Below are 230,686 nucleotides of genomic sequence, written 5' to 3'. Positions count from 1 at the left end.
AACGAAAGTCCAGAGAATTCATGGGGAATTACAAACGTAAGAATAAAGGATAGGTAACAGTGGGCAGTGGGCAGTGGGCAGTGGGCAGTGGGCAGTGGGCAGTGGGCAGTGGGCAAAAAAGTACTTATACCAGAACCCAAACAGATCGATCCATGAACTTATCAACTTTTTTAAACTCGACACTTGAACTTGATACCCGAATTTTAAAATGAAAATATACACCAAGACAGGAGATAAGGGCAAAACTGCGTTGTTTGGCGGAACACGCATCCCCAAACATCATATGCGCATAGAAAGTTATGGAACTATAGACGAGCTCAATTCGTGGTTGGGGCTATTACGTGACCAACAAATTGCCGTACACAGCAAAAAACAATTGGCCCGTATACAGGATAAGCTATTCACCTTGGGGGCTATTTTGGCTACGGACCCTCAAAAAGCGATGCTAAAAAACGGCAAGGAACGTTTGAACATTCCAAAAATTTCGCAAACCGATATTGAAATATTGGAAAGTGCCATCGATATTATGGACAGTGAACTCCCTCCCATGACGCATTTTATCCTTCCTGGCGGGCATACAACCGTGTCATACTGTCATATTGCCCGAACCGTCTGCAGAAGAGCCGAAAGAACGGCTACACTTTTGTATGAAAATGAACCTTTTGACGATACCATTTTATCTTACCTCAACAGGTTGTCCGACTATCTTTTTGTCTTGGCACGAAAATTGTCAAATGACTTAAAAGTAGAAGAAGTGAAATGGATTCCTGAAAAAAAGGACTAATAATTCCATAATTTCTTCGTTATCAATTTATCAATGCAAAAATTATGTTGATAAATAGCTATAAATAATTACAAAATGTCTTGGCTGTTTATTTTTAAAAATTATTTTTGCAAAAATTTTAAAATCAAACTATTACCATGTATTGGACATTAGAATTAGCATCGTATTTAAGTGATGCGCCATGGCCGGCCAGCAAGGATGAGTTAATAGACTATTCCATTAGGACCGGTGCTCCTTTGGAGGTCGTTGAAAATTTACAGTCCATGGAGGAAGAAGGGGGTGAGATTTATGAGTCTATCGAAGAAATTTGGCCGGACTATCCAACAGAGGAAGATTACCTTTGGAACGAGGACGAATATTAATATTTTAGCATCATAATTACTGCATAAAAGTCTCTTCGGAGGCTTTTTTTTTATGTAATTTTGGCAGTCTAACAGGGAAATTCCATTCAAAACAAAGACTGGAATACCTTTTGTCTAATAGAATTGTCGGTCATATTTACCGTCTGCAAATAATTTTTTGAAATCCATATGGGAATTTTACATACCATGGGTTTCAATCCTAACTGAAATAGAACATGAGTTTCATTAATTCCGTATTAAAGGCCTTTGTTGGGGACAAATCCAAAAAAGATGTAAAGGAACTTCAGCCTTTGGTAAACCAGATAAAATCATTTGAAAACGAATTCGAAAAATTAAGTCATGATGAGTTGCGCCAAAAGACCCTGGACTTTAAACAAACGGTAAAGGATTCCTATAAAGCGTTGACCGAACAGATAAATACTTTGGAAAAAGAAGTAGAAGAATCCAATGACATTGATAAAAATGAAGATATCTATACCGAAATAGACAAGCTAAAGGAAGAAGCATATAAACTATCGGAAGAAGCCTTAAATACTATTTTACCAGAGGCCTTTGCCGTGGTAAAAGAAACGGCCAAACGATTTACCCATAATAAAACCATTACCCTGACCGCTTCGGAATATGACAGAAAACTTTCGGGCAGTAAAGATTACGTAACCCTAGATGGCGATCAGGCCATATGGAAAAACTCTTGGGATGCTGCCGGAAAGGAAGTAACATGGGACATGATACATTATGATGTACAGCTTATTGGGGGTATAGCCCTGCACCAGGGCAAAATTGCCGAGATGCAGACGGGTGAGGGTAAGACCCTTGTGGCCACCTTACCGCTGTATTTAAATGCCTTGAGCGGTAATGGCTCGCATTTGGTAACGGTCAACGATTATTTGGCAAAAAGGGATAGTGCCTGGATGGCACCCATTTTTGAATTCCATGGATTATCCGTGGATTGTATAGACCATCATCAACCCAATTCCGATGGTCGCCGCATGGCCTACAATGCAGATATAACCTATGGGACCAATAATGAGTTCGGTTTTGATTATCTAAGGGATAATATGGCGCATACACCAAAGGATTTGGTACAAAGGCCCCATAACTATGCCATTGTGGACGAGGTAGATTCCGTACTGGTAGATGATGCCCGTACACCTTTGATCATCTCTGGACCCGTGCCAGAGGGTGACCGACACGAATTCAATGAACTGAAACCCAAAGTGGGCGAAATTGTTCAAAAACAACGCCAACATTTGACCGGGGTTTTGGCCGAAGCAAAAAAATTGATCGCCGAAGGGGATACCAAAGAAGGCGGTTTCTTATTGTTACGGGTCTATCGGGGCCTTCCCAAAAATAAGGCATTGATCAAGTTCCTAAGTGAGGAGGGCGTAAAACAGCTGTTGCAAAAAACGGAGAATTTTTACATGCAGGACAACAACAGGGAAATGCCCAAAGTAGATGAAGACCTATTGTTCGTTATCGATGAGAAAAATAATCAAATAGAACTTACCGATAAGGGGGTGGATTACATTTCCGGTGAGCAGGACCGGGACTTCTTTGTAATGCCCGATATTGGTGGGGAAATCGCCAAGATCGAGCAACGGAACCTGGAAATAGAGGAAGAGGCCGAATTAAAAGAGGAATTGTTCAAAGACTTTACGGTAAAGAGTGAACGTATCCATACCATGAGCCAACTTTTAAAGGCCTATACGCTCTTTGAAAAAGATGTGGAATACGTGGTCATCGACAATAAGGTAATGATCGTAGATGAGCAGACCGGACGTATTATGGACGGCCGTCGTTATTCGGACGGATTACACCAAGCTATCGAAGCCAAGGAAAATGTAAAGATCGAGGCCCTGACCCAAACATTCGCCACGGTCACACTTCAAAATTATTTTAGAATGTATGGCAAACTGGCCGGTATGACAGGTACGGCCATTACCGAAGCGGGGGAATTCTGGGAAATCTACAAGTTGGACGTTATGGAAATACCCACCAACAGACCCATTGCCCGAGATGATAGAAATGATCTGATCTATAAGACAAAACGAGAAAAATATAATGCCATAATCGATGAAGTTACCAAACTGAGCAAGGCAGGCAGACCAGTGCTTATCGGTACTACATCGGTAGAAATATCGGAATTGCTGTCCCGCATGCTGGGCATCCGTAAAGTGGCACACAATGTATTGAACGCCAAGCTGCACAAAAAAGAAGCGGACGTGGTTGCGGAGGCCGGTAATCCGGGAGTGGTGACCATTGCTACCAATATGGCAGGGCGTGGTACGGACATTAAACTAACGGATGCCGTAAAAGCTGCCGGTGGTCTGGCCATAGTCGGGACGGAACGTCATGATTCCCGCCGGGTGGACAGGCAGTTGAGAGGTCGTTCCGGTCGTCAGGGAGATCCGGGAAGCTCACAATTCTACGTTTCCCTGGAAGATAACCTAATGCGCCTGTTCGGTTCCGATAGGGTCGCTAAAATGATGGATAAGATGGGCCTTGAGGAAGGTGAGGTCATTCAGCATAGTATGATGACCAAATCCATAGAACGCGCTCAGAAAAAAGTGGAGGAGAACAACTTTGGGGTTCGTAAACGCCTCTTGGAATACGATGATGTAATGAACGCCCAAAGAGAGGTCGTTTACAAGCGAAGAAGACATGCCTTGCAGGGGGAGCGTTTAAAAGTGGATATTGCCAATATGGTATATGATACCTGCGAAGTCATAGTAGAAGGCAATAAAGCGGCCAATGATTACAAGAACTTTGAGTTTGAACTGATCAAGTACTTTTCCATGACCTCACCGGTTACCGAGGATGAATTTGGAAAGTTAGGTGCTCAGGAAATCACCGGGAAAATATACAAATCGGGTTACGAGCATTATAAAGAAAAGATGGAACGCAATGCCGCTGCGGCATTTCCCGTCATCAAACAAGTATATGAGGACAATGCGAATAAATTTGAGCGCATCGTAGTACCTTTTACGGATGGTGTAAAAACATTGAATGTTGTTACCAATCTACAAGAAGCGTACGAAAGTGATGGCAAACAATTGGTCACGGATTTTGAAAAGAATATATCCCTGGCCATTATTGACGATGCCTGGAAAACACATCTTCGAAAAATGGATGAACTGAAACAATCGGTTCAATTGGCCGTACACGAACAAAAAGACCCTTTGCTTATTTATAAGTTCGAAGCTTTTGAACTCTTTAAAGGCATAATCGAGAAGGTGAACAAAGAAGTGGTTTCCTTTCTTTTTAAAGGAGAGTTACCTTCCGGAAATCCAAATGAAATCCAGGAAGCCAGAAATGTAAGGCGCCCTAAAGATAATTTAAGGACCACTAAGGAAGAAATCCCGAACAGCGATGAACTGGCGGCACAAAATAGAGCTGCCGGACAAATGCAACGACAACGCCCGGCAGTTACCGAGACCATTACACGCGAGCGACCGAAAATAGGCAGAAATGAACGGGTTACCATTAAAAATGTGATGTCCGGCGAAAGTAAAACCGTAAAATACAAACAGGCGGAACCTCTTATCGACAAAGGGGAATGGGTACTTACAGAAGATTAATCCTCAATATGATAACACAAATGGCGGCCCTATCGGTCGCCTTTTTTATCGCATCATATATAAGCCGTCCGCTATTCCCGAGATTTAATTTTTACAAAAGTTTTGCTTTTAAATGCAAAACATAATTAGTTTTACAATATCAAAAGTTCCCAAAACCAAATAACTAAACGGATGCTATGAAGGATTTTGATATTGACCAAGAACGCTTAAAAGACAAGATTCAACTTGTTATAAAGGTCAACTATGTATCAAGTATATTGGCCTTGGTGTTTGCCCTTATCTGTTATTTCGTGCTATCGGTTACTGAAATTATTCCCTTTGTTTTTATAACCTTTGGAATTTTAAATCTTATAAACACATGGTTTTTTAAAAGACATGATTCACTCACGCTTACTTATAACGTTTCTTCTGTAATGGCACTTATCAGTGCCTTTATTATTACCCTGTATAGTGGTGGAATCAACAGTTCTTTCATATTCACTTTGGCCCTTATTGTATTTGCAGGTTATGTTACTACTAGAAAATATGGGCAGATTTATTTAAACCTTATTTTCTTTCTGGTCATACTCATCTTTTCACAAAGCATTCCGGATTTCACTTTTACGGAGAACGTAATACCGGAAAGGTCAAGAAATATTTTCAGTCTTTTATCAGTACTTTTCTCTGTGTATCTTTTGGGGAATATTTTTGGAAAAAACCTGTTAAAGACCCATAACACCCTTTATAAATCAAAAAGAGGGCTGATGCAGCAGATGGAAGAAAAAGAGACATTGATAAAAGAAGTTCATCATAGGGTCAAAAACAATTTGCAGACCGTATCCAGTCTGTTGAGTCTTCAATCCAGAAATGTAAAAGATGACCAAATGAAAAATATCCTTAAAAGTACCCAAAATAGGGTCATTTCTATGGCAATGGTCCATGAAATGCTCTATATGCGTAAGGATATAGCCCATATTGAATATAAATCCTATGTGCAGGAACTTGGTGAATACCTTATAAAATCTATCAAGGGCATAGAAAGTAAAGTCGATTTGAAAATAGACATCCCAGATATTAAATTAGGAATAGACACGGCCATACCCCTTGGTCTATTGATCAATGAAGCACTCACCAATTCCTTAAAATATGGTATGACGAATGATAAAGGCGGGGAAATCCATATCGCCCTGAAAAAAGAGTTAAACAAAGAGTATATACTAAGTATCGGGGATAATGGAATTGGATTTCCAGAGACCATTAACCATAAGAACACCAAATCTTTGGGACTAAAACTCATTCATAATTTGACCCGGCAACTAAAAGGAACCATTAAAAGGGACAATAGTAAAAAAGGGACCAATTACATTATTAGGTTTCAGGAAATAAAGCAACAATTATCACCGGTTGTTTAACGATACCTTGTTGACAAATTTCCCCTAAAATGTTCAAAAGGGCCGGGGCCGATTTGGTATCGCAAACCGGTTTAAATAGATTACGGCCTGCGCTTATCTACCGGAACCTTAATGGGCCGTAGCGTTCCTTTGGTCTTTGGAAAAATTAACAAATGACTGATTACTAAAACAACGGGGATCGATAAAACAAATAATAACATAGCATTAAATTTAGAGCGGTACAGATGTACCGTAGGTTAATTAATTTAGGTATCATGCCAATTTTGGCCTGTTCTTCTTAGTAACAAAGGCCAATTCTTTTTTTACCCGAGAATTTTTATAGCGGTATAAACGCACTATTGTATTCCGAGTATTGACCGTAATCTTTTCAAAAGTGATATCAGCACTATGACCAGTAGCCAAAACAACGCCCATTTTAATAACATCCACTTCATCATTACTTTTTATTTGTTGTGCCATAGAAGTGGCACTTAAGAAAAGAACTAAGATTAGGGTTAGAACAGCTTTCATACTAATGATTTGGGTTATATAAAGATAACCTCGATATCAGCGCTCACTTATCCGTATATCGCTGAATTACAGTATTCTTCGTTCAATTCGAAAAGTTAGGATAAAGTGCGAAAAAGTATCGATAAATGCGTTTAAGGAAAAAATCAACTTACCGAAAAAAAAGGTGATTAATCGGAAAAGCAACATCGATATCCGTATTAATACACACAATAAATTGGAAAACCGGTTCGATTTTTTTGTTTAAGGGAAACAAAACCCCCTGTATATAAAATAATGAAATTACCGGGCTATACTATCTCTTTCCGTAGTACTCGTAAAGGCGGACTCCTTAATATGGTTCGACTATTGGACAACCCTATACCTAATACCAATAATGTAATCGCTGGCATTACGATCAAAAATGGAATCCAAGAGGGAACAAACGGTACTTCAAAAACAAAACGGGCCAGTAATTGACTACCGATCAGAGCTAAAAAAACGCCTATGCCACTACCTAAAGCACCCAAATAGAGATACTCCAAAGCGATAATTTTTAGGATTTGTTCACTCTTGGCCCCAATGGTCCGCAACAGTACACTCTCTTTTATGCGTTGGTATTTGCTGTTCCTTACAGATCCTATGAGCACAATAATCCCGGTAATAATACTAAAGAAGGCCATAAAACCAATGACCCATGAAATCTTATCAAGTATCCCTTCAATAAGCAACAGTATTTGTCTTAGGTCTAAAATAGAAACATTGGGAAATTTTTGAACCAGTTCCTTTTGCAGGTTTGCCGATAGGGCCTTATTGGGAGCATTGGTCGCAAGTACATGAAATTGTGGCGCCTTTTCCAAAACCCCGGGTGGAAATACAATGGAAAAATTCAATTGCATCCTGCCCCAATCCACTTCTCGGATACTGCCCACCATGGTCTCCATGAGCATTCCCTGTACATTGAACAAGAGTGTATCCCCCACCACGACCTGGGCATCCCTTGCAACATTATCCGATAACGAAATGGGAATAGGCCTGTTTGGAAGCACTTCAGCGTTAAAATTACCATCCATCAACTTTTCAGAACTTATAAGCATATCCCTATAGGTAACTCTAAATTCATGACTCAAAATCCATTTGTTGATGCCAGAGGTAGAATCAAGCCTTATCTCATTTGCACTGCGGTCTTTTATTTTTTGAAGCCGCATGGTAATAATGGGCATGTTCTCCAATACCGGCAACCCTTTTACCCTTATGGCGTTAGCGATGGCTTCCTTTTGATCGGTCTGAACATCGAACATGATCATATTAGGGCTTTGGGTCTTGGATTCCAAGGTAGCTTTTGCCAATAAAAAGTCCTTTGTAAAGTATAACGTGCTTATTAAAAAAGTACCTATTCCTATGGCCAATATCAAAACTACGGTCTGGTTATTGGGACGAAAAAGATTCAATAAACTCTGTCTTGCGGTAAAACTCCAGGATTTTGGAAAGTATCTTTTCACTATTCGCATAAACCATAGTGCAATCCCCGATAAAACGGCAAAAGTAATCAGAATGCCCAAGACAAAACCCAGTGCAAATTTAAAATTGCCCAGCAACCAAAGTGCAAAAAGAAAAACAAAGAACAGTATGGATCCAAATACGGCCAATCTTACCGGTCTGGATTTGACATCCGTATTTTCCTGTACCCTGAGCACTTGTAAGGGGGAGACGTACCATGTGCTTATGAGCGGTGCCAACGCAAACAAGACCGACATGAAAACGCCCAATACAAGGCCTATTACAATAGTTTGATACGAGGTGGAAATTTGGACTTCGAAGGGTAAAAACCCCTGTAACATAAATGGGAAAGATCTTTGCAAGAGCAATCCTAAGATTGTTCCAATACCACCTCCGGTTAAACCCATACCTATAATTTGTATCAAAAAAATCACGAATGTCTGTTTTCGTGAAGCTCCAAGACATTTTAATATGGCAACGGCCCTTAACTTCTCCTTGATATAGATATGTACGGAGCTGGCAATGCCGACACAACCTAAGAGCAGGGCTATGAAAGCTACTAAATTTAAAAAGCGACCTATATTATCATACCTCCGGCCCAATTGTCGGCTTGTGTCCGTATGGGTGTCCATATCCGCATTTTCGACATCCAGAAGCGGGTCTACGAATTTATCCAAAGCTTCAAGATCTGCGTCTGGTGCCTTAAAATAATAATCATATTCCAACCTGCTTCCTCTTTGCAAAAGACCGCTAGGTTCCATAAACCGAAAGGGAACTATTACCGGGGGAGCAATTGATGAGCCTATACCTATGCTTCCGGGAGCTTTGATCAACGAACCGATTATTGGAAAAGTAACGGTCCCCAATTTTATGCTATCGCCAGGTTTTAAATTAAACTGTAACATTGCCGTGGCATCTACAAGTGCTCCACCCTTTTGGCGATACGTATGCGCAGCTTCCAAAGGTTCGGTCTCCAATTCTCCATAAAGGGGAAAATCGCCTTCCATTCCCCTGACCTGAACAAATTTTGTCGCCCCATTTTTGGAAAAAGCGGCCATGGAGTTAAATTTCACTTCCATAGCATCTGCACCACCAAGGGAATCAATAATACTCTGGACCTTTTTATTGGCAGGTTGGTTGCTATCTATCCGATAATCGGCACCCATTAAAACTTTGGACCGCAACCCTATATTTTCTTTTAAATTTTCGCCGAAAGATTGTATGGATACTACTGCCGCTATACCCAGAACAATGGAAGCCATGAACAAAAGGAGACGTTTGCCACTCGCCCTGCCATCTCTCCAAGCCATTTTCAACAACCATCTAAAGGATGCCCCGGAGGGTTGGACAAATTCGTTCACGATACGGGAGTGGATTCGTTAATCATCATTTTACCGCCTTTAAGCCTTAAAACATGTTTGCTCATTCCGGCCAGATCCAGGTCATGGGTTACAATGACCAAGGTTGTCCCCATTTCCTTGTTAAGATCAAATAATAATTTGATGACTTTTCCCCCGGTTTCCTCATCCAAATTACCAGTGGGTTCATCCGCGAACAAAATCTCGGGCTTATTGGAAAAAGCACGTGCCAAAGCCACTCGTTGCTGTTCCCCACCTGATAATTGCGATGGATAATGGTCATGTCTGTTCTCCAATCCTACCTTTGCCAAAAGTTCCATAGCGGAGACACTGGCATTGGATACGCCCTGTAACTCCATGGGGACACTAACATTTTCCAGAGCCGTAAGCGTTGGTAGCAATTGAAAGTCCTGAAAAATAAAACCTACTTTCCGATTTCTAAGTAATGCCCGTTGGTCCTCGTTCATTTTTCCCAGTTTCTTGCCACAAAGTTCAATGGTACCTTCATCTGATCGGTCCAATCCGGCACAAAGTCCCAAAAGTGTGGTCTTACCACTTCCCGAAGGACCAACAATGGCAAAGGTGTCACCAGACGGGATAGCAAAGGAAATATCATCCAGAACGGTCAAATTCTTAGAGCCACTAACGTAGGTTTTCCTTAGGTTCTGGACGTTTAATATCTTTGTCATAAATCATTAGCTACAAGCTAGCAAAATAAGTAAATGATTTTGATCTTTAGAAGAATAGGCTATGTACAAAGTATTAAAGTTTCGTTATTTTTTGATCGTTTTACTTTTTTTGGGCTGTAGTGATACCCCTAAAAAGAAAACATTGGAAAATGCATCAAGCAATGATGTATCTGCCAAAAAAACGGTTTCCAATAAAAAAACAATACTGTTCTTTGGAAATAGCCTTACCGCTGCTTATGGTTTGGAAATCGAGGAAGGTTTCCCCAATCTGATCCAACGTCGATTAGATTCTTTGGAGCTTGATTATACGGTTATCAATTCCGGATTAAGTGGTGAGACCACTTCCGGAGGACTCAACCGTCTAGACTGGGTCCTGAAGCAAGAAGTAGACATCTTTGTATTGGAATTGGGAGGCAATGATGGTCTTAGGGGAATCCCGTTATCCAGGACACAAAACAATTTGCAGGCCATAATCGATTTGGTCCGGAAGAAAAACCCAAAGACCAAAATCCTTTTGGCAGGAATGCAAATTCCGCCCAATATGGGGCCGGAATACACTATTGAATTTAGAAATATATTCCCCACATTGGCAAAAAAAAATGATATTCCCCTTATTCCTTTTCTATTGGAAGGTGTTGCCGGAATACCGGAACTTAATTTGGAGGACGGTATTCATCCTACGGCGGAAGGTCAAAAAATTGTGGCCAAAAATGTTTGGGAAGTACTGGAAACTATGGTAAATTAGAGAAAGCGGCCGATTAAACCAGTTTTATTTCCTTTTTCCTGAATTCGAAAGAAAGTGCCTTTTTTATCCTGGAATGTTTAAGGATATAGATTCCGGTCATTGTAGGGAACTGTCCGACGGCCGTTTTAGTTGGATGAATGGTCTTGACCGCAACGGGCATGTTTATAATCTTTACCTTCTCCTGAAGCTTGTTCTTTTGAGCCTGTGCGAGAGTTCCCATACAAATAACAAGTAATAAAAAAATAATAGAGCGCATTTTAGTAGGTTGTTTGGTGAATAGATAACTCACCGTTTACAGATTTAAGATTTTCAAATCGACAAAAGGATTGTTTTTATCGACAAACAACCAAAAATTCGATGAACGGTCAAAAATCTCTTAAAAATTCCTACAAAACAAATTGTCTTTAATCGATAAAATAATACACTTAATCTGGTTTATATGTTTTTTCCTACAAAATTATTTAAATACTATTTGAATCGCATTGTCATCCTTCTTTTTTAGAATGTAACTTCACCCCTAAATAATCTAATGTGATTCAAGGTAGGACACCTTTTGAGTTTATACCATACATATCTTCCACATAAAATAATATTATTCCTAACGCCTTGAACAACGATCGCAATAAAGGAATCCTATCGTGAAAGATTTCCCATTATCCATCTTTTTGTTATTAAGAAAATCGTCCCGGTTAAAAATCAATGCCATATACTTTTAGAAGGTAACCCGTGGAATTCATATCAATTTGAATGGATACTCTTAAATCTGATTTCTACAGATGGAACTCATATTTAAGTTGGTAAAATTATTAAGCCATTTTGGCCTTGTTCCTTTTGGTAGTGAAGGAAAGGGCCTTCTTTACCCTGGCGTTCTTGAACTTGTACAACCTGGCAACCTCGGCCTTGGTCTCCGTATCCAGTTCGTAAGCGGTCTCGGTAACGATGGTCATCCCAATAGTCTCGACCTTGACTTCGGCAGTGGTGGACTGTGCCTGTGCGGCGATCCCGATGAAGATGGTGAAGATGATGGTGGCTATTGTTTTCATGACTTGCGTTTGTTACACTATTATAACTTGCGCAAGCGTATTTCAAGGGGTCGTGGATCGGTGAAGGGCACCCGATTCTCGTTATCGGGCAAAAGCTCGGATTAAGTGTAAAATCCACTCGATTAACGGCACCCCGCCCAAAAACACCTTACCGGAAAAATGAGGTCGTTTAACGGTAAATTAGCCAGGGATTTTCAATAAGATATCGGGGTCGGGGCAATTTTTAAGATAAAAATCAAAGGTTTCGTTTGAACATACCCCGGGATAATCCCCAAAATTGCTCTCCATATCCCTGATAATTTGAAAATGCAAATGAGACGCATAATTTACATTAATGCTTGGAGCACCCAATCTCGCCAATGTGGATCCGGCCTTGAATTTCTTTCCGATATATAATTCATCGAGCGATTCAACGGACAAATGTCCGTAAAGTGTATGGAAAGTATATGATTCTAATCGGTGTTCAAGAACGATCGTAGGGCCATAATCTCCCAGGGTCGTATTATTTTTGTAACTATGCACCACCCCGTCCATAGGGGTAATTACTTTGGTTCCGGCCTCGCACCAAAAATCCATTCCCAGATGAATATTTCTTGGAGAAGTTTTATCCGAAAAATTGTGCTTATTCACATACAGGTTTCTTTTTTCGAGATATCCGCCATAAGCGACCCTCCCTTTTTCAGCCATTAAAACAGTATCAATGTAAGCTTGGCAGTCAGCGGGGTCCGCTATATTCCTTTCCTTTATTTCTGGATTGGAAACCGATAGATCAATAGGCACATACGCATTTATCGGAATAGCATTATCCAAAATCGGAACGGGGTATTCAGACACGGTCCTTAACTTTTCATCAAACCCATACATGGTTCAAAAATAAGCTATCAATCCATTTCCTTAACATTTTTTAACCCTTGATCATGTAAGTACTTCGTAAATTGCCTACAAAGATGAAAAGAAACCAGATATGAGACTATTGAGGATTACAATATGGGCCATGGCCGTTTTAATGACATCCAGTTGCCAGTCCAATGCCAAAAAGAAAACGGTTTTGGATCATCCCGAAATAAAAACGGAAGAAGTACAAGAAATTAAACTCAGTCTACAAGAACTTAGCAAATATGAGACCGCATATTTTGCCAGTGGCTGTTTTTGGTGTGTTGAAGCTATTTTTGAAAGTGTAAAAGGAGTTAAGGAAGTTATTTCCGGTTATTCCGGGGGGAAAGAGAAAAACCCTACTTATGAAATGGTGGGTTACGGTAAGACCACGCATGCGGAGGCCGTTGAAGTATATTATGATCCAAAGGAGATTTCCTTTATAGAACTGGTCCAGGTATTCTTTGGCTCCCATGATCCCACAACGCTAAATCGTCAGGGACCGGATCGCGGTACCCAATATAGGTCGATCGCTTTTTATAAGGATGATAAGGAAAAAAAGATCATTGAAAGCTACATTCAGGCATTAAAGGATCAGGATGTTTATAACGGTGCCCCTATTGTTACGGAAATTGTCGCATTTACCGAATTTTATAAGGCCGAAGCATACCATCAAGATTACGAAAAAAGAAACCCCAATAATTCTTATATAAGAAATGTATCCATTCCAAGGTTAAATAGATTTAAACAAAATTTTAAGAAATATTTAAAGAATGACGAACATTAGGTTTGGTGTAAATTAGGTATATTCAGGCGCCCAAAATGGGCGCTTTTTTTGTACTCAAACTATTAAACTACATTTAGCCATTTCTTTATGAGAAAAAAATCGATTACTCTATTACTTTCAATTTTTGCTTTTAGCTTCTTTTTAAGCTGCAAACAGGAACCCAAAGACGATACCCCGTGGGTTTCTTTATTTGATGGAAAAACATTGAACGGTTGGGAACAATTGGGCGGAAAGGCCATTTATACCGTACGGGACAACTCCATCGTGGGATCTACCGTACATAATACGCCCAATTCCTTTATGACCTCTGAAAAGATGTACGGGGACTTTATCCTAGAACTGGATTATAAAGTAGATCCGTCCATGAATTCAGGTATCCAAATACGTAGTAACAGTTTTCCATACTACCTTAACGGTCGTTTTCACGGCTATCAAATTGAAATAGACCCCTCTGAACGTGCCTGGAGCGCAGGGATTTATGATGAAGCCAGAAGAGGGTGGCTAAATCCGCTCAAAAACAACCCTACGGCACAAAAAGCTTTTAAGCAAAACGATTGGAACCACTATCGTATTGAAGCTATCGGGGATACCATTAAAACCTGGATCAATAGTGTTCCCGCAGCACACCTTATAGATGACAGAACGGCTTCTGGATTTATTGGCCTGCAGGTACACAGCATAGGAAAGCAACAACAAGAAGGCACGGAAATCATCTGGAAAAACATCAAAATCCTTACGGACGATTTGTCCAAGTATTCCAAAACTACGCCCGTTAAGCCCATAATTACCAAAAATGGTCTAGGGGCCGATGAAATTAAAAACGGATGGAAAATGCTTTGGGATGGCCAAACGACCAATGGTTGGCGAGGTGCCAGACTGGACGATTTTCCACCAAGCGGATGGGAAATAAAAGACGGTGTGCTTACCGTTTTGGCTTCCGAAGGAGGTGAATCTGAAGCAGGTGGCGATATTGTTACCAAAGAAACATACGGTGACTTTGAACTAAAGTTGGATTTTATGATTACCGAAGGTGCCAACAGTGGTATCAAATATTATGTAGATACAGACTTGAACAAGGGTCCCGGTTCATCCATTGGGTTGGAATATCAGATCTTGGACGATGCCCGCCACCCGGATGCCAAATTGGGAAATCATGAAGGGAGCAGAACGGCAACATCCTTATATGACTTGATCATGGCCAATCCCGATAAACCCATGCTCCCTCCCGGGGAATGGAATACCGCCCATATTATTTCCAAGAACAACCATGTGGAACACCGGCTCAATGGGATGAAGGTATTGGAATACGAGCGTAAAAGTCCTGAGTACAGGAAATTGGTCTCTGAAAGCAAATATGAAAAATGGCCCAATTTCGGGGAAGCGGATAGCGGACATATCTTATTGCAGGAACATGGAGACAGGGTATCCTTTAAAAACATTAAAATCAAAATCGATTAATCAATGACCACAAGACGCAACTTCATAAAAAAAACAACCGCAAGTACGGCCGCCATCACTTTAGGGGCTTCGGTTTTACCTAAACTATCCTATGCCAATATAATGGGGGCCAATGATCATATCAATTGTGCCGTTATTGGTATCCGAAGCAGGGCAAAGGCCCATATTATGGCCATCCATAATGATACCAATGCAAAAATCCTATACAATTGCGACGTGGACGATGTAATCCTGGAAGAACACAACCAATGGTGCCAGGAGAAAATTGGCTATATCCCTAAGATAGAAAAGGATTTTAGAAAAATTCTGGAAGATAAGGATGTAGATGCCGTTTTTATCGCAACTCCGGAACACTGGCACGCGCCCATGGCCATATTGGCCATGCAGGCGGGCAAACATGTTTATGTAGAAAAACCGTGTAGCCATAATGCGCATGAAAACGACCTGCTGGTCGCCGCCCAAAAGAAATACGGTAAAAAAGTACAAATGGGCAACCAACAGCGTTCCGCGCAAACCTCTATAAATGCCGTAAATGATATCAGGAACGGTATCATAGGCAATGTTTATAAAGGTGAGGCCTATTATTCGGCCAATAGAGGTTCTATAGGAAAAGGAAAAACCATAGACGTTCCCAAAACCTTGGATTGGGAATTATGGCAGGGACCGGCTCCCCGAGAGGAATATCGGGATAACGTCCACCCCTATAATTGGCATTGGTTCCGCAATTGGGGAACCGGAGAAGTTCACAATAACGGCACCCATGAAATAGATATCTGCAGATGGGCCCTTGGGGTAGATTTGCCCGAAAGCGTCACTTCCTTCGGTGGCAAATATACCTATGATGACGATTGGCAGTTTGTGGACAACCAGCAAGTAACCTATACTTTTGCCGAGGACAAGTTCATTACATGGACCGGGCATAGCCGAGGAATACTAAAACCCAAAAGACCGGGAAGAGGCGCCACCATTTACGGGAGCAAAGGTTCAATAATGTTGGACCGTAACTTTTATCAACTCTACGACCTTCAGGGAAACCTCCTTAAGGAAGAAGTGGAAGGTACCCAAAGTGCCACCACGAATACAAGAGGCGGAGGAGGTTTGGACGTAAACCATGTGGGCAACTTTTTTGAGGCCATACGAAAAGATACAACCCTGCATTCCGACATTAAAGATGCCAGTATATCTACCATGTTATGTCATTTGGGCAATATGGCCCAGGATGCCGGGGAAACCTTACAAGTAGATTCCCAAACGGGAAAGGTCTTAAATAACGACAAGGCCATGCAATCCTGGAAACGGGAATATGCCAAGGGTTGGGAGCCAAAACTATAGTTAAATTAATTACCGCATACCCATTTAAACTTTTTCAATCAGCCGAAAAGTTTAAATGGGTTTTTTGTATTTTATTGTTATGCGCAAATTTGAAAAATGAGAGTGAATTTTTATATCATAATTTTAGTTCAACTGTTTAGTCTTCAATTGTTTTCTCAGGAAATCGTAATGAACGGAATCATCGTTGATGCCGATAGTGAACAACCTATTGAATTTGTAAATATTGGAATATTGGATAAAAACCAAGGGACAATAACCAATCCGAGAGGAGAATTCAATTTGATCGTTCCTAAACAGTTTGAAACGGATAGTCTAACGATTAGCCATATAAACTATTATTCAGTCAGGGTCTTAGCAAAAAACTTCTCGAATCGCACAATTGTTTTGAGACCTAAAACTACTGAACTGCCTGAGGTGGTGATTTTAAATAAAAAAAGAAAAACTAAGAAAATAGGAGTTAAATCTTATAGCAAGATTTTATCAATGCGAGTAATCTCAAAAAACAATGATATTATTGAGGCCGCACAACGAATTAATGTCCCGAACGGAGAAATTAAAGTTAAAGCAGTAAATTTTGCCTTAAGAAAATGGTCCAAAGTAGACGGAGTTAAAGTTAGAATTAACTTTTATGAAAACATAGACAATACACCTCATAGAAAAATAGTGCTTAAAAACATTATTACTGAAATACCTACTCAAGCGGATTCGGATTGGATACATATCGACTTGAATAAAAAGGATATTTACATTTCACAGGACTTCTTTATAGGAATTGAATTCATACCAAATTTTGAAAATCCGACGATAGTGGACTTAGGTGGAATTTTGACAAAGGGAAAAGGGTATAGAAGAGAAAACAGTTTAGGCAGTTGGTCAAAACTAAATGGAGCTGCATCTATTAACGTTGAAATGGAATACTGAAAAAAGACTACACATAATAAAGGTGTTTATAAAAGATAGCTAGTTCGGTCCCATCCTTAAGGTTAACGATATTTTTATGAATTTAGTGATGTCCTAAAAAGGGATAGGCTATAACAAACAGCCGAAAAGATGAAATTCAAGAGTAAAAAAGACATATTGTTCAGCATAATAATCATCGGAATAAACACATTCCTGTTTGGAATTGCCATTCTGGGAATTATACGTGGAGAAATGGAAAAGGGCGAATATTGGACTTTGATTCTAATTTTAAGTGTTATCGGGCTTCTCTTTTGGCTATTTTTTGGAACTGATTATGAATTGTCCAAAGAAAGCGGACTGATTTACAGAAGCGGACCTTTTAATGGAAAAATCAGCGTTGACCGCATAACCGAAATTATTAAAGGAAAAACACTTTGGATTGGATTTAGACCGGCAACATCAAGAAAAGGACTGATCGTAAAATATGACAAATACAATGAGATTTACATAAGCCCGAAAACGAATGAAACCTTTATCGCAAAAATACTGGAACTGAATAGTGAAATAAAAATAACGGAATAAAAAAACAAACCTCTTTAAGTCGATTTAAAGAAATCGTTTTTATCATAAGGGTTGCGTAGATATATTCGGGACATCGATCTAGAAGAAATAATCACTGTACTACAACATCACTATACTGGGCATTGATCATAATAGACCGCTTATTGTCATTTCGTAAATGAAAACCTCTATGGATAACGGTATTGCCGTTTTTGGTCTGGCTTAATTTAAGGTTTGCCGGAGTACTCAATTTGGAAGATGTGCCTTTTACATAAATCGTTGTAGCGGAAGAGGGCAATGGAAACTCCAACTCCGCATTCTTTAACGATATATCCACTTCTTCAAAATCCTTGTCTATACCCACAATTCGCAGTGGCCCAAAATCGTTTTTTATATATGCATTTTTCACCAACTTATCTATGGTAACATCCGAGGAGGTTGCCTGCAATCGTAAATTCAAAACCTCCGCCAAGGAAATGCTTTTGGAATAATTGGCCTTTAACAGACCGTTGTTCCACTTTTGTACTATTAAGGGGGAATATGAGGCCAAGACATTGGTTTCGTTCCCATCTATTACCGTACCCCAAAGGCTTGAATGCGACAAAGTCGCATTCAAGTTCCTGGTGTCTTCCGCCAGCTTGACCTCCCCATGGCGTACGTTCATTTTAATACGCGTAGATTTTGGCATCTTTATTTTAATCGTCTTTTTTATTTTAAAGTTCTTGTGCTCCCCGTCGGAAGAAAAATAAAAGACATTAGGAGCATCATCCCGGTCATCCCTATCCAGTACAATAACCCTTGCCCTTTCCCTAGCTGCTTTTCTAACTTTATGGGCTTCCTTTATTTTTTCACGTTGTTCAATCCTTTTCGCTTCCCTGTTTGCAGCCAACGCTTCTCGTTTTTCTATTATCTTCATTCTCTTATGCTCGCGTTCTTCCATGCGATTTTCCATTTCTTTTGCACGTTTTTCCATTTTTTCGGCCCATTCCTCTAATTTTTTTTGGTGTTTTTTATTAAAATTTTTCTCAAAATTCTTTTGCCACTTTTTCATGTATTTTTCACCGTCCTTTTTATATTCCCCATAATCAAATTGGAATCCCTCCATTAAAGGCATTACCGGCATTTCCATTATCTCGGGAAAAGGTGCTATTTCCGGTATTTCCACAACAAAAGGGGCCACTTCGGGGATTTCTATATGGAGGTCGTCAAAATCAAAGTCGAAATCCTGATTTCCGAAAAATCCGATTTTGTGTGACCGGGAGGTAACCGCTATTTTTTTACTGTTTCCCAGAATTTTAATAGGTTCGTTTTCAAAATAATCCCCCGCCTCTTTCTTGGTAGCCCCTTCCAACTCAATGATTGTCAAAATCTCGACAACACCCTTGTCCCAGGTTTCAAATTCGATATCGGCATAACTGGTATTGATATCCAATACGGCATCTGCCCCAACGTTAAAGCTCTCTTTAAAAGTTTTGCTCTGTTTTTGGGCATGGATACCCGAGCTGATGGTGAAAAACCCCAGAACAATGATGAGTTGTCTAGATACTGTTTGCTGTAATCTGTTCATTTTTTGATAATTTTAATTCGTCCAACTTCTTTTTTAATTTTTGTAATAATTGCAATCGCAATTGTAGATTCTGTATTAATGCGGATATGGTCTGGTCATTGGGTCCCAATTCTATAAGCTCGGTATTCAAATTCCTATATTCCTGATTTAATTCTGATAAACGCTCCATGAAACTATCTACCAAATCCTTATTTTCCGAGGATACTTCCAATTTGGAAAGTGCTATGTTTATATTGGCCACATAGTAGTTTTCCACTTTTTTCAAATCCGGGGAAAGGTCTCCAAAAGAAAATTCCCCACGCTTCTTGTTATCATCCCTGTCAACAACCGGTATAGGCATGTTATCATTATGCTTATAATATGCTCTATAACCTATGATACCGGCACTGACCAATACCAAAACAGAAACTGCGATCTTGAATATCCAAAATGGATTTCTGGCCGTTTTTGGCAACTCCCTGTCCAATCTTTTCAAAAAACGTGTTTCGTGTCCGCTCTTAAGGTTGTATTTCCGCTCACGTTCTTTTTTGAACAATGCTCTAAGATCCTGTCCCATATCGTTTTATTTTAAGCAACTCTTTCAACCGGCCCTTTCCCCTTAACAATCGTGTTCTACAGGTGATCTCCGTCAAATTGAGGACCGATGCTATTTCCTTATGATCATACCCCTCCACTAAATACATTAGGACCACATATTTGTATTTCTCGGATAATTGGTCTATGGCCTGTTTTACTTCATCCACGCTTATCTTCTCATTTATCGTCCAGTCATCATCCGCTACAGGAACTATATAGTTTTCTTCCAATGTTATCAAATGCCCTTTTTTTGTTTTTAAATGATCAATACTCTTATTGATCACTATTCTCTTTAACCAGGCACCAAAAGTAACATCACCCTTAAACTGATGTATTTTTTGAAAGGCCTTTATGAACGCCTCTTGCAAAACATCCTCGGCATCGTCAGCATTTTCTACAAATCGCATGGCAACGGTGTACATACCATCACAATATTGACGATATAATTTTAGTTGGGCCCTTCGGTCATTTGCCTTGCACCTTTCTACCACATCAATTTGAAACATTGCCGATCTATAGTTGGTTTTAGTTGTTGTTATATTAAGGACGAAAGAAAAAAAAGGATGTTGCAAAAAACTCTATTTTTACAGCTATTTTAGAATTCTCCGGTGAAACAAGTTACAATATCCAACGAATTTATTACGCTGATCGTCCTTGATTATGGAGCTATTATCCAAAAACTAATGGTAAAGGGGAAGGATGGCAAATATACCAATGTCGTCGTCGGCTACAACCATCCTAGCCGGTACCGCTTGGACGATAATTATCTGGGTGCCTGTATCGGCAGATATGCGGGCCGTATTTCCAAAAATAGTTTTGAACTGGATCGGGAAAAGTTTTTTCTACACCAAGAGGACGGGGTTCACCTTCATGGCGGCAAAGAAGGTTTTCATCAAAAATATTGGACTATTGAAGAAGTAAGCTATACGGATGACCCCATGGTGAAACTTTCATGTAAAAGTAAACATCTGGAAGCAGGGTATCCGGGGAATTTAACCGTTAACGTTACCTATAAGCTGGTCAACAACGCACTACAAATTATCCATGAGGCCGTAACAGATAGAAGTACGGTGGTAAACCTTACCAATCATTCTTATTTCAAATTGGATGACGCCCCTTATATTGATGCATATGAACTGCAATTGAATTGTCCGTATATTTTGGAAATGGACGAGCATCTACTACCAACGGGCAACATAATCCCCGTTCGCGGCAAGGATTATGATTTTTTGCTTCCACGCGATATTGGCATAAAGCGTTTGGATACCGATTTTATTAAAGATCTGGGTAGTGAAATGGTCGTGGAAGCCCATTCCAAAAAATCAGGTATCTCAATGAAAATCTATACGAACCAGCCTTTGGTCAGCGTCTATACCCCATTGGATTTTCCGGGTATTTGTTTTAAAGTACAGAACTATCCGGATGCACCCAACCAAACCGATTTCCCGAACAGCGTACTACGGCCGGGCGAAACTTATAATAATATTGCCATCTTTAAGTTTGATTTAGTATCTTAGAAATCCGAACTCATTTAAACTTTTCTGAAATGAGTTCTCCAGATAGGCAGTTATAAAAATGGTACAATGAGATTTATAAAACGATTAATTGCTACTTTATTGATCCTCATGGGATTGTTCTATTTTGTTGGACTGCCATACCTACAGAAGCAGACTAAAAAACACAGTCCGGAAAAAACGGCGACCTACAATTACGACGGTGCAGAACTTTCGGTACATTATTCCGGCCCGTTTAAAAAGAATCGAACTATTTTTGGAGCGTTGGTCCCTTATGGAAAGGTATGGCGTACCGGAGCCAACGAACCTACCACCTTTACCACCTCGGAAACTATCAAAATAATAGATAAGGATTTACCGGCGGGCACCTATTCCTTATGGACAATCCCGAATAAGGAAAGCTGGAAGGTAATTTTTAATACGGAAATTCCCGATTGGGGCGTCACCCTATTGAGCGGTGGAAAAGAGACCACCAGAGACTCGAATAAGGACATTGTGCAAGTAGAAGTACCTGTAAAAAGAATGAACAAGGAGGTGGAGCAATTTACCATTGCCTTTGAAAATAACGAACAAATTTATCTTAGCCTTTTTTGGGATACCTCTAAAATAAATATCCCTTTACATAAATAACATCCATTTAAAGGATCATTATTTGAGTTCCGATAACACAGAACGATTCAAGAAACCCCTGCCTAAAGTAAATGATCTGGTCCATGGTATATTGACCAACGACCTGACTATTTTGAGCAAGGCCATTACCTTGATAGAGAGTACAAAACCCGAACATCAAAAAATTGCAAATGCCGTTATAGAAAAGTGTTTGGGCAAAAAGACAGAAACATTAAGAATAGGCATTACCGGGGTACCGGGCGTGGGCAAAAGCACATTCATTGAACGTTTTGGAAAAATGCTCACAAAAAAGGGCAAAAAAGTAGCCGTGCTTACGGTAGACCCGACAAGCAGCAAAAGCAAAGGCAGTATTTTAGGGGACAAGACCCGTATGCAGGAACTCATATCAGATCCCAACGCTTTTATTAGGCCCTCCCCTTCCGGGGATTCCCTTGGAGGTGTCGCCCGAAAAACAAGGGAGAGTATCGTTCTTTTGGAAACTGCAGGTTATAATGTTATTATCATAGAAACGGTCGGCGTAGGACAAAGCGAAACCGCCGTTCATGATATGGTCGATTTTTTCCTGCTCCTAAAGCTGGCCGGTGCGGGTGACGAGCTTCAGGGTATTAAAAGAGGGATTATGGAAATGGCGGACGCCATAGCCATTAACAAGGCGGATGGCGATAATATAAAACAGGCTAAACAGGCAGAAACGGAGTTCAAAAGGGCCTTACACTTGTTTCCACCAAAGGATAACGGATGGGTTCCTCAGGTAATACGTTGTTCCGCTATTAAAAATAGAGGGTTGGAGATTATTTGGGCAATGATGGAAAACCATTTTGCCCAAACGAAATCATCCGGTCATTTTAATGATAACCGCCGGCAACAAAATAAAAGTTGGCTGTTACAGTATATGGAACATATCCTAAAAATGGATTTTACCAAAAATTCAAAAGTAAGCAAGCTGTTGCCCGTTTTAACCAACGAGGTCATGGATGGAAAAATATCTCCCTTTAGGGCGGCGGAAGATATTATGTTGGCCTATAAAAGTTCTTGAGACTCATTGTGACTTCCATAGGAAATCATCTTAGGGATAAAAAACATAACTTTGCGGCTAATCCAAAAACCATCTAATGGAGCCCGTTACAACATCGCTTCTTTCCGTAGTCGTTCCCTTGTATAATGAAGAGGAAAACGTAGTTCTTTTAACCTCTAAAATTCACGAAAGCCTAGCCGGGTATAATTATCAAATTATTTACATAGACGATTTTTCCAGGGATAATACCAAAAAGGTCGTAAAGCAAATGAAGGACGAAAAAGTACACCTCATTGCGTTAAAAAAGAACTATGGACAAAGTTTGGCCCTGGCCGCAGGAATAGATTATGCAGAAGGCGAGTATATAATTACCATGGACGGGGACTTACAAAACGATCCGAGCGATATTCCAGAAATGCTGTCGTATGCCGCAAACGGGGAATTTGACCTGATAACGGGGATTCGGCAAAAAAGAAAGGACTCCCTTGTTAAAAAAATTCCTTCTAAAATCGCCAATTTTTTAGTACGAAGAGTAACCAAATTGGATATTAAGGATAACGGTTGCGCCCTAAAGGTCTTTACTCGGGATATTGCCAAAGACCTTAATCTTTATGGGGAAATGCACAGGTTCATTACGCTTTTGGCGCATTTGGAGGGTGCCCAAATAAAACAGGTCCCGGTAAAGCACCATGCCAGGCATGCGGGGGTTTCCAAATATGGCCTGGAGCGTGTTTTTAAAGTAGTGGCGGATATGATGCTACTGCTCTTCATCAGAAAATATTTTCAAAGGCCCATCCACCTTTTCGGTATATTCGGTTTTTTGATGATATTATTGGGCGTACTCGTAAACCTATATCTATTGGTCGTAAAACTTGGTTTTGGCGAAGATATTGGATCACGCCCCCTGCTCATGTTCGGAATGATGTTTATTTTGGCGGGCATTCAATTGTTTACCATTGGTATTGTCATGGAATTGTTGATTCGCACCTATTACGAATCCCAAAAAAAGAGACCTTATCGTATTAAAAAAATAAGTATAGGTGACAAATCTGCGTAAGACAGGTACTACCCTGTTCAAAGTTCTGTTGAGTGCCATACTGATTTACTTCATCGTTATCAAAATAGATATTGACGAGATAGGTGAAATCCTTAAAAAAAGTAACCTCTTTTATATTTTTACGGGAGCCGTTTTTTTCTTGCTGTCCAAAATTATTGCAGCCTTTAGATTGAATTTATATTTTCATCAACTGCGAGTTTTCCTGACCGAAAAAAGCAATCTAAAACTATATTTTTTGGGCATGTTCTACAATCTCTTTTTACCGGGAGGTATAGGAGGGGATGCCTATAAGGGGTATCTCATAAAAAAACAATTTAACATACCTACCAAAAAGGTGGTAAGCGTGCTGCTTTTGGACAGGTTAAGCGGGTTACTGTTACTTTTCCTATATGCATGTTCATTGTTAATACTTTTGGATCATGAAACCATCAATGCGTACAAGATACTTTTTTCCCTTGCAATTCCCTCTTCAGCACTTATCTTCTGGTTGTTCAACAGACAATTTTTCAATTATACACTTCCCGTTTTTTGGAAATCCCTAGCTTATTCCGCAGGGGTACAACTGGCACAATTGTGCTGTGTTTACCTTATTATATTGGGATTGGGCATAGGAACCGATCATATTGCCTATCTGGTTATTTTTCTGGTTTCCTCCATAGTTTCGGTAATACCGCTCACCTTGGGGGGCATCGGCAGCCGGGAAGTTACTTTTTTTTATGGCGCATCATTGCTTGGCCTGAACGAAAACCTTTCTATTGGAATCAGTGTTATCTTCTTTTTGATTACAGCGTTACTATCATTTATAGGTATTGTTTATCACGTAAAAAAAATAAACCTGGCGGTAATTCAAAAATCATAAGTATTGGAACCTATATGTTCCCGGAATAGATCTAAAACAAATGCACCAAATGCATCTTGTTCAGCACCTTGCTCCTTTTGTTCGGGTTCAAGAACTTTCCCTGCAACCTTGTAATCCGAAACTGTTTTACGGAAAACTGTTGGTCCCATTCCATTCCAGATACCCTAAGGTCTTCCAATTCCCTATCGTTCACATATAGCCAAACGTTCTTCTTTTGTTTGAGTTTTTGGAGATCCGTAATCTGAACCGGATGTTGATTATAAAAATCCAACGCCCATGTGTGATTCTTGGATATTTTGTAAATAGCATTAACGGGAACTTTGTTCTCCTTAACAATTTCCGACATGGAAGAGCCTCCTTGATATTCCAATAAATTGGGGTAAAAATGGAGGTTGAGTACCATATTCAAAAGAACGGAGGCACATATTGAAATAGTAATCGTCCGAATATACCTCCCTTCCTGTTTCATTGTAAAATAAACAACGATCAATGCAGAGATTCCTAAAACCACATAGCAAAAAACATTTGAAATCTTAAAAACATAAAAACAGATAAGCGATGATGCAATAAAGACCAGCCCTAAAATAAAATACTGACAGGCCATCAAGAATTTAATCGTCTTTTTTTTATTGAACCTGTACAGATCGTACATATGGGAAGCCGTTAATACCGAGAACAAGGGAATGGTAACGTTCAGGTAATGTGGAAGTTTAAACTGTGCAAAACTTATAATTATAAAGATAAGTACAATCCCGCCAATGGTCAGGAACTCATATTTAGGGTTATGATCGAACCTCAGTTTTATAAAAGTTTTCACCCTGCACCAAAATGACGTCAATCCTATTATGGTCCAAGGTATAAAAACCCATAAAAAAGTATGGAAAAAGAAGAAATAGTCACTACTGTTCTTGCCAACCCCTTCTCCGCTCAATCGTTCAAAACTTTGTTCCCAAAAAATAAAGAAGAGACCACTTCTATTCGCCTTTCCCCGAATGACTTTCTCCGGATGCAGATCAAATTGATGGTAATAGGCGTAGAGCATGGGAACAATGGTAAGGGCAAATACCAATAATGCGATCAATACCCTCCAATTATAAAATGCTTTCCATTTTCTCATATATGAGATATGGCACAATAAGGGCAAGCCAATAACCAGCAGCGCTATCTGGCCTTTTGTAGAAAAGGCCATTCCCGCACCAAAGGCCCCCCAAATAATGGAGCTTAAATTTCCTTTTTGGATATAATGGGCCAATTGCCAAATGGAAAAAATGGAAAATCCGGTCAAAACGGCATCCGTACGTACATCAATTGCCCCAAGAACTATGGTCTGTGCCGTCATAAATACCAAAGCTGCCAATTTACCGGTATGATTATTATAGAGCAGCTTGCCCAGACCATAACAACTATAAGCACCCAATAATGTTGCTAAAATCCCCGGAATACGATAGGCCCAGTCATAAATACCGAATGTTTTATAGGAAAGGGCCGCCAACCAATAATGCATATGGGGCTTATCCAGATACTCTTCAGGACCTTTAAACAAACTTAAAAAGTCATTTTCCTGCACCATTCGCATGGCCATGACCGCAAATTGTGCAGAATCGTTCTCAAATAATGTAGCGAACATCCCGGCTACATATACCATAACGATCAAGAATAGTAAAAACCAATACCTTAGGTTGGATATCATAGAAGAAATTTCCGACTTGCAAATATAAATAACTTTGCAAACACCCACCCGAACAATGAGCCGATAACCGCTCCCGTAATAATGTCCAATGGAAAATGCACTCCGATATAAACCCTGCTATAGGCAATGAATGCCGCCCAAATGAAAAGAAAGATTCCAAAGTTTTTGAATCGTGATCTTAAAACAATTCCAAAAAAAGCAGCTATGGCAAAGGAATTGGATGCATGGGCCGAAAAATAACCATATTTACCGCCACAATAACTTTTTACCAAACGCATAAATGGCGATACGTCCGGATCATGGCACGGTCTTAACCGGGCAACCCCATATTTAAAAAAGTTGCTCAACTGATCGGAAACCGTTATTAAAAGTACCACCGCCACTACCAACAGGACCGTATTCTTAAGACCCAACTGTTTATAGGACAAGATCAAAAGAAGCAGGTATAAGGGAATAGAGGTTAATTTACTATGGGTAACAAACTGCCAAAAATTATCCCAAGAGGCGTTTCCCAAACCGTTCAGGTAGAGAAAAAGTTCTTTATCCAGTTCTAATAGGGTCTCTAGCATGGACATTAATCTTCATAACGGGAAACTTCCCTATCATAAAAAGCGGTAGCCGCTTTAATCAAATTCTCTGCTTCGCTCTCCAATTCCTTTTCATCTTCCTTAGAAAATTCTTCCAACCATTCTACGGCATCATTTTCTAGATTGATGATAAACCTTGGATATTCCGTGTGAACTATAAAAATTGCCGAGGGATAATCGGTATTATCACCTAATAAGAATTTAGGAAGGTCCATTATTTGTTTTTTATTGTGAGTTTTGGTTATATAGAAAATCAAAAGGAAGGTTTTATAGCCTTTTAAACCCCTTTAAGGGGATGTTCCTTTTGAATTATTTAAAATAAGCTTTTTTGTCAAAAAATTAAATCGAAGATACAACATAATGGCCGATGCCGTTAGTCCTGTCAATAATCCCAACCAAATACCCATGCTCTTTAAACCGGTATGCAGACCGGTATAATACGAAATGGGAAAACCAATGCCCCAATACGCAATGAACGTAATGAGTGTTGGCACCTTAACATCCTGTAAACCTCTCAATGCTCCTAAAACAACGACCTGGATACCGTCCGATATTTGAAAAAAAGCGGCCACTAAAAGCAATTCGGCGGCCAACATCAATACTTCTGTATTATCGGTCAGGTTAAGCGTATCGTTCAAATCTAAATACAGGGTAGGAAACCAATTTCTGCCGATCAGAAAAAGTATGGCAAATAAAATTTCCAATAAAAACGTAAGAAAAAAAATAGATTGGGCGATCCGGCGCAATTCGTTGAAATTCTTTAATCCCTTTTGGTTTCCCACACGGATCATAGCGGCAACCCCTAGCCCTATTCCAAACATAAAGGTCATACTGCTTAAATTCAATGCGATTTGATTTGCCGCTTGCGGATTTTTACCCAGTACCCCGCTCAACCATATAGCGGCGGTAAAAATGGCCACTTCAAAAAACATCTGTAAGGCGGAAGGAAACCCCAAGGCTATTATTTTACGGATAACCTTATTTTCAATTTGGCGAAAATTAAACCCAACGACATAATCATGGGTCTTTTTCCTGCGCTTAAGTAAAACCCAGATATAGGCCACCATGATCACCCGTGAAATCAATGTACCGATGGCAGCTCCTACGATCCCCAATTTTGGAAATCCCATAAGCCCGAAAATCAATACATAATTCAGGATAATATTAACCACGTTGGCGATGACCGTGGCATACATCGGGTAACGTGTTTGGGAGAGTCCTTCGGAGAATTGTTTGAACGCTTGAAAAATGATCAAGGGAACCAATGAAAAAGCAACAAGGTCCAAATAGGGCATAGCGAGTACTACCACTTCTTCCGGTTGTTTCATCATATACATTAGGGGTTTGGCCAAAAGAATAATCCCGAACAATGATAAACCTAATATAGTGCAGAGTACCAAACCGTGTTTTAAGGCCCTTTTTGCATCCGTTTTGTTTCCTGCACCGTCCGCTTCGGCCACCAATGGGGTTATCGCCGTGGAAAAACCTATTCCCAGGGACATGGCTATAAAAACAAAACTATTGCCCAGGGATACTGCCGCCAATTCTGCCGTCCCCAATTGCCCAACCATAACATTATCCGCAAATTGGACAAAAGTATGGCCCAACATACCGAGAATCACCGGAACGGACAACTTTATATTATACGAAAATTCTTTGGTGTAATTTTGAAACAAGATGAGGTTTTTGAGCTTCAAAGATACCTCAAAAAGAGGTTTTTTTAAAGGTTAGGATATGCAGTAACATATCTATAGGTCAATCCAATTGTTTGGCCTTGTTCCAATATTTATCCATCTCGTCTAAGCTCATATCTTTTAATAATTTCCCCTTTTCGACCGCTTTGGCCTCTAAATATTGAAATCTTTGGGAGAATTTCTTATTGGTCCTTTCCAGGGCATTTTCAGGGTCGACGTTCAGAAACCGGGCATAATTGATCATGGAAAAGAGTACATCCCCAAATTCCGATTCAATCTTGTCCGGATTTTTATTTTTGACCTCCTGTTGCAGTTCGGACAGTTCTTCCTTTACCTTTTCAAAAACCTGTTGGGGCTCTTCCCAATCAAAACCTACTCCGGCTACTTTATCCTGGATCCGGTTTGCTTTCACCAAGGCCGGAAGGCTTTTAGGAACCCCTTCCAAAACACTTTTCTTCCCCTCTTTAAGTTTGATCTGTTCCCAATTTTGTTTTACCTCTTCCTCATCCGCAACGGAAACATTACCATAGATATGCGGGTGCCTATTAATCAATTTGTCACATATCCCATTGGCAACATCCGCTATATCAAAAGCACTGCTTTCGGAACCTATTTTTGCATAGAATACAATATGCAACAATAGATCTCCCAATTCCTTTCTCACCTCTTCCAGATCATCCTCTAAAATAGCATCTCCCAACTCATATGTTTCCTCAATGGTAAGGTGCCGCAATGTCTTCATGGTCTGTTTTTTGTCCCATGGACATTGTTCCCGCAATTCTTCCATTATGGTAAGCAATCTATCCAATGCTTTAAGTTGGTCCGCTCTGGTGTTCATGATTCAAAAATTTGAATAAAAATACAAATAGCTTGATTATTTAGGAGGTTTCGTCGCACGTTATTTTGTATTTTTAGGACGCTAAAAATCCGTTGGATTATTTTGAAAAATATTCTGGAAGATTCCCGTTACGGCACCTTAAGGACACGAATATGACCAAAGGGGAAAGTACGGAATTTGGCAAGGGAGGATCGAATATTCCTTTAATAATGCAAAATATCGGAAAATCAGGTGTCGAGCATATTTTTATAGAACAAGAGGAATGCACCGTTGCACTCTGGGAAAGTATGGAACACAATATGATGTATTTATCAAAACTTTAAAAATGAAAAAACAAAAAACCCTTAATATCGCCTTATTCTTATTGGTCTTATTTTCCTGTAATGCTTATATCCATGCCCAGAACAGTAAAATAATTTCCGATGGGGCCGAGCTGACCCTGGTCGCTGAAGATTATGAATTTACCGAAGGGCCTGCCGTAGATTCCAAAGGCAATGTTTATTTTACCGATCAGCCCAACGATCGTATTTTAAAATGGGACCGGAAAAGCAATACCGTTTCCACGTATATGCAGCCTTCGGGAAGATCCAATGGCCTTTATTTTGATCATGAGGGTAACCTATTGGCCGCTGCGGACGAAAAAAATGAACTGTGGAAAATAGATTCCAAAAAAAATATCACGGTCTTAATTTCGGATTTTGAAGGTAAAAGGTTAAACGGTCCCAACGATCTCTGGGTGGACCCTGATGGGGGCATTTATTTTACCGATCCCTATTATCAAAGACCTTGGTGGAACCGTACCGAACCGGAAATAAAGGAAAGGCGGGTTTATTACATTACTCCCGATATGAAGGAAACAAAAATTGTTGCGGAAGGTATGGTACGGCCCAATGGAATTATTGGCACTCCTAATGGAAAAATCCTTTATATTGCCGATATCGGAGGTGAAAAAACATATTCTTTTTCTATTGAGAAAGATGGAAGCCTGACAAATAAAAAACTTTTTGTTGAAATGGGATCCGATGGGATGACCCTGGACAATGAAGGCAACGTGTATCTTACCGGAGATGGGGTCTCCGTTTTTGATCCACAGGGAAACCAAATATCGCATATTCCCGTAAACGAAAAATGGACGGCAAATGTAACTTTTGGCGGATCGGAACAGGATATCCTTTTTATTACGGCCATGGATTCTGTCTATACCTTAAAAATGAACGTTCACGGAGTGAGATAGTTCAACGATTATCAAACCTAATTTTATAATTATGAAAAATATCTTTGACAAACAAATAACGGAAGAAGTCATTTCAAGAATTGAAAACCTTAAACCGGACACCCAAAATCTTTGGGGCAAAATGAATTCAGCACAAATGATGGCCCATTGCAATGTGGCCTATGATTTGACCTATACGGACAAATACCCCAAGCCCACCGGATTTAAAAAATTTATGATAAAGCTTTTGGCCAAAAATTTAGTGGTGGGGCCAAAACCGTACAAAAAAAATATGAGGACCGCCCCGGAATTTTTAATCCATGGCGAGCCGGATTTTAATACTGAAAAGGATATCCTGATCAATAACCTGATAAAGACCCAAGAATTGGGAGAAGCACATTTTGAGGGAAAGGATTCCCATGCCTTCGGTCCTTTGACCGCATCACAATGGAACACACTTTTTTACAAGCACCTAAACCATCATTTAGAACAATTTGGGATATAAACCACTACAATGCAAGACTTTTGGTTATATCCCGGAAAATTATCTAAGGACACCTAAGTTCCAGTATCGACACTTAAGTTGGGGTATATCTATTTTAAAAGGTTGTTCTACATATCGTCACCATGCATTGTTAACTTAAAAATAATCTTTCAGATCCATGCATTTTTTTTACCTTAAATACCTTAAACCAAATAACGCATGACGGCCTATATTTTCGAGTTCATCGGAATTGCAATGTTGATTCTTATAGGTAATGGCCTTGTTGCAAATATCGCATTAAAGGAGACGAAAGGAGCGAATTCCGGTTGGACGGGTATTGCACTGGCATGGGGCATAGCCGTATTCATTGGCGTATTTATTTCGGCAGACATAAGTGGAGGCCACTTGAACCCCGCCGTAACCATTGGCCTGGCCACGGCCGGAAAATTTTCCTGGACATTGGTTCCCGGATATATCCTATCCCAGGTATTGGGTGCCATGATGGGGAATCTATTGGTTTGGTTGGCTTACAAAAAACAATATGAAGCAACAGAAGATGCCGGGGCAATTCTTGCCACCTTTTCTACCGTCCCCACTGTTAGAAGTCCTTTTTGGAATACGGTAACGGAAATAATCGGGACATTCGCCCTGGTTTTCGGGGTCTTTTTTATCGCCAGCGGAACCCTAGGTGAAGAAGTCATTTCCCTGGGTTCTTTGGATGCTCTCCCTGTTGCCCTTTTGGTTATGGGAATAGGGTTCGGTCTGGGTGGCCCCACAGGTTATGCCATTAATCCTGCCAGGGACTTTGGCCCAAGGTTATTACATACCCTTCTTCCCATTAAGAATAAGGGGGATAGTGATTGGGGGTATGCCTGGATTCCCATCATAGGTCCTGTCATAGGGGCTTTGTTGGCGGCATTCCTTTTTTTAGGCATTGGTCAATAAATGAAAAGAGTGACTTTTATATATCCGTCCTACCGAAACTTATATCCAATAACTATGTTATTTATTGCACATTACCGTTCGTCTGTCGAAAAAGCTTTTATCAATTATAGATAACTTTTATTTTGAAACTTAAATACGTTCCATGAAATCTATTTTTATCGTATTTCTTCTTTGTTCATTATCTATTGAAGCACAGGGAGTCTCAATTTTTGATGGAGAGGTACAGGCCATCACAAAAAAATACGACACCTTATGGAATCACCAAAAAGAAACTATTGTTTTTACGGGTAGCTCCAGCATTCGATTGTGGAAGAGCCTGGAAACTTCTTTTCCCGGGCATCAAATTGTAAATTCCGGATTTGGAGGTTCCCAGGCATCGGATTTGCTCTACCACCTGGATGATCTGGTCATTCAATACAAGCCTGTAAAAGTGTTTATCTATGAGGGGGACAATGATATATTCTCTAAAAAAAAGCCCAATCAAATTATATCGACATTTAAAAACATAATAGAAAAAATAAGGCGGGAGAAAACAAGTGTCAAAATTATCCTTATTTCCGCCAAACCCAGTATCAGCCGCTGGAACTTAAGAGGGCGGTATAGAAGACTGAACCGAAAATTGGAACGTTTGAGCCAAACCGATTCCTTTTTGGAATTTGTAGATGTCTGGAACCCCATGCTCGATGGGCGCAAACCAAAAAAGCATATTTTTTTGGAAGACGGCCTGCATATGAACCAAAAAGGTTACGACCTATGGAATATGGCCATAGAAAACCTGATCAACGTTAAATAAATATAGAAACCCATGATAAGAACAATTGTAATAAAAAGCATTTTTTTCATTTCACTCGTATGTGCAATATCCGGCTGCGAGGAAAAGCGAAAAAAAAGGATCCCAATGCCATCCACAGACCTGTCCAAGGTTAGTATCATGCCCAAACCAGTTAAAACAATACCAACGCATTCCGCTTTTGCCTTAGATCAGTTTACGGCAATTTACACCTCTAAAAAGGCAACGGGGTTTGAAGAAGTGGGCAAGTTCCTTGCCAGAAAATTAAAACTGAAAATAGATTTGGATATTCCCGTAAATACGGAAACATCCAATGATGTAGAAAGGGTGATTTACATCAACCAATCGGACAACCCTGAATTAGGTACATCAGAGGCCTATCAGTTATATATAAACCAAGATTCCATCATAGTAAATGCAAATACTTCGGAAGGGGCTTTCCGCGGTATTCAAACGTTAAGACAATTGGTTCCGGAGACCAGCAACGATACCTTGGCGGAACAAAGAATTTGGCCCGTACCCACGGGCAAGATCACGGACAGTCCAAATTTTGCTTTCCGAGGGGCTATGTTAGATGTCGCCCGTCATTTTTTCAGTGTTGAAGATGTCAAAAAATATATAGACCTACTATCCTATTATAAAATTAATATCCTACACCTGCATTTGACCGATGACCAAGGGTGGCGTATAGAGATAAAGTCATGGCCTAAACTTACGGAAATAGGGGGAAGTACCGAAGTTGGTGGGGAATCCGGCGGATTTTATACCCAAGAGGACTATACGGAAATTGTACGTTATGCCGCAGAAAGATATATGACCATTATACCTGAAGTTGATATGCCCGGACATACCAATGCCGCCTCCGTCTCCTACCCCTTTTTGAACGGCAACGGAAAAAAGGTGAAATTGTACGAGGGGACAAAAGTAGGGTTCAGCACCTTTGATACCGGAAAGGATACCGTTTATGCCTTTATTGATGATGTGATCCGTGAAATAGCTGCATTGACCCCAGGACCGTATTTCCATATCGGGGGAGACGAAAGCCATGTTACCGAAAAGAACGATTATATCCATTTTGTGAACAAAGCGGAAAAAATCGTTCAAAAGTATGGCAAGCGGATGATAGGATGGGATGAAGTAGCAATAGCGGATATAGACTCCACCTCCATTTCACAGTGGTGGGCGAGCGAAGAAAATGCAAAAAAAGCCATAGATAAAAGAATGAAGGTCATTATATCACCTGCAAAAAAAGCCTATCTGGATATGGAATACGATACCCTATCCAAGCATGGTCTGCATTGGGCCGGTTATATACCCGTAGATACCGCATATATTTGGAAACCCGAGGAGTACGGTGGTATTCCCCTTGAGAATATTCTTGGGGTGGAAGCACCACTATGGTCCGAGACCATAAGCAACATCGATGAGCTTGAATACTTGGCCTTTCCTAGGGTTATAGGATACTCAGAACTAAGTTGGTCCATTCCCGAAAATAGGGATTGGGAGGATTATAAAGTGAGGTTGGCAGATCAGGCACCTTTTCTGGATCGTATGAACGTTAAGTATTATCCTTCACCACGCATCGATTGGAAAAAAAGTAAGTACAGCTACCAAACTATAGAGAAAGATTAATATTCCTCAAAAACAGTTCAACATAAAATAAGGATTAGATAGTCACTTATGGTCGGAAGAAAAATCTTCCGACCTTTTTTTATTTTCAAAACATTTCTGGTTTTGATCTAACGTTAAATTTACAATAATACCTTTTCCGGACGGGACAACTAAAGCAAAAAAGCCCTGATTTAAGTCAGGGCTTTTCAAAGAATGCATATAAAACGTTATTCCTCTTCCGTATCGTTTTCCTCTTCTTTAGCGGAAAAATCGGTAATGTTATGATCTACTAAAATATTGTACCATTGAATTATCTTTTTAATATCACTGGCATATACCCTGTCCTCATCATAATTGGGCAATACTTCAAAAAAATATTCCTCCAATTTAATTTTCTCGTCCTTATGGCCAACAGTGGTCTTCCCTCCTTTTTCCTTTACTTGAATCTTTTGCAGGACTTCCCTCAGGGGCAACTCCTCTTCTAAGGTATAAACGGCAATTTCCGAGAGAACACTTACGTTATTTCTCAGACCAACACTAATTCTTTTACCATCTAACAAAGATTCCGCTACAAACCCCGTTCTGGTCTGCGTAATCAACTTAAATAATCCTGGTTTACCAGCTATCGACAATATTTTTTCCAATGCCATGGCTATCTTCTATTTTGGGAGGCAAATATTAAATTTTTCTATTAATTAACACGGATATTTAACGTCCTTTTTTTAAAGCGGGAAAACGCATTCTATAGTCCACTTTTATTTTTCCCTTGGAAATATTGGACAATCTGCTTTTTAACAATCGCTTTTTCAGTGAGGAAAGCCTGTCCGTAAACAGAATACCTTCTATATGATCGTATTCATGTTGAATAACACGGGCCAACAATCCATCGTAGGTTTTATGTTGTTTTTGGAAATTTTCGTCCAAATATGTAATGTTTATAGTTCCTTTTCTATTCACATCTTCCCGAACATCGGGGATACTCAGGCAACCTTCATTGAACGGCCATTCTTCACCGGATTCCGTTTCAATTTTGGCATTTATAAAGACTTGTTTAAAGCCATTCAACTGTTTTTGCTCTTCCGGTGTTAAATCGGCATCATCGGAAAAAGGAGTGGTATCCACCAAAAACAAACGAATGGGAAGCCCTATTTGCGGAGCCGCCAAGCCCACGCCATTGGCATTGTACATAGTCTCCCACATATTGGAAACAAGTTCTTTTAAATTAGGATAATCCTTTCCGATTTCCGAACCCATTTTTCTCAAAACCGAATCTCCGTAAGCTACAATAGGTAATATCATTTAACTATTTTTCAAATAATCCTGTAAAATAATGGTAGCACTGATCTCGTCTATCAACGCTTTGTTCTGTCTTTTCTTCTTTCCCAAACCCGAATCCAACATAGTTTGAAAGGCCATTTTGGAGGTAAATCGTTCATCTTGTCTATGAATAGGTATCTCCGGAAAAAGTTTTTTTAGATTCTCCAAAAAGGGCTTGATGAGCTTTTCCGATTCCGAAGGGGTATTGTCCATTTGCCTCGGCTCGCCTACAACAAAGATATCAACGCTTTCTTTCTTTAAATAATCCGTCAAAAAATCAAAAAGGGCAGATGTGGGTACTGTTTTTAATCCCGAAGCGATTATCCGTAGTTCATCCGTTACCGCAACCCCGGTACGTTTTGCCCCAAAATCTAATGAAAGAATCCTTCCCAAATTCAATTTTTGGCAAAAATAAAGGATAATTTGTTATAAGCGAGACAGCCGCTCGTTAATTCATATTCTTACGACTATATTTGTCAAAATTTTAATTAGGAAATGACCGATTTACAAAATATCATAGAAAAAGCCTGGGAGAATAGGGAACTTTTAAAGGAAAACCGCACCCAAGAGGCCATACGAGAAGTAATTAACTTAATCGATACCGGTAAATTAAGGTGTGCGGAGCCTACTGCAACTGGATGGCAAATAAACGAATGGGTAAAAAAGGGCGTGGTCCTTTATTTTCCTATTCAAAAAATGGAAACCCTGGAAGCGGGCATTTTTGAATACCATGACAAAATGCCTTTAAAAAGGGGGTATCAGGAAAAAGGTATCCGAGTAGTTCCTAATGCGGTAGCCCGGCATGGTGCTTACATTTCCCCAGGTACTATTTTAATGCCCAGTTATGTAAATATAGGTGCATATGTGGACGAAGGAACCATGGTAGATACATGGGCAACAGTTGGAAGCTGTGCACAAATTGGAAAAAATGTGCATTTAAGTGGAGGTGTCGGTATAGGGGGAGTCTTGGAACCACTGCAAGCGGCCCCGGTAATTATTGAGGATAATGCATTTATAGGATCACGTTGTATCGTAGTAGAAGGTGTAAGGGTAGAGACTGAAGCGGTCTTGGGCGCCAATGTCGTTCTTACGGCCTCTACAAAAATCATTGATGTTACCAAGGAAAATCCGGTCGAGTTAAAAGGTAGGGTTCCGGCCCGTTCAGTTGTTATACCAGGGAGTTATACTAAGAAATTTCCTGCTGGAGAGTTTCAAGTGCCCTGTGCCTTGATTATTGGAACCCGAAAAGAAAGCACCAATAAAAAGACCTCTTTAAACGATGCATTGCGCGAGTATGATGTTTCAGTTTAAAATTTGTAGGAAAATTAAGTGAAATATACTTTTTTACTTTTTTTTTAGTTATAACTTTGTTAGGCTAAAGAGATAACCTACTTATTTTATACTTTATGATTGCAAAGACGCAAAAAATAAGCGCTTTAATAATTACCTATAATGAAATAGGCTATATTGAAAGATGTATTGAATCTGTTGATTTTGCGGATGAAATATTGGTAGTGGATTCGTATAGCACAGATGGCACTTATGAATATTTGCTAAACCATCCTAAAGTAAAGGTCATTCAAAACCCTTTTGAGAACTTTACGGCACAGAAATCCTTTGCCTTAAAACAAGCCGCACATGATTGGGTGTTGTTCCTGGATGCGGATGAAATAGTCGGACCTTCCTTAAGGAATGAAATCTTGGAGACCGTACGTAAGGAAAACGACATCGTTGCCTATTGGTTTTATCGTCAATTTATGTTCCAGCAGTCCAAATTACGATTCAGCGGTTGGCAGACCGATAAAAATTACAGGCTTTTTAGAAAGAGTAAAGCCAAATTTTCCGATTGTAAAATAGTGCACGAGACCTTGGATATTGATGGAAAATCGGGTATATTCAAAGAAAAGCTCATACATTACTGCTATAAGGACTACAAGGATTATAAGGGAAAAATGCTACAATATGGGAGACTTAAAGCCATTGAAGCATTTTATACCGAAAAATCGTTTAACTATATAATGATGGTTATAAAACCGTCCTGGAAGTTTTTCAACCATTACATCCTAAGGCTTGGAATACTGGACGGGAAAAAGGGCTTTATCGTATGTTACCTGAACGCACTTGGTGTACTGGAAAGGTTCAGGGAGCTTAAACGGTTGGAGCAAAAGAACGAACTGGCCTATTATTTGGTAATGCCATAATGGGTCCAGGCCCGTTTTTCGTTTTTGGTCTTCTTTCGTATCCCCAAATTCTTTGCAATGGACTCGGGAGTTTTGTATCCCCTCTTATGATCTAAATGCACGCAAACGGCACTATATCGCAACTGTTTTGATTTAATTCCAAAATTAAATAGTCTTTCCCCCAATTCCCGGTCTTGTCCTCCATATTGCATACGTTCATCAAACCCGTTTACATTAAGTATATCCTTTTTCCATCCGGAAGAATTATGACCGTTCCAACTTGCATTGGTAGGCGTTATCCAATTTAACAATTTGGAAATAAGACCATTGGCCGTTAATTTGTTGTTTTTAAAGGTCTGGGGAATACCTTTATCCTTAAGCCAATTGATATTAAAACAGTTTTGTTTTTCAATATCGTCCAATGTAATGAGCTTAGAGATATTCATAGGAAGCATATAATACCCCCCGGAAATAAAATAACCCTGTTGCTTATTGATATAATGGACCTGAACAAAATCTTCCCTTGGAATACAATCTCCATCGGTCATGATAATATATTCCGCTCGGCATGCGGTTACCGCCTTATTCAATATTCTGGATTTTTGAAAACCCTCATCTTCCTGCCAAACATGTACAATGGGATATGAAACCTTTTCGGATAGATCGGTTATCAATTCTTTGGTGGTATCCCTGGACCCATCATCTGCAATGACCACTTCAAAGTTCTTGAAGATTTGATGATGAAAGCCCCAAAGGACTTTTTCCAACCATTCTTCTGCGTTATAAGTGCTTATAATAACACTTATCTTAGGTATTTCCATTGCACCGTTCATTATGCCACAAAAATATAAAAGTCTTGTATATCTTTGGTTTTGTTATTGAACTCATTTAAACTTTTATGAAGTTAAAGGAAATACCCGTATCTATTTTTAAGTCGATAGCACTTTTAACAAGACCGGCCCATAAAATAAAGGTCAGGTCGGAAAATGAGGTCCCGGTAATCATCTCCTTGACCTCCATTCCTTCTAGACTGCACACCCTTCATCTCGTAATCCGAAGTATCCTTGACCAAACCATACATCCAAAAAAGATTTTGTTATGGTTAAACGAATCTTTAAAGAACGACATTCCTAAACAACTTAAAATTTTAGAAGGAGATTTGTTCGAGATCAAATATTCCAAATTAACCTGTTCCCATAGGAAACTTATTCATACCATACAAAATTATCCGGATACCACTGTCGTGACCTGTGATGATGATTTTATGTACCGGTCGGACTGGCTTCAATTGTTGTACAAAGAACATCTTAAGAATCCTGATCGCATTATTGCAAACCAAACAAGATATATTACATATAATGATGAGGGGGATCTGCTTCCATATAAGCAGTGGAAATATTCCAGTGATAAGGTGTTTAATCCCGATGCCGTCATTCCCATAGGTGCCGAAGGGGTTCTCTACCCGGCAAAGGTGCTTTCGGAAAAAACAACGGATGTTGACCTGTTCCTAAAATTGACCCCCAAAGCAGATGATCTATGGTTTAAGGCGATGGGGCTGCTCAAAAAAACAAGATCCATTTTAGCAACGGAAAAAGCAAAGACCCCCATACCTATTTTAGGATCCCAAAAGGAATCCCTAAAAAAAACAAATATAGGGGCCGATAAAAACCGGGAGCAATGGTTGGCCGTAACCAAATACTTTGATTTAAACCTTGTTCAATAGCAATAAAGACCCTATTATGACGAATGAAATTAACAAAGCCATTGACATTTTGGAAAAAGGCGGGCTCATCCTCTACCCCACGGATACCGTTTGGGGTATCGGTTGTGATGCTACGAACGAAGAGGCCGTAAAAAATGTATATGCACTTAAACAGCGTAAGGACAGCAAGGCACTTATTTGTCTAGTCGCCAATGATGCCATGTTGGAAAGGCACATTGAAAAAGTCCCCGATATGGCCTATGACATCATGGACCTTTCCACCAAACCAACGACCATAATCTATGATGCCCCACGTAACGTAGCCAAAAATTTGGTGGCCCCGGACAATACGTTGGCCATTCGGGTAGCTTCGGACAAATTTTGTACATACCTCATCAACAAATTCAAAAAACCTATTGTTTCTACCTCCGCCAATATATCGGGGCGGCCTACACCAAAATCTTTTAAAGAAATAGATACCGCTATTTTAACAGGTGTGGACTATGTGGTAAATTTGCATCAGGACAAAAAGAATGAAAACACTTCGGCCATTATTAAACTGGGAAATGATGGTGTTGTAAGGATCATTCGAGAATAATACCATGCAAGAGGCCCATAAAAAAGCTTTATCAGACCCGATTTTTTCCATTATTTCCGATGCTGCCGAAGAACTTTCCCTAAGGTGTTATGTCATCGGTGGTTATGTACGTGATTATCTTTTGAACAGGGGAATTCCAATGGATATTGACGTTGTTGCCGTAGGCAGTGGCATTGAACTGGCCAAAAAGGTGGCTTCCAAACTTGAAGGAAAGCCCAAAGTGTCCGTTTTCAAGAATTTTGGCACGGCAATGATAAAAAATAAAGGGGTAGAGCTTGAGTTCGTGGGTGCCCGAAAAGAAAGTTATCACAGGGATAGCCGCAAACCCATTGTAGAGGACGGCACATTGGAAGACGACCAGAAAAGAAGGGATTTTACCATAAATGCATTGGCCCTATCCTTAAATAAAAATGATTTTGGAACCTTGTTGGATCCATTTGAAGGACTTGCCGATCTTGATGAAAAAATTATACGTACCCCTTTAGAACCCGGAATTACGTATTCCGATGATCCTTTACGGATGATGCGGGCCATTCGTTTTGCCACACAACTCGGTTTTCAAATAGCATCTGGTTCCTTAAAGGCCATTACCGAAAACAAGGAACGTATCAAGATTATCTCCAAGGAACGTATTGTAACGGAATTGCATAAGATCTTGCAGTCCGACAAGCCGTCCATTGGTCTGGGCCTGCTCCATAAAACAGGGCTTTTACCATTAATTTTACCCGAACTTACCGCTTTACAGGGAATCGAGGAAATAGAAGGACAAAAACACAAGGACAATTTTTGGCATACCCTGGAGGTAGTGGATAATATCGCCATGGCCACCGATAATCTTTGGTTGCGATGGGCCGCACTGTTCCATGATATTGGAAAGGCACCTACAAAACGATTCCACAAAAGAATTGGATGGACCTTTCACGGACATGAATTCGTGGGGTCCAAAATGGTCTATAGGCTGTTCAAACGCCTGAACATGCCACTCAATGACAAGATGAAATATGTTCAAAAACTGGTCATGATGAGTTCCCGACCTATCATCCTTTCAGAAGAACACGTTACGGATTCCGCCGTTAGAAGGCTCGTATTTGATGCAGGGAACGATGTAGAAGATTTAATGACCCTTTGCGAAGCGGATATCACCACCAAAAACCCAAGGAAGCAACGCCGCTACAAGAACAACTTTAAAATTGTACGAAAAAAAATAAAGGAAGTAGAGGAACGGGACCGCATTAGAAACTTTCAGCCTCCCATAAGCGGAGAGGAGATCATGAAAAGGTTCGACCTAAAACCTTCTAAAGAAATTGGCATTATCAAAGAGGCCATAAAAGAAGCTATTCTGGAAGGAAAGATTCCCAACGAACATGAAGCCGCATATGAATTTATGTTGGAGATGGGCAAAAAATTAAACCTAAAGGCCAATTAAAAATGAAACATAACAAATATGTAGTTTATTGGCTATTAACGGGTTGCCTGCTCATTTTTATCATGGTTCTCGTGGGTGGTATAACAAGATTAACACATTCCGGGCTTTCCATATCCAATTACAAACTAATTAGCGGTACACTGCCTCCTATGAACACACAAGAATGGCAGGAAGCTTTTGACCTTTATAAACAATACCCGGAATACCAAAAATTGAATTATCATTTTACACTTGAAGATTTTAAGAGCATCTACTTTTGGGAATGGTTGCACCGGTTCATCGGAAGGTTTATCGGCATCGTTTTCATTATACCGTTTCTTTTCTTTTTGCTGACAAAAAAATTGGATGTATCCACGGTAAAAAAGTGTACACTACTGTTGTTTTTAGGTGCATTCCAGGGTTTTTTAGGCTGGTATATGGTAAAAAGTGGCCTAATAGACCGCCCGGATGTTTCACATTACAGATTGGCCGCCCATCTCATCACGGCGTTTTTAACCTTTGCCTACAGCTTATGGGTGGCTCTGGATCTAATCTATCCCTCAAAAAAGGAAATCAATAAGACCATTAGAAATATACTGCGGGCAAGTTTGTTGATTTTGATAATACAAATTATCTGGGGCGCATTTGTTGCAGGTTTGGATGCAGGATTTATTCATAATCACTGGCCTTTTATGAGTGAGGGAAAATTAATCCATGAAACCGTATATATTGAACAACGACCATTGCTTAAGAATTTTATAGAAGGTAAAAGTGGCGTACAGTTCATACACCGTTACCTAGCCTATATTGTAGTAGGATCCGTGTTATATTTAGGGTACAAGACCAAAAGCCTAGTCCTTGCCCCTTTACAGAAAAAAGGTATAAAACTGTTATTGATCCTGGTTGGTGTCCAATTTTTACTGGGTGTATTTACTTTAATTTATGCCGTACCCCTGGTGCTTGGGGTAGCACACCAAATAGGGGCCTTTTTCCTGTTGGCGGCCATGACCTTTACTTTGCATAGATTTTCAAAATAAAACACTATTTATCGTAACTTTGCCCTCATACAATTTCTGATCGAATGATTTATAAAATAAGGGTCATCCTTGATGCGAAGGAAGATATCTTTCGGGATATCGAAATAGAGGATGCGAGTACCCTGGAAGATTTTCACAATACCATTACACAGGCATTTGGCTTTTTAGGCAATGAAATGGCCTCTTTTTACACTTGTGATGATGAATGGAACCAAAAAGATGAGATTGCGTTATTCGATATGAGCGAAAACGGTTCCGATGTAAGATTGATGAACGAAACTTTTTTAGAGGATATCCTCACAGAACAAACACCCAAGCTCATTTACGTTTATGATTTTTTGAATATGTGGACGTTTTTCGTCGAATTGGCGGATATCGTACCAAAAGAAAATGGCAGGGCCTATCCAAATGTACTGTTCAGCTTTGGAGAACTGCCGGAAACACCACCGGAAAAAACATTTCGATCGGAAAGCAGCGATGTAGATTTTGATGATACATTTGATAGCTATGAAGACCTTGATTTTGATGAAAATTGGAATTGAATCAAATTTCAAACCCCACAATTCCTAACCCCGTAATCCTTAACCAATCATGCTAAACCTGTACGGTACTCAAATAGAAAGTATATCCATCCATCGTGTTGGGAACAAAAATAGAAACGAGGGTATATTCCTATCTTCAGAACCCTTCGCTTTAAACGATGAGACCACGGGATTATTAAAAGAGTATTTCTTTAAACCGTTCCGGGAAAAGGAGGAAAATTACTTTAAACTGGCAAACGAGGTAGATGTGGAATTCAACGAGTTGCACAAAATTAGCTCGGAAATATTCCTCGATCCGTCTACCACACATCACAATTCAAAAAAAATAGCCACACATCTTTTTGACCAATCCAATCATCCGCACATCAAAAGTGGAGAGGTGTATATTGCCTATTTGAGCAATATCTTATTGGATAACCATAAAGTGGATGCCATAGGTATTTTTAAGAGCGAGCTGAAACACGATTTCCTTCAGTTTGAGGAAAAAGGAAGTAATCTGGACCTATTGGTGCAACAGGGTATCAATATTAATAAACTGGATAAGGGTTGCCTCATTTTCAATATAAACAAGGAAGAGGGGTTTAAAGTACTTTCCGTGGACAGCAATAAATACGATACCAAATATTGGTTGGAAAATTTTTTGGGAGTAGACGCCCTGGCAGATGAAAATTTTTACACCAAAAATTATTTGAAGTTCTGTCAGAATTTTGCAAAAGACGTAGTACTGCCAGCCGAGGACAAACAACAGGAAGTGCTTTTTATGAACAGGGCCGTGAACCATTTTGCAAAAAACGATGCTTTTGAGGAATCCAATTTTCTTAATGAGGTCATTGAAAATCCTGAACTTATCCCGGAATTTAAACATTATAAAGTAGAGAAAGGGCCCAAGTACAGTATTGAGGATGTTTCCAATTTTGACATTGCCAACAAAGCGGTATCGGATGCCCGCAAAAAGATAAAGAACGTAATTAACCTGGACACCAATATCCAGATAAAAATGGATTTTATAAATCCGGAATCGGCCGAAAAGTTTGTAGAAAAAGGTTGGGACGAAGAACGACAGATGTACTACTATCTGGTGTATTTCAACAAAGAACAGAAAACATAGTCTTTGGCCAACCTGGGCAGTTTCAGCATACTGGGGTTTACAACGAACTACTAATTACTCAATACTGCTTATTGCCTACTGTTCATTGTTCTCACTGCTTACTGTTCATTGTCCACCGCCTACTGAAAACTATATTTTAATATTCTGCTCAATAATCTGTTTCATACTTACGTCCTCATAATTACGTCTTACAAAATTCAACGCATTATCCATAATAGCCCCCATGGTCTCGCACTTTCTAAAATTGGCATCCATGGTAAGTTCATAGATTTGTTCCCGTAACATTTTTATATTTTCATCGGTAGAAATAATATCCGTTTTACAGATGGCCCGTAACTTTTTTATGCGATTTCCGGAACTCAGGATTCTTTTGGCCACAATGGAACGTTCCTCCAGTTTATACTGATCCACGGAATCCCTTAACAGTTTTTTGCGGACCAGTTCCACCATTTGAAAGTTCTCCTTAAAAAATTGAGGCCTGTACACTTTTAGTTTACCCTCAAAACACTGTTGGTCAAAGTCTATCGCCCTAATCTTATATACCACATGATCAAAATCATGCGTGGGCACAATAACATAATTGTACGAACGCATATCCCCCAAAAGCCGTATCATACAGCGTTCATTGAATTTTACAAACTCCTTGGCCAATTGTGCCTTTTCCGCTTCGGTACATTGCGGCAACATTGTTTTTATAAATTCATCGCCCGGAATACCTGCAATGTGTTCCTCGATCAAAGTATCTTTATAAACCAAAAAGTTAAGATTGTACGGTGAGAGCATGTGTTCCAGCTCCAATCCATAAATACGGGACGCATCCGTCCTTTTAATATAGAAATAGGTGAAGTTATCATTGAGGATATTCCTGATCTTTATCCGGAACGGTTTGGAATTACCGAACGTACAGAAATCCACTGCATCAACATTCAGGTATTGGTTTATATTATTGCTACCGTCCGAATGTAAAATGGAATATACTTTTTTTAAGCTGTCATCGATCTCTTCCCGTTCAAACTCCGAATAATATACCCGTATCCATAAGGTGTCCTCATCGTTCTTATCATAGACCACCACAGAACCGGAAAATCGCAGTAAATCCTCATAAAAAATAGGGATTTCTATTTTCCTACTGTAGTGATTTAAATAGTCGTCCAATTTTTCACTTACCGGATAGGCAGGTTTCTTTTTGGACATTAAACGTTCTTCTGACATTTGAATAGTTTAAAAATAACCTTGAAATGTAACAAAGTTAGGCTTTCTTCGTCAACTTAATATATCAATCAAAAACACCTCACTTTGGAGAAAATACTGACCGTAACCAACCTGACCAAAAAATTTGGTTATTTGACCGCAGTAAAAAATCTATCCTTTTCTATAGAAAAAGGCCATGTTTATGGCATATTAGGCCCTAACGGCAGTGGAAAGTCCACCACTTTGGGCATTGTATTGAATGTGGTGAACAGGACCAACGGCGAATTTTCCTGGTTCGATGGAAATATCTCTACCCATGAAGCATTAAAAAAAGTAGGGGCCATTATAGAAAGGCCCAATTTCTATCCGTATATGTCCGCTGTTCAAAACCTAAAATTGGTCTGTAAAATCAAAGAGGTAAGTACGGGGAAGATCGAAGAGAAATTAAAATTAGTAGGGCTTCTAGAACGCAAGGACAGTAAGTTCAAGACCTATTCCTTAGGTATGAAACAACGTTTGGCCATTGCCTCCGCCCTGTTGAACGATCCCGAAATCCTGATTTTGGACGAGCCTACCAATGGTCTGGATCCACAGGGAATCCACCAGATACGGGAAATCATAAAGAAAATAGCGGCCCAGGGAACTACCATCCTATTGGCATCACATCTTTTGGACGAGGTAGAAAAAGTGTGCAGCCATGTCGTTATTTTACGAAAGGGGGAAAAACTATATTCGGGACGTGTTGACGATATGCTGGCCAGTCATGGCTTTTTTGAGCTTAAAACGGCTGACAGGGAAAAATTAACCACCTTGCTGAAGGAGAATACCAGTTTTGGTGAAATTAGAGAGGAAAACGGTTTGGTCACCGCTTTCCTTACGGAAAAAATGGATGCAGGAACGTTTAACCGATGGGCCTTTGACAAAGGGATCGTTCTTTCCCATTTGGTCAAGCGCAAAGAGAGTCTGGAAGAGCAATTCTTAACGCTTACCAAAAATGAATCCAACTAACGCCAAAAAGACATTCAAATGATACGTTTGCTACAGATAGAGTTTATAAAATTATGGAACAACAGGGCAAGTAAGGTACTGATCATCTCCTATTTTATATTGTTGACACTTATCGCACTTATATCAATTATTAAATTTCCTTTCGGTTATGATGTTAAATTAGCGGACATAGGAATATTTAACTTCCCTTACATCTGGCATTTTAATACTTATATAGCTGGTTTTTTAAAACTTTTTCTTGCTATTGTGATAGTCTCCATGATGGCCAATGAATATAGCAATAAGACCATTAAGCAAAATCTGATCGATGGATTATCAAAAAAAGAATTCATTTTATCAAAATTCCTTACCGTCATCTCATTTACATTAATTTCAACGGTATTCGTTTTTCTGGTTTCATTGATCTTAGGCCTTATTTATTCCGATTATAATGAACTCTCCATTATTTTTTCGGACTTGGAATTTTTATTGGCCTTCTTTGTTAAATTGATGGGGTTCTTTTCTTTTTGTCTGTTTTTGGGGATTTTGGTGAAGCGCTCGGCCTTTGCACTAGGGTTTTTAATATTATGGCAAATTATAGAAGGTTTTTTCGCTTTATTATTTACTCATCGAGTATTCCCAAATGAAATCTCAGAGAAAATTATGGCTTTGTTTCCACTTCAGAGCATGTACAACCTTATAAAACAACCCATTACCAGATTGCAATCCGTGCAAGCCGTTGCAAATCAGGTCGGTGAAAAAATCAGTTTAAATTACCAGGTACATACCTATGAAATCTTGATCGTATTGGGGTGGACCGCTATTTTTGTTTATTCGTCCTATACACTCCTTAAAAAAAGAGATCTGTAACCGTTTTATGGTGAATTGAATAGTTTTCAACAACAGTTAGTATACAGCGTTCCGGATTTGTAGCACCTTAGCGTGTTTCGTACTTTTAGAGGATGAAATTCAAAGTAGTTTCGGAGTTTAAACCGACAGGGGATCAACCCAATGCCATTAAGGAACTTAAGGAAGGGCTTGATAATAAGGAAAAGTATCAGACACTTTTGGGAGTAACCGGTTCCGGTAAAACCTTTACGATGGCCAATGTAATCGAAGAAGTGCAAAAACCGACCCTTGTCCTGGCCCATAACAAGACTTTGGCGGCCCAATTGTATTCGGAATTCAAGCAATTCTTTCCGGACAATGCCGTTGAGTATTTCGTTTCTTATTATGATTATTATCAGCCCGAGGCCTATATCCCGACCAGTGGCGTGTATATTGAAAAAGACCTTTCCATAAACGAGGATATCGAAAAACTAAGGCTTAGCGCCACTTCCTCATTATTATCGGGAAGAAGGGACGTTTTGGTCGTAGCGTCCGTATCGTGCCTATATGGTATAGGTAATCCCGTTGAATTTCAAAAAAATGTAATTTCCATCCGAAAAGACCAGGTAATTGCCCGTACCCAATTTTTACATCAATTGGTACAGGGGCTATATTCAAGAACAGCGGCCGATTTTAGAAATGGAAATTTCCGGGTAAAAGGCGATGTTATAGATGTTTTTCCAAGTTATGCCGACCATGCTTTTAGAATACATTTTTTTGGGGACGAAATAGAGGAAATAGAAGCCTTTGATCCGTTCAATAATAGCATCATCGAGGTATACGAAAACCTGAACATATATCCGGCGAATATGTTCGTGACCTCTCAGGACGTACTCCAAAATGCCATTCATAATATTCAGGATGATTTGGTGAGGCAAGTGACCTATTTTAAGGAAATAGGAAAACCCCTTGAATCCAAAAGGTTGGAGGAACGCACCAACTTTGATTTGGAAATGATACGGGAATTAGGATATTGTTCCGGGATAGAGAATTATTCCAGATATCTGGACGGAAGGGAACCGGGAACAAGACCTTTCTGCCTGTTAGATTACTTTCCGGACGACTATTTAATGGTAATCGATGAAAGCCATGTGACCATACCCCAGGTACACGCCATGTACGGTGGCGACCGATCACGAAAAGAAAATCTAGTGGAATACGGTTTCAGGCTTCCGGCCGCAATGGACAATAGGCCACTCAAGTTCGAGGAATTTGAAGTATTACAAAATCAGGTCGTCCATGTAAGTGCCACCCCGGCGGATTATGAGCTACAATTAAGTCAGGGGGTATATGTAGAACAGGTCATTAGACCTACGGGGCTTTTGGATCCCATTATCGAAGTACGCCCCAGCCTTAACCAAATCGATGATTTGATAGAGGAAATCCAGCAACGGGTAGAAAAGGATGAACGGACCTTGGTCACCACCCTTACCAAACGTATGGCCGAAGAGTTGGCAAAATACCTGGACAGAATTAATGTGCGCTGCAGGTACATACACAGTGATGTGGATACCTTGGAACGTGTGGAAATCATGCAAGACCTTAGAAAAGGTATTTTTGATGTTCTCATAGGGGTCAATCTATTACGAGAAGGGTTAGACCTTCCCGAAGTATCCCTGGTGGCTATTTTAGATGCCGATAAAGAAGGTTTTTTACGGAGTACCCGATCATTGACCCAAACGGTGGGAAGAGCGGCCAGGCACCTGAACGGAATGGCGATCATGTACGCCGATAAGATGACCGATAGTATGCAAAAAACCATTGACGAAACAAATTACCGCAGGGAAAAACAGATAGATTACAACTCCAAAAATAACATTGTCCCAAAAGCGTTGAACAAAAATCTGGACAATGTCCTGGCAAAAAATTCGGTCTCCACATATCATTTTGAAAAGGAAGAATTAAGAGCGGCGGAACCCGAATTGGAATACATGACAAAAGATCAAATCGGGAAGCTGATCAGGGAAAAAAGAAAAGCCATGGAAAAGGCGGCAAAAGAATTGGATTTTATGCAGGCTGCAAAACTTAGGGATGAAATAAAAGTACTTCAAAAACAGGAATAAGCTAGTGCTTTCGTTAATTTCAGAAGCAAGAACAGGCAAATCAATAAATATATTCTTTTACTTTAAATAAAATGCAATAATAAACTGATTAATATACAATTAAAATAATTTTTAGTTTTGTCTAAATTGTATTCTTTACGATAAGATTACATTAAAATAACCATTTTCCGGTCTTTTTAAGATTATTGGCTTCCACATAAAAAACCATCTCCCCAACCACTGTTCCTGTCAAAAATAAAAGCTAGTCCTTGAGACAAAAACCAGTAAGATCCTTTACAGTTCACAACTACCAATAAAATCAAAAACCATAAATAAAATCAACCAACTGCCAACATTGTTTTAATGACGATTTCATGCTTTTACAAGCAAAAAAATCAAGTGTCAAAAACCGGAACACCCCTCCTACTCCTATTCAAAATATTTTCAAAAAAAAGCACCTTGAAAACTCAAGACATTTTTTTTTAATCAACCCATCAAACAATTACTATCCGGCATGCCGCAACCTATTTAACATATTTTGATTTACCCTTTAAGAAAGGTTAGCGTATTTTTTAAGACTTAAGGATTAATAATCCTTAACATTTAATAATAACCAGCTGTGATTCCAACCAACCAATCATACATCAAGCAGTGCTTTCCCATACTAGAGGAAAGACTTTATCAAGAAATCATAGAATCGTGTAGTTACCATGAGTTTCCAAGCAGTTCATATGTTGTAAAACAGGGTGCGTATTTGGACTTTTTACCGGTAGTATTAAAAGGTCAGATTAAAATGTATGCCGAAGAGGAAGATGTACAGTTTCTGTTGTACTATATCAATTCCGGAGAATCCTGTATTTTGAGCTTCAACCATTTATTTGACCCCAAACCGGTACAATTTTCCGCCATTACGGAGGAAGATACCGTGGTAATGACCCTTCCGGTAATCAAAGTAAAAGAATGGTTCGTAAAATATCCAACCTTTGCCAGAATCCTGATAAATGATTTTCAACGAAACTTTGAGGATTTATTACAGACTACTAAAGAGATTGTTTGCTTCAACATAGAAGATCGTCTAGTTAAATATCTGGAAAACAAGGTGAAACGCGATAACAGCAACATGATTCATCTTTCACATAAAAAGATAGCACAGGATTTGGGAACCTCCCGTGAAGTAATCTCCAGAATTACGAAAAAGCTTGAAAAGACTGGGGTTTTAGCTCAGCATAAAAGATATATCGAGCTATTGGACTGCTAGAATATCACGAAAGTATAACGACTTTTAATATAAATTTAACAGAAAACGGTGATTTTGATCACCGTTTTTCAGTCGTAGTCGAAAGTAGTTTTGGACCATAGTTAATCTAAAAAAAGAATTATGAGAAGAAATCTATTCAAAGTACTGCTGTTCGCAGCTATTTTAGCATCATGTAGCGATGATGACAATGACATAATCGGTGAAGTGCCAACAGAACCCGAACCGACCGCCGAGGTCAATATAAGATTGAACGAAGTTCAATACCTTGGCAATTGGGTGGAAATTGTAAACAATGGTGATGGGACCGTAGATTTGAGCGATTATTTTCTTTGCCTTGGCCCAGGAACTTATAGAAGAATAAGTGATTTAACGGTTGATGGCAATTTACAACTTGCGGCCGGAGGATTTTTATCAGTCGCCTATGAGATGCCAAATTCTGAAGGTGGAATAGGACTATATAATAGCAATACTGATTTCACAGATGCCTCTACTTTAGTTGATTTTGTGCAATGGGGTGCGGGATCTACTGCTAGGGAAAATGTTGCCGTTGAGGCAGAAATTTGGACAGCGGGTGAATTTGTTCCAGTACTTGGTAGTACGGATAACACCATAATTTTTGATGGAGATGGAACCGGAGCTGCAAATTGGGCGGAAACCACAACAGCAACAATAGGAGAAGATAATGTATTGACCATTCCTGAGGAAATTAGGTCCATCGTAATCAATGAAGTACAATATGGCAGCAGAGACTTGATCGAACTATACAACAATGGAAATGTAACGGTCGACTTAAGTTCATACTGGTTATGTCTTGGCCCAGGCACCTATGTGCAACTGGAGAATGTTACTCCTGAAAGTGGTAGCATAGAACTAGCCGCCGGAGAGTTTGTTGTGGTACCTTATGCTTTGCCCGACACCGAAGGTGGATTGGGGTTATATTCAAATAATTCTTTTACAAGCGCAGATGCAATAATGGATTTTGTGCAATGGGGAGCTGCTGGAAGTGCACGTGAAAATATTGCAGTAGAAGCTGGTATTTGGACAGCAGGAGAGTTTGTTCCAACCGTTAGTTTGGACAGTTACAGTATCGAATATGATGGAGAAGGTGATGCTGCTGCCGATTGGTCACAAGAAGTAAATCCATCTTTAGGATTGGCCAATGAAACAGAAGTAGCGAAAACCACCTTCAATGTAACCATTAGTAACGTAATAAATTATTTGAACGTCCATACGTTTACAACTCCAGTCGGAGCTTCTGACCCTGGACCGTTGACAACTAATGGAGCCCAATATCAAATATCATTTAAAGCGGTTCCAGGTACCAAGTTCACACCGGTAACCATGATGGCCAATAGCAACGACTGGTTTTTGGCTCCAACTGATTTAAATGGAATTGATTTATTTCCAAATGGGCAGGCTTTAAACGGTGTGGATATTGCTGATCAGCTTTCTTTGTATGATCTAGGTACTGAGGCAGACAATGACTCAGCTTCTTTTCCACCTGCTGGTGCAGATGTAGGACCTGCTGATGCGAATACACTTGTTAGATTGGTTGAAGGAAGAGATACGGGAGAAATCTACATGACCGCTGTATTGGATTATGCAAACGGAGATGGAAACTCCGCCGGCACCTTTACATTAACGATTACGGCAATAAACACTCCTGACCCAGGACAACCGGCAAGCTCTACCAATGGATTTGTGGTTACCCCTGGAATTGCTGTGTTGCATGCACTCCCTGAACCATTGTTCGCACTGGGAGAAGAAGATAGAGGAGTTGGTTTGGAAAGAATTGCCGAAGATGGTATGCCAGGAGAATTATACAATTGGTTCAATGAAACTGGAAGTAATGGTTCACCGCTTCGATTGGCCTCATCTTTGAGTGTTTTTTCTCCAGGAATTGTATATGCCTTTAACACAGATAGCGATCCTTTCTTTGCTCAAGGCGGAGAAGCAAAGGACGGAAGCGGATTGGAAGAATTGTCAGAAGACGGTAATAATACAATTGCAGTCGACTATTTCAACAATCTAGGTTTGCCGGTTGCGGCAAGTAATGAAACTGCAAATATTGGGCCAGGTGAATACTTGTCTTTCACTTTGGATGTGCCGCAGGGTCAAGATTATAAATTGGGTATTAGTACGATGCTGGTTCAGACCAATGATTGGTTCATAAGTTATAACAATAATGGTGTGGCCTTGTTTGATGAAAATGGAACCCCCTTTTCAGGTACTTCGGAAAGTGATGAATCGTATTTGTTTGATGCAGGTACAGAGGTGGATGAACCGGTCGGGTTTGGAATCAACCAGGCACCTAGGCAGTCAGGCCCTAACGAAGGTGCGGCTGATGCAAATACAACAATTAGAAGAGTTAGCGAGCTGGAAGATGTTCAATTTGGCAAAGGTGTTTATAATAATGGCCCCGGTGTTGTATATCTCCAAGACCCTCGAGGAGGATATAATTTGGTGCGAATTGATATTCAACCACAATAAATCAAGATTGTTTCTGTTTTTTTTAATTGTGGAAAGCCGGAAAATAATTTTCCGGCTTTTCTTATTTTAAGAACTATTGAGCATCCCGCGATCTTTAGGGCAGGTTTTGTACCAAATCAAGTTCTGATCGATCTACATTAAGCTGCTTTTTGTTGCAAATCCACGACATTATTTTATCCCTAAGACAACTCAAGCACCCTTTTAGGCTTAGGCAATGCCTCTTCCCGCTTTGGCAGATGAAATTTTAGAATACCGTTTTCATAGCTGGCATCTATTTTCTCAACATCCACGCTTTCTGGAAGTGCAAAAGATCTTTTAAAAGAGGCATACCCAAACTCCTTTCTGGTATAACTTTCTTTCACATCTTCTTTCCTAGAGCCAACTTCAGCGGAAACAGCAAGGATATTGTCATCTATTTCGATATTAAAGTCCTCCTTGGATCTTCCGGGCACGGAAAGTGCCAATTCAAAATCTTTTTCATTCTCCTTAATATTTACTGCAGGGAATGTTTTAAAATTTTCCATTCCACCAAACCAGTCGGGCTTGAAAATTTCATTCATTAACGATGGAAAAAGCATATCATTTCTTTTTATTAAACTCATGATTCTATGTTTTATAAGATTAAACTTTTGTTACGCCTTGAATAAAACAAATGCTATACCATAGCCATACAAGTGTCTTTTTGTCATTTAATCAACATAAGTAAGCGACATAATGTCACTTATTGTATATTATTAATGAACTATCATCGTCTTTAAAGCTGTAGGGGTTAAAAAGCAATGAAATTGCCGATAACTCTATTATTATTCGTTAATTGAGTTGGAGCATATTCATAATCCGTTAAACGATAACCCAACAACTATTGGGTTTCAAAAATCCCGTATCGAGCAAGTTCAATGAATATTCTGGATTTGCACCAGTGAAATACCCAATCAATTGTAGTGTGCCTTAAAAATGGCAATAAGTACTTCTGGCGGAACAACTTTATTGGGGTATTTATGCATGATGGAAAGTACTTGTTCTATGGCAGAGGGCGGAAGTCCCATTCCCAATCCCATATCATGCAACCGCTTTATTTCAATAAGATCTTGCCTATTGTCCACATTCATTAAAAGAACCAATCTATGGAATTGTACGATGCGCTCAGCCTGGGATTTGGGGATAATATGTTCCGCTTCGTTCTTAAAAAGTGAATCGAACACTTTTTTGCTTACATCCAACTGCTGGGCAACATTAAAAAGAAAATCGTACTCAGATTGCTTAACGGTGTTATCTATCGTAGCGAAAGCAATCATTTCGGACAGAATACTCAATTTTTCTTTTTCGCTATTCATTTTGTTTTCCTGATGAAGAACTAGTAAAATAACTAAAAAAAAAGGATTATAGTATACTGATCGAACGGATACTATTCACTAATTAATGATAACTTGCGCTAAAATTGATTGCATGACCAACAACGATATTTTAAAAAAATTGAGGGTTGCCCTAAAACTTAGGGACAATGAAATTGTGGATATCCTCAAATTGGCCGATTTTAATATGTCCAAAAGTGAATTGGGTGCCTTTTTCAGGAATGAGGACCATCCCAATTATATGGAATGCGGAGACCAGGTCTTGCGTAATTTCCTGAATGGACTTATTATTCATTTAAGGGGAACAAAAGATGATCCAAAAAGTCCCGGTGAAGTACTTTTAGGTATGCAAAACGCTAAAAAGTCTTCGCAAAGACCTGACGATTATAAAAATCGGAAACGGCAGAACCATGATAATGCGGTTTCTCCCGTAAAATATAAAAACAAAAAAAAATCCTAAAACCTATATGGATTCAGGATTTTCACATATTGCTTTCTGCATTAGGCGGATATGCGCATTGGGAAAACATATAGTCTACCTTCTTCTATTTCGGAAATTTCCACTTTTTGATAATTCAATCTACTTTTTATAAAACGTTCTAGTTTAGCAAATTTGGTATCAACGGAAAGCACTACAATCTCCCCTTTGTTGTTCAACGTAAACCTTACCTGTGCGGTCAAACCTATCTCCTGACCGGAAAAAGAGTTCTCGGATAACATTTTAGAGATTTGAACGGAAAGGTCTCCATCTGGTTTTACCCCTTCGGTATCATTTGCAAAAATACTGCCCATTGCTAAAAGAAATGCTGCCAAACATATTAAACTTAATTTTCTCATAACTTGTTGTTTTTTACCCTGAAACTCGGTTCAAGGCCTGATTAATAATTGATTGATGATGAATTACTTAAAAGACACCCCCAGGGGTTGGAATGTTACAGGAAATATATATTTTAACTTTTCTTTAATCGATACCCTACTATTTTAGATACGGAGCTACGGTTAATTTTTGTTTTCTCCTTTATAATGCACTGGTTTAAACCGGTGCATTAAAAGTCTAAGATTTACATGATATCTTTAAACGAATAGACCCGCAGGAAAATCCTGCGGGTCTATTCTATGAACTTATCTTAATATATTGTTCTTGCGCGTTAAGCGAGCACTTCCTTTACTTTATCCGCAGCTTCCTGAAACTGTACCGCCGAATGGACCGCTAAACCGGAGTTATCTATAATTTCTTTGGCAAGCTCCGCATTCGTACCTTGTAAACGAACAATGATAGGTACTTTAATGGCATCTCCCATATTCTTATAGGCATCTACGACACCCTGGGCCACCCTGTCACAACGCACAATACCACCAAAGATATTTATGAGAATAGCCTTTACGTTAGGATCCTTTAATATGATCCTAAAGGCTTCCTCCACTCGCTTTGCATCGGCGGTACCACCAACATCCAAAAAGTTGGCCGGCTCACCACCCGCCATTTTTATAAGATCCATAGTGGCCATGGCCAATCCGGCCCCGTTCACCATACAACCCACATTTCCATCCAGGTCTACATAATTAAGGCCTACGGCCCTAGCCTCTACTTCAATGGCATTTTCTTCTCTAAGATCACGCATTTCGGCATATTGTTTCCTTCTGTACAATGCGTTATCGTCAATGGACACCTTTGCATCCACGGCCATAATCTTATCATCGGAAGTTTTTAAAACAGGATTGATCTCGAACATGCTGGAATCACTTTCCACGTAAGCCTTGTACAATGCCGAAACAAATTTTGTCATTTCCTTAAAGGCCGTTCCGGAAAGTCCCAAATCAAAAGCAACCTTTCTGGCCTGAAAAGGCAATAATCCGGTCGCCGGATCTATTTCTTCCGTAAAAATAAGATGTGGTGTCTTTTCGGCCACCTCCTCTATATCCATACCTCCTTCGGTAGAATACATGATCATATTCTTTCCGGTACCCCTGTTCAATAACACGGACATGTAGAATTCACTCGTTTCACTGTCTCCGGGGTAATAAACATCTTCTGCGATCAAGACTTGGTGTACTTTTTTCCCTTCGGCAGAGGTTTGGGGCGTTATAAGGTTCATCCCTATGATCTGTCCGGCCAATTCCTCTACCTCTTTAAGGTTTTTGGCCAATTTTACCCCACCTCCTTTTCCTCTTCCACCTGCATGAACCTGTGCTTTGACAACATGCCATCCCGTACCCGTTTCGGCCGTCAATTGTTTTGCCGCCTCAACGGCCTCTTTGGCATTATGCGCTACAATTCCTCTTTGAATTCTTACGCCGAAACTAGCTAATATCTCTTTTCCTTGATATTCGTGAAGGTTCATACTCTAAGGTAATTTTTATTTGTTGTGCAAAAATAACAAAGTAGCTGTAATTATAAAGGAATAAAATGGGATAAAGAAGCCGGAACATTCATTTGGTATTCATACAGGACAAAGTTCCGGTCCCAAGTTTCGCATTTATAGAAATTACACCTCGATATCTTTAAAATCAAGCGGGTCGAAATTTTTGAAGTCCCCATTCAGTTCAATGGTCTTTTTAGTCCGCTCTACCTCGCTCAAAACAGATATGGTGGCCATTAAGTGCATATTTATATAAGACAAGCGTTCCATTTCCCTTGGCATCTGCAATAGCTGATATTCCTGCTCAAAAGAAAGCCCAATTTTATGGGCCAAGGCAAAACTGTTAAATTTATCAATTGCTATCGCTTTAAAGGGAACGTCCATCATTCCGTATAGTTCCTGAATTTTATGAATTACCTTTTTCTTATATGCTTCATCGGCTTTATAATCGTATTCCAGAAATTCTACCAGGCCCCCGGCATAACCCTTATTATTCATCCGCTCTTCAAAAGTCAGCAGTTTGAATACTTGTCTGGCAACACAGACTACGTCCATTTCCCCATTGTCATAAGTGGTCACGATCTCCACCAATTGCACCTCTATCCCATACTCCAACGTATTGTTGATATAGACCGGTATTCCAAACGTTATGGCCTCGTCCCTGCAATCATTTATAAGCTCCTTATATCTGGGTTCAAAAATATGCAAGGGTACGGTTTCACCCGGAAAGAAAATAGATTGTAAAGGGAATAGGGGTAGCTTCATATTTTTAAATGTACAACGGTTTACCTTATGTAGCAAGTTTTAACAAACCACTATGGACTTAAGATCCATAGTTTAATATTATTAGGCATAGTCTATCATTCCGAACGAGGTACGAAGAGGAATCCCGTTATTATAAAGGTTTCTCGTCGCGCATTCCTCATTCTGTCTAAATAACAAGGTGCACTTTAAATTTATGGAAACCAAAGTAACTGCAATGAATCCCCATAGCTATCGGAAGCAGGGTTTTAATCTTTAATTCAGATAATAAATCCAAAAATGTTTCATTTAAAACAATTTGTTGTATTATTTATCTCAATGTTGATTTTTTTTGCAAGGATGATCTAGTAAGCCTAGATTTGTCCAAAATTAACTTATTATGAATAATTCCGATTTACTGAAAATAGCCAAAACGTACGGTGACCCCGTATACGTTTACGATTCGGAAAAAATAATAGCGCAGTTCAACAGGCTTACCAAAGCCTTTGGATCTGTAAAAAAATTAAAACTGAATTATGCGGCCAAAGCACTTTCCAACATAACCGTCCTAAGGTTAATGAATAGCCTGGGCAGTGGCCTGGACACCGTATCCATTCAAGAAGTACATTTGGGCCTTTTGGCCGGATTTAAACCGGAATCCATCATATTTACCCCAAATGGGGTCTCTTTGGAAGAAATAGAGGAAGCTGCCAAATTAGGTGTCCGTATTAATATAGACAACCTATCCATCTTAGAACAATTTGGTAGTAAGCATCCGGACATTCCAGTATGCATACGTATAAATCCACACGTAATGGCAGGTGGAAACTCCAATATTTCCGTTGGCCATATCGATTCTAAATTCGGTATCAGTATTCATCAAATACCCCATTTATTGAGAATTGTGGAATTGACCAAAATGAATATCAACGGTATTCACATGCACACGGGTAGCGACATTTTGGATATTGATGTATTCCTTTACGCTTCCGAAATTCTTTTTGATACCGCCAAGAATTTTAAAAATCTTGATTTTATAGATTTTGGAAGCGGTTTTAAAGTACCCTATAAAGTAGGGGACATTCAAACCAATGTAGAAGAATTAGGAAAAAAGTTGAGTTCCCGCTTTAATGAATTCTGCAAGGAATACGGTAAAGAGCTTACCCTTGCCTTTGAGCCGGGTAAATTTTTGGTGAGCGAAGCAGGGTATTTCCTGGCAAAGGTCAATGTAGTAAAACAAACGACCTCTACTGTTTTTGCCAGTGTAGATTCCGGGTTCAATCATCTAATACGCCCCATGTTGTACGGAGCCACCCATTCCATAGTCAATATTTCCAACCCAAAGGGACGGGAACGTTATTATTCCGTCGTAGGCTATATTTGTGAAACGGACACTTTTGCCAGCAATAAACGTATCAATGAAATTGCCGAAGGGGACATCCTCTGTTTTAAAAATGCCGGAGCTTATTGTTTTACCATGGCCAGTAATTACAATTCCAGGTTTAGACCTCCGGAAGTATTATGGCACCAGGGCAAAGCTATTTTGATACGGGAACGGGAGACTTTTGACGACCTGATCAAGAATCAAGTGGACATTAAAGATCTATTCTCTACCAAAGCAACGGCCAAGCTAAAATAAAGAAGTGAAAAAAACGTTAGTTTTGATATAGTTATTGGACCAATCCTTTAAAAACATATCATGAAAACGAAAACTTCCTTTATAAAAAATGTACTTGTCCTAGGGCTGGTTATGACAACATTTTCCTTTTCTTATGGACAGGAAGTAACTTGGCTCAGCTGGAACGAGGCTGCGGAACTTGCGGCAACGGATACCACTCCAAAAAAAGTTTTTATCGATGTATATACAGACTGGTGCGGGTGGTGCAAAAAAATGGATAAGGATACTTTTCAAAACCCGGAAGTTGCCGCCTATATGTCCGAAAACTTTTATATGGTAAAAATGGATGGTGAAGGGAAAGAACCTATAGAATTTAAGGGAAAAACATATAATTTTGTCCCGTCCGGCCGCAAAGGGTATCATGAACTCGCCGCTGCTTTGATGCAAGGCAGAATGAGCTACCCCACGACTATATTTCTTGATGAAGATTTAAATATGCTTTCTCCGGTTCCCGGTTATCAAAAACCCAAAGCTTTTTTAAATATCGCCCGCTATTTTGGGGACAATATTTACAAAGAAAAAGACTGGAAGAGTTATGCAGGCAATAGCAAGTGACTTTCCGATATAAAATACCTTTTTTACATGACATTCAAATCCGATATTTATTATATCGGATTTTTTTACGCCAATACGGGCAGTGATAACGGCACGTTCCAAAAAGGTTTCTTGTATTGAATTGTTGTTTTAAGTACATTTCATGTTCCATCTAAACTTGGATAAACAATTCAATACTTATGAAGTTATTCTCTTTCTTGTCGTGCCTCGTTCTATTTTTCTTCTCATGTCGGGATAAATCGGTCGTAACGACCAAAATTCAAGATGGTGTTTCCTTGGAACTGGCCTCCCATAGAAGCAAACAGGTCACAGAAGTCGTATATAAGCTCGCATTTCAAATTCCCCTGGAAAAAGAAGCCCCCATAGTCTCGGAATTGGTTTTAGAGGTTTCCATTTCGGAGGCAAAAGCACCACTTTATCTGGATTTTAAGGAAGAAACCTCCAGGTTAAGGACTATTGAAGCCAATGGCCAGCATATACCAATAGCACATAATAATGAGCATATTCGTATAGCCGAAGATTACCTTCTATTGGGAAAGAATATCATCAAGATCCATTTTTTGGCCGGGGAATCATCGTTGAACAGAAATGAGGAATACCTTTATACACTGTTGGTACCCGACCGCGCCCGGACACTTTTTCCATGTTTTGACCAACCTAACATAAAGGCAAAATATATATTGGATATCAGTACGCCCAAAGATTGGAAAGTGATTTGTGGTGCTCCCGAAATACGCACGGAAGAAAAGGACGGGTTCACCAGACACCAATTTGCCCCATCCGATAAAATGAGTACTTACTTATTTTCTTTCGTAGCCGGAAAATTCAACACGATCAACAAAAAACCGCACAGTCTTGGCATGAATCTGTTATACCGGGAAAACAACAAGGAAAAAATTAAGTCCAGTACCAATACCATATTTGACCTACACCAGAGGTCACTATCCTTTTTAGAAGCGTATACCGCATATCCCTTCCCGTTTCAAAAATTGGATTTTGTCACTGTTCCCGGTTTTCAATACGGAGGAATGGAACACGTGGGTGCCATACAATACAGGGAAAGTTCTTTGTTTCTGGATGAGAGTGCGACCGAAAATCAAAAATTAAGGAGAGCCAAGTTAATAGCACATGAAACCGCACATATGTGGTTTGGGGATTTGGTGACCATGGATTGGTTCAACGATGTTTGGATGAAAGAGGTATTCGCAAATTTTATGGCGGATAAAATAGTGAATCCCGCCTTTCCAGATATCAACCATGAATTGGCTTTCATGACGGCCCACTACCCCAGGGCTTACAATGAGGACAGGACATTGGGCACAAACCCCATTCGTCAAAATCTGGACAATCTAAATAATGCCGGATCTTTATACGGTAACATCATATACAACAAAGCCCCTATAATGATGCGCCAATTGGAAAAGGTCATGGGCAAGGAGGCTTTTCAAAAGGGAATTAAGGAATACATAAAAAGGTATGCCGATAGCAATGCCGTTTGGAACGACCTTATCAAGATACTGGATAAGGAAACCGATATTACTATTGAAAACTGGAGTAACGTTTGGGTAAATAACGCAAGCAGGCCCATTTTTGAACATAGCCTTACCTATGATGACAAAGGAAATATTTCCAATTTTGAACTTTTGCAGAAGGCAGAGGACAAAACAGCCAAAATCTGGCCGCAAACTTTTGATATTGCATTGGTCTATAACGATCATATAAAAACCATTACAATAGATGTAAAGGGTAAAAAAAAGGAAATCCAACAAGCCTTGGGCCTACCCAGACCAAACGCCATCATCTACAATTCAAATGGCCTGGGTTATGGGGTATTCCCTATAAGCAAAAAAGATCTGGACATCATTTTGTCCTTAAAGGATGATGTAACCCGTGGGTATGCCTATATAAATGTTTATGAAAATACATTGAATGGAAAAATCGAGGCAAAACACGCTTTGGAATTGTATCAAAAAAGTCTTCTCATTGAGGAAAATGAGTTACTGGTCAATCTTGTTTCCGGTTATACAAGTTCTATTTTTTGGACGTTCCTGAACGTAGAGCAACGCACACTGTACCAACAACGACTGGCCGACCATATCTGGTCCAAATTAAAGGGTAATGCACAGCCCAATATAAAAAAGACCCTATTCTCCGTTTTTAGGTCAATAGCTTATTCGGAAAGCGCAAAAGCCCGACTATATCAGGTTTGGAATAAGGATATCCATATAAAAGACCTGAAGCTCAATGAAGATGATTATACCCGTATGGCCATCGATCTAGCGTTATATGAACATCCAAGACAAGATGAAATCATAGAGATTGCAAAGGAACGGATCGGCAATCCGGATAAACTAGAGCGTTTTATATTCTTACTACCGTCTATTTCCAAGAAAGAAACTACAAGAAATGCTTTCTTCAAATCCCTAAAAGAAGAAAAAAACAGGGCAAAGGAATCCTGGGTATTGGCAGCTCTAAATAATCTGAATCACCCGTTGCGACAAAAAGAAGCTATCGTTACCATAAGACCGAGCCTTGATCTATTGGAGGAAATTCAAAAAACCGGGGATATTTTCTTTCCCAAAGGCTGGCTTAACAATACAATAGGCAATCATACATCTCCCGAGGCCTATGCCATACTGGAAGGTTTTATAGCTGAAAATCCGAACCTCAACCCTTCTTTAATGAAAAAACTTTTACAGGCAACGGACAATCTGAGAAGGGTACGATCATTGCATAAAAATATTGATGCATCCGTGAAATAATCGATTCACAAAAAAACCAATCCTTAAAATTATCACTGAATTATGTGTGCCACCTACCGACTATAGTTAGGACTCTCTTTGGTAATGGTTACATCATGTGGATGACTCTCATTAATACCACTAGCGGTAATCTGCACAAACCGACCCGTTTCTTTTAAGGTTTCAATGTCTTTGGCACCACAATAGCCCATACCTGCCCTTAGCCCTCCTACAAATTGATGGATACTTTCGAACAATTCGCCCTTATAGGGCACACGCCCGACAATTCCTTCGGGAACCAGTTTTTTAATATCGTCCTCCACATCTTGAAAATAACGGTCTTTGGATCCCTGTTTCATAGCTTCGACAGATCCCATTCCCCGATAACTCTTGAATTTTCGACCTTCATAAATAATGGTTTCCCCGGGGGATTCCTTGGTTCCTGCCAATAGTGAACCGAGCATAACGGTATCCGCACCCGCCGCAATGGCTTTTGGAATATCACCGGTATAACGGATTCCGCCATCTGCAATTACCGGAACGCCAGAACCTTTTATGGCGGCCGCAACTTCTAAAACCGCTGAAAACTGTGGGAATCCAACTCCTGCCACTACCCTAGTAGTACAGATGCTTCCCGGGCCTATACCCACTTTGATCGCATCGGCCCCCGCTTCTACCAAATATTTAGCGGCTTCTCCCGTAGCAATATTGCCCACAATAACCTCTAATTCCGGGAATTTTTTCTTTACTTCCTTTAAAACCGCAACCACACCTTTCGTGTGCCCATGCGCCGTATCGATAACAACGGCATCCACCCCGGCATTTACCAAGGCTTCCGCCCTAACCACAGTATCATTGGTTACCCCCAAAGCTGCAGCTACGCGCAACCTTCCATATTTGTCCTTATTAGCAATGGGTTTTTGCGTAAGTTTGGTGATATCCCTAAAGGTGATAAGTCCCACAAGAACGTTATCCCCGTTGACTACCGGCAGTTTTTCAATTTTATTCTCTTGTAGAATATCCTCGGCTTCCTCCAATGAGGTCCCTTCTCCTACCGTTACCAAATTTTCCGAGGTCATTACTTCAGAAATGGGTCGGTCATTATTTTTTTCAAAACGTAGATCACGATTGGTCACAATACCGATAAGTTTACTGGCATCATCTACAATGGGAATACCTCCAATACTAAATTCCTTCATACTGGCTTTTGCATCCCTTACTAAAGAATCCATGGGCAAGGTCACCGGATCCATGATCATACCACTTTCGGCACGCTTTACTTTTCTGACCTTGAGTGCCTGTTGCTCAATGGTCATGTTCTTGTGCAAAACCCCTATACCACCTTCTTGGGCTATGGCAATGGCCATTCTGCTCTCCGTTACGGTGTCCATTGCAGCAGATACAATAGGAACGTTGATCGTAATATTCCGGGTGAATTTGGATTGAATATTGACCTCTCTCGGGAGTACTTCCGAATAGGCGGGAACCAGAAGTACGTCATCATAGGTGAGGCCTTCTCCAAGAATTTTATTTAGGTGGGCTTTCATAGCAATTAAGGATTTAATTGCGTGCAAATATAGTGATTTTTATTGGTTAAGCGTTGTGCCGGCAACAGGCTTTTTACATAACTGAAAGAGGATCAAAACAACTGAAACGGTAAATGTGGCCGTCATCAATAGCCCCGATAGCAGGACGATATATTTCATCCATGAAATCCCGGCCCAAAGAAAATAAATGCCTCCAAAAGTGAACAAAACAGAGAAAAATGGTTCAACGGTCAGGAAAAGTTTCAGTTTTTTGGGAAGATGGGTCAACCAAACTAATATGCCCAATAAAAAAAATATAAAGGACATGGAAAGGATATGGGTATGGACAATGGTCAACATTTGTCGTTCGCTCTTTTTGAACTTCATGACCTCGGCATCCTCATCTTCTTCGTTACCCAGATAATTTTCTTCGATTCCGGCAGGTGAAGCCGTACTTGTTTGGGAAACAAATAAAAGTCCCGTATAATATCCAACGGATAAAATAATGACAAACGCTCCTATAAATAGTTTTATTTCCTTTGAAAAAGTCAAAAGCAGCCCGTTATACTGCATTACAATATGTTCTTTTCTTGAAGAATTCCTACGGTCTGCAATAAATTATCCATAGAAGTGGTCATGGATCGCACTGAAATAGTGGCTCCGGCAATTCCATCTATATTTGATTCATGGTCCACACGGTCTCCCCCTGTTTTGCCCATAAATTGTTTTAGCCACCTTTTACTGCCTATTTCCCCACCATATTCCTCACGGTATATCAAGATTTTGGAATGCACTATTTTCAAATCCTCATCAAATACCACCAAATAATCAAACTTGGCTGTTTTACTGGGTGCCTGATCCACAAAAATATAGCCCATCAAAGTTTCTCCCTGAAACAGTTTGTAGAGATTATCCCCTGTTATTTTTGCAGGTAGTCCGGCATTTAAATCCTTGGCAACAGTAATGGCTTCCATAGAAAATTCTTTGACCTCAAAGAATTTTAACACCTCTTTCTCTACCTTTTTTTGAATATTCTTGGGTAACCCAAATCCAAAGAGCAATAGCGAAAACAAAAAAGTTATTACGGTTATTTTTTTTGATGCCTGCATAGCGCAAATGTATCAATTTAGATTTAATCTTGATAAGAATACAGTCAATTTTTATTAAGAAACCCGAAAGTCTCCCCTTTTGGGGGAGACTTTCGGGGTATTGGTTAGAACCACACTCCTATTCCAAAGTTCAACCTGTCTTTTATGTCATCGCCATCCAAAGCGTTGCTTCTAAATTGATAATCCCCTTTAAGCACAACGCCCGGAGCAATATGATAGGTAAGTCCGGTTGTTATATCCGTTCTATCATAAGCTTCATTTTGGGTCAAAGCACCTGCAGTATTCGCATGGGTATCATACTTTTCATATCTGGCAAATGCAAATAGTTTTTGTGGTTTGCCATAGGGCAATAAATTATAGGCTCCTTCCAGATACCAACCTTGCAACGCGCTGCCCAAATCCCTTCCCGTGAGTGTATTATATTCCTCAGTATCCGAAAGTGACGCACGGATAAATTGTCCTCTTGCCGTAAAACGTTGATAGGCATAACGGGCATCCAACCCCAACATGGCTATTCCAATATTGGCACCATCAATCGTTTCAATATCATCTTCGGCCTGTGTTTTTCCAAAATAGGTGGAAAGACCCAATCGAAGGCCGGGAATACCGTAATAATCCAATTTGGTAGATAGGGTCGGGCTATCCACGGTTGACTGAATTGCCTTTTGACGACCGCCCCGAAGTCCGTTGGAACCTTTTAAGAATCCTGAAATGCCGCCTTCCCCATCTGCCTGTGTGGATTTAAACCCATTGAAAACATAGGCCTGGTACCCCAGGGACAAATCATTAAAACGACCTGTTACCCCAATTCCTATTTCCCTCCATGTCGTAGGTACAATAACATTGTCTATCGCCGGTCTTTCGGTTCCGTTAAAGGTCGTAGGTTCATGAAACTCGTTCACAATGCCCATGGGCACCAACATTAACCCACCTCGTAAACTTACGTTGTTTCCTATCGCATAATTAACAAAGGCCTGCTCTACAAAAACTTCATTAACATGCTCCAGCTCTACTTCTGTTACAAATTGTGTTTTTTCATTGAAGCGATATCCGAAGAGAAGTACCATCCGTTGAATATCCAACTCCCCGTTGTCTCCTTCTGGCTGATTATAAAGTGTTTCGGCATAGGCCCCTACGGTAACGGCCGATGCATAATTACCGGAGAGTAAACGTTGCGCTGCGTTTATCTGGGATTGCGGCACCAAAGTGATGGAATCCGTTTTGGTCTGTGCCACAAGAAAAGTGGTAGACAATATAATGGTCAGTAAAATAATGGATCTCATTTTGTTCATTGTTTTTATTTAGACTTATTATTAATAGTGATATAAATGAGTGCACAAATTTAGAGTCAAAATTGAAATGGACAAACTTTATTTAAATTAAATCTAAATAAATTTAAAGATTTAACATTTTCCGGATTCTGTGATGGATTTTTAAACTAAAGAATTAATGATCAAGGCTTCTAACTCTTATGTTTCAGATTTTTGGACAGCGCTTACAATTGGATTTTCCCTTTTTCTTGTATTTTTTGCAACACTTTGTTTTCTTCCCCTGTGTACATATTACGCAGGGAGAACTTATTATCAGGCAGGCTGAACTTTCAGAAGATTGTAGTAACATTATTTTTATTTATTCTAAATAAAAAGCAAAGCTACTAAAAAAAGACTCCTTTAATGGAGTCTTTTTGAATAATTTATGGTTAGGATACAATTATTATTCTTGATCTACGGAAGTAGCTATCGCGTTGATATCCCTATCAAATAGATAATGGCCGGATTTATCGTCCCCTATAATATTTAATTTATCCAACAAGGTCCGGGCAACGGCCTCTTCTTCCAATTGTTCTGTAACATACCATTGCATAAAGTTGTGTACGTTGTACTCTTTTTTGTTCAAACACTCAAATATGATATGGCTGATCTGTTCCGTTACAAACATTTCACTCCTTAAAAAGTCCTCGAACAATTCATTCAAAGATTCAAATTCCGGTTTGGGCTTGTCCAATGCGGGAATTACAACCTTGCCCCCACGCTCATTCACGAACTTCACGAGTTTTATCATATGTGCCCTTTCTTCCTCTGACTGATTGTAAAAGAATTCCGAGACTCCATTATAGCCATTTTCGTCCGCCCAGGAGGCCATGGCCAAATAATGCATGGATGCATTGGCCTCATATCCAATTTGATCATTCAAAAGGGATTCTATCGATTTGTTCATAGGTGTCATTTTTCACAAAGTTAATCAGGTTTTAGGTCAATTTTATTCTGTAACGCTTATATTTTTATTGATCAGATCGATTTTGGAACAGTTTCATTGCGTAATAAACCTAAGTTCCTACCCCAAAACCAAATCGATCCAACATTTTAAATACCCCTACTCCCTCATTATCCCGCTTCAAAGGGATAAACCATATGTAAGTTGCTCAATGATAAGCGGAAAATAATTCCGTAGCCTTATTATACGCCGCTTCAAAAACCAACCAATTTACCCCGGAATCGGTTTTCTCCTTTGTAAAATAAGAAAGCATTTTTTCGGTGGGCATATTGCCCGTAAGTTCATCCTTGGCCATGGGGCAGCCACCAAAACCTTGCACGGCCCCATCAAAGCGCCGGCAACCGGCTTTGTGGGCAGCAGCTATTTTTTCATGCCATTTGGTAGGCGTAGTATGCAAATGTGCCCCAAATTCGATTTCCGGGTATTTGGGTATAAGATTGGAAAAAAGATAATTTATCGTCTCAGGGTCGGAAGTTCCTACCGTATCGGATAAAGATAAGATCCTAGCTCCCATTGCGGCCAATTTCTCTGTCCATTCCCCTACAATCTCCACATTCCACGGATCACCATAGGGATTCCCAAAACCCATGGATATATAGGTAACCACCTCTTTTTCGGCCTTGTTGGCAATAGTAAAGATTTCTTGTAAGGTCTCCACGGATTGTGCAATGGTCTTATGCGTATTCCGCATCTGGAAGTTCTCCGAAATCGAAAAAGGAAAACCCAAATATTGAATTTCAGGATGGGAAGCGGCATCACGGGCACCACGTACATTGGCTACAATGGCCAATAGTTTACTTTTGGTATTGGAGAGATCTAGTCGGGATAAAACCTCAGCGGTATCCACCATCTGTGGAATGGCTTTGGGAGAAACAAAACTGCCAAAATCAATGGTATCAAAACCACAACCCAATAAAGATTGGATATACCGTGCTTTTTGTTCCGTGGGTATAAAGTTCCTGATACCCTGCATGGCATCCCGTGGACACTCGATCAGTTTTATTTTTGGTTTAGACATACTATAAAAATACAAACTCCCATCAAGTAGTTATACCTAATCTCCGCACAAAATCAATCAACCGAAAAACAAAAATACCGCTATTCCCAAAAAAACGATTATCTGCCCTCCTTTTAATATAAAAGCGGTTTTGTGATTCCGTTTTAAGAAAATGGAGATACTTCCCGCCAGCAAGGCAATCCCGCCAAAAACAATGAGGGATACCAAAATAAAAAGAAAACCGAGGATATAAAATTGAATTTCGTTCGCCAAAGTATCCGAAAACAAAAACCCGGGGAAAAATGCCAGGAAAAAAATAGTGACCTTAGGGTTCAACACATTCATAATAAAACCCTGTTTGAACAAATCCGCCTGTTCTTTTTGAGGTATATGAAATTCTTCCAATGGAATGGGGGCATCATCCTTAAATACACTATAAGCGAGATATATCAAATAACCGGCACCAAATAATTTAATACCCAAAAACAAGGATTCATTTGCCCTAATAATAGCGGAAACGCCAAAGGCCAATAAAGTGGTGTGTACAAGACACCCGGTCATAAGGCCCATTATTGTGGCAAAACCATATTTTCTGCCATGGGTCATACTTTGCATCAGGACAAAAATATTATCGGGCCCGGGAGATATGGCCAAAACCGCCGTAGCCAGTACAAAACTTATAAGGATTTCACTGTTCAAATTGTCTTGTTCGGTATGGGAAATTACAAATTTTTGACGGCAAAAGAACTAAAATCGTTTTGCCGACCTTTAAGTATCTCTTAATCGGATAACGGTAAACAGCGGGTGCCATATCCTATAAATTTAATACCGTAGTATGCTCTTTTTGTTCATCAAAAATCGCCATGGCCGGCTTTTTTCAAAATAGCCTTGTTTATCCGTTTGATCAATCCCGGACCTTCATATATAAAACCCGTGTACAATTGTATCAGATCGGCCCCCGCATCCAACTTTTCAAGGGCATCCTCGGGAGTGTGTATCCCACCTACCCCGATAATGGGAAAGGCCTTGTTACTTTTCTCGGCCAAAAACCGAATTACCTCCGTACTTCTATCCTTTAAAGGTTTACCGCTAAGACCTCCCGTTTCCTCGATCAATAAGCATGGAGATTTTAGTTCTTTACGGGCAATAGTGGTATTTGTGGCAATAACCCCATCAATTTTAGTAACCCGCACTATTTCTATGATATCCATTAATTGTGCATTGGTCAAATCCGGTGCGATCTTTAAGAGTATCGGTTTACGATTTGCCTTTCTCTTTTCACCTTGTTTATCATTTTCTTTTTGCAATTCCCCCAACAAGGCGGTAAGGGGTGCTTTGTCCTGCAATTCCCGTAACCCCGGGGTATTTGGGGAACTCACGTTTACCACGAAGTAATCCACATGATCAAATAACGCATCAAAACAAATTAGGTAATCTTTTATGGCCCCATTATTGGGCGTAACTTTGTTCTTTCCAATATTTCCCCCTATTAAGACCTTGTGTTCTTTTTTTAATTGCTCGACCGCTTCAAAGACCCCGGCATTATTAAAGCCCATACGGTTAATAATGGCACTGTCCGCTTTAAGGCGAAATAGCCTTTTTTTAGGATTGCCATCTTGAGGTTTTGGTGTAAGGGTCCCTATTTCCACAAAACCAAAACCAAAATCGGACAGTTCGTTATAAAGCACGGCATTTTTGTCAAAACCTGCCGCCAAACCTACCGGATTCCTGAACTTTAATCCAAAAACTTCCCGCTCCAACCGTTTATCCTCCACAACGAAGAGTGATTTAAAAATGGACGAAAAACCAATATTGGAAAGTAATTTTATCAATGAAAAACTCAAATAATGGATTTTCTCCGGATCAAACAGGAATAAAATGGGACGTATAATCGATCGGTACATAAAAGCAGTGTGGTTTAAGGGCAAAAATACGAACTGACCTTTACAAAAACAGACCTATCTTCCATTAATTGCCCTAGCATTATTTGTTCTTAATAATAGTGCTATCATTATAAACCGAAGGGATTATTACAAAAGGGGAACGAGAGGCTTCTTTACATAAGTTACGGTACAGTTCATATTGTTTTTCATTGAACAGCCTCAATACTTTTTTATCTATCATGGCCTGAACCAGGGCCATACTGTCCATGACGCCTTTATATTTGTTCGCCAACTGCATTAATTCTGTCGGGGTACTTTGTGGATGTCTTCTGGTGATATTTTCCAACTGATTATTTAAAATTTCGTTCCGATATTTCAATTCGGCCGAAAAATTCATTAGTTTCTCCTGTTGCATTTTATTGAGTTGAAATATCTCCGCCAAAGTAACATTATCTGTTATCCCCACTCCCAAAACACAATCGGCTTGGCTTCGAGAGGCCCAAATACAGCCTAAAACCGATATCCACGTCATAAAAGTTTTAAAACACTTTTTCATCTATTGCTATATTAATTGCCCTTTAAGAACCTAACGAAAATACGATTTATCGCCTTATTTTTGATTAAAATCATATTTGATGAAAAACATTATAGATCGCTTTATAGGCTATGTAAAAATAGATACACAAAGCGATCCCACTTCAGACACCACCCCAAGTACTCAAAAACAGTGGGATTTGGCAACCAAGCTTGTAGAAGAACTCAAGAGCATTGGAATGCAAGAGGTTACTATTGATGAAAACGCCTATATTATGGCCACTTTACCCGGTAATGTTGACCACGATGTTCCTACAATCGGTTTTATTTCTCATTTTGATACGACCCCTGATTTTTCCGGCACTCGTGTAAACCCCAAAATCATCGAAAATTATGATGGTCAAGATATTGTATTGAATGCCGCACAAAATATTATCCTTTCACCCGATTATTTTGAGGACTTGCTGGAATATAAAGGCCAAACTTTGATAACCACGGACGGTACCACATTGTTAGGAGCAGATGATAAGGCCGGCATTGCCGAAATTATGACCGCTATGGAATACCTTATAGCACATCCGGAAATAAAGCATGGAAAAATCAGGGTCGGCTTTACGCCAGATGAAGAAATAGGAAGGGGCGCCCATAAATTTGATGTTCCGGCATTTGGAGCGGAATGGGCCTATACTATGGACGGGAGTCAAATTGGGGAACTGGAATATGAAAACTTTAATGCGGCAGGTGCAAAAATAACCGTACACGGAAAAAGTGTACATCCGGGTTACGCAAAAGGTAAAATGGTAAATGCCATTTTGATCGCGAACAAAATCATTTCGGAATTACCCGAGTATGAAATACCTGAAAAAACTGCAGATCGTGAAGGTTTTTTTCACGTTCATGATATAAACGGAACTATTGAAAAAACAGAGATCGGATTGATTATCCGTGACCACGATAGGGTTGCGTTTGAACAAAAGAAACAATTATTGACACAAATGGTCCATGAGCTTAACCTCAAGAACAATAACTGTATCGAAATCGGGATAAAAGATCAATACTACAATATGCGCGAGAAAATCGAGCCTGTAATGCATATTGTGGATATTGCTAAAGAAGCTATGGAAGAAATAGGGATAACCCCTATTATAAAACCCATACGTGGAGGAACGGATGGCTCTCAATTAAGTTTTATGGGGCTTCCCTGCCCTAATATTTTTGCGGGCGGGCATAATTTCCACGGCAAGTACGAATATGTTCCCGTAGAAAGTATGCAGAAAGCCGTTGAGACTATTGTTAAAATTTCTGAACTTACTGCAAAAAAAGCTAAATAACAATATTCTGATTTTAATATAATTCATTTATATTCCATTCATTGCACAAAAATTATTCCCCGATTATTGATTATTGAAATGGACAGAGCAGAAAAAGTTGAAGCATATTATGCCGAGGAGCATCATTACAAAAAGGCCATTGGTACATTAAGGGATTTTGCCCTTAAATTAAACTTGGAAGAAACCTTTAAGTGGATGTTCCCAACATACACCATTGATGGAAAAAACGTATTGGCCATCTGTAAATTCAAACACCATTTTGGGATATGGTTTTTTAACGGAGTGTTTCTCAACGATCCAAAACGTGTATTGAAGAATGCCCAAGATGGTAAGACCCAGGCCATGCGACAGTGGAAATTTAAAAACATTGGGGATATTGATGAAGTTGAGATTTTAGCTTATATGAAAGAAGCTATCGAAAACCAGAAAAAGGGTATGCAACTGGTTCCTAAAAGAAAAAAGGCAACTAAGATAGCAGTCCCTGAATTACTGAAGGCAGCTCTAAAAAAAGACCTCCATTTAAAAAAGGCCTTTGAAAAATTATCGTTCTACAAGCAAAAAGAATATGTGGAATATATTGTAACCGCCAAACAAGAAAAAACAAAACTTTCCAGATTGGAGAAAATACTTCCTATGATACTGGAAGGCATAGGGCTGAACGACAAGTACAGGTAATACAACTATTCAAGAATCTGTCTACACTTGTACGACCACTTCTTTTATAAATCACTTTTGATGTAGTTTGAGGCAAAACTGCACCGTTATTTGATAAGGTTTTAATAAAAAAATACGCTAAAGCTCAAAACCTAAAAATATTTGAATCGATTTTTCCAGTAGTTCGATCTCGTTAAAAAAGTAAAAAATACGATATTTAAAAAAAGAAAGGCACCGTTGTGTCCAACGGTGCCTTTCTTACTCGAATTTAAATCTTTATTTTTTGGCCGGAGCGTTTATTTTTTTGCTCATCTCCATGGATATGGCGGAACGGTCAAACTTTAATTTTCCTGCCATTGTTTCCAACACGCATGAAAAATCCTTATCATTTAATTCTACTACTTTTCCGTGCAGTCCACTTTTAGTAATTACACGATCGCCACGTTTTAATTCGGTCGAAAATTTCTTCTCATCTTTTTGTCTTTTCATTTGTGGGCGGATCATAAAAAAATATGCCACCGCAAAAATCAAAATCATTGGAAGAAACTGTCCTATATCACCCATATCTTGGTATTATTTATGTTCAAAAATTAAAAAATTATTTAACCGGACCTAAGGGCGTGGCTCCTTTAGGGTTTACAAAAGCCTTGATCTTTATAAGCTCGGTACCTTTTTTCGTATTCGCCGTCACCGTAATGGTCTTAGTGACCTGGTTTTGTCCTGCCCCGTTGAACTTAACCATAAGTTCGCTCGATGCGCCCGGGGCAATGGGTTCTTTGGGCGGGTTTGGAACGGTACAACCACAGCTACTCTTGGCATTTGTAATAATCAACGGGGCATTTCCCGTATTCGTAAACTTAAACGCCGTTTCCTGTGGGGTGCCTTGTTCAATTGTACCAAAGTCATGTTCGGTCTTCTCAAAACTCATTATAGGAAGGGCCTTGGCCGCCTCATCTCTTTGAGCAGCTTCCGCTACATTATCCGTATTTATTTTACTAGAAGCCTTTTCTTTGCAAGAGGTAAATGCCAAAAAGGAAACCAAACCAATCGTCAAAACAATTTTTTTCATTATTAATTTTTTAATTCGAACGTAAAATTAGAAAATATTTTCATAATAATCCTCTCCCCACTTTATTGAGTTTGCCGGCAACTTTATATTCTTTGGTCAACTTATCCAATATCCCATTAATGAATATACTGCTTTTGGGGGTAGAATATTCTTTGGCTATTTCCAGGTATTCATTAATGGTAACCCGTTCGGGGATAGAAGAAAAATTAAGCAACTCACAGATAGCCATTTTTAACAATATAGAATCAACATCGGCTATACGATCTTTATCCCAATTAGGTGTTTTACCTTCAATTTCCTTTTCCAGTTTTTCATTTTGCAAAAGTGTTTTGGCAAGTAATTTATTGGCAAAATCCAAATCTTCTTTATCCTTGAGTAACCGTGGTAAAAAATAGGCATCGCCTTGATGTTCCTGGGATTTTTTCAAATGCTTCAACAAAAAGGTGTTTACAATGGGGATATCGTCCACCCATGTTAATTTATCATCCTCAAAGTATTCGTAAATTTTATCGTTTGGTGCTATTATTTCTTTAAAAAGATCAAGAATCAATTCTTTATCACTTTGATAATTCAATTCTTCCTTAGTTATGTACCGCTTGTAAATCTCACTTTCAACAATATCCTTATAGATAAGTTTCACATACTCCTCGTTCAGGTACCAATTATTCAATTTTCTCCTAGAAAGTTCCTCTTTTAAAAGCTTGTTTTCACTTAACTGTCGTAGCACCTTATTTTGAACCAATTTCTCCAAATTCAATAATGTACCACTGGGTCTATCGAGATACTTTTTTGAGGACAGCCTTAATTGCTCCCCGGCTTTTTGATGTATCTCGACAAACAGACTTAACCATAGAAGATATAATGTATATGTATTCTCTATGCTTACTTTTAAAAACTTCTCCTGTTTTTGTAGTGAATCGTCTTTGGATTGGATCAGGGCGTAAATACACTGCATTACCTTAACCCTGATATGTCTTCGTGTAAGCATGTTAAAGAACCTTTAGTTTTATGATAGATTTTTCAGCTTACAAAAATAAGCATCTAATCATGTCGCTACAAAGACATTCTTAATTTATCTTAGGTATTTTATAACATTTGCTTCTATAGCAAAAACCTATCTTTGGAAACCAAAGAAAATCAAACCTTTTTTAGCTGTTACAGATGAAGGAACTTAAGTATCTTAATAAATACTTCAAAAAATATTGGCTTAAGCTCTTGGTGGGAATAATAATTACTGTTATAGCCAGACTATTTCAATTGGTCATGCCTTCTTATGTGAACAAGATCATCTCGGTAGTAGAACAATCCATAGGTTCCGAAATAACCAAAACAGCCGCTAAATCATTCCTCACCGAATATATTTTAATTATTATAGGAGCGGCCTTATTATCAGGTTTTTTCACTTTTCTCATGAGACAGACCATTATTAATGTATCCAGGTACATTGAATATGACCTAAAGAATGAGATATTTGACCATTATCAAATATTAAATCTCGGTTTCTATAAAAAAAATAGAACGGGCGACCTTATGAACCGTATAAGCGAGGATGTAAACCAGGTACGTATGTATGCCGGTCCGGCCATAATGTACGGCATGCAGACCTTGACCCTCTTTGCTTGTTTGATACCCTTAATGTTCATTAAAGCCCCTACCCTGGCTGCTTATACGTTATTGCCCCTGCCGGTACTTTCTATCTTGATCTATCAAATAAGTAAGGTTATCCATAAAAGAAGTACCGTGGTACAGGAATATCTTTCTACCCTCTCCACTTTTACCCAAGAGGTATTTTCAGGTGTTTCGGTAATCAAGGCCTATACCTTGGAACCGCGAACAAATATGGAATTAGGTGTTCTAGCCAATGAAGGAAAGAATAAGAGCATGAGTTTGGCCAAGGTAAATGCCTGGTTTTTCCCTTTGATGATCCTACTGATAGGCGTGAGTAATATATTGGTCATATATATTGGGGGCATGCAGTATATTAATGGGGAAATTGGAGTGGGATTGATCGCCGAATTTATTCTTTACGTAAATATGCTTACCTGGCCGGTAGCCATTGTAGGCTGGTTAACTTCAATCATACAAAGGGCAGAGGCCAGCCAAAAACGCATCAATGAATTTTTAAAAGAAGAACCTGAATTGAAGGAAGAATCGGTCGGACCCCATATTATTAAAGGGAAGATAGAATTCAAGAACGTAAGTTTTACATATGAGGATACCGAGATTATCGCCCTAAAAAACCTTTCGTTTACTATTAACGAAGGAGAGACGGCGGCCATTATCGGTAAGACAGGTTCTGGAAAATCTACCATTCTGGATCTGATGACCAGGTTATACGATGTTTCCTCGGGCGAAATTTTAATAGATGGTAAACCGATCAAAAAAATAGGACTGACCAATCTCCGTAAAGCTATCGGTACGGTTCCACAGGATGCTTTTTTATTTTCGGACACCATAAAGAACAATATTAAATTCGGTAAACATAATGCTACCGATGAAGCGGTCATGAAGGTGGCCAAAGATGCGGTGGTCCATAAAAATATAATGGGGTTCAGCAAAAAATACGATACTGTTCTCGGGGAACGGGGCATCACCTTAAGCGGAGGTCAAAAGCAAAGGGTTTCCATTGCCAGGGCCTTGATGAAAGATCCACAGATTTATTTATTCGATGACTGCTTGTCCGCCGTAGATACCGAAACGGAAGAAGAAATACTCTCCAATCTAAAAAAGGCTTCCAATGACCGTACCACGCTCATTGTCAGCCATAGGGTTTCCTCGGCAAAGAATGCGGATAAAATACTGGTTTTAGAGGGGGGCAGATTACTACAGGAAGGCACCCATGAAGAATTAAATATGGTAGAGGGGTACTACAAAGAGCTCTACCGGAATCAACTTGCGGAGAAAGAAAACTAGAAAATTGTTGTTGGATAACGTTTTTTTTTTCATTTTTGATAGAATAATCAGACATTTTAAAGATAGAAAATGAGCGATAGAGATTTAATGGACCAGGAAGAAATTCACTCCAAAGTTTTAAGAGCGGGAAGAAGAACTTACTTCTTTGATGTAAGAAGCACCAAAGCTGGAGATTATTATCTAACGATTACAGAAAGTAAAAAGTTTACCCATGAAGATGGCTCCTTTCATTACAAAAAGCACAAAATTTACCTATACAAGGAAGATTTTGAAGCCTTTAAGGAAAATGTAGAAGAAATGATGGATTTTATTATCAGTGAAAAAGGATCTGAAGTAATTTCAGAAAGACATCAAAAAGATTTCAAAAAAGAAGAGGAGGAAAAACCAGCGGTAGAAGTGCCTTCTACCGAAAGCTTTACGGACGTTGATTTTGATGACATTTAATTTTTGATGACAAAAAAATGATAACGGTCCTTCATTATAAGGGCCGTTTTTTATTTTTATCCATAGCTAATTCCAGTTCCCATGAAAAAAGTTTTGACCCTCCTATTGTTAATGAACAGTTTGGTATCCCTTGCACAGGAACCTTTAAACCTGAATTATTACCTGCCCCAGGGAATTTCCTATGATGAATCCATTCCAAAACCAAAAGATGTTATAGGTCATGAAGTGGGGGCATGGCATGTTACTCATGACAAGTTGATGTTCTATATGCAAACTCTGGCAAAAGCCAGTGATCGCATAACCATAGAAAATAGGGGCGAAACCTTTGAGGGCCGGCCTATTTTATTGCTTACGGTAACTGCACCGAACAACCACAACAATTTAGATCAGATCCAAAAGGAACATATGGCATTATCGGAAAATGGGAACACTGCGCCTATATCCCAGATGCCTATTATTGTGTACCAAGGTTTTTCCATACACGGCAATGAGCCCAGTGGTTCCAATGCCGCCCTCGCCTATGCGTACTATCTGGCAGCGGCACAAGGTCCTGAGATAGAAGTTATATTGAATAATATGGTTATTTTATTGGATCCTTCATTCAACCCGGACGGATTGCAACGATTTGCCTATTGGGCCAATACGAACAAAAATATAAATCTTAACGCCGATACCAACGAACGTGAATATCATGAAGTATGGCCGGGAGGAAGAACCAATCATTATTGGTTCGATATGAACAGGGATTGGCTCCCCGTACAATTACCCGAAAGCAGGGCCAGAATAGAAACTTTTCATAAATGGCTTCCCAACGTCCTTACTGATCATCATGAAATGGGAACCAATTCCACCTTCTTTTTCCAACCTGGGGAACCCGATAGAGTGCATCCCTTGACCTCCAAAATGAATCAGGAACTGACCAGGGAGATGGGCACTTACCATGCCAAAGCCTTGGATAAAATAGGTTCTTTATACTATTCCGAAGAAGGATATGACGATTATTACTATGGAAAAGGATCCACCTTCCCCGATGTTAACGGCAGTATTGGTATCCTTTTTGAGCAGGGGAGTTCAAGAGGTCATATACAGGAAAGTGAAAATGGATTATTGACTTTTCCTTTTACAATTAGAAATCAACTCACGACCGCTTTGTCCACCATTGAAGCGGCCAGTACTATGCGGGAAAAAATATTGAACTATCAGCGACAATTTTATCGGGACATAAAAAACGAAGTGGACAAAAATAAGACCAAGGGAATTATTTTTGGCGATAATAAAGATGGGGCCAAGGCCTGGCATTTGGCGGAAATCATGCAGCGCCATAAAATAAAGATCCATGAATTGGCCAATAATGTTACCCTAAACGGCAAATCCTATACCAAAGGAAAAAGTTATGTGATTCCTACAGACCAAAAAAATCCAAGATTGGTCCAGGCCATGTTCGAAAAACGCACCACGTTTACGGACAGTCTCTTTTACGATGTTTCGGCCTGGACCTTTCCTTTGGCATTTAATGTAGATTATACGGAAGTTTCCTCACTTTCCAATGCCGGATCGCCAATTGCGGAACTCCGTCCACTTTCAGGAACTGTTAACGACCAAAGCAATTATGCTTATTTATTCGAATGGAACGAATATTATACGCCTAAAGCCTTGAATATGATCGTTGAAAAAGGGTTGCGGGCAAAGGTGGCAAAATCGCCATTTGTGTTAAAAGGAAAGAGGTACGATTATGGTACTATAATGATTCCCGTTCAAAATCAGGAACTGAATCCAAGTGAGCTTTATCAATTTTTAACCCAAGTAGCAAGGGATAGTCGCTTGAACATAACAAGCGTAGGAACAGGATTGGCCAAGGGCATTGATTTGGGGAGCAATGATTTTGATCCTATCAAGAAGCAAAAAATTGCCATTTTAGTGGGCGATGGAATACGCGCCTATGATGCGGGCGAAATTTGGCATTTGTTCGATACCCGATACAACATCGATCTTACCAAAATAGATATCCGCTATTTGGGTTCCGCAAATCTGAATCAGTACACGGATATTATAATTCCTAGTGCCACTAACACTGCGCTGAGCAAAAAGAATACGGCCAAACTAAAAGATTGGGTGAAGTCGGGAGGGACTTTAATAGGCTATAGGACCGTTGCTGAATGGTTCAATAAGAACGATTTTATGAAATTGAAATTCAAAAAAGATAGCCTAATAGCCAAACATATTTCTTTTGACCAAAAGCGGGATTTTAATGGGGCGCAAGTTACCGGTGGTGCCATATTTGAAGCTAAATTAGATCGTTCCCATCCCATTAATTTTGGTTATAAGAACGACAAGTTGCCATTATTTAGAAATACCAACATTTATATAGAACCGGACAAGGACAGTTATAACAACCCGATCAAGTACACCAATACCCCATTAATGAGCGGTTATATTTCAGGGGAAAACCTGGAATTGCTTAAAAATTCCGTCCCCTTTCAGGTACAACAACTGGGTAAAGGAAAGGTTATGGCATTCACGGATAATACTAATTTTAGGGCCTTTTGGTACGGTACCAATAAATTATTGATGAACGCCATTTTCTTTGGAGAAATGATGTAAATCCGAACAGACAAATTTTTCCAAACGATCAACTGGCGAAATCACTATTTTAATAAAGCCATAAAATATGTACATAGGTTTATGTACCAACGGAAATAGGCTTAACTTTATACCCCAAAATCCAGTATAATCATGGCCAGAACAGAAAGTAATATGTTGTCTTTAGGAACGATCGCACCTGAATTTAACTCAATGGATACCGTAACCGAAGAAACGCTAAACCTCCACACAACAAAAGGTGAAAAGGGGACGGTAATCATGTTCATTTGTAATCATTGTCCTTTCGTGATACATGTAAACCCTGAAATCACCAAATTGGCCAGGGACTATCAGGAAAAAGGGATAGGGTTCATTGCCATTTCCAGTAATGATATTGAAAATTACCCACAGGACGCTCCCAATCTTATGAAAATCAAAGCAAAGACCGAAGGGTATTCATTTCCTTATCTATACGACGAGACACAGGAAATAGCCAAGGCCTATGATGCCGCTTGTACCCCTGATTTTTATCTCTTCGATGAAGATTTAAAATTAGTGTATCGAGGTCAATTGGATGATTCCAGACCGGGCAACGGACTCCCCCTGACCGGTAAGGATTTGAGAAAGGCACTAGATGCCCTTTTAAGCGGAAAAGAAATCGATACCTATCAAAAACCAAGTATCGGTTGTAATATTAAATGGATCGGTCTTTAGTTACCACCCCTTTTTTTTGATCAAATTTTGAATATGGGCAAAATGATGATCGCTATGCCAAGCATACCTTCCTATATTTTCTACGAGTGAAGTCTGTGTATTTCCAACGGGGTGTCTAAACCTTCGCCCTAAATCCTCTGGTGATAAACCCCTAAGAAAATAAACCAATTTGACATGAACCGCCTTTAGATGATTTAAGGACATCTGGATAGGAGCGGTTCGGGCATCGAACAACTTGGACCATTCCTTTTCCTGATATGGCTTTATCAAAGGGGTTTCTTCTGTCATGGCCCACTTAAATCGGATATAACTATGGTGGTGACTATCCGAAATATGATGGACCAATTGCCTGACCGTCCAACCTTCGGGCCTGTACGGTGTATCCAATTGTTCATCCGTAAGGGACATTACCAAATCGGACAATTTATCGGGCAACGATTCCAATACAGCTATCCATTCCGAAATTTGTTTGGAAGAAACAACTATGGGCATTTCAAACTTGCCTATGGGATAACGTAATTTTTCTAGGTTTTCCATATGTTAAAAATAACAAACTTTAATACATTTTTAACTTTAAAAAGGGATCTGATCCCTGTAATCCATTAAATTTATGGGTAATTAAAATCAAAAAATCATGGCTACAATACGATTAGGCGATAAAGCACCGAATTTTACTGCGGACAGTTCCGAAGGAACCATCAATTTATATGATTATTTAGGAGATTCCTGGGGAATACTCTTTTCACATCCGGCAGATTTTACCCCTGTTTGCACTACCGAATTGGGGACTGCAGCAAAATTCAAGGGCGAATTTGACAAACGTAACGTAAAAATGTTGGCATTAAGTGTTGATGGTGCCGCCTCTCATATGGAATGGATAAAGGACATCAACGAGGTTCAAAATACCACCGTAAATTTTCCGATTATTGCGGATGAGGATAAAAAAGTCTCCGATCTTTATGATATGATCCACCCCAATGCGGATAATAATCTTACCGTACGTTCCGTATTTATTATCGCGCCCGATAAAAGCGTAAAGCTGACCCTTACCTATCCTGCCTCCACAGGCCGTAATTTCTATGAGCTATTAAGGGTAGTGGATTCTTTGCAATTAACGGCCTACCATAAGGTAGCCACTCCCGCCAATTGGGAAAACGGACAAGATGTGGTCGTGAGTCCCGCTATTTCTACGCATGATGCCAAAGAAATGTTCAATAAAGGAGTTACAGAAGTAAAACCATATTTAAGAATGACCCCGGATCCTACAGCTTAGCGTTTAAATCTTTTTTGCTGTTCACATAAAATCCGATTACAGTTAACCTTAATATAACTTAGTAAATAACAATAGATTAAATATTTAAATACTATCTTCGCACCTTAATTAATATTTAATTTTTTTATTATGAGTAAAGGAACAGTTAAATTCTTCAATGATTCCAAAGGTTATGGATTTATCACTGAAGATGGTTCAAACACAGATCATTTTGTACACATTTCGGGCTTAATCGATGAAGTTCGTGAAGGCGATGTTGTGGAATTTGAACTACAACAAGGTAAAAAAGGATTGAACGCCGTTAATGTGAAAGTAATTGACTAGGTAAAGAATTGACTTTTTTATAAGCGAAGCCCGAACAATTGTTCGGGCTTTTTCATACTCTTTTTTCTTTTTTGTAGGAAAAATTACATTTTTTATTATATTTTTGTTTATCCCCTACGCAACCTTTTAAGGTTTTTCACATCTTAAGATTAAACAAATTACAAGTTTCCCCAAAAACTTATATCAACCTATGACAACTTTCTTCGGAGTACTTTTTGTTTTAATATTAGTAAATGTGGCCATGCTTTTGGGCAGTATTATGGGCCTTAAAAAATAATTTTTTACACTTAAAAGGGTAGGGTTTTATTTATATGGATTGTTGTATATATAGTCTAACAACCCCTTAATCCATTATAATGAAAACATTTTTAGCCATCGTACTTATTCTCATTTTAGTGAATTTATTACTCTTTATCTTTAGCCTGTCCAGGGCCAAATAAAAAAACACCCCGATCAATTAATGATCAAGGTGCCTCGAAATAAGATATGTGTTCTAAATTTATTTTACGCCGACCAATTCTACATCGAATATTAATGTTGCATTTGGCGGTATAATCCCTCCGCCAGCACCGGCAGCTCCATACCCCAAGTCAGAAGGAATAACGAATCTTGCCTTGTCACCAACATGTAAAAGACCAATACCTTCATCCCAACCGGATATTACGTTCCCCATTCCAAGAGGAAAATCAATAGGTTGATTGCGACTAAACGAAGAATCAAAAACCTGTCCATTTAATAATGAACCTTCATAATGTACCGATACGGTTTGCCCTTTTTCAGGCTGTTGCCCATCACCTTTTTCAGTTATCTTATATCTAAGTCCGGATTCCGTTATTTCAAAACCTTCCGATACTTTATCCAAAGCTTTAGCTTGTTCTTCCTTTTCCGCCGCTATTCGTTCTTCCCGTGAAGAGGTAAATTTTTCAAAGGCCGCCAAAGCATCCCATTTTTCCGCCTCGGCACCTATTCTGATTATTTCCACAGTACCGATCATATCATCCTGTGCAATTTCGTCCACTATTTCTTGGCCTGAATCTACATGTCCGAAAACGGTATGCTTATTATCCAACCAAGGTGTGGGTACATGGGTAATAAAAAACTGACTGCCATTTGTTCCCGGACCGGCATTCGCCATGGACAATACTCCTGGTGTATCATGCTTTAGCTCTGGATGAAACTCGTCATCAAATTTGTAGCCGGCGTCACCTGTTCCCGTTCCTAAAGGGCATCCTCCCTGAATCATAAAATCCGGTATTACCCGATGGAATTTTAATCCGTCATAATAAGGTTCTCCCTTTGCTTTTGCCGAATTGTCTTTTTTGCCTTCTGCCAAGGCCACAAAATTACCTACGGTACCCGGTGTTTTTTCATGGGTAAGTTTAACTGTTATTTCGCCTTTTGTTGTATTGAATTTGGCGTAAATTCCGTTTTGCATCTCACTTTTTTTAAATGAGCGGCAAAGGTAGGGAAAATTAAACGTTTATGGATTTAGAGCTTTGGGGTTAAAAAAGTCTCCTATTCTCCGGGAATCCCATATTTATCGAACAAATAGACCAAGCTTGTCATAGCTGCGGCACCAAGTTCCAATTCCCTTTTATTAATGTGTTCAAAAGTATCGTTCTCCGCATGGTGATGGTCAAAATATCTTTGGGAATCAGGACGTAGGCCGGCCAATACCATTCCTTCACTTTTTAATGGATTTATATCGGCACCAGCATAGCCTTCAACAAAAAGATGGATATAATAGGGTTCGAATAATTTTGCCCAGCTTTTTACCTGATTCAAATCCCTTTGCGAACAATCAAAGGAAAATCCCCTGGGTGAAAAACCACCAGAATCACTCTCCAGAGCAAAAATGTGCTTTTCATTTTTAGCATTTGCCTTTTGGGCATATTCATTTCCGCCACGAAGTCCGTTTTCCTCATTCATAAATAGTACCGCCCTAATGGTACGCTTTGGTTTGTAGCCCGTCTTCTTTAATAAATGTAATACTTCCATGCTTTGAACACAACCGGCACCATCATCATGGGAGCCGTCACCTAAGTCCCACGAATCCAAATGTCCTCCTATAACTATAATTTCTTCCGGATGTTCACTTCCTTTTATTTCTCCGATAACATTATAGGACTCGACATCGTCAAACTGTCTGCAATTTTGTTTAAAATAGAATTTGATGTCCGAATTCAGTTTTAAAGATGCGCTCAAAAGCTCGGCGGCATTGGTGCTGATCGCCGCGGCGGGTATTCTTTCATTAACGGGCAAATCGCCATACCCCATGGAACCCGTATGCGGGTAATCGTCCAATCTAAGGTTCATAGAACGGACAATGACCCCTAATGCCCCATATTTGGCAGCCTCTGCCGCTCCTGAATACCGTTGATCTACACAACCGGAATAGGCCGAAAATGTATTTATGACAGTGGCATCCATAGGCCTGTTAAAGAATACTATTTTCCCTTCAATACTTTCTTTGCCCAATCCGGCCAATTCTTCAATCCCTTGAACTTCAATGACATTGGCCTTAATACCCTTTGATGGTGTAGCCACGGAGCCGCCAAGTGCACAAATGGGCACATTGGTGGTTACCCCGGGAGTTAGTTCAAAATAGGCAAATTCTGCTGTTCCCCGTACCCATTTGGGAACCATGACCGGTTGCAGCCATACCCGGTCCAAATTCAAGGAATCCATTTGCATTTTGGTATAATCCACCGCCCGTTGCGCCTGAATAGACCCTGACAAACGACCTCCAATCTGATTGGATAGGTAATTCAACCAATCATATGCTTTTCCTTGAGTGAGGGCAGCGTCATAAATTTTCTTTAGCTGGGCTTCATCTACAGCCTGGGCATTTAGGGCAGTAACCGTACTTAACAGTACAATCAGCAGTTTACTTGTTTTGTTCACTTTGCAATTCTTTTTCGTAAGTGTCTAAATTAGCCAATATTTTATCGTCCAGGGCAGGCTCCCTAATATCTTTATACTTTTTTAACGCTTGCAAAAGAACACTTGCCACAATAACCCTGGCCGCTTTTTTATTGTCTGCGGGAATAACGTACCAAGGAGCATGTTCATGGGTGGTACGTGAAATGGCCTCTTGGTAACAGGATTGGTATCTATCCCATAGTTTACGTTCTTTTAGATCACCGGGTGAAAATTTCCAGTGTTTTTCCCGGATAGACAGTCTTCTTAATAATCGTTGTCTTTGTTCCTCTTTGGAAAGGTGCAAAAAGAATTTAAAGATAATGGTCCCGTTCTCGAACAGGTGTCTTTCAAAATTATTTATTTGCTCAAAACGTTTGTCCCAAAAATCTTGATCAATATCTTCCACCTTATGAATACCAGGTATACGTTCTCCTAGGATATATTCCGGATGAACCCTTGTTACCAATACATTCTCATAATGTGTTCTGTTAAAGACCCCGAACTTACCCTTTGCGGGCAGTACCAAATAATGTCTCCATAAGTAATTATGGTCCAATTCCAATTCCGTAGGGACCTTAAAACTGTGCACTTCTACCCCACTAACGTTAAAATCCTTAAAAACTTCCCGGATAAGGCTATCTTTTCCGGCAGTGTCCATTCCCTGAAGGCAAATGAGGACACTATATTTGTTATGGGCATATAACATATCCTGAAATTGACCCAACATTCTTCTGGTCTGTCTAAGATCTTTTTTCAGCTGTTTTTCGGTACGTCCAAAGTCCTCGTAATTAGGAATTTCCGAAATTTTTGACGTTTTTTTTGCGATGTATTTGTCTATTTCTATATAATCCATAGGGAAATATAAAATTTTTAGTCGTTACAAAGTCACCCAATGTCAAAAAAAGCCGTTATTCAACTTAAAAAACAATCTTTTTAACTATTAATCGTAAATTATTGACCGCCTATCGAAAAAAAACATTTTGTAGAAAGATTCTTACTTAATTTTACTCTTGTAAAAGTCCCAAATTTTACGACCCAAATTTTAAGCAAATGAACAAGACCTACATCTTTATATGTGCTATTGTTTTTGTCCTTTTCTCATCTTTTAAAACGGATTTGGAGTGTGAATACGCTGGTTCCAATATTGGTTTTGCCAAATCCCAGACGGAAAAAGCCATTGGCACCGAAGATATCAATCAAGCCCGATTTTATGCCTACAGAGCGTTGAATGCCATAGAAAAATCCAGAAAACAGCTAGCGACCTGTGGTTGTGAATATGCTGAAATAAGTATTGAGGAAGGGTTAAAAGATTTAAAAAACGCCATTAAATCTACCACATTAAATACCACTAAGCTTTTATTGGAACGGGCGTTGAACCATACACAGGAAGCCATCAAATCCTTACGGGAACATCATTTGCACGAAAGTAAATATGGCATCAATACCTTGGTCCTGAATACCAAGGACACGATCATGTTCAAAAAGTCCGGTGTTAAAACAATCAATGAAAGGATCGATATTTCTCTGGAAAAGTATAGAAAGTCCTTAGTCAAAATAGTAGAAACCGTTGACTGTAAGGATGCAAAGGCGTTCGCTCAAAATATTTTTGAACACTGTGAAGCGCAATTGCTCAACAAAAATTTATCCGAAGGAAAAAAATACTATAATCTTAGGACCAAAGAAATTACGGCCCAGGCCCTAAAACAAATCGGGAAATGTCCGTCCCGACCATAAAACCCAGTTTATTTGGACATTGTCCTTATTTACTTGCAAAAAGCTTAACATCCGCTTCGGAAACCTCGGTACCACCAAGGATGATCAATCTTTCCACAACATTTCTCAATTCCCTGATATTACCGGTCCAATCATAATCCTTTAGGAGCGTTATTGCTTTATCCGAAAAACTTTTAGGGGGCATCCCCTGCTCATCCGTCACTTTTTTGGAGAAATGCTCGATCAATAAGGGAATATCGTCCCTTCTCTTATTTAAGGCGGGCACTTTTATAAGGATAACGGCCAACCTATGGTACAGATCCTCACGGAACTTTCCATCGGCTATCTCTTTCTTCAAGTCCTTGTTGGTAGCTGCAATAACACGAACGTTCACTTTTATGTCCTTATCCGTTCCTACCCTGGAAATTTTACTTTCCTGTAATGCCCGTAATACCTTTGCCTGTGCGGAAAGGCTCATGTCCCCAATTTCATCCAGGAATATGGTCCCCTTATTGGCTGCCTCAAACTTACCCGCCCTGTCTTTTACGGCAGAGGTAAAAGCACCTTTTACATGGCCGAACAATTCACTTTCTATCAATTCCGATGGTATGGCGGCACAATTCACTTCAATGAACGGGGCGGCACTCCTTGAACTCTTTTCATGCAACCAATGTGCCACCAACTCCTTTCCCGTTCCGTTGGAACCGGTTATTAAAACCCTGGCATCCGTGGGAGCCACTTTTTCTATCATATCCTTGATGGCATTTATCTCATTGCTTTCACCTACCATTTCATAGTTCTTGCCTACCTTTTTTTTCAGGATTTTATTTTCCACCACCAATTCCTTACGGTCCAGGGCATTCCTGACCGTAGTCAACAATCTATTTAAATCCGGCGGTTTGGAGATATAATCAAAAGCCCCCAAACGCATTGTATTTACGGCAGTGTCCAAATCCCCATGACCGGAGATCATGATAAAAGGAATTTCCGGTTTGATCTTTCTAGCGGCCTCCAATACCTCAACGCCATCCATTTTCGGCATTTTTATATCACAGAGTACCAGATCGTAATCATTGTTCTTAATAATTTCCAATCCTTTAAGACCATCTTCCGCTTCTTCGACCTGATAGGTATCGTTTTCCTCTGAAAGTATTTTGATCAAGACCCTTCTTATGGCCGACTCATCCTCAATTACTAAAATTTTAGACATAATCCTATATTGTTTAAAGTCCAATTCTAAATCCCGTCCTTAAATAGAAACTGGGATCGTCGTTCAATGTAAAAATATCGTTTCTATCGTCATCTCTCAATACCCCGGCCTGAAAAAGTGTATGGCCAACAAAACCATAAAAAGATATAACCTTTGTGATATTATGGGAATACCCTACGGTTACAAGGGCCGCAGATGATGAAATAGAAGAGGCAAAACCAGCATCGGGCAGAGCCGTATCATTTTGGAGATTCACAAAATAACCATCCAATATAAACTCCGCCTGTATGATATTTTTCTCTCTAAAATGATATTTCATCCCCGTTTTTGGTACGCCCAGTACATACGTCCAATTGGGGTGAAATCGCTTTTCATAATAAACAATGGGTAACGGAATCCGTAACGCCACTGTAGAATTATAGGCAATTCCCAAAACCAAACGCATGGGTTTATCTATATTTTGTCTGTTCTTAAAAGCGCCGATAGTAGCATTTATGGAAAAGTCACCGTTTTCCAATGGATTGGTCAACGTGGAAGCCAAGCGTGGTGTAAGCACTCCTACCAATCGCCAGTCTTGATTATATTTATGCACATACGCAAAATTGAAATCCACTATATGAAAATAATTCAACCCTTGACCACTAATGGACACATCATCCCTTTGCAAATCATATGCCAAAAGGTTATACTCCCCTCCTATTACAATATTGCTTGAATCCCTTACCTTGATAGGTACGTTGGCAACCAATTTTATCCTGGACAATTCGGCACCGGAATCGTTTCTGGGCAATAACATATATTCTGCCCTGAAAACATCCGGTGTCTGAGCGAAACTTTCTCCAAAAAAACAAAAAAACATCCCTCCCAAGGCATACATCAACCTTCTCCTAACCTCCATTCTTAATCTGTATCATGTTCCTTATTCTACTTAGTGGGCGGGATTTGTTGAAAAATATGTACATCTCTTTGCGGGAACGGAATGGTAACTTTGTTCTTTCTAAATTCAGCATCTATTTTATACCGCAGTTCACTTTTTATTTTAGGGTCGGTAAAACTATCACTTATAAAAAAATTCAAGGAAAATAATAAGGCGGAATCTCCAAAATCATCGAACAGGACAAAAGGTTTGGGGTTTTTTAAAACACCTTTCTGATCTTGTGCTACAGATTCCAATATTTCGGTTATCAATTGTACGTTGCTGCCATAGGCTACACCTACTTTAATGGTTTCCCGGGTGGTTTTATGATTTTGGGTATAATTATAGACAATGTCACTAATAAACTTGTGATTGGGGATAATGATTATTTTGTCGTCCCGTGTTATAGCTCTGGTCGTCCTTAATTTAATTTCAAAGACCTTCCCTACCTTTCCATTAATTTCAATAATATCCCCCACTTGTAAAGATTTGTCCAGAATGATAAAAATACCACCAATAACATCCTGAAAGAGCTCTTGCAGGGCAAGGCCAAGACCTACAAATAATGCTGCTGATGCTGTTAGTAGAATGGTAATATCTATTCCTGCCGCACTCATGGTAAAGAGTATGACCACCACATAGACCACATATTTGATAAATTTGAAAATACTGATGAATTTCAATTTATCATCAACCTCCATTTTTCTGGTAAAAAGTTTACGTATCCATTTTAGGAAAAAACCGGTCGTTATAAAGGCAACGGTCAATAACAACAATAATCCGATGGTAATATGGATGGATTTTTCCCCTTCACCATAATGAAAGCCCAGGTTCAAAAAATCCTGGATAGAACCCCAGATATCATCTTCTATGATTTCTTTTATTTTTTCCGATTTTTCCTGAATCATGATCAATACTTGAGCCATTTAAAAAGCTCTTTATAACTAGGTCTTTTACCGTACATTAAGATTCCCACTCTGTAAATTTTTGCGGCCAAGGACACGATACCAATAAAGGTAATTATTAAAATCAATATCGATGTCACCAATTCCCAGACCGGAACCCCACCTTCACCAATGCCACCTGGCAACCTCATTAACATAACTATGGGCGATGTTAGGGGAAACAAAGAAAACCCAACTGCAATAGGTCCGTGAGGGTTACTAAAAACGGAAAAAAAGCCCACGTAAATAGCCAACATTAAGGGTAAGATTATAGGAAATATAAACTGTTGCGTATCCGTCTCATTATCTACGGCAGCTCCAATAGCCGCATAAATAGAACTGTATATTAGGTATCCGAGAACAAAATACACAATAAAGGAAAATAGCAATAAAGCCCACGGAATGGAAAATAATTCCTGGGCATATAATTTCATGGTCAAATCCATACCGGAAATCCCCGAATTGGAACCAACGCCCATTCCCGGTGCCATACTTCCCTTTGATAAGGCGGAAGGGTCAATATCGAACATCGCAAAGGTGACAAACAGCAATAACGTACCGGAAACGATCCAAATACCAAATTGTGTAATTCCCGCTAGTGATGTGCCGATAATCTTTCCCAACATTAATTGAAATGGTTTTACCGATGAGATAATCACTTCGATAATTCTACTGGTTTTTTCCTCTATAACACTGCGCATTACAAAACCTCCATAGATTATGATGAACATCATGATCAAATAACCAAAGCCGCCGCCTATAAATGCTTTTATCTCATTGATTCCCTTTAAGTTTCGAATACCTTCAAATGTGGAAGTATTGATTTCATAATCGCTGTCCATTTGAGCATATTCTTCTGTAGAAATCCCCAATTCCCGTAGCCTTTCCTGGCGCAATCGTTCCTTTATAGTTAATTCCAACTGATTTAAGACCGATGAATTTGGCGCTTCTTTACTATAAAAAAAAGAACGGTCGGCCACTTTCTCAAGATTATCCTCCTTTGGCAAATAAAGCAATCCATGATATCCCAGGTTCATGGTAGAATCTTTGGCCTGTTCCAAATTGATACCCGTAAATTTCACAAAGGAAGTGCTTTCGGATGTTATGAACTCATTGGAGAAAAAATCGCTTTCATTGAGGATGGCAATGACCCTTTTCTCATTGTCGTTCAATTTGGTCAAATAAGCAATGAGCAAAATCATACCGACCATGAGAATGGGGCTCAAAAAAGTCATAATGACGAAAGACTTATTCCGCACTTTGGCCAAATACTCCCTTTTTATGATCAATGGCAGTTTATTCATAAAAAACACCTTTGTTTTTGATCGTACTTATAAAAATATCATTTGCGGAAGGAATGGTTTCCACAAAACTACGGACGTTACCCTTAGTTCCCAAAAATTGCAACAAACCATTGGAGTCACCGGAAAGTAGCTGTACGGATAAATTTAATCGTTTTTCCTCGGAATCGAAATCGGTGTCAAGCAATTGAAATTTGTTCTTGATATCGGATAATGGCACCTCTGGAGTATCGGTCTCTATCTCTACTTCAAAAATATTTTTTTTATAGGCTTTCTTTATTTCGGAAAGCTTTCCGTCTAAAATTTTTTCGGATCGATGAATCAAGGCGATATACTCGCATAATTCCTCCACGGACTCCATTCTATGGGTAGAAAAGATAATAGAGGTCCCATCTTCCTTTAGTTTCAAAATCTCATCCTTTATTATATTAGCATTTATGGGATCAAAACCACTAAATGGTTCGTCGAATATGAGGAGTTTTGGTTGGTGTAATATGGTTATTATAAATTGAACTTTTTGGGCCATTCCCTTGGAAAGTTCCTGAATCTTTTTGTTCCACCAATCGCCAATATCCAACCTTTCAAACCAATACTTTAATCTGTTTTTGGCATCGGTTTTGGACATTCCCTTAAGCTGTGCCAGATAAAGGGCCTGTTCACCAACCTTCATACTTTTATAAAGCCCTCTTTCTTCGGGCAAATAACCTATTTGTGCAATGTGCTCGGGCTTTAACCGCTCCCCATCAAAATAAACCGTTCCCTGATCAGGGTAAATGATCTGGTTGATAATTCTGATCAAGGTAGTTTTTCCGGCCCCATTGGGACCCAACAATCCGTATATACTATTCTTGGGAATCTCTAAAGAAACATCTTTTAAGGCCGTATGTTCCCCGAAATGTTTGGTGACTTCATTAGCGACCAAAATTGTATTCATGAAAGCAATTTGTTCAAAGATATTGAAATGTTTTAAAAGCTATTTGAAACCTGATCTTATTATCGGAAATATCTTAAGAACTCATTGTTCCATAAAACAAAAACCACTTCGGAATTAACGAACCCATCTTGACTTTTTATCTTAAGCACATATGGCTACCTTACAAAACAAGAATCCATTATAAATGCAAAACCCACCCTTAAAGAATTAAGGATGGGAAAAAAATTGCTATGAAAAAGAAAATTAATATTGGTCTCCCAATATTAAACCAAATATACGTTTTTTATTTAAAATCAAAGTTTTTCGATTTTAAGAGAACATATCCTTGACTTTTTCAAAAAACGATTTTTCCGATTTTTCCGGTTTGGGTTCAAAGTTTTCATTCCCTTGCATACGTTCAAAAAAATCTTTTTGCTCCCGGTTCAGCTCTTTAGGGGTCCATACGTTTACATGCACCAACAAATCCCCGCTACCGTATCCGTTTAAACTGGAGATACCCTTTCCACGTAATCGTAGAATCTTACCGGATTGTATTCCCGATTCTAATTTTATCCTGACTTTTCCCCCAACGGCATCGATTTCTTTGGAAGTACCCAATACGGCTTCTGAAATACTTATGTACAGATCATAATGCAAGTTATCGCCTTCCCGTTTTAAGGTCCCATGTTCTTGGGTCTCAATAGCAACCAATAGATCCCCGGGAACCCCATTACCCGGTGCTTCATTTCCTTTTCCGGGCACTTTTAACTGCATTCCTTCTTCAACCCCGGCCGGAATGTTTATGGAAACGGTCTCTTCCGCGACCTTCAATCCTTGGGCATCGGCATCATTGGGCCTTCTATCCAATATTTGCCCGCTTCCCCCGCAAGAACTACAGGTAGCAGCGGTTTGCATTCTACCTAAAATGGTATTTTGAATTTTAGTGACCTGCCCACGACCGTTACAGGTCGTACAGGTTTTATAGGTAACCCCATCCGCTTGGATCTTTCTTCTAACCTTTACTTTTTTCTCGACCCCATTTGCAATTTCATCCAAGGTGAGTTTTACCCGGATACGAAGATTACTTCCCTTAACGCCTCTCTGGCCTCCACCGAAGCCTCCGAATCCACCAAATCCTCCTCCTCCAAAAGCACTACCGAAAATATCGCCGAACTGACTGAAGATATCATCCATATTCATACCGCCGCCGCCAAATCCATTACCACCTTCAAAGGCCGCATGTCCAAACTGATCGTACTTGGCCTTCTTATCGGAATCGCTCAACACCTCATATGCTTCCGCCGCTTTCTTGAACATCTCCTCGGCCTTGGTATCACCGGGGTTTTTGTCCGGGTGATATTGTAGGGCTTTTTTTCTGTAGGCCTTTTTTATCTCCGCTGCAGAAGCTCCTTTGCCTACACCGAGTATGTCATAATAATCTTCTTTCATACCTGTTCGTTAGTTTCCAACAACAACTTTTGGATGACGAATAATCCGATCTCCGAGTTTAAACCCTTTCTCGACCACATCGATCACTTTTCCCTTCATCTTCTTATTAGGTGCGGGAATTTGTGTTATTGCATTATGTACCTCTGCATCAAAAGCATCGCCCGCCTTTACCTCTACATCCTGCAATCCTTTGGATTTTAAAGTTTCCTTTAATTTTCCATTGATAAGTTCCACCCCCTTGAACATTTCTTTATCATCCGATTTGGACAGCTCTTTTAATGCACGCTCAAAATCGTCCAATACCGGTAAAAGGGAAACGATTACTTCTTGCCCTGCCGTTTTAAAAAGATCCATCCTTTCTTTGGATGTACGCTTTTTATAGTTTTCAAACTCCGCAAAAAGCCTTAAGAACTTATCTTTTTCTTTGGCCAAATCTTCTCGAAGTCGCTCTTCCTCGGTCATTTCGTCCATTTCTTTCCCAATCTCTTCCTGTTCGTCTTTTTCCAGAACGTCTTCTTCATGGGAAACCATTTCCTCTATCTCTTCTTCCTTATTCTTATTACTCATATGCTTTTATATTAAATCGCCGATTTTGAGGTGGCAAAAGTACTGCCAATTCTTTAAAAATGTCAAAATGTCACAAAAGAATACAAAAAAATCCGCCTATTGCGGATTTCGCATAATTAATCGGATTCTATACTCAAAATTTACGCGGTATATTCCTTGCCCAAATCTGATTTTACCGTATTACATTCTCCTTCTTTACCATAAATATGCTTTAGGACAGCGCAGATATTTTGAAAATTGAAAACAAAACCTTCTTCCTCAATTTTCTTACTGCTTACTCTCTGGCTTGCGAATAGCATATAGGACATCTCTCCCAACAGCAGTTTCATAACAAATTTTGGGATATTGGGCAGGATTAAAGGCCTTTCCAATACCTTGGCAATCTCTTTCACCAACTTTTTATGGGTTACCGGATTAGGGCCTACACCGTTAAAAGTTCCTTCCAATCGGTTTTCCGCGACGAAAAGAAAAATTCGGGCCAAATCCGTAACGTGAATCCACGATTGCCATTGTTCCCCATCACCAAAAGCCACCCCTACATAGTTCTTAATGGGTTTTGCCATTTTTGGCAAGGCCCCACCATTATTCGCCATAACAAGACCAATACGTATTTGGGCAACCTTAAAATCAAAATCATTAAAGGCAGTTATTTCCTGCTCCCAGGCCTTTACCACATCGCCTAAAAAACTATCGTCTACACCATCGTATTCTTCCGAGTAAAAATTTTCAATCGAGTCGGGATAAATACCAATGGCCGATGCGGAAATCAATGATTTGACCTTATTTTGTCCGTTCTTTCGTAGGGCCATATGAAGCAACCTTAAAGCATCGACCCTGCTTTTGAGGACCTTTTTTTTATACTTGGGCGTCCATCGCTTTGAAATATTCGCACCGGCAAGGTTTATGATCACGGATACGTCTTTAAAACATGACATATCTATTTCATTATTCCCCGGGTTCCAATAAAAACCTTTATAATTATCCTTGGAAACCAGTTTTTTCTTGCTACTGGTCAAGTAGTTTACCGCATGCCCCTTTTCATGGTACAACTTCACCAATTCCTCCCCAATTAATCCCGTAGCACCTGTAATCAACACTTTCATGCTTCAAAGATATTGGTTTTGAGGATGCTACCTATATGGTTTAATTCGGATTTAACAGTACCGCTTAAAGTTTTGGCATAGTATTAGGAATGTCATACCATTGGTGAATATATTATTCCTGATCTCTAGATAGGTTTTCTGGCACGTAACATTTCACGCTTGCCGGGTGGTCCGGGAAGTCGTTCCACCAAAAATCCGACTTCCTGCATTGCTCTTCTAACGCTGCCTTTTGCCGCATATGTTACCAAATATCCTCCCACTCGTAAGGCCTTGAACATTTTTTCGAAAATAGTTACCGTCCATAGTTCCGGTTGAACCCTGGCACCAAAGGCATCGAAATAAATAAGGTCGAATAAATTTTGGTCGGCAATCCGCTTAAAATCTCTTTTATCCTTAAACAAAGTGAACGAAGAGTTTATTTTAACTTCTTCTTGCCAATGGGAATCGTGCATTTTTTTGAATCCATCCTTTACATCCACTCCGTCCAATGCCGAAAGGTAATCGAGTTCCTCTATTTCTTTTAACGAAACGGGATACGCCTCTACCCCTTTATAATATATTTCTAGATTTCTTTTTTCCCCTTCCATTAAGGTAATCAATGCATTAAGGCCAGTTCCAAAGCCAATCTCCAACAGGTTTACTTTTTTGTTTTTGAAAAGATCGAGCCCGTTAGAGATAAAAACATGGTAGGCTTCTTGCACCGCTCCATGTTTTGAATGGTATTGCTCATTCCAATCCGTTATTTGAATGGTCTTGGAGCCATCGGCCGTAGTAATGATTTCCCTTTTCAAATCAATTTTTTAGCAAGACACCATCCGCATCAAAACCATAAATACGTTTTGGCAGGGTAATCCTGGCAATTTCTTCATCAGATTTACCCTCATCTTGGGCATAGTGTTTTTGAACATTCACACTCATTTCATTTATAAAGGCCATACCATTGACCGCTACTTGTTTCCCCTTTATATCTGTTGGAACAAAAAAGCCATAATCCTTAAATCGCACCATAACTTCCTCATCATTGGATAACTTCAATTTCATCCAACAGCCTTTGACTTTGCAAACCTCCTCAACCCGAGCTATAAATTTGACGGCAATAGTATCTGTCGGGGTCAACATTTTATAGGTTTCCCGGATTTGATTATCATTTTGAACATTCTCCAAATCTATTTTAGCACCAAAGGAAGTGTATTCTGTATCTGCTAGCACCTTAGTAACCTCCTTGCCCTGTCCCCGGCATGAAAAAACCATCATAATAATCACAAGCAAAATGTTAAAATTTTTCATATCCGATAAAAATCTCGATCCCATTACAAAACTGGGCATTTTTAAACTAAAAAAGAAGGGGCGATTAGGATATTTGATTAATTTTATTCTCTTAAATTGATTCTGATGAGCATCACTACCAAAAACATTATTGTTGAAAAGGCGGAAACATCTAAAATTGACCAAATAGATTTTGACAATCTGGCCTTTGGTTCTGTCTTCACGGATCATATGTTGGTATGCGATTATAAAAACGGTGCATGGGAAACCCCTAAAATTGTACCTTACCAATCCATAACATTAGATCCATCTTCAAAGATCTTTCATTACGGACAATCTATTTTTGAAGGGATGAAAGCTTATAAGGACGAAAATGAAGATGTTTTCCTGTTCAGACCTTTGGATAACTGCAAACGTTTGAATATCTCAGCAAAACGAATGGCCATTCCCGAACTTCCTGAGGAGCATTTTATGGATGGGCTTATTACACTTTTGCAATTGGACGAGGCCTTCATACCAAAAAAATCCGGTAGTTCACTATACATCAGACCATTTGTATTTGCATCTGGAAAAGGGTTCCACGCTTCTCCCGCAGATGAATACAAGTTTATTATAGCCTGTGCACCATCAGGGTCTTATTTTTCGGGCAAGGTAAAAGTCTTGATCGAAGAAACGTATTCGCGTTCTGCCAATGGCGGTGTTGGTTATGCAAAGGCAGGTGGAAATTATGCCGGACAATTTTACCCGACACAACTTGCCGTTGATAAAGGCTATAGTCAGGTCATATGGACAGATGATACCGATCATGAATATATAGAGGAGGCCGGAGCCATGAATATCTTTATCAGAATCGGGGACACCTTAATTACAGGCCCTACGAGTGATAGGATCTTAGACGGTATTACTCGTAAGAGCATCTTGGAAATCGCCAAAGACCAGGGGATTTCAACTGAAGTTCGCAAGATCAGTGTTACCGAAGTTGTCGAGGCCGCTAAAAATGGAAGCCTTAAGGAAATGTTCGGTGCGGGTACCGCTGCGGTAATCTCCCCCATTGCGACCTTTGGTCACCAGGGAACGGATTATGACCTACCCGAATTGGAGAACGATTATGCGGGCAAACTGAAAAAAATCATTACGGATATACAATACAATAAGGCCAAAGACCCTTACGGATGGCGATTTAAAGTTTCAAAATAAAAAAGAGGCCGTACGGCCTCTTTTTTATTTATCCAATATAGCGGCAATATTAGGTTTAAAATAATAAGGGCCTTTCAGGACTTTACCATCTTCCCTGTAAATAGGTTTTCCGTCCGCTCCCAACTTGCTCATATTGCTGCGTTGAATTTCATTGAATACTTCTTCGATCTTATATTGCATACCATGCTCCAGAATAGTTCCACACAGAATGTAGAGCATATCCCCCAAGGCATCCGCAACTTCTACCATATCATTATTTCTTGCGGCTTCTAAATATTCGCTGTTCTCTTCATCCATCAAATTATATCTCAAATTATTCTTTGCTTCGCCCAAATCTGCTTTCATTTTATCGGACACACCTAATCCAAAAGATTCATGGAACAACTTTACCGCTTCAATTTTGTTTTTCATTTTAACTCTATCTTTTTTCTTTTAGCTTTGCGCAAAACTACAATTTATGTTCAGCACTGGACAAATCATTTTTGCGGTACTTTTTGCCCTTTCCTTCTTCGTAATAATCGTTTTTTCATATAAAAAAGATTTAAAACTGCACCAACGCAATTATAAAGGTGTCATATGGGTAGGAATATTCTTTACGACATTCTTGATAATCCTCTTTCTTATTAAATATTTCCTTAAAGAATAGCCAAAATTTTACGCACACCACAAAAATGAAGGGATTCACAACAAAACCCCTTTTTTCAACGTATAATATACCAAACACCGTAATTTTGCGTTATTCATCTATATCAACGGGGCAATAAATTTTATGATAACTTTTTTTACAATTTTTCTTGTTTTAATAGGGGTAAACGCTGTCATGATGATCGTTAGCATGCGAAACGTTACCAAAAAGACCAAACAGAAAGTATCGGAAAAATCTACTTCTGTTATCTATCCCTTGGATTTAAGCACACCCGATTACAAAAAAGCGGTTTAGTTTTTTACCTTTATAAGGTATGAAACCATTTTTACTTGTATTCTTCGGTGGCGGCATTGGTAGTGTACTTCGCTATTGGATATCCAAATCCCTTAACACTTATTATTCTAATTTTTACCTAGGTACATTTTTGGTCAATATTATAGGCTGTCTGCTTATTGGCCTGCTTTTAGGACTGTCCCTTAAAAACAACCTCATTGGCCAAAATCAAACCTTATTGTTGGCCACCGGTTTCTGCGGAGGGTTTACTACTTTCTCCACTTTTGCCTTAGAGGGACATCTCTTATTAAAGGAAACCAACCTTTTCTATTTTTCCTTCCACGCCATTTCCAGTATTGCAATAGGTATTCTTGCCGTGTCACTTGGATTATACATCTGTCGATTGTTATAACCTACATACTTCGGGTTTTCTTTCGTTTATATTACAATTCCCCGATTCGATTTCCCTGACCTCTCTTATTCCGTTCAAAACTTTTACCATTTTGATTCAGTTTTTCAATGATTCCCAATATTCCCCGTTGTTCTAAATTTCAGATAAAGAATATCTCAAAATTATCATATTTGTTATCCAGAACCCATAATTTAACAGGGTATAAATTACAATAACAATAAAAATAAAGTTTATACCCCTAAAATTATTAGGGCATTATACTCAATATTATATATTTGATTTATAAACCAATTTACAAAATGAAAAAAATCGAGGCAATTATCAGAAAATCAAAGTTTGATGATGTTAAGGAGGCATTGCATCAAATAGAAGTAAACTTTTTTAGCTATTGGGATGTGACCGGGGTCGGAAATGAAAAACAGGGCCATGTATATCGCGGAATCTCCTATAGCACAACGGATATTCAGAGAAGGTATTTATCCATTGTAGTATCGGATGAATTTTTGGAAAGAACCGTCAATTCCATATTGGAATCCGCCTATTCGGGCAATGTAGGGGACGGTAAAATATTTGTTTCTGACGTGATAGAAGCTTACCGAATAAGAACCAAAGAAAGCGGACACGCAGGTATTAATTAAACAACTAACCAAAATTCATAGTATGGACACAGGATTATTTACGGCCAATAATGCATGGATGATGTTCGCCACTGCATTGGTATTTTTTATGCACACGGGTTTTGCCTTTTTGGAGATAGGCTTGACCAGACAAAAGAACACGATCAACATATTATTTAAAAATACGTTCATTATCACCGGAGGGCTATTGCTTTATTACGCCTTTGGATTTAACCTAATGTACCCAGGGTTCGAAAACGGGGACTTGGGAATATTGAAGTTTGCAGGGTTTGGTATTACCGCTCCCGAAGGAGGAATGACTCCCGACTATGCCGATGGTGGATATACCTGGTGGACAGATTTCCTTTTTCAAGGAATGTTCGCAGCAACTGCGGCCACTATCGTTTCAGGAGCTGTTGCGGAGCGTATCAAAATAGGTTCCTTCATGATTTTTACGGTTATCTATGTAGGGCTTATATACCCTATTGTAGGCGCATGGAAATGGGGTGGTGGATTTCTGGATTCTTGGGGGTTCTATGATTTTGCCGGATCCACTTTGGTACACTCTGTAGGTGGATGGGCCGCTTTGGTCGCCATTACCCTGCTTGGTGCCAGAATTGGAAAATTTGGAAGTGATGGTAAACCCAAGGCAATACCGGGGCATAATATCCCAATGGCGGCCGCGGGGGTACTTATCCTATGGCTAGGATGGTTTGGATTTAATGGAGGTTCAGTACTTTCTGCAGACCCAGAACTAACATCCCTGGTACTGGTCACTACAAGTTTAGCGGCCGCAGCAGGTGGTTTTGGTGCTTTTGTACTCTCCACCATTCTTTATAAAAATCTGGACCTGACCATGTTCTTGAACGGAATCCTGGGCGGATTGGTCGGTATTACCGCAGGAGCAGATCTAATGTCCCCTAATGAGGCCGTAGTTATTGGTTTATTGGCGGGCATCATCATTGTTCTTGGGATAGCCCTGATCGATAAGTTGAAACTAGACGACCCTGTTGGTGCGGTGACCGTTCACCTCATATGTGGTATTTGGGGAACATTGGCCGTAGGCATTTTTGGTGCAAAAGCCGGTGGAGGGCAGTTTATGGCACAATTATACGGCGTACTTATTGTTGGGGTATTCTGCATAGTTACTTCGGGAATCATACTGGGAGTCCTAAAGGCTACCTTAGGGCTAAGAGTCTCCAAACAAGAAGAATTGGAAGGTCTGGACATTCACGAACACGGAATGGATGCTTATGCAGACTTTAGAATGAACCAACATTAATAAATAGGAAATAAAAACGGAGCGTTTGGCAGAACGCTCCGTTACATAATCTTTCCAAAAAAATTTAAATCAGTCATCTAAACCATCCTATAAGGATTTAAAATCTAAATTCATGAAAACGATTATCTATACAAAATTCGTAAAAAATCTATTTATTTCAACATTATTGTTCTTTTTATCTGTTGCTTTGATCGCACAGGAAGAAGAACAAAAGACCTCTAAATTCTCTTTTAATGGTTCTATCGACGCTTATTTTAGGGCAAACCTAAATGGCGATAATACCGCTCCCGACGGAATTCCAAATGCCGCCCCGGGAAGTTCGTTTGCCAATCTACCGGGTTTTGCCCTGGGCATGGCAAATATTGTAGCGGGATATGAAGGTGATGATGTAGGCTTTGTGGCCGATTTGGTTTTTGGGCCTAGAGGTACGGATGCCATTTTTGCTTCCCCAATATATTCGGCCACCGGAAACATTGTCAACCAATTATACGCCTACTGGAACGTAAGCGATGATATAAAATTGACTTTTGGAAATTTTAATACCTTTTTGGGGTATGAAGTGATTTCCCCATCGGGAAATTTTAATTACAGTACTTCTTATTTGTTTTCTTATGGGCCTTTCTCACATACCGGATTAAAGGCGGATTTCACCTTATCCGAAGATTTTAGTTTGATGTTGGCCGTTATGAACCGTACCGATGTAACGGAACTCAATTTAGACGGCAAATATGCCTATGGCGTACAATTGGGATATGGCGGACAATATTTAAATCTATTGATAGATAACGGGGCCTATGAAATTGATTATACCGGAGGACTTGACCTATCCGATTCATTTTATCTGGGCTTGAACGCAGCTTATTTTGATGGAGACGGTGCGGGAAGCTTTGCAGGAGTGGCCATTTATCCACAATTGACCGCTTCAAGGAATTTCACTATTGGTCTAAGGAGCGAGTATTTTATGGAAACCGATTTTTTTGGAGCGATCAATGCCTCCAATGTCGAAGGTGATGCCAGTGTTTTTGCCATTACCTTAACCGGAAGTGCCACTATTGGTGATTTAACGATAAAACCGGAATTGCGATTGGATAGCGCTTCAGATGAGTCCGGAAACTTTTTGAACAGCGACCTAAATGCACAAAAAAGCCTCTCCAGCTTTTTAGTAGCGGCCATCTATTCTTTTTAAGGAGCCAACAAAGTGTATTGAATCAAACACAAAATACCCGATATGTATTATCGGGTATTTTTATTATCCGTTAGGTTTAAACGATTTGACTCCTGCACTAATCTTAGTTTCTATATGGTTAACAGGTGGCACCAAGGGACATGAATATTTCTTATTGTACGCACAATAGGGGTTATATGCTTTATTAAAATCCAAAACAATGACATCACCTTGGGGAATTTCCAAATCTAAATAACGGCCTCCGTCATAAGTCATATAACCGTTGGTTTTATCGGTAAAAGGCAGGAAAAGATAATTCTTATATTTCTCCTGAAGCACCAATTCCGGGTTTTGGTAAATTTCCAAAGTATAGTTGTTATCGTTTAAACTAAAATGTACCGTTCCATAGACAACTTCCTCGGATTCCCGGTCCGTGGTGGTCGGCATTAAAAAAGGAACGGCATCAGGTGTTCTATTGAATTTCGCTCGAACTATATAATTTGTATCCGGGGCGAAAAATTCCAAACTTTCAAAATCTTTCCGAAACCTATCGGGCAAAGGCGAAGTTTCCGAATCTTTAAATTCCAAATTCAATGTATTCTGAAACTCCAAGATATCGGTTATTCTTTTATCTTTTTGCACTAGGGCATTTTTGGTCTTTACATCATGGTATTTTTTTTCGCCCTTACAACCCGTCAAAACAAGAAAAATCAAAACTAAAATTTGTGACACTATTTTCATTTGCAACATTTTACAACAAAAAATAAAATTTAACCATTTCCGTATTCGATATTCAACCTACTAAATATTCCACCTTATTTCTCAACCGGAAACAATATCACCTTTCTAAATATTTATCAATAAGCGCATTAAATTCCGGAGTAATCCTAAACAAGGCGGCATCTTCAAGGGAATATAGTTTCGATTTATCTTTGTAACCTTTTTTTAACAATTCTTCCAAATAAAATAAGGCCGTACCGTAATCCTCTATCTTACAGCTATTGGAAATAATTTTAAAGTAATATTGATAATTCATGGGGTCGGTAATCGTTTTGAGCATAAATAAAAAATTCAACGCTTCATTATCCACGACTTTTTCGGCAGTGATTATATCAATATTGTCCTCTATAAGCGCATTCAAATAACCACATAATCTTTTGCCCATCCTTTTTTCAAAGGGATTATTGCTTTTTTCTATCTTACGAAGTTCGGACATTTGGTAATTCCACCACCCTAAGTTATTATAGTTATACGTTATAACATCTTCTTCCAGGTAATAGCTATAATCATCCCTTGTAAAAGTCTCTTTTAAAAAGTAATTGTTCTGGATTCTCTTATTTGTCCTAAAGGATTTACTTCTGCGCAATGCCTTTTGCGTGACCTTTAATGAATCCGTGTTCCGGAGAGGATGATATATTTTGATCATATCGGATAGTAAATAATCCGACAACAAAGGATTTCCTTCCGTTAAAAAGGTATTGGCCTTGGTCAGCAGATCGGTATAGGAACTGGAAACAAAGTCATCATCCCTCTTTTCTACACCTTTGGCCATTGCGTTAAGGGAAAATAGCTTCAGGGCAGTGGCCAATTCTCTTTTAGAAGGCCATGCACTCCCTCCTTCGAACAAAACCAGTTGGTTGGGAAATCTTAACTTGTTCAGAACATTCTGCCTTGAGCGCAAATCGATATAATTATAATCCGATCTTCCGACCACACCTATAAAATGAAATGGCCTTTTAGCATTTAGAATTTCTACATTGCCAATGGACGCGCCACAGGAAATCACGCCCGAAATATCCCTTATGAAATTCGGGATTACGGAAGCGAATCTGGCACCGTCCGAAAATCCTGCCGTATAACTCCTGTTTTTTCCAATGGGCAGGATTTCAAAAACCTCATTGAACATTCTTTTAGCGACCAAAACATTTTGGGAAAGCGTAAGGCTGTCATTCGTATTATTGGAACCGGCCAAAATATACCCCTCTTCCTCTGCGGCTTCTTTGAACATGGAAATTGCCTGCTTGCCCTTCCCGTCCATATCAAAAACAAATACAATGGGCCATGCCCGGGCCATTTCAAAATTACGAGGCAAATAAAGTGCAAAGGTCTCGGTCGTAGAATCGGTAACGACCACGTTATCCGTGATAACCCCCTTGACCAACCTGCGCTCTTGGGCCAAGGTCATCAAGGAAATAGCAAAAAATAGAAAGGATATTGTTTTTCTCATGTCTAAAGTCTTATCAAAAATCCGGCCAAATTGTTAATTTCCAACAAAAGCCATTATCCTCTTTTAACAAACCTCAATCTAGCCAAATATCCCTTCCGATAAAAACCGATTATACAATTTTAACTTTATGTATAGGCGCATTTTTAATAACGTGGGATAATACGATATGGGTTCTTGTCTCTCCATATTGTATAAGCTTATCAATAAATTTTTCTAGATGAAACTGGTCTTTCAAGACCACTTCCATAACTATATTTTCATTACCGGTAATGCGATAGCAGTTTACCACCTCGTCCAAATCGTTTACCATGGCCAAAAAGGGCTTTAATTTCCCCATAAATGCCCTTAAAGTAATTATTGCCTTTAACTGGTGACCGGTAAGCGCATGGGAAACCATGGCCTTATATCCCATGAGAACGCCCGTATCTTCCATCTTTTTCACGCGTTCCGCTACTGCTGGGGCCGTAAGGCCTATAGAACGTCCTATATTCGCAAAAGATTCCCTGGCATTACCCTGTAGTTTCTTAAGTATTTTCCAATTAATCTCATCTAATTTTGGATTCAAAATATTTTTGTTTTAATATTTTTATTTCAAAGGTCAATATACAAATTATCTTTTGTTTCAAAAGTTAAACATAAATATTACTTAGTAACTTTATATTGCTAATTGAAAAAGAATGTCCCGTCGAAATTTAAGACATATTCCTATTTATAGAAAGGCACTGGAACTCTGTACGATGAGCAGGGAAATAGCTTCTTACGTTTCTTTCAATAAAGATTTGCTTAGACTATACGAATCGAATAGTTTAAGGGATATTATAGCGAATTCCTTACTAACGGATGCCATTCTTATTCCCCAAAAAATTGCGGAAGTGGAATCTTCTAAATCAAATTCTGATCGTATGAAACAGGTTACTTTCATCAATATTATGATCAGGAATATAAATTCCTACTGTTTAGGACTGGAAAAGGATGGGGTAAAAGAAATAGAATATATCCACTTATTAAGAAAAGAAATCAGAAGTTTTAGACGGCACTATTCAAAATGGAAACTCTCCATAGGTTAAGTTATTTTTTACTTGAGATTTTAAAAACAGTATCTTTTGTCCAAACTTTCCCAATATAGATTATTTTTGATGCTTTAAATGCATCCCTTTGAAAACAACCATCCTTATCAATTGCCCGGATCAGCCCGGCATCATTAGTTCGGTAACTAGTTTTATTCATTCGGCGAACGGGAACATTGTTTATTTGGACCAACATGTGGACAAATCGGCAGATGTTTTTTTTATGCGTCTGGAAAGTGAATTTAATTCGGAAATGTTTGATCCCGGAGTTTTCAAACAAAGATTCCAAAAGGAACTGGCGATGTCCTATAACATGAAATGGAGTCTTTACATTGATAATATACGGCCAAAAATGGCTCTTTTCGTATCTAAATACAACCATTGCCTTTATGATATATTAAGTCGGTTCTACTCCGGGGAACTCCATGTTGAAATACCTTTTATTCTGAGCAACCATCCTGATTTAAGATATATTGCGGAACAATTCGATATCCCTTTTTATCATATTCCCTTTACAAAGGAAATAAAAGAGGAAGCAGAACAGCGGCAATTGGAACTTTTGGAAAGCCACAAGGTAGATTTTATTGTTCTGGCCAGATATATGCAAATAGTGGGTGAACGCTTGATCAATAACTTTACCAACAAGATTATCAATATTCATCATTCCTTCCTGCCCGCATTTGCAGGGGCAAAACCATATCATGCCGCTTTTGACCGAGGGGTAAAGATAATTGGAGCCACCAGTCATTATGTTACGGAAGAATTGGATGCCGGTCCCATTATAGAACAAGATGTTACCACGGTTTCCCACAATCATGCCATTTCGGATTTTATAAACAAAGGCCGGGATTTGGAAAAAATAGTCCTTTCAAGAGCCGTTAAATTGCATCTACATAGAAAAACCATGGTTTATAACAATAAAACCATAATTTTCTCGTAACATCTATAATAAATCAATTGATTAAATTATGAAGATAATCAAATCGGTCGGCACATTTTTCATGATGTTGACATTGTTATCCTGTGCCGAACTACAACAGGTAGTAAATCAACTACCCAACGGAACAACACTCGGAAACGAAGAAATCGCCAATGGTCTTAGGGCCGCCCTAAATAATGGGATTGACAAACAAGTTGGCAAACTTACCCAAACGGACGGTTTTTACAAGAATCAACTTGTAAAGATCCTTTTACCGGAGGAACTTCAAAAAGTGGACAAAACGTTACGGGATATTGGCCTAGGCAATTTAGCCGATGAAGGTTTAAAAGTATTGAATAGAGCGGCAGAAAATGCCGTATCGGAAGCTACACCTATATTTATTAATGCCATAAAGGGCATTACCTTTAATGATGCAAAATCCATCTTATTGGGAACGGATAATGCGGCGACAACTTATTTGACCCAAACAACAAAGACTGAACTATACAACAAGTTCAATCCCGTTATAAAATCTTCATTTAGAAAAGTAGGAGCGGATAAAATCTGGAGCTCTCTGATCAATAAATACAATTCCATTCCTTTAACGGCCAATGTAAATCCTGATTTAACGGATTATGTCACCAATAAAGCGTTGGATGGAGTGTACACGATGATTGCGGTTGAAGAAAAAGAAATAAGAACCAAAATTTCATCCAGAACTACAGCCTTGTTACAAAAGGTATTTGCTCTTCAAGATTAAATTATTTTTTAACAATTCATGCAATAAAGTTGAATATGTTACGTTAAATTTTTAAACAACAGGCTTTTATCGAATGAAGAAACAAATTCTTCACTTTCGAATTTTGAGTTAGTACTTTTTGAGTTAGTTAGTTAAAAAACCGGTGGGAGCACCGGTTTTTCTATATATTAAAGCTTCTTTTCGAACTTACTTTAAAAACGGGTTCCTTTACCCGAAATGAATTATACAGGTAAATTATTATCGGGGTTTACTTTTTTTAAGAGTTTATTAAGAATTTGAATTTAATATTATAATTAATTTTAATCATAGGTTAATTCATCAATCAAAAAACCAAATGAGAAATCTAAGAATCTTAATCACGTTCTTACTTCTTTCTTCCTATTGTTACTCAAGTCTATCCGTTGATTGTACCGATCTACCGGGAAATCCGACTTTCCTATCAGAAAAAAAAGAGCTTGAGTTGGCCAATAACCTCTTTGAAGAAAGAAAATACCCAGAGGCCATAGCAACCTATAAAATCATTATTAAAAAAGAAGAGAAACCTCTAGCGGATATATATAAAAAAGTAGCACAGGGATATTCCGCCCTGAACAAGGTTGAACAAAGCATCAATTATATAGAAGAATACCTCCAAGCCGACTTCAATACAGATATTTTAGCCGATTCCTGGTTTGACGGCATTAGACAGACCCCTCAATTTTTGGCAGTTACCAAAAAGTACACCCCAAAATCTAGCATTTGGTCCTTCATGTACCTTTACGTAGCGTTGATAGGGTTCTATATAGCAATAGTAATTCATTTTAATAGAAAGGTAGATCTAGTGGCCAGAATATTAATAAGCAGCTTCATCTTTATACATTCTTTCTTTATCCTTCACATATGGCTGAAAACTACCAACTATAATTACGAGTTTCCACATTCCTATTTAATGTCCACTTGTTTTTCATTTTTATACGGGCCATTACTATATTTTTATTTTAAAAAAATAACACAACGTCATGTATTCAAAATCAAAGATTTAGCACACCTTATACCAACGGCTTTATTCTTGATTTATATTCTCCCGATCTATTCCCTTTCTTCCGGTGAGAAGTTAGAACTTATGTTAGCGAGAACTGCCAGTAGTCAAAATCCAGGGGATTCTATAAACATTATTATTATTGTTATCTTAAAATTCATTTCTTTGGCAGTGTATGGTTTTTTCATCCGAAAGCTTTACGTTGCATCAAAAAATCAAAAAGAAGGGCTGACAAAAGAGAACAGGCTTTGGCAACGGAACATCTTTATCATCCACATGGCTTACATAGTTTGCTATGCCGGATACGGAATATTGATAAGCCATAATATTCTATCCGGATTTTTATTTCATTCCCAGGTAATCTGCATGGCCCTTATGGTTATGTATATAGGCTACTGCGCCAATGTACAACCAAACGTTTTTAATGGTTCGGCAAGCTTTGACAAGCTGTTTTTTAAATATGAAAAGTCTGGGCTTACCACCAGCCTTTCCCAGGAACTGAAAGAAAATATGATCCGACTTTTTGATGTGGAAAAAATATTTAAGGAAAATGACATTAGTTTAGAAAAGTTGGCAAATAGATTGAATACGACCAGACATAATGCTTCACAAGTCATTAATGAGCATTTTCATATGAATTTTCATGAATTGATCAATAAGTACAGAATTAATGAGGCTAAAAAGATTTTTGAAAAAGATAATCAAAGAAACTTGAACATTATAGATGTTGCTTATGAAGTAGGGTACAACAATAAGGTTACCTTTAATAAAGCTTTTAAAAGAGATACCCAGATAACGCCAAGCGAATACCAAAAAACCGCATTGAAACTTTTAGATATAGGGAAATAAAAAGGAATCATTTGTCGGACACGTAAATGTTTATAGGCCTTGCCCTGATTTAAGAACATAACATGTTATTTTGAGGTATACATTTTCTAGTGTAAAGCAGCTCTGAAAATATACTTCTATTTAAAAATTTATTTTTTCTATTTCATAGAGTTTCGTTTGAATTAGTCATCAAGCTTCTTCAGGGCTGCATTTTACATTTCCCCTTTCATTCTTCGCATATAATTTTGTCGTCCATTTTTTTTATTCAAAAACCCTATTATAAAAATTTAACGCCTGGACATCTAATAGTTTTTAAAGGTAAATTGGAAGTAATTTTTTGTCGGAAAAGTAAACGTTTATAAGTATTTCCTTCCCACTACAAAAGAGCGTGTTATTTTAGAGGTGAATGACTAATTAAAACGACCCCGAAACAGTTATTATCTTATCAAAAAAGGTTTCGAGACCATCACTTTGAAAGAGAAGTAAATCTTTAATCGCTAGCATAATCACTACAGTTCGGAGTTATTGTTGTACAGCATTCACAACCAACCCTCTAAACCTAAATACGTATGAAAAAAAAATGTATCTGGTTGTTCATACTCCTTTTAGCTGGAATGACATGGACATATTCCCAACAAAAAACTGTGACGGGCAATGTAACGGATAAAGAAAATATTCCACTTCCCGGTGTAAATATTCTGATAAAAGGAACTACGACCGGTATCCAGACGGATTTTGATGGAAACTATATTATTCGGGTTTCAGAAGGTCAGGTTCTGGTTTTCTCCTATTTGGGCCAGAGGACCGAAGAAAGAATTATTGGTACGGGAAATGTCATAAACGTACAAATGCAGGAAGATGCTTCCTTATTGGAGGAAGTTGTCGTTGTTGGTTTTGGAACACAATCAAAACGACTTTTAACGGACAATGTTGCCAAATTGGATGCCGATCAAATTGGTGGTATTTCCACCCCTAGTTTACAAAGTGCTTTGGTAGGTAAAGCTTCAGGTGTTCAAATCACCCAAATAAACGGAAAGCTAGAGGGTAGTGTAAAAGTAATCATTAGAGGACTTTCATCGGTCTCCGCTTCACAGGAACCCCTGTATTTAATTGATGGCATAGAAATGAACAATAATAATATTTCCTCTATCAACGCCAATCTAAACCCTCTTCTAGCCCTTAACCCCAACGATATTGCATCCATAGACATTTTAAAGGACGCCTCGGCCACAGCTATTTATGGAGCCAAGGGAACCAATGGGGTAATCTTAATCACCACAAAACGGGGAAAAGAAGGAAAATCTACCGTCTCTTTGGATATTTCAACCGGTTTTGGACAACCTACCCACAAAAGGGATTTGCTGAACGCTTCCCAGTACATTGAACTTTTAGAGGAATCCGCTTTTAACACCGGTTTTTTTGATACTATGGCAGAATCGGATGCTTGGGTAGACAATCGTTTGCAACGGTATCAAGGAGATAGGGATTATAGAGAAGTGAATACGGACTGGCAAGAAGAAGCATTCCAAAACAGCTATATAAGAAATATAAACCTTTCTGCTACCGGTGGTGATGAAAAAACAAAAAGTTTCATTTCTGGCTCGTACAATGATACCGATGGTATCGTAAGGGGCAATAGTTTACAACGAATAAGTTTAAGGGCCAATATAGATCATAAAATCAATGACTGGTTGGACGTAGGCTTGAACATGGGTTACACAAGCACTGTAATCGACAGAATATCCGGTGATGTTTCCTTTACCACCCCTTTGCAGGCCATAGCTCAAATACCTACGGCTCCTGTATTTTTGTCCAACGGTGAAATTAACGCAAATACATTATACTCTAACTTTTTACTACAAGATCAAAATTCCTCCAGAGTAAATAAAAGACGTAGATTATTAGGTAAATTCTTTACCGATATAAAACTAAATAAATCCCTGAATTTTGTATCGGAAATCGGGTATGATTATTTGAACCAGACCGTGGATAGAAATACGGGCAGATTGGCACCTTTCCAATCCACCGATGGACAAAGCTTTGCTTCGGATGACGGAACGGAAATCATATCCACGAACAACTACCTAACATACGATCATTTTTTTGGGGAATCTTCCAACATAAATTTTGTTTTAGGAGCCAATTACACCCGATTCAAAAACAGGGCCACTTCCGTAACGGGAGATGGTTTTCCCACGGATGATTTTAAATCGATTTCCAGTGCCGCAACAATCTCTGACGGTACAGGTGATTTTACAAATTGGTCCCAAATATCCTATTTTGCACGAGCAACCTACGATTATAAAAATAAATATATCCTAAAGGCCAGTATTCGCCAAGATGGTTCCTCCAGATTTGGATCGGAAAATAGGTTCGGGTATTTTCCTGCGGCATCCGCAGGTTGGATCATATCCCAGGAAAAATTTCTTGTAAATGTTAATGCCTTATCAACACTCAAATTACGTGCAAGCTGGGGAATAAACGGAAATACCCCTGTCTCTAACTTCCCAAGCCTTGGCCTCTACGGTGGAACCAATTATAATGGGGAATCAGGTCTGGAGTTTACACAAGGTGAGAATCCGAACTTAAAATGGGAAGAAACGGAACAAACCGATCTTGGTCTGGATTTTGGATTTTTTGGCAACAGAATTTCGGGAGAAGTTGACTATTATGTCAAAAAAACAAAAGATTTATTGTTCTTTACCCGGGTTCCTTTTGAAGCACAAATCCCACGGCATGGAATATTACAGAATATAGGGAACTTAGAAAACAAGGGATTTGAATTCGTACTAAATACTATAAATGTTCAATCCGAAAACCTTACGTGGAGAACCAGTTTCAACCTTGCCATTAATAAAAATGAAATCACCAATCTACCTAATGGTGAAGACCAGATCGTAGATAAGAATATACTGAGGGAAGGTGAGGCCATAAATTCATTTTATCTGGTAGAATATGCAGGGGTAAATCCCCAAACAGGCGATGCCGAGTTTGTTTTGAATACAGAAAATGAAGATGGCACGCTAAACAAGGGGGTAACCAATGATTTTTCATTGGCGCAAAGGGTTATCGCCGGTAATCCCAATCCCGATATTATTGGAGGTTTTTCCAGTACATTTGATTATAGGGGGCTGGATTTTTCCTTTACGTTCCAAGGTCAATGGGGAGCACAGTTATATAATGAAGCGGGACAATATCAGGAAAGTGGTTTTGGTAACGGCCTGGACAATCAAACTGAATACGCCTTTAACAACAGATGGAGAAACCCGGGAGATATAACGGATGTCCCCGAAGCCAGGCTTTTTGTCAACAACGGGCATTCTGCCAGCACGCGCTATCTACAGGATGCGGACTTTATTCGCCTTAGGAATTTAACTATCGGATATTCTTTGCAGTCACAAGCTTTGGAAAAAATTGGCCTTAGTGGATTACGGGTCTATCTATCTGGACTAAACCTGCTCACGTTTACGGATTATAGAGGTTACGACCCCGAATCGTCCAACGATGACGCTAACTCCAACACCAATGTCGGTAGCACCTTTTATTCCGCCCCTCCAGCCAGGGTCTATACACTTGGTCTAAACGTTACTTTCTAAAAAATTATGGATATGAAGAAAAGTATAAATTTTTTGATCGCCCTATTTGTTTTCGTCGCCATCGTTTCCTGTGAAAAGGAATTAGATTTGGAACCTCGCCAAAGCATTGGCATTGATGCCGCTACTTCCACCCCGGAGAACATAAACGCTATTTTGTTGGCAGCCTATGATATTGGGAGAAATACCAGCCCGGATAACTTGGCTCCCATATATAATGGTAATTATAGCGGAGAGATAAATGTTGTATCGGAACTTTTGGGAAATACCGATCAGGTGAGCTGGAACGGAACTTTTGATAATTTACGCGATGTATTCAATAAAGCCTTGGTCAACAACAATACCAGTGCCGTGAACATTTATGCGGATAGTTATTCTATTACAGGCCATGTAAATACGGTTTTGGACAATCTTGATAAATTTGATGATACTCAGGAAAGAAACCGTGTAGAGGGCGAAGCAAAGTTCTTAAGAGGATTGGTTTATTTTGATATGGTCAAATTATATGGCCTACCATACAATCCGGGAGGTTCCAATTCCCAATTAGGAGTACCTCTTACGTTAACTCCGCCCAGTGTGGATATAAGAATTGGGAGAAATACGGTAGAGGAAGTATACGCACAGGTAATTTCCGATTTAACGGATTCTTTTAACAAATTACCGGATACCAATGGTGAACGTGCCGACAAATATGCCGCCCAGGCCATTTTGGCAAGAGTTTATCTGCAACAAGGAAATTATGCAGCAGCTAGAGATGCGGCACATAATGTATTATTAAACAGCGGTCATTTACTAACAAGCACATATGCAGCTGCTTTTAATACAGATGATAATTCTGTTGAAACCGTCTTTTCATGGATAGTCACCAACCAAGAAGGCACTAATCTTTCCAATATTCATTATGCGACGGAAGCATTGGGCGGAAGAGGTGGCGATATAGCAATAACCCAAGCTTATTTGGATAAATTTGATTCAGTGGACGACGATAGAAGAAATTTCACCTATCCCGGAGAAGGGGTCAGTACCGGACTCTTGTTATCATCAAAACATGCCAGACAATTTGCAAACGCCACCCCTGTACGGATAGCGGAAATGCATCTGATACGGGCGGAATGTAATTTCCGGTTGGGAACATCCGTTGGATCGACACCATTAACTGAAATAAATGCTTTAAGGGCCAGATCATCAGCACCGGCATTGACCTCTCTCACTTTGGACCTGATACTGAACGAAAGAGAATTAGAACTGGCTTTTGAAGGATTTACACTCCACGATTATAAAAGAACCCAAAGAAATATTGGAGGCCTATCCTATGATGATAATCGTTTGGTATTTCCTATCCCACAATCGGCAAGGGATAGAAATCCCTTACTGGAACAAAATCCCGGTTACAATTGATTCATTAGAAAAGACAATAAGGGTATTCTGAGACCTCTATAAATTTTAATAATATTCGAACGAACACGACCGACAAAACAAAAAGTCCGTCGTGTTTTTATTTTTTCACACCGAAAAACTCATAGGAAAACAACATAAAAAAGTACTATTCCCCTAATCCATATGATTATTATACCAGGGGAAGTACTTTCGTTCAATTCCCATTTACACCAAAAACTTTACAAGAAAAATCCATTGCCCTATGTAATAAAAGAATGAAAAATCCAACCAGGAATACCTAAATCACGAAAATGGCGGACAATTGAACAAAATCACAAAAAATAAGTTTCTTGGCTTTTAGAAATAAAATTCAGCACTCATAATATGTAATTTCTTATGAACGTGTAAAATACCGGTAAAAAATCATCGGAAAAAGTAAATTTTTATAGGTCTTATCTGTTATAGTATGATAAATACGTTACTTTGAACGAGTAACTCGATCAACAATATATATAAAGCAGCTCTGAGACAACCTTCAAAATAAAGAACTTCTGTCTTATTTTTTAGAGTGGTTATTTGAATTAGCTATCAATATCCTCTTAGGGCTGCATTTATTGCTTTTTTTGATTTTCCCATAAGCTATCCAAAAATCTACTCAGGAGTTCTTTATTCCGGTTAAATATCCGATTACCATATTGTTAAAAAGTTTAGGCTGTTCCACATTTACTACATGTCCGCAATCCTCTATGATAAAGAGATTGGAATTATCGTGTGCAGAAGCTATTTTTTTGATTGCCGGAAGAAAAAGGTAATCTTCCTCCCCCATTACATATAAGGTCGGGATTTTAATATCCACTGTTCGAAAAAAGCGTAACAACGGATTTATTTCAGAAGTTAATTTAAACCATCTTACAAATTCCTTTTGATATAATTTCTTTGCCTCCCTCACGAACAACAACCGAGATTCCCTATGATTTCTATAGGGCATGATAACAAAAGCAAAAAAGCGATACAACCATAAATAGGGTACTAAAGATTTAAAAGCAATACCCAAACACATCAAAATCCGAGATTGCAAGTTCAATTTCATAATCGCTCCCCCCATAATCATACTCTCTACTCTATGCGGATGTTTTTCCGCCAAATTCCGGATGAGTATCGTACCCAATGAAATCCCTATAAAATGTGATTTTTCAACTTTTTCATAATCAATAACTTCTAATATATCATTGGTAATGGAATCAAAAGTGTATTGTTCATTAAAGGCATCTTGTAGATTGGGTTTAGAACTCCCGTGGCCCCGAAGATCAAGGAGCAGTACATTAAAGTGTTTTCCAAACTCCCTTACTTGTTTAAACCATATAGAAGAACTTCCTCCGGCACCATGTACAAAAGTGACCCAAGACCTAGAATCTTTATGAATGTATTTAGTATAATTTAGCAAAGTGTTCCTTATGCCTTTTTAGGGCAAGTAGCAATGTATTGAAACTTTTCTGATTCCAGATCGTTTTAATGGAATTTTTCATTGACTTTTAATCATTCCTAAAGTATTATCAATGTTTTTGTTAAAAAAAAGACAAATTACCTAGTTATTAGTTGTATAACCTTACTATCCAACGTCCAAATCTTGATGTTGCCCGTATATTTGTAAGAACATCTTATTACTATGGAAAAGCAATATTGTAAAGTGGGAACGGTAACCCCTATAGCTGCTACGGCAGATGCCATTACCGTATTGGAATATCAATATCAAATATTTTTGGACAAAGCTTCAAATATGAAGTATTGTGACACCCGACTTGGGGAATTCTTTGAGCATAAAGCACAAAAGTTAAAAGGAATATTAGAAAATCTCGTATAAGTACGGTCAACCTATTTTTTCGAGCTCTTCTTGCATTTGTAGCTGCAATTCCTCCGCTTTTTGCCTAGCGGCCAAAGCATAATCTTCTCCATCTGAAGCATATATAATTCCTCTGGATGAATTTACCAACAACCCAATGGTAGCGTTCATACCGTATTTGCAAACATCCTGCAAACTGCCTCCTTGCGCGCCTACCCCCGGAACCAGCAAAAAACTATTGGGGACGATTTTTCTAATTTCCGCGAGATATAGGGCCTTTGTAGCCCCTACTACATACATTAAATTTTCTGCACCTTTATAGGTTTGGGAGGTCTTTAGCACTTCCAGATATAATTCCGATCCTTCTATTTTTTTGGTTTGAAAATCAAAAGCACCAATATTGGAAGTCAACGCCAATAAGATGGTATGCTTATCCCCAAAAGTTAAAAAGGGTTCAACGGAATCCTTGCCCATATATGGCGCAATGGTAATGGAATCGAACTTTAAATCCTCAAAAAAAGCTTTTGCATATCGGGTTGAAGTATTCCCAATATCCCCGCGTTTGGCATCCGCAATGGTAAATAACTCCGGATAGTTGGTGTTGATATAATCCATGGTCTTTTCCAAAGCTTTCCAGCCTTTTAGACCATAGGCCTCGTAAAAGGCAATATTGGGCTTATACGCAACACATAGATGATGCGTTGCATCTATGATTCCCTTATTAAATTCAAAAACAGGATCTTCCGTTTCCAACAAATAGGACGGAATTTTGTCTAGATCCGTATCCAGGCCAATACAGAGAAAGGACTTTTTTTTATGGATTTGGCCTATTAAGTTTTGTGTGGTCATCAGCAATAAGATTGTTACTAATTGAACGTTCAGCAAAGGATGATACGCTACTTGTTTTTCTACCTATATTATCTTTACACAGCGATTATCCCCTTGCCATAGAACATACGGTAAGAAAACCTCCCATTTATGGATTAAAATATCTCCGAGGCTTCTTTTAATTTCTCGGTATTCTCTACTAGGCTCAATTCATCTATAATACGTTGAACGTCCCCGTCAATAATATTTTGAAGGTCATAGAGCGTTAAACCGATACGATGGTCCGTTACCCTACCCTGCGGATAATTATAGGTCCTAATTTTAGCGGAACGGTCGCCGCTACTTACCTGGGAATTTCTTTTGGCCGCATCTTCCTCCTGTTTTTTGGCCAATTCCAAATCATATAATCTTGAACGTAACACCCTAAAGGCCTTCTCCTTGTTCTTATGTTGGGATTTTTGATCTTGGCATTGTGCCACCAACCCTGTAGGCACGTGCGTCAACCGGACTGCGGAATACGTGGTATTCACGGATTGTCCGCCCGGCCCTGAGGAACAGAAAAAATCGATACGTACATCCTTAGGGTCTATTTGAACGTCAAAATCTTCCGCCTCGGGCAAAACCATTACGGTCGCGGCACTGGTATGTACCCTGCCCTGGGTTTCGGTCTGTGGCACCCGCTGTACCCTATGTACGCCGGCTTCAAATTTAAGCGTTCCATATACGTCCGCTCCCGTTACCTCAAACTGGATTTCCTTATAACCTCCACTTGTTCCTTCACTCAGATCTATAACATTGGTTTTCCAGCCTTTGGTCTCGCAATATTTGGTATACATCCTAAACAGATCCCCTGCGAAGATACTGGCTTCGTCCCCACCCGTTCCGGCACGTATTTCCATGACAACGTCTTTTGCATCCTCCGGATCCTTGGGTATCAACATAAATTTAATCTCATCCTCCAATTTGGGCAACCCAGACTTTGCCTCATCCAATTGCAGCTTGGCCATCTCCAGCATCTCCTCGTCACTGCCATCGGCAATAATTTCTTCCGCCTCTGAAATATTATTGGTCAATTCCAAATATTCGTCCCGTTTTACCATTAGATCCTTAAGATCTTTATATTCTTTGGTAAGCTTCACGTAACGACTCTGATCCGCAATAACATCTGGTTGGATTATCAGATCGGAAACCTCATCAAACCGTTGTTTTACAATGTTTAATTTATCTATCATATACTCACATCACTTGTGTTGCGAATTTACAATAAATTTGTACATTTAAGTAGACTCCTATGCTTAGATGAAATCCATTTTCACACGCAAAACCTACAAACTGATTTTTAGGTTTTATAAACCGTTTTTATTTATTTCCATCGGCCTTGCTTTGGTACAATATTCTTTTTTAAAAGATTTGTCCGGTCCTAGAATGAGTATGACCATCCTCTTATCAAAACTTGTGCTGTTCGGTCTGGCCTATCTGTTCTATTTAGAACCCAAACTTCGTAAAACATTGATTTTATATAAAAATTTCGGAATCTCCAAACCGACCCTCTTTAGTCAAACTTTTTTGATCGATATCTTTTTGACCATCGTTTCAATTTTCACAATTCATTCAATTTGATACTGGAAGCGGACAACATAGAATTAAGCTTTAATAATCAAAAAATCCTCTATGGAATCTACGTGAAGGCAGAACAAGGCAAAGTAACCGGAATCCTTGGCCGAAACGGCTGTGGCAAGACCTCTTTTTTACGTATTCTTTTTGGGGATTTAAAACCAAAATACAAAAACATACGATTTGATGGAATCTATCAAAAACGGAAATTATTCCTCCAGAATAATACAGCCTACCTTCCTCAACATCAACTTTTACCCAAGAACATAAAACTTAAAAGTGTATTTTATCTCTTTGATTTGGAACCTCATGACTTTATAAATATGTTCGAATCATTTAAAAGACACCAAAATTCAAAAATCTATGAACTTTCCTTTGGAGAACTAAAGGTACTGGAGACCTATTTGATACTTATGTTAAACAAGAAAATTATTTTATTGGACGAACCATTTTCATTTATTGCCCCATTGTACATTGAAAAAATAAAGGCACTGATCCATTTAAAAAAGGAGGAAAGTATCATTTTGATCACGGATCATTTTTATAAGGATATTATGGATGTAAGCGATACGGTCTATTTATTTAAAAACGGGCGTTCCAAAGAAATACGATCCAAAAAGGATCTGGAGCGAGAAGGGTATCTTCCCTTTAATCCGCAACAAAAGTAGTACCTAAGGTAAAGATAAAAGCATTTAGACCGTCACTTCTAGTATATGAATTAAATCTGAAATCCACGGTTTTTAGCCCAAATCTAAGGATTCTGGCTTTCGTAAATATATCCTTATATCTTACCCCCAGACCAAATTGATCGGCATTATAAGCCGATAAATCATAGTCGGACGTATAAAAGTCCAGAGTGGACAGTGCATCTTCTTTTTCAAAGAAATAATCGGCCGCCGTTTGGGCATAATATCTGTAGCTGGGGTAAATGGTAAAAGCATCGTTTAATTTTATGGGAATCTCCAAATTGGCCGTATGGGAATTAACGCCCCAGTTATCCGTATAAAACCGATAGTATGAACGAATAACGAATCTGTCTCCCAAAAAATAATTCAACCGGGCACCAATTGGTATCTTAAATCTACTATCCGGCAGTTGTTCCACATCGTCCGCCAACTGAAAATCCTCAATAAAGAAATCGGCCGTATCCCCAAAATAAACCCTTTGAAAAGGAGTACTTAACAAACCTTGCTGTCTTACAAGGTCCATAAAAACGGACCCTTGCAGTCTTTTGGCCAATATTTGGGAAAATGACAGGGATATGGAATACGAATTGCGATTTTCCTTTTCAAATGGCGTAAAGGCCGGATTATAGATTCCGTTTCCGGTCGTTCTGTTATCCGAAAATCCGTTTCTAAGCTCTATGGGGTATTGTGGGTTCCATTTATCCAAAAATACATTTGCGCTAATGGATATTTCGGTATTTTTTTCATTAAAAAGACGGGCATATCCCGCACCAAAACCTATGGAAAAATAATCGTACTCAGAAGATACATATCCGTTAGCACTTACTATTGAATTCCTGTCCTTGGAACTATGTTGATATGATGGATTAAAATAAGCTAAGAGATCTTGCCTGGAAGCTCCTGAAGAAGCACTAAAAGGGCTACTATTGTTGTTAGGGTCACCATCCAAAGGGTTTACGTTACTACTGGAGGCAGAGGTATAGGCAGATACACCTGCATCAACAGTAAGGATATCATCTGGATTCAAAGGAATCTTGACCACAATACTGGAAGTAGCATCCGACAGTTCTTCCGTACCCTCACCACCCGTTACGGCCGCATTACTGCCATCTTGACCATAATAACTAAATAACAAATCGATCTCAGCGGCCTCCAAAACCCTTTTTTGATATGAGCTGTTTGTAGTGTTCTGGCCGCGAACATAAAAAAAGGAACACAACAAACAGCTAAAGAGCAGCTTTTTGGGCATGCAATAACTCATTGGTGATTCCTCATCAAAATAACCTGTCCGGTCTTGTTTTAATAATCTTTTCAAATTTCATCTTCTTTTGATAGCTCCTCTGCTTGGAATAAATTCGGCAAAGGTTCCTTGTTTCATTTTAGTCAAATACCCGATCCCGTTTAATTACAACCGCAACCACCTCCGGTTTTACCACCATTTGCACCTGCGGATGCTTCTCTATAGATATGGAAATTGGTTTCAAAACGTTCGGCGCCACGAGCGGACAATTGCATTTCCTCATCGTTAAGATAAACTTTTTCATACTCCTTTACCGCAACACACGAAGTACATAATAAGATTCCCGTACATACAACAAAAAACATCTTTTCCATAGATTCAATTTAAGGGTTATTATCGAATAAGATCCCACTACTTTTATGAATTTTATTATCGCTATCCACTATAATGACTTCAGGACCTCCCAATTGGTTTATTAAGGATAGTCCCGCATCCCTGCCCATAATAAATATTGCCGTGGCAAGAGCATCGCACAACTCCGCACTTTTGGCAAAAACGGAAACGCTGTTTATCCCAAAGGAAGGATATCCCGTTCTGGGATCGATGATATGAGTGTATTTTTTTCCATTTATGGTCACAAACTTTTCATAGTTACCTGAAGTCGCCACCGAAGATTCCAAAAGAGGCACCCAGGAGAAAATTTTATCCTTACTCAACGGGTTTGCTATGCCTATGAGCCATTTTTCCCCACTTGCCTTCGTTCCCCATGTGGTCAAGTCCCCTGCCGCATTGATAATTCCCGCTACCACTTGTTTTGAGACCAGAAGTTCCTTTGCCTTATCTGCCGCATATCCTTTTCCAATGGCCCCAAAGGAAATTTTCATTCCCTTTTCCCTAAGGTAGACGGTACTTTCGGCACTATCGAGTATAATTTTTTCATACCCCACTTTGGCAACCGAAGCTCGTATTTGTTCTTTTGAGGGCATGGATTTCATAGAACCATCAAACCTCCAAATTTCATCCATTGAAGCATAGGAGATATCAAAGGCACCGTTCGTTATTTCGGATATTTGCTTGGCCCGTTCTATCAATTTAAAAAGTTCCCGACTAACTTTTACCGGCTTTATTCCTGCGTTTTTATTAATTTGATGCGTCTCGGAAGTCGTATCCCATGCGGAAATCATTTTCTCGATTCTCCGGATTTCGCCTATGGCCTCTTGAATATTGATATGCCCCAAATCTTCATTTATAGAAACCACCGTAATCTCAAAACGGCTGCCCATTAATTTGAGCGTCCTTTTTACGGTAACATATTTTTGATTTTGGCCTGTTACCGTAATAGCAAAAAAAAGCAGTATCATAGGAACAATAAACTTCACTTTTGGACGGAATTTAAAAGTGAAATATACTCCTCTGGAGCTTTATTTTCATATCCGAAGTTAATCAGGATAGCACCCTTATCGTCCAATAAGACGGCTAAAGGAAAATAACCTTCCGGGTTATATTGTTCTATAAGTCGTTTATTGATCTTTTCCACTTCTTTTGATGGCCTATTCGCTTTTTTTCTTGGAAAATCGGCTTTATATAAAACCAAATGCTCTTTCGCATATTCCTCAAATATTTTGGACTGAAATAGCTGTCTATCCAACCTTATACAGGGAGCGCACCAATCCGATCCCGAAAAGACCAACAATAATTTTTTTTGGGTATTTTGTACCTTTTTCTCGGCAAAAGCATAGGTTTCATGCCATTCTTGCGAAAACGCAAAAGTGGATATCAACAGGAACAAAATGGAGAACTTTGCTTTCAAAAGTTAAGATTTTGGGGCAAAACCGGGATTCACTCAAAAATACGAAGGATATTTCCGTTTAATTCCGTGTTATAAATTTTAATGGGTTTTGGCGTACTGTTCGGGATAGTATTCAAAGGTGAACCATCCTGGGCGAACCTGGAACCATGGACATCACAATAAAAAATACCTCCATCATTATTTATAAACCGTACCTGATCATAACTTTCGTGGCTGCAGACCTGGGTGGCAGCAACAAATTCGCCTTCCAGGTTCTTGACTACCACGACCAGATTTTTCAAAATAAAACTACCGTTATTCGCCAGTTTTGCGCCTTCTGCGCTATCCAAATCCACTGTAAAGTCTATTCCCGTGGGTTGTTCTACAATATCCCCTTCTATAGCATCGTCCTTTGAGCAGCTGCCCAAACATGGAAACGTAACGGCAAAGGCCGCTCCGGCTCCCAAGCTTCTAAGAAATTCCTTTCTTTCCATAACAAAATTGTTTATTATAAAGAACGTAGTAAACGACCTAATCGTATGCCCTAATAGGCAAAGGTACCATACTCGCTTTCTATGGTAAGTTTTTTGGTCACAGAAGTCTCTACCCTTCCAACAATTTGGGCATCTACATTAAATTCTTTGGAAATACTTATCAAGTCTTGTGCCACTTCCGGTTTTGCGTAAATTTCCAGACGATGCCCACAATTAAATACCTGATACATTTCTTTCCAATCGGTTCCCGATTGCTCCTGTATTAACTTGAACAACGGAGGAACCTCAAAAAGGTTATCCTTGATAATATGGAGGTTGTCTATAAAATGAAGTATTTTAGTCTGTGCACCTCCGCTACAGTGTACCATTCCGTGAATTTCATGGTTCGAGTACCTGTTTAAAATTCGTTTGACTATGGGGGCATAGGTCCTGGTCGGCGATAGGACCAGCTTTCCGGCATCCAAAGGAGTGTTCGGAACATTGTCCGTAAGCTTGGTATTTCCAGAATACACTAAATCGTCCGGAACCTCGGCATCAAAGCTCTCCGGGAACTTTTTGGCCAAATATTTTGCAAAAACATCATGACGGGCAGAGGTAAGCCCGTTACTTCCCATTCCCCCATTATATTCCTTCTCATAGACAGATTGCCCAAAAGAAGCCAGCCCTACGATTACATCTCCTTCTTGAATATTGGCATTATCGATAACCTGATCACGTTTAAGCCTGGCGGTAACCGTAGAATCAACGATTATTGTCCGTACCAAATCCCCAACATCGGCGGTTTCGCCTCCTGTAGCATGAATAGTAATACCATGTTCCGCCAAATCCGAAATCAGCTCTTCCGTACCATTGATAATAGCGGAAATGACCTCTCCCGGAATCTTATTTTTATTGCGCCCAATGGTAGAGGACAACATGATATTGTCCGTGGCCCCTACGCAGATAAGATCATCAATATTCATGATAAGGGCATCCTGGGCGATTCCTTTCCATACGGATATATCCCCTGTTTCTTTCCAGTACATATACGCCAAAGAAGATTTGGTACCGGCTCCATCCGCATGCATCACCAAGCAATGATCCCCATCCCCTGTCAGATAATCAGGTACGATCTTACAGAAAGCTTTAGGAAACAAACCCTTATCAATGTTCTTTATAGCATTATGTACATCTTCCTTGGAGGCAGAAACCCCACGTTGTGCATATCTTTTACTAGTATCTGAAGACATTGGTTCAATTTTGGACAAAAATAGCGCATTACTTCAAACCGAGATCTAAGATTTTACCTTACTCTTTTACAAAGTTTTGAACAAAACCGATCTTACTTGATAAAAAGCAGTTCCCGGTATTTGGTCAATGGCCAGAGTTGATCTTCGATCAAACGTTCTAATTTATCACAATGTTTGCGAATCTCATTAAAATAGGGCTTTACATTGTTACAATATGCGTTGGCCTTCTTTTTATTATCCATAAGGGCATTGGCCTTTTTACGGGCTTCCGTCATGGCATCCGTTCCTTTTTTGATTTCTACCAAATGCTCGGCAATTTCCTCGATCATTGTTAATTGCCCTTCGGAAAAACTCTTGTGGGCCGCGCCATATATTTCCTTTAGACCGGTTACGTTGGCTATCAGTTTATTTTGATAGGCCACGGCAGTGGGTATGATATGGTTATAGATCAGCTCATTATAGACCCTGCCCTCTATTTGCACATGCATTATGTAGGTCTCCAACTCTACCTCTTGCCGGGCGCTCACCTCAATTTCACTCATAACCTTCATAGATTTGAACAATGCAAGGCTTTCTTTAGAAGTCAGAACGTTTAATGCATCCGGGGTATTTCGGTTATGGCTCAGCTTTCTCCTTTTGGCCTCGGTCTCCCAATCCTTACTATAACCATCGCCATCGAACCGAATTCTTTTGGAGGCTTTAATATATTCCCGCAGCACATTGAAAATTGCTTCGTCCTTTTTTAAATTCTTCTTATCGATCAGTACATCTACCTCCTTTTTAAAATCCTTCAACTGTTTGGCCACAATGGTATTTAAAATGGTCATGGGCTTGGCACAATTGGTTTTGGCCCCTACCCCACGCATTTCAAACTTATTGCCGGTAAATGCAAACGGGGAAGTCCTGTTACGATCGGTATTGTCCAGTAAGATTTCCGGAATCTTTCCTACTACGTTAAGCTTTAATTCCGTTTTCTCTTCGGGCGAAAGCTTGCCCTGGGACACACCTTCCAACTCATCCAGCACACTGGTCAACTGAGATCCGATAAATATGGAAAATATGGCGGGAGGTGCCTCATTGGCTCCCAATCTATGGTCATTACTGGCAGAAGCTATGGAAGAGCGCAATAATTCTTCATAAGTATCCACCGCTTTAATCGTATTAATGAAAAACGTTAAAAATTGAAGGTTCTTCATAGGTGTGGATCCGGGACTCAGAAGATTTACCCCTTTATCCGTAGAAAGGGACCAATTATTGTGTTTGCCCGAACCATTGATACCGGCAAACGGTTTTTCATGGAAAAGTACTTTAAAATGATGTTTATCGGCCATCTTATCCATAACGTCCATCAACAAAAGGTTGTGGTCTACGGCTAAATTGGCTTCCTCAAAAACCGGGGCCAATTCAAATTGGTTGGGAGCCACTTCATTATGGCGTGTCTTTACCGGAATTCCCAATTTGGTACATTCTTTTTCCAAATCGCTCATAAAGCTTAATACCCGACTTGGAATCACACCAAAATAATGATCGTCCAATTGTTGCCCTTTTGCCGCAGCATTTCCGATCAAAGTTCTCCCTGTCAGAATAAGGTCCGGTCGTGAATGTGCCAATGCCTTGTCTATCAAAAAATATTCCTGTTCCCAACCCAATGTCGCATTCACCTTGGAAACATTTTTGTCAAAATAACGGGCAACACCCGTAGCAGCCTCGTCCACAGCATGCAACGCCCTTAATAATGGTGCCTTATTATCCAATGCTTCACCGGTATAGGAGACAAAAACAGTAGGAATGCAAAGTGTTGTCCCATAGATAAAAGCTGGCGAGGTAGGGTCCCAAGCGGTGTATCCCCTGGCCTCGAACGTATTTCTGATACCCCCGCTTGGAAAGCTGGAAGCATCCGGTTCCTGCTGCACCAATTGCCCACCACCAAATTTTTCCAAAGCGGTACCATCTGTCAACAAATCAAAAAAGGCATCGTGTTTTTCGGCCGTAGCGCCCGTTAATGGCTGAAACCAATGTGTGTAATGGGTAGCTCCCATGGAAATTGCCCATCCCTTGATGGCTTCCGCTACTTGATCGGCAATTTTTCTATCTATCTTTTTTCCCGAGAAAATAGCCCCCTTTACATTGTCCAGCGCATCTTTGGTCAGGTATTGCAACATCTTTCTTTCATTAAATACATTTATCCCGAACAAATCCGACCTTCTTCCTTTTTCCTCAATTGGAATTGGGTTTCTTCCATAGCTCTCCTTAACTGCTGAAAATCTTGTATTTGGCATAATGGTATTTTTAGTGTTATTGATTTGACAAAAATAAATGGTTAAAATATAATATTCATAAAATACCCGCTAAAAACTAGGGGTATTATAAAATTAATCCGAATTTCAAAGATTTACCCCCTAAAAATTCATATAAAACAGGAAAAAACATATTTTTGTTCGTCTTTTAATTCAGTAAATATAACGACCAAAATTATGAGTAAATCCAAATTAGAATACATTTGGTTGGACGGTTACAAGCCAACCGCAAACCTTAGAAGTAAGACTAAAGTTGAAGAAGATTTTAGCGGAAAACTAGAGGACTGTCCAATATGGTCTTTTGATGGAAGTTCGACAAAGCAGGCAGAAGGAGGTTCTTCCGATTGTTTATTGAAACCAGTTGCTATCTATCCCGATCCCGCAAGAAAAAATGGATACCTTGTTATGACCGAGGTTCTTAATGCAGACGGCACACCACACGAAAGTAATTCCAGGGCCACCATTGATGATGTCGATAATGATTTTTGGTTTGGCTTTGAGCAGGAGTATTTTATTATGGACACGGCTACGCAGTTGCCCTTAGGTTTCCCTGTTGGTGGTTATCCAGGTCCCCAAGGAATGTATTACTGCTCCGTAGGTGGTAAAAACACGCACGGAAGGGATTTTGTGGAGGAGCATGCCGATCTTTGTATTGCGGCCGGGTTAAATTTTGAAGGTATCAACCAGGAAGTGGCCAGTGGCCAATGGGAATTCCAGTTGTTTGCCAAAGGCGCCAAAAAAGCGGGAGATGAAATTTGGGTCGCACGATATTTACTGGACAGATTAACAGAAAGTTACGGTTACTATATAGAGTATCATCCAAAACCGGTCAAAGGGGATTGGAACGGTTCGGGTATGCATGCCAACTTCTCCAATACAACGTTAAGGACCTGTGGCTCCAAAGAAGTGTACGAAAAAATATGTGAAGCATTCAGGCCCGTAACCAAGGAACACATCGCCGTTTATGGTGAATTTAACGACCAACGTTTAACAGGGCTCCATGAAACCGCATCCATTAACGATTTTAGTTATGGTGTTTCGGACAGGGGTGCCTCTATCCGTATTCCTATCATTACCGTAGAAAAAGGATGGAAAGGATGGTTGGAAGATAGAAGACCTGCTTCCAATGGTGATCCTTATAAGATTGCGGCTAGAATTGTCAAGACCGTAAAAAGTGCTGACGTTTAAGCTAAATTAATTGTTGATGAAAACGCCTTGGAAATCCCAGGGCGTTTTTTTTATTCGATAGTGAAATAAACAAAAGTCAGGTAAATCCCAATAAGGACAATACCATCCCGCCAACCCAAACGAAGTCCTTTTGGTATAAATACCAGGGGAAGAATTACAAAGGACACACCCAACATCCAGAAAATATCACTGGAAAGTACCCGTTCCTCAAGAACCGGAACGGGGGTTATAATTGATGTAATCCCCATAACGGCCAATAGGTTAAATATGTTGGAACCAATAAGATTCCCGACCGATATGGCTTTCTCCTTTTTCAGGACGGCAATTATTGAAGCGGTCAATTCAGGGATACTCGTACCTACAGAAAGTACCAATAGCCCGATTATTCCTTTATCAATTCCCAACTGATAGGCCATACCTTCCGCACCGGACAGTAAAAGTTCCGAACCGCCCCATAGCCCTACCCCGCCTATCCCAAGAAACAAAACGGTTTTGTACAATGGCAACAACTCATCATCTTCCGGCATTTCATCAACTACCGCGGTTTTCTGAAACTTTAATAAATAAATCAAGAACAAAAACAAAAAGACCACCATAATAATGCCTTCATACTGTTGCAACACGCCATCAAAATAGATAAACCCGACAAAAAGTACGGAAGCGAACATCATCACCGGCCAATCTGTTGTGTAAAAGCTTTTCCGTACATCTATTTTAGCCAACAGTACGGTAATTCCCAATACCAGTCCTAGATTAGCAATGTTCGACCCTATTACATTGGATAAGGTAAATTCAAAATCACCGGCCAATGCCGCATTGACACTTACGATCAACTCCGGTGCAGAAGTGGCAAAAGAGACCACGGTCATCCCAATGACTATTTTGGGTATCGCCAATCTAAGCGACAGGGCAACCGAAGCTTTCAATAGCCAATTCCCCCCTGCAATCAAAAGAACCAATCCGACAATCACAAAAAGGAAATTCTGCATGCTATGTGTTTTTCGGCAAATATATGGGAACCTAATGTTTTTAGCTAGCGGAATATATAGATGGTTTTTTCTTTAAAACTAAATAAATAGTTAACTAACTACAATAACAGTTGTATAACTACAAAAATAGTTATATGTTTGAGCAAACATTTTACGCATGCAAAAATTGACCAATAAGGAAGAAGAGATAATGAAAATTCTTTGGGATTTGAAAAAAGCTTTTGTAAAGGAAATTATGGATTACGTGGAAGGAGATAAGCCTCATTATAATACATTATCCACCATAGTGCGCAATCTTGAGGAAAAAAGGTATGTAAGCCATGAAGCCTTTGGAAAAACGCATAGATATTATCCATTGATTTCTAAGGAGAAGTACCGAAAGAAATTCGTTAACGCCAGCATGGTGGACTATTTTGACAATTCCTATAAAAATTTGGTGTCCTTTTTTGCCAAGGAAGAAAAAATATCCGTTGAAGAACTCAAGGAAATTATTGACCTCATCGAAAACAAAAAGTAATGGAAGCATTTTTCATCCATCTATTAAAATCATCAGGAATTCTATTACTTTTTCTAGGGTGTTATTTTATCTTTTTAAGAAAAGTGACCTTTTTTAAAAGTAATCGTTGGTTTCTATTGGGAGGACTTCTCATCTCGCTGCTAATTCCATTTATAAACATTACCAAAACTGTTTTTGTTGAACCTACACCCTTGCCATCAATACCGGCTTATTTCACCGCTTCTGATCAACCATTGCAAAATACCAGTGTAAAAATGCTCAATTGGATACTATTAGGCTTTGGCTTTTACATGTTAGGCGTTGTCATTTTAAGTTTTAGGTTGATTTTACAACTGTATATGCTTAAACGCACCAAAAATCAGGGAGTCGTTGTTTTTCAAAGGGATAAACTTTTCTATGTAGAAACTCCGAAAGCAGCTTCACCTTTTTCTTTTTTCAACCATATTTTTTATAGTCCAGAAACATTTGACCGAACCGAGTTACAAACCATATTGGCCCATGAAAAAATTCATGCCAAGGAACTACATTCCATTGATATTCTTATCACTGATTTAGTTGCGATCATGCTATGGTTCAACCCATTGGTTTGGCTATACAAAAGGGCTATACAGCAAAATTTGGAGTTTTTGGCAGATTCTCAGGTGTCGCATCTTTTTGACGGAAAAAAATCGTACCAGTACCTTATGCTAAGGCAAGCATCAAAATTGCCTATTAATGCTATTTACAATTCTTTTTACAATTCATTCACCAAAAAACGTATCACCATGTTGAACACGCAAAGGTCGAACAAAAATAATCTTGTCAAATATAGTCTTGTATTCCCTTTACTTATTGGTTTTATGCTACTCTTTAATGTGAAAACAGTTGCCAAAATCAAACCAAAGGCAATCCAAGATTATGGAACAGAAATTTTGGACAATTCATCAAGATCAAAGCTCTATACCATTACCAAGAACACCTCCCAAAAAGCTCTAGATCAGTTGATCAAAGAGGTAGAAAAAGATGGCGGGGAGCTTCATATTGAAAATATTAAAAGAAATGATGATGGATGGATCATAGGGATATCTATACGCTATGATGTCAAAGATGGAGGAAGCACTACCGGCAAAAGTTCAGATGAAAAAGGCATTTCAAACGTGTATTTTGGAATTTCCGAAGGTGGGGGTTGTTTTATAAGTTTTCATAAAGAAGCCGTTCCTGGTTTGATAAATGGCAAGCCTTATTACAGTCCTATGAAAGAGAGCGAAGAACAAAACAGTTCGTTCACCAGAACCCGTGCAGATGGTTCCAGCGTTACTACCGATGTAACAAGAGTGACTAAAAATGGAAAGGAAACCCTATATATCAATGGCAAGGAATCTACGGATGAAGAATTGAACAGATTGGGGATTTATACAGATAAGCCGATCCAAACAGCAAATACTCTCAAAGTTATCGGTTACGCAAACCCTTCTATACTATTCTTGAACAAGAACACAACCGATACCGAGCTCAAATTCCTAAAACAGCAAATCGAAGAAAATTTTGGGGGCACATTCACCTATTCAAAGCTCAAAAGGAACAATTCTGGAGAAATCACAACTGTGGATATTAGCTATAAAGATGAAACGGAAGGCAGAGCGTCATGGACATTTGATAAAAACAAGCCTATTCCCTATGTCTTATTTAAAAAGAACAAAAAGAACGGATTGCAAATGGAAATTATGACACCCCCTTCTGAAACCAATCCTAAAGCAAAAATTGCAGGAGAAAGTGGCGATGTCACTATTTCCGTTTATATGCCCATTGATTCAATAGTCCCTGTTGTGCAAGGGGACGTCAATGCTTCCGAACATCGGCAGTATGAAATCACAACTGAAAAGCCCCAAGACCTGACAATTTATAATGCCGATGAAGTTACACTGGACATGGAATTATATAAAAACTATTTATACATGCTGAACGGAAAACCCGTAACAGCGAAGAAGGTTAAAAAAATATCACCTATTGCCGTTGATACTATGAATATCTTTAAAGGTGAGGAAGCAATTAAAAAATATGGCAAAAAGGCCTTAAACGGTGTCATTGAAATTACAACCAAAAAGAATAAACAATAAGAGAACTATTTATTCAAATAGAATAAAGTCTGGCTTAAAAATAGGTCAGACTTTTTTGTTGTCATCAAATGAAAGCTCGCTTTTTGTGCTTTTCCTATATGAAAAGCCCCTATGATTTTATAAAAGGATCAAAAAACACCCTACAATTATTACGATCCGTAACTATATACATATTAACTAATTATCATTTATTACTCAAATCAAGAACATATTCAAAATATCATAATATAATTCATTAAAATGATTACAAATTAATATTCAATTTCATTGATTTAACTAAAATCTCTTGGAAATATGAGTGCTTCTCTTATATCTTATTTAGATAATCGATTATAAACAGCATTTGTATAACCTAAAACTATAATATATGATAACCTTAATAAAGATTTTAGTATCCCTATTTATAATCATCATTTTGTCTAACCTTTAAAACCATAAGCCATGTTAACATTCATTGGAATACCCGTCATCATTATAAGTTTGGTCAGTTTATTGACCAAATCCATTTTTTAAAACAACAAACTACGGTCCTGATTTACCCCCAAACGCAGTATACAGATTACTCTTTTAAGCATTGTCTTTAGTATATAACAGGAACATTTTTCTATACCGAACGCGGTACGGCCCATGCGGTCCAATATTCTTGGGTCGGTCAAAAAAAATGATGGACTCCAGAGTTCAAAAATAACAGCATTGATTTTTGATAAAAAATGCGGTTTACAAACACATTTTTTATTGAACTCCTCTTGACTTTTTGTATTTGATCGAAAATGAGTTGAAATTTATCCAGATGTGACGCTTTTTGAAATACACCTACCTGCCCGCAGGCAAGTAGTAGCGCTACGGATGAGAAAAGCAACGAAATATGAACGAATCTAAGCCATTTTTTAGGGAATGGAAAAAGTCAAGAGGAGTTCTTTGTATTTTTGGGAGAAACTCACTTTATGAAAAAGTCCTTTTTTAAATTTCTGGCCAAACTCAATAAGGTTTTTTTACCTTCTTATTCTAAAAGAAAGCTCGATTTAGCGAAAGCCTCAAAGTTACAATTGGCAATGATCGGTTGGCGATATTATGTTACGATCAATGCTTTGAATCAATAGGTTATAAGGGATTTCATCTCATACCCTCCTAATTTGTCCAAACCTTTGAGAAATTCCAATTCAATTAAAAAATTCAATTGCACAATTTCCCCGCCAAGTCGTTCTACTAACTTCACTACGGCCCCAGCCGTACCTCCTGTTGCCAAAACATCATCATGAATCAAAACTTTATCCCCTTTTTGGATACTATCCGAATGAATTTCTAGTGTATCCGAACCATATTCCAATGCATAGGATTCACTAATTTTTTCCGAGGGAAGTTTTCCGGGTTTTCGTACCGGTACAAATCCGGCATCCAGTTTTTCCGCTAACATCGGGCCAAAGATAAAACCCCGGCTTTCCATCCCCACCACCTTATCAACCTTACGATTATCTACCATATTCTTAAGGCCATCAACAGCCATCTTTAAGGCCTCGCTATTATTAAGCAATGGTGTAATATCCTTGAATATAATACCATTATGGGGAAAATTCGGAACGTCTCTAATATAGCTTTTAAAATCCATTGAATACGTGGGTCTTAATTTTGCCGTAAATGTAAAAAGAAATATATTTGCATCCCCTTTTAGGGGGTATATCGGCCTCGTGGCGCAACTGAATAGCGCATCTGATTACGGCTCAGAAGGTTACAGGTTTGAATCCTGTCGAGGTCACATAAAGCGTAAACCCTGTATGAAAATGCAGGGTTTTGTCTTTTGGAGCATCAAAAGCCAAAAGCTTTTGTAAGCGGACCGAAAACACAAAACCGCGGAGCGTTAGCGATGCAGATTTGCATTTTCAGGAGGGGGCGCAAAGGAAAACCGAAGGTAATCCTGTCGAGGTCACATAAAGCGTAAACCCTGTATGAAAATGCAGGGTTTTGTCTTTTGGAGCATCAAAAGCGCAAAGCTTTTGTAAGCGGACCGAAAACACAAAACCGCGGAGCGTTAGCGATGCAGATTTGCATTTTCAGGAGGGGGCGCAAAGGAAAACCGAAGGTAATCCTGTCGAGGTCACTAGGAGTAAAATCCAAACGAATATAAAACCTTGCAAAATCTATGATTTGCAAGGTTTCGTTGTTTTTAGGCGATAATAAGATTTGAATTGATATGATTCCAAACGTCAACAAATCGGTCAACAGATTTTTAATCGGTCAACAGTGTTGACCGAATAGCCAAAAACGCAAGCCATAGTTGATTTGACTTTCATCTTAATGTTTAACCTTAAAGATGACAACTATGAAAACGTCACACACTTTTTCAATCCTATTTTGGATTAATTCTTCGAGAGCAACTAATGGTAATGCAGAACTATTTGCAAGAGTAACCGTAAATGGTAAGCGGATAAACATTAGCTTAAAAAAGAAAATTCCTATATTTCTTTGGGATAGCAAAAGAAAAAAGATCAAGGGAAACTCTAATGAAGCACGGCAAATAAATGAATACCTAAATCAGGTTCGGACTCGGCTTTTTCAAAGTTTTCAAGATTTAAAGTTTAAAGGAGGACTCATTACGGCTGAATTAATTAAAGCTGATTACCTAGGTGAAAGTGAGAATTCTAAAACATTGCAGGAAATTCTAAAATATCACAACAGAAAAATTGAAAAAACGCTTGCATCTGGTACAATTCGAAACTTCGGTATTTCGGAAAATTATATAAATAGATATCTCCAACAGAAACTAAAGACCACTGATATCTATTTAAGAAAGCTTGATTACAAATTCATTTCTGATTTTGAAACTTTTCTTATTGGGCACTATCCAAAAGGGCATCCCAAAGCCATGAGTCATAATACTGTAATGAAGCATCTTCAGAAGCTTGGAAAGATTGTGACTTTGGCTTATCACTTAGAATGGATTGACAAAGATCCATTTATAAGATGGAAACCCACTTTCGAAACCAAGCAACGTGAATTTTTAAGTGCCAATGAGCTGTCAAACCTGGAAACATATGCTTTTCCATTGGAACGCCTAGATAGGGTTCGTGATTTGTTTGTTTTTAGCTGCTATACTGGAATAGCATATATAGATATTATGAATCTCACAAAAAATAACATACTAAAAGGTGTTGATGGTAGCGATTGGATATTTACTAATCGACAAAAGACTAAATCTCCAGTAACCCCCCCCCTCCTATCTAAGACTCAAGATTTAATACATAAATACGAGAATTATAATCAAATCCATTGGAAGCTATTCCCTTGCCATTGATCAAATTGACCGTATTATCCTCGGCACAATAGAATTTCCGACTTAACTCTCTGTTGTACCAATCATTGGATACGATTCAATGGTCCGCCGGGGTCGTTCCCGTATAAATGGAGGCATGACCGGCTCCGGTGGTAGTAGGAACATAGTTGTAATGTGTATTTTTAACATTGAACCCTTCCCGTAGCAATCTTTTGAAACCGTTCTCGGCATAGTTTTCCTGAAAGCGATAGAGGCATTCGGCTTGCATTTGATCCACGACTATACCGATTATTAGTTTGGGGTTGGCATGTTCCTGTCCAAACACATAATGACCAACAAAAAGGGAAACTAATATTGTTACTTGGACTATCCTCATTTTATAGTTCATCAATTGAATTTTAAAAGCTTAAAAAAGCGGAGGATGACTCCGCTTTTTCAAAACTCGATAATGAAAAAAAACTAACTTAAACTAACTCAAACAATTCCTTAAATCCGCATTTATTTTTCTGCCAAATAAGGACCTATCTTTTTTATAATTTTCATATCAAAATTGTCATCCTCTAGAACATACATATCATATTTTGCACCCCCAGGACGTACTCGTACCAATATATGCCCGTTCATACCTCTTACCAGGTCTTTTAATTCCGTAGAAAAAAGGTCAAAAATCTCGTCATGAAGATTATTGACGAAGAAATCCGATTTTACATCGACCACTTGCTGTAACGGTGTAAATTGGAAGTGAGGTGTATGTCTTGATTGGTTGATTACGACTTGTGGACTCAAAGTCTTCATGAAATACTCATTGGTGGCATCATGAAAACCATGGTGGTTCATGGTAATGACATCCGTTTCTCCTATTACTTTTGCAATGGGCGTTTCCATATCCAATACATTTCTCCAATCATAACCTGTCAAATCCCCTCCCGTGTAATAATCAAAATCCCCATAATTTATTTTCAGCGCAAGAGAAAAAGGATTTTCATTAAATCCGCAATTTTCTATAAGCTTCGAAAAATCATGTTTTTTTTCATTAGTATTATCACCTTTACCACTCCATATGCTAAGATTTGCCTTTAAATTCCTTACTTCAAATTCAGGGAAATCATCAGATTTTAATGTGATTTGGTTATTACTACCTACTTCCAGAAATTCGGTGGGTTTATTGTTATTATTTCTAAAGTCAACAAACTTGAGATAGTTGTTAAAAGTAGCATTACCGGAATAATATGTTGTTAATCCCCTTGGTTCATTATATTCTGGATATGCTCTGTCAATAAGTGTATCAATTGGAACATATTTATCAATTTCAGTAATACCTGAGAGTAAATATTCTCCATTTTCGGATTTTTCACTTTCTTCATCCACCTTCCCATAATGATCTTCATGAAAGTGAGATATTAAGGCATAATTAAGATGTGTATTTTTCTTATCAGGATGTGTGGCCTGAATATAATGCGCCACAATTTGAGCCGGGGTAAATTGGGAATTCGTTTTCAATGAAAAATATTCCGGGTTTCCTTTTAGCGGTTTCATAGCACCTAAATCGAATAACATCGTGGTACCATCTGGAAAAATAAAAAAGGTGACATCCCCACTTGCCGTGTTAATATGATGAATGTCCAGGATCCCTTTTTGCCATGGCTCTAAAATCTCATGAGCATTAGAAATAATTTCATGCTGTTTGGTCTTTTGGCAACTGAACAATAAAAAATAACTTGAGATTAACAATAATCCTAAGCCGAAGTTCTTACACTTAAACATAAGTTGAGTTTTAAATACGCCAGTTCAAAAAATTAAATCTTTTTTGAACCGGCGCTAAGAATTTTAATATCCTGGATTGGGTGTCAAGGCACCGCCACTAGCATCTATTTGAGCCTGTGGAATTGGATATAACAATTGATGAGCTTCAACTGTAAAAGCAAAGGATCCCGCATTGGCCGCACTATTCATAACCTCTAGTGCTTTACCCGTTCTTATTAAATCGAACCAACGGTGATTTTCAAATGCCAGTTCCAATCTTCTTTCTTCTGCAATCCAATCTCTGAAGGCAGTTTGATCCGGCAAATCTGTGAACGTCAATGTGGATGCACCTGCACGAGACCTCACTTGATTTAAATAAGTGAAGGCATCCCCTGAGGCTTGATATCCAATTTCATTCAGTGCTTCTGCCAACATTAAAAGTACATCAGCATATCTTATAACGATGATATTGGAATCGTAGGTTCCATCAGAACCTACATCATCAATACCCGCTAATTTCCCTGTTAAAGCATCTGTTCCGGAAATAATATTTATTGAAACGCCTGGGCGAACATCATTTGGATTACCAATCAAATAAGCATTGGTATAATCTATATAGTTCACTGACGGCTTATTATTTCGCTCAGCCGGACTACCTTGGAGTTGTAATCCCTCCCCGTTAGTTCCAGAAAGAAAATTTACTTCAAAGATTGACTCTACTCCAAACTCATTGCTTTGATCAAACAAATCAGCAAAGTTGGCCTCAAGGTCATAATTCGTGGGTGAATTAACAACAGATTCCAATGCAGATACCGCTGCCGACCAGTCTTGCAATGTCAAATGTACCTTACCTAACAATGCTTGTGCAGCACCTCGTGTTGCCCGCCCTGAATCAGTATCCGCTTTTAAGGACAGAGAAGCAATAGCGTCCGTAAGGTCGGCTATTATTTGATCATAAATTGCAGATGTGCTGGCCCTTGTATCTTCAAAGGCATCAAAGGCATTTTCCCGTTCCATAGTAATTAATGGTACATCTCCCCAAATACGAACAAGGTTGAAATAAGTTAATGCTCTAATAAATTTAACCTCACCAATTCTATTGGCCTTAACGTTATCATCCATTTCGATAGCATCAATACGATTTAAAATAGTATTGCATCTGTTTATACCATCATAACATGAAATCCATGTTCCATTAATCCATGTATTGGCTACATCTAAACTAAAATTATCAAAATCAGCCCTACTACCTCCATCTTGATTGGGATTACTGTTAAAAGAGTTATCCGATCTTACTTCCATAAAATGGTTAAAACCTGAAATTCCACCGTATTGGTTGGCCGATTGTAGTGCATCATATGCTCCAATTACGGCTTGTTCGACATCTTGGCCATTACTAAAAAAGTTACCTAAGCTTTGATCAGAAAGAGGATCAAGATCTATAAAGTCTTCTGAACATGAAAATGAAACCAGAAGAACGACTGTTGAAACTATTATATTCTTTATATTCATTGTCTTAAAATTAAAATGAAAGATTAACACCAAGGATAAACTGCTTAGTCAACGGGTGGTTACCAAAATCCTCACCGGATCTAATAGCATCACCACCATTTAAATTGACCTCTGGATTGTATCCGAGATCATAATTATCCCATGTAATTGGATTTAGCGCAGTTACATAAAACCTTAGGTTCGATACAAAAGAATTATCAAATACTTTTTCTGGAAGCGTATATCCTAATGTAATTTCTCTAAGTCTCACAAAAGATGCATCATTTATATGTAATTCGGATGCACGAACATGAGTTCCATTACCTACCCCCCATACAGGTCTTGGTGTGCCAATGTCATCAAAACCCGTTCTCCATACGTCCAAATTGTTTCCCCATGTTTCCGATAAATACCGCAAGTTTGAATTAAAAAGCTCAGCTCCATGCTCTCCTTGAAGGTTAAATGCCAAATCAAAACCTTTAAATTCGAATGTACTCCCGAATCCCCATGAAAAATCTGGATTACTGTTACCAATTATTGTACGGTCGTCAGCATCTACATCTCCATCTCCATCGTTATCTACATAAATTAAATCGCCAACGGCTTGATTTTGACCTTCCAAATGCGGAGTACTGTCAAACTGTGCTTGACTTTCAAACACCCCATCAACTTTATATCCAAAAAAGGATCCGGTTGATTCTCCAACTTGTAATGCAAAATATTGTCCGGGCAGTCCAGTAAAACCATCTGCCGCTCCAAACAGAATTCTATCCTGGCCAGGTCCTAGAGATATAATTTCATTTTCATTGGTATAATAATTAAGCGTTCCTGTCCACTTCAATTCACCAAATTGCTGGGTTGTTCCCAATTGTAGTTCAAACCCTTTATTCTGAACCTCTCCGATATTCTGTAAAGAACTCGTAAATCCACTTGAACCGGGAAGCGTTACTTGCAATAATAAATCCCTGGTATTAGATACATAATAATCTGCAGATAGTGTCAATTTGTTACTAAATAAGCCCAGGTTCATACCAACATTTACCGTTGTGGTTTCTTCCCAACCTAAATCAGGATTAGGAGATGTGGATGGTGAAAGACCATTGGTTACGGATCCGTCCAATACATAGTTCGAAGTTCCTAGTAAGGCACTGCTACCATAAAAAGGGATATCGGTACTACCGGTGCGACCCCAACTCCCCCTAAATTTTAAATCACTTATCAGATCACTTTCTTTAAGGAAATCCTCATCGGACATTCTCCATCCTGCAGAAACCGCCGGGAACCAACCCCATCTTGTATTATCTCCAAATCTCGAAGAACCATCCCTTCTTAATGAGAAAGAAAGCAAGTACCTAGAATCATAATCGTATGAGATCCTACTAGTATAGGAAAGCAAAGATGACTCTCTTTCTTCTGTGAAGCCAAATGTATTCTGTGCTGCATTAATTGTAGTGACATTATCATTTGGGAATGTGTTACCTTCAACATAATCTCTGCTATTGGTTTCTTTTTGTGCTGAGAAACCTGCCAATATATTCAAGTTATGCTTATCAAATGATTTATCAAAAGTGAAATAATTCTCCGTAATCCAATTAAGGGATCTCGATTGATTGGAAAATGCATAATTGAAAATTGTCGCAGGAGGAGAATTAGGTTCTTCTCTTGTTGGAATTGATCCTGGTCTATAAAAGAACCTGTCAATATTGTTATAATCAACACCAAAAGATGTCCTGAATGAAAGTTCCTCTGTAAAATCGAAATTTAAATATGTGCTGGCTAAAAATCTTAAATGTTCTAGCTCGGTAATGGTTTCATTGGCCAAAGCTACTGGGTTAGGCAGATTGGCGATTACTCCCGTTCCTTCCCTTACCGGAATAAATTGTGCATCTATTACTAAATCACCATTGGCATCTCTTGATGGTAGATTTGGATGCATCATTAATGTGGTAAATATCAAACCTTCCCTCCAAAAATTTGCCTCGGAATGCGCTAATTTATTGTCGGTATAAGAAGGATTCATGTTGAGACCAAATGTCAACTTATCATTAAAAGTCGTTTCAAGGTTTAGCCTACCGGTATATTGCTCCAATCCAGAATTAATAATAATTCCTTCTTGATTGGTATAACTTCCAGAAGCATAATAACTAGTATTTTCACTACCTCCTAGAAATGATACGTCATATTTCTGAACAAAAGCAGTTCTAAATAGCTCGTCCTGCCAATCAACGTCAACACCATTCGATCCGTTAAGTGTTGCAACTACATGAGGAGGGAGCCTATCAGCAAGTACCCTGTCTTCGTTTGGATCATCAATAGAATTATTTAGAGGATCTCGTGCAACATGAGATAAACCTCGAGCTAATGCGGTATATTCTGAAAATTCTTGGGCATTCATCATATCCACTTTTTTCGTGATTTGCTGAATACCAGTATATGCATTTACATTGATCTTGGTTTTCTCATTTCTTTTACCCTTCTTGGTTGTAATCAATATTACTCCATTAGAACCTCTCGACCCATATATCGCAGCAGCGGCAGCATCTTTCAACACTTCAACCGATTCAATATCACCTGGATTTATAGCTCCTAGGAGATTGATGCGGTAGGTGTTATTAAATCGAAAAAAAGCTGCTCTTCCTTGACTAAAATTATCATTGAGAGAATTTGAAAAAGGAACACCATCGACAACAATCAAAGGATTGTTCCTTCCGTTTATAGAGTTATTCCCCCTTATTTTGATATCTACTTCGGCTCCAGGTGCTCCGTTTGCGGTCGAAATATCAATCCCCGGCAGTTTACCTGCAATACCTTGATCAAAACTTGTTATAGGTAAATCTTTAAGTCCTTCAGATTTAAGAGAACTAATCGCAGAAATCACTTTTCTTGTAGTTGTTGAACCGTAACCTATAACTACAACCTCGTCCAATTTTGCCGAATCTTCGGCTAACTGAACATTAATATTCGTTTGATCTCCGACAACAACTTCTTTGGCTGTAAATCCCAAATAAGAGAAAACCAAAACAGCATCATTATTACTGACAGTTATTGTATAGTTTCCATCAAAATCGGTCTGAGCACCATTAGTTGTTCCTTTCTCGATGACGTTTGCTCCTGGCAGTGGTTGGCCACTATTGTCTTTAACCGTTCCAATAACTGAAACTTGTAGAGCATTTACGGAGTCAACCCTACTTTTCTTTTTGACAATAACTGTTTCATTTTTAGTGAACTCAAAAGTGCACCCAATTGGGGATAATCCCTTTTTAAGGAGCTCGTTAGCACGAATAACCCCTTTTTTCAGTTCTACTTTAGGAGCATTAACAATAATTTCATCACTATAGACGAACTTGTATCCTGCTTGTTCCTGAATAAGTTCAAAAATTTGAGATACCGATATCTCCTTATCGGTCTCAATAAAGATCTTTGCGTTCTGAGAAAATGTATCGTTCGGTGTAAAACTTAAAACAGTGGTAAAACACAGAAATAAAAATGTTCTCATAATGGTTTTTAGCAGCTTTTCTCCGTTATGGAGAAAAGCTTTCTTAAAGTTAATTTTCATAAATTAGCATTTGGATTAGTTAAACATTTGATTAATCTTTCTTAAAGGGAATGGAGTCAAAACCTTTGGACGTAGCGACTTTATTCCTTTTTTTATTCAATAATTACGGTCTTATCATATATCTGAAAATTTATTTCGTTGGTTTTTTGAATGTTTATTAATATCTGATCAATCGTGCTTTCTCGATCAAGCACTCCTGTAAATTTCTTTTCTTCTTTTTTTGAATCCTTAAAAACATATTCTATATCATACCATCTTGAAAGTATTTTCATAATTTCTTTCATCGTTTTACTTTTAAAGCTGAAATAGCCTTCTTTCCATGCTATTTCATCAAACACTTTATTCACCTTTTTAATAGTTATTTCTGAATTTTTCAAATCAACAATCGACTGTTCAGATGGTTTAAGAAATGTTTCTTGCGTTCCATTATCTATGGTTACTTTTCCTTCAACGAGGGTAGTAACAATATTGGATTCATCCTGATATGCTTTAACATTGAATTCAGTACCTAAGACCTGAATTTCTTGAATTCCCGTTTGAACCATAAAATTCGCTCCATCGTGATTTGTACTTGAGGATACATCAAAATATGCTTCACCATAAAGCAATTCAATATTTCGGGATTGCCCTTTGATAAAACTAACTGGGTATTTGAGCTTGGAATCTGAATTCAACCAAACTTTGGTTCCATCTGATAGTTGTACAAAAAATTGACCTCCCTTTGGAATCGTCAGATGATTATATTGTACACTGTATTTTTCAGCTGAATTATTATTGTAGACCAGTTTATCCTCGTTATGAGAAATCCCCTTGAGTTTTGTCTGTTTTCCTTTTTCTAACACAACTTCCGAACCATCCTCTAATGTTAGAATTGCCTTGTCCTTTCCTGGTTGTATATTATTATCGATTTCAACGACTACATTTTGGTTTTCTTCAGTTGGAGAATTATTATTTTTAGTATTCAAAATATATCCAAGCCCAATCGCAACGATTAAAACCGCAGCATATTTGAAAAATTCCCACACTATTCTTCTATGCTTGTTTTTTTCTCTCTCTTCTATTCTCTTAAGTAGTTTTTTCTTTTCTCCCTCCGTATCAAAGTCGAGCATATTAAAGTCAATTAAATAATTAGTTCTAATAAAATCCTCAAAAATCGAACTGTTAGATTCTTTCTTTAACCATATTGTCAATGCTATCATTTCCTCGGTTGAGGCAGATTTGGAAAGGTATTTGACTATTATGGTCTCCATTTTTTTGTTCAGCATTCCGAAAACCTTTTTTAATAAGACACATCAAATTCCCTCAATACTTACGTTTTTTAATTAATTTTTTATATTGTGGCATCAATTATCATCAAATCGAAGGGTTGAAAATGGATTTTTCAAATGATCGGATATTAAAGGATGAATTTCAAAAGGGGAATCATGAAGCTTTGGTTTTCCTAATGGATACTTACCACCAAGCCCTTTGTGTATATGTACACAGCCTTTCAAATGATTATGAATTGGCTCAGGATATTGTTCAAAATGTCTTCATAAAATTATGGGAAGATAAACATAGAATACAATCTATAAAATCCATAAAGAGTTTTTTGTACAAAACCGTTTACAATAGGTTTCTCAATCAATGGAGAAAAGACAAAAGGATGTTAGCTATTGAAGAAAAGCATCTGGAAGCTATAAATATGATTGTTGGAAATGAATATCAAGATTTGTTACAGAGGCAAATCAAATTGGTGAAAATAGAAATTCAAAAACTGCCCCCTAAGTGCAAAGAAACCTTTTTGCTGAGTAAACAAGAAGGATTGACCAATATCGAGATTGCCAATTTCATGAATGTTTCCATACGAACGGTAGAAAGCCAAATGAACAAGGCATTTAGGATACTTAGAGAAAAATTAAAAGATAAGGTCAAGCCCATTTTGTTTTTGCTACTTGGGCTCGATTCAAACAATAAGAATTTTAATTACAATTTATCAAGTAGAGCTTAAAACAACTATAATTTCCCCGTTCTTACCTATTCAGTTGGATTCCCTATAAATCCTTTCATGATTTAACAAAAAATCGTCTATAGAAGATTAGTGTTTTTTCTTGGTTTCATTTTTTGAAAAAGCTGCAATTTGAACCATATCCTTTTATCCCTCCCATCCTCAAAAGCAATAAACTCACCTAGCCTTAACCTAAAGATACTAGCCTATTGGAACATTGATTTCACTTCTTGATGGATCTTAACAAAATTTCTTTTGCGTTTTGACATAATTCAAAGGTAAATTATGTAACAGTAATTCCCGCAACTTTATGTCCAGTCAAATAAAGTAAGTCCAGAAAATGCAGGGTTTTGTCTTTTGGAGCATCAAAAGCCCAAAGCTTTTGTAAGCGGACCGAAAACACAAAACCGCAGAGCGTTAGCGATGCAGATTTGCATTTTCAGGAAGGGACGCAAAGGAAAACCGAAAGTAAGCCTGTCGAGGTCACATAAATAAACCGCTATGGGCTTAAAATCCATAGTTTTAACAAAAGAATGAAATTCCTTTTAAGCATGGTTTGTCATTCCTGATTAGATACCCTTTAAAATTTATAGTGACCTCTTCCCGAATGGGGTATAAATCATTAAATCTTAGTGTCCTTAGGTTTATATCTTTAATTTGTTTTCACTGCAAACCTTTGCATAAAATTAATCTTCCAAACATTATCAATCGGACTTATCATTTATATATTTAACGTCTCAAGATATTATTATGGAAAAAAAATCCCAAAGTCTCAATCAAATCCTTTCGGATTCTGGTCATATATATAGGTTCTTTTTTATTTGCATATTGTTCCTTGGTGTAAGTTGCGAAAAAAACACCCCGATCCGTTTCAATCAAATTCAGATTATAGGAAGCCATAATAGTTATAAACAGCCTATACAGGAAGAACTGTGGCAGCAAATTTTTCAAGAGGATTCCATAAGGGCCATGGAACTGGATTATGGTCATGTAGGCCTTACCGAACAATTGAACATGGGCCTAAGGGGATTGGAATTGGATATTTTTTACGATCCTCAGGGTGGTAGGTACACGAATCCGTTAGGGCTGCAATTGGTCAAAAGTCAAGATAATGATTCTTTACCTTTTGATATCGAGAACAAATTGACCCTTCCGGGATTGAAAGTTTTCCACATTCAAGATATTGATTTTCGGAGCAATTCCCTTCTTTTTAAGGATGCGTTGAAAGAACTTAAGCAATGGTCCGCACAACATAAAGGGCATATCCCCATTATCATAACTATGAATGCCAAGGATCAAGTATTGGATCTCCCAGACTTTACTAAACCCCTGACCTTTGATGCGGAGGCTTTAGCAAGTATCGACAAAGAAATATTGGCGGTTTTTGATTCGTCACAATTGATTACTCCTGATTTTGTACGACAAGAAAAAAAGACCTTGGAACAATCCATTCTTGAGCATGGTTGGCCTACACTCGATGAGAGCAAAGGAAAGTTCTTATTTGTACTGGATGAGATGGGTGAAAAAATGGCCACATATGGCAAAAGCCATCCTTCTTTAAAAAATAGGGTCATGTTTACGATTTCGGAACCCGGGAATCCGGAATCGGCTTTTCTGATCATTAACGACCCTATAAAACATCAGGATAGTATCCAAAAATTGGTCCGTCAAGGATATATGGTCCGTACCAGGGCGGATGCCGGCACATGGGAAGCCCGAAAAAATGATTATACCAGATGGAATGCCGCTTTAAAAAGTGGCGCACAAGTAATCAGCACGGATTATTACCTACCCAACCCTAAATTCAATACTTCCTATCAAATAAAGTTCGATAGTAAAAAAACATATGAAATGAACCCCCTATCGGATAGCGTTGAATAGATTTTTTAAGTTTCTTGAGGATCATTGAAATAATAGTTCAGATAGTTCTCCCATGTGCTTAAAAACAGTCACTTTATTATGGTCTATGCTGTTGTCCGAATCACTTTTTGAATACATAAAAACGTCAAACCCTCCTGCCAATGCGGCTTGTACGCCTACAAGACTGTCCTCTATCACTGCACATTCTTTCGGTTGAAATCCCATTTCTTTTGCGGCATGTAAAAAGATATCGGGCTCAGGTTTCCAACTGTTTATTTCATAACAACTAAACATTCTGCCCACAAACCTATTGGCCATATTGGTTATGGTCAAATTCGTCTTTATTTTCTTTAAAGGACCGCTGGAAGCTACACAAAAAGGCACCTCAATTTTTTCAATAAGTTGCAGTATCCCATCAATAGGTCTTAATTCTTTTTTAAACCTGTCATAGGTTCTTTTTCGATATTCTGTTTCAAAATCCGTAGGCAATGGACAATCTAGACATTCCTCGATATATGCCATAATATGGTTCAACGACTTTCCCATAAAATTCTTGATCGCATAATCCAAAGTAATGGAAAGATTCAGCTCTTTTGCCATTGAAACCAATACTTTAGAAGTAATTATTTCACTATCTACCAGTACGCCATCGCAATCAAAAATGATGCATTTATATTTCATGAAATCCGATTATTAGTCAAAATTAAGGAATTGAAAGATGAAGATATTACAAGCTCCTAAATGATATGTGATTTTTTATGGATGAACTGGTTTTTTACATGTCAAATAACATCATATCACGGGTAAAATTCATTTTTGATTTCTTACTATCAAATTCAATTGGTGTTTCCGGTATTTCTAATGTATCTTGGTTTTGGCAAAAGGAACAATGTCATATCATGAAAAAAGGTCGGGTCACCATAAAAGACATAGCGAAAGCACTTAATATATCCGCTTCTACGGTATCACGGGCATTAAAAGATCATCCTGCCATAAAAAAAGAGACCAAGCAAGCGGTCGTAAAACTGGCTAAAAAGTTAAAATATCATCCCAACTTATTAGCTATAAGCCTGCTACAAAAAAAGACTCATACTATAGGGGTCATCGTTCCTGAAATTACCAGTCATTTTTTTTCTACCATCATAACCGGAATTCAAAGCGTACTATCTCCTGCGGGTTATAATATTTCAATAAGTCTTTCTAACGAATCATATGACGAAGAGGTCGCCATTGTCGAAAAAATGGCAAAGTCGCAAATTGACGGGGTTTTGGTTTCTCCGGCCTCTTCCACCAAAAAATATAAACATTTTAAGGCACTTCAAAAAAATGGGATTCCTTTGGTCGTATTTGACAGGGATTGTCCCGGGCTGAATGTGGATAAGGTTCTTGTTGATGATTATGACGGTGCCTTTCAAGCTGTTGAATATTTGATTAAATCGGGGTGCAAAAACATTGCGCACATAAGTGGCCCCCCTGAGCTTTCGATTTCTAAACACCGCTTGAATGGATATATAGATGCATTGAAGAAAAACAATATGCCCATACTACCGGAAAATATAGTTCACGTAGCTGGTTTTTCTCATGAAGATGGCATTGGCCCATCAGAATCATTGCTCAAATCACAAACTCCATTGGATGCGATTTTTGCAGTTAATGATTCTATAGCCATTGCCGCTATGCATACTGCCAAAAAATTAGGCTTTAAAATACCCGATGATATTTCTATAATCGGTTTTGATGATGAACCCCACTCCAGCTATTTTGTACCGGCACTTTCTACGGTATGGCAACCTGCGTACAGTGTTGGAATGCTTTCTGCCAGGTTATTATTGAAGCATTTACAGGATTCTGAAGAGATTTCAGGGTATCGTGAAGAAATTTTTAGACCTGAACTCGTCATCAGGACCTCTTCAAAAGAAATCTGATATTGACCTAAATAGGTCATCTTAATCAAAAAACCGAAAACACCGCTTAGCAAAAAACTACCTCATAATATTATATGGTTAGCTCATTTTTTCCCAAGGTCCGGTGATCGCAACGGTATCCCCATTTTCCTGAACGTTTACGAACAACGTCTTTCCAGAAGGCGAGAACACCAATCCGGTAAGCTCTGATGTAGAACTCCTGTTACATGCCAAGGTGTATATTCGTCCTTTTTTGTCAATCCCTTTAATGTGGTTAAGTTCACCATTGTCCTCGCACAACAATAAATCTCCCCATGGGGCAATCGTCAGGTTATCACACATGTGCAACACTGTTTTGTCATCGGATTCGGCATAGAGTTCAAGTATGCCGGGTTTTTCTTTTTCACCTTCCAAACCTTCTTTTGAAGATAGTTGATATCTAAAAACCTGTCCAAAGTTTTTTGGCCCTCCATTGGTACATGCAAAGAAAAGTTCGTCTTTTCCCATCCAGATACCCTCGCCCCTTGCAAAACGTGCAGCTCCCATTTCAAAGCCCCGGTATCTTAAATCATCTTCAGGAGCTTCTACATTGTCAATAGCTATCCAAAAGACCTCCAAAGGTTCATGCCTTGCTATTGTTGGTGTTTCCCAATTTCTGGTATCCAAGCTTTTCCGTTCCCGAATCGCCATTACCTGTAATTGTCCTCCTGCCGATAGCTTATCTTTCTCGTTAGGGAGATAGCGATAGATAAGGCCATCTGGTCTATCTTCTGTTAGGTACACACATCCTGATATGGGATCTACGGCCACGGCCTCATGATTGAATCGGCCCATCGCCTTAATAGGGACTGGATCTACCATCCCATCGGTGTTCATCGGAACCTCAAAGGCATAACCATGATCTTTCTCGATACTATCTTCATTGGCCTTGGTCACATCCTCCTCACAGGTAATCCAACTGCCCCATGGGGTAACACCTCCTGCACAGTTTCTATAGGTTCCTGCAAGGCTCATATATTGATCCACCAGTGTTTCCGTCACTTCATCATAGACAAGTGTGGTGGTACCACCAAGGCCTGGGTTTGTTCCATTGCCAAAATCATACAGTTTGTTCGCTTCCATATTTACCAACAATTCGTTAGATAATCCAAACGGACTGTTTTCCAATGGGTTAGGGCTGTTCTCATGGTTGCGGATGATTACCGTTCTGCCCAATCCGTCAAGAAAGGCACCCATACCATCGGGTCTTCCGGGAACCAACAGGCCGTCGGACATTTTTTCTCCCCTCCTTGAGATAATCTTATATGAAAATCCTTCGGGCAGGTCCAAATATCCTTTGGGGTCTGGTTGAAGGTCGATAATAGTCCCATTTTCAGGTTTCTTTCCTTCTTTTTTCTTTGAAGTACAGTTAACGAGTGAAACCAATGCCAACGAGGTCAGTGCCGTTTGTTCGATAAAGTGTCTTCGGGTATAGTTTTTGGGGTTACTGTTGCTCATATTAATTAATAGTGTTGATGATCAAATTTCAAACAGGTTTGTGGTCGTTCTTTTATAACCGTTGATTTTTAGTTCGTTTCCATTGATTTCCACAATGGAAAAGCTATTGTTTTCCAAGCCTTCATAGTCTACCATTCCTAGTTGGGTAATGTAATGGATACCGTTGATTCGCTTATGGGATTCATTATGCACATGACCCTGGAATACGGTCAATACCTTGTTCGATTCTTCAAGAATTCCCTGTACTTTCTTATAATTATTGATATGGTATTTATGTCCTTCACCATGGTATTCAAAAAGGGGATGGTGACAGAATACGATAGTGGGCAAGTTTGTATTCTGTAGGTCGGTTTGCAACCATATTGTTTGCTTTTCACCAAGGTTGGTGTCTTGCCAATCGCTCCCTTCTTTAAAAAAATGGTGGGAACCGTCTTTATGTCGGTTGGCATCCAATACTACAAAATGAAACCCGTTCTGGTCAAAGGAATAGTAGCTCTTGTCCTTAGAGACACCGGTATTGGTAATATGGGCAAGAAATTGCGCCTTGGTAATGCTATCCACATCATGGTTGCCTATACAATGGAACCTAGGCCCTTTGAAGGTTTCGTAAACCGATTCAATGTCCTTCAGAAAATTCAAGGTATCCGTTTCTTTCTTGTCCGGTCCTTCATCTTTAAAATCGCCCAAGTGGATAACAAAATCGACTTTTTCCTGATTCATCGTTTCAACAAACTCCTGCATTTTGCCCAATGATCCACGGTAGTAGCGTGTTCCCTTAGGTTCACGATCGGCATAATGTGAATCGCTGGCCACCCCAAACCGAATACTTTGTTGCCCCGATAGGCATGCTTGAATTGGCAATACGGTCGTAGCGATGGTAAACAACGACGATTGTTTTAAAAAGGTTCTTCTACAGGTTTTCATCTCGGATAGTACAATTGGTGCTGTTAAGGTCTTTCGTTATAAATCTCAATAGTCTAAGGAGCAATATGGGGGAAATTTATATCCCCGATACCACTCCTTTTGAACTAAACAAACTAACTCAAAAAACTAAACTAACTCAAAAAATTATTTTAAAAATCGTCATGTCATTATTACTATTTTGGGTCTTGAACAAGATCAGGATAGCCATCAATGATTTTTTTTAAACAAAAATCCCCTAAAGCTTTCCCTTGTTCTACACCATCTACAATAGCGGGCCTATAGTGTATTCCACCGTATAGTCTACTTATTGCAGCTTCTTGTGCAGCTTGTTCAAAAGAGGAAAAATCTCTGATAGGAAGCCCAAACTCAACTTCCGAGGTATCCGTAAAGGAAAAATTGTCACCATATAAGTGAGTGAGCACCGTTGCTGCGGCACTTGATGCCACACTATGCCCACTGGTATGTTCGGGAAAAGAAGGGGTCTGTAAAATCGGTTTCCATTCTTTATCGATATGTTTTGCGATATAGGTTTCCGGGCGTATAAGATTGCTCCTGTATTTTTCATCCCAACAACTGATAAAGGCATCGGCCAAAGCGGTAGCTACATAGGCAAAATCCCGTGTTCGTTCGATCAATGTACGATCGGCCTTTTTAGTAACTATGGATGTTATCATCATCCAATGTCCGCCCGGTGATATTTTTTGTTTGAACAACATTTGATGACCTAAATGGTATGATTCATTGGGGTTGCAGTCCCAAAATCTGGCAATGTCTCTTTCCCTGTACGTAGCATTTTCCACGACCTCCTTTACTTCAATAACTTCTTTATAAAAATCCGATTCCATATCAAGGTCAAAATGGGTTGGCGGAGCCGGTCGAAATTGTGAGGCCGAATCTATAAGAAAAGGGCGCATTGTATTCCAATGTGGTTCAATGGGCTGCAGGTAATCGGGCGGGGTGGGAACCCAAATGCCAGGACCTTTTGCATTTACTTCGGCGGGCTTTTGTACGCGCTCTACGTACCCATCCTTGTTCGCCCAACCGATAACATCTTGTGCGATCCGTTCAGCATAAGCCTTAGAATTGGAGAAAATAGTCTTATCGATTCCTATTTTATTCAATTCATCCAAATATACTTTCAACTCTTCTTGAACGGCCTCATAATCATAGACCATTTGCTCAGAAACTTTGGCAAAGGCTACTATAGAGACCATTGGCCAGTAGTATTGGGTGTCAGCACCGGGCCGTGGTAATTTTGGAAAATCCGTAAGTTTCTCACTTAAGGAGCTGAGAGAATCTGTTCCCATGGCCAATGCCTCATAGGCCGCAATATTGGGATAGGCATAAATACGGCTGCAAACGGGAGGCGAAAAAATATCCCTGACCATTACATCGGTCAGGTGCTTGTTCCACAGATTGATCTGGTCTTTGGAGAAATTGTCCAATGCCTTTACATTGTGGGTTTTGGTACAAGATCCCATTAAAAGGGAAACGATAAATACTAAAAAAAAACTGCGAATCATATTACTTTTCATTTGCATCCCTATTTTTCAATATCATGAGCGGAGCATTGTTTCTACCTACCAGGTAAGTTTCTTTATCTTTTATTTTTAAAGGTAATATGGATTTTGCATCCCCTTTAATATATAGTCCACTCTTATCGGATGGTACTGCTTTAAACCCATTTTTTCCATCACCCTTTAACAAAAGCCCTTTCATAGCGTCATAATCACCAAATACGGGTTCCGCAGCCTTGTTATTGCCCATCAAAAGAATATCTAAAGTGCCATCAGAATCAAAATCCCGAATCAGAAAATCATTTACAGGGGCTACTTGGGCTTCTAAAGGTAAAGGAATAGGTTTAAATTTACCATTGCCCAAATTTTCAAAATACATGGTGCTTAGATGGCTGGCAGATTTCAATATGGCACCTTCAAGTTCATTTTTTGTAAACACTTGCTGCATTTTGGCAGTACCGTAAGATTCATAGGTCATAAACCTTCTTTTAAAACCTACGATCTGTTGTATGAGCGCATCTCGGAAGGCCAATGGATATTCATCATAATTGCCCGCTTTATCTTTACCATAATAGGTAATGATGGGGTCAATTTTTCCATTTTTATCAAAATCCCCAATATATACCCTAAGTGGATGCTCCGCAGAAACGTTATATGGATTATTGAGGCCCAAATTGCCTACCACAAAATCTTGATCACCATCTTTGTCAAAATCTCCCTGGTCAATACAATTCCAAAGACCCATTACGGATCTTAGGTCATTACTCTCTGTACGTTGTAATTTACCATTATGATTTTTAAAGATTTCAATCGGCATCCATTCTCCGACCAGTGTCAAATCCATCCATCCATCATTGTCCAAATCCGTCCAAATTCCATCCTTGATGACCCCTAGATTTTCGAACATATCGGAAGACACAGCACTAAAATGACCGTTGTTGTTTTGCAACAAATATGATTGCGGGGATTTAGGATAAAGGTTATAACCGTAATCACATCCGACAAATAAATCCTCATCTCCATCACGATCATAATCTTCAGCAATAACGGTAGCTGTTGAGAATTCAATTACAGGCAACCTGTTTCTGTCTAAAGAAAAGTTTCCTTTACCGTCATTCAAATACAATAAATCTTGATATAACGGTATGGCGCTGCGATTGTCACTGCCCCCGCAGGCAACATATAGATCCATATCACCATCATTGTCAACATCAAAAAAAAGTGCATTGGTTTCTTCCCGATCGATTTCGGACGGAAAATTGATTTCTTCGAAATCCCCTTTATGGGATTGGAGAAATAAACGGCCACTAAATCCTTTACTTCCAGTTATGTAAATATCCTCAGTACCGTCTCCGTTTACATCGGCCTTACTCATCTTCGGTCCGTTCTTTGAGTTCATCCGCAATAGTAGAGGAGAATCGTTAAAATCAATATGATCGTTTTCTTCATGGTTATAATCCAACACAACTTGATTTGTAACCTCTTGAAATAGGTGTTGATTTTGAACTGGTTTGTTCTCGCTTACCTCATTACTCTGGTAACGGAGCTTCAACAGTTGATTTGCGTTGATGTTTGTCCAACGGTTTACCTTTGAATTAGGCCATATTACTTCCAAAGATTTGATTATTGAATCTTTTCCAAGTCCAAAATGAATCTCATCGTTCATGGAAGACAAGTAACCTTTGGTGTAACTGTGGTAATAATTTTGGGAGGTTTTATCTGTGGTAATTTTAATTTTAGTTCCCAAGCCATTTTGATTTCCGCCTTCAAATTGAAGTGCTATCTTGAGGTAATTATTTTTTGTCGGGGCAGTTTTGTTTTCAAAAACAAAAGCTGGTTCTGTAAGATTGTTTACAACAAGGTCTAAATCTCCATCATTATCCAAATCCCCATAAGCGGCACCATTAGAAAAAGAGGGAATGTCAAGCCCTGATGAACCAGTGACATCGGAAAGGGCAATGGCACCTTGATTGTTCAAAAAAGCATAGTTGGGCAGATGAACTCCCTTAATTTTATCAAGCCCTTCAACCTGTTTTCTCCTGATTTCATTTTCATTGCCAAACTTTACAGTGTGTTGGGCAGCGAGGGCATAATCTAAATCAGTAACATTTTTTAAATATCCGTTGGTAACATATAGATCTAAAAATCCATCATTGTTCAGATCTGTCCATAGTGGTGCCCAGCTCCAATCAGTTGCATATACATTGGCCAAACAGCCTATCTCTTGATAGACCTGACTTCCATTCGCGTCTTTTCCCATACCCAATTGTAAGGTATTGCGAACATGTTGGGGCAAATACCCCCTTTCCTGCCGTAATTGAAAGAGATCATAGTTGATCGGCATTAACATGGATTTTCTCCTTTCATTTGTCTCGGGCAGCATATCCAAAACCAGAATATCTTGGTGGCCGTCTTGGTTATAATCTGCAATGTCCACACCCATTCCGTTATAACTGGCATGCTCTAAATATTGACTGGAACGGTCTTTAAAAGTTCCATCGTTTTGGTTAATGTAAATTATATCCTGTGAAAGAAAATCATTGGCTATATATATGTCGGGCCAATTGTCTTCATTTAAGTCAGTAACGGATAACCCCAGACCAAGGCCTTCGTTAAGGATTCCTGCTTCTTTGGAAACATTGCTAAAAGTGCCGTTTCCATTGTTTTGATAAAGCATATCCGTTGTTGGCGATTCTCCATTGAGCATACGTTCATCCGGTCTGTTTTTGTTGCCAACGGTTGAACTGTTGATCAATAGAAAAAGGTCTAAATCACCATCTTTATCATAATCAAAAAAAGTGGATTGGTTCGTGTATTTTTGCTGGGCAATACCAAATGACTCCGCTTTTTCTTCAAAAATCGGAATTCCATCCTTGTTTATACCAGAGTTGATATATAATCGATTAGGTTCACCATCCACGGTCGAAACGTAAAGATCATTGTCCCCGTCACCTTCAATATCGGCAAAAGTTATTCCGGTATCCCAGCCCTTATGTTCAAACTTGGATATAGCGGTAATGTCTTCAAATGTAAAATCTCCTTTGTTGATGTAAATTTTTGAGAGAACATGGTTTCCTACAAAACATACGTCCAACAATTCATCATTGTTCAAATCAACAATTGCCACACCGCCCCCATTATAGAAGGTATAATGTGTAAAAACGTTCTTGTCTGCCGTGGGAAAAACATTGTTCTCAAAATCAATGTTGGTTTCCTTTGCTGTTTTTAATTCAAATGAAAAGGCAGAATTTTGCTTTTCTTTTGAACTGTTATCACAACCAACGCAAATCATAAAAACCAATAAAAAATACCAATAATTTTGAAGCCCCATAAGCAATAATTAAAAGACTAAAAAAAAGGGGAAAGCTTAAATGATTTTCCCCTTTTTACAAACTAACATAACTCAATTACTTACTCTACTGTAATTGTAACTTTACTCGATAATCGAGATTTAAACCTGACTGCCGTCAGGCAAGTTGCTACGAGGCTTACCTCGAAACTTTGAACATTCTTTTCTTCTGAATGCCATGTGGGCTTTCCCCAAGGTAGTTTGTTAATACCCATTGTTCTGCTCCCAGCCGTTGACTGCGATTTCTGATGCAGGAATAGGCATTACTTCACTTTTACCTTGAACGAAACCTCTATCGGCATAGAAATCTGGCCCCATGCCCATACGAATTATATCCAAAAAGTATTGACCTTCCATACCTAGCTCTGCTCTTTTTTCACTAAGGATGGCCATTCTTAAATCGGTTTGTGACAGGCCCGTAATGGGGGCTAAACCAACCCGTGCCCTGGTTTGGTTCATAAAGCCTTCCGCGGTACCTGTATTGCCCAATTCATTTTCAACCTCTGCCTTGAGCAAAAGAACCTCAGCTAACCTCATAACTTTGAAATTGATTGCAGAATCATATCGACTACCGCAAAAGTCTTGATACTTTTTAAAGTTGTATGGTCCCATGGTACCGCTATTCACTGTTTCGTCATAAGTGCTACCCGGTTCACAAGGCAACGCGTCACCTTGAACGAATATGGTGTCTTCTCCCCTAGAGTCACTGTTTGCATTGAAGAAATCTAAAAACTCTTGAGTTGGTTGGTTGAATCCCCAACCTCTCGGAACTGTAGTATTTCTAGGGCCCATGGTTACATTGGTCCAGTTGGCATTGATATCGGCTACTCCATTGGCAGCCCAAACACTGACATCAGCACCCGAACCAAATTGAACTTCAAAAATGCTTTCTGAATTATTATCGCAACAAACACTGAAATTATCTGAATAATTGCCTAATAAAGAATATCCTACAGGGCTGTTTATCACAGCATCCAATAAATCGGAGGTTGTTTGATCAATTTTTCCCTGAAATATTCTCGCTTTAGCCAAAAATGCATTCGCAGCACCTTTTGTTGCCCTACCTATATTACTGGCATCATGACTATCAGGCAAAACATCGGCAGCAGCCGTAAAATCAGCTTCTATCTGGGCATATATTTCTGCAGAAGTGGCCAAAGGTTGATCCAAATTGTCAAGAGAGGCGGGCTCCGTTAATAGGGGTGCCCTTCCAAACATGGTGACAATATTAAAATAATGTAAGCCTCTGAGGAAACGCGCCTCTGCCAAGATCCTGCTTCTAATTGCTTCGCTCATATCCTCAATGTTTGGAACATTGGCCAAAACAAGGTTTGATCTATTCACTCCAATGAACATTAACTCCCACATGTTTTGCAAGCGACTGTTATCAGAGGTGATCAATCCAAAATTGGCAAATTGGTTGTACTCTCCCTGATCTTCCAATGAATTTCCGCCCTTTATGGCATCCCCACTTAAAATGTTGTAGGTTACCGGTACAGAAAAATTATAGTACCAATAATTCTGCATAGGGTCGTAAGCGGTATTAATAGACCTTACCGCATCTTCTTCGGTCAAGAAGAAGCTGGCCGAAGTCGTTGTGTCTAAAGGTGCAGTATCGAGAAACTCCTCGTCATTACAACCACTGACAAACAAAACTGAAACGGCAAGTACATTGACAAATTTTCTTTTTAATGATTTCATTTCGATTTTTTTTAAAAGTTAAAACTTAATCCAGTTTGAATAACCCTAGCTAAAGGATACCTCCCTGCATCGTATCCCTGTAAAAGTGGGTTTTGTCCATCTGCACCGATTTCAGGATCCTGCCCTAAATCATAACCGGTGAACGTTAATAGGTTCTGGCCACTGATGTATATTCTAAATCTTTCGATTCCCCATTTGTCCGTAACCTTTGCTGGAATGGTATATCCAACAGAAACGTTTTTCAATCTTAAATACGAAGAATCAAAGACATAATAATCTGAGACCCTAGTGTTGTTATTAACAGAACTTAGATTCGCAGCTGGTACAGTATTGCTTGTTCCAGGTCCGGTCCATCTATTGTTATAGATGTCGCTATAGTGATTGGCATCAACAAAGGTCAAATCACCAAGAATAAACATATTTTGATTGAAAACATCTACATCTTCAACTCCTTGTAATAAGATGGAGAAATCAAAATTCTTATATGATGCAGATCCAGATATACCATAAACAAATTTCGGAACCGGATTTCCAATGAATGTTTGATCATCAGCAGAAATGGTACCATCGTCGTTTAAATCTTTATATCTAAAATCTCCTGGTTGTGCATTTGGCTGAATGACCGTTCCGTTAGAACTGGTGTACGAAGTTACCTCTTGTGCAGTTTGGAAAATTCCATCGGTTTGATATCCAAAGAAGGCACCAACTTGTTGACCCTCTGAAAATTTGGATACAAAGATGTTTTCCGCAGTTGCCGTAAGTTCCTGACCATTGTTCAAGGAAGTTACTTCGTTGTTGATCGTGGTAAGGTTTCCACTTAATGACCATTTAAAATCGCCTTTGTCTTCACGATATCCAACCTGAACTTCGATACCATTGTTGTTTACTTCACCCGCATTGATAAATGGAGTTCCTGAAGAAGGAATTCCAGAGAATAGTGGAAGTGGGCTTCTTAACAAAATGTCCTCAGTATTTCTATTGTAATATTCCAATGAAAAATTCAACTTACCATCAAAAAATTCGGTCTCAATACCCAAATCAAATTGTGTGGTCTCTTCCCAAGTTAAATCAGTATTCGCTAAGGTATTTGGTATAGTACCTCCTTGAGCACCATCTCCAAAAACATAGGCTACATTTCCGACCTGAGAAACAAAAGAGTATAAAGGAATTTGGTCATTCCCTAAAACACCCCAGCTTCCTTTCAGCTTTAGAAAAGACAATGTTTTGGAATCTTCTAAAAATGACTCACTGGATACGATCCACCCAGCAGAAACTGAAGGAAAGGTTCCGAATCGTTCATTAGGGGCAAAGCGAGAAGAACCATCATGTCTTACTGACGCAGAGAAAAGATATTTACCATCATAATTATAATTTAATCGTCCGAAGTACGATTGAATACCCCATTCTTCAGCAAAACTGTTACCTACTACTTGATCTTGTGCGTTCAAATAAATCAAGTTGTCATCCAATATTGTAGTTGTATTGGATAGTTGCGATTCTTGCTTGAAACCTTGTCTTGTAGCTCCAGCCAATAATTTAAAATAGTGCTTGGAATCTAAATCAAAATTATACTGCAAGGTGTTTTCAATAATCCATGAATTGCTTGATTGATCAAAACGACTTGCTCTTGGATTAGGGCCTACATTATTCGTACCTGTGGTAAAATTGGGTACAAAACTATTGTTGCCATTGTATATAAAATCATTTGCCAAGTTCAATCTGTACGTTAAGCCTGGAAATGGATCCACTTCAAAATATAGATTCCCCAATGCACGAAGTGTTTGGGTTTCATTAGTAGACAACTCGGCCAAGGCCAATGGATTTGCTCTTGGAGAATTTGAAACCCCTCCAGGAACGTCTCCAGGGCCACCAAAGTTTCCATCAGCATCAAAAACAGGAATCACGGGGCTATATTGCAAAGCAATACCCAAAACACCATTGTTAATGGCATTTTCGCTAACACCATTTCTTTCTGAACGGGAAACTGAGAACGAGTTTCCGATTCGCAACCAATCCCTTAAGTTGTGTTTAGAATTTGCTCTTACGGAAATTCTTTCGAAATCACTACCTAGGATGATACCTTCTTGGTCGAAATATCCTGCAGATAATGAGTATGTAGAGTTTTCGTTTCCTCCGTTCAATCCAATATTTAAATTGGAAACCACAGCAGATTGGTAAAGGGCATCCTGCCAATCTGAATTAACCACTTGATTTGGATCCAAGGTATTGGCTCCGGTCAATTCATTAACATAAGAAGCATATTCAGGACCACTCAACACATCAACTTCATTCCATCTGTTTTGAACACCTACATAGTAATCAAGGTTCAATTTTGTTTTGCCAAGTTTACCGCTTTTGGTGGTAATCAAAACAACACCATTAGCTGCTCTAGCTCCATAAATAGAAGCAGACGCCGCATCTTTAAGGATATCAATTGACTCTATGTCATTTGGATTGATGGTAGATAAGATATTTGAAGTGCCTCCTGTATTGTCATTATTTAAAATGATTCCGTCAATAACATAAAGAGGCTCACTGTTGCCCGGTGTTCCCACACCTCTAATCCGAACTGAAACACTACCTCCAGGAGCACCTGAATTTTGTTGCACCAATACCCCTGATGCTCTACCTGCAATTGCTTGTTCAAATGTGTTGATAGGAAGCGCACCAATTTCTTCAGCAGAAATAGATGATATCGAACCTGTGTTTTGGCGTCTTGTAGTAGTGCCGTATCCAACAACGACCACTTCATCTAATGAAGTGCCCTTTTCTGTAAGTTGCACGGATATTTGACTCTGATTGTTTACGGGCACTTCCTTAATTTCAAAACCTATGTAAGAAACAATAAGTACCGCATCACCACTGGAAACGGAAATGGAAAAATTTCCGTCAAAATCGGTCGTTGTACCATTATTGGTTCCTTTTTCAACGATACTGGCACCCGGGAGCGGGTTTCCGTCAGCATCAGTGACCGTACCCGAAACATCTTGATAGATGATTTCTACTACTTTATTGTCCTTGGGGGCCACATTGATGGAGATGTTCTCGTTGATTCTTTTAAATTTCAACTTTCCATCTTTGGCCAAAGTTTCTAGCACAAAACGCAAAGAAGCTCCTTTTAGGTCAAAATTAAATCGGTTCTTGAGTCTGTTTACCTTTCTGTCATACACAAAGTTGAAGGCCGTTTGCTCTTCAATATCTTCTAAAATATCGATGAGACTTGCTTCCTTGACCGATAGGTCAACCTTTGTTTTACTCAGTTTTTGGGCCACTGCATCAGAAGCCAATACTGGATTCAACAGGGCAAAGACGACTAACAAGCAAAATGTATTGAATGTCAATTTGATAAATTGTTTAATTGTCAATGAATTCATAACTTCACATACTGTTTAATGGTTATTATTTGATTTACTGTTAAGCTGCAGGCAGTCCGATTACCGCTCGCCAAAGTGTTATAGGGCTGCCTTCTTTTTTTGGTTTTTGTTTTTTTTATTTCATATATAATTTTTATTAAGTTAGTTCTGTTTTCGTTCTATATTCTTAATCGCCGCAGGAACCTTTTAAAAGCACCTCTTTTTCAGAGAGATAGGTATATTCCATATTCTTTTTTGCATACACGATACTTTTTAAGATGACCGACAGACGGGCATTGTCATAAGTAGCGGTAATATGGCATTCTGCCAAGGCTTTATTTTCCATCGCAATATGCACCCCATACCATCGTTCCAACACTTCGGCTACCCGACCAAGGGTTTCGTCCTCAAACTGGATGATACCATTTTTCCAATTCAGGTAACGATCCATGGCCACTTTACGGGTTTGCATATTTTCATTGTCCTTATTAAAAACTGCTTGCTCGTTCGGGGTAATGATCACTCCATCGGCAGCATCAAATTTAGGCGTCACTTCGACTTCACCTGTAGCCACCGTGACCATGGATAAATTGTTTTCCGGATAAGCACTTATATTGAAAGAGGTTCCCAATACTTTGGTTACCAGTTCCCCCGAGTTGATGATAAAAGGTTTTGAAGGATTGGGCGTTACATCAAAAAAGGCTTCTCCTATCAAGGTAACCTCCCTTGAGGCCATATTTCCAAAGCTATCGGGAAATACCAACGTACTACCGGAGTTTAAACGTATTTTAGTGCCATCACTCAATACGATATCGGTTTTTTGACCCGATAAACTGGTCTGTGTCAAAAGAAGAGGCTGTTTTACCTCGATTTTTTCTGGAGTCTGCAACAAAAACCCAACGCTTATGCCCAAAAGAACCAAAAATGAAGCAACGATCCCATACCATGGTCTCCATAGGGAATATCCGGATTTTTTTTGCCTTCCCTCAATTCCGCGAACTTTTTTCTTGATATTGCCCATCATCTCTTTTTTCAAGAGATCATAATCAAAATCCGACAGTCCTCCCAAATCACTTTCTATCCCATAACTATCAAAAAAGGTATCCAAAAAAACCTTCTCCTGATCAGAACAAGTATCGTTTAAATATCCGCCAAGAAGTTTTTTCAATTCTTTTTCGCTCATAACCATAGGTCTCCTCTTTATAGATGCACCAAAGACCAGATACCCTAATAAAAAGTTAAAAAAAATAATTTCACCATTTGTATAATTGTATGGGATTATTCGCAAGTAACTGGATAAGAAGGAAATAAATATAAAATCAAAAAAAGAAACCCATTACCTTTTTTAGATGTTTTAAGGAAACCGAAATATGGTATTCAACGGTTTTATAGGAAATGTCCAATTCTTCGGCAATCTGTTTGTTAGAAAGATTTTGATTTCTACTCATTTGAAATACCCTAAGGCTTTTTTGCGGAATATTTTGCATTGCCCGGCTTATTTTGTCCTGGGTATCGTGGTAATCAATGGTTTCATCTACATTGTTTCCTTCAGTAATTTTGTTGAATCTATTCAATACTTTTTGTTTGATCTTGGATCGGCGAAGAATTTCAAAACACTTTAATTTTGCCGCCCGGTAGAGATACGCCTCCAGATGTTTGATATCCAAATCATGACGTTTGGTCCATATTTTCACGAAAACGTCCTGTATGGCATCTTTGGCCAGCTCCTCGTTCTGAAGAATGGAAAAGGCAATTTGAAATAGTCGTTTCCAATACCTGTTATAAATCTGCTGGAAAGCAAACTCATTGTTTTCCTTTAGAAGGAGGAGCAAAGTATCGTTTGAAGCTGACATAAAACTTTGGTTTACCTAACTATTTTACTTCCCAAAGAAAGAAAAAACAAACTGGGGGAAGATTATCAAATCTTTAAGAATGTCCATTTTAACATTTGCATTCTTAGATATCACCATTCATTGATTAAGGTACATATTAATTTCAACCTATTCAAATATAAGGCTTTAAACCTGTCATCTGAATCTTCGTTGGGTTTTATTCAATGCAAACCTTTGCATAAGATTTCAGCATACAATACTTTATGGACTAAATATTTTATTGTTGTTTTGGGTGATTGGATGGATGATTAGCCATTCAAAAACAGTTAGTTTTTATGAACGTTTCTCCCAAAATATTGTTCGAGGCCTGTTATGGCAAATACGCCATTGCAGCGGTGAATGTCTTTACTATGGAGCAGGTGCATGGGTTGTTTAAGGCAGGACAAAGAGCTAATGCTCCTTTCATTGTTCAAATGACCCCGGTCGCACGTAATTATGCACATCCTAATATGTTGTTGGCCATGGTTTCGGCAGCGGCCAAGATTTATCCGAAAGCGACCTATGCCGTTCATTTGGACCATGGTACGGAAGAACATGCTTTTGATGCCATTGCATCAAAAAAATACAATTCGGTAATGATCGATGCTTCCCACGATGATTTTGCAACCAACATACAAAGAACAAAGGCCGTTGTAGAAAAAGCCCATAAGAACAATGTAGCCGTTGAGGCCGAACTGGGCGTGCTCAGTGGTGTAGAGGATGACATTTCCATTGATGAGAAACATGCCAAATACACCCAACCCGATGAAGTGGTGGAATTTGTGCAAAAAACAGCCTGCGATAGTCTGGCGGTCGCCGTGGGTACAAGTCACGGTGCATACAAATTTTCTGGCGGACAGGGTATTCAGTTCAATATATTGGAAGAGATCCAGAACAGGATTCCGGGGTTTCCCATTGTCCTTCATGGTGGTTCAGCGGTAAATAGTGCTGAAATTGAACGAATCAACCAAAGTGGAGGTCTTTTGAATGAGGGCGCTGCCGGTGTAGCCCCAGATGAAATCGTCAAATCCATTGCTTACGGTGTCTGTAAAATAAATATTGCTACAGACACCCGATTATTATGGACCCGTGTACACCGAGAATTTTTTAAAAATACCCCCGAACTTTTTGACCCCATTGTACCTGGACAGACCTATATAGATGAACAAGAAAAGTTTATGCTTGAAAAATTCGACCTCTTGGGCGCAACCGGAAGAGCAAATGAAATTAGAACATACAAAACTATATAATGAGTACAATGTCACCCTTATTAGTAAAACCTAAAAAAGATTCCGATACCTATCATAGTATATCGCCTGAATCGGCAAATTGGGAGTACTTAAATTTTGAAGCCCGACAATTAAAGTTAGGGGCGCAATGGAAATGGGATACAGAAGAAAATGAATTGGTTATCGTATTGTTAAGCGGAAATTTCAAGGTGACCAGTGATAAAGGAAATTGGGAAACTGTAAATGGTCGTAAAGACGTGTTTAGTGGGGTGGCTCATACACTATATCTTCCCAGAAATACAAATTTTACACTTGAGGCTACCAGTGCCAATTTAGACATTGCTTATGGCTGGTGTGCTGTTGATGAAGACTTTCCACCAAAATTCGTGACTCCTGAAGATACTCCAGTGGTCATTTTTGGGGGTGATAACGCCACCAGACAGTTCAATGATTTGGTACCACCAGGCTTTGGATGTAGTAAAATGGTATGTAGAGAAGTTTATACGCCTTCAGGCAATTGGAGCTCCTTTCCGGCACACAAACACGATGAACGCATTTTAGATGATGAAGGCAATGTACTGGAGCCCGTTCAAGAAGAAACCTATTTCTATAAGTTTCAAAAACCCGAAGCCTATGCCATACAGCAGGTGTACACAAAGGATCGGTCTTTGGACGAAATTGTAAGACCAAGACATGACGATGTGGTTATGATACCCAAAGGGTTTCATCCTGTGGTAGCAGAGCATGGTTTTCATTGCTATTATCTGAATTTTTTGGCAGGTACCGATCAATGCTTGGCGAATACCACAGATCCCGATCATGAATGGATCTATGATTCATGGTCCGAAAAAGATAAGAGATTGCCTTTAGTAACGGCAGAAATGAATAAAAAATAATTTTATGTCCGATAAAAAACATGATGTCATCACCTTTGGTAGGTCATCAATCGATTTATATTCTCAAAATATTGGTACTCCTTTTAATGCTATTGAGGGTTTTGATGCCTTTGTAGGTGGATCTCCATTGAATATTGCGGTGGCCTGTGCACGTTTGGGTGTTAATGCTAGTTTGCTTACAGCAGTGGGTAATGATAAAGTAGGTGAGTTTATTCTTGATTTTTTAAAGCGAGAAAATGTAAATACCCAAAACATTCCTGTTAAAAATGGCACAAGAAGTAGTGCTGTGGTCTTAGGAATTGAGCCACCAGATAAGTTTCCGTTAGTCTATTATCGTGATAATGCGGCCGATAGTCAGGTTGATATTGACGACGTACAGAATGCTAATATTCCTGATTACAGAATACTACTGATTAACGGCACGGCATTAAATGTAGAACCAAGTAGAAGTGCTACTTTTTTTGCTACGGAAATTGCAAATAAAAATAACGTAGATGTAGTTTTGGACCTTGATTTTAGAGCTGATCAATGGCATGACTACAGAGCCTTCGGATTAACGGTACGGGCCATACTTCCACGAGTAAAGATAGCCATAGGTACAGAGGAAGAGATATTGGCAGCCACCATGGACGATGCCTCGCAAGTAACCATTAAAGACCAACAAATCTCCGCTCCGGAAATTAAGGGAGATATTGATGTTTCAATAGACAGATTGCTTTCTTCTGGCATCGAAATACTTATTGTAAAACGGGGTGAAGACGGAGCTACAATTTATAGATCCAATGGCGAAAAAGAAGATGTTCCCGGCTTTCCTGTTGAAGTGCTGAACGTACTAGGTGCAGGTGATGCCTTTGCCGGAGGGTTCTTATATGGCATATTACAAGGATGGGATTTGTATAAGGCCTGTAGAATGGGCAATGCCAGTGGTGCTCAAGTAGTAACAAAAAACGGATGTGCTAATTTTATGCCTACCCTTGAAGAGTCCTTAAAATTTATTGAAGAAAAAGGAGGGTTTTAGCAAGCATAAGTGATGAGTTAAAAGTTATGGGTTTTGAATTGAAAAATATTCTATTTATAACAGTTAACGAACAATGAATATTAAACTATGAAAACAAGGAAACTTACGGTAGCACAGGCTACGATAACATACTTAAAGAATCAATATGTTGAGCGTGATGGTGTGCAAAATCGATTTTTTGCAGGTTGTTTTGGCATTTTCGGGCATGGTAATGTTGCAGGTGTTGGGCAAGCATTACACCAAAGCTTGGACTTTCCTTTTTATGTAGCCCGAAACGAACAGGGCATGGTACATGCGGCAGCGGCCTATGCAAAGGTCAAAAATCGCCTTCAGACCTTTGTCTGCACCTCGTCCATTGGACCGGGAGCTACTAATATGTTAACGGCTGCGGCAGGGGCTACAATCAATAGGATTCCCGTATTACTGATACCGGGCGATATTTTTGCTACAAGGCAAGTTGCTCCTGTATTACAGCAGTTAGAATCTGCTAATACACAAGATATTTCTGTGAACGATTGTTTTAAACCCGTATCCAAATACTGGGATCGTATCAATCGTCCTGAGCAATTAATTACCTCATTACCAGAAGTGATGCGAGTACTTACTTCGCCAGCCGAAACCGGTACCGTAACCTTGAGTATTCCCCAAGATGTACAGGCAGAAGCTTTTGACTTTCCAGAAGCATTATTCGATAAAAAAGTATGGCATATAGCTAGACCAATGCCAGATGCATCACTTTTAAAGAAAGCGATATCAGTTCTTGCCAAAAGTAAGAACCCAATGATTGTTTCTGGTGGGGGAACCATTTACAGTGGGGCAACCACCGTACTGAAAAATTTCGTCAACCGAACGGGAATACCCGTAGCCGAAACTTATGGAGGCAAAGGTTCGCTAACCTATGATGAACCTCAAAACCTAGGGGCTATGGGTGTTACCGGAACCCCCGGAGCCAATGAAATTGCAAAAGAAGCTGATGTGGTAATTGGTATAGGTACACGATACAGTGACTTTACCACCATCTCAAAATCTGCATTTCAAAATCCAAATGTGCAGTTCATCAATATCAATATTGCGGAATTTGATTCCTTTAAACATGGGGCTATCCCTCTAACAGGCGATGCCAAGGCTATTTTAGAAGCCATTGACAATGCACTTTCCGATTATAAAGTAGATTCAGCTTATGCGAACAAGGTCAAAGAACTTAATAAAAGTTGGGATGCCTTTGTCTCAGAAATCTATGCTGAAAAAAATGAATCCCCTGCTTTTCAGGGAGAGGTGATAGGAGCGGTCAATGCCATTGCTACGGATAAGGATATTGTTTTATGCGCTGCCGGAAGTTTGCCGGGCGACCTTCATAAATTATGGAGAACGTCGCACCCTAAAGGATTCCATTTAGAATACGGATATTCTTGTATGGGCTATGAAATCGCCGGAGGATTAGGGGCCAAAATGGCAAATCCCGATGGGGAAGTTTATGTTATGGTGGGCGATGGAAGTTATCTCATGATGGCCCAGGAAATGGTGACCGCAATACAGGAGAAAATCAAAATGACCGTTGTGATGCTCAATAATGATGGGTATTCCAGCATTGGAAGTCTGTCCAGTTCTGTAGGTAGCGATGGTTTCGGTACTTATTATCGATATAGAAACGAAGAAACACAACAACTGGATGGGGGTCTATTGCCCATTGACTATGCAGCTAATGCAGCAAGTATGGGTGCCTACGTCATTAAGGCCAAAAATGTAGAAGAATTGAAAGCGGCGTTAAAAGAAGCCAAGACCATTGACCGGACCGTCTTCATCTATATTGAGGTAGATCGAAAAAAAGCGGTTCCCGGGTTTGCCTGGTGGGACGTTGCCATTGCTCAAGTATCGGAAAAAGAAGCAGTAAAAAAATCATTAAAAACGTATAAGGACAATAAAAAAACGCAAAAGCACTACCTCTAAAATCAAATAAACCAATAGATTATGGACAGCAATTTAATGATCACCTTAACTTCTTTCATCCTTTTTACGGGTGGGGTCGCCTTTTTCACATGGTATAGCCTTCGGAAGACCAATTTAAACTCAACCGCAGGGTATTTCTTGGGCGGGCGAAGTTTGACCGGGGTGGTCATTGCAGGATCCATGTTATTGACCAATATTTCATCGGAACACCTGATCGGTATGAACGGTAACTCTTATGTCAATGGGTTTATTGTCATTGCCTGGGAGGTTACGTCTTCCATAGCTTTAGTCATCGCCGCCGTGATTTTCATTCCCAAATATTTAAAAATGGGACTGACCACGATTCCTCAGTTTTTGGAAAATCGGTTCGATGGAACCACCAGAACCTTGGTGGCCCTGATCCTAATTTTATCAATGGTCATTACCCTATTGCCAATTGTGTTGTACTCAGGTGCTATTGGCATTGAAAGTCTATTTGGTATTTCCGATATTTTTGGTGTAAGCAAAACCGAAGGCTTGTGGATTACTGTAGTGGCCATTGGGGCCATTGGATCGATCTATGCCATTTTTGGAGGTTTGAAAGCAGTAGCTTACTCGGATACCATAAACGGTGTGGGGCTCTTGGTGGGCGGATTATTGATTCCTTTTTTTGCCCTATGGGCCATTGGCGATAGCAATATTGTAGATGGTTTGGTCAAGGTATATGAATTTGCCCCTGAAAAATTTAACGTCATCGGAGCGGCAGATTCCGTTTTGCCCTTTGAAGTGCTTTTTACCGGATTGATCATCAACCAACTCTATTTTTGGGGTATGAACCAGACCATTATACAACGGGCCTTGGGCGCAAAAAACCTTAAGGAGGCCCAAAAAGGCTTATTGCTGACAGGTCTTTTTAAGATATTGATTCCCTTGGTCATTATCCTTCCCGGGGTTATCTGCTACTACTATTTTCAAGATTCTTTTTACGACAACCAAGATGCGGTATATCCAGAATTGGTAAAAAAAGTGCTTCCCGTTTGGATGATCGGTTTCTTTGCGGCCGTAATCATGGGAGCGGTGCTGAGTACGTTCAATTCGGTATTGAACTCCATCGCCACCCTGTTCAGTGTTGGAATCTATAAAAGACATATCAATAAAGAAGCTGGCGATTCAAGTATGGTACGGGTAGGTAAGATAACATCGGCCGTTTTGGCCATAGCAGCCATATTTACGGCTCCTTTGGTAGCCAACGCATCCGATGGGCTATATCAATTATTGCAACAATTGAACGGAATTTTCTTTATTCCGATTGCATCCATCCTATTGGCAGGGTTCTTTATGAAAAAAGTATCTGCCTTGGGCGCAAAAACAGCCTTGATCTTTGGGCTCTTCTTTTACATTTTTATGTCATGGGGATACACTTCGCACGGGATACATTTTGTACACCTTTGGGGAATCGAGTTCATACTGAACGTCATTATCATGTATGCCGTTTCCTATTTCCGACCCAGAAAGAATATGTACGAAGTAACCGATGTAGGGGTAGTAGATTTGGTTTCCTGGAAATACACCAAACCCATGTCCATAGCCCTGTGTGGCATAACCATATTGATATACATCTTGCTTGGAAGCAACTGATTTAAGAACAAACACAATAAAAACAAATAGTATTTAAGCCATAATAAAAATGAACATTTTAAGAAATTATATAGACGGCGTTTGGACGGAAAGCGTATCAAATCAAACAATCGACGTGTTGAATCCGGCCAATCAAGAGACATTGGCCAAAGTACCTTTTGGCCCCGACACTGCTAAGGACATGAACCAGGCCATTGAATTGGCGCACCAAGCCTATTTGGAATGGAAAGATGTACCTACCATGCGAAGGGTACAGCCCCTTTTTAAACTAAAAACCCTTCTAGAGGATCATAAGGAAGAAATTGCCAAATTGATTACCGATGAATGTGGAAAAACTTATGGAGAATCATTAGGAGAACTGCAACGAGCTATTGAAAACGTTGAAGTAGCATGTGGTGCCTATGTAATGGGACAATCTGAATTTTCAGAGAATATCGCCAGTGGTATCGATGAATTTATGATTCGTCAACCTTTGGGTGTATGTGGTTGTATTACTCCATTCAATTTTCCAGGTATGATTCCTTTTTGGTTCTTGCCTTATGCTATTGCTACAGGAAACGCATTTATCATAAAGCCTTCAGAAAAAGTACCCATGACCATGCAATATGTTTTTGAGCTTATTGACCAAAAACTAGATTTGCCCAAAGGCTTGCTCAGTTTGGTGCATGGTGGTAAAGATTCCGTGGACACCCTATTGCAACATCCTAAAGTAAAGGCTATTAGTTTTGTAGGGTCAACACCGGTGGCAAAATATATTTATTCAGAAGGCACCAAATACGGCAAACGTGTACAGGCGCAGGGAGGTGCTAAAAACCCGGTCGTTATTATGCCCGATGCCGATGTAGATCTGACCACAAAAATTATAATAGATTCCGTTTACGGTTGTGCCGGACAGCGCTGTTTAGCTGCTTCCGTAATCATTCCTACAGGAGATAACAAAGGACAATTTACCGAAGCCTTGGTAGAAGCGGCAAAATCCCGAACTGTAGGGTATGGCTTGGATAAGGCAACGGAAATGGGACCGGTAATTACCCCTGAGAGCAAACAACGGATAGAAGGGCTCATACAAAAAGGTGTAGATGAAGGCGGTAATCTATTGTTGGACGGGCGTAATACAAAAGTATCCGGATTTGAAAAAGGAAACTTTGTAGCCCCAACCATATTAGAAGGCCTGCCTTTACAGGGCCAGGTTATGGAGACTGAAATATTTGGTCCGGTAATGAGTTTGGTGAATTTTGATGAATTAGACCAAACCATAGATTTTATAAACCAAGGTCGATATGGAAACATGGCTTGTATTTTTACAAGAGACGGTTTGGCAGCACGTAAATTCAGAAGTGAAGTTATGGCCGGTAATGTAGGTATCAATATTGGCGTAGCTGCTCCTGTAGCACAATTTCCGTTTTCAGGTTGGAAAGAATCGTTCTTTGGAGATTTGCACGGACAGGGAAGACATGCGATTGAGTTCTTCACCCAGACCAAGGTAGTAATAGAGAGATGGCCAAAAAACTGGAGTAGAAAATTTTAATACCCTTATTTCATGATTAAAATTGCAAATGCCCCTTGTTCATGGGGCGCGTTGGAATTCGATTTGGAAGAAAAATCGGAGGAAATCGGTTTTGAACAGGTTTTGAATGAGATTAAGGAAACTGGCTATGTAGGTACTGAATTAGGTGATTGGGGGTATATGCCTACCACCCCTAATCGGTTAAAAGAAGAAATAAACAAAAGGGGCTTGGAACTTTTAGGAGCGTTCGTTCCCGTAGCATTAGCGGAAGACACCGCACATGAAAAGGGTCTTACAACGGCCTTGAAAACAGCGGAACTCATGTTCAAGGCAGGTTATAAAAATGCCTTTATTGTACTTGCCGATGATAATGGATCTGTATCTGAGCGTACCCAAAATGCTGGAAGGATCCAACCAGAAATGGGCCTTACCGAAACACAGTGGGCTACTTATGCCAAAGGGGCAAATGCTATAGCCAAAACAGTAAAAGATACTTTTGGTATTCGCACCGTATTTCATCACCATTGTGCGGGGTACATTGAAACTCCTGAAGAGATTGATAAATTGATGGCCCTGACCGATCCAAAACTATTAGGATTGTGTCTGGATATGGGACATTATGCCTTTGGAGGGGGAAACCCTATGGATGCTCTCGAAAAATATGCCGATCGGATCTGGCATGTGCATTTTAAAGATTATCATCCCGGTAAGGCCGAAGAATCCCGTATAGCCAATGGAGATTATTTTGACGCCATAAAGCGAGGAGTATTCTGTAAATTAGGAGAAGGTGCAGTCGATTTTAAAGCTGTTGTAGACTATTTAAATAAAATAAATTATAATGATTGGATTGTAGTAGAGCAAGATGTTCTACCCGGAATGGGGGACCCAAAAGCTTGTGCACAATTCAATAGAGATTATATAAAAACCTTAGGCTTATAATGAAAAAAATAAAATTTGCAGTTGCTGGATTGGGTAGGATAGGGAAAATACATTTAGACAACTTGCTCCAAATGCCTCATGCAGAAGTAGTAGCAGTAACCGACCCTATAGAGGCTTCGTTACAATATGCAAGAGATCAAGGAGTTTCTTTAACTGTAGCAACCTACGAAGAGTTATTGGCACTTCCAGAGGTTGATGCTGTAATAATCTGTACTCCAACAGATACCCACGCAAACTATGCTGAACTAGCGGCCAAAGCCGGAAAACATATTTTTTGTGAAAAACCTTTAGATCTTGATTTAAATAGAGTTATGAACGTTCTACAGGTTGTTGAGGCAACAAATGTCAAACTCATGTTGGGCTTTAACCGAAGATTTGATCAAGAGTTCAAGAAAGTGAAGAATGTAGTAAAAAGTGGTCAGATTGGTGAGCCCCATTTGGTAAAAATAACCAGTAGGGATCCGGGTGCTCCACCAGTGTCCTATATTAAACAGTCGGGAGGCTTGTTTTTGGATATGACCATCCATGATTTCGATATGGCTCGTTTTATCGTTGAAAAAGAAGTAGAGGAAGTCTATGCCAAAGGAGCCGTTTTGATAGATGATGCCATTGGCAAAGCAGGCGATATCGATACCGCCATAGTGACCCTAACCTATACCGATGGCACCATGGCCGTAATAGATAATAGTAGAGAGGCCGCATACGGTTACGATCAGCGTGTTGAGGTATTCGGTTCTAAAGGAATGGTACAGGGAAATAACAATTTGCACGATACCCATAAACTACACAATAAAGATGGAATACACGGTGCATTGCCCCTTCACTTTTTCTTAGAACGATATGCCCAGGCCTATAAAACCGAAATACAAGATTTTGTGGATGCACTTACAAGTAATGAAAATGTACCCGTAGATGGAGAAGATGGACTACAATCTTTACGGATTGGGTTGGCCGCTAAAAAATCTTTGATGGAAAATAGACCTGTAAAAATCTCAGAAATCAATTCTGAGGTTACTATATAATTTAATGGAATCAATAATAATAAATAATATCATGAAACATCTTTTATCAGTATTAGTAGTTGTATTGGGGCTGCAACTAGCTCAGGCACAAGACGAAGGTACCCGACAGGTACATTTAGATTTTCACACCTCCGAATATATTACGGAAATAGGGGAAAAGTTTGACAAAAAGCAGTTTCAGGAAGCCTTGAAATTGGGCAAGGTCAATTCCATCAATGTCTTTGCCAAAGGCCATCATGGTTGGAGTTACTATGATACTAAAGCCGGAAACAAACACCCACACCTTTCCTTTGATTTGTTAAAGGCACAAATCGAGGCCTGCCATGAAATCGGGGTACGGGTACAGGCTTATTTTGCCATAGGATGGTCCCAAAACGATTATGCCGAACACCCAGAGTGGGCCGTAATCAATAAGGAAGGAAAGACGTACTGCCAAATCAACACCCCATTGCCCCAGATCAATGCAGGTGACCATAACGAATCTCTGCCCTATACTTTCTGGACCCTGCTTTCCCCAGAAGGAACCTACAAAGATTTGATTTTAAAACAGACCGAAGAATTATTGAAGAACTATGACCTTGACGGATATTGGTTCGACCTCATTCCCATGGATGGTCCTAATTACAGTCCGGCCAGTATCGCCGATATGAAAAAGAATGGTGTGAATCCAGATAATGAAGCAGAAGCTTTGGAGCACCACAAAAAGAAAATGCAGCAATTTTTTGATGAGACCAATACCCTTATTGAGAAACACAAGCCAAATGCTTCTATTTTTTACAATTGGAGTACCTCTTTCCGATTTACTAATGTAATTAACGATACCCTGTACCAATATAATACCAAACAAGATTTGGAAGATTTGCCTACCACATGGGACGGTTATGATGTATTCCCCATGCGGGCCAAATTTTTTAACCCTTTGGACAAACCTGTAGTGGCTATGAGCGGAAAATTCCATACCGCCTGGGGTGAATTCGGAGGTTTTAAAAATAAAGATGCACTTTGGTACGAAGCGGCATCAATGGTTGCTTTTGGAGCAAGGGCAAACTTTGGAGATCAATTGCATCCTTCAGGGGTTATGGAACCCGAAACCTATAAAAACATAGGTTATGCCTTTGATTATGTACAAAAAATTGAGGATTATGGAGTAGAGAGTGAAGATGTAGCGAACCTTGGGGTATTACTTTCCTTTAAGAAACCCAGTGATGAGGGTACAGTTCGAATGTTACTGGAAGAACAGCTCGATTTTGTAATAGTAAACCATATTAAAGATTGGAGCAATCTAGAAACCCTTATTTTGAATGATGGCGTAGCTCTTTCGTCTGAGCAGCAGCAAAAAGTAGATGCCTTTATAGAGCGGGGTGGAAAATTGTTGATTATGGGCGACGGAACTTTGGATCGTGATACGGCGCAGTTCACTGTAGATTTTGGAGCCGATTACGTTGGCCCCGCCAATTACGACATTGATTATACCTTGGTAGGTGATGCCATTGCAAAAAATTTACCAAGATCGCCATATTTGAATTATGTTCCAGCAACTAGAGTTGCCGCAAAAGCAGGGACTAAAGTTTTAGGGCATATTCACGAACCTTACTTTAGTAGAACACTAAAACACTATAGTTCGCACCGGAACACTCCGTACAAAATGGAAAAGGCAACACATCCCAGTGTTATCCAAAAAGGCAACATGGTCTATGTGGCCCATCCGTTGGGAGAACAATATTTTGAAGTAGGTGCTAAGGTACATCGTGATATTTTTAGAAACGCTTTAGATTTGGTGCACACCAAACCAATGGTACGTACAGATTTACCGAGTGCCGGAAGGGTTAACCTATTGCACCAACCTCAAAAAAATCGTTATGTGGCCCATTTGTTATATGCTGTTCCTATTCAAAGGGGTATTGCCCAAATAATTGAAGATATTGTGCCTCTTCATAATATCGATTTAGAAATTAATGTTCCTAAAAAAGTTAAAAAGTGCTATACCGTTCCAAACAAAAAATCGGTCAAATTCCGTCAAAAAGGAAACAAGGTACAAGTAACCGTTCCAAAAATGAAGGGGCATATTGGTGTTGTTTTTGAGTATTAGTTGAGGGGTAATTTATATTGGTAAAACCACGGATACATATAAGTTTTATAAAAAAACATTATGCCGAATAATTTAAAAATCCTATTATATATACTATTCATCGTAGGAATGAATGGTAGTTGTTACGGACAGAGCAAACATCAAATTTCCTGGACGGTAAACAAACCTGTTTTTAAAGCCAGCAGCGAAAATAGCTTTGATGATGTTTCTGTTAAAGATCCAAGCATTGTCCATTATAACAATAAATGGCACTTATTTTATACCGCATTTGGCGGACCAGATGAGCTTCAAATAGGTTACACCAATGCTTCAGAATTGTCTGACCTTAATGAAGGAGAGCGAAATATGTTGGTTTTCTCAAACGTAGAGAATTTGGCTAAAAAGTATGCAGCTCCTCAGGTGTTTTATTTTGAGCCTCAAAAAAAATGGTATCTAGTTTTTCAAGGATATTGGAACAATGTACAACCACTTTATTCAACAACCGATAATATTGAAGATTATACATCATGGACACAACCAAAACCTCTTATTGAAAAATTCGAAGAAAACGATTGGGTAGATTTTTATGTGGTTTGTGATAAAAACTATGCTTACCTGACCTATTCTCGTAATTACAAATCAGTATATGCTGTTCGCACCAAAATTGAAGATTTTCCGATCGGATTCGATTTAAATAATCCCATTGCGCTTGTTGAGAGTCCAAATATTGAATTTGGAGAAGCAGCTCATATTTATAAAGCCAAAGGAATGAATGAGTATCATATGATTTATGAAACTTCCAATATGAAAAAAAGTAGAATACGTTCCTATTCTCTTTATCACTCTAAAGATATTGCAGGTCCATGGCAAGTAAAATATGCTGACTATGCTTCTAAACCACTTCTTGTGATCAATAAAGAAAACAAAGGTTGGCCAGAAGAGGTGTCTCATGGCGAGATGATACGAACTAACTATAATCAAGAAATAGAATATGATCCAATTAATGTTAAGTTTTTAATGCAAGGGATTATTGCAAATGAAAGAGGTGAAAACTATACTCCAGATAAGTATTGGAGCCTTCCGTGGAAATTTGGAATACTTGAAACCGAACTAAAGCATAACTAGGAGAGAGCAAAATAGTAATGTGTCCGTGTGTCTGTGGAATAAGAGATTATGGCAGATTAATTGCATTTGTTCAAAATGTTCTAAACAATTTGAACAAATGCAATTGTATTTGAATATTGATTAAACATATAAACAAAATCTGATGGTACAAAAACAACAGTTGTTGAACGGAATTTCTACAGCAAACACCTTAAAAATACGGGGATGGTCAACGGTTTTGGTTCTATTCGTGACAATCTTGTCATTTAGTTGTAAAACCGAAAAACCTATTTTTGAAATAGGCAACAAATATGTTTCAAGAACGCTGGTAATTGAGAATCAGCAGCTTCGGACCCTAGAGGTCAATAACAAAATAGCTGGAAAAAAAATAGCCGTTTCGGCCAGTGGGGAATTCAGTCTCCGCATCTCTGAAGGAACCCATGTCGAAGGAACCGATGTAATATTAAATTCAAATGACTTTGTTTTTGTGCGCACTTTAGAAGAGAGCCCTTCAAAACTTTCCTTTTTACTGGAGAACAGTGTACACCAATTGGAAGTAGAAGTACATTATGAATTGCAAGAGACTGATTTTTATTCGAGGAAATACCTAAAAATACGTTCCGAAAAACCGATTACTTTAGAGCGCATAGATGTCGATCAAATCGCCATCCCAGGTATTGAACAAGCCTATAAAATCAAGAAAATCACTGCGCAAGCAGATGCACAATGGAAACCTGGTCTGGGGCAACCCCTATTCAGTAAGTCATCTGCCACCTTTTGGGGTACTGAATTTCCCGCGTCCTATAACTTTGTAAAAGATGGTCAGGGCTATTGTGGTTACCAATGGGGAAAACAGATTGCGGCCAACGAAACCTACACTAGTTATAAGGCCGTTATGGGTACAGCAGATTCTGGGGAGTTTATACAAGATGCTTTCTTCGATTATATAGATATTATTAGGGTAAGACCACTTCGTTTGCAAGTACAGTACAACAGTTGGTTCGATTTTTGGGATAAGGTCGATAAGGAGAAGTTTGGTAAAAGTGTTGCCAAAATCCATCAGAAATTGGTCACGGAACGAGGTGTGCCTCCATTAAAGGCTTATGTAATTGACGATGGTTGGCAAGATGTGAAGGCCGATTGGTCGGACAAAACCTGGAAGGTCAATAAAAAATTCGATACCGATTTTGCTACCAGTGTCAACAATGTGCAAAATGCCAATTCAAATTTGGGGTTATGGATGAGTCCTGGTTGCCTTTTTGGAGCTGAACCTGCTGCAAAAAGATATAAGGAACAAGGTTTTGAGGTTTTAGGAAAGTGGATGTCAATGGCAGGCCCCAAATACATGCAGTTGCTTGAGGACCGGATTTTAGAATTGACCAATACAGGTGTAACTTACTTTAAATTAGATGGTATTTTTGGTCATTTATATACACGCGAATTTGAACTTAATGGTAGTGATTACGGGGTACCCAGCATGCCACAATTAGATACCAAAAATCTAATGCCCTCAGATTCTCTCTTAAACGACCCGAAATATGATGAACTCAAAACTTACTATTTGGTAGCAGGCACCGAACGCCTCATGAAATTGTTCAAAAAACAACACGAAATCAATCCTGATGTTTACGTCGTTATTTCAAACGGAGCCTATTTAAGTCCATGGTGGTTAATGTATATTGACGCTGTTTGGATGATTAATGCAGGTGATGCTGCCGATGGAAGTAATCGTACCCAAGAAATGGTCTATCGTGATGGTGTTTATTACGATACTTGGCAAAAAGAACACACCCAATTTCCAATACACTCTGTCTTTAACCATGAACCAAAAAAGACCAAAACAGGAGAAAGTCAAGAGGTTTTTGAACAGTATTTGCTCATGAACCTGTCTCGAGGTACGGGATTTGTCGAACTGTATATCAAGACCGAAGAACTTTCACAAGAAGATTGGGATACCTTGGCAAAAGGACTACAATGGGCGCATGATGCTTTTCCTTATTTTAAAAGGGCAAGAATGCATGGGGGCGATCCAAAAAAAGGTGAAGTATATGGATATTCGGCCTGGAACACTAACGGGGGATATCTGTCGTTTCACAATCCATCAAAAGAACAAAAAACCTATACCATTTCATTGAAAAGGCAATTGGGTCTTGTTTTGGGTAAAAAAAATTATAGCGTATCTTCTCCCCTTGACAATGCGAGTTCTTTTTCTAAAACTACACTTAACTATGGAGATGATTTGCAACTTGTTCTTGAGCCGGGCGAAGTAAAATTACTGGATTTTAAATAGCCCTAAACATTACCTAAGACTAAATATTATGAAGATGTCAACTAAGTTTTTACTATTTATAATTTGCCTTTTTGGTATTATAGAATCCAAAGGCCAAGACCACCAAATCACTTCACCAGAGGGCAATATAAAACTTAAGGTAAAATTTACGGATAAAATCTATTATGCCGTGGATTATGGAAATCAGGAGGTGGTATGGTATTCCCCCATTTCCATGACCTTGGGCAATGGTACAGTATTGGGCCATCGCCCCAAAATGGTCAATAGTGCCACACAATCCGTTTCAAACACCATTGAAACCGTATGGGGAATCCGTAAAAATATTAAGGAAGCGTACAATGAATTGAAGTTGGATTTTGAAGGGAATTACAGTTTGGTTTTCAGGGCCTATGATGATGGGGTTGCCTATCGGTTCATCACTCGGTTCAAAAAGGGCATTACCATCAAAGATGAAGAGGTAGGTTATCGATTCAGAAAGAACCATAAATTATACGCCCATGTCGTGGGTGATTTCCAGACCTCTTTTGAAAAGCCTTATACAAGAACCCTTTTGAATGATTTAAAGGAAAAGGATTATGTTTCACTTCCCCTCGTTGTTGATGAAGGCAATCTCAAGGTTTCCCTGATAGAGTCCGATGTACACGACTATCCGGGGCTATACTTAAAGCGTGAAGATGGCCATGATCGCTCATACTTGGTGGGTTTATTTCCTCAATACCCCTTATCTTTTGAAGATGGTAATTGGGGATTATTTGGCAAAAGGGTAGTAGAGAGAGCAAAATATATAGCCAAGACCCGGGGTACACGTGCTTTTCCATGGAGGGCCATGGTTATTGGTGAAGACGACGTAGACTTAGCCGATTCCGATATGGTCTATAAATTGGCACGCCCATCAAAAATTAACACGGACTGGATCAAGCCTGGAAAAGTGGCTTGGGACTGGTGGAACGATTGGAATCTGGAGGGAGTTGATTTTGAGACCGGGGTAAACAATCGCACTTACGAATATTACATTGATTTTGCTGCCAAAAACAATATTGAATACGTCATCTTGGACGAGGGTTGGTCTGATCAGTTTGATTTGTTGTTGCCCGTTCCCAATATCGATGTCCCTCATTTGGTAAAATATGGTGAAGAACGAGGGGTGAAAATTATTCTTTGGTGTATCTGGAAGGTTTTGGACCGACAGATGACCGATGCCTTGGATCAATTTAAAGAATGGGGCGTTGCTGGCACCAAGGTCGATTTTATAGATAGGGACGACCAATTGGCAATTAATTTTTATGAGCGGATTGCCGCCGAATCTGCCAAACGGCAATTATTGGTGGATTATCATGGGGCAAGCAAACCTACGGGACTTCATAGAACGTATCCCAATGTCATTAATTTTGAAGGGGTAAAGGGCAACGAATACAACAAATTCGCTAAGGACATTACCCCTTCCCACAATGTGGATATCGTATTTACCCGTATGTTGGCCGGCCCGATCGATTATACGCCCGGAGCCATGAACAACAGTACCAAGGGCAACTTTTACATAAACAGGTCCAACCCTATGAGTCAGGGTACCCGTATGCACCAGATAGGGATGTATGTGGTGTATTATGCGCCTTTGCAAATGTTGTGCGACTCTCCTACCCAGTATGAAAAATATCCTGATTTGCTCCAATTCCTATCTGAAGTCCCTGTTTCCTGGGACGATACCAAGGCCCTATCAGGAAAGATCGGTGAATATGTGGTCATTGCCCGTAAAAAAGGAAACGATTGGTACATTGGCGGGCTCAACAATTGGACCGAAAGGGAAATCGATATCGACCTGTCCTTTTTGGATTCGGGAAACTATGAAGCTACCTTATTATTAGACGGTATCAATGCCAATAGGATAGCTGGGGATTATAAAGTGGAAAAGAAGAACCTCACCAAATCAAATTCCATGAAAGTAACCATGAAGCAAGGTGGAGGTTTTGCCGTGGTGTTAAAAAAGAAATAGGACCAACACTACCTTCTGTAATTCAATATGGTTAGAGCATCAACAGGAAATGAAAAAGGGAATTTTCAATTACAATAAAAAAGTTAAATGGGTTTATATGACTCAATAACAAAGCAATAGAATGAGGAAAAAACCCTCCTCAAGTTACCATCCGGGTAAGTTCAGGCCAGATGACAAAGGGGTTCACATCAACGCCCATGGCGGGTTCTCCTATGCTTAAACGTACGTACAACTTGGGGAACGAGACATTAAGAGGTTTTTTGTCTATTCGATAAAGCTTTGTGATAAAAGGGCAAAGGACAAAATGGTGTTATTCAACATTACGGTACGGGAAAACCGAACCACTTTCTCCACTACCGATGCAAAACTGGTCAAGAAAACCATAGACGGTTATAATGTTGTAGCCAAGAAAGAGAATGTTGGCCAATACTTATCATTTAGAACTTCCTTATCCGTATCGCTGCTACCTACCTGCCGGAAGGCAGGTGCATTTCAAAAAGTACCTCGTCTGGATAAATTTTAACTCATTTTCAGTTAAATATTAAAAGTCAAGATGAGTTCATATAAAAAATACCACTAAATAGTCCATTTTATACACACTTTAGAAAGGTAAATATTTGTACTTTTCATACCTGATCGGCTTATCAAATACATTTCTGAAATGAAGAAGAATACCACCTTTATCTTTTTACTCTTTTTTTTCCTACTCACAGGAATAGGACTAAACGCCCAAAAACCGAACGATTGGGAAAATCCTTTGGTAATTGGTGTTAATAAGTTGCCCGCCAGAGCTACTTCTATCTCCTACCCTAACGAAACAATGGCCATAAAAGGCCTGCGAAAGGAAAGTTCCAGATATAAAAGCCTTAATGGCAACTGGAAATTTAGTTTTGCCCCGGTACGGGAAAAAAGTATAGAGGGTTTTGAAAGACCAAATTTTGATGTTTCCGATTGGAACGAAATTCCTGTACCCGCAAATTGGGAACTCCATGGTTATGGGCAAGCTATCTATACCAATGTCACCTACCCTTTTGAGCCTGTTGACCCTCCGTATATCCCAAAGGATGATAGCCCCGTAGGTTCTTATAGAACCACATTTACAATACCCAATGGGTGGTCCGATAAAAAAGTAATCATCCATTTTGGCGGTGTAACCTCGGCATTTTATTTATGGATCAATGGAGAAAAAGTTGGTTATAGCCAAGGCAGTCGGCTTCCGGCGGAGTTTGACATCACCCCGTACCTTAAGAAAGGTAAAAATGTATTGGCCGCCAAGGTATTTAGATGGAGCGATGGTTCTTATTTAGAAGATCAGGACCATTGGCGACTGAGCGGAATCCATAGAGATGTGTATCTGGAAGCGGTACCTAGGACATTTATCTATGATTTTAATATTAGGACCGATTTAGATGAAAATTATAAAGATGCTGTTCTTTCCATTCGCCCCAAAATTAACACCAAGGATAAAAAAACTATTGAAAACTGGATAATCGAAGCCCAGCTCTATGACGCTTCCAACAATCCGGTCTTACAGAAAAAAATGTCCCGAAACGTTGGCGAACTGACCAATGAATGGTATCCTCAAAGGGGCAATGTAAAGTTCGGCTGGTTAGAAACACAACTAGAAAACCCCTTAAAATGGTCCGCGGAATTTCCCAACCTGTACACTTTAGTATTATCGTTAAAGGATAACCAAGGGAGTATCGTTGAGACCAGAAGTACCAAAATCGGTTTTAGGGAAACCGAGTTGCGCGATGGTGAATTTTTCGTTAACGGTAAGCCCGTTCTGTTATATGGAGTCAATCGGCACGACCATAGCCAACACACAGGCAAGGTAGTCTCCCGGGAAATCATGGAAAAAGACGCTCTATTGATGAAACAGTTCAACTTTAATGCGGTGCGGACCTCCCACTATCCCAATAATCCTTATTGGTTGGAACTATGCGATAAATATGGGCTATATGTTATTGACGAAGCTAACTTGGAAACCCATGGCATTACGGGAAAACTGGCCAATGATCCGTTATGGGCCTATTCTTTTGTGGAACGTGCCGTTCGTATGGTAGAACGCGATAAAAACCATCCATCCATTGTCTTTTGGTCTTTGGGCAATGAAAGTGGAATGGGACCCAACCATGCGGCAATGAGCGGATGGGTACAAGATTACGACCCAACACGGATCGTACATTATGAGGGAGCTCAAAATGACGATTGGGACAACGCTGGAAAAGATCCGGAATATGTTGGTATCAAAAGTCGTATGTACAGCGGGCTTGACCATATGCTGGAACTCGCCAATGACCCGGAAGATATACGCCCGGTAATCTATTGCGAATATGCCCATGCCATGGGCAATTCATTAGGGGATTTCCAGTCTTTTTGGAAGGCCATTAAAGCCCATAAGCGTTTTATAGGTGCCTTTATATGGGATTGGACCGATGGTGCTATACTGACCAAAAATAAAGATGGAAAGGAATATTGGGCCTACGGTGGTGATTTTGGAGAAAAAATACATAGTGGAAACTTCAACAACAACGGGGTTATCTCACCTGACCAAACGCCTAAACCTGCTACATGGGAGGCAAAAAAAGTACATCAACCTATAGAAATAACTTCTGTAAACTTAAAAGAAGGCATTTTTAATATCCTTAACAGACATCATTTTGCCCATATGGACCGTTACCAGCTGGATTGGAAACTGGAAGAAGATGGAAAGGTAATCCAAAAAGGTACCGCACCTACCCCAGAACTCGGGCCATTGGAAAAAAGCACATTACAAATAGCTTACAAAAAACCTAAAATAAAGCCTGGTGCCAAATACTACATCACCATTAGCCTAAAACTCAATAAAGATTTCTCCTGGGCCAAAGCAGGCCATGAAACTTCTTGGGAACAATTTGAACTTCCTTATTATCGGAAAGCGGAAAGCAAAAATTGGGATAACATCAAAGCTGTTGCAATTAAACAGACCGATGAAAATATCGAAATAACCACCAAAAAAATTGTTGTCGGTTTTAATAAGAACAACGGTTACCTCTCCTCCCTGAAAATGTCCAACAAAGAAATGTTAAAAAGTCCTTTAGCACCAAATTTTTGGAGACCTCCCACAGATAATGATTTTGGCTCTAAAATGCCAAAAAGACAAGAATACTGGAAAAATATAACGAAAAACATGGTCTTAAAAAGTTTGAACATTAACCAAGAACAAACTAAAAGTGTAATCGTTAAGGCCGTGTACCAACTTCCTCCAAAACAGGGGGATAATACAGATAAAGGGGGTACCCTTAAATTGACCTATACGATATACGGTAATGGCGAAATTGAGGTGAGCAATGATCTTTCCCCTTCCAAGGCACTGCCCGATCTACCACGTTTTGGTATGCAAGTACAGTTAAATGATACTTATGACACCATGGAGTGGTTAGGAAGGGGGCCTCACGAAAATTATTCGGACCGACTTACCAGTGCCGCACACGGCCGATACATAAAATCCGTAAAACAGGATTTCTTCCAATACGTAAGACCACAGGAAAGCAACAATTATGTAGAGGTACGATGGGCTTCCTTGACGGATACCGATGGAAAAGGAATGGAAATTCTGGGAACGGAACCATTTAATGTAAGTGCATGGCCTTATAGTATGAAAGACCTATCTGATCGTAGAGGTCATATTGCCGATTTACCGAACAGAAACTTCATTACCCTGAATATAGATCATATGCAAATGGGTGTTGGAGGTGATGATAGTTGGTCCATGATGGCCATTCCCCATAAGGCCTTTAGGCTACCATCACAGAACTACCGGTATAGTTTTATAATAAGGCCTATTTCTAAAAAGCCAAAGAACATAGACCATTCCCTACCTCCAAAGGAGACACTGCCCAAGCTTATAAAAGATTAAAGCGTATAATTTTGTTACTAAAATCAATCCTTTAACATTTCTAAAATCTCAATGGCAGCATCGGTTATCTTGGTTCCCGGGCCATAAACTCCTGCTGCTCCCGCTTTATATAGATAGTCATAATCCTGTTTGGGTATTACGCCACCTACTATGACCATAATATCCTCACGACCATATTTTTTGAGTGCTGCTATAACACCGGGCACCAATGTTTTATGACCTGCCGCCAATGATGACACCCCCAGAATATGGACATCATTTTCAACAGCCTGTTTAGCGGCCTCTTCCGGGGTCTGAAACAACGGGCCAATATCCACGTCAAAACCAATATCAGCGTAGCCAGTAGCTATAATCTTTGCTCCCCGATCATGCCCGTCTTGTCCCATTTTAGTAATCATAATGCGGGGTCTCCGACCTTCCTGTTCGGCAATTTCATCTGATAGTTTCATTGCTTTTTTTAAAGATGGGTCTTTTTTCATTTCTTTCGCATATACTCCGATAAATGATTTGATTTCGGCCTTGTGCCTTCCAAAGGCCTGTTCAAGGGCATCGCTTATTTCACCAAGGGTTGCCCTTGCCCTGGCAGCTTTAACACTTAGATCAAGCAAGTTGTTTCCTTTGCCCTCAAGCTTTTCTTTGGCCGCTTTGGCAAGTTGCTCCAAACATAAAGTTACCGCTTTTTCATCTCTTTCCATTTTAAGTTTCACAAGTCGGTCTACCTGTTGTCTCCGCACCTCATCATTATCCACTTCTAAAACTTGTAGGTCCTCTTCCTCTTCCAATCGATATTTATTTATCCCGACAATCACCTCTTCTCCGCTATCGATACGTGCCTGTTTTTTTACCGCAGCTTCTTCAATTCGCATTTTGGGAACGCCCGCTTCGATCGCTTTCGTCATCCCGCCCAGTTCTTCTATTTCCTGCAATAATACCCATGCCTTTTTAACCAACCCATCGGTCAAATATTCCACGTAGTAACTGCCTGCCCAAGGATCTACCGTTTTGGTAATCTTTGTTTCTTCCTGTAAGAAAATTTGTGTCTCACGGGCTATCCGGGCGGAAAAATCCGTGGGTAAGGCAATAGCTTCGTCCAAAGCGTTGGTATGCAAACTTTGTGTTCCTCCAAAAACGGCCGCGGATGCTTCAATGGCAGTACGGGCAACATTATTAAAGGGGTCTTGTTCCGTGAGGCTCCATCCACTGGTTTGGCAATGGGTACGTAACGCCAAGGATTTCATATTCTTCGGATCGAATTGTTTTACCAATTTTGCCCATAACATCCGTGCCGCCCTCATTTTGGCTATTTCCATAAAATGATTCATGCCAATACCCCAAAAGAAAGATAGCCGTGGTGCAAAATTATCGATTTCCAGACCAGCCTTAAGGCCCGTTTTAATATATTCCAGACCATCGGCCAAAGTATAGGCCAGTTCAATATCCGCAGTGGCACCAGCTTCGTGCATGTGGTAGCCAGAGATACTTATACTGTTGAACTTGGGCATAAACCTACTGGTATAATCAAAGATATCCGCTACTATTTGCATGGAAGGTTCGGGTGGGTAGATATAGGTATTTCTCACCATAAACTCTTTTAAAATATCATTCTGTATGGTACCTGTCAATTGATCCAATGGAACGCCTTGTTCTTCAGCGGCAACAATATAAAAAGCCATAATGGGCAACACGGCACCGTTCATGGTCATGGAAACCGACATCTTATCCAACGGAATACCATCAAATAAGATTTTCATATCCTCAACAGTGTCAATGGCTACGCCCGCCTTGCCTACATCACCTATAACTCGCTCATGATCGCTATCATAACCTCTATGTGTAGGCAGATCAAAAGCAACGGACAGCCCTTTTTGTCCGGCTTTTAAATTTCTTCTATAAAAGGCATTGCTTTCCTCGGCCGTTGAAAAACCGGCATACTGCCTAATGGTCCAGGGTCGCCGTACATACATTGTAGCATATGGACCCCGCAAGTATGGCGGAATCCCGGCAGCAAAATTCAAATGCTCCATATCCGCAATATCACTACCGGCATATGAAGGCTTTATCCTGATTTTTTCAGCGGTTTCAAAGCATTCTTTAACCCCTTCTAAATCTTGAGCCCCAAATCCTGAACTTTGAACCTTGAATCTTGAGCCCTCTACTTTTAACTTGCTATCTTCCAGCTCTATATGTTGCAGGTTTTTTCTACTCATCCTTTAAACGCATCTGTTCTATTTCCTCCGCCAATCGTCTCTCTATGACAGGTGTCAGTAATGTTTTACGGGCATTCTTTTTTACAAAAGGGTACAGTTCAATGATATCCTTCATTTTGTCCGATTCATTTTGATATTTGTTCGTCCCCACCAGAACTTCCTGACCCATATTGAATTTATTTTGTTCCTTTAAAGCACTTTCCTTTATTTTTCTTTGGATCACATGATTTTTTAATTGTTTCAAAAAACCCCCGCCCGCTTCTATCGTTTTAAATAATTCAAGTGCTTTTTGGGCCAATTGTTGTGTCAATGCTTCAATGTAATAGGCCCCATCGGCTGCATTATTCACTTTATCAAAATAGCTTTCGTTCTTTAAAAGCAATAATTGGTTCAAGGATATGCGTTCCCCAAATGCATTGTCTTTATGATAAACAGCATCATAAGGCATGTTGCAGACCATATTGCTACCGCCTAAAATTGCGGACATACATTCCGTTGTTGTCCGTAGCATATTCATGTTGTGATCGTAAAGCGTTTTGTTCCTTTTGGTAGGTACCGCTATGATATGACAATCTTTGGAAACACCGTATTCGGTCGCCAGAATCTCCCATAGTGAACGTAATGCCCTGAGCTTTGCAATTTCAAAAAAATAATTGGTGCCGATCGCGACCTTAAATTGTATAATCCCAATTTTCCCTTTATGGGCAAAAGCATTTAAATACTCATTGGCATGGGCCAACGCATAAGCCAACTGCTGAACGATATTGGCACCGGAGTTTTGGTAGAGGGTGGCATTGACACACAATACGTTTTCATGCCCATAATCTAATAATCCATCCAAAATCCCAAAGTCTTTATCCCGGTTAAAAAACCAGTTTCCCGTTCGGGCCAAATGACCGATAACATCAATATTCAGATAACCGTTCTTTTTGCCCCCCCCCATATGATCGATTATGGACTTGGTATATTCCGATGATAAAAATTGAAGTTCCAGATAAACCGGGATCTTATCAATATTGATTCCATCCAATATCCCGCAAATTTTCACGGCCTTCGATGGAATGCTAAACTGAAGGCTTTCAACTCCTCTTTGCAGAACACTTTTGGCCTTCTTATTTGCCGCATCCGCATTCCCAGCATAGATATGTTGACCAATGGACCAACCTGAAGTATTCTTATTGTTGGTCCTTGTACCAATGGCATCATCAGAATGATAAAAAGGTTTTACTTTAATCCCTTCCGGGGATTCCCATACCAAAATTTCGTTATAATCCGCCCCTTTTAGCTCAAACTGAATTTTCTGTTTCCATTCCTTTGCGGAAACAGGGTTAAAATCACTGAACAAGTTGACATTACTCATAATCACATATATGTCTATAGGTTAAAAAGTTTATCGGTTTATGAGTCGACCCATAAACTAGCTCTTAAGGTCTCATAATTTTTTCAATACATAGTACCAATATTATTGAACTCGTTCAAAACTTCTTATCAAAAGGATATTTTCATTCTTTTTCCCTGTAATACAACTATCGTTCAATAATTTAAAAATGTACAACTTATAACAAATTACGGTAAAATATTAGAGGTCTTATTAGGATTGGATGTGAAATCCGATTATTTGAAACATATAGGCATGCTTGGATTCATGTTCGATACATTTAATTTTCATAACAATTTCTTAATAACAAAGAATATTCGCTACGAAAATCAAAATTGTTTTCCTTTTGATCCTTAATATTTTGTATTAGTTAAATTATTCACAAATTTGTTATTCAAATAATGTCATAAGGAGTAACAATCGACAAAGAATTGCATAATTTGATTTTTATGCTAACTTTGACAAAAAATTACGATGGAATTACTCGAAAAAGCCGAAGAGTTTGAGAATAGAAAAATGAGCAATATGTCTACCAGTGACAGGGTTGAGGCTTCAAGAGAGGCTAAGGATTTAATATTGCGTATAAACGAAATTTACAAAGAGACCAAGGATTCCAATTTAATGGACGTAATGAAGCGGCTTACGGTCAAGAAAAAGAAAATTGAAAAACGCTTGGGTGGTGTACCTCAGGTCTAGCGGACATTCCATAATTTTTGGACATCTTCCGACACCAATACAATAGTCTATAATATATAACCCCTTATCGATAAGGGGTTTTTTCTTTTTATCCCATTAAAAATACTTTTTATCGAAATATAAAAAGAACGGTGTCTCTTTACCCCCAAAACTATACCTTGGGCTATTATTTTCCTTAAATTTTGGTTTTCGACGGATCTTTAACTTTCCAAATTTTAGAAAAGTGAAGACCATTTCAATTCTTACCGAAAACCTACAAAGATGGCTGATTCAATTTTTTAGTTTCTTTTACCATCATTTTCTGGCCTTTTTTATCTTCTTTTGCTTTGCCATGGCTTTTATCATTATGTATTTATATGTGCTTTAAATTCTTCTTTTAATTCAAGGGCGTAACATTTGGCGTTTTAAAAAACTTTAAGGAACTTGGTGTTTATTTACAAATCGTTCCTCCATGGATTTTATTTTAAAGCCTTGGCCCTGGTATATTTCCGGACCATTAATTTCCGCTGTTCTTTTGAGTTTAGTCTACTTTGGAAAAACTTTTGGAATGTCTTCCAACCTCAGGACTTTTTGTACTATTTCCGGAGCAGGAAAATATGCGGATTTTTTCAAATTTGACTGGCGGTCACAAAAATGGAACCTGACCCTTGTTTTGGGAGCGATTATTGGAGGCTTTATTGGTGTTCATTTGATATCCGACGGGTCGATCATCGATTTAAATCCAGAAACCATAGCGGATCTGGAAAAATTAAATTTTAAGAATGCGGGACAAACCCTTTTACCGGAAGAAATTTACGCTTGGGACTCTGTTTTAAGTCTCAGAGGGATATTTATACTCATTATTGCCGGGTTTCTGGTAGGTTTTGGAACACGTTACGCCGGTGGGTGCACTTCTGGACATGCTATTACGGGTCTAAGTAATTTACAGTTACCGTCCTTGATCGCCGTTATCGGTTTTTTTGCCGGCGGACTCATTATGACCCATTTTATTCTACCCTTATTATTTTAATTATGAAGTTTTTAAAATTCTTATTCGTTGGGGTTTTCTTTGGAATAATCTTAATCAAGTCCGAAGTGGTATCCTGGTACCGTATTTATGAAATGTTCAAATTTCAATCGTTTCACATGTACGGAATAATTGGTTCAGCGATTCTTTTTGGGGCATCAGGTCTTTTTTTAATGAAAAAGTTCCGTGTTAAAAGCACGGAAGGAAAACCGATACAGTTACCTCCAAAAGATAAAAGTATAACCCGATACCTTCTGGGAGGAACCATTTTTGGGTTGGGCTGGGCCTTGGCGGGAGCATGCCCGGGGCCGATGTATGTTCTTTTGGGTGCCGGTATTTATTCTATGCTCATCGTCATTTTAGCCGCTGTTCTCGGAACCTTTGTTTATGGAGTTTTGAAGAGCAAATTACCACATTGACCATTCATTAGGTTTTTACCGGACCTATTAAAAAAAGGAGGAATTAGCGGAAAACGAACGCAAGAAAGAATCTTTATAGGTAGAAGTTTACACAATCTCTGCGCTCAGACCAGCTTGCAACAGTTTTGAACAACGAGGTTTTAAGTCATCATATTCTCCCGTTTTAACGGTACACCTGCCTTTATAATGAACAATAAGGGAACATTGTTCGGCTTGTTCAGGACTATGTTCACAAACGGAAATCAATGTTTCTATAACATGATCAAACGTATTGACCTCATCATTAAAAAGAACTATTTCATTTTGCCGAACCGTATCCTCATCTAAAAGCAACTGTTCGGAAATTTCTTCTTTAGTACTCATCACAATTCCTTTGATGCTCCCTAAAATACATATTTTGCCGCAACCCAATTATTTTTTTCCAGATTTTTTTCAAATTGCAACTCCAACTCCGTACACCTGTCCGTAATCAATTTTAAATCTTCCTTATAAAATCCGCTTAATAAAAGTGTGCCGCCGGGGTTCAAGCATCGGACATAAGAAGGGATGTCCATTAAAAGAATATTCCTGTTGATATTAGCTATAATGATGTCAAACTTTTGCTTATTTAAAAGACTAACATCCCCTTCTTGCACATGAATATGATCCAAACCGTTACGGCTTACATTTTCAATGGCATTTTGATAGCTCCAATGGTCTATATCTATGGCCTCTATGCCCGATGCGCCCTTCATTCCCGCAAGAATGGCCAAAACTCCCGTACCGCACCCCATATCCAAGACGGACTTGCCCTTTACGTCCAGATCAAGTATGTGCTGAAGCATCATGTGCGTGGTCTCATGATGTCCGGTACCAAAGCTCATTTTAGGCTCTATAACAATATCATAAACAACTTCTTTTTTTTTGTGAAAGGGAGCCCGTACCTCACATATCCCATCCACTATTATGGGTTGAAAGTTCTGTTCCCAGGTAGCGTTCCAATTTTCTTGGGCTATTTCTTCCAAGGTATATTTAATCTCAAACCTTGGATTGCCCAAAATATTAATTCCCTCCAAAATATCGCGGGACCAATCCTGTTTTTGAATATAGGCGGTAATGCCTTCCTTTTCTTCGACAAAACTTTCAAAACCTGCCTCTCCCAACTCCGCCACAAGAATATCCGCGGCCGGTTGCAATGGCTCTACTACAAAATTATATGCTATGTATATGTTACTGGACATGAACAAATTTCCATAATACTATCGACTCCCGTTTGAGCTATCTTTAAACGTGACCATAAGGCAGGAATGGCCCTATATAGCATTTATGATAGCAATAAAATCATCAGCTACTAAAGAGGCACCGCCTATAAGCCCCCCGTCCACATCGGGTTTTGAAAATATTTCGGACGCATTGCCCGGTTTTACACTACCTCCATATAAAATGGAAACATTATCGGCTATAGAACCGCCATAGGTATCGGTTATGGTCTTACGGATAAAGGCATGCATTTCCTGTGCTTGTTCCGGTGAAGCCGTCTCTCCCGTTCCTATGGCCCAAACAGGTTCATAGGCCAATATTATTTTAGACCAGGCTCCCGCATCCAAAGAAAACAATGCATTTTTTAACTGACGTTCAACAACGGCAAAATGATTATCGGATTTACGATCCTCCAATTCTTCTCCAAAACAGAACATTACCCGAAGGCCTCTTGCCAGTGCGGCAGTAACTTTTTTGGCCAATATTTCATCCGTTTCCCCAAAATAGGCACGCCTTTCCGAGTGTCCTATGATTACGGTGTCTATCCCTATGCTCTGTAACATACTGCCTGAAATTTCACCGGTATAAGCACCGTTCTCCGCAAAATGCATGTTTTGGGCAATAACTTCTATCTTGGAAGATTCCAAATCCCGAACGGCTCCGGGAAGGTTAACAAAAGTTGGGGCTACCATGACTTCGGCCCCCGTATCCGGAAGTTTCGCCGATAACGTGGCCAATAAAGCCGCTGTTTCCTCTAAATTCTTGTTCATTTTCCAATTACCGGCTACTATTTTGTTTCTCATTTTCCTTAATTGTGTTTTATTTAAAATATTTCCAGTCTCTAATTCAACCAATTATAATTATAAAATAAGAAGTTTGAAAACTATTCAAAATTCAAATCCTTCAAATCGTTATAATGTACTTTTTGCACAATTGTTCCTTTTTCCAATACCAATACACCGGGATTGGATCTTACAATGGTCTTTAATGCCGTTTCATCCGTAAAGTAAAAATCGAAATCCAAATTGAATTGCTTTTTTAAATTATCCGTTTGATTCGGTCCCGAAGCGGACATACCAATAACCTTATACCCATTTTTTAATGCTTGATCGGCAACCTCTTTTATTGCTCCGAAGACCTCCATATCGGATTTTCTCAAATCATAGGCAACGACCATGACCAATTTGGGTTCCTGCAATAATTCAGTTGCGTAATCCTGTCCATCCTGTTCAACGGTAAAATCATGTACGGATGGTTCATATCCCTTCTGGATTTCGGTTGTTTCCACGCTAATGAACTCACCATCCACCGAAGGGTAATCACCATGGGTAACAATAACTTCTTCCTCGCCGTTCACATTGAATTTCCATGCGTACTCAAAAATCGCTTTTGGGGCACCTTCGGGCACGCCCATGCCGTCTTCAATATTCTTTCCTATCTCATAAGGCCTAAAATCGATTACCGGTAGGTGGTTCAAAACATAATAGGCATAGGCCGAACACATAACCAAGGAAAGTATCATTATAACTTTTGCCATAACCGGACTAAATAATGGCTTTATCCATCTTCTACCAAAAATCAATAGAAGGACAAGAACAAGAAGAACAATATCTTTTGTAAAGGACTCCCAGGGGGTCAATTTAATGGCATCACCAAAACATCCACAATCGGTTACTTTATTAAAATAGGCCGAATAAAACGTCAGGAAAGTAAAAAATACGATCATTCCCAACAAGCTCCAAATGGTAAACTTAGGCTTAAAACCAATGATCAGCATGATGCCAAGAAGCACTTCCAAAATAACAACGGTAATGGATATGGCCAGGGCATAAGGCATAAAAATCGGAAGGTCCAATACTCCCTGACTAAAATATTCTTCCAGTTTAAACGAGAAGCCTACGGGATCGTTCAATTTTATATAGCCACTGATGATAAAAAGAACACCAACAAATATCCGAACAATTCCTATGAGATATTTCATGTATAATTTGTAAATGGGTTTAGTATTGATTTGTCTATTCGTACTTGATTATCATAAACATATAAGCTCTTTAAGCTGCTAAACTTTTCAGATGGATCATTGCAAAGACCGCATAATTGACCATATCCTGATAATTGGCATCAATACCTTCGCTGACCATGGTTTTTCCTTTATTGTCCTCTATTTGTTTTACGCGAAGCAATTTTTGTAAAATCAGATCTGTAAGGGAGCTAATACGCATATCCCGCCAAGCCTCGCCATAATCGTGGTTTTTGTCCAGCATCAATTGTTTGGTCCCCGCAATGTGTTGATCGTATAGTTTTATGGCGGTGGCAGCACTTAAATCCGGTTGTTCGGCAACGCCCAGCTCCAACTGTATCAAGGCCATTATCGCATAATTAATGATTCCTATAAATTCAGGTTTTTCACCTTCATTTACTTTGCGTACCGCATTCTCCTGAAGACTTCTAATACGTTGGGCCTTTATAAATATCTGATCGGTAAGGGAGGGCAATCTAAGAATTCGCCATGCGCAACCGTAATCCTTCATTTTCTTTTCGTAGAGGTCTCTACATTCCCTAATGACCTCGTCGTACTGCTCTGCCGTATCCTGCATGTAGTTCCTAGTAATTTGTGTAAATTTCGCTTAAAATTTTGTAATCATCAAAGTTGTCGGTTTAAACTTGCCGGAAAAACGAAAATCCATTTATAAGAACCATGACCATAAATTGCAAAGGCGAACTTATTGATCTGAAAACTCCCAAGGTTATGGGAATTTTAAATATAACTCCCGATTCTTTTTATGATGGGGGAAAGTACAGGAACGAAAGTGATATACTATCCCAGATAGAAATCATGTTAAGGGAAGGTGCCACTTTTTTAGATGTTGGTGCCTATAGCTCCAGGCCCGGCGCAGCGGATGTAAGTGAGGTATTGGAGCTTAAGCGTATTGTTCCCGTAGTGGAACTCATCCTGAACAATTTTCCCAAAGCCATACTCTCCATTGATACTTTTAGGAGCAAGGTCGCAAAGGAATGTGTTGCCCTGGGTGCAGCTATGGTCAACGATATATCCGCGGGGCTTCAGGATGAAAAAATGATAGGAACCATTGCCTCATTAGGCATCCCCTACTGTATGATGCACATGCGGGGCACTCCCAAGAATATGCAAGGAAAGACAGCTTATAAAAAATTGGAAAAGGATATTCTTTATTATTTTTCCGAAAGATTATCCGTTGCCAAAGCTCATGGCATAAAGGATATCGTTATTGATCCTGGGTTCGGTTTTTCAAAAACCCTGGAGCAGAATTATCGATTGTTAAAAAACCTCGACCTATTCCAAATGGTGGGACATCCTATTCTGGTCGGAATCAGTAGAAAATCCATGATTTACAAACTTTTGGATACCACGCCGAACGAAGCACTTAACGGAACTACGGCAATGCATATAACGGCTTTGGACAAAGGGGCACATATTTTACGGGTACATGACGTTAAAGAGGCTATGGAATGCGTAAAACTACATATGCAATTGAATGCATAGGAGGTTCCGGTTTTCGTTCATCAAATTTTGTTAATTTTACAAAAACATCAGCGATTGGATTTTTTTAATTTTATCGATTTTAAGATTACGGATATCCTAGACATTGTTCTGGTCGCTATTCTCCTCTATTACATCTATAAGCTCGTAAGAGGTTCGGTCGCCATCAATATCTTTATCGGTATCGTTATCGTTTGGGCCTTTTGGAAGCTCACGGAACTTCTGGGTATGCAAATGATCAGCAGTATGGTCGGGGCCTTTATGCAAGTTGGTTTGATCGCACTGATCATTGTATTCCAACAGGAAATCCGGAAATTTCTTTTGATGATAGGTTCCACCAATTTTGCCAACAAACGCAATTTTGTAAAACACTTTAAATTCTTAAAACAGGACGGATTGGTCACGGAGATAGATATTGAGGCCATATTAAGGGCCTGTGAAAAAATGGCGAGTACGAAAACAGGGGCCATATTGGTCATAGAGCGGAATAATGCGCTCGATTTTATTAAATCCACCGGGGATAGGATGAATATTGAAATTACCCAACCTATTATCGAAAGTATCTTTTACAAAAACAGTCCATTACACGATGGAGCGGTAGTTATTGTAGATAATTATATTGTTGCGACCCGCGTAATACTCCCCGTCTCCAACGAACGGAATATCCCATTACGCTTTGGATTGCGCCATAGGGCCGCTGTAGGAATCACCGAAAAAACAGATGCTTTGAGCATTGTAGTCAGTGAGGAAACGGGATTGATCTCCTATATTAAAAACGGGGAATTTGTTCTTTATGATTCCATTGCGCAATTGGGGGCAATGATAAAACAAGACCTGATTTAACAGGGGTAACAGCAGTTTACCATAAAATATTGGTAAGGAACTCGTATTGACTTTTTGTATTCCCTAAAATTTTTCAATGGCGATATCCCTGGTTTTATCCTTTTGAACATGTAAATATTAAGGGAACAAAGTTTTGGGATTAAAACAACATAGGCCTAAGCAATTTCCGCCAAAAATTGCGCATCATAAAGATTGCTGTAATATCCTCCTTTTTTAAGGAGTTGTTTGTGCGTACCCATTTCTACGATTTGGCCGGCGTCCATAACAATGATTTTATCCGCTTTTTTTATAGTGGCCAATCTATGGGCGATAACAATAGAGGTACGGCCTTGCGTTATTTTTTCTGTAGCCTTTTGTATCAATTGCTCGGAATATGTGTCTACCGAAGAGGTAGCCTCGTCCAAAATCAAAATGCTCGGATTGCTCACATAAGCCCGTAAAAAAGCGATCAATTGCCTTTGTCCACTGGATAACATAGTGCCGCGTTCTTTTACATTATAGGCATAACCGCTCGGTAGGTCGGTAATGAATTCATCTACGCCTATAGCTTTTGCGGCCGCTTTGATATCGGTATTTTTTATTGATGGGTCTTTGAGCGAGATATTATTGGTAATGGTATCCGCAAATAGAAAGACATCCTGAAGCACTACGGCAATATGAGATCTTAAATCCGATAGTCTATAGTCTTTGATATCCACACCATCTACCAAAATAATACCTGAATCGATTTCATAAAATCGACTCAATAAATTAATGATGGTAGATTTTCCGGCACCGGTCGCACCTACTATAGCAACGGTTTCCCCGGCCTTTACATCAAAGGAAATTCCATGTAACACCTCTTCATCCTTAACATAACCAAATCTGACATTACGAAAACTGATATTTCCTTGCACATCGGATTTTTCAAAAGTTCCCACATCCGCAATGGTACTGTCGGTATCAAGGATCTTAAATACCCTATTTGCCGCGACCATACCCATTTGCAAGGTATTGAATTTATCGGCAATTTGCCTCAATGGCCTAAACAACAAATCAATAAGCATAATGAAGGCAAAGACGGTTCCGGCAATATCGTCCGAGATACCGGCCACGTTCTGCAAACCACCGTACCAGACAATAAGCCCTACCGTAATTGAAGAAACTATTTCCGCTATGGGAAAGAAAATAGAATTGTACCAAACTGTTTTAAGCCAGGCATTTTTATGTTTTTCATTGATTTCACGAAATTTTTCGCTTTCTATTTTCTCCCGGGTAAACAGTTGAACTATTTTCATACCCGTAATGCGTTCCTGAACAAAGGAATTGAGATTGGATACTTCTGCCCTAACCTCCGTAAAGGCAACTTTCATTGCTTTTTGAAACAAGCGCGTAGCATATAAAATAATAGGCAGTAGGGCAAAGACGATCAATGTTAACTTCCAGTTAATGATAAGCATTACCACTGCTGCGACCAACATCTTTAACAAATCCGCCACAATAACGAAAAAGCCCTGACTAAAAATCTCGCCGATACGTTGCATATCCGCAACGGCCCTGGTCACCAATACACCGAGCGATGAATTGTCAAAATACTTCATTCGAAAGCCGAGCATCTTCTTAAAAAGATTGATACGAACGTCCCTGATAACGGATTCCCCCAACCAATTGGCATAGTAGTTAAATAAAAGCTGGCTTGTAACTTGGCCAATAAGTACGGCCAACATCGCGATGGTCAGGTAAACTAATTTTTCGGCATCTCCAGGTTTAATGGCTCCATCAATTATTTCACGAAGGACCAAGGGCGTCAGGACCGCAAAACCGGAGAGCAATATCGCTGCCAGTGCCACACCGTAAAAAGTAAGTTTATAAGGACGGGTATGGGCGATTAAACGCTTAAAAAGTCGCGTATCAAAAGCTTTGCCTGAATCTTTATCCATTCTTGAAAATAGTATTGGGGTAGACAACCGAGGTCAAATATAATCCTTTTGCGGGTACGGAAGCACCGGCTCTTGAGCGATCTTTACTTTTTATGATGGTATTAACATCCCTTATGGAATACCTGCCTCTGCCCACATCCAGAAGTGTCCCCACTATGGCACGGACCATATTCCTGAGAAAGCGATCCGCCGTAATTTTAAATACCAACAAGTCTTCTTTATAGGACCATTCGGCATGGGTTACATTACAAATAAAAGTCTTTACATCTGAATTGGTCTTGGAAAAACATTCAAAGTCCTTTCTACCCATGAGCAAAATAGCCGCCCTGTTCATGGCCTCCAAATCCAATTCTTGTTTTACAAAATGTGCGGTATCCTTATAAAACGGGTTTTTGTGATTACAGACCCAATACTCATACGAACGTGAAGCAGCAGCAAACCGGGCATGGGCATCATTGTTCGCTTCTATGATTTTCTGTACGGCAATATCTTTGGGAAGAAAGGAATTAAGTCTATAGATCAGTTCTGTTCCGTTGTCGATTTTATCAAAATCAAAATGGGCGAACATTTCCTTGGCATGTACACCGGCATCCGTTCGGCCCGCTCCTACCACTTCTATCTTACTGCGCAATAATTTGGACAACGTATCTTCCAAGACAGATTGCACGGTTACGGCATTGGGCTGATTTTGCCAACCATGATAGGCTTGTCCAAAATAGGAAAATTGAATAAAGTACCTCAATAGGATATGCCGGTTTTGTGGATAACAAAGATAAACAAGTTGAAAATACGAGAAGGGAAATACGGGTTTTGAATACATACATTTTTCGTATTTCGTATTTTGCGCCTATAATTTAATCCATGACTAAAATCCTACTGCTTTCGGATACTCACTCCTATATGGATAATGCTATTTTAAAATATGCCCGACAAGCGGATGAAATATGGCATGCCGGAGATATTGGCCATTTAAAAGTAACCGATGCCCTTTCCGGATTAAAACCGGTAAGGGGTGTTTATGGAAATATTGACGACCATATTATCCAAAAGGAATTTCCATTGGACAACAGGTTTATCTGCGAAGATGTTGATGTTTGGATAACCCATATAGGGGGTTACCCCCCCAAATACAATTCGAGAACAAGAGCGGAAATACAAAAAAACACCCCCAAACTTTTTATCTGTGGACATTCCCATATCCTAAAGGTCATGTGGGACAAAAAACTGGGCGTACTGCATATGAACCCCGGTGCCTGTGGTAAACATGGGTTTCATCAAGTACGGACCATGTTGCGGTTTACGATTAACGGACCAGATATTAAAGACCTGGAAATTATAGAATTGGGGAAACGTTAACAACCTTTTAATTGTCCCCTGCATATCAAAAAAGCAATTCATAAAGACATCATACCACTTCTAACTTGACATTAGAAGTGGTATGATGTATAATGGGAGAAATGTCCAAAAAGAAAAAAACCCGGAAACTACCCCGGGTTTTACGCACTAATACTACTAAGATAAAAGGTTCAACGTAAACGATCAACAGATTTTACAAGATCTTCATCCTTCTTTATAGCCCTATTGGCAAGGACCAAAAAAACGATAGAAAATACAGGAATCAGCATCCCAATACCCTTCTCAGAGACCAAAATCTCTCCGGATAAGTTTAGCGATCGATAAACGAAAAATCCTAGTAAAAAAAGGTTCAATATTATATTAAGTCTGTTCAACACAAACTGATTTTTTCTATTCTTAAAAAAGAAAATACTCCATAACGCTAAAATAGCGGATGCATAAAACAATATGGAAATCAATATATCGTCACCGGCATAAATCTTCTCTCCTTTCGCATCTGACCACAGGTTCACAAAGAACGTTAGCACACCGGAAATTAGTGCCACTATCACTAAATATATGCTTTGAATTCTTTGAATCATATTCTTTTTTCTACTGAAACAACAAAAATACAGGTCTTTTTAAAAAATATCCCCCTATTCTTGAAAATAATTCGTATTATTGCTGCGTTATAATCATAACACTTACCTGGGAAAACCATTCCCGTTCGATTACCCAAAAAATAATTTACTTCTTAGTGCATATAATACATATAACTTATTCAATATTTAATGTTTGAGATTTCAGATTTAAAATCAAAAAAGCTACCTGAGCTTCAGGAAATAGCAAAAGAACTTAATGTTCCCAAGTTCAAGACTTTAAAGAAATTGGATTTGGTCTACCAAATCTTAGATTTGCAAGCCGCAAACCCAAAAGTAACTGCGGCGGTTTCCCCCACAATAACACCTATGGAAAAACCTCAAAAACCAAAAAAGAGGGTGGTCCGAAAGGTTGAAAAAGAGGAAAAAACCGAAGAGAAAAAGGAACAGGTCAAGGTGGATTCCAATGAAAATGAATCCAAAAGTAACGATGGTGCGGACAACAGAAAGCCCAATCCAAGGCAGCAGCCGTCTTCCAACAATGCGGTCAACAAGAAAGATTATCAGAAAAGTCATCAGCAGAACAAGAACCAAAACAATAGAAAACAAAACCATCCCAGAAACAATAATCAGGACAAGAGCAATTTTGACAAAGACTTAAAAAACAGGTATAAAGAACCTGAATATGAGTTTGACAGTATTATTGCCAGTGAAGGGGTTTTGGATATCATGCAGGACGGATACGGTTTTTTACGTTCCTCAGACTATAACTATCTTTCCTCTCCGGACGATATTTACGTTTCCCAATCGCAAATCCGTTTGTTCGGCCTTAAAACCGGTGATACGGTATTAGGAAATGTACGCCCCCCGAAAGAAGGAGAAAAGTATTTCCCACTGATCAAAGTGAACAAGATCAATGGTATCGACCCTCAGATCGTAAGGGACAGGGTTTCCTTTGAACATCTGACACCACTTTTCCCACAGGAAAAATTCAATTTGGCCGAAAGGCAGAGCACTATTTCCACAAGGATAATCGACTTGTTCTCCCCTATTGGAAAAGGGCAGCGAGGCATGATCGTTTCCCAGCCCAAAACGGGTAAAACAATGTTGTTAAAAGATATTGCCAACGGCATTGCGGCCAATCATCCGGAAGTATATCAAATTATCCTCCTGATCGATGAGCGCCCCGAAGAGGTTACGGATATGCAACGTAATGTAGAGGGGGAAGTAGTAGCATCAACCTTTGATAAAGAAGCGACCGAGCATGTTAGGGTCGCCAATATTGTTTTGGAAAAAGCCAAACGTTTGGTAGAATGCGGGCATGACGTAGTCATTCTCCTAGATTCGATTACGCGATTGGCCAGAGCGTACAATACGGTTCAACCCGCTTCCGGAAAGGTACTGAGCGGTGGTGTGGATGCCAATGCACTGCACAAACCGAAGCGATTCTTTGGTGCTGCCCGAAATATTGAAGGCGGTGGCTCCCTTTCTATAATCGCAACGGCACTAACGGAAACAGGTTCTAAAATGGACGAGGTTATCTTTGAGGAATTCAAAGGAACCGGTAATATGGAGCTGCAATTAGATCGTAAAATTGCCAATAGAAGGATTTTTCCTGCCATTGACCTTACTTCTTCCAGTACAAGACGTGATGACCTGTTATTGGATGAAAGCACACTTCAACGCATGTGGATCATGCGCAAATACCTTGCGGATATGAATCCGGTAGAGGCCATGGAATTTATAGAACAACGCTTTAAACAAACAAAAAACAACGAAGAGTTTTTAATGACCATGAACCAGTAAGTCACCATAAAACTCGATTTTATTATAAATCCCGATTTTATGTGAAATCGGGATTTTTTTATGGTTTTCCTGAAATAGTCGATTGAATTTTATCGAAAAGCTGGCACTGTCCTATACCAATATCCTTAATTTAATATCTTTAAGCCTCCCAAAGACTCCTCCCCCGTTCTTTAGGATATTTTCACATAAATGAATATCAACCCTTTAAACAACCCTAAAATGAAAAAGTCAAAGGCATTCTTCATAAGAATATTGGGCATTTCCTTATTTATCGGCTTCATAAATTGTAAAGAACGATCAACGGATCAGCACGGAAAAAATAATGAAGTGGTCGCCCCTGCACAAATAATCCCAATAGCCCAAGCCGAATCTTTCTATGACAATTACACAAAAAGAAGGGTTAAATTAATAGAGAAATACGAAGACTCTATAAATAACAGTAAAACACACGACCAAAAAAATCAGATGATCGATGCCGTCAAACCCAAAGACTCCTTTATAGCGGCACGTTATGTATCCTACGATTACAAAACCATAAAACAATATATGGACTATGTGGAACAGGAAGCCAAAAAAGCCAATGTAGACATAACCTCCTTACGCTTTTATTTTTCCAACTATCCCAATAAAGAAAAGTTTGACAATGGGGACAAAATTCGCCATCCCAGACAAAATTCGATCATGATTTCCCCTGCTCTAGAAAAAAACGGGAACGAGTTTCTTTTTTACATCGCTAACCTTGCCGGTCAACAAAACGAGGCGGTATTATTGTCCGATGATTTTCAAGATCTGGATAAAGGAACGGGAAACACCTCATCGGAAAATAAAAGCGCTGCTTATGCCTCCTTTATACCCGTTATAGCAAAGCCCGTTCAACACAACAAGTTAAGCCTTACCATGAATAGGGGCAATGGTTTTCCTCCACAGTAACTAAAATCGAATCCCATTTTAATTTTCATCGCTATGGATGAAATAATTACTATCATAAAAACCAATTTTTTTATCCCGTTCTATGGTTTGGCCTTTATCATTTCCGTGGTAAAATACAGAAAGTACTTTGATTCTAAATTAAAGTACCTACCTATATTATTCGCCTATACATTTTTGAACGAAATACTTGGTGGTTTAGTTTCACGAAATAAAAACTTTCAAATTATATACGAAGGAGGTCCCTCTTTCAATAATAGCCTGATCTATAATATCTTTGATATTTTCTTTTACTTTTTCTTTTTTTATATTTTTCGGCAAAGCATAAAGAATAAACGCAATAAGACCATAATCAGGTTCGGAACGGTCCTGTTTGCCGTAATAAGCGCCATAAATCCTTTTTTTGAAGATTTTTTTCTTACACCGCAAAATTATGCCATTGGTTTTGGATCTTTTTTTCTAATATGGTGTATTATTTTTTACCTATTGGAGTTAAATAGACAATTCAACTTACGGTTAAAAAAAAGTGATTTGCTTTTTTGGATCTGCCTGGGTCTTTTGGTATTCTACCCCTTTTATCCCATTATTACGTATATAGGAACGTATCACAATGGCTTATATATGACTTTATTAAAGGACGCACATTTAATCCTAATATGTACTATGTACTGCCTATTCATTATCGGGTTTATAAAAATGCGAAGGATAAGGCCTTCTTGAATTCCGAAAAAACGGATTAATTTTTGAGAAATAACAAATACAAAAAAACCTTCCACTTATGGAAGGCTTCTTCAAAATTTCGTTTTTATACCTTGTTAAAGTGCGGCTACATGCTTAGCCAATTTACTTTTAAGATTGGCCGCTTTATTGGAATGGATAATATTACGTTTCGCCAGACGATCGATCATACTCACCACACTTGGTAAAAGTGCCTCAGCATCTTTCTTATTCTCTTCTGAACGCAACTTCTTTATAGCATTACGTGTAGTCTTATGTTGATACCTATTACGCAAGCGTACCGCTTCGTTTCTTCTGATTCTTTTTAATGCTGACTTATGATTTGCCATTTCTACTTTAATTATATTTTATCTGGATACCACTATCCACTTTATTCTGTAGCCCGTAGGGGAATCGAACCCCTGTTACCAGGATGAAAACCTGGCGTCCTAACCCCTAGACGAACGGGCCAAATGTTGAGTAACCATATCGAAAATACAAACTAAAACAGTTTTGTACTTTCAATCTTTTACCTTTCGTAGCCCGTAGGGGAATCGAACCCCTGTTACCAGGATGAAAACCTGGCGTCCTAACCCCTAGACGAACGGGCCATTATCTTACATAACTATCATCCTTCCCGGCACAATTTTTAAATTATACCATTCAGGCGGGTGCAAAAATACAATTATTTTTTACTATAGCAACACCGCTATATTATTTTTTGAATTCTTTTAATACGCTTTGGCGAAAAGAACGCGTTTGGCAGATGGTTTACCCGTAACCATACACTTACCCCCGTCATTATCAGTATTAAAAGGAATACATCTTATGGTCGCTTTCGTCTCATCCTTTATCTTTTCTTCGGTCTCTGCCGTCCCGTCCCAATGTGCCGATACAAACCCTCCTTTTTCCTCCAAGATTTCTTTGAATTCGTCATAAGAATCTACCTTGGTCATATGCTTGGCCCTAAAACCAAGGGCCTTATCATAAATATTTTTCTGAATATCCTTTAGGAGAAATTCAATTTTGGCAACAATGCCATCCATGGGAACACTCTCTTTCTCCAGTGTATCCCTTCTGGCTACTTCATAAGTACCGTTTTCCATATCACGCTGACCTATGGCCAATCTTACGGGCACCCCTTTCAATTCATATTCATTGAATTTGAATCCGGGTTTATGCGTATCGCGATTATCAAATTTTACCGAAATCCCCTTAGCCCTTAATTCCTTGACCAAAGGCTGAACTCTTTCAGAAATTACATCCAATTGTTCCATTCCTTTATAAATAGGAACAATGACTACTTGAATAGGCGCTAGTTTTGGGGGCAAGACCAAACCATTGTCATCACTATGCGTCATCACCAAAGCACCCATTAATCTTGTGGAAACCCCCCAGGAAGTGGCCCACACATGTTCTTGTTTACCTTCCTTATTGGCAAACTTTACATCAAACGCCTTTGCAAAATTCTGTCCTAAAAAATGGGAAGTACCTGCTTGCAATGCTTTTCCATCCTGCATCAACGCTTCAATACAATACGTTTCGATTGCTCCGGCAAACCGTTCACTTGCCGTTTTCACTCCTTTAATTACGGGCACGGCCATATGTTCCTCAACAAATTCCGCATACACGTTCATCATTTGTTCCGCCTCTTCAACGGCCTCTTTTTTGGTGGCATGGGCGGTATGCCCCTCTTGCCATAAAAATTCCGCCGTCCTTAAAAAGAGCCGTGTACGCATCTCCCACCGGACCACATTGGCCCATTGATTGATCAATAATGGCAAATCGCGATAAGATTGTATCCATTTTCTGTATGTATCCCAAATAATGGTCTCGGAAGTAGGTCTTACGATCAATTCTTCCTCTAATTTGGCATCGGGATCTACGATAATACCGCTACCGTCTTCGGCATTCTTAAGCCTGTAATGGGTCACCACGGCACACTCTTTGGCAAACCCCTCTACATGACTGGCCTCTTTACTTAAGTACGATTTTGGGATAAATAAAGGAAAATAGGCATTTTCATGACCGGTTTCCTTAAACATCTTATCCAATCCGGCCTGCATTTTTTCCCAAATAGCGAATCCATAGGGTTTTATGACCATACAACCCCTAACACCTGAATTTTCGGCCAGATCGGCCTTTACTACAAGCTCATTATACCATTTGGAATAATCCTCACTTCTCTTAGTTAATTTTTTACCCATTATACATAGTTTGGCACAAAACTTGTGTCTGTTGTAGAAAAATAATTCGGTAAAACTAGTTATTTTTAATATGTCCAACAATTAATTTTAGACTCATGATATACGCACTACCCCTCAACAAAATCCGCAATGTAATGACGATGGCCGTTCTTCCACTATTGGTCATTTCCTGTGGCTCATATCAACAAGCATCTTATTATGATAATGACGGTATTTATTCCGATGATGCGCCAAGAGTCGTAGAAAAAAGGCCTGCACAGGGACAGTACATAAAAAAAGGCAAGGAATCCAATACCTATTCCGATTATTTTGGACAAAAAGCGGATCAATATGATGAAATATTGGAAAACGAAATTTTTACGGATATCGATTCTTATGCGAGCAATACAGTCGTAAATGACAGTATAAATCAAAATCAGCTTACGGATTATTACAACAATTCCAATGACTATCAAGGTTATGGCGGTTGGGGAGATAATGCTACCAATGTTAACATCAATATCTATGACAACGGCTGGAATAACTGGGGTTGGGGCTGGAACAGTCCTTGGTTATGGGGCGGAGGTTATGGCTTCGGAGGATATTACGGTTATGGTTGGGGAGGTTATGGTTATGGGTGGGGTTGGAACAATCCCTGGAGATGGAACCGTTGGGGCCGAGGAGGTTATTATGGCTACGGCTGGGGAGGTTATGGTTATGGATGGGGGCTACCATACGGCTATTACGGTCGCAATCACTATGGCTACGGGGGTAGAAATTTTGCATATAACAGTAGCAGAAGAGGTTATTATAACAGAAATAGAAACAGTTCTGTCGCAACTTCCTTAAGAGGAAGATCCAATATAAATACCAGGGGAAATTCACCAAGATACAGAAGTACGAACTCGCGCTACACATCTTCAAGAAATTCGACGGCGAGAAGCTCGAGCAGATATCGCGGCAATACCCCTACCAGAAGAACTGTAGGTGTTGATCAAAATAGGGCCTATAGGACCAGCAGAAGCACCAGGGCGGTTCCCAGAACCTATAGCTCTTCCAGAGGCAATAGGGCATATAGCGAATCTAATTCCAGATCCAGTACATATAGAAGGGGAACTACCTCCAGTAGAAGAACCGTAGCCCCGAAAAGAACTTCAACTTATCGCAGTTCTGGAAATAGCAGCTCCCGAAGCAGTGGATACGGTTCCGGCAGAAGCTCTTCTAGAAGCAGTGGAAGCTACAGAAGCTCGGGCGGTAGCTCTAGAAGTTCCGGAAGTTATAGAAGTTCCGGTGGTGGTTCCAGATCCAGCTCGGGCAGATCTTCTTCCGGCAGAAGTGGTGGAAGACGCCAATAATCAATTCGTATTTTTGCATAAATTAAAAAAGATTCTATGAAAAGGTATTTTACTTTCATAATACTATTGCTATGCACTATTGGTAGTGCACAAAACATCAATGACGTTCTTAGATATGGAACGGAAAACCTACAGGGAACGGCTAGATTCCAGGCCATGGGAGGAGCTTTTGGGGCCCTTGGAGGTGATTTTTCCGCCCTCAATATAAATCCGGCAGGTTCCGCCGTATTCAATAATAGTTTGATGACCATCTCGGGAACCTATTATTCAAGGGATAATGATGCATCTTATTTTGGAACCAGGGTGAACACCACACTCAATGATACCGATCTGAACCAAATTGGCGGGGCCTTTGTTTTTAGAAGTACGGACAATGATGCCGATTGGAAAAAATTCACGCTCGCTTTTAATTATGATATCGTCAAAAATTTTGAAAATGAATTTTCGGCATCGGGAAACAGCGATCAAGGTATAGATAATTATTTTTTAAGTTTTGCCCAGGGGGTGCCTTTTGGTTCCATTCTCCTACAAGACGGTGAATTTTTAGAGAATGCTTATTTGGACATTGGTGCCAATCAAGGATTTGGGGACCAGCAAACCTTCCTTGGTTATTATGGTGGGCTTATTGATCCGGTAAGTTTGGATGATGATAATACCGATTATGTGAGCAATGCTTCCTATACAACGGTAAATCAACGGTTCCGTAGAAGAACCTCGGGCTATAACAGAAAATATACTTTGAACGCCGCATCACAATACAAGAACAGGCTCTATTTGGGAGCATCTCTAAATTTCCATACGATTTTATATGACAGGCTAGACTTGTTCAACGAAAACGGTTATGATTCGAATTCCGAAATTCAGAATACCACTTTTGACAATCTATTACATACGGAAGGCAACGCCTTTTCCTTTAGCTTAGGGGCAATTGCGAAACTTAATGAATATGTTCGTTTAGGGGGAAGTTATCAATCACCGACCTGGTATCGGTTAACCGATGATTTTTCACAGCGAATCAACTCGGAATTGGCCGATGACAGCATTGGATTCATCAATTTTAATATTGTTAATCTCTTTGAAGCGTACACCATCAAAATCCCAAGTAAATTGAACGGTAGTTTGGCCGTGGTCTTTGGTAAAAATGGATTATTGAGCTTTGATTATGGGTATCAAGATTTCTCCCAAGCGGAACTAAGGCCTACCAATGATGTTGGTTTTCAATCTGTAAACACACAGATTTCCAATGAGCTTGGAGCCGTTTCCACCTTTAGGCTCGGTGGGGAATATAGAATTAAACAATTTAGCCTTAGGGGAGGATATAGATTTGAACAAAGCCCTTATGCAAATGGAAATACCATTGATGATCTTACGGGTTATTCGACCGGAATAGGGTATAATTTTGGGAGCGGCCGATTGGATCTGGCCATTAGCAGAACCGAGCAGGACGTAAACGAAAGTTTATTTGATACCGGGCTTACCACTCCGGCCATAGTAAATAGGATCAATACCAATGCCACACTTAGTTATACGGTGAACTTCTAAGACCGGATAATAGGAAATAATATAAAAAAAGCGGCTAAAAGCCGCTTTTTTTATCATCTCTTTAGAGCAAAATGCGTTTTTCTTGTCTTAGCGACCAGAACACCCACATCATCCTCTTCATACTCAAAACGGAACCAGTAATCCGTAGACGGCATTCGCTTACCATTATACGTACCGTCCCATCCACCTATAGCTCCCAATTGTTTTAATAATTTACCGTAACGGTCAAAAATAAAGACTACGGGATCGGTCAATGTTTCAATTCCCTTTATATTCCAAGAATCATTTATTCCGTCCGCATTCGGGGTAAAGAACTTAGGATAACCAACTACCAAAAACTCGATAGGCTCCGTAGTTCCACAACCATTTTTATCGTTTATGACGACTGTATTGATGCCAGGTGGAACATCCAAGAACACGGGGTCATCCTGAAACTCGCCCCCATTGATCGCATACTCATAATCACCATTGCCCAATACGTTAAAACGAATATCATTTTGATCTGGGTCTATGGATAAATTCGTGTCCAAAATTTCTACGGGATTTGCCGGGTCCAATTGCGGGATTCCGTAAAAAGTAATCAAAATCCCCCCGACATCCGCAACCGTGGGCGGTGTTCCCGAAATAGTGGTTATAGTGGCAAAATATCTGCCAGAATTAGGGCTGGAAACAATCAGTTCGGCCCCTAATGTACCTGAACCCGGTAAGATAGCGTCTATTGTGCCGTCATCTTCATAATCAACGGTCCATTCCACACTGGCAATATCCGGACCTGCCGGTGAATTCAAGGCACTTAAGGTAATATCCGGGTCACCTTCACAGGCCGTAATATCCAGACCAAGAAATTCATCCCGCAATGTACAGTCCAAAGCGTTATTTTGATCCGCCTGTACAGAATTCCCTGTAAAAGTCAACATATAGGGTTCCGGATCGCCGTTAAAATTAGTATTGAAATTATTTATGAGTATATAGTAAATTTGGCCGGGTTGCACATCCAACCATTCATCATAAGTGTTTTGGCTACCCACTAAAAAAGGAGCTCCTGCCTGTCCGTTTTCCGGGTTCACCCCTACCCCCGTAAAACGGGTATTGTTCACCTCATAATTACATCGGATCGGTTCTGCCGCACCATTACTGATATCGCCACAATCCACATCCGGACCATAAACGGCAAAATCCCACTCTGCCGTGGGAACTCCCGCACCACCATTGGTAGGAAGCGATTCTATATCAAAACCTACCTGACCGCCTGTTCCGGCCCTAAATACGTACCATGAGGTATTGTTCTCTATATTGGCGGAACTAACGCTTCCTTTTTCCAAACATCCCGATCGGGTAATGACATTGGGATCAAAATCATCTATATCACCGCTACCGTCTGCAAGCCCCATAATAGGTTGATCCGCACACACGGGTATGGCTGTTCTACAATCCGGGGAGTTTTGGGCCTTTGTTTCCTGAACATATAGGAACAAACAAAGGACTATACAAAGGAAAGTTCGCATAAAATGTGGGGCTATGAATATACTTTAACGTATATAATAACTTGCTTCAGGGCATTTTAGTATCCTATATCGGTTTTTTCGGCCGTTAATCGATGAAATGCAGTATTGAAACCCCTCAGCCTATCCTTAACGCTTAAGACTGAAATGATTATCAATGTATTTGGCCATGATGGTTTGACCTTCAGAACCCGTATAACTTAACTTAAACCAATAATCAGCTTCCGGTAACATTATTCCATTGAATGTACCGTTCCAACCGGAGGAATTCTCATTCAGTTGCGCTATTAATTTACCAAATTTGTCATAAATGCTTATGACAGGGTTTTCCAAAACAGAAATTCCCGGAATATGCCAACTATCATTGGTATTATCTCCATTCGGTGTAAAAAATTTAGGGAACCCCAGTATTACTATTTCTTCGGTATCGACCCCACAACCATTTATATCCGTTACGGTCACGGTATGGATTCCCGGAAACAGATCGGTGAAAATATTGGATTTTTGAGGTGTTTCCCCATCTACTTGATATTCAAAATCACCTTCTTCCCGAACCATGACAGTAACCGTATTATCGTCATCCACATATTCAATATCTACATCTGCTATAATAGGTGGTCTGGAAAAAACAACGGTCACGGACCTTACCGATACACAACTTATCGTTCCCTGGACATTTGTAACCGATAAAGTATATGTCCCTTCCTGATCGACCGTTATTTCCGAAGATGTTTCCCCAGAATCCCATAAATAAGTATAATTGGGCTCCTGTATCGGTTGACCTATTGTAACAACTTGTGAATCCTCACAAATAAAAACGGAAGTCGGGAAACCAAGGTTCGGAAGTTCTACGCCATTAATTTCAAAAGTTTCTGAGACGTCATAACAATGGGGATTTTCGATAGAAGTGGTCCTAACAAAAATGGTTTGAGATACCATAGTAGGCTCAAAATTGCTAGGTAATGCATTTACGCCGCCAATGGCATCGATCATGGACAGGTAGTAGCTCACCCGAAATTCATTCGGACTTTGCCCCCCCAGGGCTTCGTTATCTTTTTGCGACAGGTCCAAGGTAGTACCATCCAAGCAAACAAGTTCATCTATTAAAGGTTCCGTAATCGGAGAAGGGGAAAAAGCTACTTGGGTCTCACTAATAAGGTTTTGTCCAGAAGACATGACCACCACTACCCGATACATTGCGGAAACCGCTACACTCAACGTTGGTCCATTTTCGGCAGGTATACGATTATAACCCATACCCAAATCCAGATACCATTCATAGGTTGAAGCGCCCACAGTGGAAGCATCCAAAACAATGGCATCGTTTTCACAGGCCGCTATTGGAGGTCCCAATAAATTATTAATGATGGAGCAATCCAAGGCCGTACCTGAAAAATCCGTAAAAATATTCCCTGTAAACTGAATGGAAAAACCGGAATTGGTAGTGCTAAAATTATTTATGAGCAGATAAAAATCCTGTCCCGCATCTACCTGTAGCCAATCATCGTATTGAAAATTATCGGCTCCCGTTGGATCTTCACCTACACCGATATATATATTATTGTCCGAATTATCAAAATAATTGCACCGTACCGGTTCCCCAAGATTATTACAATCATCTGTTCTATATAAGGCAAAATCCCAATCTTCCGAAGCATCAAATCCAATATTGAACCCCAACTGTCCACTTTCCGAAGTCCTAAAATGATACCAGGCAGAGTTGGATTCAATTGTACTAGAAGACAAGCCCAAGCATCCGGAAGCTGACGATCCGTTAAAATCGTCCGTTCCCATACCATTGGTACCGCCATTTATAGGCGTATTGCTACAAATAGGAACAGCATTGGAACAATCAGGAAATACCTGTCCTGCAAGAGAAGGCATCCCAAGTAAAAAACTTACTAAAAGAACAACACAAAAACGTGTCATAAAGGGTCATAGATTTGGAAAGTTAAAAATACCCCAAGGCCGTCCTTAACACTAATTTATGTTGTGTAATGCCCATAAAATGGTATAAAGTGGCATATATTGTATATCTTTGGAGCTTGTTAAAGTCATATTGAAATGAAAATTGAAGGTACATTGGAAGAACACTTTGAACAGTTGGGAAACGATCATTTCTCATCTTCTGAAGAGACCCCTTTAAGAGAAGATGCCTTTGTTCTGAACGATGAGGACAAGATCGACAGGATCAAGGACAATGTTAGGGAAATTATGCTCACCTTAGGTCTTGACCTGGAAGATGACAGCTTAAAAGGAACTCCGAACAGAGTGGCTAAAATGTTCGTGAACGAAATCTTTGGAGGACTACACCCGGATAGAAAACCTAAATCCTCTACTTTCAAGAACAAGTATAAATATGGCGAGATGCTCGTTGAAAAGAATATTACGCTCTATTCTACCTGTGAACACCACCTTTTGCCCATTGTAGGAAAGGCCCATGTAGCTTATATTTCCAATGGAACCGTAGTAGGGCTTTCTAAAATGAACCGTATCGTGGATTATTATGCGAAAAGGCCACAGGTACAGGAAAGACTTAACATTCAAGTTGTTAGGGAGCTTCAACAAGTCTTGGGAACGGAAGATGTTGCCTGTGTTATAGATGCAAAGCATCTTTGCGTAAATTCCAGGGGCATCCGCGATATCGATAGCAGTACAGTAACCGCCGAATATGGAGGCAAATTCAAGGAAGAAGCCGTGCGCAGGGAATTTTTAGACTACCTTAATCTGGATACCAATTTTTAAACCTTATTTGCCTGCATGCATCTATATGACCGTCAAACCATAAAAGTTTACAACTCCCTTAGTGGCAAGAAAGAAATATTTACCCCGATAAACCCCGGCCATATAGGGATGTACGTCTGCGGACCAACGGTCTATAGCAACGTACATTTGGGCAATTGCCGTACGTTCATGTCTTTTGATATGATCTTTCGGTATTTTAAGCATCTGGGGTATAAGGTAAGGTACGTCAGGAATATTACGGATGCCGGTCATTTAGTGGACGATGCGGAAGACGGGGAAGATAAAATAACCAAAAAGGCCCGGTTGGAACAGTTGGAACCTATGGAAGTGGTGCAACGGTACACGGTCGATTTTCATACTATTTTGGAGAAATTCAACTTTCTTCCACCAAGTATAGAACCAACCGCTACAGGGCATATTATTGAGCAAATAGAAATCATCAAGGATATTCTTCAAAAAGGATATGCCTACGAAATGAACGGTTCCGTTTATTTTGATGTTGTTAAATTCAATGAATCCAACGAATATGGCAAGTTAAGCGGCAGAAAGCTGGAAGACATGATTGCCAATACACGCGAACTTACCGCTCAGGACGAAAAGAAAAGCCCTCAGGATTTTGCCCTTTGGAAAAGAGCGGAACCCCAGCATATCATGCGCTGGCCCTCCCCCTGGGGAGATGGTTTTCCCGGTTGGCATTTGGAATGCACGGCCATGAGCACCAAATATTTGGGTAAGACCTTTGATATTCACGGGGGTGGAATGGACTTAAAGTTTCCACACCATGAATGTGAAATTGCCCAGGCCGAGGCAAGCAACGGAAAATCGCCCGTAAAATATTGGTTACACGCCAATATGCTTACCCTTAATGGAAAGAAAATGGCCAAATCTACCGGAAACAGTATTCTTCCGGGAGAAATTTTCTCCGGGGAAAACAACATTCTGAGCAAGGCATTTTCGCCTTCGATGGTACGTTTCTTTATGATGCAGGCCCATTACACCAGTATTCTGGATATAAGCAATGATGCGCTCCTTGCCTCTGAAAAGGGATTCAATAAATTAATGGAGGGCATTGGGCATTTGGATAGCCTTCCGGTAGGTGATGACACCGATTTTGATGTAAAGCAATGGAAACGATCCTGCTATAATGCCATGAACGACGACTTTAATACACCGATATTGATCGCCAATCTATTTGAAGGCATTAAGCATATTAATCTGATCAAGGAAGGCAAAGAGACCATTACCTCAGCGGACAAAGATCTTTTGAAAGGAACCCTTCAAAATTTTGTCTTTGATGTTCTTGGACTGGAAAATAGGACCGGAACGGATGCGGATACCGAAAAACTAAGTGGCGTTGTAGAACTTTTGATCCAATTGCGCAAAGAAGCAAGGGAGAACAAGGATTTTGCCACTTCGGACAAAATCAGGGACCAATTGGCCGAATTGGGTATTCAATTGAAAGACGGGAAAGAAGGAACCACGTTTAGTGTTTCCTAACCTATAGTCACTCTTTTACGAGGTAACGTGCTATCGGGGCCTAAAACAAAAATAGGGAGGCAATGAAAAAAATATTGATAGCACCTTTTGTTCTTTTGGTCAGGTTCTATCAATTGGCCATTTCCCCTTATACCCCCGCAAGTTGTCGTTATTCCCCTACCTGTTCTCAATACACCTTGGAAGCCTTAAAAAAACACGGACTTTTTAAGGGTGGATGGCTGGCCATAAAACGTATTTTTAGCTGCAACCCCTGGGGCGGCAAAGGGTATGATCCCATTCCATAATCCCTAGATCGGGTATAAATGCCATATGCAAACCTTATTGTAATAAAAAATGACGAAATGCGGTATCCATAGATAATCATTTACAGCACATAATCCATAAACAAACTTTAAGATCAAGAAACTCTATAGCCCTGGCAAATACTATTTACCGTTTACGACATACTCACTACTAATTCCTATCTTAGCCCTTCAAAAATTTAATATATGTACTTCTTAGGCATAACATGGAATCCCAATGAAACACTTTTTAATATTGGGTTTATACAGATTAAATATTATAACCTTCTTTGGATCGTTGCTTTTGCCTTGGGGTGGTATATCATGAAACGAATTTTTGACAACGAGAAAAAATCGATCGAACAGTTGGATTCCCTTTTCATTTACACGGTTTTGGGTACTATGTTGGGAGCACGCTTGGGACATGTTTTCTTTTATGATTGGGCCTATTATCAAGATCATTTAATGGAGATTTTGTTGCCTATTAAAGAGAGTAGTACGGGCAGTCTGCTTTTTGGATTGATAAACGGATATGAGTTTACCGGATTTACCGGTTTGGCCAGTCATGGAGCGACCCTTGGCGTAATCACGGGCATGTACCTCTATACCCGAAAATTTCCGGAGTTCAAATTATTATGGATCTTGGACCGGATGGTCGTTCCTTTTGCCATAGGCGCTTTTTGTGTACGCTTGGGCAATTTTTTCAATTCGGAAATCAATGGCAAAAAAGTAGACGAATCTTTTATCTTTGCAACAAAATTTATTCGGGATTCAGATGATCTTCATCCTTCCAAGGCCCTGGGGGTCACTAAGGAAAAAACACTGAACGCCGCTTATGACGCTATTGAAAACAAGGCGGAATTCTCCCAATATCTGGCCGAGATTCCCTATAGACATCCCGCACAATTGTATGAGGGGGTCTGTTATATCTTTGTTTTTATACTGCTCTATTACCTATACTGGAAAACCGATAAAAAGGATAAGTTGGGATACCTCTTCGGGTTGTTTCTTATTTTACTATGGACCATCCGTTTCTTTGTGGAATTCGTAAAGAAAAGCCAGGGCGGATTTGAGGAATCGCTCGGATTATTATCTACCGGTCAATGGTTGAGTATTCCATTTATCCTCATTGGCCTATACTTTATGTTAAGGCCAACGAACAGTAAAAAACAGTAAGCGGTATTCAATAAAACCTAAGAGATGAAGGTATTTAAGATTATCGTTCTTTTGTGCATTTGGGGCCTTGTCTCCCAATCTTGTAAAGAGGAAACCAAAAAAATTATCAAAACAGAACCCATTGGTTTCACCAAAGAAGGTTCTCTAACAATCAAAAAGGCGGAAACCGATTCAATAGTTATTACATTAGATATAGAAATTGCCCAGACCGATTATGAGACAGAGACCGGGCTTATGTACCGCAAGGGTATGGAAACCGATCAGGGAATGCTCTTTATTTTTCCAGATGTGGCCATGCACTCTTTTTATATGAAGAATACGGAATTTCCATTGGATATCATCTTTATAGACGACCAACAAAAAATAGCCAGTTTCCAGGAAAATGCGGAACCGTTCAATGAGGAAGGGCTTTCCTCCAAGGTTCCCGTAAAATATGTTCTAGAGGTCAACTCCGGCTTAGTCCAAAAGTGGTCTTTAGCAATTGGCGATACGGTGGAATATAAAAAAATCGATTAACCACCCCCCTTCAGGACATTCTGGGGTGTCGGTAATAGGGTAGTGAACAAATATTCTCTAGAAAATAAGCTGATTACAAGATTATTATTAAAAGTCGCCCACAACAACGGAATGCATTTGGAGAAAACTACGATATACAAGGAAAATCCCATACATATTTTTAGAATAGATGCATCATGAAAAAGCATTGGGCCATATTCATTGATAACCATTCCAATACCACTTCTTTTATTAAGTCATTTTTAAAACGTAATGGCTCGGATACCTTTAAATTTCTCCATAAAAAACAAGGTGCTTTATTTTCTAAGCTAACGTTAGAGAAGTTAATGGACGAAGAAGATAGGCATGAGCACAAAATAATACAGGGAACCCAACAATCTTTACGAAGCATGTCCAGCGGAGAACGAAAAAAAGTTTTATTAAAACACATATTCAGTTCCGGGCCGGATTATATTATTCTGGATAATCCCTTTGATAATTTGGATACTGATTCCCAGTCGGCACTTAAAAAGTTACTTAAGGCCGAATCCAAGAATATTACCTACATCCAGATAGTGAGCCGCAAAACAGATGCACTTCCCTTTATCTCCAATTACGGGCAGCTCATAAATGATACGTTCATTGTTTTAGAGAACAATAAGGAAACTGGTTTAGGGAAATCCAAAATACATTTCTCGGGGAGCATTCCAGCACCTTTGGAAAAGGTCCGGTACAAAAACAAAACATTGGTCCATTTTAAAAATGTGTCCATCTCCTACGGTGCAAAACCAATTCTACAACATATCGACTGGACAATAAATACTGGCGAATTCTGGCAACTTATCGGGAAAAATGGTTCTGGAAAAACAACCATTCTCGCTATGATAACCGGGGATAACCCTAAGGCCTTTGGACAGGAAATCTATCTGTTCGGACAAAAAAAGGGAAGTGGTGAAAGTGTTTGGGACATCAAGGAAAAGATTGGATATTATTCTCCGGCAATGACGGATACGTTTACCGGAAGGCATACAGTAGAGAACATGCTTATTTCCGGCCTTACGGATTCTATAGGACTCTACACCAGACCCACCGAAGCACAACAACGCATTGTCCAAAAATGGCTTGCCCTCCTGGGATTTTCCGAACAAAAAAACACGCTTTTCGTAGATTTGACCACAGGACAACAACGTTTGGTCATGACCGCACGTGCCATGGTAAAGCACCCTCCCTTACTCATTTTAGATGAACCTACCGCCGGAATGGATGATGCCTCGGCACAACTTTTAGTTACACTGGTCAATAAAATTTCCACAGAAACCCAAACTGCGATTATTTTTGTTTCCCACCGTTCCGAACCCGGATTGCACCCTAAAAAGGTTTTCCAATTAAACATGAGCCCGAATGGCTCCACAGGCTGTGCAAAGGGGGCATAAAAAAATCGCTATCCCAAAAGGATAGCGACTTTCTAGTTTAAGTTAGCTTAGTTTATTTTTTACCTGAGGTAATTTTTTTGCTCAATGCATCATACATGATAGGGGTTGCAATAAAAACAGATGAATATGTACCTATAATGACACCTACGATCATTGCGAACATAAACCCTCTTAAGGACTCTCCTCCGAATACAAAGATGGCCAAAAGCACGACCAAGGTTGTCAAAGAAGTATTCAAAGTTCTCCCTAAAGTACTGTTGATAGCCGCATTGATGTTATCCCCGGCTTTCCATCCACGTTCCCCGATAATTTCCCGAATACGGTCAAATACGACCACGGTATCGTTCAAGGAGTATCCGATAACCGTTAGGATAGCCGCAATAAATGCCTGGTCTATTTCCATATTAAACGGCATTATTTTTCCAAGTATGGAGAATACGCCCAATACGATCAATACATCATGAAAAACCGCCACAACGGCACCTAGTGAAAACTGCCATCTACGGAAACGCAACAAGATGTAAAGGAAAACCACGGCCAACGATCCCAATATCGCCCAGAAAGCATTGTTCTTAATATCATCCGCAATGGTAGGACCTACTTTAACGGACTGTAATATTCCAATGGACCTATCATTGCTCCCGACAATAAAATCCGCTTTGCCCGTTCCATCCGGTAAGTACTTCTGAAGCGAAGTATATAATTTATCCTGAATCTCGTTATCTACTTCTATACCCTCAACATCTACCTTGTAAGGCGTTGTAATCTTGATCTGGTTAGACTCTCCATAGGTCTTGACATTGGTACCACTACCAAAAACGGTATTCAATTCCGATGCTATCTCGGAAGGGTTCACCTGTTGTTCAAAACGAACGGTATAGGAACGTCCTCCTACAAAATCCACACCCTGTTGTAGTCCTGCTCCAAAAAACAGGGAAAACAATCCAACGGTGACCAAAATACCGGAAACGATATAAGCAATTTTTCTCTTGATCAAGAAATCGATATTCAAGTTCCTGAACAGCCCTTTTGTAGCGTTCGTAGTAAAATCCAGTTTTCTTCCTTTACCACCTATGTACCAATCTACCAACAACCTGGTAATAAAAATAGCCGTGAATAAAGAGGTAAGGATACCTATCAATAAGGTAGTGGCAAAACCTTTAATAGGTCCCGAACCAAAAACAAATAGGATAATTGCCGTTAAACCCGTTGTTATATTCGCATCCAAAATAGAAGAAAGTGCATTACCAAAACCATCGGCAACCGCTTGGCCCTTGCCCTTGCCCTTGGCCAATTCTTCTTTGATGCGTTCAAATATAAGTACGTTCGCATCTACGGACATACCTATGGTCAAAACGATACCGGCAATACCAGGTAACGTAAGAACAGCATTTAAACTGGTCAATACCCCAAATATCAAAAGAATGTTCAACAATAAAGCTACATCTGCAAATGCACCGGCTTTACCATAATAGAAAATCATCCATAGCAATACGATAGCCATAGCGATCATGAAGGACATAAACCCACTATCTATAGCCTCTTGACCTAATGAAGGGCCCACAATCTCTGATTGAATGATTTCTGCTTTTGCAGGTAATTTACCTGCCCGTAACACATTAGAAATATCTTTAGTCTCATTTACTGTAAAGTTTCCAGTGATTTCTGAACGCCCACCAGAAATAGGGCCACTAGATACACCTGGAGCCGTATATACTTTATTGTCCAAAACAATGGCAATACCTGTCTGGTTTGTATAGGCATCACCAGTCAGTTTTTCCCATTCTTTAGCCCCCCTAGTATTCATGGTCATGGAAACTGCAGGTTTGCTAAACTGATCAAAATCGGCACGGGCATCGCTAACTACATCACCACTTATCCTTGGAGTTCCCTCCCTGTTGGATTTTAAGGCATACAAATCGATAATTTCCGTGTCTTCGGTCGCAGGCCTTTCCCATACAAATTTTGTAAATTGAATATCCGCAGGCAACAACCTTCTTATTTCCGGCATCCTTAAATACGCCCCTATTTTGGCCGTATCTTTTATAGCGGCACGAAACATGGCATTGGATCCAGGATTTGCAGGAACCAATAATTCAAACAACGGATTTACCTGAGTCGCCAAATCCAGAGAATCGGCTGAAACATCGGATAATAAAGAATCCAATTCCGATTCTTCCTTTACAGGTTCCGGCTCATCTATCCCTACAATATCCTTTAATCTTTCATTCGCTTGGATCATAAAAGTGCTAAAGCTTGGGTTGCTTTGTTTATAGGTCTCCCAAAACTCCAATTGTGCCGTACTGGATAAAAGATCCTGGGCCCTGGCAATATCTCTAGCACCTGGAAGCTCTACCAAAATACGTGCTGATTTTCCTTCACGTTGAATATAGGGCTGCGTCACCCCAAAACCATCGATACGTTCACGCAGTACCCCAATTGCAGAGACAACTGATTCATCGATCTTCCTCCTAATAATTGGTTTTATCTCATCATCGGACATTTGAAAATTAACCTCATCGCTCAACCCTTTGTTTGCAAAAATATCTGGTGAAGCCAATTTGGCATCTCCCTTAATATTGTCAAAAGCATCAAAAAACAACTCTAAATACGTAGCATCATCATTTTTGGATGCAACATCTGCATCCGCCAATGCCTTATTAAAAATTGGGTTCTTTGTGTTATCTGCAAGCCCTTTAAGGATATCTTTTACAGAAACTTGGAGCGTTACATTGATTCCACCTTTAAGGTCCAATCCCTTGTTCAGTTCTTTTTTCTTCGCCTCGTCATAGTTGGTAAATCCCAAAATCGGGTTACTGCCAATGGAATCTAAATAGCTCGTTTCCAGCGTTTCCCTTTTAGAAACATAATCGGTTTCCGTATCTAAAATACGACTCGCGGCGAACACTTGCGCCTCCTTTTCAACTTTACTTGTGATAAAAGTATAGGATAGCTGATAGATACTAACTAACCCGAATAATAAAGCGAAAAGCTTTATAAGTCCTTTATTTTGCATTGGTTATGTGAATTTTGTGAATGCTTTTTACAACAGCGAGCAAATATATGATTTACCCCTAGATTTGGCAATTATTTAGGATATGAACTCGTTTAAACTTTTTTAATTGGTCAAAAAACAGGTCTTTTTTGTCCTATCTCATCTTTTTCCCTTTCGTAGTTTTCCTATACCAATCAAAATTAATTTCAATAAAAAGATAAAATCTTCGATTTTCGTTTCAACCAAAAAAACAACGATGTTCTAATACTCATAAAAAGTAGACCATCCGGTAATTGAAGTTCATTGATCCGAATGGTCATTACTATTTGATTATGAAATGACTGCTTTATAGGTTTAATAGACCATTGGTCTTGGTCACCCCTGCGGCACTTTCCTGCATTTTATTTTTTTCGGCCGCGCTAAGGGGCACATCAACAATACGCTCAATTCCATTTTTCCCTAAAATTACGGGAACCCCGATACAGATATCCTCCAAATCGTATTCCCCTTCCAAAAAGGTGGAGCATGGGAACATTTTTTTCTGATCGCAGGCAATTGCCTGTACTAGGGCCGAAACCGCAGCTCCCGGGGCATACCATGCGCTTGTGCCCAATAGTTTGGTAAGTGTGGCGCCTCCTACTTTGGTATCGTCGGCTACCTGTTGCAACCTTTCATCGCTTAAAAACTCGGAAACCTTGATACTATTTCTTGTTGCGTGAGATGTTAAAGGTACCATACCCGTATCACTATGTCCTCCAATCACCATACCGTCAACATCTGAAATAGGTGATTCCAAAGCCTCTGCTAATCTATATTTAAAACGTGCACTGTCCAAGGCACCGCCCATTCCAATAATCCTGTTTTTTGGTAAATCTGTAGTCTTATGCACCAAATAAGTCATCGTATCCATAGGATTGCTCACCACAATTAGAATAACATTGGGCGAGTGTTCGATTAAATTGCTTGAAACCGTTTTTACGATTCCCGCATTGATCCCAATAAGCTCCTCCCTAGTCATTCCCGGTTTTCTTGGTATGCCCGAAGTAATAACGGCAATATCGCTATTGGCCGTTTTAGCATAATCATTGGTACTGCCCGTAATTTTTGTATCAAAATCGTTTAAAGATGCCGTTTGCATCAAATCCATTGCCTTGCCTTCCGCATAGCCCTCTTTGATATCCAAAATAACGACTTCCGATGTAAAATCCTTCATGGCGATGTATTCTGCACAACTTGCGCCTACAGCACCTGCTCCTACTATTGTAACTTTCATTTTTAACTTTTTGTTTATTAATTATCCAAAGGACGATCAGATCCTGATTCGCGTAAACTTTTTAACATTTCAAAATTAAGTATTAATTGACGAAAAATGGGATCGAACGATTGATTTATATGTCGAAAAAGACAAGAAAAAATATCGATAAACGGTTAATCAAGTTAAAAAAAACGACCGTTCAACGAAGAAATATAAAAATAACGACCATACATCGAATTTTAATACTATCAAAATACATGTCACCGTTATAAGCCTTGGATACCCAAATCCAAAAACCTACTTACGACTATGAAGAAGTTCCTCTCTTTAATGGCGATCATTGCCATTATTTTCTCTGCAAACTGTTCCAGGATAGAGCAGAATGACGACCCTATTATCGGTATATGGTCCGAGACAAAAACCGTTTCAGAAAGCAATACCGCAAAAACCACCTTACGGAAAGAATGGATCTTCAACGATGTTTATTTGGGCAGGTACCATGAGTTGAACGGAAACGAAATTATAGTAAAGACCGATTTTAAATGGTCTCAAGAAGACGGCACATATACTGTGGAATATAGAGGCTTAGAGGACAAATCCGATGATATTTTTACCATAGAGAAAACCGAGAATGGTGAACTGTTACAAAAAGTTGACGGTAACATGCTCGCCATTAAGGAATAAACAATTTTTAATAGGGCCATGGGAAGAGTCTGTCCGGAGCAATCTGGGCAGGCTCTTTATTTTATCGGAAACCCAATGTCTTTCTGTTTCAACTAAATCCATATGTAAAAGTTTAAATTCCTTTTAAGCATAGTCTGTCATTCCGAACGGGCACGAAGAGGAATCCATTTCCCGTCACCCGTTCCTCGCTCTATATGTCCTTTACAATAATTTATAGGGGGCCCAGAGCAACTTCCCGATAGCTATCGGAAGCAGGATCTTAACCTTTAACTGGATCCCCGAATGGGAATTTTAATGTACGTTATCTAAATCCGAAATTCATCCCAAAGGTCAATGTATTAAATTCACCCAGATTATAATCCGCATTGAGCCTAAAGAATCCTAATTTAAGCTTAGCACCAAGGGTACCGACAATCCCATTGGCTTTTTTGGTAATGGAAAATGGATCGGTATAGGTCTCGGAGGCAAGGGGCCCGCTTGTTACCCTATATGTACCCAGCACGTCTATATCGGATTTTCCAGTTATATAACCGACTCCCCCATAAAAGTTGACAACCGGCAATCTTGTGGATACCACGGCATTAAATGCCCATGTTCCGATATTTACATCCAATCTTTGATTTTCACCCTCTATACGACTTGTTCCGGTAAAGTTATAGTCCGCAGAAAGCCTGGTATACCCTATTACGGCCGAAATGGCAACGGGAAGCACCTTGTCCGCAGGCAACAATTTTGTAAAGTCATGCTGCAGGCCAAAACCAATTAGGCCGACGGAGGCATCTTCATAGGTTATTTTTGGCAGGAAACGTGCCTTGATTTCAGTTCCCTTTATCAATCCCACACTAGCTTGCACATATCCGGACGGAAAAAAGTCGATTCCTTCTCCGGACAGTCCCGATGGCAATCTAAACTCTTCCCGTAAAAGTCCACTTTCATCGGAAACAAAAACATTTATCCCGTTTAAATCCCCCAATGCCGAAGAAACGGACCTGGCCGTTCCGGGATTATCAACAAAATCAATATTTTGATAATCGTTCGGATCCAATACAAAGGTTTTTTTGTCTTCCTTGTTCTTAAAACCGGTTATGTTTCCGATCAACGAAATTTCAAATCCGCCCAAAGGTTTTGCATCTGCCGTATTGTACCATCCCGTGGAAAAACTATAAATGGCACTTTCGGATAACGGCGAAAGATAATCGTTGGCAAATTGTTCCGCATCTCCCACTCCTGCGGCAAAAATATCATTGAAATCCGCATCTGTCTGGGCAATCGCCAGAGAAAAGCTAAGTAAAAAAATACCCGTATATATTCTTTTCATTTTTTTAATTTTTATCCGTGATTTATTTAAACGATCAAGTCGGGTCGAACCTGCTTAAATGGAGTTTTTCTTAAATATTTGAAGCACTTCCGACCCGCATTACAAAGTTCTATTTCATGATTCGGGTTAAAACTAAAAAACCTGCACGAAGGGTACAGGTTTTTGTTGTGTATAACAATATTCTTGATATGAACATTGCGATTATTGATTTTAGATCAAGAAAATTATTTGGAATTCTTCAAATCTTCCATGGAAAATTCGGTATAATCCAAAACATATACCCCTAATAGACTCCACTTGAATTTGTGATCGGCGTATTTGGCCTTAAATTTATTATTGTCCATGAACAAAGAAGCAAAATAATCATCAAAGTCTTTCTTGCTCAACCAAAGTACTTTTTCATCCCCTTTTTTGATATAATAAGATTTTGCTATACCTCCCGCAAGCTTCAAGGAGCCGACTCCAATACCAGAGGTCTCTTTAGCAAAAGGATCGGAGAATACCTGAATTACCCGACTAAATTTTGGATTTACCACTTGCATCAAATATTCGGCCTCGTCCTTCTTATTTTTAAGGGACACCTTTTGATTGGTGTACATTGTATAACCTTTATTCAAATGTTTGGATGCATCCGTTTTGCCCCATTTAGTGGCATCTGAAAAATAATTGCTCTGCTTGGACAGTTTATCCAAACCTGATGGCGCCATATACAAATTGGCTATATCGGCAGCCGATATTTCTATTTTCTTACCTTCCTGAATAAGTTTCAGACCTGTAATCTGACCCTTCTTATATGTAACACCTTTTATATCCGCTTCAATTTTAGTACCATCTTTCAGGGTCACGTAAGCAGGTTTTTTTCGTGAAAATGAGGTATAAGCAGGATCAAAAGCTGCTTGTTTTTCCCGTTCTTTTAAATCTTCCTGTGCAAAACACATGGACATCGTAACAAAAAACAGTGCAAATAGTTTTAATTTCATAATTGATAAAATAAGTTTAGGTTTATATATTAAGGGGCCTAAACTAAAAAACCTGCACGAAAGGTGCAGGTTTTTGTTGTATAAGTATCAATTATTAGGTATCAATGTTCGCATAAACCGCATTTTTCTCAATGAACTCCCTTCTTGGCGGAACCTCATCTCCCATGAGCATGGAGAACACACGATCTGTTTCAGTCGCATTTTCAATGGTAATCTGCCTTAAAGTCCTAAACTCGGGGTTCATGGTGGTATCCCATAATTGCTCGGCATTCATTTCCCCAAGACCTTTATAACGCTGAATGCTCACTCCTCCACTGTAACTGTCCGCAATTTCATCCCGTTCCTTGTCTGTCCATGCATATTTCTTTTTCTGCCCTTTTTTCACCAAATACAGGGGCGGTGTAGCAATATATACATGTCCGTTTTCTATCAGTTCGCGCATATAACGGAAGAAAAAGGTCAGGATAAGTGTTTCAATATGGCTACCGTCCACATCGGCATCACACATGATGACCACCTTATGGTACCTCAACTTCTCAAGGTTCAAAGCCTTACTATCTTCCTCGGTTCCAATGGTTACGCCAAGTGCCGTGTATATGTTCTTTATTTCTTCATTTTCAAACACTTTATGCTGCATGGCCTTTTCTACGTTCAAAATCTTACCTCGTAGTGGTAAAATTGCTTGAAAATTTCGGTCACGGCCCTGCTTGGCCGTCCCCCCTGCAGAGTCACCCTCTACCAAGAACACTTCACATTGCGTAGGGTCTTGTTCCGAGCAATCCGATAGTTTACCTGGCAGGCCTCCGATGCTCATAACAGTTTTTCGTTGCACCATTTCACGGGCCTTTGTGGCCGCATGTCTGGCCTGGGCCGCTAAAATTACTTTTTGGACGATCACCTTGGCGTCGTCCGGATGTTCTTCCAAGTAATTCGTCAACATTTCGGAAACTGCCTGACTCACTGCCGAGGAAACCTCTCGATTACCCAATTTGGTCTTGGTCTGACCTTCAAACTGGGGTTCCGCCACCTTTACGGATACAATGGCCGTTAAACCTTCCCGGAAATCGTCTCCCTGGATTTCAAACTTCAGCTTGTCCAACATACCGGAAGCATCCGCATACTTTTTCAAGGTACTGGTCAACCCCCTTCTAAATCCGGATAAATGGGTACCTCCTTCATGGGTATTGATATTATTTACATAGGAATGCAGGTTTTCTGTATAACTTGTATTGTAGATCATGGCCACTTCCACGGGAATATTGTTCTTTTCCCCTTCCATGGAAATCACGTTCTGAATCAATGATTCCCGAGTTCCGTCCAGGAACTTAACAAATTCCTTGAGCCCTTCATTGGAAAAGAAGGTTTCACTCACATATTCGCCCTTCTCATCTTTTTGCCTTTTGTCCGTAATGGTTATGGTTACCCCCTTGTTCAGGAAAGAGAGTTCCCTCATTCTATTGGCCAGCGTCTCATAGCTGTATTCAACGGTTTGCGTAAAGATGGTCTCATCTGGTCTAAACGTGACCACAGTACCCCTATAATCGGTTTCCCCGGTACTTTTGACAGGGTACAAAGCCTTCCCCCTTTCATATTCCTGTTCCCAAACTTTGCCTTCTCTATGTACAGTGGCATGTAAGTGACTGGAAAGTGCATTTACACAGGAAACCCCCACACCATGCAACCCACCGGAAACTTTATAGGAATCCTTATCGAATTTTCCACCCGCACCGATCTTGGTCATGACGACTTCCAGAGCGGAAACCCCTTCTTTTTTATGCAATCCTACCGGGATACCCCTACCATTATCTTTTGTCGTAATGGAGTTATCCTCATTGATGGTAACGCTTATAGCATCACAATGCCCTCCCATGGCCTCGTCAATAGAGTTGTCCACTACTTCGTACACCAAATGATGAAGCCCTCTAACACCAACATCACCAATATACATTGAAGGTCGCATACGTACATGCTCCATGCCTTCCAAGGCCTGTATGCTATCCGCAGAATAATCTTTCATCGGAGTACCTTCATGCTGTGTCGAGTCCTCTGATTTTTTGATTTCCTCGTCTTCGTTTTTTGCTTCTTCGCTCATAAACTTAAGGTTGTTGTTACTTCAAATTTTGCAATCTTACAAATATAGGGAATACCCTATGGAATATGATGTTTCTAGACATTGGCCATATTGAAGTTATCAACAATTATTGTGGAAAATTATAAGTGGTACCATTGGGTTAAATTGATCTCATAAATAAGGGGGAATTGCTTGTTCTACCCATGTTTTTTTTAACCCGAATTATGCAATAAAAAATCTATTACGCCTCGAAATTGCCTCAAAACATGCTGGTTCAATTTTTAGGGGCAGAGGAATGTCCGCAACAAAAAAGGCACCAAATTAATGGTGCCTCTTAAGGACTAATTAAAAACTACCCTGTTTTGCAAAACAGGAAAACAGAATCGTTATACTTGCTTATTTAAGATAAGCGTCATCATGAACATTAGCTACGGCCCTTCCTGATGGATCGTTCATATTCTTAAAGGCCTCGTCCCATTCCAAAGCAATTTTGGTACTACACGCCACGGAGGGTTCCTGAGGCACACATAAAGCGGCAGCATCACTGGGGAAATGTGCTTCAAAAATAGAGCGATAATAAAACTCTTCCTTTGTGGTCGGTGTCTGAATAGGGAACCTAAACTTGGCATTCTCCAATTGTTCGTCCGAAATCTCGGTCTCGACAAGTTCTTTCAAGGTATCGATCCAACTATAACCTACCCCATCGGAAAATTGTTCTTTTTGTCTCCAGGCAACGCTTTCTGGGAGCATGTCCTCAAAAGCCTTTCTCACCACCCATTTTTCCATACGTTCCCCATTGATCATTTTATCCTTTGGATTGATGCGCATGGCAACGTCCATAAATTCTTTGTCCAAAAATGGCACACGTCCTTCAATACCCCATGCCGCTAATGATTTATTGGCACGCAGACAGTCATACATATGAAGTTTATCCAGTTTACGAACCGTTTCTTCATGAAAATCCTTTGGACTGGGCGCTTTATGAAAGTAAAGGTATCCTCCAAAAAGTTCATCGGCACCTTCACCGGACAGCACCATCTTTATACCCATGGACTTTATGACCCTCGCCATTAAATACATTGGTGTAGAGGCCCTGATCGTTGTTATATCATACGTCTCAAGATTGTATATAACATCGCGAATGGCATCCAGGCCTTCCTGGATGGTAAACTTGATTTCATGATGAACGGTTCCAATATGATCCGCAACTTTTTGGGCAGCGGCCAAATCCGGCGAGCCTTCCAACCCTACTGAAAATGAATGCAGTTGCGGCCACCAAGCTTCGGTCTTATCGTCGGATTCGATTCGTTTTTGTGCATATTTTTTGGCAACGGCGGAAGTTACCGATGAATCCAATCCACCCGAAAGTAATACTCCATAGGGAACATCGGACATTAATTGCCTGTGTACCGCCGCTTCCAAAGCTTCTTTTACAGCTTGGATACTGGTTTCATTCTCCTTAACGGCATCATACTCCATCCAATCTCTCTTGTACCATCTTTTCAATTCGCCATCGCCACTATGCAAATAATGTCCCGGAGGGAATAATTCAATTTTAGTACAGGTACCTTCCAAAGCCTTTAGTTCGGAAGCCACATAAAAAGTACCGTGCTTGTCCCATCCCATATATAATGGAATGATTCCCATATGGTCACGGGCCACAAAATATTCGTCCTTCTCGGAATCATAAATGGAAAAACCAAAAATACCGTTCATTTCGTCCAGAAATTCCGGACCTTTCTCCTGGTATAAGGCCAAAATGACTTCACAATCCGACTCTGTCCTAAAATTATACCTGCCTTCAAATTGCTTTCTTAGTTCCCTATGGTTATAAATTTCCCCATTAGCGGCCAAAATGAGCTTACCATCCGGACTCAATAACGGTTGCTTTCCGGAAGCAGGATCTACAATGGCCAATCGCTCATGGGCTAAAATAGCTTTATCTCCCGCATAAATACCGTTCCAATCAGGGCCTCTATGCCTTATTTTCTTGGACATTTCCAATAACTTGGGCCTAAGTACATCCGTACTCTCCTTTATATCAAACGCACATACAATTCCGCACATAATAATTTATTATATCAATTTGATTGCAAATATTCATTTTATATTTCAATTATAAAATACTAACATCATATATAGTTACATTTTAATACCATATATAGCGTAATTGAGTAAAATATAAATAGGGAATCGGGAATTCAAAGTTTATTTTAACATTATGTAAGGCCGGTAAACTTTAACGACTTTTTATCAGTCTTTGCTATATGAACTGCTTAGTTTTGGTGTTCTAAAAAACAAAATCATATCATGAAAAAATTACTAGTACTTACCACGTTTATTGTGGCATTGGCCTTTACGACCATGGCCAACGCCCAAAAGTTTTCCGGATCGGATAAAAGTCCTATGGATATAGCTTCTTTTCCAAGCGGATATAAAACATCTGATAAGACCGTCCGTATTTCCTATAGCCGCCCAAAATTAAAAGGTAGGGATGCCATGGAACTTATGACCAAAAATGGCCCGGTTTGGCGAACGGGTGCTAACGAAGCACCGGAGATTACTTTTTATAAGGACGTAAATTTTGGTGGACAGGATATTAAAGCGGGAACTTATGCACTATTGACCATCCCGGGAGAAGAAACATGGACCATTATATTGCACAATAGCCTTAACGAATGGGGGGCTTATTTTTATAAAGAAAGTTCCGATGTAGCACGAGTGACCGGAGTTGCAAGTACCGGCGATACTTCTTTGGAAGAATTCTCTATTGCCTTTACGGAAGCAAACAACGGAGCGCATATGTATATGGGATGGGGAAAAACAAGGGTTTCCGTGCCTATTACATGGTAATTTCCTTTTATGGATATTTTATAGAAACCGGGGCTATGGCCCCGGTTTTTTTATGGCGCAATACTGCTGCCGATAAGGTTCGTCCAACCCTTTCTTATTCCTCGGGGCCTTTACAGTCATCATATGCTCCTAATGCAACAAGCACAGTCATGAAGCATTACGGGTATTAAAAACTAATATTTATTCTGGCGGTAGTTTTCTTTTTCCTTTTACTTTATATGTCCTTTGACCGGAATATGCTTCTCCCAACAACGTATTTCCCTTTACTTGTAGCACAACGGATATACGTTCAACTCCTTCAATATTCATATTAAATTTAATATTATCTTCCTGTATTTGAACATCTTGTCCCGTTAATGCACCACTACTCAACTGTATTTCAATCTTGTATTTTCCATTTTCCTTACGAACAAACAGGATACCCTCTTCATATTCGGGTCCTACACCTTCCACGAAATACTTCCATATGCCAATAGGGTCCGTATCGTATAATTTTAAAGTTACGGGGCAGCGTACTACAGTTTTTTCCTTTAATGATCCACGGCCAAAAGAAATGGCACTCACCATTAAAAAAGTTAAAACAAAAATTTTGGTGTTCATGGTAATATGATATATAATATTCTTACATAGTGTTAATGTAAGGCATTTTTTTCAATGTTAAAAACGGAGTTATCCAACTCTTTTTCAATATTCATATACCTCTGTTCTCTTTGTTCTTTTTTGGCATGGAAATTCAGGATATGTTCCAACTCTTGTATCTTAGCTTGGAAATCAAATTATGTACTTTTAAAACATCGAATAGCTATAAATTATGAGATTTTTTGTAAAAACCGGCCTGTTATTTTTTATTGTTCTCCTTACATTTCCAAAACAGGCTATAGGGCAACAAAAGGAAAATAGGGAATACCATCAGTTGATTACATATACCATTAAAAATGAGGAGCAGGAAAAAAAAGTAGATGTGTATCTAAGGGATAGTTTTATACCTGCCGCCAAACGAAATGATATACAAAACATTGGTGTGTTTAAATTGCGCCCTGGAAAATTTGTCGAGCAGAATAAAATTTTTGTTTTGCTCCCTTTTAATTCCTTAACACAATTTGAGGAATTGGAAAAAAAATTATTGACGGATAAACGATATATAGAATCCGGTTCAGGTTTCTTGAACGCTTCTTATAACTCACCTCCTTTTGAACGGATCAACTCTATTTTAATGAGAGCTTTTGAAGGCATGCCCAAAATGAAACCTTCATCGATCAAAAATCCAAGGAAAGAAAGGGTATATGAGTTAAGAAGTTATGAATCTTCCACAGTAGCTAAATACTGGAACAAAGTAGCAATGTTCAATGCAGGGGGCGAAATAGCCCTTTTCTCAAAATTAGGGTTTAATGCCGTTTTTTATTCAGAAGTAATATCCGGTAATCATATGCCCAACTTAATGTATATGACCACCTTTAAAAACATGGAAACACGGGACACCTTGTGGAAAGCATTTTTTTCATCCGACAAATGGAGCGAACTAAAAATGGATGAGAATTATAAAAACAATGTGAGCAAAGCGGAGATTATGCTTCTTTACCCTACGTCATATTCCGATTATTAATAAACATAACCTATTCCTGTGTTAGGATAAATTCTACCCGTCTGTTCTTTCTTCTATCGTCATTGGTCCTATTATCTACCAATGGCCGGGAACTGCCATAGCCTTTCCAGGAAATACGATGCTTTGAAATTCCGAGGTTTATTAAATATCGACCAACCGTTCGGGCCCTTTTCTCCGATAGCTTTTTGTTATAGGATTCCCCGCCAACTGCATCGGTATGTCCGTTAATCGTAATCAAGACCTGTTGGTTTTCCAATAAATAATCATAAATATCCTCTAACTCATTTAGGGAATTCGGCATTAAATCGAACTTATCAAAATCAAAGAGCATATTCTTAAAAACACTGACCTTGTTTATTTTAAAAGTGGATTTTTTATTATCCGTGATCCCGGCAACATCTGTATTTTTACTTTTTGAACTTAAAGGCATTACCGAAACCATATCCAGATAATAATAAGACCCTCTGGTGGTGTGTTTTTTAGTACGAAACTTTCTTGTTCTTTTATTATCCTTAAAATTTCCGATAATCATATGGTTTTCCGTGCCTTTGGCCACGAATTCCCTTTCTACTAAAATCCAATCTTTTTCATCCGAATAGAAATCGGAATACTTGATCTCAAAATAGTTGGAGACATCTCCCGAAACTTGGGACAAATGCATTCTGGAAAGGGTCTTACGGGTCCTTACCGCTATGGGATATTCCGAAAACAAGACCCCGAATTCCTTGATCGCAAAATCCGATCTTTCCGCCAAACTTACATAAAAAGACAGCTTATAGGTTTCTCCTTTTTTCAAAGCTGCGGTCAGATTGGCCTGTAGGTATTCCCTATAATTATCCGGGGCATAAAAATAAAGACCTACGTATCCCACACCAAAATCCGCTGGTTGTTCTCCATTAAAATTCTTTGGCGTCCCCATGGCCGTACTACATCCATTAAAATAGTCGGTAGAACCTAAGGTCGGGGTTTTCCAATGGATCAAATCTGTATTTAAATTACCTAAGGTACTGGGGCAATCCATATATTCCTCAAAGCTGGGATTTTTGATCAAATTTTGGGCAAAGGACACCGAACGACCTGCCAGAACGGCCATTAATACGAAAACTCTTAAAGATTTTTGTCCGCTCATATCGGGATATTGCGTATCCCTAAATTAAGGAAAAGAAAACAGTACGGTTTACACAGGCGTTCTATTCTGTATTTAATGATATAGGAATAACTTCAATTAACCCGTTGTGCATTTTGATTGAGATATAAAAAGTTGTGCAAACTGCTCAATGGCAGTAAATTGTAATAACGACAAAACAATTAAGATGCACAACTTTGATGAAATTTACGAAAGAATACTG

General features: G+C 39.4%; 204 protein-coding genes and 3 tRNA genes. 103 read left to right on the top strand and 104 right to left on the bottom strand.

The window, feature by feature from the left end:
• Window positions 1-208: 208 nt before the first annotated feature.
• The 4 genes from ACKWB9_RS09180 (at window position 209) to ACKWB9_RS09165 (ending at window position 6,115) form a co-directional block, all read left to right on the top strand.
• Complete coding sequence (locus tag ACKWB9_RS09180; RefSeq protein ID WP_414002719.1) at window positions 209-784, top strand: cob(I)yrinic acid a,c-diamide adenosyltransferase; 576 nt, start codon at window positions 209-211, stop codon at window positions 782-784.
• Window positions 785-921: 137 nt separating this feature from the next.
• Window positions 922-1,146, top strand: coding sequence for a DUF2795 domain-containing protein (locus tag ACKWB9_RS09175; RefSeq protein WP_027064442.1), 225 nt, complete (start codon window positions 922-924; stop codon window positions 1,144-1,146).
• A gap of 215 nt (window positions 1,147-1,361) precedes the next feature.
• A complete protein-coding gene (gene secA / locus ACKWB9_RS09170; protein WP_414002718.1) occupies window positions 1,362-4,724 on the top strand; it encodes a preprotein translocase subunit SecA in 3,363 nt (1,120 codons plus the stop codon).
• Window positions 4,725-4,900: 176 nt separating this feature from the next.
• On the top strand, window positions 4,901-6,115 hold the full coding sequence (locus ACKWB9_RS09165) for a sensor histidine kinase (RefSeq protein WP_414002717.1): 1,215 nt from the start codon (window positions 4,901-4,903) through the stop codon (window positions 6,113-6,115).
• A gap of 252 nt (window positions 6,116-6,367) precedes the next feature.
• On the opposite strand, the gene ACKWB9_RS09160 is transcribed toward ACKWB9_RS09165, so the two are convergent.
• The 3 genes from ACKWB9_RS09160 to ACKWB9_RS09150 all read right to left on the bottom strand — a co-directional run bounded on the left by ACKWB9_RS09160 (window position 6,368) and on the right by ACKWB9_RS09150 (window position 10,148).
• Window positions 6,368-6,625, bottom strand: coding sequence for a hypothetical protein (locus tag ACKWB9_RS09160; RefSeq protein ID WP_414002716.1), 258 nt, complete (start codon window positions 6,623-6,625; stop codon window positions 6,368-6,370).
• 287 nt (window positions 6,626-6,912) lie between these two features.
• Window positions 6,913-9,411, bottom strand: a complete 2,499-nt coding sequence (locus tag ACKWB9_RS09155; RefSeq protein ID WP_414002777.1) for an ABC transporter permease — start codon at window positions 9,409-9,411, stop codon at window positions 6,913-6,915.
• A 47-nt stretch (window positions 9,412-9,458) separates the two neighbouring features.
• A complete protein-coding gene (locus ACKWB9_RS09150; protein WP_414002715.1) occupies window positions 9,459-10,148 on the bottom strand; it encodes an ABC transporter ATP-binding protein in 690 nt (229 codons plus the stop codon).
• Between the two features lie 61 nt (window positions 10,149-10,209).
• On the opposite strand from ACKWB9_RS09150, the gene ACKWB9_RS09145 reads away from it, so the two are divergent.
• Window positions 10,210-10,893, top strand: coding sequence for an arylesterase (locus ACKWB9_RS09145; RefSeq protein ID WP_414002714.1), 684 nt, complete (start codon window positions 10,210-10,212; stop codon window positions 10,891-10,893).
• Window positions 10,894-10,906: 13 nt separating this feature from the next.
• Here the strand turns inward: ACKWB9_RS09145 and ACKWB9_RS09140 are convergent, their stop codons facing one another.
• The 3 genes from ACKWB9_RS09140 to ACKWB9_RS09130 all read right to left on the bottom strand — a co-directional run bounded on the left by ACKWB9_RS09140 (window position 10,907) and on the right by ACKWB9_RS09130 (window position 12,770).
• Entirely contained in the window at window positions 10,907-11,149 is a 243-nt protein-coding gene (locus ACKWB9_RS09140) for a hypothetical protein (protein ID WP_414002713.1), read from the bottom strand.
• Between the two features lie 550 nt (window positions 11,150-11,699).
• A complete protein-coding gene (locus ACKWB9_RS09135) occupies window positions 11,700-11,936 on the bottom strand; it encodes a hypothetical protein (RefSeq protein WP_414002712.1) in 237 nt (78 codons plus the stop codon).
• Between the two features lie 180 nt (window positions 11,937-12,116).
• Entirely contained in the window at window positions 12,117-12,770 is a 654-nt protein-coding gene (locus tag ACKWB9_RS09130; RefSeq protein WP_414002711.1) for a peptidoglycan DD-metalloendopeptidase family protein, read from the bottom strand.
• A gap of 130 nt (window positions 12,771-12,900) precedes the next feature.
• Between ACKWB9_RS09130 and msrA the strand changes: the two genes are divergently transcribed.
• From msrA to ACKWB9_RS09105, 5 genes are all read left to right on the top strand, one after another.
• Window positions 12,901-13,596 (top strand): peptide-methionine (S)-S-oxide reductase MsrA, encoded by a 696-nt coding sequence (msrA, locus tag ACKWB9_RS09125; protein ID WP_414002710.1) that lies wholly within the window; start codon window positions 12,901-12,903, stop codon window positions 13,594-13,596.
• Between the two features lie 87 nt (window positions 13,597-13,683).
• Window positions 13,684-15,054: a 3-keto-disaccharide hydrolase gene (locus tag ACKWB9_RS09120; RefSeq protein ID WP_414002709.1), complete on the top strand. Its 1,371-nt coding sequence runs from the start codon at window positions 13,684-13,686 to the stop codon at window positions 15,052-15,054.
• 3 nt (window positions 15,055-15,057) lie between these two features.
• Entirely contained in the window at window positions 15,058-16,386 is a 1,329-nt protein-coding gene (locus ACKWB9_RS09115) for a Gfo/Idh/MocA family protein (RefSeq protein ID WP_414002708.1), read from the top strand.
• 168 nt (window positions 16,387-16,554) lie between these two features.
• Complete coding sequence (locus tag ACKWB9_RS09110) at window positions 16,555-17,307, top strand: carboxypeptidase-like regulatory domain-containing protein (protein ID WP_414002707.1); 753 nt, start codon at window positions 16,555-16,557, stop codon at window positions 17,305-17,307.
• A gap of 129 nt (window positions 17,308-17,436) precedes the next feature.
• Complete coding sequence (locus ACKWB9_RS09105; RefSeq protein ID WP_414002706.1) at window positions 17,437-17,868, top strand: PH domain-containing protein; 432 nt, start codon at window positions 17,437-17,439, stop codon at window positions 17,866-17,868.
• 91 nt (window positions 17,869-17,959) lie between these two features.
• On the opposite strand, the gene ACKWB9_RS09100 is transcribed toward ACKWB9_RS09105, so the two are convergent.
• From ACKWB9_RS09100 to ACKWB9_RS09090, 3 genes are read right to left on the bottom strand one after another with little or no spacing between them, the layout of a single operon-like run.
• Window positions 17,960-19,414 (bottom strand): hypothetical protein, encoded by a 1,455-nt coding sequence (locus ACKWB9_RS09100; protein ID WP_414002705.1) that lies wholly within the window; start codon window positions 19,412-19,414, stop codon window positions 17,960-17,962.
• Window positions 19,386-19,970: a hypothetical protein gene (locus ACKWB9_RS09095; protein ID WP_414002704.1), complete on the bottom strand. Its 585-nt coding sequence runs from the start codon at window positions 19,968-19,970 to the stop codon at window positions 19,386-19,388. Before ACKWB9_RS09095 ends, ACKWB9_RS09100 begins: the two co-directional genes overlap by 29 nt.
• Window positions 19,954-20,496 (bottom strand): RNA polymerase sigma factor, encoded by a 543-nt coding sequence (locus tag ACKWB9_RS09090; RefSeq protein WP_414002703.1) that lies wholly within the window; start codon window positions 20,494-20,496, stop codon window positions 19,954-19,956. The genes ACKWB9_RS09095 and ACKWB9_RS09090 overlap by 17 nt, the downstream gene beginning before the upstream one ends.
• A gap of 102 nt (window positions 20,497-20,598) precedes the next feature.
• On the opposite strand from ACKWB9_RS09090, the gene ACKWB9_RS09085 reads away from it, so the two are divergent.
• From ACKWB9_RS09085 to ACKWB9_RS09065, 5 genes are all read left to right on the top strand, one after another.
• On the top strand, window positions 20,599-21,507 hold the full coding sequence (locus ACKWB9_RS09085; RefSeq protein ID WP_414002702.1) for an aldose epimerase family protein: 909 nt from the start codon (window positions 20,599-20,601) through the stop codon (window positions 21,505-21,507).
• Window positions 21,508-21,573: 66 nt separating this feature from the next.
• Window positions 21,574-22,134, top strand: a complete 561-nt coding sequence (locus ACKWB9_RS09080) for a DUF2911 domain-containing protein (RefSeq protein WP_414002701.1) — start codon at window positions 21,574-21,576, stop codon at window positions 22,132-22,134.
• Window positions 22,135-22,156: 22 nt separating this feature from the next.
• A complete protein-coding gene (gene meaB, locus ACKWB9_RS09075; RefSeq protein ID WP_414002700.1) occupies window positions 22,157-23,170 on the top strand; it encodes a methylmalonyl Co-A mutase-associated GTPase MeaB in 1,014 nt (337 codons plus the stop codon).
• Window positions 23,171-23,246: 76 nt separating this feature from the next.
• Complete coding sequence (locus ACKWB9_RS09070; RefSeq protein ID WP_414002699.1) at window positions 23,247-24,206, top strand: glycosyltransferase family 2 protein; 960 nt, start codon at window positions 23,247-23,249, stop codon at window positions 24,204-24,206.
• Window positions 24,190-25,065 carry a lysylphosphatidylglycerol synthase transmembrane domain-containing protein gene (locus tag ACKWB9_RS09065; protein ID WP_414002698.1) on the top strand — a complete coding sequence of 292 codons (876 nt, stop codon included), beginning with the start codon at window positions 24,190-24,192 and terminating at the stop codon, window positions 25,063-25,065. The genes ACKWB9_RS09070 and ACKWB9_RS09065 overlap by 17 nt, the downstream gene beginning before the upstream one ends.
• Window positions 25,066-25,096: 31 nt before the next feature.
• Here the strand turns inward: ACKWB9_RS09065 and ACKWB9_RS09060 are convergent, their stop codons facing one another.
• The 5 genes from ACKWB9_RS09060 to mazG all read right to left on the bottom strand — a co-directional run bounded on the left by ACKWB9_RS09060 (window position 25,097) and on the right by mazG (window position 29,874).
• Window positions 25,097-26,755, bottom strand: coding sequence for an ArnT family glycosyltransferase (locus ACKWB9_RS09060; RefSeq protein ID WP_414002697.1), 1,659 nt, complete (start codon window positions 26,753-26,755; stop codon window positions 25,097-25,099).
• The gene (locus ACKWB9_RS09055; protein WP_414002696.1) at window positions 26,752-27,324 is read right to left on the bottom strand and encodes a phosphatase PAP2 family protein; all 573 of its coding nucleotides are present in this window, start codon (window positions 27,322-27,324) and stop codon (window positions 26,752-26,754) included. Before ACKWB9_RS09055 ends, ACKWB9_RS09060 begins: the two co-directional genes overlap by 4 nt.
• Window positions 27,325-27,329: 5 nt before the next feature.
• Complete coding sequence (locus tag ACKWB9_RS09050; RefSeq protein WP_414002695.1) at window positions 27,330-27,557, bottom strand: hypothetical protein; 228 nt, start codon at window positions 27,555-27,557, stop codon at window positions 27,330-27,332.
• Window positions 27,558-27,629: 72 nt separating this feature from the next.
• A complete protein-coding gene (locus ACKWB9_RS09045; RefSeq protein ID WP_414002694.1) occupies window positions 27,630-29,018 on the bottom strand; it encodes an MATE family efflux transporter in 1,389 nt (462 codons plus the stop codon).
• Window positions 29,019-29,097: 79 nt separating this feature from the next.
• Window positions 29,098-29,874 (bottom strand): nucleoside triphosphate pyrophosphohydrolase, encoded by a 777-nt coding sequence (gene mazG, locus ACKWB9_RS09040; RefSeq protein WP_414002693.1) that lies wholly within the window; start codon window positions 29,872-29,874, stop codon window positions 29,098-29,100.
• Between the two features lie 92 nt (window positions 29,875-29,966).
• On the opposite strand from mazG, the gene ACKWB9_RS09035 reads away from it, so the two are divergent.
• The 6 genes from ACKWB9_RS09035 to ACKWB9_RS09010 all read left to right on the top strand — a co-directional run bounded on the left by ACKWB9_RS09035 (window position 29,967) and on the right by ACKWB9_RS09010 (window position 34,938).
• Complete coding sequence (locus ACKWB9_RS09035; RefSeq protein ID WP_414002692.1) at window positions 29,967-30,197, top strand: hypothetical protein; 231 nt, start codon at window positions 29,967-29,969, stop codon at window positions 30,195-30,197.
• A gap of 2 nt (window positions 30,198-30,199) precedes the next feature.
• Window positions 30,200-31,108 carry an SMP-30/gluconolactonase/LRE family protein gene (locus ACKWB9_RS09030; protein WP_414002691.1) on the top strand — a complete coding sequence of 303 codons (909 nt, stop codon included), beginning with the start codon at window positions 30,200-30,202 and terminating at the stop codon, window positions 31,106-31,108.
• Between the two features lie 31 nt (window positions 31,109-31,139).
• Window positions 31,140-31,592: a DUF1569 domain-containing protein gene (locus ACKWB9_RS09025; RefSeq protein WP_414002690.1), complete on the top strand. Its 453-nt coding sequence runs from the start codon at window positions 31,140-31,142 to the stop codon at window positions 31,590-31,592.
• 198 nt (window positions 31,593-31,790) lie between these two features.
• A complete protein-coding gene (locus tag ACKWB9_RS09020) occupies window positions 31,791-32,516 on the top strand; it encodes an MIP/aquaporin family protein (RefSeq protein WP_414002688.1) in 726 nt (241 codons plus the stop codon).
• Window positions 32,517-32,658: 142 nt separating this feature from the next.
• Window positions 32,659-33,309 (top strand): GDSL-type esterase/lipase family protein, encoded by a 651-nt coding sequence (locus ACKWB9_RS09015; protein ID WP_414002687.1) that lies wholly within the window; start codon window positions 32,659-32,661, stop codon window positions 33,307-33,309.
• Window positions 33,310-33,321: 12 nt separating this feature from the next.
• On the top strand, window positions 33,322-34,938 hold the full coding sequence (locus ACKWB9_RS09010) for a family 20 glycosylhydrolase (RefSeq protein ID WP_414002686.1): 1,617 nt from the start codon (window positions 33,322-33,324) through the stop codon (window positions 34,936-34,938).
• Window positions 34,939-35,144: 206 nt separating this feature from the next.
• On the opposite strand, the gene ACKWB9_RS09005 is transcribed toward ACKWB9_RS09010, so the two are convergent.
• The 3 genes from ACKWB9_RS09005 to ruvX are packed head-to-tail and all read right to left on the bottom strand — an operon-like array spanning window position 35,145 to window position 36,627.
• Entirely contained in the window at window positions 35,145-35,567 is a 423-nt protein-coding gene (locus tag ACKWB9_RS09005; protein WP_414002684.1) for a DUF5606 family protein, read from the bottom strand.
• A gap of 58 nt (window positions 35,568-35,625) precedes the next feature.
• Window positions 35,626-36,216, bottom strand: a complete 591-nt coding sequence (gene def, locus ACKWB9_RS09000) for a peptide deformylase (protein ID WP_414002683.1) — start codon at window positions 36,214-36,216, stop codon at window positions 35,626-35,628.
• A complete protein-coding gene (gene ruvX, locus ACKWB9_RS08995) occupies window positions 36,217-36,627 on the bottom strand; it encodes a Holliday junction resolvase RuvX (RefSeq protein ID WP_414002682.1) in 411 nt (136 codons plus the stop codon).
• Window positions 36,628-36,729: 102 nt separating this feature from the next.
• Here ruvX and ACKWB9_RS08990 point away from each other — a divergent pair, with 102 nt between their 5' ends.
• Window positions 36,730-37,545 carry a 2,3,4,5-tetrahydropyridine-2,6-dicarboxylate N-succinyltransferase gene (locus tag ACKWB9_RS08990; protein ID WP_414002681.1) on the top strand — a complete coding sequence of 272 codons (816 nt, stop codon included), beginning with the start codon at window positions 36,730-36,732 and terminating at the stop codon, window positions 37,543-37,545.
• A 95-nt stretch (window positions 37,546-37,640) separates the two neighbouring features.
• Window positions 37,641-38,435 carry a glycosyltransferase family 2 protein gene (locus ACKWB9_RS08985; protein ID WP_414002680.1) on the top strand — a complete coding sequence of 265 codons (795 nt, stop codon included), beginning with the start codon at window positions 37,641-37,643 and terminating at the stop codon, window positions 38,433-38,435.
• Here ACKWB9_RS08985 and ACKWB9_RS08980 read toward each other — a convergent pair.
• Window positions 38,417-39,235 (bottom strand): glycosyltransferase family 2 protein, encoded by an 819-nt coding sequence (locus ACKWB9_RS08980; protein WP_414002679.1) that lies wholly within the window; start codon window positions 39,233-39,235, stop codon window positions 38,417-38,419. The two genes, ACKWB9_RS08985 and ACKWB9_RS08980, sit on opposite strands and share 19 nt — an antisense overlap.
• Window positions 39,236-39,312: 77 nt before the next feature.
• Between ACKWB9_RS08980 and ACKWB9_RS08975 the strand changes: the two genes are divergently transcribed.
• From ACKWB9_RS08975 to ACKWB9_RS08950, 6 genes are read left to right on the top strand one after another with little or no spacing between them, the layout of a single operon-like run.
• Window positions 39,313-40,137 carry a glycosyltransferase family protein gene (locus tag ACKWB9_RS08975; RefSeq protein ID WP_414002678.1) on the top strand — a complete coding sequence of 275 codons (825 nt, stop codon included), beginning with the start codon at window positions 39,313-39,315 and terminating at the stop codon, window positions 40,135-40,137.
• A gap of 16 nt (window positions 40,138-40,153) precedes the next feature.
• A complete protein-coding gene (locus ACKWB9_RS08970) occupies window positions 40,154-40,714 on the top strand; it encodes an L-threonylcarbamoyladenylate synthase (protein ID WP_414002677.1) in 561 nt (186 codons plus the stop codon).
• A 4-nt stretch (window positions 40,715-40,718) separates the two neighbouring features.
• Window positions 40,719-42,140, top strand: a complete 1,422-nt coding sequence (locus ACKWB9_RS08965; protein WP_414002676.1) for a CCA tRNA nucleotidyltransferase — start codon at window positions 40,719-40,721, stop codon at window positions 42,138-42,140.
• Between the two features lie 2 nt (window positions 42,141-42,142).
• Window positions 42,143-43,156, top strand: a complete 1,014-nt coding sequence (locus ACKWB9_RS08960; protein ID WP_414002675.1) for a COX15/CtaA family protein — start codon at window positions 42,143-42,145, stop codon at window positions 43,154-43,156.
• Between the two features lie 44 nt (window positions 43,157-43,200).
• Window positions 43,201-43,698 carry an IS1096 element passenger TnpR family protein gene (locus ACKWB9_RS08955; protein WP_414002674.1) on the top strand — a complete coding sequence of 166 codons (498 nt, stop codon included), beginning with the start codon at window positions 43,201-43,203 and terminating at the stop codon, window positions 43,696-43,698.
• A gap of 49 nt (window positions 43,699-43,747) precedes the next feature.
• Window positions 43,748-44,806, top strand: coding sequence for a nucleoid-associated protein (locus ACKWB9_RS08950; RefSeq protein WP_414002673.1), 1,059 nt, complete (start codon window positions 43,748-43,750; stop codon window positions 44,804-44,806).
• Window positions 44,807-44,935: 129 nt separating this feature from the next.
• On the opposite strand, the gene ACKWB9_RS08945 is transcribed toward ACKWB9_RS08950, so the two are convergent.
• Window positions 44,936-46,018 (bottom strand): hypothetical protein, encoded by a 1,083-nt coding sequence (locus ACKWB9_RS08945; protein WP_414002672.1) that lies wholly within the window; start codon window positions 46,016-46,018, stop codon window positions 44,936-44,938.
• Between the two features lie 84 nt (window positions 46,019-46,102).
• Between ACKWB9_RS08945 and ACKWB9_RS08940 the strand changes: the two genes are divergently transcribed.
• The 5 genes from ACKWB9_RS08940 (at window position 46,103) to ACKWB9_RS08920 (ending at window position 53,662) form a co-directional block, all read left to right on the top strand.
• On the top strand, window positions 46,103-47,005 hold the full coding sequence (locus tag ACKWB9_RS08940) for an ABC transporter ATP-binding protein (RefSeq protein ID WP_414002671.1): 903 nt from the start codon (window positions 46,103-46,105) through the stop codon (window positions 47,003-47,005).
• 18 nt (window positions 47,006-47,023) lie between these two features.
• On the top strand, window positions 47,024-47,854 hold the full coding sequence (locus ACKWB9_RS08935) for an ABC transporter permease (protein ID WP_414002670.1): 831 nt from the start codon (window positions 47,024-47,026) through the stop codon (window positions 47,852-47,854).
• Between the two features lie 92 nt (window positions 47,855-47,946).
• Window positions 47,947-49,935, top strand: a complete 1,989-nt coding sequence (uvrB, locus tag ACKWB9_RS08930) for an excinuclease ABC subunit UvrB (RefSeq protein ID WP_414002669.1) — start codon at window positions 47,947-47,949, stop codon at window positions 49,933-49,935.
• 598 nt (window positions 49,936-50,533) lie between these two features.
• Window positions 50,534-51,172, top strand: coding sequence for a Crp/Fnr family transcriptional regulator (locus tag ACKWB9_RS08925; RefSeq protein ID WP_414002668.1), 639 nt, complete (start codon window positions 50,534-50,536; stop codon window positions 51,170-51,172).
• 120 nt (window positions 51,173-51,292) lie between these two features.
• Window positions 51,293-53,662 carry a spondin domain-containing protein gene (locus tag ACKWB9_RS08920; protein WP_414002667.1) on the top strand — a complete coding sequence of 790 codons (2,370 nt, stop codon included), beginning with the start codon at window positions 51,293-51,295 and terminating at the stop codon, window positions 53,660-53,662.
• 179 nt (window positions 53,663-53,841) lie between these two features.
• Here the strand turns inward: ACKWB9_RS08920 and ACKWB9_RS08915 are convergent, their stop codons facing one another.
• Both ACKWB9_RS08915 and ACKWB9_RS08910 read right to left on the bottom strand, forming a co-directional pair.
• A complete protein-coding gene (locus tag ACKWB9_RS08915) occupies window positions 53,842-54,264 on the bottom strand; it encodes an Hsp20/alpha crystallin family protein (RefSeq protein ID WP_414002666.1) in 423 nt (140 codons plus the stop codon).
• A gap of 330 nt (window positions 54,265-54,594) precedes the next feature.
• The gene (locus ACKWB9_RS08910) at window positions 54,595-54,996 is read right to left on the bottom strand and encodes a TerB family tellurite resistance protein (protein ID WP_414002665.1); all 402 of its coding nucleotides are present in this window, start codon (window positions 54,994-54,996) and stop codon (window positions 54,595-54,597) included.
• Between the two features lie 112 nt (window positions 54,997-55,108).
• On the opposite strand from ACKWB9_RS08910, the gene ACKWB9_RS08905 reads away from it, so the two are divergent.
• On the top strand, window positions 55,109-55,474 hold the full coding sequence (locus tag ACKWB9_RS08905; protein WP_414002664.1) for a DUF1456 family protein: 366 nt from the start codon (window positions 55,109-55,111) through the stop codon (window positions 55,472-55,474).
• Between the two features lie 41 nt (window positions 55,475-55,515).
• Here ACKWB9_RS08905 and ACKWB9_RS08900 read toward each other — a convergent pair whose 3' ends face one another.
• The 3 genes from ACKWB9_RS08900 to ACKWB9_RS08890 form a co-directional block, all read right to left on the bottom strand.
• Entirely contained in the window at window positions 55,516-55,851 is a 336-nt protein-coding gene (locus ACKWB9_RS08900; RefSeq protein ID WP_414002663.1) for a hypothetical protein, read from the bottom strand.
• Between the two features lie 311 nt (window positions 55,852-56,162).
• The gene (sucC, locus tag ACKWB9_RS08895) at window positions 56,163-57,356 is read right to left on the bottom strand and encodes an ADP-forming succinate--CoA ligase subunit beta (protein ID WP_414002662.1); all 1,194 of its coding nucleotides are present in this window, start codon (window positions 57,354-57,356) and stop codon (window positions 56,163-56,165) included.
• Window positions 57,357-57,500: 144 nt separating this feature from the next.
• Window positions 57,501-58,139, bottom strand: a complete 639-nt coding sequence (locus ACKWB9_RS08890; protein WP_414002661.1) for an LON peptidase substrate-binding domain-containing protein — start codon at window positions 58,137-58,139, stop codon at window positions 57,501-57,503.
• Between the two features lie 376 nt (window positions 58,140-58,515).
• On the opposite strand from ACKWB9_RS08890, the gene lysA reads away from it, so the two are divergent.
• The 3 genes from lysA (at window position 58,516) to ACKWB9_RS08875 (ending at window position 63,110) form a co-directional block, all read left to right on the top strand.
• Window positions 58,516-59,754 (top strand): diaminopimelate decarboxylase, encoded by a 1,239-nt coding sequence (gene lysA / locus ACKWB9_RS08885; RefSeq protein WP_414002660.1) that lies wholly within the window; start codon window positions 58,516-58,518, stop codon window positions 59,752-59,754.
• Window positions 59,755-59,814: 60 nt separating this feature from the next.
• Entirely contained in the window at window positions 59,815-60,348 is a 534-nt protein-coding gene (locus ACKWB9_RS08880) for a thioredoxin family protein (protein ID WP_414002659.1), read from the top strand.
• A 179-nt stretch (window positions 60,349-60,527) separates the two neighbouring features.
• Entirely contained in the window at window positions 60,528-63,110 is a 2,583-nt protein-coding gene (locus tag ACKWB9_RS08875) for a M1 family metallopeptidase (RefSeq protein WP_414002658.1), read from the top strand.
• A gap of 53 nt (window positions 63,111-63,163) precedes the next feature.
• Here the strand turns inward: ACKWB9_RS08875 and guaB are convergent, their stop codons facing one another.
• The 9 genes from guaB to ACKWB9_RS08830 all read right to left on the bottom strand — a co-directional run bounded on the left by guaB (window position 63,164) and on the right by ACKWB9_RS08830 (window position 71,410).
• Window positions 63,164-64,636: an IMP dehydrogenase gene (guaB, locus tag ACKWB9_RS08870; RefSeq protein ID WP_414002657.1), complete on the bottom strand. Its 1,473-nt coding sequence runs from the start codon at window positions 64,634-64,636 to the stop codon at window positions 63,164-63,166.
• Between the two features lie 39 nt (window positions 64,637-64,675).
• Window positions 64,676-65,188, bottom strand: coding sequence for a hypothetical protein (locus tag ACKWB9_RS08865; RefSeq protein ID WP_414002656.1), 513 nt, complete (start codon window positions 65,186-65,188; stop codon window positions 64,676-64,678).
• Entirely contained in the window at window positions 65,188-65,724 is a 537-nt protein-coding gene (locus ACKWB9_RS08860) for an FMN-binding protein (protein ID WP_414002655.1), read from the bottom strand. Before ACKWB9_RS08860 ends, ACKWB9_RS08865 begins: the two co-directional genes overlap by 1 nt.
• 104 nt (window positions 65,725-65,828) lie before the next feature.
• A complete protein-coding gene (locus ACKWB9_RS08855) occupies window positions 65,829-67,007 on the bottom strand; it encodes a porin (protein WP_414002654.1) in 1,179 nt (392 codons plus the stop codon).
• 430 nt (window positions 67,008-67,437) lie between these two features.
• The gene (locus ACKWB9_RS08850) at window positions 67,438-67,941 is read right to left on the bottom strand and encodes a ferritin (RefSeq protein ID WP_414002653.1); all 504 of its coding nucleotides are present in this window, start codon (window positions 67,939-67,941) and stop codon (window positions 67,438-67,440) included.
• 205 nt (window positions 67,942-68,146) lie between these two features.
• Window positions 68,147-69,016 carry a hydroxymethylglutaryl-CoA lyase gene (locus tag ACKWB9_RS08845; protein ID WP_414002652.1) on the bottom strand — a complete coding sequence of 290 codons (870 nt, stop codon included), beginning with the start codon at window positions 69,014-69,016 and terminating at the stop codon, window positions 68,147-68,149.
• A gap of 57 nt (window positions 69,017-69,073) precedes the next feature.
• A complete protein-coding gene (locus ACKWB9_RS08840; RefSeq protein ID WP_414002651.1) occupies window positions 69,074-69,694 on the bottom strand; it encodes a LysE family translocator in 621 nt (206 codons plus the stop codon).
• Between the two features lie 152 nt (window positions 69,695-69,846).
• Window positions 69,847-70,899: a quinone-dependent dihydroorotate dehydrogenase gene (locus ACKWB9_RS08835; RefSeq protein WP_414002650.1), complete on the bottom strand. Its 1,053-nt coding sequence runs from the start codon at window positions 70,897-70,899 to the stop codon at window positions 69,847-69,849.
• A gap of 79 nt (window positions 70,900-70,978) precedes the next feature.
• On the bottom strand, window positions 70,979-71,410 hold the full coding sequence (locus ACKWB9_RS08830) for a hypothetical protein (protein WP_414002649.1): 432 nt from the start codon (window positions 71,408-71,410) through the stop codon (window positions 70,979-70,981).
• Window positions 71,411-71,513: 103 nt separating this feature from the next.
• Between ACKWB9_RS08830 and pepT the strand changes: the two genes are divergently transcribed.
• Both pepT and ACKWB9_RS08820 read left to right on the top strand, forming a co-directional pair.
• Window positions 71,514-72,743, top strand: coding sequence for a peptidase T (gene pepT, locus ACKWB9_RS08825; RefSeq protein ID WP_414002648.1), 1,230 nt, complete (start codon window positions 71,514-71,516; stop codon window positions 72,741-72,743).
• A gap of 78 nt (window positions 72,744-72,821) precedes the next feature.
• Entirely contained in the window at window positions 72,822-73,418 is a 597-nt protein-coding gene (locus ACKWB9_RS08820; protein ID WP_414002647.1) for a YdeI/OmpD-associated family protein, read from the top strand.
• 255 nt (window positions 73,419-73,673) lie between these two features.
• Here the strand turns inward: ACKWB9_RS08820 and yajC are convergent, their stop codons facing one another.
• Genes yajC through nusB form a run of 3 tightly spaced genes read right to left on the bottom strand, consistent with a single transcriptional unit; the run spans window position 73,674 to window position 75,421 of the window.
• On the bottom strand, window positions 73,674-73,961 hold the full coding sequence (gene yajC / locus ACKWB9_RS08815; protein ID WP_414002646.1) for a preprotein translocase subunit YajC: 288 nt from the start codon (window positions 73,959-73,961) through the stop codon (window positions 73,674-73,676).
• Between the two features lie 34 nt (window positions 73,962-73,995).
• Entirely contained in the window at window positions 73,996-74,466 is a 471-nt protein-coding gene (locus ACKWB9_RS08810; RefSeq protein ID WP_414002645.1) for a DUF1573 domain-containing protein, read from the bottom strand.
• A 40-nt stretch (window positions 74,467-74,506) separates the two neighbouring features.
• Window positions 74,507-75,421, bottom strand: coding sequence for a transcription antitermination factor NusB (nusB, locus tag ACKWB9_RS08805; RefSeq protein ID WP_414002644.1), 915 nt, complete (start codon window positions 75,419-75,421; stop codon window positions 74,507-74,509).
• A gap of 206 nt (window positions 75,422-75,627) precedes the next feature.
• On the opposite strand from nusB, the gene ACKWB9_RS08800 reads away from it, so the two are divergent.
• The 4 genes from ACKWB9_RS08800 (at window position 75,628) to ACKWB9_RS08785 (ending at window position 81,117) form a co-directional block, all read left to right on the top strand.
• Window positions 75,628-77,379 carry an ABC transporter ATP-binding protein gene (locus ACKWB9_RS08800; RefSeq protein ID WP_414002643.1) on the top strand — a complete coding sequence of 584 codons (1,752 nt, stop codon included), beginning with the start codon at window positions 75,628-75,630 and terminating at the stop codon, window positions 77,377-77,379.
• A 69-nt stretch (window positions 77,380-77,448) separates the two neighbouring features.
• Entirely contained in the window at window positions 77,449-77,823 is a 375-nt protein-coding gene (locus ACKWB9_RS08795; RefSeq protein ID WP_414002642.1) for a PUR family DNA/RNA-binding protein, read from the top strand.
• 81 nt (window positions 77,824-77,904) lie between these two features.
• A complete protein-coding gene (locus ACKWB9_RS08790; RefSeq protein ID WP_414002641.1) occupies window positions 77,905-80,424 on the top strand; it encodes a M14 family zinc carboxypeptidase in 2,520 nt (839 codons plus the stop codon).
• Between the two features lie 132 nt (window positions 80,425-80,556).
• Window positions 80,557-81,117 carry a thioredoxin family protein gene (locus ACKWB9_RS08785; protein WP_414002640.1) on the top strand — a complete coding sequence of 187 codons (561 nt, stop codon included), beginning with the start codon at window positions 80,557-80,559 and terminating at the stop codon, window positions 81,115-81,117.
• On the opposite strand, the gene ACKWB9_RS08780 is transcribed toward ACKWB9_RS08785, so the two are convergent.
• Window positions 81,118-81,654, bottom strand: a complete 537-nt coding sequence (locus ACKWB9_RS08780; RefSeq protein WP_414002639.1) for a YfiT family bacillithiol transferase — start codon at window positions 81,652-81,654, stop codon at window positions 81,118-81,120. It abuts the gene before it with no gap.
• A 97-nt stretch (window positions 81,655-81,751) separates the two neighbouring features.
• Here ACKWB9_RS08780 and ACKWB9_RS08775 point away from each other — a divergent pair, with 97 nt between their 5' ends.
• Both ACKWB9_RS08775 and ACKWB9_RS08770 read left to right on the top strand, forming a co-directional pair.
• Complete coding sequence (locus tag ACKWB9_RS08775; RefSeq protein WP_414002638.1) at window positions 81,752-82,390, top strand: peroxiredoxin; 639 nt, start codon at window positions 81,752-81,754, stop codon at window positions 82,388-82,390.
• A 129-nt stretch (window positions 82,391-82,519) separates the two neighbouring features.
• Window positions 82,520-82,714 (top strand): cold-shock protein, encoded by a 195-nt coding sequence (locus tag ACKWB9_RS08770; RefSeq protein WP_138257532.1) that lies wholly within the window; start codon window positions 82,520-82,522, stop codon window positions 82,712-82,714.
• A 499-nt stretch (window positions 82,715-83,213) separates the two neighbouring features.
• Here the strand turns inward: ACKWB9_RS08770 and ACKWB9_RS08765 are convergent, their stop codons facing one another.
• The 3 genes from ACKWB9_RS08765 to ACKWB9_RS08755 form a co-directional block, all read right to left on the bottom strand.
• Window positions 83,214-84,149, bottom strand: a complete 936-nt coding sequence (locus ACKWB9_RS08765; RefSeq protein ID WP_414002637.1) for a peptidylprolyl isomerase — start codon at window positions 84,147-84,149, stop codon at window positions 83,214-83,216.
• An 80-nt stretch (window positions 84,150-84,229) separates the two neighbouring features.
• Complete coding sequence (locus ACKWB9_RS08760; protein WP_414002636.1) at window positions 84,230-85,618, bottom strand: M28 family peptidase; 1,389 nt, start codon at window positions 85,616-85,618, stop codon at window positions 84,230-84,232.
• Window positions 85,602-86,489 carry a PPK2 family polyphosphate kinase gene (locus ACKWB9_RS08755; protein WP_414002635.1) on the bottom strand — a complete coding sequence of 296 codons (888 nt, stop codon included), beginning with the start codon at window positions 86,487-86,489 and terminating at the stop codon, window positions 85,602-85,604. The genes ACKWB9_RS08760 and ACKWB9_RS08755 overlap by 17 nt, the downstream gene beginning before the upstream one ends.
• A gap of 197 nt (window positions 86,490-86,686) precedes the next feature.
• On the opposite strand from ACKWB9_RS08755, the gene ACKWB9_RS08750 reads away from it, so the two are divergent.
• The gene (locus ACKWB9_RS08750) at window positions 86,687-87,370 is read left to right on the top strand and encodes a hypothetical protein (RefSeq protein WP_414002634.1); all 684 of its coding nucleotides are present in this window, start codon (window positions 86,687-86,689) and stop codon (window positions 87,368-87,370) included.
• A 25-nt stretch (window positions 87,371-87,395) separates the two neighbouring features.
• On the opposite strand, the gene ACKWB9_RS08745 is transcribed toward ACKWB9_RS08750, so the two are convergent.
• From ACKWB9_RS08745 to ACKWB9_RS08700, 10 genes are all read right to left on the bottom strand, one after another.
• The gene (locus ACKWB9_RS08745; RefSeq protein ID WP_414002633.1) at window positions 87,396-88,559 is read right to left on the bottom strand and encodes a sigma-54-dependent transcriptional regulator; all 1,164 of its coding nucleotides are present in this window, start codon (window positions 88,557-88,559) and stop codon (window positions 87,396-87,398) included.
• A 13-nt stretch (window positions 88,560-88,572) separates the two neighbouring features.
• Entirely contained in the window at window positions 88,573-89,457 is an 885-nt protein-coding gene (locus tag ACKWB9_RS08740; protein ID WP_414002632.1) for a DUF6268 family outer membrane beta-barrel protein, read from the bottom strand.
• Between the two features lie 26 nt (window positions 89,458-89,483).
• A complete protein-coding gene (locus tag ACKWB9_RS08735) occupies window positions 89,484-90,401 on the bottom strand; it encodes a mechanosensitive ion channel family protein (RefSeq protein ID WP_414002631.1) in 918 nt (305 codons plus the stop codon).
• Window positions 90,386-91,723, bottom strand: coding sequence for an ABC transporter permease (locus ACKWB9_RS08730; protein ID WP_414002630.1), 1,338 nt, complete (start codon window positions 91,721-91,723; stop codon window positions 90,386-90,388). The genes ACKWB9_RS08735 and ACKWB9_RS08730 overlap by 16 nt, the downstream gene beginning before the upstream one ends.
• The gene (locus tag ACKWB9_RS08725; protein ID WP_414002629.1) at window positions 91,716-92,654 is read right to left on the bottom strand and encodes an ABC transporter ATP-binding protein; all 939 of its coding nucleotides are present in this window, start codon (window positions 92,652-92,654) and stop codon (window positions 91,716-91,718) included. Before ACKWB9_RS08725 ends, ACKWB9_RS08730 begins: the two co-directional genes overlap by 8 nt.
• A 309-nt stretch (window positions 92,655-92,963) precedes the next feature.
• Window positions 92,964-94,082 carry a molecular chaperone DnaJ gene (gene dnaJ / locus ACKWB9_RS08720; RefSeq protein WP_414002628.1) on the bottom strand — a complete coding sequence of 373 codons (1,119 nt, stop codon included), beginning with the start codon at window positions 94,080-94,082 and terminating at the stop codon, window positions 92,964-92,966.
• A gap of 9 nt (window positions 94,083-94,091) precedes the next feature.
• On the bottom strand, window positions 94,092-94,649 hold the full coding sequence (locus tag ACKWB9_RS08715) for a nucleotide exchange factor GrpE (RefSeq protein WP_414002627.1): 558 nt from the start codon (window positions 94,647-94,649) through the stop codon (window positions 94,092-94,094).
• 140 nt (window positions 94,650-94,789) lie between these two features.
• Window positions 94,790-95,752, bottom strand: coding sequence for a TIGR01777 family oxidoreductase (locus tag ACKWB9_RS08710; RefSeq protein WP_414002626.1), 963 nt, complete (start codon window positions 95,750-95,752; stop codon window positions 94,790-94,792).
• 125 nt (window positions 95,753-95,877) lie between these two features.
• Complete coding sequence (gene mnmC2, locus ACKWB9_RS08705) at window positions 95,878-96,543, bottom strand: tRNA (5-methylaminomethyl-2-thiouridine)(34)-methyltransferase MnmC2 (protein WP_414002625.1); 666 nt, start codon at window positions 96,541-96,543, stop codon at window positions 95,878-95,880.
• A 1-nt stretch (window position 96,544) separates the two neighbouring features.
• Entirely contained in the window at window positions 96,545-97,039 is a 495-nt protein-coding gene (locus tag ACKWB9_RS08700; RefSeq protein ID WP_414002624.1) for a DUF4920 domain-containing protein, read from the bottom strand.
• Window positions 97,040-97,144: 105 nt separating this feature from the next.
• Between ACKWB9_RS08700 and ACKWB9_RS08695 the strand changes: the two genes are divergently transcribed.
• The gene (locus tag ACKWB9_RS08695) at window positions 97,145-98,215 is read left to right on the top strand and encodes a branched-chain amino acid aminotransferase (RefSeq protein WP_414002623.1); all 1,071 of its coding nucleotides are present in this window, start codon (window positions 97,145-97,147) and stop codon (window positions 98,213-98,215) included.
• 24 nt (window positions 98,216-98,239) lie between these two features.
• On the opposite strand, the gene ACKWB9_RS08690 is transcribed toward ACKWB9_RS08695, so the two are convergent.
• Window positions 98,240-98,626 carry a pyrophosphohydrolase domain-containing protein gene (locus ACKWB9_RS08690; RefSeq protein WP_414002622.1) on the bottom strand — a complete coding sequence of 129 codons (387 nt, stop codon included), beginning with the start codon at window positions 98,624-98,626 and terminating at the stop codon, window positions 98,240-98,242.
• Between the two features lie 358 nt (window positions 98,627-98,984).
• Here ACKWB9_RS08690 and ACKWB9_RS08685 point away from each other — a divergent pair, with 358 nt between their 5' ends.
• From ACKWB9_RS08685 to ACKWB9_RS08665, 5 genes are all read left to right on the top strand, one after another.
• Window positions 98,985-99,155, top strand: a complete 171-nt coding sequence (locus ACKWB9_RS08685) for a hypothetical protein (RefSeq protein ID WP_414002621.1) — start codon at window positions 98,985-98,987, stop codon at window positions 99,153-99,155.
• A gap of 19 nt (window positions 99,156-99,174) precedes the next feature.
• Window positions 99,175-99,546 (top strand): fluoride efflux transporter CrcB, encoded by a 372-nt coding sequence (gene crcB, locus ACKWB9_RS08680; protein ID WP_414002620.1) that lies wholly within the window; start codon window positions 99,175-99,177, stop codon window positions 99,544-99,546.
• A 299-nt stretch (window positions 99,547-99,845) separates the two neighbouring features.
• Window positions 99,846-100,184, top strand: coding sequence for a P-II family nitrogen regulator (locus ACKWB9_RS08675; protein ID WP_414002619.1), 339 nt, complete (start codon window positions 99,846-99,848; stop codon window positions 100,182-100,184).
• Between the two features lie 22 nt (window positions 100,185-100,206).
• On the top strand, window positions 100,207-101,445 hold the full coding sequence (locus ACKWB9_RS08670; RefSeq protein ID WP_414002618.1) for an ammonium transporter: 1,239 nt from the start codon (window positions 100,207-100,209) through the stop codon (window positions 101,443-101,445).
• A gap of 112 nt (window positions 101,446-101,557) precedes the next feature.
• Window positions 101,558-102,631, top strand: a complete 1,074-nt coding sequence (locus ACKWB9_RS08665) for an outer membrane beta-barrel protein (RefSeq protein ID WP_414002617.1) — start codon at window positions 101,558-101,560, stop codon at window positions 102,629-102,631.
• Between the two features lie 63 nt (window positions 102,632-102,694).
• Here ACKWB9_RS08665 and ACKWB9_RS08660 read toward each other — a convergent pair whose 3' ends face one another.
• The 3 genes from ACKWB9_RS08660 to ACKWB9_RS08650 form a co-directional block, all read right to left on the bottom strand.
• Window positions 102,695-103,351 carry a DUF1684 domain-containing protein gene (locus ACKWB9_RS08660; protein ID WP_414002616.1) on the bottom strand — a complete coding sequence of 219 codons (657 nt, stop codon included), beginning with the start codon at window positions 103,349-103,351 and terminating at the stop codon, window positions 102,695-102,697.
• Between the two features lie 97 nt (window positions 103,352-103,448).
• A complete protein-coding gene (locus ACKWB9_RS08655) occupies window positions 103,449-104,837 on the bottom strand; it encodes an alpha/beta hydrolase (protein WP_414002615.1) in 1,389 nt (462 codons plus the stop codon).
• A gap of 109 nt (window positions 104,838-104,946) precedes the next feature.
• Entirely contained in the window at window positions 104,947-105,402 is a 456-nt protein-coding gene (locus ACKWB9_RS08650; RefSeq protein WP_414002614.1) for an Lrp/AsnC family transcriptional regulator, read from the bottom strand.
• A gap of 112 nt (window positions 105,403-105,514) precedes the next feature.
• On the opposite strand from ACKWB9_RS08650, the gene ACKWB9_RS08645 reads away from it, so the two are divergent.
• The 6 genes from ACKWB9_RS08645 (at window position 105,515) to ACKWB9_RS08620 (ending at window position 114,420) form a co-directional block, all read left to right on the top strand.
• Window positions 105,515-105,904, top strand: a complete 390-nt coding sequence (locus tag ACKWB9_RS08645; protein ID WP_414002613.1) for a hypothetical protein — start codon at window positions 105,515-105,517, stop codon at window positions 105,902-105,904.
• Window positions 105,905-105,992: 88 nt separating this feature from the next.
• Entirely contained in the window at window positions 105,993-106,844 is an 852-nt protein-coding gene (gene purU / locus ACKWB9_RS08640) for a formyltetrahydrofolate deformylase (RefSeq protein ID WP_414002612.1), read from the top strand.
• 28 nt (window positions 106,845-106,872) lie between these two features.
• Window positions 106,873-107,583, top strand: a complete 711-nt coding sequence (locus ACKWB9_RS08635; protein ID WP_414002611.1) for a DUF4197 domain-containing protein — start codon at window positions 106,873-106,875, stop codon at window positions 107,581-107,583.
• 334 nt (window positions 107,584-107,917) lie between these two features.
• Entirely contained in the window at window positions 107,918-109,450 is a 1,533-nt protein-coding gene (locus tag ACKWB9_RS08630) for a helix-turn-helix domain-containing protein (RefSeq protein ID WP_414002610.1), read from the top strand.
• 548 nt (window positions 109,451-109,998) lie between these two features.
• Complete coding sequence (locus tag ACKWB9_RS08625) at window positions 109,999-113,025, top strand: SusC/RagA family TonB-linked outer membrane protein (RefSeq protein ID WP_414002609.1); 3,027 nt, start codon at window positions 109,999-110,001, stop codon at window positions 113,023-113,025.
• Between the two features lie 12 nt (window positions 113,026-113,037).
• Entirely contained in the window at window positions 113,038-114,420 is a 1,383-nt protein-coding gene (locus tag ACKWB9_RS08620) for a RagB/SusD family nutrient uptake outer membrane protein (protein ID WP_414002608.1), read from the top strand.
• Window positions 114,421-115,054: 634 nt separating this feature from the next.
• Here ACKWB9_RS08620 and ACKWB9_RS08615 read toward each other — a convergent pair.
• Window positions 115,055-115,843: an alpha/beta fold hydrolase gene (locus tag ACKWB9_RS08615; RefSeq protein ID WP_414002607.1), complete on the bottom strand. Its 789-nt coding sequence runs from the start codon at window positions 115,841-115,843 to the stop codon at window positions 115,055-115,057.
• 222 nt (window positions 115,844-116,065) lie between these two features.
• Between ACKWB9_RS08615 and ACKWB9_RS08610 the strand changes: the two genes are divergently transcribed.
• On the top strand, window positions 116,066-116,260 hold the full coding sequence (locus ACKWB9_RS08610; protein WP_414002606.1) for a hypothetical protein: 195 nt from the start codon (window positions 116,066-116,068) through the stop codon (window positions 116,258-116,260).
• Between the two features lie 6 nt (window positions 116,261-116,266).
• Here ACKWB9_RS08610 and pyrF read toward each other — a convergent pair whose 3' ends face one another.
• The gene (gene pyrF / locus ACKWB9_RS08605) at window positions 116,267-117,088 is read right to left on the bottom strand and encodes an orotidine-5'-phosphate decarboxylase (protein WP_414002605.1); all 822 of its coding nucleotides are present in this window, start codon (window positions 117,086-117,088) and stop codon (window positions 116,267-116,269) included.
• Window positions 117,089-117,222: 134 nt separating this feature from the next.
• On the bottom strand, window positions 117,223-118,299 hold the full coding sequence (gene prfA, locus ACKWB9_RS08600) for a peptide chain release factor 1 (protein WP_414002604.1): 1,077 nt from the start codon (window positions 118,297-118,299) through the stop codon (window positions 117,223-117,225).
• A 384-nt stretch (window positions 118,300-118,683) separates the two neighbouring features.
• Here prfA and ACKWB9_RS08595 point away from each other — a divergent pair, with 384 nt between their 5' ends.
• Window positions 118,684-119,349 (top strand): ATP-binding cassette domain-containing protein, encoded by a 666-nt coding sequence (locus tag ACKWB9_RS08595; protein ID WP_414002603.1) that lies wholly within the window; start codon window positions 118,684-118,686, stop codon window positions 119,347-119,349.
• Here the strand turns inward: ACKWB9_RS08595 and ACKWB9_RS08590 are convergent.
• The 7 genes from ACKWB9_RS08590 to ACKWB9_RS08560 form a co-directional block, all read right to left on the bottom strand.
• Complete coding sequence (locus ACKWB9_RS08590; RefSeq protein ID WP_414002776.1) at window positions 119,330-120,616, bottom strand: DUF3570 domain-containing protein; 1,287 nt, start codon at window positions 120,614-120,616, stop codon at window positions 119,330-119,332. The genes ACKWB9_RS08595 and ACKWB9_RS08590 overlap by 20 nt on opposite strands.
• Window positions 120,617-120,768: 152 nt before the next feature.
• A complete protein-coding gene (locus ACKWB9_RS08585) occupies window positions 120,769-120,972 on the bottom strand; it encodes a DUF4266 domain-containing protein (protein ID WP_414002775.1) in 204 nt (67 codons plus the stop codon).
• Window positions 120,973-120,990: 18 nt separating this feature from the next.
• Window positions 120,991-121,968 carry an FAD:protein FMN transferase gene (locus tag ACKWB9_RS08580; protein ID WP_414002774.1) on the bottom strand — a complete coding sequence of 326 codons (978 nt, stop codon included), beginning with the start codon at window positions 121,966-121,968 and terminating at the stop codon, window positions 120,991-120,993.
• A 14-nt stretch (window positions 121,969-121,982) separates the two neighbouring features.
• Window positions 121,983-122,417 (bottom strand): thioredoxin family protein, encoded by a 435-nt coding sequence (locus ACKWB9_RS08575; protein ID WP_414002602.1) that lies wholly within the window; start codon window positions 122,415-122,417, stop codon window positions 121,983-121,985.
• Between the two features lie 29 nt (window positions 122,418-122,446).
• Entirely contained in the window at window positions 122,447-122,890 is a 444-nt protein-coding gene (locus ACKWB9_RS08570; protein WP_414002601.1) for a QcrA and Rieske domain-containing protein, read from the bottom strand.
• Window positions 122,891-122,940: 50 nt separating this feature from the next.
• Window positions 122,941-124,119 carry an AIR synthase related protein gene (locus ACKWB9_RS08565; RefSeq protein ID WP_414002600.1) on the bottom strand — a complete coding sequence of 393 codons (1,179 nt, stop codon included), beginning with the start codon at window positions 124,117-124,119 and terminating at the stop codon, window positions 122,941-122,943.
• 92 nt (window positions 124,120-124,211) lie between these two features.
• Window positions 124,212-126,398 (bottom strand): glutamine synthetase III family protein, encoded by a 2,187-nt coding sequence (locus ACKWB9_RS08560; protein WP_414002599.1) that lies wholly within the window; start codon window positions 126,396-126,398, stop codon window positions 124,212-124,214.
• A 195-nt stretch (window positions 126,399-126,593) separates the two neighbouring features.
• Here ACKWB9_RS08560 and ACKWB9_RS08555 point away from each other — a divergent pair, with 195 nt between their 5' ends.
• Window positions 126,594-127,604 carry a glutamine synthetase beta-grasp domain-containing protein gene (locus tag ACKWB9_RS08555; RefSeq protein WP_414002598.1) on the top strand — a complete coding sequence of 337 codons (1,011 nt, stop codon included), beginning with the start codon at window positions 126,594-126,596 and terminating at the stop codon, window positions 127,602-127,604.
• Between the two features lie 50 nt (window positions 127,605-127,654).
• On the opposite strand, the gene ACKWB9_RS08550 is transcribed toward ACKWB9_RS08555, so the two are convergent.
• Window positions 127,655-128,593: a calcium/sodium antiporter gene (locus ACKWB9_RS08550; RefSeq protein WP_414002597.1), complete on the bottom strand. Its 939-nt coding sequence runs from the start codon at window positions 128,591-128,593 to the stop codon at window positions 127,655-127,657.
• A 157-nt stretch (window positions 128,594-128,750) separates the two neighbouring features.
• Here ACKWB9_RS08550 and ACKWB9_RS08545 point away from each other — a divergent pair, with 157 nt between their 5' ends.
• The 3 genes from ACKWB9_RS08545 to ACKWB9_RS08535 all read left to right on the top strand — a co-directional run bounded on the left by ACKWB9_RS08545 (window position 128,751) and on the right by ACKWB9_RS08535 (window position 132,306).
• On the top strand, window positions 128,751-129,110 hold the full coding sequence (locus tag ACKWB9_RS08545) for a BlaI/MecI/CopY family transcriptional regulator (protein ID WP_414002596.1): 360 nt from the start codon (window positions 128,751-128,753) through the stop codon (window positions 129,108-129,110).
• A complete protein-coding gene (locus ACKWB9_RS08540) occupies window positions 129,110-131,206 on the top strand; it encodes a M56 family metallopeptidase (RefSeq protein ID WP_414002595.1) in 2,097 nt (698 codons plus the stop codon). The genes ACKWB9_RS08545 and ACKWB9_RS08540 overlap by 1 nt, the downstream gene beginning before the upstream one ends.
• A gap of 944 nt (window positions 131,207-132,150) precedes the next feature.
• Window positions 132,151-132,306 (top strand): SsrA-binding protein, encoded by a 156-nt coding sequence (locus ACKWB9_RS08535; RefSeq protein WP_414002594.1) that lies wholly within the window; start codon window positions 132,151-132,153, stop codon window positions 132,304-132,306.
• On the opposite strand, the gene ACKWB9_RS08530 is transcribed toward ACKWB9_RS08535, so the two are convergent.
• Window positions 132,300-132,812: an adenine phosphoribosyltransferase gene (locus ACKWB9_RS08530; protein ID WP_414002593.1), complete on the bottom strand. Its 513-nt coding sequence runs from the start codon at window positions 132,810-132,812 to the stop codon at window positions 132,300-132,302. The genes ACKWB9_RS08535 and ACKWB9_RS08530 overlap by 7 nt on opposite strands.
• A 73-nt stretch (window positions 132,813-132,885) precedes the next feature.
• On the opposite strand from ACKWB9_RS08530, the gene ACKWB9_RS08525 reads away from it, so the two are divergent.
• Window positions 132,886-132,959: transfer RNA gene (locus ACKWB9_RS08525), tRNA-Arg, on the top strand.
• 564 nt (window positions 132,960-133,523) lie between these two features.
• Window positions 133,524-134,495, top strand: coding sequence for a site-specific integrase (locus ACKWB9_RS08520; protein WP_414002592.1), 972 nt, complete (start codon window positions 133,524-133,526; stop codon window positions 134,493-134,495).
• A 76-nt stretch (window positions 134,496-134,571) separates the two neighbouring features.
• Here ACKWB9_RS08520 and ACKWB9_RS08515 read toward each other — a convergent pair whose 3' ends face one another.
• The 5 genes from ACKWB9_RS08515 to ACKWB9_RS08495 all read right to left on the bottom strand — a co-directional run bounded on the left by ACKWB9_RS08515 (window position 134,572) and on the right by ACKWB9_RS08495 (window position 142,514).
• Complete coding sequence (locus ACKWB9_RS08515) at window positions 134,572-134,862, bottom strand: alkaline phosphatase family protein (protein ID WP_414002591.1); 291 nt, start codon at window positions 134,860-134,862, stop codon at window positions 134,572-134,574.
• 110 nt (window positions 134,863-134,972) lie between these two features.
• Window positions 134,973-136,238, bottom strand: a complete 1,266-nt coding sequence (locus tag ACKWB9_RS08510; protein WP_414002590.1) for a ComEC/Rec2 family competence protein — start codon at window positions 136,236-136,238, stop codon at window positions 134,973-134,975.
• Window positions 136,239-136,301: 63 nt separating this feature from the next.
• Window positions 136,302-137,729 carry a RagB/SusD family nutrient uptake outer membrane protein gene (locus tag ACKWB9_RS08505; RefSeq protein ID WP_414002589.1) on the bottom strand — a complete coding sequence of 476 codons (1,428 nt, stop codon included), beginning with the start codon at window positions 137,727-137,729 and terminating at the stop codon, window positions 136,302-136,304.
• A 10-nt stretch (window positions 137,730-137,739) separates the two neighbouring features.
• Window positions 137,740-141,264, bottom strand: a complete 3,525-nt coding sequence (locus tag ACKWB9_RS08500) for a SusC/RagA family TonB-linked outer membrane protein (RefSeq protein WP_414002588.1) — start codon at window positions 141,262-141,264, stop codon at window positions 137,740-137,742.
• A gap of 92 nt (window positions 141,265-141,356) precedes the next feature.
• Window positions 141,357-142,514 (bottom strand): FecR family protein, encoded by a 1,158-nt coding sequence (locus ACKWB9_RS08495; protein WP_414002587.1) that lies wholly within the window; start codon window positions 142,512-142,514, stop codon window positions 141,357-141,359.
• Between the two features lie 122 nt (window positions 142,515-142,636).
• On the opposite strand from ACKWB9_RS08495, the gene ACKWB9_RS08490 reads away from it, so the two are divergent.
• Both ACKWB9_RS08490 and ACKWB9_RS08485 read left to right on the top strand, forming a co-directional pair.
• On the top strand, window positions 142,637-143,254 hold the full coding sequence (locus tag ACKWB9_RS08490; RefSeq protein ID WP_414002586.1) for an RNA polymerase sigma factor: 618 nt from the start codon (window positions 142,637-142,639) through the stop codon (window positions 143,252-143,254).
• A gap of 747 nt (window positions 143,255-144,001) precedes the next feature.
• Window positions 144,002-145,132 (top strand): phosphatidylinositol-specific phospholipase C1-like protein, encoded by a 1,131-nt coding sequence (locus ACKWB9_RS08485; protein ID WP_414002585.1) that lies wholly within the window; start codon window positions 144,002-144,004, stop codon window positions 145,130-145,132.
• Between the two features lie 21 nt (window positions 145,133-145,153).
• Here ACKWB9_RS08485 and ACKWB9_RS08480 read toward each other — a convergent pair whose 3' ends face one another.
• The gene (locus ACKWB9_RS08480; RefSeq protein ID WP_414002584.1) at window positions 145,154-145,792 is read right to left on the bottom strand and encodes an HAD-IA family hydrolase; all 639 of its coding nucleotides are present in this window, start codon (window positions 145,790-145,792) and stop codon (window positions 145,154-145,156) included.
• A gap of 218 nt (window positions 145,793-146,010) precedes the next feature.
• On the opposite strand from ACKWB9_RS08480, the gene ACKWB9_RS08475 reads away from it, so the two are divergent.
• The gene (locus ACKWB9_RS08475) at window positions 146,011-147,036 is read left to right on the top strand and encodes a LacI family DNA-binding transcriptional regulator (RefSeq protein WP_414002583.1); all 1,026 of its coding nucleotides are present in this window, start codon (window positions 146,011-146,013) and stop codon (window positions 147,034-147,036) included.
• Between the two features lie 78 nt (window positions 147,037-147,114).
• On the opposite strand, the gene ACKWB9_RS08470 is transcribed toward ACKWB9_RS08475, so the two are convergent.
• From ACKWB9_RS08470 to ACKWB9_RS08435, 8 genes are all read right to left on the bottom strand, one after another.
• The gene (locus tag ACKWB9_RS08470; protein ID WP_414002582.1) at window positions 147,115-148,512 is read right to left on the bottom strand and encodes an alkaline phosphatase PhoX; all 1,398 of its coding nucleotides are present in this window, start codon (window positions 148,510-148,512) and stop codon (window positions 147,115-147,117) included.
• Between the two features lie 21 nt (window positions 148,513-148,533).
• The gene (locus ACKWB9_RS08465; protein WP_414002581.1) at window positions 148,534-149,436 is read right to left on the bottom strand and encodes a metallophosphoesterase family protein; all 903 of its coding nucleotides are present in this window, start codon (window positions 149,434-149,436) and stop codon (window positions 148,534-148,536) included.
• Between the two features lie 173 nt (window positions 149,437-149,609).
• On the bottom strand, window positions 149,610-150,971 hold the full coding sequence (locus ACKWB9_RS08460) for a vanadium-dependent haloperoxidase (protein ID WP_414002580.1): 1,362 nt from the start codon (window positions 150,969-150,971) through the stop codon (window positions 149,610-149,612).
• Entirely contained in the window at window positions 150,961-154,284 is a 3,324-nt protein-coding gene (locus ACKWB9_RS08455; RefSeq protein WP_414002579.1) for a VCBS repeat-containing protein, read from the bottom strand. Before ACKWB9_RS08455 ends, ACKWB9_RS08460 begins: the two co-directional genes overlap by 11 nt.
• Before the next feature lie 222 nt (window positions 154,285-154,506).
• Window positions 154,507-156,003, bottom strand: a complete 1,497-nt coding sequence (locus ACKWB9_RS08450; protein ID WP_414002578.1) for a RagB/SusD family nutrient uptake outer membrane protein — start codon at window positions 156,001-156,003, stop codon at window positions 154,507-154,509.
• An 11-nt stretch (window positions 156,004-156,014) separates the two neighbouring features.
• Entirely contained in the window at window positions 156,015-159,377 is a 3,363-nt protein-coding gene (locus ACKWB9_RS08445) for a SusC/RagA family TonB-linked outer membrane protein (RefSeq protein WP_414002577.1), read from the bottom strand.
• A gap of 166 nt (window positions 159,378-159,543) precedes the next feature.
• Entirely contained in the window at window positions 159,544-160,539 is a 996-nt protein-coding gene (locus tag ACKWB9_RS08440) for a FecR family protein (RefSeq protein WP_414002576.1), read from the bottom strand.
• A gap of 136 nt (window positions 160,540-160,675) precedes the next feature.
• Window positions 160,676-161,209 (bottom strand): RNA polymerase sigma-70 factor, encoded by a 534-nt coding sequence (locus ACKWB9_RS08435; RefSeq protein ID WP_414002575.1) that lies wholly within the window; start codon window positions 161,207-161,209, stop codon window positions 160,676-160,678.
• Window positions 161,210-161,523: 314 nt separating this feature from the next.
• On the opposite strand from ACKWB9_RS08435, the gene ACKWB9_RS08430 reads away from it, so the two are divergent.
• From ACKWB9_RS08430 to lacZ, 14 genes are all read left to right on the top strand, one after another.
• Window positions 161,524-162,477, top strand: a complete 954-nt coding sequence (locus ACKWB9_RS08430; protein WP_414002574.1) for a class II fructose-bisphosphate aldolase — start codon at window positions 161,524-161,526, stop codon at window positions 162,475-162,477.
• Between the two features lie 8 nt (window positions 162,478-162,485).
• Window positions 162,486-163,352 carry a 5-deoxy-glucuronate isomerase gene (gene iolB, locus ACKWB9_RS08425; protein WP_414002573.1) on the top strand — a complete coding sequence of 289 codons (867 nt, stop codon included), beginning with the start codon at window positions 162,486-162,488 and terminating at the stop codon, window positions 163,350-163,352.
• A 4-nt stretch (window positions 163,353-163,356) separates the two neighbouring features.
• Entirely contained in the window at window positions 163,357-164,370 is a 1,014-nt protein-coding gene (gene iolC / locus ACKWB9_RS08420; protein WP_414002572.1) for a 5-dehydro-2-deoxygluconokinase, read from the top strand.
• An 87-nt stretch (window positions 164,371-164,457) separates the two neighbouring features.
• The gene (gene iolD, locus ACKWB9_RS08415; RefSeq protein WP_414002571.1) at window positions 164,458-166,317 is read left to right on the top strand and encodes a 3D-(3,5/4)-trihydroxycyclohexane-1,2-dione acylhydrolase (decyclizing); all 1,860 of its coding nucleotides are present in this window, start codon (window positions 164,458-164,460) and stop codon (window positions 166,315-166,317) included.
• A 21-nt stretch (window positions 166,318-166,338) separates the two neighbouring features.
• Window positions 166,339-167,934: a solute:sodium symporter family transporter gene (locus ACKWB9_RS08410; RefSeq protein ID WP_414002570.1), complete on the top strand. Its 1,596-nt coding sequence runs from the start codon at window positions 166,339-166,341 to the stop codon at window positions 167,932-167,934.
• A 49-nt stretch (window positions 167,935-167,983) separates the two neighbouring features.
• Entirely contained in the window at window positions 167,984-169,462 is a 1,479-nt protein-coding gene (locus ACKWB9_RS08405) for a CoA-acylating methylmalonate-semialdehyde dehydrogenase (protein WP_414002569.1), read from the top strand.
• Window positions 169,463-169,474: 12 nt separating this feature from the next.
• Window positions 169,475-170,380 carry a sugar phosphate isomerase/epimerase family protein gene (locus ACKWB9_RS08400; RefSeq protein ID WP_414002568.1) on the top strand — a complete coding sequence of 302 codons (906 nt, stop codon included), beginning with the start codon at window positions 169,475-169,477 and terminating at the stop codon, window positions 170,378-170,380.
• Window positions 170,380-171,402: an inositol 2-dehydrogenase gene (gene iolG / locus ACKWB9_RS08395; protein WP_414002567.1), complete on the top strand. Its 1,023-nt coding sequence runs from the start codon at window positions 170,380-170,382 to the stop codon at window positions 171,400-171,402. The genes ACKWB9_RS08400 and iolG overlap by 1 nt, the downstream gene beginning before the upstream one ends.
• Before the next feature lie 31 nt (window positions 171,403-171,433).
• Window positions 171,434-173,491: an alpha-L-fucosidase gene (locus ACKWB9_RS08390; RefSeq protein WP_414002566.1), complete on the top strand. Its 2,058-nt coding sequence runs from the start codon at window positions 171,434-171,436 to the stop codon at window positions 173,489-173,491.
• Between the two features lie 60 nt (window positions 173,492-173,551).
• On the top strand, window positions 173,552-174,595 hold the full coding sequence (locus ACKWB9_RS08385; protein WP_414002565.1) for a non-reducing end alpha-L-arabinofuranosidase family hydrolase: 1,044 nt from the start codon (window positions 173,552-173,554) through the stop codon (window positions 174,593-174,595).
• A 142-nt stretch (window positions 174,596-174,737) separates the two neighbouring features.
• Window positions 174,738-176,864 carry an alpha-galactosidase gene (locus ACKWB9_RS08380; protein ID WP_414002564.1) on the top strand — a complete coding sequence of 709 codons (2,127 nt, stop codon included), beginning with the start codon at window positions 174,738-174,740 and terminating at the stop codon, window positions 176,862-176,864.
• Between the two features lie 34 nt (window positions 176,865-176,898).
• Window positions 176,899-178,854, top strand: coding sequence for a glycoside hydrolase family 97 protein (locus tag ACKWB9_RS08375; protein WP_414002563.1), 1,956 nt, complete (start codon window positions 176,899-176,901; stop codon window positions 178,852-178,854).
• Between the two features lie 304 nt (window positions 178,855-179,158).
• Window positions 179,159-179,377 carry a hypothetical protein gene (locus ACKWB9_RS08370; RefSeq protein WP_414002562.1) on the top strand — a complete coding sequence of 73 codons (219 nt, stop codon included), beginning with the start codon at window positions 179,159-179,161 and terminating at the stop codon, window positions 179,375-179,377.
• Window positions 179,378-179,515: 138 nt separating this feature from the next.
• Window positions 179,516-182,755 (top strand): beta-galactosidase, LacZ type, encoded by a 3,240-nt coding sequence (gene lacZ, locus ACKWB9_RS08365; RefSeq protein WP_414002561.1) that lies wholly within the window; start codon window positions 179,516-179,518, stop codon window positions 182,753-182,755.
• Between the two features lie 23 nt (window positions 182,756-182,778).
• Here the strand turns inward: lacZ and scpA are convergent, their stop codons facing one another.
• Complete coding sequence (scpA, locus tag ACKWB9_RS08360; RefSeq protein WP_414002560.1) at window positions 182,779-184,962, bottom strand: methylmalonyl-CoA mutase; 2,184 nt, start codon at window positions 184,960-184,962, stop codon at window positions 182,779-182,781.
• Complete coding sequence (locus ACKWB9_RS08355) at window positions 184,955-186,322, bottom strand: methylmalonyl-CoA mutase subunit beta (protein ID WP_414002559.1); 1,368 nt, start codon at window positions 186,320-186,322, stop codon at window positions 184,955-184,957. The genes scpA and ACKWB9_RS08355 overlap by 8 nt, the downstream gene beginning before the upstream one ends.
• Before the next feature lie 492 nt (window positions 186,323-186,814).
• Between ACKWB9_RS08355 and ACKWB9_RS08350 the strand changes: the two genes are divergently transcribed.
• The 3 genes from ACKWB9_RS08350 to ACKWB9_RS08340 all read left to right on the top strand — a co-directional run bounded on the left by ACKWB9_RS08350 (window position 186,815) and on the right by ACKWB9_RS08340 (window position 188,461).
• On the top strand, window positions 186,815-187,036 hold the full coding sequence (locus tag ACKWB9_RS08350; protein ID WP_414002558.1) for a hypothetical protein: 222 nt from the start codon (window positions 186,815-186,817) through the stop codon (window positions 187,034-187,036).
• Between the two features lie 451 nt (window positions 187,037-187,487).
• Complete coding sequence (locus ACKWB9_RS08345) at window positions 187,488-188,045, top strand: YeeE/YedE family protein (protein ID WP_414002557.1); 558 nt, start codon at window positions 187,488-187,490, stop codon at window positions 188,043-188,045.
• A gap of 2 nt (window positions 188,046-188,047) precedes the next feature.
• Window positions 188,048-188,461: a DUF6691 family protein gene (locus ACKWB9_RS08340; RefSeq protein ID WP_414002556.1), complete on the top strand. Its 414-nt coding sequence runs from the start codon at window positions 188,048-188,050 to the stop codon at window positions 188,459-188,461.
• An 87-nt stretch (window positions 188,462-188,548) separates the two neighbouring features.
• On the opposite strand, the gene ACKWB9_RS08335 is transcribed toward ACKWB9_RS08340, so the two are convergent.
• The 5 genes from ACKWB9_RS08335 to ACKWB9_RS08315 form a co-directional block, all read right to left on the bottom strand.
• Complete coding sequence (locus tag ACKWB9_RS08335) at window positions 188,549-188,824, bottom strand: ATP-dependent Clp protease adaptor ClpS (RefSeq protein ID WP_414002555.1); 276 nt, start codon at window positions 188,822-188,824, stop codon at window positions 188,549-188,551.
• Window positions 188,825-188,844: 20 nt separating this feature from the next.
• The gene (gene prmA / locus ACKWB9_RS08330) at window positions 188,845-189,681 is read right to left on the bottom strand and encodes a 50S ribosomal protein L11 methyltransferase (RefSeq protein WP_414002554.1); all 837 of its coding nucleotides are present in this window, start codon (window positions 189,679-189,681) and stop codon (window positions 188,845-188,847) included.
• Between the two features lie 72 nt (window positions 189,682-189,753).
• Window positions 189,754-190,503 carry a triose-phosphate isomerase gene (tpiA, locus tag ACKWB9_RS08325; protein WP_414002553.1) on the bottom strand — a complete coding sequence of 250 codons (750 nt, stop codon included), beginning with the start codon at window positions 190,501-190,503 and terminating at the stop codon, window positions 189,754-189,756.
• An 80-nt stretch (window positions 190,504-190,583) separates the two neighbouring features.
• Window positions 190,584-191,681, bottom strand: coding sequence for a BT_3928 family protein (locus ACKWB9_RS08320; RefSeq protein WP_414002552.1), 1,098 nt, complete (start codon window positions 191,679-191,681; stop codon window positions 190,584-190,586).
• A 70-nt stretch (window positions 191,682-191,751) separates the two neighbouring features.
• Window positions 191,752-192,297, bottom strand: a complete 546-nt coding sequence (locus tag ACKWB9_RS08315) for a DUF1599 domain-containing protein (protein ID WP_414002551.1) — start codon at window positions 192,295-192,297, stop codon at window positions 191,752-191,754.
• A 101-nt stretch (window positions 192,298-192,398) separates the two neighbouring features.
• Here ACKWB9_RS08315 and folP point away from each other — a divergent pair, with 101 nt between their 5' ends.
• The gene (folP, locus tag ACKWB9_RS08310) at window positions 192,399-193,223 is read left to right on the top strand and encodes a dihydropteroate synthase (RefSeq protein ID WP_414002550.1); all 825 of its coding nucleotides are present in this window, start codon (window positions 192,399-192,401) and stop codon (window positions 193,221-193,223) included.
• 54 nt (window positions 193,224-193,277) lie between these two features.
• A complete protein-coding gene (gene cdaA / locus ACKWB9_RS08305) occupies window positions 193,278-194,063 on the top strand; it encodes a diadenylate cyclase CdaA (protein ID WP_414002549.1) in 786 nt (261 codons plus the stop codon).
• A gap of 155 nt (window positions 194,064-194,218) precedes the next feature.
• Here the strand turns inward: cdaA and ACKWB9_RS08300 are convergent, their stop codons facing one another.
• The gene (locus ACKWB9_RS08300) at window positions 194,219-195,982 is read right to left on the bottom strand and encodes an ABC transporter ATP-binding protein (RefSeq protein ID WP_414002548.1); all 1,764 of its coding nucleotides are present in this window, start codon (window positions 195,980-195,982) and stop codon (window positions 194,219-194,221) included.
• Window positions 195,975-196,724: a tRNA pseudouridine(38-40) synthase TruA gene (truA, locus tag ACKWB9_RS08295; protein ID WP_414002547.1), complete on the bottom strand. Its 750-nt coding sequence runs from the start codon at window positions 196,722-196,724 to the stop codon at window positions 195,975-195,977. The genes ACKWB9_RS08300 and truA overlap by 8 nt, the downstream gene beginning before the upstream one ends.
• Window positions 196,725-196,843: 119 nt before the next feature.
• On the opposite strand from truA, the gene ACKWB9_RS08290 reads away from it, so the two are divergent.
• A complete protein-coding gene (locus ACKWB9_RS08290) occupies window positions 196,844-197,338 on the top strand; it encodes a metallophosphoesterase family protein (RefSeq protein WP_414002546.1) in 495 nt (164 codons plus the stop codon).
• A 170-nt stretch (window positions 197,339-197,508) separates the two neighbouring features.
• Here ACKWB9_RS08290 and ACKWB9_RS08285 read toward each other — a convergent pair whose 3' ends face one another.
• The gene (locus ACKWB9_RS08285; protein WP_414002545.1) at window positions 197,509-197,919 is read right to left on the bottom strand and encodes a DUF4293 domain-containing protein; all 411 of its coding nucleotides are present in this window, start codon (window positions 197,917-197,919) and stop codon (window positions 197,509-197,511) included.
• Between the two features lie 189 nt (window positions 197,920-198,108).
• On the opposite strand from ACKWB9_RS08285, the gene rho reads away from it, so the two are divergent.
• Together rho and ACKWB9_RS08275 are read left to right on the top strand one after the other, a co-directional pair.
• The gene (rho, locus tag ACKWB9_RS08280) at window positions 198,109-199,722 is read left to right on the top strand and encodes a transcription termination factor Rho (protein WP_414002544.1); all 1,614 of its coding nucleotides are present in this window, start codon (window positions 198,109-198,111) and stop codon (window positions 199,720-199,722) included.
• Window positions 199,723-199,941: 219 nt separating this feature from the next.
• Window positions 199,942-200,652, top strand: a complete 711-nt coding sequence (locus ACKWB9_RS08275) for a hypothetical protein (protein WP_414002543.1) — start codon at window positions 199,942-199,944, stop codon at window positions 200,650-200,652.
• An 812-nt stretch (window positions 200,653-201,464) separates the two neighbouring features.
• On the opposite strand, the gene rpsT is transcribed toward ACKWB9_RS08275, so the two are convergent.
• The 4 genes from rpsT to proS form a co-directional block, all read right to left on the bottom strand.
• Window positions 201,465-201,716, bottom strand: coding sequence for a 30S ribosomal protein S20 (gene rpsT, locus ACKWB9_RS08270; RefSeq protein ID WP_414002542.1), 252 nt, complete (start codon window positions 201,714-201,716; stop codon window positions 201,465-201,467).
• A 49-nt stretch (window positions 201,717-201,765) separates the two neighbouring features.
• Window positions 201,766-201,837 (bottom strand) — tRNA-Glu (locus ACKWB9_RS08265).
• 68 nt (window positions 201,838-201,905) lie between these two features.
• Window positions 201,906-201,977 (bottom strand) — tRNA-Glu (locus ACKWB9_RS08260).
• A gap of 120 nt (window positions 201,978-202,097) precedes the next feature.
• Window positions 202,098-203,573: a proline--tRNA ligase gene (proS, locus tag ACKWB9_RS08255; RefSeq protein WP_414002541.1), complete on the bottom strand. Its 1,476-nt coding sequence runs from the start codon at window positions 203,571-203,573 to the stop codon at window positions 202,098-202,100.
• Between the two features lie 95 nt (window positions 203,574-203,668).
• Here proS and ACKWB9_RS08250 point away from each other — a divergent pair, with 95 nt between their 5' ends.
• On the top strand, window positions 203,669-204,907 hold the full coding sequence (locus ACKWB9_RS08250) for a hypothetical protein (protein ID WP_414002540.1): 1,239 nt from the start codon (window positions 203,669-203,671) through the stop codon (window positions 204,905-204,907).
• Between the two features lie 36 nt (window positions 204,908-204,943).
• Window positions 204,944-206,449: an OmpP1/FadL family transporter gene (locus ACKWB9_RS08245; protein ID WP_414002539.1), complete on the top strand. Its 1,506-nt coding sequence runs from the start codon at window positions 204,944-204,946 to the stop codon at window positions 206,447-206,449.
• A gap of 53 nt (window positions 206,450-206,502) precedes the next feature.
• Here ACKWB9_RS08245 and ACKWB9_RS08240 read toward each other — a convergent pair whose 3' ends face one another.
• Together ACKWB9_RS08240 and ACKWB9_RS08235 are read right to left on the bottom strand one after the other, a co-directional pair.
• Entirely contained in the window at window positions 206,503-207,954 is a 1,452-nt protein-coding gene (locus ACKWB9_RS08240; RefSeq protein ID WP_414002538.1) for a T9SS type B sorting domain-containing protein, read from the bottom strand.
• A gap of 126 nt (window positions 207,955-208,080) precedes the next feature.
• Entirely contained in the window at window positions 208,081-209,880 is a 1,800-nt protein-coding gene (locus ACKWB9_RS08235; RefSeq protein WP_414002537.1) for a T9SS type B sorting domain-containing protein, read from the bottom strand.
• A 135-nt stretch (window positions 209,881-210,015) separates the two neighbouring features.
• Here ACKWB9_RS08235 and folE point away from each other — a divergent pair, with 135 nt between their 5' ends.
• The 6 genes from folE (at window position 210,016) to ACKWB9_RS08205 (ending at window position 215,578) form a co-directional block, all read left to right on the top strand.
• Entirely contained in the window at window positions 210,016-210,696 is a 681-nt protein-coding gene (folE, locus tag ACKWB9_RS08230) for a GTP cyclohydrolase I FolE (RefSeq protein ID WP_414002536.1), read from the top strand.
• Window positions 210,697-210,711: 15 nt separating this feature from the next.
• Window positions 210,712-212,193: a cysteine--tRNA ligase gene (gene cysS / locus ACKWB9_RS08225; protein WP_414002535.1), complete on the top strand. Its 1,482-nt coding sequence runs from the start codon at window positions 210,712-210,714 to the stop codon at window positions 212,191-212,193.
• 62 nt (window positions 212,194-212,255) lie between these two features.
• Entirely contained in the window at window positions 212,256-212,477 is a 222-nt protein-coding gene (yidD, locus tag ACKWB9_RS08220; protein ID WP_414002534.1) for a membrane protein insertion efficiency factor YidD, read from the top strand.
• 204 nt (window positions 212,478-212,681) lie between these two features.
• Window positions 212,682-213,650: a prolipoprotein diacylglyceryl transferase gene (gene lgt, locus ACKWB9_RS08215; RefSeq protein WP_414002533.1), complete on the top strand. Its 969-nt coding sequence runs from the start codon at window positions 212,682-212,684 to the stop codon at window positions 213,648-213,650.
• A gap of 24 nt (window positions 213,651-213,674) precedes the next feature.
• Complete coding sequence (locus tag ACKWB9_RS08210) at window positions 213,675-214,166, top strand: DUF192 domain-containing protein (RefSeq protein ID WP_414002532.1); 492 nt, start codon at window positions 213,675-213,677, stop codon at window positions 214,164-214,166.
• Window positions 214,167-214,342: 176 nt separating this feature from the next.
• Window positions 214,343-215,578, top strand: coding sequence for an ATP-binding cassette domain-containing protein (locus tag ACKWB9_RS08205; RefSeq protein WP_414002531.1), 1,236 nt, complete (start codon window positions 214,343-214,345; stop codon window positions 215,576-215,578).
• Window positions 215,579-215,630: 52 nt separating this feature from the next.
• On the opposite strand, the gene secDF is transcribed toward ACKWB9_RS08205, so the two are convergent.
• The gene (gene secDF, locus ACKWB9_RS08200) at window positions 215,631-218,594 is read right to left on the bottom strand and encodes a protein translocase subunit SecDF (protein ID WP_414002530.1); all 2,964 of its coding nucleotides are present in this window, start codon (window positions 218,592-218,594) and stop codon (window positions 215,631-215,633) included.
• Window positions 218,595-218,919: 325 nt separating this feature from the next.
• The gene (locus tag ACKWB9_RS08195; RefSeq protein WP_414002529.1) at window positions 218,920-219,846 is read right to left on the bottom strand and encodes a malate dehydrogenase; all 927 of its coding nucleotides are present in this window, start codon (window positions 219,844-219,846) and stop codon (window positions 218,920-218,922) included.
• Window positions 219,847-220,137: 291 nt separating this feature from the next.
• On the opposite strand from ACKWB9_RS08195, the gene ACKWB9_RS08190 reads away from it, so the two are divergent.
• Window positions 220,138-220,512 (top strand): hypothetical protein, encoded by a 375-nt coding sequence (locus tag ACKWB9_RS08190; RefSeq protein ID WP_414002528.1) that lies wholly within the window; start codon window positions 220,138-220,140, stop codon window positions 220,510-220,512.
• Window positions 220,513-220,813: 301 nt separating this feature from the next.
• Here ACKWB9_RS08190 and ACKWB9_RS08185 read toward each other — a convergent pair whose 3' ends face one another.
• The 4 genes from ACKWB9_RS08185 to asnB form a co-directional block, all read right to left on the bottom strand.
• Window positions 220,814-221,830: a DUF6588 family protein gene (locus ACKWB9_RS08185; protein ID WP_414002527.1), complete on the bottom strand. Its 1,017-nt coding sequence runs from the start codon at window positions 221,828-221,830 to the stop codon at window positions 220,814-220,816.
• Between the two features lie 224 nt (window positions 221,831-222,054).
• Window positions 222,055-222,810, bottom strand: coding sequence for a hypothetical protein (locus tag ACKWB9_RS08180; RefSeq protein ID WP_414002526.1), 756 nt, complete (start codon window positions 222,808-222,810; stop codon window positions 222,055-222,057).
• A 94-nt stretch (window positions 222,811-222,904) separates the two neighbouring features.
• A complete protein-coding gene (gene gyrB, locus ACKWB9_RS08175) occupies window positions 222,905-224,827 on the bottom strand; it encodes a DNA topoisomerase (ATP-hydrolyzing) subunit B (protein WP_414002773.1) in 1,923 nt (640 codons plus the stop codon).
• A 450-nt stretch (window positions 224,828-225,277) separates the two neighbouring features.
• Window positions 225,278-226,948, bottom strand: coding sequence for an asparagine synthase B (asnB, locus tag ACKWB9_RS08170; protein ID WP_414002525.1), 1,671 nt, complete (start codon window positions 226,946-226,948; stop codon window positions 225,278-225,280).
• 243 nt (window positions 226,949-227,191) lie between these two features.
• On the opposite strand from asnB, the gene ACKWB9_RS08165 reads away from it, so the two are divergent.
• The gene (locus tag ACKWB9_RS08165) at window positions 227,192-227,734 is read left to right on the top strand and encodes a DUF2911 domain-containing protein (RefSeq protein ID WP_414002524.1); all 543 of its coding nucleotides are present in this window, start codon (window positions 227,192-227,194) and stop codon (window positions 227,732-227,734) included.
• Between the two features lie 180 nt (window positions 227,735-227,914).
• Here ACKWB9_RS08165 and ACKWB9_RS08160 read toward each other — a convergent pair whose 3' ends face one another.
• A complete protein-coding gene (locus ACKWB9_RS08160) occupies window positions 227,915-228,334 on the bottom strand; it encodes a hypothetical protein (protein WP_414002523.1) in 420 nt (139 codons plus the stop codon).
• A gap of 211 nt (window positions 228,335-228,545) precedes the next feature.
• Here ACKWB9_RS08160 and ACKWB9_RS08155 point away from each other — a divergent pair, with 211 nt between their 5' ends.
• Window positions 228,546-229,337 carry an NIPSNAP family protein gene (locus ACKWB9_RS08155; protein WP_414002522.1) on the top strand — a complete coding sequence of 264 codons (792 nt, stop codon included), beginning with the start codon at window positions 228,546-228,548 and terminating at the stop codon, window positions 229,335-229,337.
• 10 nt (window positions 229,338-229,347) lie between these two features.
• Here ACKWB9_RS08155 and ACKWB9_RS08150 read toward each other — a convergent pair whose 3' ends face one another.
• Window positions 229,348-230,466, bottom strand: a complete 1,119-nt coding sequence (locus tag ACKWB9_RS08150; RefSeq protein WP_414002521.1) for an OmpA family protein — start codon at window positions 230,464-230,466, stop codon at window positions 229,348-229,350.
• Between the last annotated feature and the right edge of the window lie 220 nt (window positions 230,467-230,686).

The organism is Maribacter spongiae (assembly GCF_047345125.1).
GTDB lineage: Bacteria > Bacteroidota > Bacteroidia > Flavobacteriales > Flavobacteriaceae > Maribacter.
Note: the sequence above shows the minus strand (reverse complement) of the source record. Positions and strands in the feature narration are given on the sequence as shown.

Bases quoted from the DNA above. Each gene is read 5' to 3' on its own strand.
- ACKWB9_RS09180 (WP_414002719.1), top strand. From the start codon at position 209: ATGAAAATATACACCAAGACAGGAGATAAGGGCAAAACTGCGTTGTTT.
- ACKWB9_RS09175 (WP_027064442.1), top strand. From the start codon at position 922: ATGTATTGGACATTAGAATTAGCATCGTATTTAAGTGATGCGCCATGG.
- secA (WP_414002718.1), top strand. From the start codon at position 1,362: ATGAGTTTCATTAATTCCGTATTAAAGGCCTTTGTTGGGGACAAATCC.
- ACKWB9_RS09165 (WP_414002717.1), top strand. From the start codon at position 4,901: ATGAAGGATTTTGATATTGACCAAGAACGCTTAAAAGACAAGATTCAA.
- ACKWB9_RS09160 (WP_414002716.1), bottom strand. From the start codon at position 6,625: ATGAAAGCTGTTCTAACCCTAATCTTAGTTCTTTTCTTAAGTGCCACT.
- ACKWB9_RS09155 (WP_414002777.1), bottom strand. From the start codon at position 9,411: ATGGCTTGGAGAGATGGCAGGGCGAGTGGCAAACGTCTCCTTTTGTTC.
- ACKWB9_RS09150 (WP_414002715.1), bottom strand. From the start codon at position 10,148: ATGACAAAGATATTAAACGTCCAGAACCTAAGGAAAACCTACGTTAGT.
- ACKWB9_RS09145 (WP_414002714.1), top strand. From the start codon at position 10,210: ATGTACAAAGTATTAAAGTTTCGTTATTTTTTGATCGTTTTACTTTTT.
- ACKWB9_RS09140 (WP_414002713.1), bottom strand. From the start codon at position 11,149: ATGCGCTCTATTATTTTTTTATTACTTGTTATTTGTATGGGAACTCTC.
- ACKWB9_RS09135 (WP_414002712.1), bottom strand. From the start codon at position 11,936: ATGAAAACAATAGCCACCATCATCTTCACCATCTTCATCGGGATCGCC.
- msrA (WP_414002710.1), top strand. From the start codon at position 12,901: ATGAGACTATTGAGGATTACAATATGGGCCATGGCCGTTTTAATGACA.
- ACKWB9_RS09120 (WP_414002709.1), top strand. From the start codon at position 13,684: ATGAGAAAAAAATCGATTACTCTATTACTTTCAATTTTTGCTTTTAGC.
- ACKWB9_RS09115 (WP_414002708.1), top strand. From the start codon at position 15,058: ATGACCACAAGACGCAACTTCATAAAAAAAACAACCGCAAGTACGGCC.
- ACKWB9_RS09110 (WP_414002707.1), top strand. From the start codon at position 16,555: ATGAACGGAATCATCGTTGATGCCGATAGTGAACAACCTATTGAATTT.
- ACKWB9_RS09105 (WP_414002706.1), top strand. From the start codon at position 17,437: ATGAAATTCAAGAGTAAAAAAGACATATTGTTCAGCATAATAATCATC.
- ACKWB9_RS09100 (WP_414002705.1), bottom strand. From the start codon at position 19,414: ATGAACAGATTACAGCAAACAGTATCTAGACAACTCATCATTGTTCTG.
- ACKWB9_RS09095 (WP_414002704.1), bottom strand. From the start codon at position 19,970: ATGGGACAGGATCTTAGAGCATTGTTCAAAAAAGAACGTGAGCGGAAA.
- ACKWB9_RS09090 (WP_414002703.1), bottom strand. From the start codon at position 20,496: ATGTTTCAAATTGATGTGGTAGAAAGGTGCAAGGCAAATGACCGAAGG.
- ACKWB9_RS09080 (WP_414002701.1), top strand. From the start codon at position 21,574: ATGAGATTTATAAAACGATTAATTGCTACTTTATTGATCCTCATGGGA.
- ACKWB9_RS09070 (WP_414002699.1), top strand. From the start codon at position 23,247: ATGGAGCCCGTTACAACATCGCTTCTTTCCGTAGTCGTTCCCTTGTAT.
- ACKWB9_RS09060 (WP_414002697.1), bottom strand. From the start codon at position 26,755: ATGATATCCAACCTAAGGTATTGGTTTTTACTATTCTTGATCGTTATG.
- ACKWB9_RS09055 (WP_414002696.1), bottom strand. From the start codon at position 27,324: ATGCTAGAGACCCTATTAGAACTGGATAAAGAACTTTTTCTCTACCTG.
- ACKWB9_RS09050 (WP_414002695.1), bottom strand. From the start codon at position 27,557: ATGGACCTTCCTAAATTCTTATTAGGTGATAATACCGATTATCCCTCG.
- mazG (WP_414002693.1), bottom strand. From the start codon at position 29,874: ATGAACACCAGAGCGGACCAACTTAAAGCATTGGATAGATTGCTTACC.
- ACKWB9_RS09030 (WP_414002691.1), top strand. From the start codon at position 30,200: ATGAAAAAACAAAAAACCCTTAATATCGCCTTATTCTTATTGGTCTTA.
- ACKWB9_RS09025 (WP_414002690.1), top strand. From the start codon at position 31,140: ATGAAAAATATCTTTGACAAACAAATAACGGAAGAAGTCATTTCAAGA.
- ACKWB9_RS09020 (WP_414002688.1), top strand. From the start codon at position 31,791: ATGACGGCCTATATTTTCGAGTTCATCGGAATTGCAATGTTGATTCTT.
- ACKWB9_RS09015 (WP_414002687.1), top strand. From the start codon at position 32,659: ATGAAATCTATTTTTATCGTATTTCTTCTTTGTTCATTATCTATTGAA.
- ACKWB9_RS09010 (WP_414002686.1), top strand. From the start codon at position 33,322: ATGATAAGAACAATTGTAATAAAAAGCATTTTTTTCATTTCACTCGTA.
- ACKWB9_RS09005 (WP_414002684.1), bottom strand. From the start codon at position 35,567: ATGGCATTGGAAAAAATATTGTCGATAGCTGGTAAACCAGGATTATTT.
- def (WP_414002683.1), bottom strand. From the start codon at position 36,216: ATGATATTACCTATTGTAGCTTACGGAGATTCGGTTTTGAGAAAAATG.
- ACKWB9_RS08990 (WP_414002681.1), top strand. From the start codon at position 36,730: ATGACCGATTTACAAAATATCATAGAAAAAGCCTGGGAGAATAGGGAA.
- ACKWB9_RS08985 (WP_414002680.1), top strand. From the start codon at position 37,641: ATGATTGCAAAGACGCAAAAAATAAGCGCTTTAATAATTACCTATAAT.
- ACKWB9_RS08980 (WP_414002679.1), bottom strand. From the start codon at position 39,235: ATGGAAATACCTAAGATAAGTGTTATTATAAGCACTTATAACGCAGAA.
- ACKWB9_RS08975 (WP_414002678.1), top strand. From the start codon at position 39,313: ATGAAGTTAAAGGAAATACCCGTATCTATTTTTAAGTCGATAGCACTT.
- ACKWB9_RS08970 (WP_414002677.1), top strand. From the start codon at position 40,154: ATGACGAATGAAATTAACAAAGCCATTGACATTTTGGAAAAAGGCGGG.
- ACKWB9_RS08965 (WP_414002676.1), top strand. From the start codon at position 40,719: ATGCAAGAGGCCCATAAAAAAGCTTTATCAGACCCGATTTTTTCCATT.
- ACKWB9_RS08960 (WP_414002675.1), top strand. From the start codon at position 42,143: ATGAAACATAACAAATATGTAGTTTATTGGCTATTAACGGGTTGCCTG.
- ACKWB9_RS08955 (WP_414002674.1), top strand. From the start codon at position 43,201: ATGATTTATAAAATAAGGGTCATCCTTGATGCGAAGGAAGATATCTTT.
- ACKWB9_RS08950 (WP_414002673.1), top strand. From the start codon at position 43,748: ATGCTAAACCTGTACGGTACTCAAATAGAAAGTATATCCATCCATCGT.
- ACKWB9_RS08945 (WP_414002672.1), bottom strand. From the start codon at position 46,018: ATGTCAGAAGAACGTTTAATGTCCAAAAAGAAACCTGCCTATCCGGTA.
- ACKWB9_RS08935 (WP_414002670.1), top strand. From the start codon at position 47,024: ATGATACGTTTGCTACAGATAGAGTTTATAAAATTATGGAACAACAGG.
- uvrB (WP_414002669.1), top strand. From the start codon at position 47,947: ATGAAATTCAAAGTAGTTTCGGAGTTTAAACCGACAGGGGATCAACCC.
- ACKWB9_RS08920 (WP_414002667.1), top strand. From the start codon at position 51,293: ATGAGAAGAAATCTATTCAAAGTACTGCTGTTCGCAGCTATTTTAGCA.
- ACKWB9_RS08915 (WP_414002666.1), bottom strand. From the start codon at position 54,264: ATGAGTTTAATAAAAAGAAATGATATGCTTTTTCCATCGTTAATGAAT.
- ACKWB9_RS08910 (WP_414002665.1), bottom strand. From the start codon at position 54,996: ATGAATAGCGAAAAAGAAAAATTGAGTATTCTGTCCGAAATGATTGCT.
- ACKWB9_RS08905 (WP_414002664.1), top strand. From the start codon at position 55,109: ATGACCAACAACGATATTTTAAAAAAATTGAGGGTTGCCCTAAAACTT.
- ACKWB9_RS08900 (WP_414002663.1), bottom strand. From the start codon at position 55,851: ATGAGAAAATTAAGTTTAATATGTTTGGCAGCATTTCTTTTAGCAATG.
- sucC (WP_414002662.1), bottom strand. From the start codon at position 57,356: ATGAACCTTCACGAATATCAAGGAAAAGAGATATTAGCTAGTTTCGGC.
- ACKWB9_RS08890 (WP_414002661.1), bottom strand. From the start codon at position 58,139: ATGAAGCTACCCCTATTCCCTTTACAATCTATTTTCTTTCCGGGTGAA.
- lysA (WP_414002660.1), top strand. From the start codon at position 58,516: ATGAATAATTCCGATTTACTGAAAATAGCCAAAACGTACGGTGACCCC.
- ACKWB9_RS08880 (WP_414002659.1), top strand. From the start codon at position 59,815: ATGAAAACGAAAACTTCCTTTATAAAAAATGTACTTGTCCTAGGGCTG.
- ACKWB9_RS08875 (WP_414002658.1), top strand. From the start codon at position 60,528: ATGAAGTTATTCTCTTTCTTGTCGTGCCTCGTTCTATTTTTCTTCTCA.
- guaB (WP_414002657.1), bottom strand. From the start codon at position 64,636: ATGAAAGCCCACCTAAATAAAATTCTTGGAGAAGGCCTCACCTATGAT.
- ACKWB9_RS08865 (WP_414002656.1), bottom strand. From the start codon at position 65,188: ATGCAGTATAACGGGCTGCTTTTGACTTTTTCAAAGGAAATAAAACTA.
- ACKWB9_RS08860 (WP_414002655.1), bottom strand. From the start codon at position 65,724: ATGCAGGCATCAAAAAAAATAACCGTAATAACTTTTTTGTTTTCGCTA.
- ACKWB9_RS08855 (WP_414002654.1), bottom strand. From the start codon at position 67,007: ATGAGATCCATTATTTTACTGACCATTATATTGTCTACCACTTTTCTT.
- ACKWB9_RS08850 (WP_414002653.1), bottom strand. From the start codon at position 67,941: ATGAACAAATCGATAGAATCCCTTTTGAATGATCAAATTGGATATGAG.
- ACKWB9_RS08845 (WP_414002652.1), bottom strand. From the start codon at position 69,016: ATGTCTAAACCAAAAATAAAACTGATCGAGTGTCCACGGGATGCCATG.
- ACKWB9_RS08835 (WP_414002650.1), bottom strand. From the start codon at position 70,899: ATGTACCGATCGATTATACGTCCCATTTTATTCCTGTTTGATCCGGAG.
- ACKWB9_RS08830 (WP_414002649.1), bottom strand. From the start codon at position 71,410: ATGACGTGGATATCGGTTTTAGGCTGTATTTGGGCCTCTCGAAGCCAA.
- pepT (WP_414002648.1), top strand. From the start codon at position 71,514: ATGAAAAACATTATAGATCGCTTTATAGGCTATGTAAAAATAGATACA.
- ACKWB9_RS08820 (WP_414002647.1), top strand. From the start codon at position 72,822: ATGGACAGAGCAGAAAAAGTTGAAGCATATTATGCCGAGGAGCATCAT.
- yajC (WP_414002646.1), bottom strand. From the start codon at position 73,961: ATGGGTGATATAGGACAGTTTCTTCCAATGATTTTGATTTTTGCGGTG.
- ACKWB9_RS08810 (WP_414002645.1), bottom strand. From the start codon at position 74,466: ATGAAAAAAATTGTTTTGACGATTGGTTTGGTTTCCTTTTTGGCATTT.
- nusB (WP_414002644.1), bottom strand. From the start codon at position 75,421: ATGCAGTGTATTTACGCCCTGATCCAATCCAAAGACGATTCACTACAA.
- ACKWB9_RS08800 (WP_414002643.1), top strand. From the start codon at position 75,628: ATGAAGGAACTTAAGTATCTTAATAAATACTTCAAAAAATATTGGCTT.
- ACKWB9_RS08795 (WP_414002642.1), top strand. From the start codon at position 77,449: ATGAGCGATAGAGATTTAATGGACCAGGAAGAAATTCACTCCAAAGTT.
- ACKWB9_RS08790 (WP_414002641.1), top strand. From the start codon at position 77,905: ATGAAAAAAGTTTTGACCCTCCTATTGTTAATGAACAGTTTGGTATCC.
- ACKWB9_RS08785 (WP_414002640.1), top strand. From the start codon at position 80,557: ATGGCCAGAACAGAAAGTAATATGTTGTCTTTAGGAACGATCGCACCT.
- ACKWB9_RS08780 (WP_414002639.1), bottom strand. From the start codon at position 81,654: ATGGAAAACCTAGAAAAATTACGTTATCCCATAGGCAAGTTTGAAATG.
- ACKWB9_RS08775 (WP_414002638.1), top strand. From the start codon at position 81,752: ATGGCTACAATACGATTAGGCGATAAAGCACCGAATTTTACTGCGGAC.
- ACKWB9_RS08770 (WP_138257532.1), top strand. From the start codon at position 82,520: ATGAGTAAAGGAACAGTTAAATTCTTCAATGATTCCAAAGGTTATGGA.
- ACKWB9_RS08765 (WP_414002637.1), bottom strand. From the start codon at position 84,149: ATGCAAAACGGAATTTACGCCAAATTCAATACAACAAAAGGCGAAATA.
- ACKWB9_RS08755 (WP_414002635.1), bottom strand. From the start codon at position 86,489: ATGGATTATATAGAAATAGACAAATACATCGCAAAAAAAACGTCAAAA.
- ACKWB9_RS08750 (WP_414002634.1), top strand. From the start codon at position 86,687: ATGAACAAGACCTACATCTTTATATGTGCTATTGTTTTTGTCCTTTTC.
- ACKWB9_RS08745 (WP_414002633.1), bottom strand. From the start codon at position 88,559: ATGTCTAAAATTTTAGTAATTGAGGATGAGTCGGCCATAAGAAGGGTC.
- ACKWB9_RS08740 (WP_414002632.1), bottom strand. From the start codon at position 89,457: ATGGAGGTTAGGAGAAGGTTGATGTATGCCTTGGGAGGGATGTTTTTT.
- ACKWB9_RS08735 (WP_414002631.1), bottom strand. From the start codon at position 90,401: ATGGCTCAAGTATTGATCATGATTCAGGAAAAATCGGAAAAAATAAAA.
- ACKWB9_RS08730 (WP_414002630.1), bottom strand. From the start codon at position 91,723: ATGAATAAACTGCCATTGATCATAAAAAGGGAGTATTTGGCCAAAGTG.
- ACKWB9_RS08725 (WP_414002629.1), bottom strand. From the start codon at position 92,654: ATGAATACAATTTTGGTCGCTAATGAAGTCACCAAACATTTCGGGGAA.
- dnaJ (WP_414002628.1), bottom strand. From the start codon at position 94,082: ATGAAAGAAGATTATTATGACATACTCGGTGTAGGCAAAGGAGCTTCT.
- ACKWB9_RS08715 (WP_414002627.1), bottom strand. From the start codon at position 94,649: ATGAGTAATAAGAATAAGGAAGAAGAGATAGAGGAAATGGTTTCCCAT.
- ACKWB9_RS08710 (WP_414002626.1), bottom strand. From the start codon at position 95,752: ATGAAAGTGTTGATTACAGGTGCTACGGGATTAATTGGGGAGGAATTG.
- ACKWB9_RS08700 (WP_414002624.1), bottom strand. From the start codon at position 97,039: ATGAAAAATTTTAACATTTTGCTTGTGATTATTATGATGGTTTTTTCA.
- ACKWB9_RS08695 (WP_414002623.1), top strand. From the start codon at position 97,145: ATGAGCATCACTACCAAAAACATTATTGTTGAAAAGGCGGAAACATCT.
- ACKWB9_RS08690 (WP_414002622.1), bottom strand. From the start codon at position 98,626: ATGAAAAACAAAATTGAAGCGGTAAAGTTGTTCCATGAATCTTTTGGA.
- ACKWB9_RS08685 (WP_414002621.1), top strand. From the start codon at position 98,985: ATGATAACTTTTTTTACAATTTTTCTTGTTTTAATAGGGGTAAACGCT.
- crcB (WP_414002620.1), top strand. From the start codon at position 99,175: ATGAAACCATTTTTACTTGTATTCTTCGGTGGCGGCATTGGTAGTGTA.
- ACKWB9_RS08675 (WP_414002619.1), top strand. From the start codon at position 99,846: ATGAAAAAAATCGAGGCAATTATCAGAAAATCAAAGTTTGATGATGTT.
- ACKWB9_RS08670 (WP_414002618.1), top strand. From the start codon at position 100,207: ATGGACACAGGATTATTTACGGCCAATAATGCATGGATGATGTTCGCC.
- ACKWB9_RS08665 (WP_414002617.1), top strand. From the start codon at position 101,558: ATGAAAACGATTATCTATACAAAATTCGTAAAAAATCTATTTATTTCA.
- ACKWB9_RS08660 (WP_414002616.1), bottom strand. From the start codon at position 103,351: ATGAAAATAGTGTCACAAATTTTAGTTTTGATTTTTCTTGTTTTGACG.
- ACKWB9_RS08655 (WP_414002615.1), bottom strand. From the start codon at position 104,837: ATGAGAAAAACAATATCCTTTCTATTTTTTGCTATTTCCTTGATGACC.
- ACKWB9_RS08645 (WP_414002613.1), top strand. From the start codon at position 105,515: ATGTCCCGTCGAAATTTAAGACATATTCCTATTTATAGAAAGGCACTG.
- ACKWB9_RS08635 (WP_414002611.1), top strand. From the start codon at position 106,873: ATGAAGATAATCAAATCGGTCGGCACATTTTTCATGATGTTGACATTG.
- ACKWB9_RS08630 (WP_414002610.1), top strand. From the start codon at position 107,918: ATGAGAAATCTAAGAATCTTAATCACGTTCTTACTTCTTTCTTCCTAT.
- ACKWB9_RS08625 (WP_414002609.1), top strand. From the start codon at position 109,999: ATGAAAAAAAAATGTATCTGGTTGTTCATACTCCTTTTAGCTGGAATG.
- ACKWB9_RS08620 (WP_414002608.1), top strand. From the start codon at position 113,038: ATGAAGAAAAGTATAAATTTTTTGATCGCCCTATTTGTTTTCGTCGCC.
- ACKWB9_RS08610 (WP_414002606.1), top strand. From the start codon at position 116,066: ATGGAAAAGCAATATTGTAAAGTGGGAACGGTAACCCCTATAGCTGCT.
- pyrF (WP_414002605.1), bottom strand. From the start codon at position 117,088: ATGACCACACAAAACTTAATAGGCCAAATCCATAAAAAAAAGTCCTTT.
- prfA (WP_414002604.1), bottom strand. From the start codon at position 118,299: ATGATAGATAAATTAAACATTGTAAAACAACGGTTTGATGAGGTTTCC.
- ACKWB9_RS08590 (WP_414002776.1), bottom strand. From the start codon at position 120,616: ATGCCCAAAAAGCTGCTCTTTAGCTGTTTGTTGTGTTCCTTTTTTTAT.
- ACKWB9_RS08585 (WP_414002775.1), bottom strand. From the start codon at position 120,972: ATGTTTTTTGTTGTATGTACGGGAATCTTATTATGTACTTCGTGTGTT.
- ACKWB9_RS08580 (WP_414002774.1), bottom strand. From the start codon at position 121,968: ATGATACTGCTTTTTTTTGCTATTACGGTAACAGGCCAAAATCAAAAA.
- ACKWB9_RS08570 (WP_414002601.1), bottom strand. From the start codon at position 122,890: ATGGAAAGAAAGGAATTTCTTAGAAGCTTGGGAGCCGGAGCGGCCTTT.
- ACKWB9_RS08565 (WP_414002600.1), bottom strand. From the start codon at position 124,119: ATGTCTTCAGATACTAGTAAAAGATATGCACAACGTGGGGTTTCTGCC.
- ACKWB9_RS08560 (WP_414002599.1), bottom strand. From the start codon at position 126,398: ATGCCAAATACAAGATTTTCAGCAGTTAAGGAGAGCTATGGAAGAAAC.
- ACKWB9_RS08555 (WP_414002598.1), top strand. From the start codon at position 126,594: ATGAGTAAATCCAAATTAGAATACATTTGGTTGGACGGTTACAAGCCA.
- ACKWB9_RS08550 (WP_414002597.1), bottom strand. From the start codon at position 128,593: ATGCAGAATTTCCTTTTTGTGATTGTCGGATTGGTTCTTTTGATTGCA.
- ACKWB9_RS08545 (WP_414002596.1), top strand. From the start codon at position 128,751: ATGCAAAAATTGACCAATAAGGAAGAAGAGATAATGAAAATTCTTTGG.
- ACKWB9_RS08540 (WP_414002595.1), top strand. From the start codon at position 129,110: ATGGAAGCATTTTTCATCCATCTATTAAAATCATCAGGAATTCTATTA.
- ACKWB9_RS08535 (WP_414002594.1), top strand. From the start codon at position 132,151: ATGAAAAAGTCCTTTTTTAAATTTCTGGCCAAACTCAATAAGGTTTTT.
- ACKWB9_RS08530 (WP_414002593.1), bottom strand. From the start codon at position 132,812: ATGGATTTTAAAAGCTATATTAGAGACGTTCCGAATTTTCCCCATAAT.
- ACKWB9_RS08520 (WP_414002592.1), top strand. From the start codon at position 133,524: ATGAAAACGTCACACACTTTTTCAATCCTATTTTGGATTAATTCTTCG.
- ACKWB9_RS08515 (WP_414002591.1), bottom strand. From the start codon at position 134,862: ATGAACTATAAAATGAGGATAGTCCAAGTAACAATATTAGTTTCCCTT.
- ACKWB9_RS08510 (WP_414002590.1), bottom strand. From the start codon at position 136,238: ATGTTTAAGTGTAAGAACTTCGGCTTAGGATTATTGTTAATCTCAAGT.
- ACKWB9_RS08505 (WP_414002589.1), bottom strand. From the start codon at position 137,729: ATGAATATAAAGAATATAATAGTTTCAACAGTCGTTCTTCTGGTTTCA.
- ACKWB9_RS08500 (WP_414002588.1), bottom strand. From the start codon at position 141,264: ATGAAAATTAACTTTAAGAAAGCTTTTCTCCATAACGGAGAAAAGCTG.
- ACKWB9_RS08495 (WP_414002587.1), bottom strand. From the start codon at position 142,514: ATGGAGACCATAATAGTCAAATACCTTTCCAAATCTGCCTCAACCGAG.
- ACKWB9_RS08490 (WP_414002586.1), top strand. From the start codon at position 142,637: ATGGATTTTTCAAATGATCGGATATTAAAGGATGAATTTCAAAAGGGG.
- ACKWB9_RS08485 (WP_414002585.1), top strand. From the start codon at position 144,002: ATGGAAAAAAAATCCCAAAGTCTCAATCAAATCCTTTCGGATTCTGGT.
- ACKWB9_RS08480 (WP_414002584.1), bottom strand. From the start codon at position 145,792: ATGAAATATAAATGCATCATTTTTGATTGCGATGGCGTACTGGTAGAT.
- ACKWB9_RS08475 (WP_414002583.1), top strand. From the start codon at position 146,011: ATGAAAAAAGGTCGGGTCACCATAAAAGACATAGCGAAAGCACTTAAT.
- ACKWB9_RS08470 (WP_414002582.1), bottom strand. From the start codon at position 148,512: ATGAGCAACAGTAACCCCAAAAACTATACCCGAAGACACTTTATCGAA.
- ACKWB9_RS08465 (WP_414002581.1), bottom strand. From the start codon at position 149,436: ATGAAAACCTGTAGAAGAACCTTTTTAAAACAATCGTCGTTGTTTACC.
- ACKWB9_RS08460 (WP_414002580.1), bottom strand. From the start codon at position 150,971: ATGAAAAGTAATATGATTCGCAGTTTTTTTTTAGTATTTATCGTTTCC.
- ACKWB9_RS08455 (WP_414002579.1), bottom strand. From the start codon at position 154,284: ATGGGGCTTCAAAATTATTGGTATTTTTTATTGGTTTTTATGATTTGC.
- ACKWB9_RS08450 (WP_414002578.1), bottom strand. From the start codon at position 156,003: ATGAAATCATTAAAAAGAAAATTTGTCAATGTACTTGCCGTTTCAGTT.
- ACKWB9_RS08445 (WP_414002577.1), bottom strand. From the start codon at position 159,377: ATGAATTCATTGACAATTAAACAATTTATCAAATTGACATTCAATACA.
- ACKWB9_RS08440 (WP_414002576.1), bottom strand. From the start codon at position 160,539: ATGAGCGAAAAAGAATTGAAAAAACTTCTTGGCGGATATTTAAACGAT.
- ACKWB9_RS08435 (WP_414002575.1), bottom strand. From the start codon at position 161,209: ATGTCAGCTTCAAACGATACTTTGCTCCTCCTTCTAAAGGAAAACAAT.
- ACKWB9_RS08430 (WP_414002574.1), top strand. From the start codon at position 161,524: ATGAACGTTTCTCCCAAAATATTGTTCGAGGCCTGTTATGGCAAATAC.
- iolB (WP_414002573.1), top strand. From the start codon at position 162,486: ATGTCACCCTTATTAGTAAAACCTAAAAAAGATTCCGATACCTATCAT.
- iolC (WP_414002572.1), top strand. From the start codon at position 163,357: ATGTCCGATAAAAAACATGATGTCATCACCTTTGGTAGGTCATCAATC.
- iolD (WP_414002571.1), top strand. From the start codon at position 164,458: ATGAAAACAAGGAAACTTACGGTAGCACAGGCTACGATAACATACTTA.
- ACKWB9_RS08410 (WP_414002570.1), top strand. From the start codon at position 166,339: ATGGACAGCAATTTAATGATCACCTTAACTTCTTTCATCCTTTTTACG.
- ACKWB9_RS08405 (WP_414002569.1), top strand. From the start codon at position 167,984: ATGAACATTTTAAGAAATTATATAGACGGCGTTTGGACGGAAAGCGTA.
- ACKWB9_RS08400 (WP_414002568.1), top strand. From the start codon at position 169,475: ATGATTAAAATTGCAAATGCCCCTTGTTCATGGGGCGCGTTGGAATTC.
- iolG (WP_414002567.1), top strand. From the start codon at position 170,380: ATGAAAAAAATAAAATTTGCAGTTGCTGGATTGGGTAGGATAGGGAAA.
- ACKWB9_RS08390 (WP_414002566.1), top strand. From the start codon at position 171,434: ATGAAACATCTTTTATCAGTATTAGTAGTTGTATTGGGGCTGCAACTA.
- ACKWB9_RS08385 (WP_414002565.1), top strand. From the start codon at position 173,552: ATGCCGAATAATTTAAAAATCCTATTATATATACTATTCATCGTAGGA.
- ACKWB9_RS08380 (WP_414002564.1), top strand. From the start codon at position 174,738: ATGGTACAAAAACAACAGTTGTTGAACGGAATTTCTACAGCAAACACC.
- ACKWB9_RS08375 (WP_414002563.1), top strand. From the start codon at position 176,899: ATGTCAACTAAGTTTTTACTATTTATAATTTGCCTTTTTGGTATTATA.
- ACKWB9_RS08370 (WP_414002562.1), top strand. From the start codon at position 179,159: ATGGTGTTATTCAACATTACGGTACGGGAAAACCGAACCACTTTCTCC.
- lacZ (WP_414002561.1), top strand. From the start codon at position 179,516: ATGAAGAAGAATACCACCTTTATCTTTTTACTCTTTTTTTTCCTACTC.
- scpA (WP_414002560.1), bottom strand. From the start codon at position 184,962: ATGAGTAGAAAAAACCTGCAACATATAGAGCTGGAAGATAGCAAGTTA.
- ACKWB9_RS08355 (WP_414002559.1), bottom strand. From the start codon at position 186,322: ATGAGTAATGTCAACTTGTTCAGTGATTTTAACCCTGTTTCCGCAAAG.
- ACKWB9_RS08350 (WP_414002558.1), top strand. From the start codon at position 186,815: ATGGAATTACTCGAAAAAGCCGAAGAGTTTGAGAATAGAAAAATGAGC.
- ACKWB9_RS08345 (WP_414002557.1), top strand. From the start codon at position 187,488: ATGGATTTTATTTTAAAGCCTTGGCCCTGGTATATTTCCGGACCATTA.
- ACKWB9_RS08340 (WP_414002556.1), top strand. From the start codon at position 188,048: ATGAAGTTTTTAAAATTCTTATTCGTTGGGGTTTTCTTTGGAATAATC.
- ACKWB9_RS08335 (WP_414002555.1), bottom strand. From the start codon at position 188,824: ATGAGTACTAAAGAAGAAATTTCCGAACAGTTGCTTTTAGATGAGGAT.
- prmA (WP_414002554.1), bottom strand. From the start codon at position 189,681: ATGTCCAGTAACATATACATAGCATATAATTTTGTAGTAGAGCCATTG.
- tpiA (WP_414002553.1), bottom strand. From the start codon at position 190,503: ATGAGAAACAAAATAGTAGCCGGTAATTGGAAAATGAACAAGAATTTA.
- ACKWB9_RS08320 (WP_414002552.1), bottom strand. From the start codon at position 191,681: ATGAAATATCTCATAGGAATTGTTCGGATATTTGTTGGTGTTCTTTTT.
- ACKWB9_RS08315 (WP_414002551.1), bottom strand. From the start codon at position 192,297: ATGCAGGATACGGCAGAGCAGTACGACGAGGTCATTAGGGAATGTAGA.
- folP (WP_414002550.1), top strand. From the start codon at position 192,399: ATGACCATAAATTGCAAAGGCGAACTTATTGATCTGAAAACTCCCAAG.
- ACKWB9_RS08300 (WP_414002548.1), bottom strand. From the start codon at position 195,982: ATGGATAAAGATTCAGGCAAAGCTTTTGATACGCGACTTTTTAAGCGT.
- ACKWB9_RS08290 (WP_414002546.1), top strand. From the start codon at position 196,844: ATGACTAAAATCCTACTGCTTTCGGATACTCACTCCTATATGGATAAT.
- ACKWB9_RS08285 (WP_414002545.1), bottom strand. From the start codon at position 197,919: ATGATTCAAAGAATTCAAAGCATATATTTAGTGATAGTGGCACTAATT.
- rho (WP_414002544.1), top strand. From the start codon at position 198,109: ATGTTTGAGATTTCAGATTTAAAATCAAAAAAGCTACCTGAGCTTCAG.
- ACKWB9_RS08275 (WP_414002543.1), top strand. From the start codon at position 199,942: ATGAAAAAGTCAAAGGCATTCTTCATAAGAATATTGGGCATTTCCTTA.
- rpsT (WP_414002542.1), bottom strand. From the start codon at position 201,716: ATGGCAAATCATAAGTCAGCATTAAAAAGAATCAGAAGAAACGAAGCG.
- proS (WP_414002541.1), bottom strand. From the start codon at position 203,573: ATGGGTAAAAAATTAACTAAGAGAAGTGAGGATTATTCCAAATGGTAT.
- ACKWB9_RS08250 (WP_414002540.1), top strand. From the start codon at position 203,669: ATGATATACGCACTACCCCTCAACAAAATCCGCAATGTAATGACGATG.
- ACKWB9_RS08245 (WP_414002539.1), top strand. From the start codon at position 204,944: ATGAAAAGGTATTTTACTTTCATAATACTATTGCTATGCACTATTGGT.
- ACKWB9_RS08240 (WP_414002538.1), bottom strand. From the start codon at position 207,954: ATGCGAACTTTCCTTTGTATAGTCCTTTGTTTGTTCCTATATGTTCAG.
- ACKWB9_RS08235 (WP_414002537.1), bottom strand. From the start codon at position 209,880: ATGACACGTTTTTGTGTTGTTCTTTTAGTAAGTTTTTTACTTGGGATG.
- folE (WP_414002536.1), top strand. From the start codon at position 210,016: ATGAAAATTGAAGGTACATTGGAAGAACACTTTGAACAGTTGGGAAAC.
- cysS (WP_414002535.1), top strand. From the start codon at position 210,712: ATGCATCTATATGACCGTCAAACCATAAAAGTTTACAACTCCCTTAGT.
- yidD (WP_414002534.1), top strand. From the start codon at position 212,256: ATGAAAAAAATATTGATAGCACCTTTTGTTCTTTTGGTCAGGTTCTAT.
- lgt (WP_414002533.1), top strand. From the start codon at position 212,682: ATGTACTTCTTAGGCATAACATGGAATCCCAATGAAACACTTTTTAAT.
- ACKWB9_RS08210 (WP_414002532.1), top strand. From the start codon at position 213,675: ATGAAGGTATTTAAGATTATCGTTCTTTTGTGCATTTGGGGCCTTGTC.
- ACKWB9_RS08205 (WP_414002531.1), top strand. From the start codon at position 214,343: ATGAAAAAGCATTGGGCCATATTCATTGATAACCATTCCAATACCACT.
- secDF (WP_414002530.1), bottom strand. From the start codon at position 218,594: ATGCAAAATAAAGGACTTATAAAGCTTTTCGCTTTATTATTCGGGTTA.
- ACKWB9_RS08195 (WP_414002529.1), bottom strand. From the start codon at position 219,846: ATGAAAGTTACAATAGTAGGAGCAGGTGCTGTAGGCGCAAGTTGTGCA.
- ACKWB9_RS08190 (WP_414002528.1), top strand. From the start codon at position 220,138: ATGAAGAAGTTCCTCTCTTTAATGGCGATCATTGCCATTATTTTCTCT.
- ACKWB9_RS08185 (WP_414002527.1), bottom strand. From the start codon at position 221,830: ATGAAAAGAATATATACGGGTATTTTTTTACTTAGCTTTTCTCTGGCG.
- ACKWB9_RS08180 (WP_414002526.1), bottom strand. From the start codon at position 222,810: ATGAAATTAAAACTATTTGCACTGTTTTTTGTTACGATGTCCATGTGT.
- gyrB (WP_414002773.1), bottom strand. From the start codon at position 224,827: ATGAAAGATTATTCTGCGGATAGCATACAGGCCTTGGAAGGCATGGAG.
- asnB (WP_414002525.1), bottom strand. From the start codon at position 226,948: ATGTGCGGAATTGTATGTGCGTTTGATATAAAGGAGAGTACGGATGTA.
- ACKWB9_RS08165 (WP_414002524.1), top strand. From the start codon at position 227,192: ATGAAAAAATTACTAGTACTTACCACGTTTATTGTGGCATTGGCCTTT.
- ACKWB9_RS08160 (WP_414002523.1), bottom strand. From the start codon at position 228,334: ATGAACACCAAAATTTTTGTTTTAACTTTTTTAATGGTGAGTGCCATT.
- ACKWB9_RS08155 (WP_414002522.1), top strand. From the start codon at position 228,546: ATGAGATTTTTTGTAAAAACCGGCCTGTTATTTTTTATTGTTCTCCTT.
- ACKWB9_RS08150 (WP_414002521.1), bottom strand. From the start codon at position 230,466: ATGAGCGGACAAAAATCTTTAAGAGTTTTCGTATTAATGGCCGTTCTG.